The sequence below is a fragment of the Flavobacterium sp. RHBU_3 genome (assembly GCF_046613565.1).
Lineage (GTDB): Bacteria > Bacteroidota > Bacteroidia > Flavobacteriales > Flavobacteriaceae > Flavobacterium.
Window position 1 is genome coordinate 173,015 of record NZ_JBKJHC010000001.1, and the last position, 230,686, is coordinate 403,700.

Annotated in this window: 215 protein-coding genes, 4 tRNA genes and 2 riboswitches (1 of these 221 only partly in view); of the genes, 126 read left to right on the forward strand and 93 right to left on the reverse strand. The window is 42.7% G+C overall.

All coding sequences use genetic code 11. The features are described from left to right. The first annotated feature begins 110 nt into the window (after window positions 1-110). The 4 genes from sufB (at window position 111) to sufD (ending at window position 4,283) form a co-directional block, all read left to right on the forward strand. Window positions 111-1,559, forward strand: a complete 1,449-nt coding sequence (gene sufB, locus ACLI1A_RS00795) for a Fe-S cluster assembly protein SufB (RefSeq protein ID WP_411405072.1) — start codon at window positions 111-113, stop codon at window positions 1,557-1,559. 147 nt (window positions 1,560-1,706) lie between these two features. Next, window positions 1,707-2,453, forward strand: coding sequence for a Fe-S cluster assembly ATPase SufC (gene sufC / locus ACLI1A_RS00800; RefSeq protein WP_411405074.1), 747 nt, complete (start codon window positions 1,707-1,709; stop codon window positions 2,451-2,453). A 52-nt stretch (window positions 2,454-2,505) separates the two neighbouring features. After that, window positions 2,506-2,895, forward strand: a complete 390-nt coding sequence (locus ACLI1A_RS00805) for a four helix bundle protein (RefSeq protein ID WP_411405076.1) — start codon at window positions 2,506-2,508, stop codon at window positions 2,893-2,895. A 71-nt stretch (window positions 2,896-2,966) separates the two neighbouring features. Beyond that, on the forward strand, window positions 2,967-4,283 hold the full coding sequence (gene sufD / locus ACLI1A_RS00810; RefSeq protein ID WP_411405078.1) for a Fe-S cluster assembly protein SufD: 1,317 nt from the start codon (window positions 2,967-2,969) through the stop codon (window positions 4,281-4,283). 422 nt (window positions 4,284-4,705) lie between these two features. Here sufD and ACLI1A_RS00815 read toward each other — a convergent pair whose 3' ends face one another. Together ACLI1A_RS00815 and ACLI1A_RS00820 are read right to left on the reverse strand one after the other, a co-directional pair. Then, window positions 4,706-6,079 carry a sensor histidine kinase gene (locus ACLI1A_RS00815; protein WP_411405080.1) on the reverse strand — a complete coding sequence of 458 codons (1,374 nt, stop codon included), beginning with the start codon at window positions 6,077-6,079 and terminating at the stop codon, window positions 4,706-4,708. 4 nt (window positions 6,080-6,083) lie between these two features. Further along, window positions 6,084-6,758 (reverse strand): response regulator transcription factor, encoded by a 675-nt coding sequence (locus ACLI1A_RS00820; protein WP_411405082.1) that lies wholly within the window; start codon window positions 6,756-6,758, stop codon window positions 6,084-6,086. Window positions 6,759-6,851: 93 nt separating this feature from the next. On the opposite strand from ACLI1A_RS00820, the gene ACLI1A_RS00825 reads away from it, so the two are divergent. After that, window positions 6,852-8,477: a hypothetical protein gene (locus tag ACLI1A_RS00825; protein ID WP_411405084.1), complete on the forward strand. Its 1,626-nt coding sequence runs from the start codon at window positions 6,852-6,854 to the stop codon at window positions 8,475-8,477. Between the two features lie 31 nt (window positions 8,478-8,508). Here ACLI1A_RS00825 and ACLI1A_RS00830 read toward each other — a convergent pair whose 3' ends face one another. The 11 genes from ACLI1A_RS00830 to gpmI all read right to left on the reverse strand — a co-directional run bounded on the left by ACLI1A_RS00830 (window position 8,509) and on the right by gpmI (window position 20,386). Further along, window positions 8,509-9,225 carry a YiiX/YebB-like N1pC/P60 family cysteine hydrolase gene (locus ACLI1A_RS00830; protein ID WP_411405086.1) on the reverse strand — a complete coding sequence of 239 codons (717 nt, stop codon included), beginning with the start codon at window positions 9,223-9,225 and terminating at the stop codon, window positions 8,509-8,511. 16 nt (window positions 9,226-9,241) lie between these two features. Next, complete coding sequence (locus tag ACLI1A_RS00835) at window positions 9,242-9,721, reverse strand: DUF4878 domain-containing protein (protein WP_411405088.1); 480 nt, start codon at window positions 9,719-9,721, stop codon at window positions 9,242-9,244. Window positions 9,722-9,812: 91 nt separating this feature from the next. Then, a complete protein-coding gene (locus ACLI1A_RS00840; RefSeq protein WP_411405090.1) occupies window positions 9,813-10,238 on the reverse strand; it encodes a DUF4878 domain-containing protein in 426 nt (141 codons plus the stop codon). A gap of 129 nt (window positions 10,239-10,367) precedes the next feature. Continuing rightward, window positions 10,368-11,534 carry a formate-dependent phosphoribosylglycinamide formyltransferase gene (purT, locus tag ACLI1A_RS00845; protein WP_411405092.1) on the reverse strand — a complete coding sequence of 389 codons (1,167 nt, stop codon included), beginning with the start codon at window positions 11,532-11,534 and terminating at the stop codon, window positions 10,368-10,370. 197 nt (window positions 11,535-11,731) lie between these two features. Beyond that, window positions 11,732-12,499, reverse strand: a complete 768-nt coding sequence (locus ACLI1A_RS00850) for a class I SAM-dependent methyltransferase (protein WP_411405094.1) — start codon at window positions 12,497-12,499, stop codon at window positions 11,732-11,734. Between the two features lie 56 nt (window positions 12,500-12,555). Continuing rightward, on the reverse strand, window positions 12,556-12,972 hold the full coding sequence (locus ACLI1A_RS00855) for a GxxExxY protein (RefSeq protein WP_411405096.1): 417 nt from the start codon (window positions 12,970-12,972) through the stop codon (window positions 12,556-12,558). A 180-nt stretch (window positions 12,973-13,152) separates the two neighbouring features. Beyond that, complete coding sequence (gene map / locus ACLI1A_RS00860; RefSeq protein ID WP_411405098.1) at window positions 13,153-13,971, reverse strand: type I methionyl aminopeptidase; 819 nt, start codon at window positions 13,969-13,971, stop codon at window positions 13,153-13,155. A gap of 44 nt (window positions 13,972-14,015) precedes the next feature. Beyond that, entirely contained in the window at window positions 14,016-15,416 is a 1,401-nt protein-coding gene (locus ACLI1A_RS00865) for a TolC family protein (protein ID WP_411405100.1), read from the reverse strand. 10 nt (window positions 15,417-15,426) lie between these two features. Continuing rightward, window positions 15,427-16,788: an HlyD family secretion protein gene (locus ACLI1A_RS00870; protein WP_411405102.1), complete on the reverse strand. Its 1,362-nt coding sequence runs from the start codon at window positions 16,786-16,788 to the stop codon at window positions 15,427-15,429. A gap of 4 nt (window positions 16,789-16,792) precedes the next feature. Then, window positions 16,793-18,451, reverse strand: coding sequence for a peptidase domain-containing ABC transporter (locus ACLI1A_RS00875; protein ID WP_411405104.1), 1,659 nt, complete (start codon window positions 18,449-18,451; stop codon window positions 16,793-16,795). 417 nt (window positions 18,452-18,868) lie between these two features. Then, a complete protein-coding gene (gene gpmI / locus ACLI1A_RS00880; RefSeq protein WP_411405106.1) occupies window positions 18,869-20,386 on the reverse strand; it encodes a 2,3-bisphosphoglycerate-independent phosphoglycerate mutase in 1,518 nt (505 codons plus the stop codon). Window positions 20,387-20,704: 318 nt separating this feature from the next. On the opposite strand from gpmI, the gene ACLI1A_RS00885 reads away from it, so the two are divergent. Further along, a complete protein-coding gene (locus tag ACLI1A_RS00885) occupies window positions 20,705-21,394 on the forward strand; it encodes a murein L,D-transpeptidase catalytic domain family protein (RefSeq protein ID WP_411405108.1) in 690 nt (229 codons plus the stop codon). Here ACLI1A_RS00885 and ACLI1A_RS00890 read toward each other — a convergent pair. After that, entirely contained in the window at window positions 21,377-22,972 is a 1,596-nt protein-coding gene (locus tag ACLI1A_RS00890; protein WP_411405110.1) for a L,D-transpeptidase family protein, read from the reverse strand. The two genes, ACLI1A_RS00885 and ACLI1A_RS00890, sit on opposite strands and share 18 nt — an antisense overlap. Before the next feature lie 434 nt (window positions 22,973-23,406). Between ACLI1A_RS00890 and ACLI1A_RS00895 the strand changes: the two genes are divergently transcribed. From ACLI1A_RS00895 to ACLI1A_RS00905, 3 genes are all read left to right on the forward strand, one after another. After that, window positions 23,407-23,482, forward strand: a tRNA-Gly gene (locus ACLI1A_RS00895). 74 nt (window positions 23,483-23,556) lie between these two features. After that, the gene (locus tag ACLI1A_RS00900) at window positions 23,557-23,721 is read left to right on the forward strand and encodes a hypothetical protein (RefSeq protein WP_411405112.1); all 165 of its coding nucleotides are present in this window, start codon (window positions 23,557-23,559) and stop codon (window positions 23,719-23,721) included. 49 nt (window positions 23,722-23,770) lie between these two features. Next, window positions 23,771-24,364, forward strand: coding sequence for a hypothetical protein (locus tag ACLI1A_RS00905; RefSeq protein WP_411405114.1), 594 nt, complete (start codon window positions 23,771-23,773; stop codon window positions 24,362-24,364). On the opposite strand, the gene ACLI1A_RS00910 is transcribed toward ACLI1A_RS00905, so the two are convergent. From ACLI1A_RS00910 to rplU, 4 genes are all read right to left on the reverse strand, one after another. Next, the gene (locus ACLI1A_RS00910; RefSeq protein ID WP_411405116.1) at window positions 24,354-25,316 is read right to left on the reverse strand and encodes a polysaccharide deacetylase family protein; all 963 of its coding nucleotides are present in this window, start codon (window positions 25,314-25,316) and stop codon (window positions 24,354-24,356) included. The two genes, ACLI1A_RS00905 and ACLI1A_RS00910, sit on opposite strands and share 11 nt — an antisense overlap. Window positions 25,317-25,372: 56 nt before the next feature. Continuing rightward, on the reverse strand, window positions 25,373-26,035 hold the full coding sequence (locus ACLI1A_RS00915) for a hypothetical protein (protein WP_411405118.1): 663 nt from the start codon (window positions 26,033-26,035) through the stop codon (window positions 25,373-25,375). A gap of 146 nt (window positions 26,036-26,181) precedes the next feature. After that, the gene (gene rpmA, locus ACLI1A_RS00920) at window positions 26,182-26,442 is read right to left on the reverse strand and encodes a 50S ribosomal protein L27 (RefSeq protein WP_411405120.1); all 261 of its coding nucleotides are present in this window, start codon (window positions 26,440-26,442) and stop codon (window positions 26,182-26,184) included. A 72-nt stretch (window positions 26,443-26,514) separates the two neighbouring features. Beyond that, window positions 26,515-26,826 (reverse strand): 50S ribosomal protein L21, encoded by a 312-nt coding sequence (gene rplU / locus ACLI1A_RS00925; protein ID WP_411405122.1) that lies wholly within the window; start codon window positions 26,824-26,826, stop codon window positions 26,515-26,517. A 199-nt stretch (window positions 26,827-27,025) separates the two neighbouring features. Between rplU and ACLI1A_RS00930 the strand changes: the two genes are divergently transcribed. Next, on the forward strand, window positions 27,026-28,351 hold the full coding sequence (locus ACLI1A_RS00930) for a M16 family metallopeptidase (protein WP_411405124.1): 1,326 nt from the start codon (window positions 27,026-27,028) through the stop codon (window positions 28,349-28,351). Window positions 28,352-28,378: 27 nt separating this feature from the next. Beyond that, window positions 28,379-30,424 carry a M16 family metallopeptidase gene (locus tag ACLI1A_RS00935; RefSeq protein WP_411405126.1) on the forward strand — a complete coding sequence of 682 codons (2,046 nt, stop codon included), beginning with the start codon at window positions 28,379-28,381 and terminating at the stop codon, window positions 30,422-30,424. 74 nt (window positions 30,425-30,498) lie between these two features. On the opposite strand, the gene ACLI1A_RS00940 is transcribed toward ACLI1A_RS00935, so the two are convergent. Continuing rightward, a complete protein-coding gene (locus ACLI1A_RS00940; RefSeq protein ID WP_411405128.1) occupies window positions 30,499-30,885 on the reverse strand; it encodes an SPOR domain-containing protein in 387 nt (128 codons plus the stop codon). A gap of 213 nt (window positions 30,886-31,098) precedes the next feature. Between ACLI1A_RS00940 and ACLI1A_RS00945 the strand changes: the two genes are divergently transcribed. From ACLI1A_RS00945 to queG, 13 genes are all read left to right on the forward strand, one after another. Beyond that, window positions 31,099-32,433 (forward strand): c-type cytochrome, encoded by a 1,335-nt coding sequence (locus ACLI1A_RS00945; RefSeq protein WP_411405130.1) that lies wholly within the window; start codon window positions 31,099-31,101, stop codon window positions 32,431-32,433. A 35-nt stretch (window positions 32,434-32,468) separates the two neighbouring features. Then, window positions 32,469-35,519 carry a TAT-variant-translocated molybdopterin oxidoreductase gene (locus ACLI1A_RS00950; RefSeq protein ID WP_411405132.1) on the forward strand — a complete coding sequence of 1,017 codons (3,051 nt, stop codon included), beginning with the start codon at window positions 32,469-32,471 and terminating at the stop codon, window positions 35,517-35,519. Window positions 35,520-35,560: 41 nt separating this feature from the next. Then, window positions 35,561-36,985, forward strand: a complete 1,425-nt coding sequence (gene nrfD / locus ACLI1A_RS00955; RefSeq protein WP_411405134.1) for an NrfD/PsrC family molybdoenzyme membrane anchor subunit — start codon at window positions 35,561-35,563, stop codon at window positions 36,983-36,985. A gap of 5 nt (window positions 36,986-36,990) precedes the next feature. After that, window positions 36,991-37,515: a DUF3341 domain-containing protein gene (locus tag ACLI1A_RS00960; protein WP_411405136.1), complete on the forward strand. Its 525-nt coding sequence runs from the start codon at window positions 36,991-36,993 to the stop codon at window positions 37,513-37,515. A 10-nt stretch (window positions 37,516-37,525) separates the two neighbouring features. After that, on the forward strand, window positions 37,526-38,065 hold the full coding sequence (locus tag ACLI1A_RS00965; RefSeq protein ID WP_411405138.1) for a c-type cytochrome: 540 nt from the start codon (window positions 37,526-37,528) through the stop codon (window positions 38,063-38,065). A 29-nt stretch (window positions 38,066-38,094) separates the two neighbouring features. Continuing rightward, window positions 38,095-39,603 (forward strand): quinol:cytochrome C oxidoreductase, encoded by a 1,509-nt coding sequence (locus tag ACLI1A_RS00970; protein ID WP_411405140.1) that lies wholly within the window; start codon window positions 38,095-38,097, stop codon window positions 39,601-39,603. 19 nt (window positions 39,604-39,622) lie between these two features. Further along, window positions 39,623-40,822 (forward strand): cytochrome c oxidase subunit II, encoded by a 1,200-nt coding sequence (locus ACLI1A_RS00975; RefSeq protein WP_411405142.1) that lies wholly within the window; start codon window positions 39,623-39,625, stop codon window positions 40,820-40,822. A gap of 39 nt (window positions 40,823-40,861) precedes the next feature. After that, window positions 40,862-42,670 (forward strand): cbb3-type cytochrome c oxidase subunit I, encoded by a 1,809-nt coding sequence (locus ACLI1A_RS00980; protein ID WP_411405144.1) that lies wholly within the window; start codon window positions 40,862-40,864, stop codon window positions 42,668-42,670. Between the two features lie 112 nt (window positions 42,671-42,782). Further along, window positions 42,783-44,192 carry an APC family permease gene (locus ACLI1A_RS00985; RefSeq protein ID WP_411405146.1) on the forward strand — a complete coding sequence of 470 codons (1,410 nt, stop codon included), beginning with the start codon at window positions 42,783-42,785 and terminating at the stop codon, window positions 44,190-44,192. Window positions 44,193-44,250: 58 nt separating this feature from the next. Then, complete coding sequence (locus ACLI1A_RS00990; RefSeq protein WP_411405148.1) at window positions 44,251-44,544, forward strand: GNAT family N-acetyltransferase; 294 nt, start codon at window positions 44,251-44,253, stop codon at window positions 44,542-44,544. Between the two features lie 28 nt (window positions 44,545-44,572). Continuing rightward, window positions 44,573-45,598: a Holliday junction branch migration DNA helicase RuvB gene (gene ruvB / locus ACLI1A_RS00995; RefSeq protein WP_411405150.1), complete on the forward strand. Its 1,026-nt coding sequence runs from the start codon at window positions 44,573-44,575 to the stop codon at window positions 45,596-45,598. Window positions 45,599-45,654: 56 nt separating this feature from the next. Continuing rightward, window positions 45,655-46,011 (forward strand): four helix bundle protein, encoded by a 357-nt coding sequence (locus tag ACLI1A_RS01000; RefSeq protein WP_411405152.1) that lies wholly within the window; start codon window positions 45,655-45,657, stop codon window positions 46,009-46,011. Window positions 46,012-46,045: 34 nt separating this feature from the next. Beyond that, the gene (gene queG, locus ACLI1A_RS01005; protein WP_411405638.1) at window positions 46,046-46,966 is read left to right on the forward strand and encodes a tRNA epoxyqueuosine(34) reductase QueG; all 921 of its coding nucleotides are present in this window, start codon (window positions 46,046-46,048) and stop codon (window positions 46,964-46,966) included. Between the two features lie 11 nt (window positions 46,967-46,977). On the opposite strand, the gene ACLI1A_RS01010 is transcribed toward queG, so the two are convergent. Both ACLI1A_RS01010 and ACLI1A_RS01015 read right to left on the reverse strand, forming a co-directional pair. Continuing rightward, window positions 46,978-47,619 carry a hypothetical protein gene (locus ACLI1A_RS01010; protein ID WP_411405154.1) on the reverse strand — a complete coding sequence of 214 codons (642 nt, stop codon included), beginning with the start codon at window positions 47,617-47,619 and terminating at the stop codon, window positions 46,978-46,980. Then, a complete protein-coding gene (locus ACLI1A_RS01015) occupies window positions 47,619-49,391 on the reverse strand; it encodes a DUF885 domain-containing protein (RefSeq protein WP_411405156.1) in 1,773 nt (590 codons plus the stop codon). The genes ACLI1A_RS01010 and ACLI1A_RS01015 overlap by 1 nt, the downstream gene beginning before the upstream one ends. A 130-nt stretch (window positions 49,392-49,521) precedes the next feature. Between ACLI1A_RS01015 and ACLI1A_RS01020 the strand changes: the two genes are divergently transcribed. The 14 genes from ACLI1A_RS01020 (at window position 49,522) to ACLI1A_RS01085 (ending at window position 66,998) form a co-directional block, all read left to right on the forward strand. After that, a complete protein-coding gene (locus tag ACLI1A_RS01020; protein ID WP_411405158.1) occupies window positions 49,522-51,825 on the forward strand; it encodes an NADP-dependent malic enzyme in 2,304 nt (767 codons plus the stop codon). A 56-nt stretch (window positions 51,826-51,881) separates the two neighbouring features. Then, entirely contained in the window at window positions 51,882-52,463 is a 582-nt protein-coding gene (gene ruvA, locus ACLI1A_RS01025; RefSeq protein ID WP_411405160.1) for a Holliday junction branch migration protein RuvA, read from the forward strand. Window positions 52,464-52,466: 3 nt separating this feature from the next. Continuing rightward, entirely contained in the window at window positions 52,467-59,912 is a 7,446-nt protein-coding gene (sprA, locus tag ACLI1A_RS01030; protein ID WP_411405162.1) for a cell surface protein SprA, read from the forward strand. A gap of 62 nt (window positions 59,913-59,974) precedes the next feature. Further along, a complete protein-coding gene (gene gcvH, locus ACLI1A_RS01035; protein WP_411405164.1) occupies window positions 59,975-60,355 on the forward strand; it encodes a glycine cleavage system protein GcvH in 381 nt (126 codons plus the stop codon). Beyond that, window positions 60,348-60,716, forward strand: coding sequence for a VanZ family protein (locus ACLI1A_RS01040; protein WP_411405166.1), 369 nt, complete (start codon window positions 60,348-60,350; stop codon window positions 60,714-60,716). The genes gcvH and ACLI1A_RS01040 overlap by 8 nt, the downstream gene beginning before the upstream one ends. 48 nt (window positions 60,717-60,764) lie before the next feature. Continuing rightward, entirely contained in the window at window positions 60,765-61,511 is a 747-nt protein-coding gene (deoC, locus tag ACLI1A_RS01045) for a deoxyribose-phosphate aldolase (protein WP_411405168.1), read from the forward strand. Between the two features lie 371 nt (window positions 61,512-61,882). Continuing rightward, the gene (gene cyoE / locus ACLI1A_RS01050; protein WP_411405640.1) at window positions 61,883-62,785 is read left to right on the forward strand and encodes a heme o synthase; all 903 of its coding nucleotides are present in this window, start codon (window positions 61,883-61,885) and stop codon (window positions 62,783-62,785) included. A 4-nt stretch (window positions 62,786-62,789) separates the two neighbouring features. After that, window positions 62,790-63,377 carry a heme-copper oxidase subunit III gene (locus tag ACLI1A_RS01055; protein ID WP_411405170.1) on the forward strand — a complete coding sequence of 196 codons (588 nt, stop codon included), beginning with the start codon at window positions 62,790-62,792 and terminating at the stop codon, window positions 63,375-63,377. A gap of 47 nt (window positions 63,378-63,424) precedes the next feature. Beyond that, a complete protein-coding gene (locus ACLI1A_RS01060; RefSeq protein WP_411405175.1) occupies window positions 63,425-64,414 on the forward strand; it encodes a cytochrome c oxidase subunit 3 in 990 nt (329 codons plus the stop codon). Window positions 64,415-64,436: 22 nt separating this feature from the next. After that, window positions 64,437-64,787 carry a cytochrome C oxidase subunit IV family protein gene (locus ACLI1A_RS01065; protein ID WP_411405177.1) on the forward strand — a complete coding sequence of 117 codons (351 nt, stop codon included), beginning with the start codon at window positions 64,437-64,439 and terminating at the stop codon, window positions 64,785-64,787. Window positions 64,788-64,865: 78 nt separating this feature from the next. Next, window positions 64,866-65,531 carry a hypothetical protein gene (locus ACLI1A_RS01070; protein ID WP_411405179.1) on the forward strand — a complete coding sequence of 222 codons (666 nt, stop codon included), beginning with the start codon at window positions 64,866-64,868 and terminating at the stop codon, window positions 65,529-65,531. Window positions 65,532-65,534: 3 nt separating this feature from the next. Next, window positions 65,535-66,158: an SCO family protein gene (locus ACLI1A_RS01075; RefSeq protein WP_411405181.1), complete on the forward strand. Its 624-nt coding sequence runs from the start codon at window positions 65,535-65,537 to the stop codon at window positions 66,156-66,158. A 10-nt stretch (window positions 66,159-66,168) separates the two neighbouring features. Next, a complete protein-coding gene (locus tag ACLI1A_RS01080; RefSeq protein ID WP_411405183.1) occupies window positions 66,169-66,756 on the forward strand; it encodes a DUF420 domain-containing protein in 588 nt (195 codons plus the stop codon). Further along, window positions 66,756-66,998 carry a hypothetical protein gene (locus tag ACLI1A_RS01085; protein WP_411405185.1) on the forward strand — a complete coding sequence of 81 codons (243 nt, stop codon included), beginning with the start codon at window positions 66,756-66,758 and terminating at the stop codon, window positions 66,996-66,998. Before ACLI1A_RS01080 ends, ACLI1A_RS01085 begins: the two co-directional genes overlap by 1 nt. 86 nt (window positions 66,999-67,084) lie before the next feature. On the opposite strand, the gene ACLI1A_RS01090 is transcribed toward ACLI1A_RS01085, so the two are convergent. Further along, entirely contained in the window at window positions 67,085-68,476 is a 1,392-nt protein-coding gene (locus tag ACLI1A_RS01090) for a DUF4403 family protein (RefSeq protein ID WP_411405187.1), read from the reverse strand. Between the two features lie 123 nt (window positions 68,477-68,599). On the opposite strand from ACLI1A_RS01090, the gene ACLI1A_RS01095 reads away from it, so the two are divergent. From ACLI1A_RS01095 to tsaB, 3 genes are read left to right on the forward strand one after another with little or no spacing between them, the layout of a single operon-like run. Then, on the forward strand, window positions 68,600-70,054 hold the full coding sequence (locus ACLI1A_RS01095; RefSeq protein WP_411405189.1) for a TolC family protein: 1,455 nt from the start codon (window positions 68,600-68,602) through the stop codon (window positions 70,052-70,054). A gap of 2 nt (window positions 70,055-70,056) precedes the next feature. Beyond that, a complete protein-coding gene (locus ACLI1A_RS01100; RefSeq protein ID WP_411405191.1) occupies window positions 70,057-71,358 on the forward strand; it encodes an efflux RND transporter periplasmic adaptor subunit in 1,302 nt (433 codons plus the stop codon). Next, window positions 71,358-72,014, forward strand: coding sequence for a tRNA (adenosine(37)-N6)-threonylcarbamoyltransferase complex dimerization subunit type 1 TsaB (gene tsaB / locus ACLI1A_RS01105; protein WP_411405193.1), 657 nt, complete (start codon window positions 71,358-71,360; stop codon window positions 72,012-72,014). Before ACLI1A_RS01100 ends, tsaB begins: the two co-directional genes overlap by 1 nt. A gap of 1 nt (window position 72,015) precedes the next feature. Here tsaB and ACLI1A_RS01110 read toward each other — a convergent pair whose 3' ends face one another. From ACLI1A_RS01110 to ACLI1A_RS01120, 3 genes are all read right to left on the reverse strand, one after another. Continuing rightward, window positions 72,016-72,696 carry a hypothetical protein gene (locus tag ACLI1A_RS01110; RefSeq protein WP_411405195.1) on the reverse strand — a complete coding sequence of 227 codons (681 nt, stop codon included), beginning with the start codon at window positions 72,694-72,696 and terminating at the stop codon, window positions 72,016-72,018. A 119-nt stretch (window positions 72,697-72,815) separates the two neighbouring features. Continuing rightward, window positions 72,816-73,664 carry a mechanosensitive ion channel family protein gene (locus ACLI1A_RS01115; RefSeq protein ID WP_411405197.1) on the reverse strand — a complete coding sequence of 283 codons (849 nt, stop codon included), beginning with the start codon at window positions 73,662-73,664 and terminating at the stop codon, window positions 72,816-72,818. Further along, entirely contained in the window at window positions 73,665-75,686 is a 2,022-nt protein-coding gene (locus ACLI1A_RS01120) for a thioredoxin domain-containing protein (RefSeq protein ID WP_411405199.1), read from the reverse strand. 162 nt (window positions 75,687-75,848) lie between these two features. On the opposite strand from ACLI1A_RS01120, the gene ACLI1A_RS01125 reads away from it, so the two are divergent. Beyond that, complete coding sequence (locus ACLI1A_RS01125) at window positions 75,849-76,949, forward strand: fatty acid desaturase family protein (RefSeq protein WP_411405201.1); 1,101 nt, start codon at window positions 75,849-75,851, stop codon at window positions 76,947-76,949. Between the two features lie 135 nt (window positions 76,950-77,084). Here ACLI1A_RS01125 and ACLI1A_RS01130 read toward each other — a convergent pair whose 3' ends face one another. The 5 genes from ACLI1A_RS01130 to ACLI1A_RS01150 form a co-directional block, all read right to left on the reverse strand. Further along, entirely contained in the window at window positions 77,085-79,472 is a 2,388-nt protein-coding gene (locus ACLI1A_RS01130) for a DUF5686 family protein (RefSeq protein WP_411405203.1), read from the reverse strand. Window positions 79,473-79,607: 135 nt separating this feature from the next. Then, window positions 79,608-80,036, reverse strand: coding sequence for a CBS domain-containing protein (locus ACLI1A_RS01135; RefSeq protein ID WP_411405205.1), 429 nt, complete (start codon window positions 80,034-80,036; stop codon window positions 79,608-79,610). A gap of 175 nt (window positions 80,037-80,211) precedes the next feature. Further along, entirely contained in the window at window positions 80,212-80,658 is a 447-nt protein-coding gene (locus tag ACLI1A_RS01140) for a KTSC domain-containing protein (RefSeq protein WP_411405207.1), read from the reverse strand. Between the two features lie 167 nt (window positions 80,659-80,825). Then, a tRNA-Phe gene (locus tag ACLI1A_RS01145) sits at window positions 80,826-80,898 on the reverse strand. A 63-nt stretch (window positions 80,899-80,961) separates the two neighbouring features. Further along, window positions 80,962-81,034 (reverse strand) — tRNA-Phe (locus ACLI1A_RS01150). 146 nt (window positions 81,035-81,180) lie between these two features. Here ACLI1A_RS01150 and ACLI1A_RS01155 point away from each other — a divergent pair. The 7 genes from ACLI1A_RS01155 (at window position 81,181) to ACLI1A_RS01185 (ending at window position 88,795) form a co-directional block, all read left to right on the forward strand. Continuing rightward, window positions 81,181-81,912 carry a type III pantothenate kinase gene (locus ACLI1A_RS01155; RefSeq protein WP_411405209.1) on the forward strand — a complete coding sequence of 244 codons (732 nt, stop codon included), beginning with the start codon at window positions 81,181-81,183 and terminating at the stop codon, window positions 81,910-81,912. Then, window positions 81,909-83,204: a hypothetical protein gene (locus tag ACLI1A_RS01160; protein ID WP_411405211.1), complete on the forward strand. Its 1,296-nt coding sequence runs from the start codon at window positions 81,909-81,911 to the stop codon at window positions 83,202-83,204. The genes ACLI1A_RS01155 and ACLI1A_RS01160 overlap by 4 nt, the downstream gene beginning before the upstream one ends. An 18-nt stretch (window positions 83,205-83,222) precedes the next feature. Beyond that, complete coding sequence (locus ACLI1A_RS01165) at window positions 83,223-84,590, forward strand: hypothetical protein (RefSeq protein ID WP_411405213.1); 1,368 nt, start codon at window positions 83,223-83,225, stop codon at window positions 84,588-84,590. Further along, complete coding sequence (lptC, locus tag ACLI1A_RS01170; RefSeq protein ID WP_411405215.1) at window positions 84,590-85,138, forward strand: LPS export ABC transporter periplasmic protein LptC; 549 nt, start codon at window positions 84,590-84,592, stop codon at window positions 85,136-85,138. Before ACLI1A_RS01165 ends, lptC begins: the two co-directional genes overlap by 1 nt. 2 nt (window positions 85,139-85,140) lie before the next feature. Then, window positions 85,141-85,326, forward strand: a complete 186-nt coding sequence (locus tag ACLI1A_RS01175; protein ID WP_411405217.1) for a hypothetical protein — start codon at window positions 85,141-85,143, stop codon at window positions 85,324-85,326. A gap of 5 nt (window positions 85,327-85,331) precedes the next feature. After that, window positions 85,332-86,597: a hemolysin family protein gene (locus ACLI1A_RS01180; RefSeq protein WP_411405219.1), complete on the forward strand. Its 1,266-nt coding sequence runs from the start codon at window positions 85,332-85,334 to the stop codon at window positions 86,595-86,597. Between the two features lie 92 nt (window positions 86,598-86,689). Beyond that, window positions 86,690-88,795, forward strand: coding sequence for a peptidylprolyl isomerase (locus ACLI1A_RS01185; RefSeq protein ID WP_411405221.1), 2,106 nt, complete (start codon window positions 86,690-86,692; stop codon window positions 88,793-88,795). A 356-nt stretch (window positions 88,796-89,151) separates the two neighbouring features. Here ACLI1A_RS01185 and ACLI1A_RS01190 read toward each other — a convergent pair whose 3' ends face one another. Next, complete coding sequence (locus tag ACLI1A_RS01190; RefSeq protein ID WP_411405223.1) at window positions 89,152-90,237, reverse strand: GDSL-type esterase/lipase family protein; 1,086 nt, start codon at window positions 90,235-90,237, stop codon at window positions 89,152-89,154. A 277-nt stretch (window positions 90,238-90,514) separates the two neighbouring features. Here ACLI1A_RS01190 and ACLI1A_RS01195 point away from each other — a divergent pair, with 277 nt between their 5' ends. From ACLI1A_RS01195 to ACLI1A_RS01210, 4 genes are all read left to right on the forward strand, one after another. After that, window positions 90,515-91,798, forward strand: coding sequence for a citrate synthase (locus ACLI1A_RS01195; protein ID WP_411405225.1), 1,284 nt, complete (start codon window positions 90,515-90,517; stop codon window positions 91,796-91,798). 150 nt (window positions 91,799-91,948) lie between these two features. Further along, complete coding sequence (locus ACLI1A_RS01200) at window positions 91,949-92,863, forward strand: dimethylarginine dimethylaminohydrolase family protein (RefSeq protein ID WP_411405227.1); 915 nt, start codon at window positions 91,949-91,951, stop codon at window positions 92,861-92,863. 13 nt (window positions 92,864-92,876) lie between these two features. After that, window positions 92,877-93,812 carry a citrulline utilization hydrolase CtlX gene (ctlX, locus tag ACLI1A_RS01205; protein ID WP_411405229.1) on the forward strand — a complete coding sequence of 312 codons (936 nt, stop codon included), beginning with the start codon at window positions 92,877-92,879 and terminating at the stop codon, window positions 93,810-93,812. A gap of 9 nt (window positions 93,813-93,821) precedes the next feature. After that, window positions 93,822-94,235 carry an RrF2 family transcriptional regulator gene (locus ACLI1A_RS01210; protein ID WP_411405231.1) on the forward strand — a complete coding sequence of 138 codons (414 nt, stop codon included), beginning with the start codon at window positions 93,822-93,824 and terminating at the stop codon, window positions 94,233-94,235. 67 nt (window positions 94,236-94,302) lie between these two features. Here ACLI1A_RS01210 and ACLI1A_RS01215 read toward each other — a convergent pair whose 3' ends face one another. From ACLI1A_RS01215 to ACLI1A_RS01225, 3 genes are all read right to left on the reverse strand, one after another. Next, window positions 94,303-94,938, reverse strand: a complete 636-nt coding sequence (locus ACLI1A_RS01215; protein ID WP_411405233.1) for a MarC family NAAT transporter — start codon at window positions 94,936-94,938, stop codon at window positions 94,303-94,305. 41 nt (window positions 94,939-94,979) lie between these two features. After that, window positions 94,980-95,507 (reverse strand): hypothetical protein, encoded by a 528-nt coding sequence (locus tag ACLI1A_RS01220; protein WP_411405235.1) that lies wholly within the window; start codon window positions 95,505-95,507, stop codon window positions 94,980-94,982. Window positions 95,508-95,599: 92 nt separating this feature from the next. Then, the gene (locus ACLI1A_RS01225) at window positions 95,600-96,613 is read right to left on the reverse strand and encodes a T9SS type A sorting domain-containing protein (RefSeq protein WP_411405237.1); all 1,014 of its coding nucleotides are present in this window, start codon (window positions 96,611-96,613) and stop codon (window positions 95,600-95,602) included. 203 nt (window positions 96,614-96,816) lie between these two features. Between ACLI1A_RS01225 and ACLI1A_RS01230 the strand changes: the two genes are divergently transcribed. Beyond that, a complete protein-coding gene (locus ACLI1A_RS01230; RefSeq protein ID WP_411405239.1) occupies window positions 96,817-97,272 on the forward strand; it encodes a hypothetical protein in 456 nt (151 codons plus the stop codon). On the opposite strand, the gene ACLI1A_RS01235 is transcribed toward ACLI1A_RS01230, so the two are convergent. The 3 genes from ACLI1A_RS01235 to ACLI1A_RS01245 all read right to left on the reverse strand — a co-directional run bounded on the left by ACLI1A_RS01235 (window position 97,269) and on the right by ACLI1A_RS01245 (window position 99,738). Continuing rightward, window positions 97,269-98,030: a phosphatase PAP2 family protein gene (locus ACLI1A_RS01235; RefSeq protein WP_411405241.1), complete on the reverse strand. Its 762-nt coding sequence runs from the start codon at window positions 98,028-98,030 to the stop codon at window positions 97,269-97,271. The genes ACLI1A_RS01230 and ACLI1A_RS01235 overlap by 4 nt on opposite strands. 209 nt (window positions 98,031-98,239) lie before the next feature. Further along, on the reverse strand, window positions 98,240-98,974 hold the full coding sequence (locus ACLI1A_RS01240; protein ID WP_411405243.1) for an intradiol ring-cleavage dioxygenase: 735 nt from the start codon (window positions 98,972-98,974) through the stop codon (window positions 98,240-98,242). A gap of 92 nt (window positions 98,975-99,066) precedes the next feature. After that, complete coding sequence (locus ACLI1A_RS01245; RefSeq protein ID WP_411405245.1) at window positions 99,067-99,738, reverse strand: hypothetical protein; 672 nt, start codon at window positions 99,736-99,738, stop codon at window positions 99,067-99,069. 135 nt (window positions 99,739-99,873) lie between these two features. On the opposite strand from ACLI1A_RS01245, the gene ACLI1A_RS01250 reads away from it, so the two are divergent. The 3 genes from ACLI1A_RS01250 to ACLI1A_RS01260 all read left to right on the forward strand — a co-directional run bounded on the left by ACLI1A_RS01250 (window position 99,874) and on the right by ACLI1A_RS01260 (window position 102,056). Then, window positions 99,874-100,959, forward strand: coding sequence for a carboxypeptidase-like regulatory domain-containing protein (locus ACLI1A_RS01250; protein WP_411405247.1), 1,086 nt, complete (start codon window positions 99,874-99,876; stop codon window positions 100,957-100,959). Between the two features lie 151 nt (window positions 100,960-101,110). Continuing rightward, a complete protein-coding gene (locus ACLI1A_RS01255) occupies window positions 101,111-101,596 on the forward strand; it encodes a hypothetical protein (RefSeq protein ID WP_411405249.1) in 486 nt (161 codons plus the stop codon). 94 nt (window positions 101,597-101,690) lie between these two features. Further along, complete coding sequence (locus ACLI1A_RS01260; RefSeq protein WP_411405251.1) at window positions 101,691-102,056, forward strand: CoA-binding protein; 366 nt, start codon at window positions 101,691-101,693, stop codon at window positions 102,054-102,056. Between the two features lie 162 nt (window positions 102,057-102,218). On the opposite strand, the gene ACLI1A_RS01265 is transcribed toward ACLI1A_RS01260, so the two are convergent. After that, window positions 102,219-103,709: a sodium:solute symporter gene (locus ACLI1A_RS01265; RefSeq protein ID WP_411405253.1), complete on the reverse strand. Its 1,491-nt coding sequence runs from the start codon at window positions 103,707-103,709 to the stop codon at window positions 102,219-102,221. 102 nt (window positions 103,710-103,811) lie between these two features. Here ACLI1A_RS01265 and recR point away from each other — a divergent pair, with 102 nt between their 5' ends. The 31 genes from recR (at window position 103,812) to ACLI1A_RS01420 (ending at window position 138,041) form a co-directional block, all read left to right on the forward strand. Next, window positions 103,812-104,432: a recombination mediator RecR gene (recR, locus tag ACLI1A_RS01270; RefSeq protein WP_411405255.1), complete on the forward strand. Its 621-nt coding sequence runs from the start codon at window positions 103,812-103,814 to the stop codon at window positions 104,430-104,432. Window positions 104,433-104,595: 163 nt separating this feature from the next. Then, the gene (locus ACLI1A_RS01275; protein ID WP_411405257.1) at window positions 104,596-105,591 is read left to right on the forward strand and encodes an SDR family oxidoreductase; all 996 of its coding nucleotides are present in this window, start codon (window positions 104,596-104,598) and stop codon (window positions 105,589-105,591) included. Then, window positions 105,591-106,838: a nucleotide sugar dehydrogenase gene (locus ACLI1A_RS01280; RefSeq protein ID WP_411405259.1), complete on the forward strand. Its 1,248-nt coding sequence runs from the start codon at window positions 105,591-105,593 to the stop codon at window positions 106,836-106,838. The genes ACLI1A_RS01275 and ACLI1A_RS01280 overlap by 1 nt, the downstream gene beginning before the upstream one ends. A gap of 65 nt (window positions 106,839-106,903) precedes the next feature. Further along, window positions 106,904-108,298 (forward strand): UDP-glucose 6-dehydrogenase, encoded by a 1,395-nt coding sequence (locus ACLI1A_RS01285; protein ID WP_411405261.1) that lies wholly within the window; start codon window positions 106,904-106,906, stop codon window positions 108,296-108,298. Between the two features lie 20 nt (window positions 108,299-108,318). Next, complete coding sequence (gene rfbB, locus ACLI1A_RS01290; protein ID WP_411405263.1) at window positions 108,319-109,374, forward strand: dTDP-glucose 4,6-dehydratase; 1,056 nt, start codon at window positions 108,319-108,321, stop codon at window positions 109,372-109,374. Between the two features lie 14 nt (window positions 109,375-109,388). Further along, window positions 109,389-110,255, forward strand: coding sequence for a glucose-1-phosphate thymidylyltransferase RfbA (gene rfbA, locus ACLI1A_RS01295; RefSeq protein WP_411405265.1), 867 nt, complete (start codon window positions 109,389-109,391; stop codon window positions 110,253-110,255). Then, window positions 110,256-110,801: a dTDP-4-dehydrorhamnose 3,5-epimerase gene (gene rfbC, locus ACLI1A_RS01300; RefSeq protein WP_411405267.1), complete on the forward strand. Its 546-nt coding sequence runs from the start codon at window positions 110,256-110,258 to the stop codon at window positions 110,799-110,801. It begins immediately after the preceding gene. A gap of 54 nt (window positions 110,802-110,855) precedes the next feature. Further along, window positions 110,856-111,869, forward strand: coding sequence for an NAD-dependent epimerase/dehydratase family protein (locus ACLI1A_RS01305; protein WP_411405269.1), 1,014 nt, complete (start codon window positions 110,856-110,858; stop codon window positions 111,867-111,869). Between the two features lie 7 nt (window positions 111,870-111,876). Beyond that, the gene (locus ACLI1A_RS01310) at window positions 111,877-112,875 is read left to right on the forward strand and encodes a mannose-1-phosphate guanylyltransferase (RefSeq protein WP_411405271.1); all 999 of its coding nucleotides are present in this window, start codon (window positions 111,877-111,879) and stop codon (window positions 112,873-112,875) included. Between the two features lie 40 nt (window positions 112,876-112,915). Further along, window positions 112,916-114,382 carry a hypothetical protein gene (locus ACLI1A_RS01315; RefSeq protein ID WP_411405273.1) on the forward strand — a complete coding sequence of 489 codons (1,467 nt, stop codon included), beginning with the start codon at window positions 112,916-112,918 and terminating at the stop codon, window positions 114,380-114,382. Window positions 114,383-114,495: 113 nt separating this feature from the next. After that, complete coding sequence (locus ACLI1A_RS01320; protein ID WP_411405275.1) at window positions 114,496-115,701, forward strand: hypothetical protein; 1,206 nt, start codon at window positions 114,496-114,498, stop codon at window positions 115,699-115,701. A 298-nt stretch (window positions 115,702-115,999) separates the two neighbouring features. Next, entirely contained in the window at window positions 116,000-116,950 is a 951-nt protein-coding gene (locus tag ACLI1A_RS01325) for a GDP-L-fucose synthase family protein (protein ID WP_411405277.1), read from the forward strand. Window positions 116,951-116,968: 18 nt separating this feature from the next. Continuing rightward, window positions 116,969-118,042, forward strand: a complete 1,074-nt coding sequence (gene gmd / locus ACLI1A_RS01330; protein ID WP_411405279.1) for a GDP-mannose 4,6-dehydratase — start codon at window positions 116,969-116,971, stop codon at window positions 118,040-118,042. 160 nt (window positions 118,043-118,202) lie between these two features. Further along, the gene (locus tag ACLI1A_RS01335; RefSeq protein WP_411405281.1) at window positions 118,203-119,723 is read left to right on the forward strand and encodes a lipopolysaccharide biosynthesis protein; all 1,521 of its coding nucleotides are present in this window, start codon (window positions 118,203-118,205) and stop codon (window positions 119,721-119,723) included. 183 nt (window positions 119,724-119,906) lie between these two features. Beyond that, on the forward strand, window positions 119,907-121,034 hold the full coding sequence (locus tag ACLI1A_RS01340) for a polysaccharide pyruvyl transferase family protein (RefSeq protein WP_411405283.1): 1,128 nt from the start codon (window positions 119,907-119,909) through the stop codon (window positions 121,032-121,034). Between the two features lie 4 nt (window positions 121,035-121,038). After that, complete coding sequence (locus ACLI1A_RS01345; RefSeq protein ID WP_411405285.1) at window positions 121,039-121,965, forward strand: glycosyltransferase family 2 protein; 927 nt, start codon at window positions 121,039-121,041, stop codon at window positions 121,963-121,965. Next, complete coding sequence (locus tag ACLI1A_RS01350; RefSeq protein WP_411405287.1) at window positions 121,956-122,942, forward strand: glycosyltransferase family 2 protein; 987 nt, start codon at window positions 121,956-121,958, stop codon at window positions 122,940-122,942. The genes ACLI1A_RS01345 and ACLI1A_RS01350 overlap by 10 nt, the downstream gene beginning before the upstream one ends. A gap of 29 nt (window positions 122,943-122,971) precedes the next feature. Then, on the forward strand, window positions 122,972-123,514 hold the full coding sequence (locus ACLI1A_RS01355; RefSeq protein WP_411405289.1) for a serine acetyltransferase: 543 nt from the start codon (window positions 122,972-122,974) through the stop codon (window positions 123,512-123,514). Window positions 123,515-123,577: 63 nt separating this feature from the next. Continuing rightward, on the forward strand, window positions 123,578-124,870 hold the full coding sequence (locus ACLI1A_RS01360; RefSeq protein WP_411405291.1) for an O-antigen polymerase: 1,293 nt from the start codon (window positions 123,578-123,580) through the stop codon (window positions 124,868-124,870). Between the two features lie 73 nt (window positions 124,871-124,943). Beyond that, window positions 124,944-126,023, forward strand: a complete 1,080-nt coding sequence (locus ACLI1A_RS01365; protein ID WP_411405293.1) for a glycosyltransferase family 4 protein — start codon at window positions 124,944-124,946, stop codon at window positions 126,021-126,023. A 4-nt stretch (window positions 126,024-126,027) separates the two neighbouring features. Continuing rightward, a complete protein-coding gene (locus ACLI1A_RS01370; RefSeq protein ID WP_411405295.1) occupies window positions 126,028-126,579 on the forward strand; it encodes a WcaF family extracellular polysaccharide biosynthesis acetyltransferase in 552 nt (183 codons plus the stop codon). Between the two features lie 146 nt (window positions 126,580-126,725). Beyond that, complete coding sequence (locus ACLI1A_RS01375) at window positions 126,726-127,673, forward strand: UDP-glucuronic acid decarboxylase family protein (RefSeq protein ID WP_411405297.1); 948 nt, start codon at window positions 126,726-126,728, stop codon at window positions 127,671-127,673. Window positions 127,674-127,820: 147 nt separating this feature from the next. Further along, window positions 127,821-128,285, forward strand: coding sequence for a VanZ family protein (locus tag ACLI1A_RS01380; protein ID WP_411405298.1), 465 nt, complete (start codon window positions 127,821-127,823; stop codon window positions 128,283-128,285). Further along, on the forward strand, window positions 128,286-129,518 hold the full coding sequence (locus ACLI1A_RS01385) for a WcaI family glycosyltransferase (RefSeq protein ID WP_411405299.1): 1,233 nt from the start codon (window positions 128,286-128,288) through the stop codon (window positions 129,516-129,518). It abuts the gene before it with no gap. A gap of 168 nt (window positions 129,519-129,686) precedes the next feature. Next, window positions 129,687-131,072, forward strand: coding sequence for an undecaprenyl-phosphate glucose phosphotransferase (locus tag ACLI1A_RS01390; protein ID WP_411405301.1), 1,386 nt, complete (start codon window positions 129,687-129,689; stop codon window positions 131,070-131,072). Window positions 131,073-131,096: 24 nt separating this feature from the next. Continuing rightward, on the forward strand, window positions 131,097-131,675 hold the full coding sequence (locus ACLI1A_RS01395) for a sugar transferase (protein WP_411405303.1): 579 nt from the start codon (window positions 131,097-131,099) through the stop codon (window positions 131,673-131,675). A 9-nt stretch (window positions 131,676-131,684) separates the two neighbouring features. Further along, window positions 131,685-132,830: a DegT/DnrJ/EryC1/StrS family aminotransferase gene (locus tag ACLI1A_RS01400; RefSeq protein ID WP_411405305.1), complete on the forward strand. Its 1,146-nt coding sequence runs from the start codon at window positions 131,685-131,687 to the stop codon at window positions 132,828-132,830. 43 nt (window positions 132,831-132,873) lie between these two features. Then, complete coding sequence (gene cmk / locus ACLI1A_RS01405; RefSeq protein WP_411405307.1) at window positions 132,874-133,560, forward strand: (d)CMP kinase; 687 nt, start codon at window positions 132,874-132,876, stop codon at window positions 133,558-133,560. 33 nt (window positions 133,561-133,593) lie between these two features. Further along, window positions 133,594-134,730 (forward strand): polysaccharide biosynthesis protein, encoded by a 1,137-nt coding sequence (locus tag ACLI1A_RS01410; RefSeq protein ID WP_411405309.1) that lies wholly within the window; start codon window positions 133,594-133,596, stop codon window positions 134,728-134,730. 113 nt (window positions 134,731-134,843) lie between these two features. After that, window positions 134,844-135,626, forward strand: a complete 783-nt coding sequence (locus ACLI1A_RS01415; protein WP_411405311.1) for a polysaccharide biosynthesis/export family protein — start codon at window positions 134,844-134,846, stop codon at window positions 135,624-135,626. 3 nt (window positions 135,627-135,629) lie between these two features. Beyond that, entirely contained in the window at window positions 135,630-138,041 is a 2,412-nt protein-coding gene (locus ACLI1A_RS01420) for a GumC family protein (RefSeq protein ID WP_411405313.1), read from the forward strand. A 178-nt stretch (window positions 138,042-138,219) separates the two neighbouring features. Here the strand turns inward: ACLI1A_RS01420 and ACLI1A_RS01425 are convergent, their stop codons facing one another. The 3 genes from ACLI1A_RS01425 to ACLI1A_RS01435 all read right to left on the reverse strand — a co-directional run bounded on the left by ACLI1A_RS01425 (window position 138,220) and on the right by ACLI1A_RS01435 (window position 138,948). Then, window positions 138,220-138,468 carry a GIY-YIG nuclease family protein gene (locus tag ACLI1A_RS01425; RefSeq protein ID WP_411405315.1) on the reverse strand — a complete coding sequence of 83 codons (249 nt, stop codon included), beginning with the start codon at window positions 138,466-138,468 and terminating at the stop codon, window positions 138,220-138,222. A gap of 103 nt (window positions 138,469-138,571) precedes the next feature. Continuing rightward, entirely contained in the window at window positions 138,572-138,820 is a 249-nt protein-coding gene (locus tag ACLI1A_RS01430; RefSeq protein WP_411405317.1) for a GIY-YIG nuclease family protein, read from the reverse strand. A gap of 55 nt (window positions 138,821-138,875) precedes the next feature. Then, window positions 138,876-138,948, reverse strand: a tRNA-Met gene (locus tag ACLI1A_RS01435). 294 nt (window positions 138,949-139,242) lie between these two features. Here ACLI1A_RS01435 and ACLI1A_RS01440 point away from each other — a divergent pair. The 12 genes from ACLI1A_RS01440 (at window position 139,243) to ACLI1A_RS01495 (ending at window position 150,265) form a co-directional block, all read left to right on the forward strand. Next, on the forward strand, window positions 139,243-139,863 hold the full coding sequence (locus tag ACLI1A_RS01440; protein ID WP_411405319.1) for a hypothetical protein: 621 nt from the start codon (window positions 139,243-139,245) through the stop codon (window positions 139,861-139,863). 735 nt (window positions 139,864-140,598) lie between these two features. Next, window positions 140,599-141,276 carry a hypothetical protein gene (locus ACLI1A_RS01445; protein ID WP_411405321.1) on the forward strand — a complete coding sequence of 226 codons (678 nt, stop codon included), beginning with the start codon at window positions 140,599-140,601 and terminating at the stop codon, window positions 141,274-141,276. Window positions 141,277-141,374: 98 nt separating this feature from the next. After that, window positions 141,375-142,127 (forward strand): sensor histidine kinase, encoded by a 753-nt coding sequence (locus ACLI1A_RS01450; protein ID WP_411405323.1) that lies wholly within the window; start codon window positions 141,375-141,377, stop codon window positions 142,125-142,127. Between the two features lie 277 nt (window positions 142,128-142,404). Further along, the gene (locus ACLI1A_RS01455; protein WP_411405325.1) at window positions 142,405-143,082 is read left to right on the forward strand and encodes a response regulator; all 678 of its coding nucleotides are present in this window, start codon (window positions 142,405-142,407) and stop codon (window positions 143,080-143,082) included. Window positions 143,083-143,925: 843 nt separating this feature from the next. Further along, window positions 143,926-144,303 carry a YchJ family protein gene (locus tag ACLI1A_RS01460; protein WP_411405327.1) on the forward strand — a complete coding sequence of 126 codons (378 nt, stop codon included), beginning with the start codon at window positions 143,926-143,928 and terminating at the stop codon, window positions 144,301-144,303. A gap of 95 nt (window positions 144,304-144,398) precedes the next feature. Then, entirely contained in the window at window positions 144,399-145,184 is a 786-nt protein-coding gene (locus ACLI1A_RS01465) for a lycopene cyclase domain-containing protein (protein ID WP_411405329.1), read from the forward strand. Between the two features lie 81 nt (window positions 145,185-145,265). Further along, a complete protein-coding gene (locus tag ACLI1A_RS01470) occupies window positions 145,266-146,066 on the forward strand; it encodes a TIGR00266 family protein (protein WP_411405331.1) in 801 nt (266 codons plus the stop codon). A 335-nt stretch (window positions 146,067-146,401) separates the two neighbouring features. Further along, window positions 146,402-146,494: riboswitch (TPP riboswitch) on the forward strand. A gap of 62 nt (window positions 146,495-146,556) precedes the next feature. Then, the gene (thiM, locus tag ACLI1A_RS01475) at window positions 146,557-147,372 is read left to right on the forward strand and encodes a hydroxyethylthiazole kinase (protein WP_411405333.1); all 816 of its coding nucleotides are present in this window, start codon (window positions 146,557-146,559) and stop codon (window positions 147,370-147,372) included. Continuing rightward, window positions 147,353-147,985: a thiamine phosphate synthase gene (gene thiE / locus ACLI1A_RS01480; protein ID WP_411405642.1), complete on the forward strand. Its 633-nt coding sequence runs from the start codon at window positions 147,353-147,355 to the stop codon at window positions 147,983-147,985. The genes thiM and thiE overlap by 20 nt, the downstream gene beginning before the upstream one ends. Then, entirely contained in the window at window positions 147,978-148,817 is an 840-nt protein-coding gene (gene thiD, locus ACLI1A_RS01485) for a bifunctional hydroxymethylpyrimidine kinase/phosphomethylpyrimidine kinase (protein ID WP_411405335.1), read from the forward strand. Before thiE ends, thiD begins: the two co-directional genes overlap by 8 nt. Continuing rightward, on the forward strand, window positions 148,804-149,451 hold the full coding sequence (gene tenA / locus ACLI1A_RS01490) for a thiaminase II (RefSeq protein WP_411405337.1): 648 nt from the start codon (window positions 148,804-148,806) through the stop codon (window positions 149,449-149,451). Before thiD ends, tenA begins: the two co-directional genes overlap by 14 nt. Window positions 149,452-149,524: 73 nt before the next feature. After that, window positions 149,525-150,265 carry a hypothetical protein gene (locus tag ACLI1A_RS01495; protein WP_411405339.1) on the forward strand — a complete coding sequence of 247 codons (741 nt, stop codon included), beginning with the start codon at window positions 149,525-149,527 and terminating at the stop codon, window positions 150,263-150,265. Between the two features lie 68 nt (window positions 150,266-150,333). On the opposite strand, the gene ACLI1A_RS01500 is transcribed toward ACLI1A_RS01495, so the two are convergent. From ACLI1A_RS01500 to ACLI1A_RS01515, 4 genes are read right to left on the reverse strand one after another with little or no spacing between them, the layout of a single operon-like run. Next, complete coding sequence (locus tag ACLI1A_RS01500) at window positions 150,334-150,798, reverse strand: thioredoxin family protein (protein ID WP_411405341.1); 465 nt, start codon at window positions 150,796-150,798, stop codon at window positions 150,334-150,336. A gap of 45 nt (window positions 150,799-150,843) precedes the next feature. Then, a complete protein-coding gene (locus ACLI1A_RS01505; protein ID WP_411405344.1) occupies window positions 150,844-152,616 on the reverse strand; it encodes a peptide MFS transporter in 1,773 nt (590 codons plus the stop codon). 27 nt (window positions 152,617-152,643) lie between these two features. Then, window positions 152,644-154,194 (reverse strand): peptide MFS transporter, encoded by a 1,551-nt coding sequence (locus ACLI1A_RS01510; RefSeq protein WP_411405346.1) that lies wholly within the window; start codon window positions 154,192-154,194, stop codon window positions 152,644-152,646. Window position 154,195: 1 nt separating this feature from the next. Continuing rightward, window positions 154,196-156,370 (reverse strand): S9 family peptidase, encoded by a 2,175-nt coding sequence (locus ACLI1A_RS01515; protein ID WP_411405348.1) that lies wholly within the window; start codon window positions 156,368-156,370, stop codon window positions 154,196-154,198. A 162-nt stretch (window positions 156,371-156,532) separates the two neighbouring features. On the opposite strand from ACLI1A_RS01515, the gene ACLI1A_RS01520 reads away from it, so the two are divergent. Together ACLI1A_RS01520 and ACLI1A_RS01525 are read left to right on the forward strand one after the other, a co-directional pair. Further along, window positions 156,533-157,885: a hydroxymethylglutaryl-CoA reductase, degradative gene (locus ACLI1A_RS01520; RefSeq protein ID WP_411405350.1), complete on the forward strand. Its 1,353-nt coding sequence runs from the start codon at window positions 156,533-156,535 to the stop codon at window positions 157,883-157,885. Next, window positions 157,863-158,768, forward strand: a complete 906-nt coding sequence (locus tag ACLI1A_RS01525) for a GYDIA family GHMP kinase (protein ID WP_411405352.1) — start codon at window positions 157,863-157,865, stop codon at window positions 158,766-158,768. The genes ACLI1A_RS01520 and ACLI1A_RS01525 overlap by 23 nt, the downstream gene beginning before the upstream one ends. 8 nt (window positions 158,769-158,776) lie before the next feature. On the opposite strand, the gene ACLI1A_RS01530 is transcribed toward ACLI1A_RS01525, so the two are convergent. The 5 genes from ACLI1A_RS01530 to surE all read right to left on the reverse strand — a co-directional run bounded on the left by ACLI1A_RS01530 (window position 158,777) and on the right by surE (window position 164,215). Continuing rightward, on the reverse strand, window positions 158,777-160,798 hold the full coding sequence (locus tag ACLI1A_RS01530) for a ComEC/Rec2 family competence protein (RefSeq protein ID WP_411405354.1): 2,022 nt from the start codon (window positions 160,796-160,798) through the stop codon (window positions 158,777-158,779). Window positions 160,799-160,841: 43 nt separating this feature from the next. After that, entirely contained in the window at window positions 160,842-161,570 is a 729-nt protein-coding gene (locus ACLI1A_RS01535) for a C40 family peptidase (protein ID WP_411405356.1), read from the reverse strand. Window positions 161,571-161,636: 66 nt separating this feature from the next. Beyond that, window positions 161,637-162,758 carry a lipid-A-disaccharide synthase gene (gene lpxB / locus ACLI1A_RS01540; RefSeq protein WP_411405358.1) on the reverse strand — a complete coding sequence of 374 codons (1,122 nt, stop codon included), beginning with the start codon at window positions 162,756-162,758 and terminating at the stop codon, window positions 161,637-161,639. Between the two features lie 80 nt (window positions 162,759-162,838). After that, a complete protein-coding gene (locus ACLI1A_RS01545; protein WP_411405360.1) occupies window positions 162,839-163,291 on the reverse strand; it encodes a lipocalin family protein in 453 nt (150 codons plus the stop codon). Between the two features lie 144 nt (window positions 163,292-163,435). After that, a complete protein-coding gene (gene surE, locus ACLI1A_RS01550) occupies window positions 163,436-164,215 on the reverse strand; it encodes a 5'/3'-nucleotidase SurE (protein WP_411405362.1) in 780 nt (259 codons plus the stop codon). A gap of 138 nt (window positions 164,216-164,353) precedes the next feature. Between surE and ACLI1A_RS01555 the strand changes: the two genes are divergently transcribed. The 3 genes from ACLI1A_RS01555 (at window position 164,354) to ACLI1A_RS01565 (ending at window position 168,827) form a co-directional block, all read left to right on the forward strand. After that, a complete protein-coding gene (locus tag ACLI1A_RS01555) occupies window positions 164,354-166,585 on the forward strand; it encodes a carboxy terminal-processing peptidase (RefSeq protein ID WP_411405364.1) in 2,232 nt (743 codons plus the stop codon). Between the two features lie 6 nt (window positions 166,586-166,591). Beyond that, window positions 166,592-167,701, forward strand: a complete 1,110-nt coding sequence (locus tag ACLI1A_RS01560; RefSeq protein WP_411405366.1) for an ABC transporter permease — start codon at window positions 166,592-166,594, stop codon at window positions 167,699-167,701. A gap of 424 nt (window positions 167,702-168,125) precedes the next feature. Continuing rightward, window positions 168,126-168,827 (forward strand): hypothetical protein, encoded by a 702-nt coding sequence (locus tag ACLI1A_RS01565; RefSeq protein WP_411405368.1) that lies wholly within the window; start codon window positions 168,126-168,128, stop codon window positions 168,825-168,827. Between the two features lie 59 nt (window positions 168,828-168,886). Here the strand turns inward: ACLI1A_RS01565 and rodA are convergent, their stop codons facing one another. From rodA to purH, 6 genes are all read right to left on the reverse strand, one after another. Then, window positions 168,887-170,143, reverse strand: a complete 1,257-nt coding sequence (gene rodA / locus ACLI1A_RS01570) for a rod shape-determining protein RodA (RefSeq protein WP_411405370.1) — start codon at window positions 170,141-170,143, stop codon at window positions 168,887-168,889. Between the two features lie 16 nt (window positions 170,144-170,159). Beyond that, window positions 170,160-172,025, reverse strand: coding sequence for a penicillin-binding protein 2 (gene mrdA / locus ACLI1A_RS01575; protein ID WP_411405372.1), 1,866 nt, complete (start codon window positions 172,023-172,025; stop codon window positions 170,160-170,162). Then, window positions 172,022-172,531, reverse strand: coding sequence for a rod shape-determining protein MreD (locus ACLI1A_RS01580; protein ID WP_411405374.1), 510 nt, complete (start codon window positions 172,529-172,531; stop codon window positions 172,022-172,024). Before ACLI1A_RS01580 ends, mrdA begins: the two co-directional genes overlap by 4 nt. Next, complete coding sequence (gene mreC / locus ACLI1A_RS01585) at window positions 172,531-173,367, reverse strand: rod shape-determining protein MreC (protein WP_411405376.1); 837 nt, start codon at window positions 173,365-173,367, stop codon at window positions 172,531-172,533. The genes ACLI1A_RS01580 and mreC overlap by 1 nt, the downstream gene beginning before the upstream one ends. 10 nt (window positions 173,368-173,377) lie before the next feature. Further along, window positions 173,378-174,406 carry a rod shape-determining protein gene (locus ACLI1A_RS01590; RefSeq protein WP_411405378.1) on the reverse strand — a complete coding sequence of 343 codons (1,029 nt, stop codon included), beginning with the start codon at window positions 174,404-174,406 and terminating at the stop codon, window positions 173,378-173,380. A 61-nt stretch (window positions 174,407-174,467) separates the two neighbouring features. Beyond that, window positions 174,468-175,994 carry a bifunctional phosphoribosylaminoimidazolecarboxamide formyltransferase/IMP cyclohydrolase gene (purH, locus tag ACLI1A_RS01595; RefSeq protein WP_411405380.1) on the reverse strand — a complete coding sequence of 509 codons (1,527 nt, stop codon included), beginning with the start codon at window positions 175,992-175,994 and terminating at the stop codon, window positions 174,468-174,470. A 307-nt stretch (window positions 175,995-176,301) separates the two neighbouring features. Between purH and ACLI1A_RS01600 the strand changes: the two genes are divergently transcribed. Then, window positions 176,302-177,549, forward strand: a complete 1,248-nt coding sequence (locus ACLI1A_RS01600) for an ABC transporter permease (protein ID WP_411405382.1) — start codon at window positions 176,302-176,304, stop codon at window positions 177,547-177,549. Between the two features lie 208 nt (window positions 177,550-177,757). Here ACLI1A_RS01600 and accD read toward each other — a convergent pair whose 3' ends face one another. The 3 genes from accD to ACLI1A_RS01615 all read right to left on the reverse strand — a co-directional run bounded on the left by accD (window position 177,758) and on the right by ACLI1A_RS01615 (window position 182,382). Continuing rightward, the gene (gene accD, locus ACLI1A_RS01605; protein ID WP_411405384.1) at window positions 177,758-178,612 is read right to left on the reverse strand and encodes an acetyl-CoA carboxylase, carboxyltransferase subunit beta; all 855 of its coding nucleotides are present in this window, start codon (window positions 178,610-178,612) and stop codon (window positions 177,758-177,760) included. A 93-nt stretch (window positions 178,613-178,705) separates the two neighbouring features. Next, complete coding sequence (gene fbaA / locus ACLI1A_RS01610; RefSeq protein WP_411405386.1) at window positions 178,706-179,773, reverse strand: class II fructose-bisphosphate aldolase; 1,068 nt, start codon at window positions 179,771-179,773, stop codon at window positions 178,706-178,708. Window positions 179,774-179,823: 50 nt separating this feature from the next. Next, complete coding sequence (locus ACLI1A_RS01615; RefSeq protein WP_411405388.1) at window positions 179,824-182,382, reverse strand: POTRA domain-containing protein; 2,559 nt, start codon at window positions 182,380-182,382, stop codon at window positions 179,824-179,826. 39 nt (window positions 182,383-182,421) lie between these two features. Here ACLI1A_RS01615 and ACLI1A_RS01620 point away from each other — a divergent pair, with 39 nt between their 5' ends. Further along, window positions 182,422-183,147: a TrmH family RNA methyltransferase gene (locus tag ACLI1A_RS01620; RefSeq protein WP_411405390.1), complete on the forward strand. Its 726-nt coding sequence runs from the start codon at window positions 182,422-182,424 to the stop codon at window positions 183,145-183,147. Window positions 183,148-183,369: 222 nt separating this feature from the next. Here the strand turns inward: ACLI1A_RS01620 and ACLI1A_RS01625 are convergent, their stop codons facing one another. The 16 genes from ACLI1A_RS01625 to ACLI1A_RS01700 form a co-directional block, all read right to left on the reverse strand. After that, a complete protein-coding gene (locus tag ACLI1A_RS01625) occupies window positions 183,370-184,086 on the reverse strand; it encodes a porin family protein (protein ID WP_411405392.1) in 717 nt (238 codons plus the stop codon). A 1-nt stretch (window position 184,087) separates the two neighbouring features. Next, window positions 184,088-184,819: a bifunctional demethylmenaquinone methyltransferase/2-methoxy-6-polyprenyl-1,4-benzoquinol methylase UbiE gene (ubiE, locus tag ACLI1A_RS01630; RefSeq protein WP_411405394.1), complete on the reverse strand. Its 732-nt coding sequence runs from the start codon at window positions 184,817-184,819 to the stop codon at window positions 184,088-184,090. A gap of 38 nt (window positions 184,820-184,857) precedes the next feature. Next, window positions 184,858-185,424, reverse strand: coding sequence for a hypothetical protein (locus ACLI1A_RS01635; RefSeq protein ID WP_411405396.1), 567 nt, complete (start codon window positions 185,422-185,424; stop codon window positions 184,858-184,860). A gap of 28 nt (window positions 185,425-185,452) precedes the next feature. Next, window positions 185,453-185,818, reverse strand: coding sequence for a hypothetical protein (locus ACLI1A_RS01640; protein WP_411405398.1), 366 nt, complete (start codon window positions 185,816-185,818; stop codon window positions 185,453-185,455). Window positions 185,819-185,903: 85 nt separating this feature from the next. After that, window positions 185,904-186,545 carry a hypothetical protein gene (locus ACLI1A_RS01645; protein WP_411405400.1) on the reverse strand — a complete coding sequence of 214 codons (642 nt, stop codon included), beginning with the start codon at window positions 186,543-186,545 and terminating at the stop codon, window positions 185,904-185,906. Window positions 186,546-186,556: 11 nt separating this feature from the next. After that, a complete protein-coding gene (locus ACLI1A_RS01650) occupies window positions 186,557-187,120 on the reverse strand; it encodes a hypothetical protein (RefSeq protein ID WP_411405402.1) in 564 nt (187 codons plus the stop codon). A 79-nt stretch (window positions 187,121-187,199) separates the two neighbouring features. Beyond that, window positions 187,200-187,658 (reverse strand): DUF3368 domain-containing protein, encoded by a 459-nt coding sequence (locus ACLI1A_RS01655; RefSeq protein ID WP_411405404.1) that lies wholly within the window; start codon window positions 187,656-187,658, stop codon window positions 187,200-187,202. Further along, entirely contained in the window at window positions 187,651-187,878 is a 228-nt protein-coding gene (locus ACLI1A_RS01660; RefSeq protein ID WP_411405406.1) for a UPF0175 family protein, read from the reverse strand. The genes ACLI1A_RS01655 and ACLI1A_RS01660 overlap by 8 nt, the downstream gene beginning before the upstream one ends. Window positions 187,879-187,900: 22 nt before the next feature. Further along, a complete protein-coding gene (locus ACLI1A_RS01665) occupies window positions 187,901-188,386 on the reverse strand; it encodes a dihydrofolate reductase (protein ID WP_411405408.1) in 486 nt (161 codons plus the stop codon). A 3-nt stretch (window positions 188,387-188,389) separates the two neighbouring features. Next, window positions 188,390-188,734 carry a 2TM domain-containing protein gene (locus tag ACLI1A_RS01670; protein WP_411405410.1) on the reverse strand — a complete coding sequence of 115 codons (345 nt, stop codon included), beginning with the start codon at window positions 188,732-188,734 and terminating at the stop codon, window positions 188,390-188,392. Window positions 188,735-188,807: 73 nt separating this feature from the next. Beyond that, complete coding sequence (locus ACLI1A_RS01675; RefSeq protein WP_411405412.1) at window positions 188,808-189,632, reverse strand: thymidylate synthase; 825 nt, start codon at window positions 189,630-189,632, stop codon at window positions 188,808-188,810. A gap of 222 nt (window positions 189,633-189,854) precedes the next feature. Continuing rightward, window positions 189,855-190,472 carry a bifunctional nuclease domain-containing protein gene (locus ACLI1A_RS01680; protein ID WP_411405414.1) on the reverse strand — a complete coding sequence of 206 codons (618 nt, stop codon included), beginning with the start codon at window positions 190,470-190,472 and terminating at the stop codon, window positions 189,855-189,857. Window positions 190,473-190,565: 93 nt separating this feature from the next. Further along, window positions 190,566-191,534, reverse strand: a complete 969-nt coding sequence (locus tag ACLI1A_RS01685; protein ID WP_411405416.1) for an electron transfer flavoprotein subunit alpha/FixB family protein — start codon at window positions 191,532-191,534, stop codon at window positions 190,566-190,568. A 113-nt stretch (window positions 191,535-191,647) separates the two neighbouring features. After that, a complete protein-coding gene (locus ACLI1A_RS01690) occupies window positions 191,648-192,394 on the reverse strand; it encodes an electron transfer flavoprotein subunit beta/FixA family protein (protein ID WP_411405418.1) in 747 nt (248 codons plus the stop codon). Between the two features lie 279 nt (window positions 192,395-192,673). Further along, window positions 192,674-193,096 (reverse strand): hypothetical protein, encoded by a 423-nt coding sequence (locus ACLI1A_RS01695; protein ID WP_411405420.1) that lies wholly within the window; start codon window positions 193,094-193,096, stop codon window positions 192,674-192,676. Between the two features lie 57 nt (window positions 193,097-193,153). After that, complete coding sequence (locus ACLI1A_RS01700; protein WP_411405422.1) at window positions 193,154-193,813, reverse strand: GLPGLI family protein; 660 nt, start codon at window positions 193,811-193,813, stop codon at window positions 193,154-193,156. A 167-nt stretch (window positions 193,814-193,980) separates the two neighbouring features. On the opposite strand from ACLI1A_RS01700, the gene ACLI1A_RS01705 reads away from it, so the two are divergent. The 5 genes from ACLI1A_RS01705 to ACLI1A_RS01725 all read left to right on the forward strand — a co-directional run bounded on the left by ACLI1A_RS01705 (window position 193,981) and on the right by ACLI1A_RS01725 (window position 199,473). Beyond that, window positions 193,981-194,958 (forward strand): pyruvate dehydrogenase complex E1 component subunit beta, encoded by a 978-nt coding sequence (locus ACLI1A_RS01705; RefSeq protein WP_411405424.1) that lies wholly within the window; start codon window positions 193,981-193,983, stop codon window positions 194,956-194,958. Window positions 194,959-195,116: 158 nt separating this feature from the next. After that, window positions 195,117-197,612, forward strand: a complete 2,496-nt coding sequence (locus ACLI1A_RS01710) for a DUF5686 family protein (RefSeq protein WP_411405426.1) — start codon at window positions 195,117-195,119, stop codon at window positions 197,610-197,612. 60 nt (window positions 197,613-197,672) lie between these two features. Further along, on the forward strand, window positions 197,673-198,137 hold the full coding sequence (locus tag ACLI1A_RS01715) for a hypothetical protein (protein ID WP_411405428.1): 465 nt from the start codon (window positions 197,673-197,675) through the stop codon (window positions 198,135-198,137). Window positions 198,138-198,218: 81 nt separating this feature from the next. Then, window positions 198,219-198,764: a hypothetical protein gene (locus ACLI1A_RS01720; protein ID WP_411405430.1), complete on the forward strand. Its 546-nt coding sequence runs from the start codon at window positions 198,219-198,221 to the stop codon at window positions 198,762-198,764. A 187-nt stretch (window positions 198,765-198,951) separates the two neighbouring features. Then, the gene (locus ACLI1A_RS01725; protein WP_411405432.1) at window positions 198,952-199,473 is read left to right on the forward strand and encodes an inorganic diphosphatase; all 522 of its coding nucleotides are present in this window, start codon (window positions 198,952-198,954) and stop codon (window positions 199,471-199,473) included. A gap of 87 nt (window positions 199,474-199,560) precedes the next feature. Here the strand turns inward: ACLI1A_RS01725 and ACLI1A_RS01730 are convergent, their stop codons facing one another. The 7 genes from ACLI1A_RS01730 to ACLI1A_RS01760 are packed head-to-tail and all read right to left on the reverse strand — an operon-like array spanning window position 199,561 to window position 204,958. Beyond that, on the reverse strand, window positions 199,561-200,175 hold the full coding sequence (locus tag ACLI1A_RS01730) for a deoxynucleoside kinase (RefSeq protein WP_411405434.1): 615 nt from the start codon (window positions 200,173-200,175) through the stop codon (window positions 199,561-199,563). Next, window positions 200,176-200,976, reverse strand: coding sequence for a hypothetical protein (locus tag ACLI1A_RS01735; RefSeq protein ID WP_411405436.1), 801 nt, complete (start codon window positions 200,974-200,976; stop codon window positions 200,176-200,178). Between the two features lie 34 nt (window positions 200,977-201,010). Further along, window positions 201,011-201,739 carry a LytR/AlgR family response regulator transcription factor gene (locus ACLI1A_RS01740; protein WP_411405438.1) on the reverse strand — a complete coding sequence of 243 codons (729 nt, stop codon included), beginning with the start codon at window positions 201,737-201,739 and terminating at the stop codon, window positions 201,011-201,013. Continuing rightward, complete coding sequence (locus tag ACLI1A_RS01745; RefSeq protein ID WP_411405440.1) at window positions 201,739-202,806, reverse strand: sensor histidine kinase; 1,068 nt, start codon at window positions 202,804-202,806, stop codon at window positions 201,739-201,741. The genes ACLI1A_RS01740 and ACLI1A_RS01745 overlap by 1 nt, the downstream gene beginning before the upstream one ends. Continuing rightward, window positions 202,800-203,102: a DUF4907 domain-containing protein gene (locus tag ACLI1A_RS01750; RefSeq protein ID WP_411405442.1), complete on the reverse strand. Its 303-nt coding sequence runs from the start codon at window positions 203,100-203,102 to the stop codon at window positions 202,800-202,802. The genes ACLI1A_RS01745 and ACLI1A_RS01750 overlap by 7 nt, the downstream gene beginning before the upstream one ends. Before the next feature lie 10 nt (window positions 203,103-203,112). Then, window positions 203,113-204,099 carry a Kelch repeat-containing protein gene (locus ACLI1A_RS01755; protein ID WP_411405444.1) on the reverse strand — a complete coding sequence of 329 codons (987 nt, stop codon included), beginning with the start codon at window positions 204,097-204,099 and terminating at the stop codon, window positions 203,113-203,115. A 7-nt stretch (window positions 204,100-204,106) separates the two neighbouring features. Continuing rightward, complete coding sequence (locus ACLI1A_RS01760; protein ID WP_411405446.1) at window positions 204,107-204,958, reverse strand: DUF6268 family outer membrane beta-barrel protein; 852 nt, start codon at window positions 204,956-204,958, stop codon at window positions 204,107-204,109. Window positions 204,959-205,190: 232 nt separating this feature from the next. On the opposite strand from ACLI1A_RS01760, the gene ACLI1A_RS01765 reads away from it, so the two are divergent. The 6 genes from ACLI1A_RS01765 (at window position 205,191) to ACLI1A_RS01790 (ending at window position 212,879) form a co-directional block, all read left to right on the forward strand. Next, window positions 205,191-206,519: a DUF4270 family protein gene (locus ACLI1A_RS01765; protein ID WP_411405448.1), complete on the forward strand. Its 1,329-nt coding sequence runs from the start codon at window positions 205,191-205,193 to the stop codon at window positions 206,517-206,519. Next, on the forward strand, window positions 206,509-207,744 hold the full coding sequence (locus ACLI1A_RS01770) for a hypothetical protein (RefSeq protein ID WP_411405450.1): 1,236 nt from the start codon (window positions 206,509-206,511) through the stop codon (window positions 207,742-207,744). The genes ACLI1A_RS01765 and ACLI1A_RS01770 overlap by 11 nt, the downstream gene beginning before the upstream one ends. A gap of 146 nt (window positions 207,745-207,890) precedes the next feature. Further along, window positions 207,891-208,769, forward strand: coding sequence for a GLPGLI family protein (locus ACLI1A_RS01775; protein ID WP_411405452.1), 879 nt, complete (start codon window positions 207,891-207,893; stop codon window positions 208,767-208,769). 43 nt (window positions 208,770-208,812) lie between these two features. Further along, window positions 208,813-211,566 (forward strand): carboxypeptidase regulatory-like domain-containing protein, encoded by a 2,754-nt coding sequence (locus tag ACLI1A_RS01780; RefSeq protein ID WP_411405454.1) that lies wholly within the window; start codon window positions 208,813-208,815, stop codon window positions 211,564-211,566. A gap of 278 nt (window positions 211,567-211,844) precedes the next feature. Further along, complete coding sequence (gene gldA, locus ACLI1A_RS01785; protein WP_411405456.1) at window positions 211,845-212,750, forward strand: gliding motility-associated ABC transporter ATP-binding subunit GldA; 906 nt, start codon at window positions 211,845-211,847, stop codon at window positions 212,748-212,750. A gap of 3 nt (window positions 212,751-212,753) precedes the next feature. After that, the gene (locus ACLI1A_RS01790; RefSeq protein WP_411405458.1) at window positions 212,754-212,879 is read left to right on the forward strand and encodes a hypothetical protein; all 126 of its coding nucleotides are present in this window, start codon (window positions 212,754-212,756) and stop codon (window positions 212,877-212,879) included. 39 nt (window positions 212,880-212,918) lie between these two features. Here ACLI1A_RS01790 and ACLI1A_RS01795 read toward each other — a convergent pair whose 3' ends face one another. The 3 genes from ACLI1A_RS01795 to ACLI1A_RS01805 form a co-directional block, all read right to left on the reverse strand. Beyond that, entirely contained in the window at window positions 212,919-213,671 is a 753-nt protein-coding gene (locus ACLI1A_RS01795; protein WP_411405460.1) for a GIN domain-containing protein, read from the reverse strand. Between the two features lie 23 nt (window positions 213,672-213,694). Beyond that, a complete protein-coding gene (locus ACLI1A_RS01800) occupies window positions 213,695-214,795 on the reverse strand; it encodes an acyloxyacyl hydrolase (RefSeq protein WP_411405462.1) in 1,101 nt (366 codons plus the stop codon). An 80-nt stretch (window positions 214,796-214,875) separates the two neighbouring features. Then, complete coding sequence (locus tag ACLI1A_RS01805; protein WP_411405464.1) at window positions 214,876-215,727, reverse strand: TlpA family protein disulfide reductase; 852 nt, start codon at window positions 215,725-215,727, stop codon at window positions 214,876-214,878. Between the two features lie 164 nt (window positions 215,728-215,891). On the opposite strand from ACLI1A_RS01805, the gene ACLI1A_RS01810 reads away from it, so the two are divergent. Then, window positions 215,892-217,001, forward strand: coding sequence for an NAD(P)-dependent alcohol dehydrogenase (locus ACLI1A_RS01810; protein ID WP_411405466.1), 1,110 nt, complete (start codon window positions 215,892-215,894; stop codon window positions 216,999-217,001). A 73-nt stretch (window positions 217,002-217,074) separates the two neighbouring features. Here the strand turns inward: ACLI1A_RS01810 and metF are convergent, their stop codons facing one another. The 4 genes from metF to ACLI1A_RS01830 all read right to left on the reverse strand — a co-directional run bounded on the left by metF (window position 217,075) and on the right by ACLI1A_RS01830 (window position 222,197). Beyond that, on the reverse strand, window positions 217,075-218,031 hold the full coding sequence (gene metF / locus ACLI1A_RS01815) for a methylenetetrahydrofolate reductase [NAD(P)H] (RefSeq protein WP_411405468.1): 957 nt from the start codon (window positions 218,029-218,031) through the stop codon (window positions 217,075-217,077). Between the two features lie 81 nt (window positions 218,032-218,112). Beyond that, the gene (gene metH, locus ACLI1A_RS01820; RefSeq protein ID WP_411405470.1) at window positions 218,113-220,812 is read right to left on the reverse strand and encodes a methionine synthase; all 2,700 of its coding nucleotides are present in this window, start codon (window positions 220,810-220,812) and stop codon (window positions 218,113-218,115) included. After that, window positions 220,809-221,168: a four helix bundle protein gene (locus ACLI1A_RS01825; protein ID WP_411405472.1), complete on the reverse strand. Its 360-nt coding sequence runs from the start codon at window positions 221,166-221,168 to the stop codon at window positions 220,809-220,811. The genes metH and ACLI1A_RS01825 overlap by 4 nt, the downstream gene beginning before the upstream one ends. Before the next feature lie 27 nt (window positions 221,169-221,195). Next, complete coding sequence (locus tag ACLI1A_RS01830; protein WP_411405474.1) at window positions 221,196-222,197, reverse strand: homocysteine S-methyltransferase family protein; 1,002 nt, start codon at window positions 222,195-222,197, stop codon at window positions 221,196-221,198. 99 nt (window positions 222,198-222,296) lie between these two features. Next, window positions 222,297-222,402: riboswitch (SAM riboswitch) on the reverse strand. A gap of 120 nt (window positions 222,403-222,522) precedes the next feature. Here ACLI1A_RS01830 and ACLI1A_RS01835 point away from each other — a divergent pair. Beyond that, window positions 222,523-223,056, forward strand: coding sequence for a hypothetical protein (locus ACLI1A_RS01835; RefSeq protein WP_411405476.1), 534 nt, complete (start codon window positions 222,523-222,525; stop codon window positions 223,054-223,056). Window positions 223,057-223,066: 10 nt separating this feature from the next. Here the strand turns inward: ACLI1A_RS01835 and ACLI1A_RS01840 are convergent, their stop codons facing one another. From ACLI1A_RS01840 to ACLI1A_RS01855, 4 genes are all read right to left on the reverse strand, one after another. Next, window positions 223,067-223,618: a DinB family protein gene (locus ACLI1A_RS01840; protein WP_411405478.1), complete on the reverse strand. Its 552-nt coding sequence runs from the start codon at window positions 223,616-223,618 to the stop codon at window positions 223,067-223,069. 41 nt (window positions 223,619-223,659) lie between these two features. Beyond that, window positions 223,660-224,184, reverse strand: coding sequence for a Crp/Fnr family transcriptional regulator (locus tag ACLI1A_RS01845; protein WP_411405480.1), 525 nt, complete (start codon window positions 224,182-224,184; stop codon window positions 223,660-223,662). Between the two features lie 51 nt (window positions 224,185-224,235). Beyond that, the gene (locus tag ACLI1A_RS01850) at window positions 224,236-224,760 is read right to left on the reverse strand and encodes a hypothetical protein (protein WP_411405482.1); all 525 of its coding nucleotides are present in this window, start codon (window positions 224,758-224,760) and stop codon (window positions 224,236-224,238) included. Window positions 224,761-225,197: 437 nt separating this feature from the next. Further along, window positions 225,198-225,632 (reverse strand): OsmC family protein, encoded by a 435-nt coding sequence (locus tag ACLI1A_RS01855; protein ID WP_411405484.1) that lies wholly within the window; start codon window positions 225,630-225,632, stop codon window positions 225,198-225,200. A 1,065-nt stretch (window positions 225,633-226,697) separates the two neighbouring features. On the opposite strand from ACLI1A_RS01855, the gene metK reads away from it, so the two are divergent. From metK to ACLI1A_RS01885, 6 genes are all read left to right on the forward strand, one after another. After that, on the forward strand, window positions 226,698-227,948 hold the full coding sequence (gene metK, locus ACLI1A_RS01860; protein WP_411405486.1) for a methionine adenosyltransferase: 1,251 nt from the start codon (window positions 226,698-226,700) through the stop codon (window positions 227,946-227,948). Window positions 227,949-228,085: 137 nt separating this feature from the next. After that, window positions 228,086-228,445 carry an S-adenosylmethionine decarboxylase family protein gene (locus ACLI1A_RS01865; protein WP_411405488.1) on the forward strand — a complete coding sequence of 120 codons (360 nt, stop codon included), beginning with the start codon at window positions 228,086-228,088 and terminating at the stop codon, window positions 228,443-228,445. Window positions 228,446-228,448: 3 nt separating this feature from the next. Then, complete coding sequence (locus ACLI1A_RS01870) at window positions 228,449-229,681, forward strand: DUF4178 domain-containing protein (protein WP_411405490.1); 1,233 nt, start codon at window positions 228,449-228,451, stop codon at window positions 229,679-229,681. 3 nt (window positions 229,682-229,684) lie between these two features. After that, window positions 229,685-229,885 (forward strand): hypothetical protein, encoded by a 201-nt coding sequence (locus tag ACLI1A_RS01875; protein ID WP_411405492.1) that lies wholly within the window; start codon window positions 229,685-229,687, stop codon window positions 229,883-229,885. 20 nt (window positions 229,886-229,905) lie between these two features. Further along, the gene (locus tag ACLI1A_RS01880) at window positions 229,906-230,127 is read left to right on the forward strand and encodes a DUF350 domain-containing protein (protein WP_411405494.1); all 222 of its coding nucleotides are present in this window, start codon (window positions 229,906-229,908) and stop codon (window positions 230,125-230,127) included. Beyond that, a protein-coding gene (locus ACLI1A_RS01885; protein ID WP_411405496.1) for a polyamine aminopropyltransferase crosses the window boundary here: on the forward strand, window positions 230,120-230,686 show its 5' end (the start). 954 nt of this gene lie beyond the right edge of the window; the window shows 567 of its 1,521 coding nt (coding positions 1-567); it begins with the start codon at window positions 230,120-230,122; the stop codon falls past the right edge of the window. The genes ACLI1A_RS01880 and ACLI1A_RS01885 overlap by 8 nt, the downstream gene beginning before the upstream one ends.

A 230,686-nucleotide genomic window follows, 5' to 3' on the forward strand; every position in this document is an offset into this window, starting at 1 on the left:
TTGCCTGTGCCCTGAATATTTACAGGAGATTCATAGATTATATTACATGGTTTTTTTGGGTCTGAGTAAGTAACTTGGAACCTGAAACTTTAAACCTGAAACAAAAAAACATGAGTAAGTACACCGAAGAAGAATTAAAAATCGAACTCGAGAACAAAGAATACGAGTACGGTTTTTATACCGATATAGAAAGCGAAACCTTCCCTAACGGGCTTAACGAGGATATTATCCGCGCGCTTTCGGCTAAAAAAGAAGAGCCGCAGTGGATGACCGAGTGGCGCCTGGAGGCGTTTCGTGCATGGGAACAAATGATAGAACCGGAGTGGGCAAACGTGCGCTACGAAAAGCCTGATTTCCAGGCTATATCATACTATTCTGCACCGCTTAAAAAAGCCAAGTACGAAAGCCTTGACGAAGTAGATCCAGAGCTTCTTGAAACATTTAAGAAACTGGGTATCTCTATAGACGAGCAGAAAAAGCTTGCCGGCGTGGCGGTAGATATTGTAATGGACTCGGTATCGGTAGCCACTACATTTAAAAAGACACTGGCTGAAAAAGGCATTATTTTCTGCTCTATCAGCGAGGCAATAAAAGAACACCCTGAACTGGTTAAAAAATACATCGGCTCGGTAGTGCCGCAGAAGGATAACTTCTATGCAGCGCTAAACTCGGCTGTATTTTCAGATGGTTCATTCTGTTATATTCCTAAGGGCGTGCGCTGTCCTATGGAACTTAGTACGTATTTCCGTATTAACCAGGCAGGTACAGGCCAGTTTGAGCGTACGCTTGTAGTAGCCGACGAAGGCAGCTATGTAAGTTACCTTGAAGGCTGTACCGCACCAAGCCGCGACGAAAACCAGCTGCACGCTGCCGTAGTAGAGCTTATAGCCCTGGACAATGCCGAAATAAAATACAGCACCGTACAAAACTGGTTCCCTGGTAACAAGGACGGTAAAGGTGGTGTATTTAACTTTGTAACTAAGCGCGGTCTGTGCGAAACCAACGCAAAAATCAGTTGGACCCAGGTGGAAACCGGATCGGCAGTTACCTGGAAATACCCAAGCTGTGTACTTAAAGGGGATAACTCGGTAGGTGAGTTTTACTCTATTGCGGTGACTAATAACTTCCAGCAGGCGGACACAGGTACCAAGATGATTCACCTTGGTAAAAACACCAAGAGTACTATTATCTCTAAAGGTATCTCTGCCGGTAAGTCGCAAAACAGCTACCGTGGTCTTGTACAGATAGGAAGCCGTGCCGAAAACGCGCGTAACTTCTCTCAGTGTGATTCGCTTCTTATGGGCAACAACTGTGGTGCACACACGTTCCCGTACATTGAGTCGAAAAACACCACCGCTAAGATAGAGCACGAAGCTACGACCAGTAAAATTGGTGAAGACCAGGTGTTTTACTGCAACCAGCGCGGTATCCCTACAGAAAAGGCGATTGCCCTTATTGTAAACGGCTTTAGTAAAGACGTACTGAACAAGCTGCCAATGGAGTTTGCTGTAGAAGCGCAGAAGCTTTTAGAGATAAGCCTTGAGGGAAGTGTGGGGTAAATAATTTGTTTCAGGTTTCAGGTTTCAAGTTATTTGAAAGTTGGCCCTGGCATCGTTTCGATTTAAAAATAGTAATTAAATATAATTGGGTGGATGTTAAAGGTGCGAGTAAGTAACCTGAAACCTGAAACCTGAAACTTTAAAGCAATGCTAAGTATAAAAAACCTGCACGCGAAGGTAGAAGACAAAGACATATTAAAAGGTATTAACCTTGAGGTTAAGGCCGGTGAGGTACATGCTATTATGGGGCCAAACGGTTCTGGTAAAAGTACGCTTTCATCGGTTATTGCCGGTAATGAAAACTATGAGGTAACCGACGGTGAAATCATCCTTGAAGGTGAAGACATAGGCGAACTAGCCCCTGAGGAGCGTGCACACAAAGGTGTGTTCCTTTCGTTTCAGTATCCTGTAGAGATACCGGGCGTATCGGTAACTAACTTTATGAAAACCGCCATAAACGAAACCCGTAAGGCTAACGGCCAGGATGAAATGCCTGCAAACGAAATGCTGAAGCTTATCCGCGAGAAAAGCGAACTGCTGGAAATAGACCGCAAGTTCCTTTCGCGCTCGCTAAACGAAGGTTTTTCGGGTGGTGAAAAGAAGCGTAACGAAATCTTCCAGATGGCTATGCTTGAACCAAAAGTTGCTATCCTTGACGAAACCGACTCAGGTCTTGACATCGATGCGCTTCGTATTGTGGCAAACGGTGTAAACAAACTGCGCAGCAAAGACAACGCGGTTATTGTTATTACCCACTATCAGCGTCTTCTCGATTATATTGTACCTGATTACGTACACGTACTGTACAAAGGTAAAATTGTAAAATCAGGCGGTAAAGAACTTGCCCTGGAGCTTGAAGAAAAAGGCTACGACTGGATTAAAGCGGAGAATTAATTTAGTTTAAGGTTTCAAGTTTCATGTTGTTTTTAAAGTTCATTACGTAAATATGGCTACAATACAACGCTTTGAAGATTTAGAAATATGGAAAGAAGCACGCAGGCTTGCGGCTGAGATTCATACCATAAGTATTGAAACCCCATTAAATAGTGATTTCGGACTAAAAAGCCAGATTAAACGTGCCTCAGGTTCGGTAATGGATAATATTGCCGAAGGATTTGAAAGAGACGGTAACCTTGAGTTCTGGCAATTTCTTTCCATAGCAAAAGGTTCGGCAGGAGAAACCCGATCTCAGTTATACAGGCTGATGGATTGCGGATATATTTCTACCGAAAAATTTGAAGTCCTGAAAGGCGACTATGAAAAATTAAGCGGTAAGATTAATAATTTTATCGTTTACCTAAATAAGAAAGATTACAAGGGTAATAAATTTCAGTAATGACTGATGTGGTTTAAGGAGGTTCGAGTAAGCAACCTGAAACTTTAAACCTGAAACCTGAAACTATAAAGATGGATCTTAAAGAAAAACTATTATCGTCTTTTATGGCGTTTGAGGAACGTGTAGATGTAACCCACAGCCTGCACGACATCCGTACCGAAGCCATTAAGAATTTTGAGGCTAAGGGCTTCCCCACAAAAAAAGAGGAGGCGTGGAAATATACATCGCTAAACGCGGTGCTTAAGCACGATTTTACCGTGTTCCCTAAGAGCGAAGCAGCTCTTAACTATGCCGACGTAAAAAAATACTTCCTGCACCAGATAGATACCTACAAACTGGTGTTTATAGATGGCGCTTTCAGTTCGTTCCTAAGCAGCACTACCCACGATGGGATAGATGTATGCCTTATGAGCAGCGCGCTGACCAAGCCAAAGTACAAGGAGGTTATAGATACCTATTTTAATAAAATAGCCAGTAAAGACGAAACGCTTACATCGCTAAACACGGCGTTTGCCAGCGAAGGCGCTTTCATCAACATACCAAAAGGCAAAGTGGCCGATAAGCCTATCGAAATCATGTACCTGAGCACCGGCAGCGAAGCCGCACTTATGGTACAGCCGCGTAACCTGGTTATTGTAGGCGAAAACGCACAGGTGCAAATCATAGAGCGCCACCAGAGCCTTAACGGCAATCCGGTGCTTACAAACAGTGTTACCGAAATCTTTGCCCAGGAGTATGCTAATGTAGATTACTACAAGATTCAGAATGATGAGCAATCGGCAAACCTGGTAGACAATACCTACATAGCCCAAAAACGCAACAGCAACGCTTCTGTGCATACTTTTTCGTTTGGCGGCAATATTACCCGTAACAACCTGAATTTTTATCACCAGGGCGAGCGTATAGAGAGCACGCTTAAAGGTATTACCATTATAGGCGACAAACAGCACGTAGACCACTACACACTGGTACACCACGCTGAGCCAAACTGCGAAAGCCACCAAAACTACAAAGGTATCTTTGACGGTAACGCTACAGGTGTATTTAACGGTAAGATATACGTGGAGCGCGAGGCCCAAAAGACTGATGCATTCCAGCAGAATAACAACATACTGATTAGTGAAAAGGCTACCATAAATGCCAAGCCTCAGCTTGAAATTTTTGCCGATGACGTTAAATGTTCGCACGGTTGTACCATAGGCCAGCTGGATGACGACGCGTTATTCTACCTGCGCAGCCGTGGTATTCCGGTTAAAGAAGCTAAGGCATTGCTTATGTACGCGTTTAGCAACGAAGCCATAGACAGCATCCGCATACCGGAACTTAAACAGCGCATCACCAAACTCATTGCTACCAAACTGGGTGTAAGCATGGGATTTGATCTATAAGAATTTATCCGTTTTAAATAGTTAAAGACTGCCTCTCGGGGCAGTTTTTTTTGTTTTTATTGAGCCGCGAATTACACGAATGGTACAAATTCTCTAATAGGAATTGTAATGTGAAATCAATTAGTGAAAATTCGTGGCTAAACAAAAAAATCCCGCCGAAGCGGGATTCACCAAAAAAAACATAATAACCGGAACCCTCATATATAAATAGAGAGAGTACCTGCCGGTACTATTTCATTTGAGTTGTTAATCGCCCGGAATTAGGGTTATCGTTGCAGAACAATATATTTACCTACAGTAATTGTCCTGATGTGTTGAAACAGAGATGACACGACTCTGATACAAAAGAACCGTGTAGGAATTAGAAACAATTTAAAACGGGGTTAAAAGTGTATTAGAAATTACGTTAGAATTTCTAATGCTTAGTGTTTTTGCCTGCTGAATAATATGCTCACCTCAGTGCCTTTTCCGGGTTCGCTTTGCACCTTCATGTCGCCGTTGTGCATTTTTATAATGCGCATGGCCATAGGCAGGCCTAATCCATAGCCTGTATATTTAGAAGCTTCCTTGCCCCTGAAAAAGGGTTCGTACAGGTGTGGCAGGTCTTCGGCAGGAATACCGATACCTATATCGCTCACGTTTATTTTAATTCCCTTTTCATCTGCCGAGAGGGTTACAAATACGTTGTGGTTATCGCTATATTTTATACCGTTTATAATAATGTTACCCAATGCCAGTTCCAGCAACGGGCGGTTGCAGGACAGGGTGAGTTGCGATTCGTCTTCGGGCATGCCGTCCATGCGCAGGGTTACCCGGTTACCCGGATGGGTTTTATCCAGCCCGCTCATTACCTCCATAAGCAGTTCGTCCATACGTACGGTTTCCATAACCTGCTTGTTGCCGTCGTAGCCCGTTTGGGTCAGTTTCAGCATACTCTCCGTAAGGTTGCCCAGCCTTGATGCCTGCTTGTGTATGTTTTGCAGGACTTCCTCATATTCGGCGGTGTCACGTTCCTTCAATAGGGCAATTTCACTTTCGGCAATTATGGTGGCTATAGGCGTTTTCAGCTCATGCGATGCATTGTTTATAAAATTCCCCTGCAACTCAAAACTCGTTTGCAGGCGGTTTAGCATACTGTTAAACGTTTGGGTCAGGTCGTATATGGCATCGTTTTCATCGGCATCGGGCATGGGCAGGCGGCTGTGCAGGTTGCTGGCGCTTATGCGTTTTACTTCCTTGGTAATGGTTGCAACCGGATTGATAACACGGCGCGCTAAAAACCGCCCAAACAGGTACGCCAGCAGCATAAAGCCTATTCCGCCAAACAGCAGTATGCGCGTTACATACACGGTGGTACGTGTGCCCCTTATGTCGCGGGCGCCTACAATAACCATGTATTTTATACCCCTTTCGTCAAAAATCTGGGCATAATGGTAGTAGCCCTGGTACTGGGTATAGCTGCTGCCGTTTTTCATTACCTCGTCATAAAATTCATGGGGCAGGTGCAGGGCAGTATTATAGTCAAACGAACTGGGGCCGTTTATTTTTAGTACATAATCGCTTTCTTCTATCAGTTCCTCAAGGCCGTTTTTTTTCAGGTTACGGTAGTACTCCGCTTTTTTTGGGTCGTGCTGGTAGTGAATGGAAGATACAATTTTGGCACGGTCTACCAGTCGTTGTACAAAGTAGTACTCATTGTTAAACCTAAACAGGAAAAACACCATAACACACAGCAATAGTGTACTAATGCCACTAAGGGCAATGTAAGTAAGGGTGATTTTCTTTTTAATTTCCATGTGGTTATGTCTTCAGTACGTAGCCCAGGCCTTTTATGGTATGTATCAGTTTCAGGTCGAAGGGCTTGTCTATTTTATTGCGCAGGTAATTTATGTACACATCTACCACATTGGTATTCATGTCAAAATTAATGTTCCACACATTGTCCAGTATTTTTTCACGACTCAATATTGTTCCCTGGTTTTTGGCAAGGTAATTCAGCAGGCGGAACTCCTTTGCGGTAAGGTTTATGGGTTGCCCGTCGCGTTGCACTGATTTGGTACGGCGGTCTATTTCCAAGTCGGCTATTATAATGCGTTCGGCAGGTTTAGGTTCCTGCGATGCACGGCGTGCCAAGGCGTTAATGCGCGCTTCAAGCTCGGTAAACTTAAAAGGCTTTGCCATATAATCATCCGCCCCCGAATTTAGCCCCATAACTATGTTGTCGCTGCTGTTTAGCGCAGTAAGCATCAGTATGGGTACGTTATTGCCTTCAGCCCGCAGGCGTCGGCAAATTTCTATACCGTTAATGTCGGGCAGCATCACATCCAGCACCACTACATCATAGGTATTGGTTTTAAGCATTTGCAGTGCCGTAGCCCCATCCAGGGCGGCGCTTACATCGTGGTTGCTTTCCGATAGCCCTTTGCGTACTACCGACAGCAGTTGGGGTTCGTCTTCTACTAACAGGATTTTCATACCGGGCAAAATACCGAATTATTTTATTAATTGCCTTTAAAAGGTCGTAACATTTTTAAAAATGGCACTACTAATATAGCAAAACACCTAAACATGAAAAAATCAGCCATTATTATTGTGCTCCTGTTAGCATTCTTTTTTATATATCTGGGCATGCCGGTAATAAGCTTCGGCTTCCTGAAGCTGCCGTTCTTTATCCTGGTGCTGTTACTGGTATTGCTGGTAACTACATCGGGTGCTGAAACCTCGGGCAAAAAAGTAACCGTAAAACCGTCTAAAATAATGCGCCCGCTGCTGTTTACTATGGCGGGGGTGTTTGCCTATATACTTATCTCTGCATTAATCAGTGCGCCCATGTTTCGTAGTGGCGACTACCGTGCGCTTATTGGCACCATAAAAAACGGTACCGATATGCACCACCACATTACTCCGCTGGATATAGATAATGTGCGTGTGGTAGACCAGGATCTTGCCTACCTGCTGGGCGAAAAAATACTGGGCAGCGAACCTGCACTGGGTAGCAAGGCTACGTTGGGCACCTTTAGCATACAAAAGGTAAACGGCCAGTTGTACTGGGTTGCTCCGCTGTTGCACTCGGGATTTTTTAAGTGGGCCAATAACCGCGAGGGAACCCCGGGTTATGTGATGGTTTCGGCGACCAATGAGCGCGACGTGAAGCTGGTAGAGAAAGTGAACGGTAAAGGCATCAACATAAAATACCAGCCAGGATCGTTCTTTTTTGAAGACCTGGAACGTTACCTGTATTTTCATGGCTATGCTACTACAGGCCTTGCCGATTATACCTTTGAGGTGGATGACGAGGGCAACCCGTTTTGGGTAGTGACCAAGTTTAAAAAACAGGTGGGCGTATCGGGTGACGATGCCATTGGAATAGTAGTGGTAGATGCCACAACCGGTAAAATCACTGAGCACCCTGTAAACGATATCCCGGCATGGGTAGACCGTGTGCAGCCACAAGAGTTTGTAGAAGAGCAGCTGAACGACTGGGGCGAATACGTGCGTGGCTACTGGAACTTTAGCGGCGAAGGTAAGCTGCAGATTACCGAAGACATGACGCTCGTATACGGCGAAAATAACAAATCGTACTGGTATACCGGGCTTAGCTCAGTGGGTAAGGAAGAGTCTGCTGTGGGCTTTGTACTGGTAGATACTAAAACCAAAGAAGCTACGTACTATAACCAAAGCGGTGCTACCGAATATGCGGCGCAACAATCAGCTGAAGGTAAGGTGCAGGAAAAGGGGTACAGGGCTTCTATGCCGGTGCCGTATAACATAAACAATATTCCTACGTATGTAATGACGCTTAAAGACGATGGCGGCCTTGTAAAAATGTATGCTATGGTTTCTATAGCCGACTATACCATAGTGGGTGTGGGTAATACCATGCAGGAAACCCTTATGGCATATAAAAACGTATACAATATGGCCGATAACCGTATTAATCCCGCTCAGGCTACCCCTAAGGAAGCGGTAAAATCAGTGGTGGAGCGTATACACAGTGATATAAAAAATGGTAACAGTTTTTATTACTTTACCCTTCCGGGTGATAAGCGCATCTTTATCGGCTCATCTCAAATATCAAACGAGCTGCCGGTAACCCAGGCGGGCGACAGCATCAGCATATCATTTGACAACGATTCTGAAAAAGTGATTAACGTTTCGGCGTTCCGAAACCTTTCATTGCAGGCAAAGAAATAAGAGAAAAACAAATACAATTATAGCAGCGCTGCTACTGTACATTTTGTGTGTGCAGGGCAGCGTTCTTTTTTTCGTATTGATTAATGATGATGTCAAAGTACTGGATGTTGTACATGGGCATCATGGTATAGAAGAATTTTTCGCGGGCTTCATGGCCTTGCGGCAGTTGCACGTGGTGCAGGTCTTTTTCAAGTATTTTCCAGATGAGTTCGGTGCAAAACAGCTCGTGGTCGTCGTCTATTGTGCCTTTGTGATCAAAGGGAATACCTTTAGCAAGGTAGGCATCGGCAAGGAGGCCTATTTTGCAGCCCAGTGCAGTATCACAATTTTTAGTACGGGTAATGATGATTTTATCGGGAGCCGAATATTTCAGGAAGGTATCCAGCGGCTGCATTTGCACCCCGTCTATTTCCGATACATCAGACGATAACGAGTGGATAACCTGCCAGTGGTTGTTTCGCTTTACCAGTATGCCGGCATGGGTAACGTCTATGGGGCCTGTATTAAGGTCGGACGCTACATAGTCGCTAAAAAATCCGAAACCACGCCTTAGTATAAAATCGCCTTCCTGTAGCTTTTGCATATCGGCAGCGGTAAGCCGGGTGGCATTGCGGTAATGCTGTACGGCATGCACTTCAGACAGGTGATCGGCATAAAAAAAGCCCCGGTAAAGGGCTACTAATAATAAAATAACCACTGCCGTAAGCATGAATGTTTTTTTCAGGCGGGCAGTGGTTTTTATTTTCATGGTGTAATCTTACAGATTATTCTGCCGGTGCAGCTACAGTGTCAGCAGGTACAGCAGTAGTGTCAGCCGCAGCAGGAGCCGCAGGAGCGCCGGCACCCGGAGCACCTTCTTTGTTCTTGTCTTCTTTATTGATGGTTACTTTCCAGTCATCGCCTACTTTTTTAAGTGAAAGCGTCTTTTCGTCTGTACCCTCAGCATCTTTACCGCTAAGTTTATACTTTACAGTAGCAATAGAGTCTTTAACTTCAGAAGAAACAATTTCTACTTTAATGTCTTTCTTTTTAGCTTCTTCTTTTTTCTCAGGTGTCATCATGCCACCTACCATGCCTAACATTTGGCCGGTTTGCTCGTCAGCATATTTCTTAGCTTCTTCAAATTCGCCTTTGTTTGTTGCTTCAATGAATTTTTTAGCTACAGCTTCAGGTCCGTTTTCGTTACCACATGAAACCAAAAGTCCAAGTGATAAAAATGCAAATACTGCAATAATTTTTTTCATACTAATCGTGGTTGTTAAATTTTTGTAAAGATAAATTTTTGATTTCACAAAACAACCCTTTAAAACAATATTTTCTGTATCAGCGGTGTCCTTACCCTTTGCCCATATGTTTGGGAGGTTTGGCCATAGGTGCTTGAGTAGCTCCGTTGCTTTCCTTGCCGCCGGTTACCTTCCAGGTATCACCCTTTTTTATAAGTTTTATGGTTTTTATGCCATTGTCCTTGTCGTTAATTTTCAAGTCTACTTTTACGGTGGCTATGCTGTCTTTTACTTCAGATGAAAGCACGGTAACATCTACTTCCTGTGCCGAAAGTTCTTTCTTTTTCAGTTCGGGGATAAACTGGTCTATCATGCCCAGCATTTTTGATGTAGGTTCATCGGCATACTGCTGTGCCTCGTTGTATTCTCCTTTATTTGTAGCCTCTACAAACTCTTCAGCTACATCCTCAGGGCCATCGGCACACGAAACCAGCAACAACATTAAAGCACATGCGGGGATACAGTTTGAAATTTTCATTAAATGGAGTTGATTTAGGTTTTACAAAATTAACGGATTCTATTTATTAAAATTGTTAAGGTTGTAAAATATATTATAGCAAAAATCCCGCATTTACGCGGGATTTCGTTATATTATTATGCATGCCTCCTATGCTTCGGTAACACTAACCAGTGCGGCGGCAGCTTTAGCTTTCTCTACAATTTCGGTTACCGGGGTTTGTAGTGAGTCGCTTACCAGTGCTACGCCCATACGACGGTATGGCCTTGTGGTAGGCTTGCCAAACAGCCTGAAATCGGTTTTTGGCAATGCTGCTATTTTTTCCACACCTGTAAATACCGGCGTTCCCGTACCCGACGCAAGGATAACTGCGCTGGCTCCGGCTTTTTCAAGTGTTATTTCGGCTATAGGAAGACTAAGTATGGCGCGTAGGTGCAGTTCAAACTCGCTAAAGTTTTGCGTACCGGCAAGGGTTACCATGCCTGTGTCGTGTGGCCTTGGCGAAAGCTCGCTAAAGTACACGCCTTCATCTGCCAGGAAAAACTCTACCCCAAAGATACCTGCGCCGCCAAGGGCTTCAGTAACCTTACGGGCCATATCCTGGGCTTCGGCTATGTCTTTATCGCTTACGTGTGCAGGCTGCCAGCTTTCCTGGTAGTCGCCGCGTTCCTGCCTGTGGCCTATAGGCGCACAGAATAGGGTAGGGCCCATATTTTGTGTAACGGTAAGCAGGGTAATTTCGCTGTTGAAGTTTACAAACGCTTCAACAATAACCTCTACCACATCGCCACGGCTGCCTTCTACTGCATATTTCCATGCTTTTTCTATATCGGTTGCTGTTTTTATGGTGCTTTGCCCTTTGCCACTGCTGGACATTAGCGGTTTTACAACACACGGCATACCCACGGCTTCTACTGCTTTTTGCAGTTCTTCAGCCGATGTGGCATAACGGTAATTAGCGGTGCGCAGGCCCAGGTCTTTAGCAGCAAGGTCGCGTATGGCCTTACGGTTCATGGTAAAGTTAGCCGCCTTGGCACTCGGCACTACGGTAATGCCCTGTTTTTCGTAATCGTAAAAACGCTCAGTGCGTATGGCTTCAATTTCAGGGACTATAAAATCAGGTTGGTGCTTGGCTACAATGGCATCCAGTGCAGTACCGTCCAGCATGTTTATTACCTCAAATCCGTGGGCTACCTGCATGGCAGGAGCGTTTTCGTAACTGTCTACGGCTATAACGGTTTGGCCAAGGCGCTGTGCGGCAATTACAAATTCTTTACCCAGCTCACCCGAACCTAATAATAGTATCTTTTTTTGCATATAGAAGCCCCCTAACCCCCAATGGGGGGAACTGCCGGAGGTGAGCAGTGTTATGTTGTTTATTGTATAATGCAAAGGTAAATAAATTAGGCAAAATGGATGTGCCTTGTTTTGGTGTCCGCTCCTTTAAGGGTAGGCATGAAAAAATCCCGCCATTGACGGGATTCACTATCTAAATTTTTGGTTTCTTATCAGAATCAATCTTTAAAACACACCGGAATGATTTCACCCTTAGCCAGGCAGTAGCGCTCTACATCCTGAGGGTTCAGTGTTTTGGTGTAGTCTGCTTCTTCCACACGGAAACCAATGCTGCGCAGCTTATTAAAATAATCGCGGCCGTATACCCTTACGTGATCATATTGCCCGAAGATGCGCGCGCGCTCCTTAGGGTCGGTAATGCTGTCGTCTTCAAACGTGGTTTCGCGGCTCAGGTCCTGAGGAATTTGCAGTATGGCCATGCCACCCGGTTTCAGTACGCGGTACAGCTCCTGCATCGCTTTGGTGTCATCGGGTATGTGCTCCAGTACGTGGTTGCACAGTATAATGTCGTACTCGTTGTCTTTAAACGGCAGGTTACAAATATCGGCCTTTACATCTGCAAGGGGAGAGTAGAGGTCGGTAGTAGTGTAATCCAGGTTTTTCATACCACGAAAAAGCTTATAAAAAGCCTGTTCCGGCGCAAAGTGCAATACCTTGTGCGGCGCCGTAAAAAAGTCGGTTTCGTTTTTCAGGTACAGCCAAAGCAGCCTGTGGCGCTCCAGCGACAGTGTGCTTGGCGATAGTACATTGTTTCGCTGATGCCCGTACCCGTAAGGTAAAAAGCTGCGGAAACTACGCCCGTCTATAGGGTCATTGTATGTGCTGCCTTTAAGGCTTAATGCCAATACCGGACGTGCTACATAGCTTAAGCGTATAAGCAGAGGGCGCGGTATGGTGTTTAGTATGAGTTTAAATATCTTTTTCATTTGTTTGTACAGTAACACAGAGATGCACAGAGTGAGCTCAGAGATACACAGAGTTTTTAAAAATATAGATTACCATCCTGCGGATGGGAGTTCTCTGAAGGGTGGTGGATGATACGCTTAATACCGTTCTTTAATATCTTAGTGTGAAAATTTATTAATAGTCCTAATGGGTAATTACCCAGTTTAAGATAAGTTAATAGTTGGGCCTGATGTATATCAGTAAGTTCTTCAACAGATTTTAATTCAACTACTACTTTTCCTTCAACTAACAAATCTAGTCGATAACCCTGATTTAGTACAATTCCTTTGTAATTTACAGGTAGTAACTTTTCTTTTTCGACTTTTAAATTCAGGAGAGACAGTTCGTAAGCAAGGCAATCCCGGTATGCAGATTCTAAAAGTCCCGGTCCGAGATTACGATGGACTTCAATGGCAGCACCGATTATTTTATGTGTCAATTGATTTATTTCCATTATGTTTTCTCAATTTTCTATGACCGCCTGCTTAGAAAGCAGGTGCCCTATCGGCACATTTCGTATAGCTCTGTTATCTTTAACCGAAGGTTAACTCAGAAAATCTTTGCGTATCTCTGAGCTCACTCTGTGCATCTCTGTGTTACTTTTGAAGTCTAAAAGATGGTCTTAAATATTTGATTACACCGTCAGCGGCACTTTCCTGAATTCCTCTTCCTCGTTACTCTCAATACCCAGTGCCTTGTATATGTATTTAAAGGTGCTCAACAGTTCAGGCTTACCGTCTACAAGAGCCACATCGTGTTCAAAGTGGGCGCTTGGCTTACCGTCGCGGGTTACAATCGTCCAGCCGTCTTTAAGGTATTTAATGTTTTTGGTACCCATGTTAATCATAGGCTCTATAGCTACAACCATACCTTCTACAAACAGCTTACCGCGTCCGCGTTTACCATAGTTAGGCATGTTAGGTTCTTCGTGCATTTTTTTACCAAGGCCGTGGCCTACCAGTTCGCGTACCACGCCGTAGCCCTGGGCTTCGGTGAATTTTTGTATGGCGTTACCTACGTCTTCCACGCGGTTGCCTATTTTAAATTCGCGTATGCCTACATAAAGGCTCTCTTTGGTAATATCAAGGAGTTTTTTAGTGTCGGGGTTTATTTCGCCTACTTCAAAAGTATAGGCATGGTCGCCGTAATAACCGTTCATAAACGTACCACAGTCTACCGATACTATATCGCCTTCTTCAATAGGGCGGTTAGTAGGCAGGCCGTGTACCACCTGGTCGTTTACGCTGGTTAGCAGTGTGCTTGGGCAGCCATAAAGGCCTTTAAATCCGGGTAGTGCGCCATTGTCGCGTATGTATTCTTCGGCTATGGCATCCAGTTGCAGGGTAGTAACGCCGGGCTTTATTTCTGTAGCCAGCATACCCAGTGTTTTACTTACCAGCAGCGCGCTTTCGCGCATTATCTCTATTTCCTCGCGGGTTTTAGGTATAATCATGTTTCGTATAAATCAGGCTGCAAAAGTAACTAATTTCTACTACTTTAATCAGGATTAGCCAGGATTTTAAACAAGTCGGCCTTGCTGAAGAAATAACGGTTTTCCAGCGCAATCTGTTGCAGGCGTGCGCTTATAAGGTTGTTTTCGCGCGTGTTTATCAGGAAAAATGAGCTTTCGCCAAATGAAAACAAACGTTCTTCCGATTTCAGCATGGTGCTGTAGTCGTTTACCAGCCCGCTTATTACCTCGCGCTGTTCGGCTATGGCGGTAATCTCAGCCTGTTGCGAATCGATTTTGTTTTTCAGTTGCAGGCGTTCCTGGTGCAGTTGCAGCGATGCATCCTGTATTTTAATTTTAGCAAGCTTCAGCGCACCACGCTCCTTACGCAGAAGGATAGGGAAACTAAAGTTTACCGCAAGCTTATAGTCCTCAAAACGGAACTGGTCTACATACGACGGTTCCGAAATATAATGGTAACCCACATTCAGTTTGGGTAACAGCATATTCGCTTTTAGCTTACGCTCCACATCCAGCATCGAAATTTTAGTTTCCATAGCCTGTATCTTCGGGTGGTTTGCCAAAATGCTGTCTGTTTGTGTAAAGGCAGTCGCATTAAGCGACTCGTCTATGGTACCTGTAAGGTTGTCCTGGGGTACCAGGGTTTCCGATATCTCTACCGGCACATCCTCAATCCACAGATAGTTAGAAAGTTCCAGGCGTGCCTTGGTCAGTTTCAGTTTGGCATCCACCAGGCTCAGGCGGCGGCTTTTTATGGTAATGCCCGATTCCACGCTGTCTATCGCAGGCTTATCTCCCTGTTCTATCAGTTTCAGGATGCCTTTATAACGGGTTTGCGAATACTCAAGATAATCGGCATACATTTTTGCTTCTTTATAGGCTTTCAGCCAGTTGAAGTACGCCGCCGAAGCATCGTATAGTACCGCAACCGCCTGTAGCTTCCTTTCGGCTACGCTAAGGCGCTGCTGCAATTTAGCCGAACGCACATCTGCCATACGCTGGTTAATAAATAGTCCCTGCCCGATAGGCACAGTAATACCCAACGAGGTTAGCCCTGCGTTTGGCAACGTATTCTGAGGGTTGAGGTATACACCCTCACTGTTATCAAACGCAGCTTTTATTTCAATGCCGTACCAGGTAGGTATTTTAAAGCTGCTGCTCAGCAGGGAGTAGTATTCATAATCCTTAAAGCGCTTAGTGTCGTAGTCTACCTCAATCTTTGGGTCGAAGCCCCCACGTGCCTGTAGCAGTGCTGCCTGTGCCTTGCTCAGCTCCAGGTTGGCACGCTTCAGCACCGGGTGGTATTTTTTTACATACCCCAGGTACTCGTCAAAAGTAAGGATGTCTTTATCCAACTTCTGTGCGTGCGCCACAATGCCAAACAGCAGCAGTGCCAAAAGGGTAGTTATATTCTTTAATTTTTGCATACGTTGTTGCTTACTTTTTATCTTTTGCTTTATCCTTTGCGGCTGAAGCATCTTTTGGTAAATAATAATTCGGCGGGAAACCATTCAGGGTTCGCCATATTTCGTACCATACCGGTACCGTATTTAGCAGGGCTACGGTTTGTGCGCCTGCGCCTATGCTTAGTTCCTTAGGCCACGGGTGTTCGTCTTTATCGGGTGCTACCAGTATGCGGTATTTGCCATTAGGGCTAATAAAGTTTTCTATAGCCACCACGCGTCCGCCAAAGGTACCGTAGCTAATACCCGGCCATCCGCTGAATACTATGGTAGGCCATCCGTCAAACCATACCCTGATTTTTTCGCCGCGGTGTATAAGCGGCAAGTCTACCGGGTCTACGTAGGTTTCTACAGCAATTTCATAGCCCGCAGGCATAATGCTTACTATAGAGGTGCCTTCTTTAATGGTTTCGCCAAGGCCCGCCTGTATGGCTTTGTTTACATAGCCGCTTTGCGGGGCTTTTATGTAGTAAAGCCCATTTCTTATGCTGTAGTTAACGTACTGGTTTTGCAGCTTGTTTACCTGTGCTTCGGTGTCGTACTGGCTGCTAAGAGCGGTGTACTTGTCGCTGTTTGCCTTAGATATTTTTTCGGCATACTCAGCAGAAAGCCTGTTTATTTCTACCCGTGCGTTTATGTAGTCGTTCTTTGCGCTAAGCAATTTGTTTTCCTGCGTAATGATCTTTGCTTCCGATTCCTGTAGCTTCAGGCGTTTTTCTTCTACATCGGTAAGCGGTTTCAGGCCTTCCTTATTCAGGTTTACGGCACGGTTAAACTGTGTTTGCGCAATGCGAAGCTGGGTACGCACGGCCTCAAGGTCCATACTGTCGCTTTTTACTTTAAGCAACGATTGCTTTAGTTTGTTTTCGGCCTGTTCGCGCTTTAGCTTCTGTTCTTTTTGCAGTGAGCCTATCTGGGTTTCCAGAGCCTCTACCTTACCACCGTACGATTCCAGTGCCATGCGTTTGGCATTTACCTGGTCGCCGGTGTTTTGTACCAGGTTAGGGTCCAGGTAATCTTCTTTAATCTCCGATATGAAAAGTATGGTGTCTCCCTTATTTACAAAGTCGCCCTCCTTTACGTACCATTTTTCTATACGGCCGCCTATAACGCTGTGTATGGTTTGCGGACGCTGGTCGGGTTTCAGGGTGGTAACGTTACCGCCGCCTTTAATGTTCTGCGTCCATGGCAGGAATACAATTACCACCAGCATGATGCAAAAGGCGATGATTATCCTTTTTAGTGTTTTATAGTGTGGCCTGTTGTTCAGCTCGTTTACGGTTTTAAAACGTGAGCCGTCAAACGGAATAGCGTTTTTTTCTGTTATGTTCAGCATGCCCTTATAGTTTTATATCGTTTACAATAGCTCCTTTTTCCATTTCAATAAGCCTGTCGCAGCGTTGCTTCCAGTAATCGTTTACAGACGAAACTATTACAGTCCAGTCGTGTGAAGGGTCAAATAAAAAGTCAATTATCTCATGTGCGCTCTGGCTGTCCATACTTTCGGTAGGGTCTTCCAGGAACAGTATTTTCGGTTTGCCGGCTATGGCGCGTGCCAGCATTATTTTGCGGCATACCGATGCGGTTAGCTGCCTGCCGTCGGGGTGTATTGCGGTATCAAGGCCTTTTGGTAAATCCTTTATAAAGCGTGTAAGCCCCATTTTTTCTACGGCCCATTTTATATCGGTATCGGTAATGGTAGGGTCGTTAAACTTCAGGTTTTCCAGTAATGTTCCGTGAAACGGCGTTTCGCCCTGAAGCACTATGCCGGTGAGCGAACGGTACTGGTCAGTGTCTATTTTATTATAGTTGCTGTTGTTTACATGGAAAATACCCGATGTAGGGTGCATGTACCCGCTAAGGATGCGCAGCAGTGTGGTTTTACCCGAACCGTTACGGCCACTTACAAATACCTTTTCGCGAGGGGTGATTTTTACGCTCACTTTTTTCAGAGCGTCTTTTTCGCCGTCAGGGTAGCGGAAGGTAACTTCATCGGTATCCAGTGTCAGTCCGTGCGTACTGTCTATAGGTTGCGAAGTTGTAGGCTGGTCTACCTCAAGGTCGCTTACCTGGCCTATTTTTTCTACAGCCGTAAGTACATCATACAATGTTTCCAGGCCGGTTATGGTTTTTTCTATCGAATTCAATACCAGTAGTATGATGATTTCGGCAGCCACAAACTGACCGATATTCATCTGTTGGCTCAGCACCAGGAAACCGCCGACAGACAACAATCCGGCAGTAATAAGCACCTTAAATACAATAAGCTGGGTAAATTGCCTTTTTATCACACCAAAGTGTTTTTCCCTGAAGCCTACGTAGTCGCCTACCAGGTGGTCGTTTTTGTCAAGGGCGTAGTCCATACCGTCCTTGCGCTTAAAGCTGTTGCGGTTACGGGCTATTTCCTGAAGCCAGTACGCCTGCTTGTACTTGTATTTAGACTCCTTCATGCTGGTATCTACACCTTCGTCATACGAAAAACGCAGTATGGCGTAAAGCAACCCAAGCAATAGTATGCCAAAGATGATGAACACTGTGTGGTATAATGACAGGAGTATGATACCCAGTATGATTTGAAGCAATGCTGTTGAGAAATCCAGCAGCAGTTTTGATGTTCCTTTTTGTATGGTGAGGGTGTCAAAAAAGCGGTTTGCCAGTTCCGGCGCGTAGTGGTTGTGCATACCTTTAAAGCTAATCTTCGGCATACGGTAGGCAAACTCAAACGACGAGCGCACGAATATTTTTTGTTGCAGGTTCTCAGTAATGCGCAGCTGCATAAGCGATAGTATGCCTACAAATGCCACGCCTACCGTAACCAGTACCACCAGCACTATCCACGATACGCTTACCTGCCCGCCTTGTATAAAATTAATAATGGCCTGTATGCCCAGTGGCAGCGACAGGCTTATAAGCCCCGCAAAAGCTGCGTAGAAGATGATTTGGTATACATCTTTCTTGTCCAGTTTCAGCAGGTTGTAGTATCTTTTTAATGGGGTCATATCCTTTGTCTAAATATATTATTGGTTAACATTAGGTACGTTTGCATTGCCTTATGAACTACCCGGAAATTTTTCCGGAAAATGCATCAGTCATGATGATTATCATGTTTTGCGGCGTACACCTTATTTAATTTTGCATAGATAAACAAAGATTATTCCACGAGGGCTGTTTCAAAATTAGAATACCATTAGAATTGCATTAGAATTTATTTAGATTTATAGTTGTAGTTGTGTAAACCCGCAGGTATTGGGTGAATCCTGCGGGTTTTCCTTTTTTTAAGCTCCACCCAAACCCTCACCAAAAGGGAGGGAGCAGCTTCACTCATAAATATTTATGCCATAAAAAAACCGCCACACATTCGTGCAGCGGCTGTATTTTGGCTCAGCGGCTAAGAAACTCAGCAGCTCAGTGGCTTTTTAAACAAGTGCATGCCTTGTCATGGCAGCAGGTTGCTCTATGCCCATCAGCTTAAGGATGGTAGGAGCTATATCGCCCAGCACACCGTCGTGTACTTCTTTAATATCATTATCTACCACAATAAACGGAACCGGGTTAGTGGTGTGCGCCGTGTTAGGGCTACCGTCTGGGTTTATCATGGTTTCGCAGTTACCGTGGTCGGCTATTACAAGGGTAGTGTAGCCGTTAGCCAGGGCGGCCTCAATAACGCCTTTGGCACATTCGTCTACAGCCTCACAAGCTTTAACCGCAGCTTCAAATACGCCTGTGTGGCCCACCATGTCGCCATTGGCAAAGTTAAGGCATACAAAATCCACCTCACCTTTTTGCAGTTCAGGAACCAGCGCATCCTTAAGTTCGTAAGCGCTCATTTCCGGCTGAAGGTCGTACGTGGCTACCTTTGGCGAATTGCGCAGTATGCGGCTTTCGCCTTCAAAAGGTTCCTCGCGGCCTCCTGAGAAGAAGAAGGTAACGTGCGGGTATTTTTCAGTTTCGGCTATACGAATCTGTTTTTTACCGGCCTTGCTTACCACTTCGCCCAGCGTTTCGGTAAGGTTGTCCTTGTCGTATATAACGTTTATGCCCTTAAAGTTGTCGTCGTAGTTTGTCATGGTAACAAAGTACAGCGGCAGTTTGTGCATGTTTTGTTCGTGAATGTCAAACTGGCTCAGTGCCTCGGTAAGTTGGCGGCCCCTGTCTGTACGGAAGTTGAAGAAAATAACCACATCATCCGGTGCTATGGTAGCCAGTGGTGTTTGTCCGTCTTCGGTCATTACTATTGGCATAATGAACTCATCGGTTACACCCTCGGCATAACTTTTCTTAATGCTTTCTACTGCGTTAGTGCTTGGTATGCCCACGCCGTTTACCAGTAGGTCATATGCAAGTTTTACGCGTTCCCAACGCTTGTCGCGGTCCATAGCGTAGTAACGGCCTACAAGGCTTGCCAGTTTGGCAGGAGTGTCTTTAATATAGTCTTCAAGATCGGCAATAAAGGCAGCGCCCGATTTTGGGTCTACATCGCGGCCGTCTGTAAAGGCGTGTATAAATACGTTGTCTACGCCGTTGTCTTTAGCGGCATCAACAAGTCCTTTTATATGGTTTATGTGCGAGTGCACGCCACCGTCTGATACAAGGCCCAGCAGGTGTACCTTTTTGTTTTTTTCTTTGGCGTAAGCAAAAGCATCGGCAAGTGCGGGCTCTTTAGCTATACTTTTATCTTCTACGGCAAGGTTTATCCTTACAAGATCCTGGTACACAATGCGTCCTGCACCCAGGTTCATGTGTCCTACCTCGCTGTTACCCATTTGTCCTTCGGGTAAGCCTACGTTTAGGCCATCGGTACGAAGGGTGGCATGAGGGTATTTTTGTGGTAAACTGGTTATAAACGGAATATTAGCATTGTCCGGTGCCGATACCTTAGGATCTGGCGATAATCCCCAGCCGTCAAGTATCATTAAGATAACTTTTTTATTCATCTTCAGTTAATTATGTGTCTATAGGAATGTTGTGCATTATATGCACAAATAATGCGCGTTAAAGTTACTGTTTTTAAACCAAAATCTGTTTACCTAAGATTAAACTTTAATACTTGTCATAAAAAAATGTTAACCCATTAACAATAAATGGCATTGTACTTGCGTTAGGATTATCCAATGAAGAAGGAAGGGCACAGGATACGAATCCCTGCCAAATGGAAATGTTAAATTATTGATTTTAACATCGTTGTGTTTGGATATTAAATTATTCTTAACGTATTTAGCGGCGAGGTTAAATAAAATGAGAGGAGAGTTCTAATGGTTTACAATTTTTTTACGTCTGTACTGTTTTTATTCAGTTCTTTTAACGGCCCTGCGCCAAAAACAGAAACACCCGTTGCCGAAACGGTAACCCATCTTACTGAAACAGAATTGTTGTATAACTCAATCAACGCACATTCTGAATCAATGCCCGCCTTTGACTGCTTCCAGAAAGCAATAGAAGGATATAATTTGCTAAAAGAAGAAGGCAAGATTAAAAAAGACCTGCTTACGGTTATCGATTTTACTCAATCATCAAACACAAAAAGGCTTTGGATTATAGATATGGACACCCGCACGGTGCTGTACAATAGTCTTGTGGCGCATGGGCGCAACAGCGGAGACGAATTTGCCAGCACATTTAGCAATGCGGACAGTTCATACAAAAGCAGCCTTGGTTTTTATCTTACCGGCGAAATTTACAGTGGTAAGCACGGACAATCATTAAAACTTGACGGCCTGGAAAACGGCCTTAACAGCAATGCCCGTGGCAGGGGAGTGGTAATGCATGCTGCCGACTATGTGAGCGATGCTTTTATAAGGGCACACCACAGACTGGGCCGCAGCCAGGGATGCCCTGCAATACCTGAAGAAATTACTGCACAGGTGATAAACCTGATTAAAGGCAAATCGTGCCTGTTTATTTATCACCCAAGCTACGATAAAGTATCAAAGATCTTGTCTTAGTTTTTTATATAGCGTTTTATCGAGGCTGTAAATATCATCACGAAACTGCAGCCCATCCTTATCCATCCATGCTGTCCAGTATAACTGGTGTACCTGGATGGATTTTTTTATGTACACATTTTTGGTTTCGCCTTCGGTGGTAACCTGGTCTATTTCACTCCGTGTCCATTTTTTGTTTTGGTTGCCCAGTACATATTCTGCCAGTTTTAGCGGGTCTTCCACGCGCACGCAACCGCTGCTTAGGGCGCGGTAATGGTAGGCAAAAAGGTCGCGGTGATTGGTGTCGTGCAGGTACACGCTGTACTTGCTGTTAAAGTTAAACTTAACCAATCCCAGTGAGTTGTTATAGCCCGGCGCCTGCACGTAACGGTAGTTGTTGTATTTTGCTGGATTCCAGTCTTCAGCAGAAATTACATTGGTATCCTTGTAAATGGTCATGTTGTGGCTGGCAAAGTAATCCCTGTTTTTTGTGGCGGCAGGGGTAAGGTCTTCCTTAATAATGGTAGGAGGTACTGTCCAGGTTGGGTTTAGCACCACGGCATTTATAGCCGATTGCAGTACCGGGGTGGCGCGTTCGGGTTTCCCTACTACTACATTATAGGTTTGTACGGTGTCTTTGCCGTTTTCTACCACCGCCATTTTATAATCGGGGATGTTTATAAGCAATGCCTTGTTTCCAAAATCATACGCATACCACCTCCAGCGTTCCAGGTTGGCTATTACCTGCTCGCGGCGTTTGTCACGGCTTATATTTAGGGCTGTGGCGGTGCGCTGGTTTACCGTTCCGGTAATAGATAGCCCGTGCCTTCTCTGAAAACGCCTTACGGCTTTGGCTGTAGCCTTGTCATAGGTATTGGTAATACTGTCTGTTTTAAGGTCGCCCCAGTATTGCAGGCGTTGTTTTATAATGCACACCGTTGCCGATGAATCTTTCTTTTTTATGGTGGCTGTCCATGCTATTTTGGGCAGGTCTTTGTCGCTGGGTAGTTCGTTAAGGTTGGCCAGGCTGCTGCGCAGGCTTTGGTATATGGCGTGGCGCGGACGGCAGCGGTTTATGGCGTCGTTAATATTGTGGTTTTCCAGTGCTTCGGTAAGGAGTTTTACAGCATCAAAAGGCTTATCGGGCAACGACCAGTTGGCATACACATCGGCAGGGCGCAGTTTGCCTTTAAAAAGGTGGGTAGATGCTTTTATAAACGCTTCGGTAAGCATTATGTCATAACGCCTGGCTTCGTCTTCTGTTATCGACTGTAGTTTTTCAAAATCTTTCAGGTAGCCCAGGTTGTAGTCATTAGGGGTTAGCCCATCTGCTTCCAGGTTGGCTATTTCGTTTTGCAGGGCAATACGGTTCTTGGCATCCGTCCATACGGTAGTATTATTGTGTAGGGTATAAAACGACTGTACTTCCTCGGCTGATGCTTTCAAAGTGCTCTCGGCCAAAGGCAGTGCGGTGTTTTTAAGATAAGCGGTGTTTTCGGGTTTGTCCTGGGGCAGCATATCTGTCCTTCCCATGTTGTGGCAGGATGTAATAGTAGCAAACAGCAACAGTATTCCTGCTATATAGGCAGAATTCTTCATAGTTCACAATGATTGGTTATACATTGAAATACTATGGCATTACCGCTGGGCCCGGTTGGTGGTACAGAGTGCTCCGCGAGCAGGCTTATCGTTTGGCCGGGTTTCCGTGGCACGGCCACATAAATTTCTTAATAAAGATAAGAAAACCGAATTGTAAACTATTAAAAATCAGTGTTTATTTTTTGTTATATTCTTAAATAAGTAGGTCGGTTTTGAGCATCTCGTAATTCGGTGATGCAAAAGGCCTGTGTTTACTGGTAAAGCACGCCGGTGTGGGAGATGATTTTCCTTTCAGATAATTTATTTTGCGGTGGTATATTGGTTAACAGTTTAGAAATAAATTGGTTAAAATAAGATGTGATTTATTTCTGTAATTTTTTTGCAAAAACACTTGCACGGGCTCGAAAATATTGCATATATTTGCACTCACAAAAGCGGAAGTAGCTCAGTTGGTAGAGCTCCAGCCTTCCAAGCTGGTTGTCGCGAGTTCGAGCCTCGTCTTCCGCTCCACGCAAAGCCTGATACAAATAGTGTCAGGCTTTTTTATTTTTACTACCTTAGGGGTTGTCTATAAACCATCAATTATGAAATCAAACGACTTTGTGTTTATTATTGTCCTGGTAGGGGTGTGCCTGTTAGCGGGCTGGATAGCTAATCTTGTTTTTAACCTGATGATTTACCTGCCGGCTGTTATTTGTGCAGTTCTCGGGTATTTTGTGGGGTATTACCGCGGAACCAGGAAAAAATAACCGAACTTCCTTATATTTGGTTCAAACAGAATCAATGTCAATTATTACAATGAAAAAACTTTTGCTTATTGCGCTGGCTGCGGCAGCGACGTCTTGTGCGCTGGGGCCGCGAATTGTGTATGGTGCAAACCGTAACCTGACTTTTGATACCCGTGAAGAAGTGGCGACGTTTTATGAAAAGAAAAACGACCTGAACCCTGATGATCTTTACTTTTTTGAGAGTACGAACGATTACTTAACCGTACTTTCTGATACGGTGCGTATGGCAACACCTCCATATTACGGCATTGCATTGGGTAACGATAAAATGGTAGATGAGGGTAGAGATACCTCTACGAGCTGTATCGGGGTTTCGGCGGTGTATATGGCCGCGTATGACCCAAAGGCTGCTACGGTGGCAAATCCTTTTAAGGGTAAAGTACTGCGCAATATAAAAGGAGAGCAGCTGGTGTTTTCTGAGGCGGAGCCTACCGTGGTACTCACCGGGCATTCTAACTTTGGGAGGATGCTAAAAAGCGATATGAAATATTATAAAGAAACCGCTGCGGCTGCCGGAAAAACGTTTCGTTATGTAGTGGTGTCTCTCGATGTACCACGTTCGGATTACCCGAAACAAAAGCAGGGTAAGTGGTCTATTCCTTAAACTCGTCTTCTACGGTTTCGCGTAAATCATATAAAAGCCATTGGTTCGCCATGGCTTTTTCTTTTTCGGTATGCAGCAGGGTTATAAAATCCTTTACGCCTACGGGTTCATTTCCGTTTCCGTGAATGAGTACTATGGTTCCGTTTGTTGCCTGTTGCCCTTTTGCCAGCCATGCATCGCTGCCTATGGGTATTAGTCCGAAATCTGTAACCGTGGTTACGGCTTTGTTATCAGATACCAGTCCCGGAAACCTAAAGAATACAGATGGTGTAAGTCCGTGCTGCAACAGGGCGATTTCTATGCCCAGTATTTCAAAGCTGATGTCTGTGCCGGGTTTCAGGATAAAGTTTTCGGTAAGTGGAGCCTTTGGGTCGTAATGGTGGTTATAGGTGTGGTTAATCCAGGTAATTTTTATTTTGCCCTGTTTTTCCAAATCCTTCAGCCAAAGGATGTCGTCGGTGTGGGTAAGCATAAAACGCCCGGTTATAGAGAGCGCTATGGGTACAGGTTGTAATGTTTTGCTAAACTCTTCTATGAGTGTGGTGAAAATTACCCTATCCAGCTTTTTGTGCGACGGGCACAGGTCTATGGTGAGGGTAATGCCGTGCTCTTTAGGGTAACCGTGTATAAGCCCGGCATCCTGTAGGGAAAACGACTGGTTTTCGGCTGTGGCCAGTGCTTTTGTATAAGGTGTGTCTATAAACTGCGCTTTTAGTTGCGTAAGCGGGGTAGGGGTGATTTTAATCTCTTTTGCCGAAATTATACCGGTGTTTAGGGTTTTCAGGTCGGTATAGAGGAAGCTGGGGGTGTTGTTGTATGTAAAGCTGCGGGTGATAATTACAGTTTCTCCTTTATAAATACCACTGCCAAAAAACGTTTTGTAGTTGCTTACCGTGTTTTGGGCAAGAGCTAAAAACGGAAATAGTAATAATAGTATGCGAAGCGCTTTCATGACTCCTGTGTTTGCGTTACTAAAATTAGCAAAAACAAACTTAGGGGTGGCTTAAATTAATACTCTTGTGTAAGGGTTTTTATTTCGCAGAGTAAACCGGTGTAATAATCCGGATTTGGTGCTAATGTAGTTTTGTTTTGTATGGTTATGTTTTGTAAATCTCCCTGATAGTGTAGCTGTTTTTCGGAGTGATAGCCCATAAGAATGTAGAAGTTGCACTCGGCGCAGGGTAAATCGGAGACGCGTTTTAGTATTATAAAGAGTCTGTTAGTGGTTAGTTGTAGTGTGCTTAGGTCTACTGTTGCTGATGGCTCCGACTTTCTGCCGGCGGGTAATTTTACAAGTAGGGGTGTGTTGTTTATTGCTTTTCCTATTTTGTTGTCTGTAACTTCATGCAGGGTAACTTCATAAGTGGTGCTTTCTACTTTTGAGGTTGGTAGCATGCCTGTTTTGGTTGTCATGCTCATCCACATAAAGTGTAGTGTTATGTTTTGTAGTGTGCCATAAGGTAGTCCTTCTATAAGATATGCCTGTTGTAGCGCTGTCTTAAAAAAACCGTTTCCGGTTTCTTGCTTTCCCTTTCCTTGTTTTACGGTAACAACCTTGGGCTTTTTGTTGCTGATTTTTACTTCCTGTAAAGAGATGGTGTCTTTAAAGTTTTCCTGGCTGTGTAGTTTTATTGATGATATTGTAAAAAGGAATAAAAATAAGTAACGCATGGTTTGTGTTGGTTTTACGGTTGTAATAACGTGTTGGTGTTAGAGTTATTGTTTGTAAAACGGGTGAAATAAAAAAAGCGATAAGAAATTCTTATCGCCTTTTTTATATAGGGGTTGCATTTAACCAATGCAACTACATGTAAGTCTTAAGCTTCAAATGGAACTATCGATACATAAGATTTGTTGTCTTTCTTCTTTTGGAATTTAACAACACCGTCCACTTTCGCGTGTAGCGTGTGGTCTTTGCCCATGTATACGTTTTCACCAGGGTTGTGCTTAGAACCTCTCTGCCTGATAATGATATTACCGGCAATGGCAGCCTGACCGCCAAAAATCTTAACGCCTAGACGTTTCGATTCTGATTCCCTACCGTTCTTAGAACTACCGACACCTTTCTTGTGAGCCATGATGTTTTGGGTTTAAAATTGTTAGTAATTAATCCTGCGCTTTCAGCAGTGTTTGTTTTTAAAAATTTAAGATTACTTAACGATAGCAGTGATTTCTATCTGAGTAAGAGACTGGCGGTGACCATTCTTTACTTTGTAACCTTTCCTTCTTTTCTTTTTGAAAACAATAACTTTGTCTCCTTTAACGTGCTGAAGCACTTTGGCTTCTACTGAAGCACCTTCTATAGCCGGGGCGCCGATGGTAACGTTTGTGCCGTCTGAAAGAAGAAGAACTTTTGCGAATTTAACCGCGTCGCCTTCGTTGCCTTCAAGACGGTGTACGAACACCTTCTGGTCTTTGCTAACTTTAAATTGCTGCCCTGCTATCTCTACGATTGCGTACATAACAATATGGTTTAAATAATAATTTTCAAGGGTGCAAATATACAACTTATTATTTATCAGTCAACCACAGGCTGAAAAAAATACGGTTTTATCGTAAATCTTCTGTTGCTTAACGTAAAAGGATAAAAAAATTTAGTTTTCTGTAACATTTTGCCGAACTTGCATACCTATAAACCTGAATTAATAATCAACGTTTTTTATGAAAAAATCCGTAATGGCTTTAGGTTCGCTTTTGTTGCTTGGCGCTTCTGCTTATGCACAGAAAGTGGAGTTTGAAGAGTATAACCTGGACAACGGGCTGCACGTAATACTGCAGCAAGACAAGAGTGCGCCGGTGGTGGTTACTTCGGTAATGTACCACGTGGGTGCTAAAGACGAGAACCCGGAAAGGACCGGTTTTGCCCACTTTTTTGAGCACCTTCTTTTTGAAGGAACTGAAAACATTAAAAGGGGGGAGTGGTTTAAGATTGTAACTGCTAATGGCGGTAACAACAATGCTAACACTACCGAAGACCGTACTTATTACTACGAAGTGTTCCCTTCAAACAATACCGAGCTTGGCCTTTGGATGGAATCTGAGCGTATGTGGCACCCGGTAATCAACCAGATTGGTGTTGATACACAAAACGAGGTGGTAAAAGAAGAAAAACGCCTTCGTTATGACAACAGCCCTTACGGACAACTTATTCCGCAGGTAAAAAAGAACCTGTTTAAAGTACATCCGTACCGCTGGACAACCATCGGTTCTATGGAGCACCTTGATGCTGCAAAGCTGAGCGAGTTCCAGGATTTCTTTAAAAAATTCTACATCCCGAACAATGCGGTGCTTGTAGTGGCCGGTGACTTTGATAAAGCACAGGTAAAAGAGTGGATAAACAAATATTTTGCCCACATACCTAAGGGTACTCCTATTAGTCGTACAAAAGCACAGGAGGCTCCTATCACTGAAACCATCAATGCTACATTTGAAGACCCGAACATTCAGTTGCCAATGGTTGTGGCTGCATACCGTACCCCGGATATGACAACCCGCGAAGCCCGTGCACTGGATATGCTTAGCTCTGTACTTAGCGGTGGTAAAAGTTCTAGGATGTACAAGAAGATTGTAGACCAGGATAAAAAAGCCCTGCAGGTAGCTGCGTTTAACTACAGCCAGGAAGACTACGGTTCATACATTATATATGGTATACCTCAGGCGCCACACACCAGCGAAGAAATTATTGCTGATGTAGATGCTGAGATAAAAAGGGTGCAAACCGAGCTTATTTCTGAAAAAGAATACCAAAAACTTCAGAATGAGTTTGATAACCAGTATGTAAACAGCAATACAAGTGCTGAAGGTGTGGCCAGCAACCTTGCTACATTCTACCTGCTGTACGGTGATGCTAACCTTATTAATACTGAGATAGAAATCTACCGCAAAATTACACGTGAGGAAATAAGGGAAGTGGCTAAGAAATACCTTAACCCTAACCAGCGCCTTATCCTTAACTATGTTCCTGCTAAAGATAAAGCACAAAACTAAGCATACCTATATTATATATAAGACATCATGAAAAAAGTTATATACCTGTTAGCCGGACTTGTTTTTTCGGTTTCGGCGCTTCAGGCACAACAGGTGCCTATGCCTAAAGCAGGCCCGACTCCTACGGTAAACGTAGGTCAGCCCCAAACATTTACCCTAAAGAACGGACTTAAGGTGCTTGTTGTGGAAAACCACAAGCTACCAAGGGTTTCTTACTCACTTACTATAGACAACGCTCCTTATGCCGAAGGTGCTAAGAAAGGTGTTAGCGATATGCTAAGTGCTGTAATAGGTGAGGGTACAAAAACTATAAGCAAAGACAAGTTTAACGAAGAAATTGACTACCTGGGTGCAAACATCAACTTCTGGGCAAGCGGTGCTTCTGCAAGCGGTCTTTCTAAATACAACGACCGTATCCTGGAACTTATGGCAGACGGTGCGCTAAACCCACTGTTTACTCAGGAAGAATTTGATAAGCAAAGGACTAAAGCCATTGAAGGTCTTAAGAGTGAAGAGAAAAACGTTAAGGCGGTTGCCGGCCGTGTGCAGGGTGCGCTTATTTACGGTATATCGCATCCAAGCGGAGAGTATGTTACAGAGGCTTCTCTTAACAGTGTTACTCTTGAAGATGTAAAAGAAAACTACGCTACTTACTTTGTGCCGGGTAATGCTTACCTTGTAGTAGTAGGTGATGTGAAGTTTAAAAACGTGAAAAAACAGGTTACTAAACTGTTTGGTTCATGGGTGGGCGATAAAGCTCCGAGCGTAAGCTACAGCGACCCTACTGATGTGCAGTTTACACAGGTTAACTTTGTAGATATGCCAAATGCAGTACAGAGCGAAATTGCTGTGGCAAATGTTACTAATCTTAAAATGACCGATAAGGAGTATTTTGCAACACTACTTGCTAACCAAATCCTTGGTGGCGGTGGCGAAGGCAGGTTGTTCCTTAACCTTCGTGAGGCTCACGGCTGGACGTATGGTGCTTACTCATCTGTAAGTGGTAACAAATATGTAGGTAACTTTGATGCTTCTACTTCTGTGCGTAACGTTGTTACAGATAGTTCTGTTGTAGAGCTTATGAACGAGATTAAGAAAATAAGGACTGATCTTGTTACTCCTGAAGAACTTTCTGTAGCTAAGGCAAAATACATAGGCAGCTTTGTAATGCAGGTTGAAAAACCGGGTACTGTAGCACGCTATGCGCTACTTACACAAACACAAGGTCTTCCTGAAGATTTCTACAAAAACTACATTAAGAACATAGAGGCTGTTACTGCTGAGGATATCCGTGCTGCTGCCCAGAAGTATTTCTCTGCAGACAGGGCTCGTATTATCATTGTAGGTAAAGCTGCTGATGTGCTTCCGGGTCTTGAAAAACGCGGTATTCCTATCCAGTACTTTGATAAGTGGGGTAAAAAGGCAGAAAAGCCGGTGCTTAGCAAGCCTATTCCTGCCGGTGTAACTGCTAAAACTGTACTTGATGGTTACATTAAGGCTGTAGGTGGCGAAAAGGCTCTTAAGGCTGTTAAAACGCTTTCTACTAAAGCTACTGCTTCTGTGCAGGGTACTGCCCTTGAGCTTACTACTAAAGTAAGTGCAGACCATAAGCAGTTTGTAGAAATGAAAGTTATGGGCATGAGCATGATGAAGCAGGTAGTAAACGACAAGTCGGGCTATATGTCTCAGCAAGGCCAGAAAATGGATATAACAGGAGATGAGCTAAAAGACATGCAGGCAAGTGCTGTGCCGTTTGAAGAGCTTGGGTTCCTTACTAATAAAGATGTGAAGCTTACCTCTATAGAGCAGGTAAACGGTGCCGATGCTTACGTTGTTAAGAAAGGCGAAACCAGCTATCTTTATGATGTAAAAACAGGTTATAAAGTAGCAGAGATCCATGTAGAAGGCGAAGGTGCTGAGAAAAGGACTCAAACTACGTATTACTCTGATTACAAAGACGTAAAAGGAATTAAGGTTCCGTTTAAAGTGCTTATGAACGTTGGTTTTGATCTTGACCTTACTGTGGGTGAAGTTAAAATAAACGAAGGTGTTACACCGGCTGATTTCCAGTAATTCATTTCGCTTATATACAGTAAAAGGCTGCCTGCGGGCAGCCTTTTCTTTTATCTGTTAAGCCGAAAAAAAGATTATTTATTAGGCTTTATTATTAGTGCGGTAGGGTACTTTTTACGAAAGTCGACAAGGCTTTTTTCGGCTTCAATTTTAGATTTGTAGCTTCCTACCCATACTTTGTAGTTAGGGCTTTCAAACACTATAGTGCCGTCTGTGGTTTTAAATTCGCGTTTAAAATCCTGTAGTGCTTTGCGGGCTTTATCGCTTGTTCCGTAAAAAATCTGGATCTTGTAACGGTCATTAACCGTTATTGAAGCATTGATTTTGCGTTTTTCGTTCAGTAATTCCTCAAAGCGGCTATCCTGTTGTACCGATACGCTATTTTGTGCATTAGCTTTTGTGCTGAAGAATCCTGATAAAATCAGCGCGGAAAAAACATATTTATATGTTAAAAATCTCATAATGAACTATCTTTATGGCAAATGTACAATTATTATTTCTAAAGGGTTTCTTAAAGGTTATTTAGAATAATTATAAATTGCCCAATAACCTTTGTTTAGGGTTTGAGAATATGACATAAGTCGTATTTTTGTGGGAGTTTTTGAAAAAAGTATAGTTTATAGCAATTATACATTGTAAAAATCGTACCAAACTTGTCGATAATCATTACTAATATGAAAAAAGTGGGTAACCATTCTCCGATTTCAAGAATTTTAATGTTCTTCCTGGCGTTCTCGCTAACTTTTTCTCTTTCTACATTTGCCCAAGATGCGGCTGCGGCTCCTGCTGCTGCCCCGGCTGAAGCTGCTGCGGCTCCTGCTGCCGGCGCCGGTGATCCTGCAAAAGGTAAAGAGTTGTTCAACGCGAATTGTGCCGCCTGTCATAAACTTGACGCTGCCTCTACAGGTCCTGCCTTAAGGGGTGTTGCTGATAAGCACGATAGGGCGTGGATCTATAAATGGGTTCACAACAGTAGCGATCTAATCAAATCAGGTGATGCTGAGGCGGTTAAGCTTTTTGCTGACAATGATAAGAAAGTGATGACTGCTTTCCCGCAACTTAGCGAGGCAGACATTGATAACATAATGGCGTTTACGTCGCAGCCAAAAGAAGAAGTTGCTGTTCCAGCGGGTGCTGCTGCTGCTCAAGGTGGTGGTGCTGAAGGTGGTGCTTCTCAGGTGGTTATCCTGGGTGCGCTTATCCTTGTGCTTGCGGTGCTTATCATCATGCTTTTGCTGGTAAACAAGACGCTTAAGAAAGTGGCTGCTGCTAACGGTATTGCTGTAGAAAAAGAGGCTTCGGTATCTGTATGGCAGGCTTACGTTAAAAATCAGTTCCTTGTATTGGTTACTGTAATCCTTCTTATTCTTTCTTCGTCTTACTTCCTTTATGGATGGTTAATGCAGGTGGGTGTAGATCAGGGTTACCAGCCGGTACAGCCTATCCACTTCTCTCATAAAATACACGCCGGTGATAACGGTATCGACTGTAAGTACTGTCACTCTTCTGCAAGGGTAAGTAAAACTTCGGGTATACCATCACTTAACGTGTGTATGAACTGTCACAAAAACATTTCTGAATTCGCAGGCGATAAAGATTCTATCTACGATCGTTCTAAAGAATTCTATACTGCTGAAATTCAAAAGATATACGATGCTGTAGGTTGGGATAAATCTGCTCAGAAATACACAGGTAAACAAAAGCCGGTGAAATGGGTAAGGATACATAACCTTCCAGACTTTGTGTACTTCAACCACTCTCAGCACGTTTCTGTTGCTGGTGTTGAGTGTCAGAAGTGTCACGGACCGGTTGAAACATTTGAAGTGATGAAACAGCATGCTCCGCTAACCATGGGTTGGTGTGTTAACTGCCACCGCGAAACAGAGGTTAAGGTAGAAGGCAATGAGTACTATGAAAAAATCCACGATGAACTTGCTAAGAAATACGGCGTTCAGAAGCTTACTGCTGCCAATATGGGTGGTACTGAGTGTGGTAAATGTCACTATTAATCAATTTTACTAAGAAGCAAATATCTATATACAACATGGCATCAAACAAAAAATACTGGCAAAGTGTTGAGGAGCTGAAAGAAGGCTCTATTGTTGAGGCGCTAAGAAACAACGAGTTTGTTGAAGAAATTCCTACGGATGAGTTTCTTGGCGACAAGGAGACTTTGTCAAATTCATCTACAAGCCGTCGTGACTTTTTGAAATATGTGGGCTTTACAACTGCAGCTGCTACGCTTGCAGCGTGTGAAGGTCCGGTTGTTAAATCAATCCCTTACGTAGTGCAACCAGAGGAAATCATTCCTGGTGTTGCAGATTACTATGCTACTACTATAGCTGACGGTTTTGATTTTGCTAACGTACTTATTAAAACCCGCGAAGGTCGTCCTATCGGTGTGGTAAAAAATACACTTGCAGGTTCTAAGATAGGTCCTAATGCAAGGGTTTATGCTTCGGTACTTTCTCTATACGACAGCCTTAGGCTTAAGCAGCCGCAAATAGCGGGCAAACCTGCTTCGTGGGCTGAAGTAGATACTAAAGTTAAAGCTGCTCTTTCTGCTGCAGCTGCAAACGGAGGTAAAGTTGTAGTGCTTAGTGGTACTACAGCAAGTCCGTCTACAGATAAAATAGTTGCTGAATTTGGTGCTAAATATGCCGGATTTAAGCATGTTATATATGATGCTGTTTCTTCGTCTGAAGCACTTGATGCTTACCAGGCGGTGTACGGCCAAAGGGCTCTTGCTGAATACGATCTTGCTAAGGCAGACGTAATTGTATCAGTAGGTGCTGATTTCCTAGGCGACTGGCAAGGTGGTGGATACGAATCGGGTTATACAACTAACCGTATCCCTAAAAACGGTAAAATGTCTAAGCACATTCAGTTTGAGTCTAACATGACACTTACTGGTGCTAATGCAGATAAGCGTGTTGCTATCTCAGTAACACAACAAAAATATGCTCTTGTAGCGCTTTACAATGCTATAGTAGGTGGTAGTGCATCTGCTGCGCTTGATAAAGCTGCTGCTGCCGAAGTGGCTAAAGCTGCACAACAGCTTAAGGCTGCCGGTGCAAAAGGTGTGGTGCTTACCGGCCTTGACGATGTTAATGCTCAGCTTCTTGTAATAGCTATTAACAATGCACTTCAGTCAGCTGCGTTTAACCCTGCTGCGCCACGTTACATCCGTAAAGGTGATGCTAAAGCGGTAGCGCAACTGGTAAGCGATCTTAAAGCCGGTGCTGTAGATGTGCTTATCATGAACAATGTAAACCCTGTGTATTCACTACCAAACGGTGCTGATTTTGCAGAGGGTCTTAAAAAGACAAAACTTTCTGTTTCTTTCACGCTTAGGGAAGATGAAACCGCTGAAGTAACTTCGGTTGCTGCTCCGGCACCTCACTACCTTGAGTCTTGGGGAGACGTAGAAATATCTAAAGGCAGCTATGCTATTACTCAGCCTACAATCCGTCCGCTGTTTAATACGCGCCAGTTCCAGGATGCGCTTCTTGCCTGGAGTGGTAACCCTGCTTCTTACTACGATTATATAAAAACTGTTGCTCCTGCTTACGGTGCCGGTAAAACCTGGAACCAACTGGTTCATGACGGTGTTGCCGAAACTCCGGTTGTGGGTACGGTTGCTGCAGGTGCTGCTAACTTTGCAGGTGCTGCAAGCACGCTTGCTGCTGCTAAACCGGCGGGTGCTTTTGAACTTGTGCTTTATACCAAAACCGGTATGGGTGACGGCCAAATGGCAAACAACCCTTGGCTGCAAGAATTCCCGGATCCTATCTCTAGGGCATCATGGGATAACTATGTAACCGTTTCTAAAGCGGATGCTGCTAAACTTGAACTTGAAAACTGGAACGTAGCTAACGGTGGCCTTAACGGTAGTGTGGCTACTCTTACAGTTGCAGGTAAGAAAATAGAGGTTCCGGTACTTATACAGCCGGGCCAGGCAAACGGTACTTTGGGTCTTGCTCTTGGTTACGGCCGCAAAGCAGGTCTTAAAGAGGAGATGGCTGTTGGTGTTAATGCTTATGCAGTATACAATAACCTAAACTCTCTGCAAGGTGCTGAGCTTGCTAAATCAGAAGGTGAGCATGAGTTTGCCTGCGTACAGCTTCAGCGTACGCTAATGGGTAGGGGAGATATCGTTAAAGAAACTACTCTTGCTGACTTTAATGTTAAAGATGCTGCTGAGTGGAATGAAATGCCACAGGTGTCTTATGACCATAAAGAGGTTCCTGCTGCTTCAATAGACCTTTGGGAGTCGTTTGACAGGACTACAGGCCACCACTTTAACCTTTCAATAGATCTTAACGCGTGTACAGGTTGTGGCGCTTGTGTTATAGCTTGTCATGCTGAAAATAACGTGCCTGTAGTAGGTAAGTCTGAAATAAGGAGAAGCCGCGATATGCACTGGTTGCGTATAGACAGGTACTACTCATCTGAGGCTACTTTTGCAGGTGATGTTGAGAAGAAAGAGGCTGCTCACGGCCTAATGAACTCAATAGATACATTTAACGCTATGGAAGATCCGTCTGAGAACCCTCAGGTAGTATTCCAGCCGGTAATGTGTCAGCACTGTAACCACGCTCCATGTGAGACTGTATGTCCGGTAGCTGCTACTTCACACGGTCGCCAGGGCCAAAACCATATGGCTTACAACCGTTGTGTGGGTACTCGTTACTGTGCTAACAACTGTCCTTACAAAGTGCGTCGTTTCAACTGGTTCCTGTATAACAAGAACACAGATTTCGACTATCATATGAATGATGACCTTGGCCGTATGGTACTTAACCCGGATGTTAACGTACGTAGCCGTGGTGTAATGGAAAAATGTTCAATGTGTATGCAGATGACACAGGCTACTATACTTAAGGCTAAACGTGAAGGAAGGCCGGTAAACACGAATGAGTTCCAAACGGCTTGTTCTGAGGCTTGTGGTAGCGGTGCTATGGTATTTGGCGATGTTAACAACGCTGAAGACGATATCGTAAGGCTTAAAGAAAGCGACAGGGCTTACCACCTTCTTGGCCACATCGGTACACAGCCAAATGTGTTCTATCATGTTAAGGTAAGGAACACATAGTAGTTTAAAAGTATATTAATAGAAACAAACATAAAAATATTATGTCGTCTCATTACGAAGCACCCATTAGAAAACCCTTAATTATAGGTGACAAAAATTATCACGATGTAACTGTGGACGTTGCTAAGCCGGTAGAGGGCAGGGCAAATAAGCAATGGTGGATCGTTTTCTCGATCTCTCTTGCGGCCTTCCTTTGGGGTGTAGCGTGTGTTGCTTATACGGTAGGTACCGGTATTGGTACATGGGGATCAAATAAAACAGTAGGCTGGGCATGGGATATTACCAACTTTGTATGGTGGGTAGGTATCGGTCACGCCGGAACGCTTATCTCGGCGGTACTTCTTTTGTTCCGCCAAAAGTGGAGGATGGCCATCAACAGGTCGGCCGAAGCGATGACAATCTTCTCGGTAGTACAGGCAGCTATGTTCCCTGTATTCCACATGGGTCGTCCTTGGCTTGCTTATTTTGTAATGCCTATACCAAACCAGTTTGGTTCGCTTTGGGTTAACTTTAACTCACCACTCCTTTGGGACGTGTTTGCGATTTCAACCTATCTTTCTGTATCGCTTGTTTTCTGGTGGACAGGCCTTCTGCCTGACTTCGCAATGCTTCGCGACAGGGCTATTACACCATTCACAAAAAGAGTTTATTCAATACTAAGCTTCGGATGGAGCGGACGTGCTAAAGACTGGCAGCGTTTTGAAGAGGTTTCTCTTGTACTTGCAGGTTTGGCTACGCCACTGGTACTTTCGGTACACACCATTGTATCGTTTGACTTTGCTACCTCGGTTATCCCGGGCTGGCACACTACCATCCTTCCTCCGTACTTCGTAGCGGGTGCTATCTTCTCAGGATTTGCAATGGTAAACACACTTCTTATCATCATGAGGAAAGTGTCTAACCTGGAAGCTTATATTACTATACAACACATAGAGCTAATGAACATTATTGTAATGATTACAGGTTCTATTGTAGGTTGTGCTTATATTACTGAGCTTTTCATTGCCTGGTATTCGGGTGTAGAATATGAACAATATGCATTCCTTAACAGGGCTACGGGTCCTTACTGGTGGTCATATTGGTTAATGATGACTTGTAACGTAATTTCTCCGCAGGTAATGTGGGTTAAAAAAATCCGTACAAGTATCTTCGCTTCGTTTGTTATCTCTATCATAGTAAACATAGGTATGTGGTTTGAGCGTTTCGTAATCATCGTTACATCACTTCACAGGGATTACCTTCCATCTTCATGGACTATGTTTAGCCCTACATTTGTAGACGCTGGTTTCTATATAGGTACTATCGGTTTCTTCTTTGTACTATTCCTTCTTTATTCTAGGAGCTTCCCTGTAATTGCACAGGCAGAGGTTAAGTCTATCATGAAGACTTCAAGCGAAAAATACAAGAAACTACACGCAGAACACGCACACGACGATCATTCACATTCAGAACATAATCATCACTAAGAATCATGAGCAATAAAGTATTACACGTATTGTACAATGACGATGATATCCTAATGGACGCGGTAAAGAAAACCCGCGCTGCTCATCATCACATTGAAGAAGTATTTACGCCATTCCCGGTGCACGGACTAGATAAAGCACTTGGTCTTGCCCCTACGAGGTTAGCTATATGCGCATTCTTATATGGTTTAGTGGGATTATCTGTAGCTACATCTATGATGTACTATATTATGATTGTAGACTGGCCTCAGGATATTGGTGGTAAACCAAGTTTTACATATTACCAAAACATGCCTGCATTTGTGCCGGTAATGTTTGAGATGACTGTATTCTTTGCGGCTCACTTAATGGTAATCACTTTTTACATGAGGAGTAAACTATGGCCTTTTAAAGAGGCTGAAAACCCTGATGTACGTACTACAGACGACCATTTCCTTATGGAAGTGCCGGTTCACGGTGATGAGGCTGCGTTAGTATCTTTCTTTGAAGGCACAGGCGCTGTTGAAATTAAAGTAATTGATAAGCACTAAGAAAAGAAGTATGAAAGCATTATATAAAATAGCATTTGTGGTTTCTGCCTCTGCAGCGCTTACCTCATGCTTTAATAAAAACGAGCCTAACTACCAGTATATGCCAAATATGTACGAGTCTGTAGGTTATGAAACGTATTCAGAGTCTAAAGCTTTTAATAACGGTAAAGAAGGTCAGCTTCCTGCCACAGGTTCTATACCAAGGGGTTTCACTCCGTATGAGTTGCCTAATACCGAAGAAGGTTACAACGCATCTAAGGCAAATGTTTCGCCTATAGCTGCTGCTGACTATGATGAGGATAAAGCAAAAGAGCTGTTTACTGTTTACTGTGCTATATGCCACGGTGATAAAGGAGACGGTAAAGGGAACCTTGCAAAAAGGGAAAAGTTTTCGGGTGTGCCTAACTACAAAGACAGGGAGATTACCGAAGGAAGCGTTTTCCACGTAGAAACATACGGACGTAACATGATGGGTAGCCATGCTAACCAGCTTAACACTAAAGAGCGTTGGTTAGTGGCACGTTATGTTATGAAACTTAAGAGTGAATAATAATTTGTAGAACACTGAAAGCATAAAATATGTACACATTTTCTAGTAAATTAAAAACGTTGGCCTTTGTACTGATGGTGTTAGGCGCCCTTGGTATAGGTTACAGTTTTTTTACTGCACCAAAATCAGTAGAGGAGGTTGAGAAGATCATCGCTGCTGAGCATGCTCACGGTGGCCATGAGGCTGAGCATCATGAAGAGGCTGCTGCTGCACCTGCACACCATGAGGAAGCTGCTACGGCTGTTGCCGAAGTTGCTCATGATACTGCTGTTGCCGAGCACGATTCTGTAGCTACTGATACTGCTGTTGCTGTTGCTGCTCCTGCTGAGCATGAAACTGCTGAGGCGGCTCCTGCGCACGAAGCTCATGAAGCTCATGCCGAGGTAGCACATGAAGGCCACGAAGGTCATGCAGACGCACATGCTGAACACAAAGAGCACGTTGAGCACGTTTTCCACCAACTTCAAAATAAGCCTTGGGCTGCAGTATACATTGGTCTGCTGTTCTTCCTGCTTATTTCTGTAGGTGTACTTGCTTTCTACGCAATACAAAATGCCGCACAGGCCGGTTGGTCGCCTGTACTGTTCAGGGTGATGGAAGGTATTACTTCTTACCTTATCCCTGGTGCTGTTATTCTTGTTTTATTCCTTGCCCTTGGCGTATTTGGTTACCACAAGTTATTCATCTGGATGGATGAAACTGTTGTAGCTCACGACCACATTATGCAAGGTAAAGCAGGCTACCTTAACGGTCCTTTCTTCCTTATAAGGGCTGTTGTATTCCTTGGTGGCTGGATTATCTACCGTCAGTACTCTCGCAAGCAGTCTCTTGCCCAGGATGAAGCTACTGATAACATCCCTTACAAAAAATCATTTAAAGCTGCTGCAGCGTTCCTTGCATTCTTTATAGTAACAGAGTCTATCTCTTCATGGGACTGGATTATGTCTGTAGACCCACACTGGTACAGCACACTATTTGGCTGGTATGTGTTTGCAAGTTTCTTTGTAAGCGGTATTACTACTATTGCACTTATTACTCTTTACCTTAAATCTAAAGGTTACCTGGAGTATGTAAATACAAGCCACATCCATGACCTTGCTAAATTTATGTTCGGTATCAGCGTATTCTGGACATACCTTTGGTTCTCTCAGTTCATGCTAATGTGGTATGCTGATATACCGGAAGAGGTTGTGTACTTTAAAATGAGGATTGATAACTATACACTACCGTTCTTTGGTATGCTGGTTATGAACTTCATCTTCCCGGTACTTATCCTTGTTAATACCGACTTTAAACGTCTTTCTTGGATCATCGTTATGGCTGGTATTGTTATCCTGTGCGGTCACTATATTGACTTCTTCAACATGATTATGCCTGCTACAGTAGGAGATCAGTGGTTCATTGGTGCCGGTGAGGTAGGTTCTGTATTGTTCTTCCTTGGATTATTTATCCTTGTAGTATTTACAGCCCTTACTAAAGTTCCGTTACTTGCTAAGCGTAACCCGCTTATTGAAGAAAGTAAGCATTTCCATTATTAATATTTAAAGAAATAAACAGATGACAAGTTTATTGATTCTAATTGTAGTAGTTTTATTGGGTGTTGCTATCTGGCAACTGACCAAGATATTCCATCTTACTCAGGTGGGTGCAGGCAGGCCTGAAGAGGATTCTGTTGTAGCTACCGACACAGATAACAAAATACACGGTTACCTGATGTTTGCGTTTGTTGGGTTTATCTATCTGTTTACTATTTTCTCTATGTGGAAATGGGGTCATGTGGTGCTGGGTACTCCGGCGTCTGTACACGGGCCGCAATATGACAATCTGATGAACATCTCTATGGTGCTTATCTTTGTTGTACAAATCATTACACAGTTCCTGCTTCACTACTTTGCCTTTAAATATAAAGGTAAACAAGGGCAGGTTGCCCTATACTTCTCAGACAGCAACAAGCTTGAGGCTATCTGGACATTTATTCCGGTAGTAGTACTTGCAGGTCTTATCCTTTACGGACTATATGCGTGGACTAACATCATGTTTATTGACGAAGAGGCTAAAGAAGATGCTATATATGTAGAAGTTTATGCAAAACAGTTTAACTGGGAAGTGCGTTATGCCGGTAAAGACGGTAAGCTTGGAAAAGCTAACGTAAGGTATATAGCCGGTGTAAACAGTATGGGTGTAGACATGAGCGATGCTAATGCTCAGGACGATATACAGGCAAGTGAGCTTCACCTTCCAAAAGGTAAGCAAATCATCTTCAAGTTCCGTTCTCAGGATGTACTTCACTCTGCTTATATGCCTCACTTCAGGGCTCAGATGAACGTTGTGCCTGGTATGGTTACCCAGTTTGGTTTTGTACCTACTATTACTACCGAAGAAATGCGTCAGGATCCACTGATCATGAAAAAAGTAGACCATATTAACGAGATACGCACTAAGAAGAGCCAGGAGCTTGCCGCTGAAGGCAAACCTGCACTGGAGCCTTATGCTTTTGATTACCTGTTACTTTGTAATAAAATCTGTGGTGCTTCACACTTTAACATGCAAATGAAAATTGTTGTTGAGGATGAAGCTGACTTTAACAAATGGCTAAGCGAAAAAGAAACGATAGGCCAGGCTGTTAAAAAAGAAAAAGAAGGTGCTGCCGCTCCTGCCGCTACTGAAGTTGCAGCTGCCCCTGCTGATTCTGCTATAGTAAAAACAGACAGCGCAGCCACTAAAGCTGATACTGCTAAAGTAGCCCACGGTAAATAATTATTAATTTTGTTTCAAAACATATCAAAATAAAGAAATATGTCAGCAGCAGGACACGAGATTCACGCTCATGATGAGCACGGACACGATCACGGTCATCACCACAAAGAAACCTTCATTACGAAGTACATCTTCAGTCTTGACCACAAGATGATCGCTAAACAATACCTTATTACAGGTGTGTTTATGGGTATCATCGGTATCATTATGTCCCTACTATTCCGTATGCAAATAGCATGGCCTGAAGAATCTTTCACTGTATTTAAAGTTCTTCTTGGAGATAAATTTGCTCCAAATGGCGTAATGCGAAACGATATTTACCTTGCATTGGTTACCATTCACGGTACCATCATGGTATTCTTTGTACTAACTGCCGGTCTAAGCGGTACTTTTAGTAACCTTCTTATTCCGTTGCAAATTGGTGCACGCGATATGGCGTCTGGATTTATGAACATGGTTTCTTACTGGTTGTTCTTCCTTTCTGCTGTTATCATGGTTATTTCACTTTTTGTAGAATCAGGACCAGCATCGGCCGGTTGGACAATCTATCCACCGCTATCTGCCCTTCCTCAGGCTATCCCTGGTTCGGGTATGGGTATGACGCTTTGGCTTGTATCTATGGCTATCTTCATCGCTTCATCGCTTATGGGATCGCTAAACTACGTGGTAACCGTTATCAACCTAAGAACAAAAGGTATGTCTATGACAAGGCTTCCACTTACTGTATGGGCCCTTTTCATTACTGCTGTAATTGGTATCGTATCATTCCCTGTACTTCTTTCTGCAGCACTACTGCTTATATTTGACAGGAGCTTCGGTACTTCATTCTACCTTTCTGATATTTACATTGCTGGTGATGTACTACACTACCAGGGTGGTTCTCCGGTACTGTTTGAGCACCTTTTCTGGTTCCTTGGTCACCCGGAAGTTTACATCGTAATCCTTCCTGCAATGGGTCTTGTATCTGAAATTATGACATCAAATGCCCGTAAGCCTATCTTCGGTTACCGTGCAATGATCATCTCAATACTTGCTATTGCATTCCTTTCAACTATCGTTTGGGGTCACCACATGTTCGTATCAGGTATGAATCCGTTCCTTGGTTCGGTGTTTACTTTTACAACACTTCTTATTGCTATACCTTCAGCGGTTAAGGCGTTTAACTGGATTACCACTCTTTGGAAAGGTAACCTGCAAATGAACCCTGCAATGCTGTTCTCTATAGGTTTCGTATCTACATTCATCACAGGTGGTCTTACAGGTATCATCCTTGGTGACAGTACGCTAGACATCAACGTTCACGATACTTACTTTGTGGTAGCTCACTTCCACCTTGTAATGGGTATCTCTGCGCTGTATGGTATGTTTGCCGGTATTTACCACTGGTATCCAAAACTATTCGGACGCATGATGAACAAAACTCTTGGTTACATCCACTTCTGGGTAACTGCCGTGTGTGCTTACGGTGTGTTCTTCCCAATGCACTTTATAGGTATGGCAGGTCTTCCTCGTCGTTACTACACTAACTCTGCATTCCCTCTGTTTGATGACCTTGCTGATATCAACGTTATCATTACAATGTTTGCTCTTATCGGTGCTGCATTCCAGTTGGCGTTCCTTTGGAACTTCTTCTACAGCATCTTCAAAGGTAAACGTGCTACACAAAACCCTTGGAAAGCTAACACACTTGAGTGGACTACTCCGGTTGAGCACATCCATGGTAACTGGCCTGGTGAAATACCTGAGGTATACCGTTGGCCTTATGACTACAGCAAGCCTGGTCATGACGAAGATTACGTTCCTCAAACCGTGCCAATGAAGCCGGGCGAAGAGCAACTTCACCACTAAGATTTTAAACAGTTTTAGAATATAAGCGTAAAGGCTCCCACTTGTGGGAGCCTTTACTTTTTTGTTTAAGTTTCAATGAAAATACTATCTTTAGAACTTTAACCAAACTCTTATGCAGGAAGAAGACAAAAACCTTAAACGCGAACTCGGCCTACTCGATGGTACCATGCTTGTAGTGGGCTCCATGATAGGTTCGGGTATATTTATTGTAAGTGCCGGTATGGTACAAAACGTGGGTAGTGCCGGTTGGCTTATCCTTATTTGGCTACTATCGGGGCTTATGACCATGATTGCGGCGGTAAGCTACGGCGAGCTGAGTGCTATGTTTCCTAAAGCCGGCGGGCAGTACGTGTACCTAAAGGAGGCCTACAATAAGCTCATAGCTTTTTTGTACGGTTGGAGTTTTTTTGCTGTAATACAAACGGGTACTATTGCGGCAGTAGGGGTGGCGTTTGGTAAATTTACCGCTTACCTCGTTCCTGAGCTTGGCGACCAGAACATCCTTTACGAGGCGGGTACCTTTAAGCTGAATGCCGCCCAGCTGGTGTCTATAGTTACCATAGTAATCCTTACGTTTATAAACAGTCGCGGCGTAAAAAGCGGTAAGTACATACAAACCGTTTTCACCATTGTAAAAATAGCTTCGCTATTGGGCTTGGTGGTTTTCGGTTTTATCCTTGCTGCCAAGGCGGATATATGGAATGCTAACTGGGCCGATGCCTGGAGCGCTAAGTCATTTAATAAAGATTCAGGGCAATGGATGAACATCGGCGGAACCGTGCTGCTTTCAGCCATAGCGGCGAGTATGGTAGGTTCACTTTTTAGCAGTGATGCCTGGAATGGTGTTACCTTTATTTCTGGGGAGATTAAAAACCCGCAGCGTAATGTGGGACTTAGTTTGTTCTTCGGTACGCTTATCGTTACGGTGATTTACATCTTGGCAAACATCATGTACATTTCGGTAATGCCCATGCAAAACATTGCCTTCGCGCCGTCTGAACGTGTTTCTGTAGAAGCTTCGCAGTTCATTTTTGGTACAAACGGTAGCTATATTATTGCAGTAATGATTATGATTTCCACCTTTGGTTGTAATAACGGACTTATACTTGCGGGTGCAAGGGTGTATTACACCATGGCAAACGATGGCCTGTTCTTTAAAAAAGCAGCTACGCTAAACAAGGCAAGTGTGCCCGGTTGGGGGCTGTGGCTGCAATGCATATGGGCATCGGCACTGTGCCTTACCGGTAAGTACGGCGACCTGCTCGACTATGTAATGATCATTGTAGTGATTTTCTATATCCTTACCATCTACGGTATTTTTATACTGCGTAAGAAAATGCCAAATGCCGAACGTCCGTACAAAGCATTCGGGTATCCGGTGCTGCCAATTATTTATTTTGCCCTGGCTGCGTTTTTCTGTATTGCACTGCTTATAGACAAACCCGAAACCTGCGGTTGGGGTGTAGCCATTATGCTTGCAGGTGTGCCGGTGTATTATCTTACCCAAAGGAAAAATGCTTAACGTTGTATTGGCTTTTTAATTGATTGATATTTCAGAACTTTGTACAAAGCCACAGATTATGATACTGTCCGACTTTAGAAAAAATGATGCCGAATGCCAGTTTGAGCTGGACGCAGACGGTCAGGTTGCCTTGCTTGAATTTCACATCAAGGAAGACAAACTGTACCTTACCCATACCGAAGTGCCTACTGCATTGCGCGGTCAGGGTGTGGCTGCCGAGCTGGTAAAACAGGTGCTGGGCTACGCGCGTGCCAACGGCCTTTTTGTGGTGCCGCTGTGCGGGTACGTAGCGTATTACATAAACAACCACCCCGAGTGGTACGATGTTCTTTCGGAAGGTTACCAAATGTAGCTAACGCTATTTGCGTTATATTTGCCTTATGAACGCGAATCTCGATCCTACCAATAAGAATTTTAATGCCGAGGAACTCGACCTGGAGAAAAAACTGCGCCCGTTATCGTTTGACGATTTCACGGGACAGGAGCAGGTGCTCGAAAACCTGAAAGTGTTTGTAGAGGCCGCTAACCTCCGTGGGGAAGCACTGGACCATACACTGTTTCACGGGCCTCCGGGGCTTGGTAAAACTACCCTTGCAAACATCCTTGCCAGTGAGCTGGGTGTGGGCATTAAAATTACTTCGGGGCCGGTGCTCGACAAACCCGGAGACCTTGCCGGTTTGCTAACCAACCTGGACGAGCGCGACATACTTTTCATTGACGAAATTCACCGCCTTAGCCCCATAGTGGAAGAATACCTGTATTCTGCTATGGAGGATTTCAAGATAGACATTATGATAGAGAGTGGGCCAAATGCCCGTTCGGTACAGATAGGGCTTAGTCCGTTTACGCTGGTTGGTGCTACCACGCGTTCGGGTTTGCTTACAGCGCCTATGCGTGCGCGTTTTGGTATACAAAGCCGCTTGCAATACTATACCACCGAACTCCTTACAACGATTGTAGAGCGTAGTTCGGCCATCCTTAAAATGCCCATTACTATGGAAGCCGCTATAGAAATAGCAGGCCGTAGCCGTGGTACGCCGCGTATTGCCAATGCGCTACTACGTCGTGTGCGTGATTTCGCCCAGATAAAGGGTAACGGTCGTATTGATATAGAAATAGCCCGTTATGCCCTGCGCGCACTTAATGTAGATGCGCACGGCCTGGACGAAATGGATAATAAAATCCTTACTACCATCATCGATAAGTTTAAAGGCGGGCCGGTTGGACTTTCAACATTGGCTACCGCCGTATCTGAAAATGGCGAAACCATAGAAGAAGTGTACGAACCGTTCCTTATACAGGAAGGTTTTATAATACGAACTCCGAGGGGTAGAGAGGTTACCGAGAAGGCGTATAAACACCTGAATAGGGTTAAGCCCGGGTTACAGGGAGGACTTTTTGATTAAGGATTTAAGATTTATGACTTAAGATTTAAGATTGAACTTCGATTACGTTTATAGTTATGACTACAGATGAGCTTAAATTCCGTTCAAAACGGTTTTCTTTAATGATAATTGATTTGATAGAAAAGTTGCCAAATACAATCGCTTGTAGAGCCGTTGCAAATCAAATTGTACGAAGTGGCACATCAGTTGGAGCTAATTATCGGGCGGCCTGCAGAGCAAGAAGCGACAGGGAGTTTATTGCTAAACTTACCATAGTTGCGGAAGAGGCGGATGAAACGTTGTTTTGGCTTGAAATAGTCATGGATAAACAATGGCTAAATAAGGCTGAAGTGGAACCAATTTGGATTGAAGGGAATGAATTGACGGCAATATTTGTAAGTTCATTAAAAACTATTAAAGCCAGAAACAGTTAGAGGATGAGTGTAGTTTAATCTTAAATCTTAAGTCATAAATCTTAAATCAAAACATACCCAATTCATTAGAGAGGAGGCAAAGCGCCTCGGCTTTATGTCGTGTGGTATATCTCGTGCAGGTTTTTTGGAAGAAGAAGCCCCTCGTCTGGAAAAATGGCTCAACGAAAACCGCCATGGCCAGATGCAGTATATGGAAAACCACTTTGATAAGCGGCTCGACCCAACGCTGCTTGTGGATGGTGCTAAAAGTGTGATTTCCCTGTTGCTGAATTACTACCCTGACGAAAAGCAGATTGCTGATACGTATAAGATTTCCAAATACGCTTACGGTCAGGATTATCATTCAGTTATAAAAGAAAAGCTGAAAGAACTATTACAATCCATTAACGATAACATAGGCGAAGTAGGGGGTAGGGCATTTGTAGACAGTGCCCCGGTGCTGGACAAGGCATGGGCAGCCAAAAGCGGCCTGGGGTGGATAGGCAAAAACAGCAACCTGCTGAGCAAGAAAACGGGTTCGTTTTTCTTCATTGCCGAACTGATTGTAGACATAGAGTTGGAATACGACCATGCCACAACCGATCATTGCGGCTCCTGTACCGCTTGTCTGGATGCCTGCCCTACTGAGGCCATTATAGCGCCTTATGTGGTAGACGGCAGCAAATGCATCAGCTATTTTACCATAGAGCTAAAGGAGAACATTCCGCACGAAATGAAGGGTAGTTTTAACGACTGGGCTTTTGGGTGCGATGTGTGCCAGGACGTATGCCCGTGGAACCGTTTTAGTAAACCACACCGCGAACCCTTATTTAGCCCGCATCCTGATTTACTGACCCTGACCAAAAAAGACTGGGAGGAAATCACCGAAGATACGTTTAGGAAAGTATTTAAAAACTCGGCGGTTAAGCGTACCAAGTATTCCGGCCTTATGCGGAATATCGAGTTTTTGAAATAGATTTTATGGAGTCAAATTCGAAATTCCTCAAGATACGAGTTGTTTTTATTTTGCAGATACTTCATTTTCTGAGTTATGATTTCCATAAAAGTATGAGGATATTTAGCGTCAAAATCTATCGGGTTCAGGTTTTTTATTGATTCAGTCTTTCGAATAATTTCATACACAGTAATGTGCTTGATATACAGGTTTATAGCTTCCTGGAGTTTATCGTCAATTTCAATTAAGTGAATGTTGTTTTCAATTATCGATAGGATTTCTCTGTGATTTTTTAAGATGTACTCATTTTCAATTAAAGAATTAGATTCAGCAGGTAATTGATTGTTAGTTTTGTATAGCTGGGGCGACAGTTTCCATAATGCATTGTCACGCTGTAGTCTGAAATAAATAGGGTAATAGAAGTTTGATAATTGTTTTTCAATAATTGAAATGTTTTTGTCGCGAGTCGTCTCAGTAATCTTATTTTTTAAGATATTTCTTTGTTTGTCAATTTCTAAAAATTTGTTTAAATAAAATCCAACAATTATTATAAGTACGCCGATTAATCCTTTTTCAATGACTATTTTGATTATTTCATCTGTCATAATCTGTGGTGTGTAAGTTAGTGAAATTCTTGCCGAAACAAAGCCCCACTTTTCAGCGAGGCTCTCCATTACTTTTCACTTTCAATGTATTTATTGACTTTATCTTCCAAAACCTTTAGTGGTAGGCAACCTGCATCCAGCACCTGGTCATGGTACTCCTTAATACTGAATTTTGCGCCAAGCTCTTTTTCTGCCTTGGTACGCAGCTCACGGATTTTAAGTTGGCCTATTTTATACGACAGCGCCTGACCCGGTATGGCCATATAGCGTTCCACTTCGGCTATAATGCTTTCTTCCGGTTCCGCTTCGTTATCCAGTGAGTACTGAATCGCCTGTTCGCGTGTCCAGCCTTTGGTGTGGATACCTGTGTCTACCACCAGGCGAATGGCACGGTGCATTTCTGCGCTCAGCATCCCGAAGTATTGGTAAGGGTCGGTGTACAAGCCAAGTTCTTTACCCAGGGATTCGGTGTACAGTGCCCAACCTTCACCATAGGCGTTAAACCAGATGGTTTTTCTAAACTCCGGCAGATCCTTGTTTTCCTGTTGCAGCGAAATCTGGTAGTGGTGCCCTGGTATGGCTTCGTGCAAAAACAGGTCTTCATCGGCAAAGGTGTTGTACTTCTTCACATCCGGAATAGGAACGTAAAAAATACCCGGACGTGTACCGTCTACACTGCCCTGGTTGTACTCGGCACTGGCACTCGTCTCACGAAACGCTTCGGTACGGCGCACCTCAAACGGCGTTTTTGGTTTTTTGCCAAACAGCTTTTCCAGGTTCGGTTTCATGCGATTATGTATGGCGTTAAAGTTGTCTATCACCTGTTGCGGATTTGTAAACGGCATCAGCTCCTTTTTGTTTCGTACATAGTCGAAGAACGATTTCAGGTCGCCGGTGTAGCCTACTTCGGCTTTCACTTTTTCCATCTCTGCCTTAATGCGCGCCACCTCTTTTAGTCCAAGGTTGTGTATTTCATCGGCGGTCATTTCGGTGGTGGTGTAGTTTTTTATCAGGAAGTTGTAATACTCCTTACCATGCGGAATGGCGCTGATACCACTTTGAGGCAGGCTTGCCTTAAGGTAATCCGTACTGGTATAATTGTAAATATTTTTAAACGCCGGGATGAGTTTATCTTTAAGTATGGCGGTAAATTTAGCGGTAAGGTCTGCTTTATCGGCGGCGCTAAAGTCTTTCGGAAAGTTTTTTACCGGCGTAAAGAACAGGTGCGAAGGCACATCTTCATTTGCCATCTCCTTAAACTGCGGAATCATTTTTTCGGTAAGGGCTTTTGGTAGTACATAACCTTTACTTACACCTTCTTTCATACGGGCTAGGGCAGTAACAAGAAATTCGTTATAGCCCTCAAGGCGTTTCAGCCAGTTGTTGTAGTCGGATACGGTTTTAAAAGGTTGTGCGCCACTGCCCGAAGCCATTTGCCCCATAGCCAGATGCATGCCGCTAAATTGGTTAAAAGGCAATAATTCCTCATGAAACTGCAGTCGGTCCAGTTCGTTGTTGCACGTCCATAACAAAATCTCTTTACTCAGGCGATCGTTTTCGCTAAGGTCATCGTCGTTAAACTTGGTTAGTGCCTCTTTGTATTTGGTAAAGAAATCCTTAACCTGGGTATGAAATTCATCGGTAAGCGTATTCGGGAACAAATCGTTATAACGGGCATCGCCTGCCTGAGTAGCTTCCAGGGGGTACAGCTTCAGGCGCTGCTGGTAGTAGCCATCCAGCACGGTGGCAAGCTCCTTGTTTGGTGTGGTTACGGCTTCTTTTTTTTGGCACGACTGCATCATGCCTGCGGCAATAAGCAGTATAGTGGTTATTTTTTTCATAGTTGAATAAAATGATTTTCTGTACTAAGGTACGTTTTTTTAATTTTAGCTTTGGCTAAAAGAATATCGTTAAATATTTCGCAGTTTGCGCTATAGGTTTACCTTTGTAAATTCCAAATTCCGAAAAAGAATGAATCAGTACAGTAAACGCAGGGAGGCTTTGCTTTATCATGCCAAGCCCCAACCAGGTAAAATACAGATTGTACCAACCAAACCATACGCAACCCAACGCGACCTTTCTCTTGCTTATTCTCCGGGTGTTGCCGAGCCCTGCCTTGAAATTGCTAAAGACATAAATAATGTATATAAATATACCGCTAAGGGTAACCTTGTAGCGGTAATATCTAATGGTACTGCCGTACTGGGGTTGGGCGATATAGGTCCTGAAGCCAGTAAACCCGTAATGGAAGGTAAAGGCCTGCTGTTTAAGATTTTTGCAGATATTGATGTGTTTGATATTGAAGTGGATGCAAAAGACATAGACAAGTTTGTAGAAACCGTAAAAAACATAGCACCTACCTTTGGTGGTATTAACCTTGAAGATATTAAGGCGCCGGAGTCGTTTGAAATAGAACGCCGCCTGGTGGAAGAACTTAATATCCCGGTAATGCACGACGACCAGCATGGTACAGCCATTATATCATCGGCGGCGCTGATTAATGCTGCCGAGCTTGCCGGTAAAAACATAGGCGATATAAAAATCGTGGTGTCGGGTGCCGGTTCTGCGGCACTTGCGTGTGCTAACCTGTATTTGCTGCTGGGTGTAAAGGCAGAGAACATAACCATGTTTGATGTAAACGGTATGCTGGTACAAAGCCGTACCGACCTACTGCCAATACAAATGAAGTATGCGCAGCCGGGCGAACAAAAAACACTTGCCGAAGCAGTAGTAGGAGCCGATATGTTCCTGGGGCTGTCTGTGGGTAAAGTGCTTTCGCCGGAAATGCTGCTTACCATGGCTAAAGACCCTATTGTTTTTGCGATGGCTAACCCAACACCGGAAATTGATTACGACCTGGCAATAAGCACTCGCGAAGACGTGATTATGGCTACCGGACGTAGCGACAATCCTAACCAGGTGAATAACGTACTGGGCTTTCCGTACATTTTCCGTGGGGCGCTTGATGTGAGGGCTACCAAGATTAACGAAGAAATGAAGATGGCTGCCGTTGTAGCCCTTGCCGAACTGGCTAAGGCTCCGGTGCCGGAACAGGTAAATATAGCGTATGGTGAAACCAAGCTGATATTTGGCCGTGATTATATCATTCCAAAACCGTTTGATCCAAGGCTTATTGCCGTGGTGCCTCCGGCTGTAGCCAAAGCAGCTATGGACAGCGGTGTGGCACTTAAACCAATAGAAAACTGGGATAAATACACAGACGAACTATTAGAACGCCTGGGTAACGATAATAAAATGGCAAGGTTACTTATTAACCGTGCCAAAAGCGCGCCTAAGCGCATAGTATTTGCTGAAGCAGACCAGCTTGATGTGCTTAAGGCAGCCCAAATTGTAAAAGAGGAGGGTATAGGTGAGCCAATACTTTTGGGTAACCGTGAAACCATTCAGGAGCTTAAGGAAGAAATAGGCTTTGATTTTGAATGTAAGATTGTAGATCCAAGGGCTGAATCTACTGCGCATGAACCAAGCTACCGCAAGTATGCGCAGGCATTTTGGGAAACCCGTCGCCGTAGGGGTATAAGTGAGCTCGATGCTACAAAAATGATGACCCAGAGAAACTATTATGCTGCCATGATGGTACGCCAGGGCGATGCCGATGCTATGATAACCGGTTACAGCCGTAACTATCCGGCATCAGTAAAACCGGTGCTGCAGGTAATAGACAGGGCGCCGGGCATTAGCCGTATAGCTACTACTAACCTTATGCTTACCAAGCGCGGCCCTATGTTCCTTTCGGATACGGCCATAAACCCGGATCCAACTGCCGAAGACCTGGCTAAAATTGCGTTGCTTACTGCAAGCACTGCCCGTCTTTTTGGTATAGAGCCGGTTATTGCCATGGTTTCTTATTCTAACTTTGGTTCGTCTCAGGAGCCGGGATCGGTAAAAGTACGCGAGGCGGTTGCCTATTTGCATAAAAACCACCCAGACCTTATTGTAGACGGTGAGGTTCAGGCCGACTTTGCGCTGAACCAGCAAATGCACCAGGATAAGTTTCCGTTCTCTAAACTTGCAGGCCGTAAGGTAAACGTGCTGATATTCCCTAACCTGGAGTCGGCTAACATTACCTACAAGCTGCTTAAAGAACTGGATGAAGTAATATCTATAGGTCCTATAATGATGGGTATGGATAAGCCGGTGCACATAGTGCAGTTTGGCGCCAGCGTAAACGAAATGGTAAATATGGCAGCCGTAGCTGTTGTAGATGCACAGGAAAAAGAGAAACGCACCAAGAAAATTAGCAGTGCTAACTAAGTGTGTGCAGGTTAAATAAATTTCATATTTTTGGGCAAGCAAGGTAATTAACAACTATGATAGCACATCTTGAAGGAAGATTGGTAGAAAAAACACCTACCGATGTGGTTATTGACTGCCACGGTGTAGGCTACCTGGTGCATATTTCACTACATACTTTTTCGCTGATTCCCGAGTCGGAAAATATAAGATTATATACTTATTTACAGATAAAAGAAGATGCCCATACGCTTTTTGGCTTTGCCGAAAAAGCAGAACGGGAACTGTTTAAGTTGCTTATATCGGTTTCAGGCGTTGGGGCAGGTACTGCACGTACCATGCTTTCGTCGTTAGAGCCCAGGCAGCTAATAGGCCATATAGGTACAGGTAATGTGGGGGCTATACAGTCTATAAAAGGAATTGGTGCCAAAACGGCACAGCGTATAATACTAGACCTGAAGGATAAAGTGTTAAAACTGTACGATCTGGAAGAAGTTTCTGCTCCGGGCTACAATACAAACCGGGATGAGGCGTTATCAGCCTTGGAGGTTTTAGGCTTTAATAAAAAGCTTGCCGAAAAAGCTGTGGAAAAAGTGTTAAAAGAAACACCTGCTGCAAGTGTAGAAACGATTATCAAACAAGCATTAAAAAATTTATAGTCCTTGAAAACAGACTACCCGAAAGACTTATACAAACAATTGCGTTATGCCTTTTTTGTACTGTTCCTGTTAGTAGGGGGTGCAGTGCAGGCGCAGGTTGTGGTACCCGAGGAGGAAGAGAATGAAGCCGCCCAGGATACCATAAAAGGTTATAATGCCGGTAAAGTGGAGCTAAAAAATCCGTCGAGCATCAGTGAGGCGTACACCTATGATGCCCTTACCGACAGGTATATCCTTAATACCTCTTTTGCGGGTTTTAATATTACCTATCCGTTAATGCTTACCCGGGAACAGTATGAAGAACTGGTGCTTAGGGAGTCTATGCGTGAGTACTACCAGCAGAAAAGCAAGGCGTTAGACGATAAATCTACCGATCAGCAAAAGAAAGACCTTTTGCCGCGTTATTATGTTAAGTCGGGACTGTTTGAAAGTATATTCGGTGGTAATACCATAGATGTAAAACCACAGGGTTATGTAGAAATAGACCTTGGAGGGCGTTATACCAAGCAAGATAACCCTGCACTTTCGCCAAGGAACAGGCGTAGTTTTACCTTTGATTTTGACCAGCGTATCAGCATGAGCCTTCAGGGTAAGGTGGGTACCAGGCTGAATGTAATGGCTAACTATGATACACAGAGTACCTTTGCGTTCCAAAACATGATTAAGCTGGATTATACACCTACTGAAGATGATATAATCCGTAAGATAGAAGTGGGTAACATTAGTTTCCCGCTATCCAATTCATTGATAAGAGGCGCGCAGAGCCTTTTTGGTGTTAAAACCCAGTTGCAGTTTGGTAAAACTACCATTACGGGTATTTACTCCGAACAAAAATCACAGTCTAAAACCGTTACAGCGCAAGGAGGAAGCACCGTACAGGACTTCTCCATTTTTGCATTGGAATACGACCAAAACAAACACTTTTTCCTTTCGCAACTATTCCGTAACCGATACGACCAATGGATAAAAGACTATCCGCTGGTGGGTACCCAGGTAAAAATTACGCGTATTGAAGTTTGGGTAACAAACAAGCAAAATCGTATAAACACCACTGAGAACAATACCCGAAATGTTTTGGCACTACAAGACTTAGGTGAATGGAGGCTTACCAAACAAAGCCCTACTACGGGTGTGCCAAACGGAGCTGATATTACAACCCAGGCGGTAGGTTTTGTACGAAATGGTGAACCGGCAGGTTTCTTTAATTCATCGTATTTTTACAGTAGTGACGCAGACGATGTTATTTTAACTTCAAGGCCGTATCCTGATAACAGTGCAAACAAACTTGACCCTGAAAAGATAGGGACCGCCGAAGGTTGGCTTGATTCTTCCATGAGGCAGATTGTTACCACATCGCCATCAGGCTTTACAGGAGGGCTTGCTGGGCAGGCAAGTGAAGGTCGTGATTACGTGAAACTTGAAAATGCACGTAAACTTACCAGCAGCGAATATACGCTTAACGAAAAGTTGGGTTACATATCGTTAAACACCGCGCTTAATAACGACGAGGTGCTTGCGGTAGCTTACCAGTATACCGTGGGTGATAAAGTGTTTCAGGTGGGTGAATTTGGTACAGATGGTGTAGATGCTACCAGTACTACAACCGATAGCAGTACCGGTACTACCACATCGGTAAGTACTAACAGCCTTATCCTTAAAATGCTTAAGAGCAGCCTTATTAATGTAAGTGAGCCTGCATGGGACCTGATGATGAAAAACATCTACCAGCTTCCTAACGCATACCAGCTAAGCAGTGAAGACTTTATACTGAACATACTTTATACCGACCCTTCGCCGCTAAACTATATTACACCAGCAGGTGAATCTCTTCCTTCGGGGGTGGCAGATACCCCACTGCTAAATGTGTTTAATATGGACAGGCTTACCCCGGCAGGTGACCCGCAGGATGGGGGCGACGGTTTCTTCGACTTTCAGCAGGGGTATACCATAGATGCCACAAACGGGCGGGTAATATTTACATCGGCTGAGCCTTTTGGTGAATACCTGTATGATAAGCTGGGCACTGCAAACAACAGCCTTGGGCAGTACAACGTAGAATCGTCTTATAGCCCTAACCAGGCTAAGTATGTATACCGTAAGCTGTACCAAAGTACCCAGGCAGAGGCTTCGCAACAGAGTAGCAAGAACAAGTTCCAGCTGAAAGGTCGCTTTAAGAGTTCGGGTAGTTCTGGGGAAATTTCTTTGGGTGCGTTTAACGTGCCACAGGGTTCGGTTACCGTTACAGCCGGTGGGCGTACGCTGGTAGAAGGTATAGACTATACCGTAAACTACCAGGCAGGTACTGTGCAGCTGCTTGATGCGTCATTACAAAACTCAAATACTCCGGTGCAGGTAAGCCTGGAGAACAATAATACATTTGGCCAGCAAACACGCCGTTACTTTGGGGTGAATGTGGAGCATAAATTTTCAGACAAATTCCTTTTGGGGGCTACCTACCTGCGTATGTCCGAAAGGCCATATACCAGTAAATCTAACTACGGGCAGGAATCGGTAAACAACACCATATTTGGATTTAACGGTAACTACAGTACAGAGGTGCCATTCTTTACACGTTTGGTAAACAAGCTGCCGTTTGTAGATACCGATGTGCCTTCTAACTTCTCTTTCAGGGGAGAATGGGCGTACCTGAAACCCGATGCAAGTAAAGCAGACCAGATGAACGGTGAGCCTACCTCATACGTAGAGGACTTTGAAGGTTCGTCTACCACTGTAGATATGCGCAGTGCTTCGGGCTGGTCTCTTGCCAGTGTGCCTCATGGTTTTGGTGGCGAACTTACCCCTGGTACACTTAATTCCGGCTTTAAGCGCGGTAAGTTGGCGTGGTACAGTATAGACCCTATATTCTATGCCTCGGCTTCAAGGCCTGATGGTATTAATGCAGGTTCGGTTTCAAGTAACAAAACCCGTCGTATTTATTATAGTGAGCTTTATCCTGATACCGATGTGGTGCCGGGCCAAACCAATGTGGTTACCACGCTGGACCTTTCTTACTTTCCGCAGGAAAGGGGACCATACAACTTTAGCCCCGATGCAGATGGCAACGGTATGTTTACCGAAAGTCGTGCTACCGAAAACTGGGCGGGTATTATGCGTTCGCTTACCTCTACCAACTTTGAGCAGACTAACGTAGAATATATACAATTCTGGATGCTGGACCCGTATATAGGTAATACCGGCGATGCTGCTGATGCAGACAACGTGGGTACCCTGGAAATTCACCTGGGCGAAATATCTGAAGATATACTTAGCGATAACTATAAGCAGTACGAAAACGGCCTTCCGGGTACCAGTACTACTACGCTGGTGTACACCTCGGTGTGGGGAGAAGTGCCGGCATCGCAGTCGCTTATCTATGCGTTTGATACCGATACCAGTAACCGTACACTTCAGGACGTGGGTCTTGACGGACTTAATGACAATGAGGAAGCTACCAAATTTCCGGATTTTGCCGGATTTGCCGACCCGGCTGCCGATAACTACCAGTACTACCTTAGTGTAAGCGGTGGTATTATAGACCGCTATAAAAACTATAACGGCCTTGAGGGTAACTCGCCGGTAGACGTAAGTAATACGAGTCGTGGTTCTACGACCTACCCTGATACAGAAGACATCAATAAGGACAATACCATGAACACTATTGATGCCTACTATAAATATGAAATACCTGTGGGGCCAAATGCCATACCGGGTGTGGGCTATGTGGTAGATGCACGCTATAATGCCAGCCAGGCTATGGAGCAGGGTACTACACCACGCCGCTGGCTGCTTTATAAAATTCCGGTAAAGAACATGACCGATAGCGTAAATTCGCTAAACAGCCTTCGTTCTATCCGATTTATGAGGATGGCGGTATCGGGCTTCAGGCGCGATATTACCCTTCGTTTTGCCGCGCTCGATCTTGTAAGGAGCGACTGGAGGCGTTATGAAGACCCGCTGGATACTGATACTGATAACGCTGTAGACGACGATACATGGCATACAGGTTTTGATGTGGTATCGTTAAACATACAGGAGAATGCTAACCGTAGCCCTATTAACTACGTGTCGCCTCCGGGTATTGCCAGGGAGCAGCTTTACAGTAATAATGCTGTAATAAACCAGAATGAGCAGGCGCTCTCGCTCCGGGTGTATGCCACTAACGGCGGAACCGATGTTAACTCCGGACTTGAGCCGGGTGATGCACGGGCGGTGTATAAAAACGTAAACGTAGACATGCGCCAGTACAAAAAGGTGCGAATGTTTCTGCATGCCGAGGCGCTGCCAAATGCTGCCGGTAACGGCCCTGAAACAAATGGGCTGCAGGACGACCAGCTTGCCGCAATATTGCGTTTTGGTACCGACTTTACCGATAACTTCTACCAGGTAGAAAAACCGCTTAAGGTTACGGCATACGGCTCTAACTCTAACCTTGATGCCGAAGATGTTTGGCTTGAGGATAACGAAATAATGGTAACACTTGCGGCACTGACCAAGCTGAAGCTTATGGCGCTGCAGGGTTCTATAACGGTAAGCTCAGACGGTATTTACCGTGCTGCGGCTATCGACCTTGATTCTAACCTTGCCGAAGGCATGATACTGGGTATTAAGGGTAATCCTAACTTTGGTTATGTGCGTACCCTTATGCTGGGCTTACGAAACAACGTGCTGAATCTTGAAGCTGTGCCAACTCCTGCTCCGGCGGTAAGGGGTGAGGTGTGGTTTAACGAACTTCGCCTAAGTGATATGGACAACAGTGGCGGATGGGCTGCCGTGGGTAGTATGGATACAAACTTTGCCGATATTGCTACGGTTTCTGCTGCGGGTAACATAAGTACTATAGGTTTTGGTACTGTAGAGCAGGGCCCTACCGAGCGTAGCCTGGAGGAAACCAAGCAGTATACTGTAGTTACTAACGTTAACGTGGGTAAAATGCTTCCTAAAAAGTGGTACCTGAACCTGCCGTTTAACTACAGTGTGGGCGAAACTACCATTACACCTAAGTACGACCAATACTACCAGGATATTACCATAGACCAGGCACTAAGTGTAGCTACCAGCCAGGCAGAAGAAGATGCGATACTAAACCGCAACGTTGACTACACAAAAAATAAAAGCATCAACTTTATAGGGGTGAAAAAAGAGCGTGCACCAGAGCAAAAGCCGCACGTATACGATCCTGAAAACATTACCGTGTCGTACTCGTACAACCAGAGTAACCACCACGATTACCAGATAGAAGACAGGTTGGATCAGCAGATTAGGGCTACGGCCGATTATAACTTTGCGTTCCAGAGCAAGCCGGTAGAGCCGCTGAAGAATAATGCCTTTATGAAAAAGAGCCAGTATTGGAAACTGCTGAGCGACTTTAACTTTAATTACCTGCCTACAAACATTTCGTTTAGTACAAACATTATTAGGCAGTACAATATGCAGAAGTACCGTAATGTAGATGTAGAAGGTATAGCCATAAGCCCGCTGTACCGCCGTAACTACTTCTTTAACTACCAGTACGGGTTTAACTATAATATTACCAAGTCTATTAAGTTTAACTACCAGGTGGCTACCAGCAATATAGTGCGTAACTATCTTGATGAGGCAGGTAATGCAGTAGATAGCTACAATGTGTTTGATGGTTTTTGGGATACCGGTACCGCAAATACGCACGTACAAAACTTTGTATTAAACTACGACCTGCCGCTAAACAAGCTGCCTTTCTTAAGTTTTGTAAAATCTACTTACAGCTACAATGCTACCTATAACTGGACACGTAGTACCGATGCACTTAGGTATGTTACCGATGAGAATGGTGATGAATGGGATTTAGGTAATACCATACAAAACAACAATTCGCATAAGCTGAATACTACATTCAGTATGGATATGTTCTACAAATACCTGGGTGTGGGCGCTAAGAAAAAGGCTCCTGCAAAAATGGCTCCGCCTAAAGCCGCACCGAAACCGGGTGAAAAAATTGCCGCGGCGCCTAAAGTGCAACAAGATGGCAATGTGTTTGTAGACGGGCTTATAGGGTTAGCTACTATGGTAAAAACCGTGCAGGCTAACTATACCGAAACTAACGGTACTGTGCTGCCGGGTTACCTGCCGTCTATAGGTTTCCTGGGTACTACTAAGCCTACAATCGGGTTTATACTGGGTAGCCAGGATTCTGATGTGCGCTATGAAGCGGCCAAGTTAGGCTATCTTACAAGCTACCCTGAGTATAACCAAAGTTATTCGCAGGTAAATACTAAGGATTTAAACCTTACGGCTAACGTGGTGCCGTTCCCTGATTTTACCATAGACCTTACTGCTGCGCGTACCACGTCAAGGACTTATTCAGAACAGTACGATGGTTATCAGGAAGCTACCATAAGCAACACCGGCGAAATAATACCGGGGTATTCCAGGTATGAAGGGCTGTCGCCAAATGTTTACGGTAACTTCCAGATAAATACCATACTTATCAAAACGGCCTTTAGCCGCAGCGATGAAAACGGCAGTGAAGCCTTTGACCAGTTTAGGGAAAACAGGCTTACTATAGCTAACAGGCTTGCCGAGCAGTACTATGGCACTACCACCATACCGCGTTATGGCGATGGTAACCCTACAACGCCTACCGGTGATTTTGCCGATGCTAACGTGGGTTATCCTGTGGGGTATGGTAAAAACAACCAGGCGGTGCTTATTCCGGCATTCATAGCAGCGTACCAAGGCAAAGATGCCGGTAAGTCTGATACCGGATTGTTCCGAGATATTCCACTGCCTGCCTGGGTAGTTAAGTATACCGGCCTTATGCGCTATAAGTACTTTAAAGAACGATTTAAACGTTTCTCTATACAGCATGGTTACAGGGCGTCGTATAACATTAACTCGTATCGTACTAATTACGATTACAGTGATACCGCAAACGGGCAGGATAATAACGGCGTGGGTAACTTCTATAACAAGTATGTAATAAGTAACATCAACCTTACAGAACAGTTTAACCCGCTGATTCGTTTTGATGTGGAGATGAAGAGCTCGCTTAAGATAGTTGCGGAAATGAAAAAAGACCGTACACTGAACATGAGTTTTGATAACAACCTACTTACCGAGGTTCAGGGGCATGATTATACCTTTGGGTTGGGTTACCGCATAAAGGATGTTATTATTACCTCTAAGCTGGCTAATAACCCTACAAATACCATTAAGAGCGATCTTAACCTGAAAGCAGACTTAACCCTGCGCAACAGTGTTACCATAATACGCTACCTGGATTATGACAACAACCAGCTGGGCGGCGGACAGAATACCTGGAACCTGAAACTGACGGCCGACTATGCATTCAGTAAGGCGCTTACCGCTATTTTCTATTACGACCATTCGTTCAGTAAGGCGGTAATTTCTACCTCGTATCCGGTAACTACCATACGTACAGGCTTTACGCTTAGGTATACTTTTGGTAATTAATTTGAAAAAAACATTTTTGAAGTTTGTGCATAAAACATACATTTGCTTAAAAAATAAACAACATGAACATTCCTGCTGAATTAAAGTATACCAAAGACCACGAGTGGGTTAAAATAGATGGCGATACAGCCACTGTAGGTATTACTGATTTTGCCCAGAAAGAACTGGGAGATATAGTGTATGTAGAAGTAGATACACTGGATCAAACTCTTGATAAAGATGAAGTTTTCGGAACTGTAGAGGCCGTTAAAACCGTATCTGACCTGTTTTTGCCGCTTTCTGGCGAAATCGTAGAGTTTAACAGCGAGCTTGATACAAACCCTGAGTTGGTTAACTCTGATGCGTACGGAGCCGGCTGGATGGTAAAAGTTAAAATTTCTGACCTGTCTGAAGTAGAATCACTACTGGATAGCGAACAATATAAGCAGTTAATAGGTGCGTAAAGTATACTTTTGGGCAGCGGTAATATGGACATCCGTTATTACGGTAGCTTGCCTTATAAGTATGCGTAATTTTGATAAGGTAGATTTAAACGAAGGTGCAGATAAGTATGTGCATGCTATCTTTTATTTCCTGCTTACATTTTTATGGTACCAGTATGCCCGCAGAAAGTTTACTATAAGCGGTGTGGGGCTTAGGTTAAGGGTTTTTTTATGTACCTTCCTTTTCGGGTTGTGCATTGAGATGGCTCAAAGCCTTTTTACCAATGACCGCAGTGCCGACTGGCACGATGTTATAGCAAACAGTAGCGGCGCATTAATCTCGATACTGTATTTTTGGCTGGTAGAAAAGCTGAAAAAGTAATATATTTAATCCCGGCAATAGTGTCGGGATTTTTTTTGGACTATAGTTATGGAAGATATCAGGCAATACTTAGATTCTACTTATCTTAAAACGGCACCGCAGGCGGGTCTTACCGAAGATGAAAACCGTAATGTGGTGCGCGCTGTGGTTAATGAGGCTATACAAGAAGGTTTTAAGCTTGTAATGGTACGCCCCGATATGGTAGCTATGGCATGTAGTATGATTACCGAAGCCGGATCTGCGGTAGAAGTGGGTACGGTGATTGATTTCCCTAATGGCGATGGCGGTCTCGAAGTCAAGCTTGCCGAAGCGCGACGTGCCATTCAGGACGGGGCAGACGATCTCGACTTTGTAATAGACTATAAAGCATTTATAGCCGGAGAAAAAGAAAGGGTGGAGGCAGAGGTGATGCAGTGTACCAGCCTGGCACTGGCTCATGGGCGCGTAGCAAAATGGATTATAGAAATAGCAGCGCTAACCCCAGAGCAGATTAAGGCTGTTTGCAGCCTTATAAAAAGCGTGGTGATGACTTTTGCCGATGTGGAAGACTACAGGAGTATTTTTATAAAATCATCTACCGGGTTTTATGTAACCGAAGGTGGACTGCCAAACGGCGCTACCCCCGAAGGTATAAAACTAATGCTGGAATGTGCAGCGCCACTACCTGTAAAAGCAGCGGGAGGGGTGCGCAATTATAAAGAAGCGGCAGATATGATAAAGCTTGGGGTAAAGCGTATAGGTACATCGTCGGCTAAGGCTATAGTAGATGGCTTTACCGCCGAGCCGGGCTATTAAAATCGAAAAACCTTCTCCTTTGGGGGAGAAGGCTCTCTTTCATAGCAATTAGCGATAGTTTTTACTTTTTCATAGCAATAGAAAAGTTGGTTTTATCGACTTGTTCTGTTAGTAAGATGCAGCAAAAGGCGAAAGGTTGCGCCGTTGATGGAATTTTTTTTAAATTTTTTCTCAGCCTGTTTTTCTTCCGTCAATAAATGTTTTTTATTGTTTGCGTCATCTTAAAATATTTTCTTTAGCATTAAGAGGATTTACTTATCTATAACTCTTAAAAATTGCTTTTTTGGTATGTTTTTCATGCGGAGTTAGTATTTAATAAATCTTTTTTTGGGTTATCTTTGCGCGAGTTTTATAAAAGCATGAAAATTACTTTGAACGCATCAGATAACGAGGTTTCCATAAAATCAGTACTAACAGATTTTAAAGCGCTTACAAAATCAGGCCTTGCACTAAGTGTGGTGTTTTCATCGCTGGCGGGCTACCTGCTTGGCTTTTCAGACGAGCATCCTTTTTCCTGGACGGTTTTAATTCTTTTAGCTATAGGTGGTTACTGTATGGTAGGTGCCTCAAACGTGTTTAATCAAATCATAGAAAAAGATCTTGATGCCTTAATGGACCGTACCAAAAACCGCCCCATACCTTCGGGCAGGATTTCGGTAAGGCAGGCGTTTGTTTTTGGCTGTGTGCTTACTGTGGCGGGTATTGCCATACTGTACAACATCAACCCGAAAACGGCCATGTTTGGTGCTATAAGCATCTTTTTATACACCAGTGTTTATACTCCGCTAAAAACAGTTACGCCACTGGCGGTTTTTGTGGGTGCTTTTCCTGGTGCCATACCGTATATGTTGGGCTGGGTGGCTGCAACAAATAATTTTGGCATAGAAGCCGGAATGTTGTTTATGGTGCAGTTTTTCTGGCAGTTTCCACACTTCTGGGCTATTGGCTGGTTCTTGTTTGAGGATTATAAAAAAGGTGGTTTCTTTATGCTGCCTACGGGTAAGCAGGACAAGAAAACCGCACTACAAATTATGCTGTATACCATTTGGCTTATCGTGGCATCGTTATTTCCTGCCACAGGATTAGCGGGTGAGCTAAAGCTGAGCCTTGTATCGGCGGTGCTGGTGCTGGGTATAGGCTTGTGGATGCTGGTGTTTGCAGTAAAGCTTTATAATAAAATGGATGCCGCATCGGCGCGAAAGCTTATGCTTGTAAGCGTTTCTTATATTTCGCTGCTGCAGGTTATATATATAATAGATAAATTTATCCGATAGTTTTATGGAAAAAGTAGTAATGACAGTACAGGAGCATGCCGAGCGTAACGCCAGGTCTAAGAAAATGCTGCTGTGGTTTGCTATGATTAGTATGTTTATGACGTTTGCCGGCCTTACCAGTGCCTACGTGGTTAGCTCATCGCGCCCGGACTGGGTTAAGGATTTTGCGCTGCCGTCGGCTTTTACTATAAGTACGCTTGTAATTGTTATAAGCAGTATCACCTTCCACTTTGCAATAACGGCAATAAAAAAAGGTAACCACAGTGCGGCTTCAGGGCTTATTTTGGGTACGCTTGGTTTGGGTATTGCGTTTGTGGTATTGCAGTTTGTGGGCTTTGGCCAGGTTATCCAGGCGGGCTATTATTTTACGGGTCCAGAGAGTAATATTACTACTACATTCCTGTATATTGTAACCATTGTACACCTTGCACACCTTATTGCGGGGCTTATAGTGCTTTTGGTGGTAATTTATAATCATTTTAAACAAAAATACACCCCATCTCAAACCCTTGGAATAGAGTTAGGTGCGCTTTTTTGGCATTTTCTCGGGTTTTTATGGGTTTATTTGTTCTTATTTTTCTATTTCTATTAAAATAAAAAAATGTAAATTTGAAAACTTTTTTAACCTAATAACGTTTTATGGCAGCGACAGTTACTTCTACAGCCACTACAGGCAAAACATGGGACGGCGGAAACGAGCCTATGGGAGCAAGTTATGGTAAGATGATGATGTGGTTCTTCATCGTATCAGATGCTCTTACATTCTCAGGTTTCCTTGCCGCTTACGGTTTCTCAAGGTTTAAATTCATTGGCACATGGCCTATAGCCGACGAGGTGTTTACCCACTTCCCGTTTATGCACGGTGTTGATGCACCTATGTACTATGTGGCGTTAATGACTTTTATACTTATTTTCTCGTCTGTAACAATGGTGTTGGCGGTAGATGCCGGCCACCAGCTTAAAAAGACAAAAGTTGCTATATACATGCTGCTTACCATTATTGGTGGTTTTATCTTCCTTGGCTCTCAGGCCTGGGAGTGGAAAAACTTCATTAAAGGTGAGTTTGGTGCTGTAGAAAGCAAAGGTGGTTCAGTACTTCAATTCGTTAAAAAAGGCGAAGGTGATAAGTACGAGCGTGTAGCACTTGCTGATTTTGCTGCGCACCTACCTACCGAAAGGCAGGAAAAAGTAAAAAGTAAAGGTATCTGGTTTGAAAAAGGTGAGTCGCTTCCTTCATACACTGTAGAAGAAGTAGCTGAAGGTCTTAAAGCCCACCCTGAAGTATTAATCAGGACTGAAGATATTACTGAGAAGAAAACAAAAACAGTACTTACAAGGGAAGAATCTCTTGCTAAGATAGCAGACTTTAACCTTGTTGTAGAAGGTGCAAACCTTAAGCACAACGAATACGGCCACAAGCTGTTTGCTGATTTCTTCTTCTTTATTACAGGTTTCCACGGTTTCCACGTGTTCTCTGGTGTAATGATTAACATCCTTATATTCTTTAACGTACTTCTTGGTACTTATGAGAAAAGGAAGAGCTACGAAATGGTTGAAAAAGTGGGTCTTTACTGGCACTTTGTAGACCTTGTATGGGTATTTGTATTCACATTCTTCTACCTTGTTTAATCTTAAAGAAAATATATAGATCATGGCACACGCACACGAATCTAACACAAAAAGGATATGGACTGTTTTCGGGATCCTGTCTGTAATAACAATAGTTGAGGTAATCTTCGGTATTAAAAAGCCGGAAGCACTATTCCTTAACAGCCTGTTTGGTCTTAACCTGTTAAACTGGTTATTCATTATCCTTACAGTAGTAAAAGCATACTACATCATGTGGGCTTTCATGCACCTTGAAGGTGAGAAATCAAGCTTCAGGTGGTCTATAGTTGCTCCACTTGTGTTTCTTATAATCTACTTGGTATTCATCTTACTTGTAGAAGGTAATTATATATTTGAAGTGTTCCACAATTCACAATATAAGTGGATATTCTAAGAGAACATTAATTCATAAAAAAGGCGGTTATATCAACCGCCTTTTTTAATTTTGCACCATAGTTTCATAAACCGTATCATGAATCGTAAATTAGTGTTGTTTGGTCTTCTTATACTGCCGTTGTTGCTGTATGTATACTTTTCTATGGTTAAGCACAATTCTCTCTTCTTACCCGTTATTACAAAAAACATAAACGAACTTCCTGAGGGCAAGACCCTTGATGGCAAGCCTGTGCAGCTTACCGGAAAAATTTCGGTGGTTGGTTTTTTAGGTAACGACATCAACAAGCGCAAAGAGGCTATCTTTAACCTGAACCAAAAGATAAACAGCAAATACAAAGGTTTTACCGATTTCCAGATGGTAATGCTTGTGCCCGATGGCGACCAGCAGGCGGTAGCCGCGTTACAGGAAAGCCTGAGGCGTATGGGCGATATTAGCGACTGGAGGTTTTTGTTTGCCAAGCCCGAAGATATCAAGAAGTTTTACACCAGCTTTAAAGTGGCCGAACCGCTTGATGCCAATGCCGGTAACGACTATGTATTTATAGTAGATAAAGAGCGTGGCCTGCGTGGGCGCCAGGGTAAGGACAAGAAGGGTAAAACAGAATACAAAGACGGTTATAACACATTTATTGTGTCTGATTTGCACAATGAAATGACCGACGACGTAAAGATAATACTGCGCGAATACCGCCTGGAGCTAAAAAGGCACAACGGGCCGCAACGTACCAAAAGGGAAATATAAGTTATGAAAAACAAATCGTATATAGGCATTTCGTTTATAGTGCTCATTTTTGGGATATGGGCAGTGCCGAAAATTGTAGACCGTTTTAAGAAATCAGACCTGGTAGAAATAGGCCCGGTGCCGTCTTTTGAGTTAACGGACCAGGATGATAAAAAGATATCAGACAGCGATTATAAAGGGAAGGTGTACGTGGTAGAGTTCTTTTTTAGTACCTGTCCTACCATTTGCCCGAAAATGAACCAGAACATGCTGAAAATTCAGGATGCTTTTTACGGCAGGCCTGATTTTGGCATAGCATCTATAACCATAAACCCGGAGTACGATACACCTAAAGTGCTTAAAGACCATGCAAAGCAGCTTGGTGTAAAACACTACAACTGGCATATGCTTACCGGCGAGCGTGATTATATTTTTAACCTTGCCAAGGAGTTTAAGTTGTATGCGGGTACTAACCCAAATGTGCCGGGTGGTTTTGAGCATTCGGGTATGTTTGCGCTTGTAGATAAAGATGGTAACATACGCTGCCGCAAAGACCAATTTGGTAACCCGATTATGTATTACGACGGGCTGGAGCAAAGCGGTGTAGATGCTATTAAAGAAGATATTAAAAAGCTTTTAGAAGAATAATAACCTTACCATGGAACAATCACTTCAAACCGAAAAACAATACAATAAATGGATTATAGCAGTGTCTATAATTATACCGGTGGCTGTAGCGGCACTGTTTGGTATTAACCTGCCAAAAATGGGCTACGATGTAAAGCCGCTAAACTTTTTGCCGCCTATATATGCTGCCGTAAACGGACTTACAGCTATAGTGCTTGTAGTGGCGGTACAGGCTGTAAAAAAAGGCAACCGTACCCTGCACGAAAGGCTGGTTAAGGTAGCTATAGGGCTTTCGCTTAGTTTCCTGGTTATGTATGTGGCCTACCACATGACGAGCATTACCGCCATATACGGCGATCTTGATTTTGACGGCCTGTTAAGCGACCAGGAGAAGGCCACGGCCGGAGCCCTGCGTTATGTGTACTACTTTGTGCTGTTTACCCACATTCCGCTGTCTGTGGTAATTATTCCTTTTGTGTTGTACACTTTTGTAAGGGGTATATCGGGTAGTTATGAGCGCCACAAAAAACTGGCTCGTATTACGTATCCTATGTGGCTTTATGTAGCTGTAACAGGTGTTATAGTATACCTTATGATTTCTCCATATTACCATAACTAATGCAAAGAAAATATATACAATGGCTGTTGCCGGTAGTGCTGTTTGCGGTAAACCTGCCTGTGCATGCCCAGTGTGCCATGTGCCGTGCCGCTCTGGAAAGCAACGACCAGGGTGTGCAGCCCGAAGCCGTAAACGACGGCATAGTGTACCTTATGGCTTTTCCGTACCTGCTGGTAGGTATAGTGGGCTTTATAGTATACCGCATGCGGCAGAAGTCGATAGCAAAAAAAGAAGCGCAGTAAATTTTTACTGCGCTTTTTTTATACGTTTTTGGAACTCTAAAACTTCAATAATCTAAAAGTTCCAACAATCTAAGAATCTAAAAGAACTATTTCAGTCCGTCTACCTTAAGGTTGATTTTTCCGGTAGCTTTTATAAATGCTATCATGGCATTGCTGGTAAGCTCTACTTTATCAAAATCAAATCCGTCTAAGGCACCGTTTACAAATACACCCGGCATAGGTGAGTAGTTGTTTAGGTACGGAGCCATGGCTTTTTTACCGTCTTCAAGGTTTTCTTTAACCGAGTAGCGACAGTTTTCCTGTATCTTTTTCAGGATGATGCCACCGGCCATCCAGTTTGCAGTACGCATAAGGGCACTTTTGGTGTCCAGTACATAATCCATCTGGTCAAAGTAAATTTCTTTGGTTACGGCGTTGTAGTTTGGTATACCGGTAAGGTAAATGGTGCCGTTAAGGCTGCCTGTCATGTCCAGCGCCACAATAAGCTTGTTGTCTTTTGCCCATAGGTCAACTTTTTGTACGGTAACTTTACGCTTACCATCGCCAAACTCCTGTCCCTGGAAGTTTTTAGTAATCATCTTAGAGGCGTTCTCATAAGTAGATACAGCGGCAACCGTAGCCGTAACTTTTTCAGGCATGGTTTTTACAGCCAGTAGCTGCACCTGGTCTTTCTTAAACGTGTTTTTCGGCTGTTGACCCACGGTAGTTTCCATGGTACACTTAAGGCCCATGTTCATGGTTATCTGTTTTTTTGCCAAAACAGCATCGGTAGCATACAGCTCGGTAGGTGTAAGGCGGAACCATGTTTGGTACTGCTCGCTGGTAAGTATTGGCTTAGCCATAGCCTCCATGGCATCAAGTACCTGTGGTTTAAAGTCGATGGCCTCGCTCAGGGCTTTGTCCAGCTCGTCTTCTATGCGGCTTTTAAACAGTTTTATAGCCGGGTTTATCAGGTAGGTAACCGGCATTTTTTTTCCGGCTACGGTTATAGAAGGACTTTCTATCCATTCCAGCTCTACAATAGCAGTTTTTGTTTTCAGCTTCCAGTTGGTAAGTTTTACATCGCTGCTAAAGGTGATTTTTGCATTAAGGTCAAACTCGCGCGTATCGTACATTTCCACACCCATAACGGTAGAACCGTAGCGTACCTTTCCGTTTACCTTAATAGGTACTATGCTTTCCAGCTTTCCGTTTTTTTCGGTAAATTTAATAGGGGCGGTTTTGGTTACTTTCAGTGCTACATCGTCGGCTTTCATGTCGTTGTCTTCATACACTACGCCGGCAAAAAACTTGTTGGTTTGGTTTTCAATATCCGCTACGGTAACGCTTACCGGCAGGCTGATGAATGATGTGGTTTGTTTGTATACCACGTCTGTGGTATTGCCCGGTTCGGGTTTCAGGGCGGCAATTTTCTTTGCAGTGCCGCATCCTGTAAGTAAAACAGCAGAAGCAGCAACGCTTACTAATAAGGTTTTCATGTGTTTAAGTAGAAATTTGGCGCAAATGTAGGATTTAATTTGTAACAAAAAATACAGTTGTGAGTCATATATGCAAACAGATTGTCCTTATTCAGGATATTTAATAATTTTGTTTCTCCAATTATGAAAAACAAAAAGCACAGGCTCATTTTATTAGGAGTTTCCTTTTTTTCGATTGCCGGCTTTGCCCAGCAAAAAAAATGGAGCTTACAGGAGTGCGTAGATTATGCACTAAAGAACAACATATCCATAAAGCTAAGCGAACTGGATGTGCAAACGGCTGCTGTGGCTAAAAGCGATGCCAAGATGGCGTTTTTACCTACGGCTAACCTGCAGGGTTCGCATTCGTGGAACATTGGTCTTAACCAGAACATAACAACAGGTTTGCTGGAAAACCAAACGGTGCAGTTTACTTCTATAGGAGGTACGGTGGGTGTAAATATTTACAACGGCTTGCAAAGCCAAAACCGTTTTACCCGTGCCAGGCTTGCAGCGGTAGCATCGCAGTACCAGCTTACAAAAATGCAGGAAGATGTGGGGCTGAATGTGGCCAATGCTTACCTGCAGATACTGTTTAATAAAGAAAACCTGAAAGTGCAGCAGCAACAGCTGGACTACGATTCTAAGCAAATGAACAGGGTGCAGCAGCTGGTAGATGCCGGGTCTGTACCTCAGGGCGACCTGCTGGATGTAAAGGCTACCGTGGCTACTGATACGCAGAATAAAATTGCTGCCGAAAATGCACTGCTGCTAAGTAAACTGAGTCTTGCCCAGTTGATGCAGCTGGAAAACTTCCTGGAGTTTGATACGGAAGACCGTGATTATCCTACGGATGAAACCGGTGTAATGCTGCGCCAGGCTGCCGAGATTTATAAGAAGGCAAAGGAAACCCGCACCGAGATTAAAATAGCCCAGCAAAATTTGGCTGTAGCCGAAAAAGATGTTACTATAGCGCGTGGTGCGTACCAGCCTACACTACAGGGTTTTTATAGTTTTACTACCCGTGCTGCCTATGCCGACAGGGTTACGGGCTACCAGTTAGATACTAACAACCCTAACAGCATTATAGGTTATGTAGACGGTACTAACCAAAACGTACTTTCGCCAAACTACGTTCCGGTACTGGGCAAGCATGCTCCCATCTGGGACCAGTTCGACCAGAATAAAGGTCATTCGTTCGGGGTGCAACTAAGCATACCGGTGTTTAACGGTTTTTCTACACGAAACAATGTAGAGCGTGCCAAGATAACGCTGGAGCGTACCCGCATAACCCTGCAACAGCAGGAACTTACACTGGAGCAAAATGTGTACAAAGCCTATACCGACGCCCAGGGTGCCCTAAACGCTTATGAAGCTGCCAAAACTACGCTTGCCGCCCGCGAGCAGGCCAAAGAATATGCCCGCCAGCGCTATGAGGTGGGGCTTATTAATATATTTGACTATAACCAGGCACAAACGCTTTTTGTAAATGCACAAAGCGAGGTGCTGCGTACTAAATACGATTTTATTTTTAAGGTTAAGATACTTGAGTTTTATTTTGGTATTCCTATTTCTCCTTCAATCATTCAAAAAAACTAATCATGTCTAAGAAAACTATTTTTATACTTTTAGGAACGGTAATCGTTGTTGTTGTAGCACTTGTACTGCTTAAAAAATCAGGTTCTATAGGCGGCGGTGATGAGGGCAAAGAGGTAGAAACCGCCCAGGTAAAAACCATAACACTAACCGAAACGGTTTCGGCTACCGGAAAAATACAGCCCGAAGTGGAAGTAAAAATATCATCTGAAGTATCGGGTGAAATTATAGAGCTTCCTATTAAAGAAGGCCAGGCCATTAAAAAAGGCGACCTGCTGGTGCGCATAAACCCAGACCTGTATGAATCGGGACTAAGCCGTACCAATGCTGCCATGTCTACTGCCAGGGCAGGGCTAAACCAGGCCGAAGCCCAGCTGAAAGAAGCCAAGGCAAACTATGACCGAAACAAAACCCTGTTTGATAAAGGGGTTATCTCTAAATCAGAGTGGGATAAAATAGTATCTGCTTATGAGGTGGCACAGGCCAGCAAGCAGTCGGCGTTCTTCCAGGTACAAAGTGCCGGTGCCAGTGTTACTGAGGCAAAGGACAACCTGAACCGTACCACCATATACTCTCCGGTAGACGGTACCATATCAAAGCTTGATACCGAACTGGGCGAACGAGTAGTGGGTACGCAGCAAATGACCGGTACCGAGATACTTCGTGTGGCTAACCTTAACAACATGGAGGTAGAGGTAGAGGTAAATGAAAATGATATTGTAAAAGTACAGGTGGGTAATGAAGCCGAAGTGGAGGTGGATGCTTACCTGAAAAGGAAGTTTAAAGGTGTTGTTACCAGTATTTCAAACTCGTCTGCAACTACTACCGCCGACCAGGTGACAAACTTTAAGGTAAAGGTGCGCCTTCTTAAGGAATCATACGAGGATATGCTGCAGGGGAAGCCGTCTAATTTTTCTCCTTTCCGTCCGGGCATGACCGCTACTGTAGATATTATTACACAGAGGAAGGCAAATGTGCTTTCTGTGCCAATTAGCTCGGTTGTTGTAAAAACGGATACAACATCGGGTGCTAAGCACGATATTGTAAAAGAGCTTGAAGACAAGGAGAAGGAAAAAGAAACCGGTAAGGCAGAACAGCGTTTTGAGTGCGTGTTTGTAAGCAATGGTGGTAAGGCTGTGCTTAGGCCAATAAAAACCGGTATACAGGACGATACTAATATAGAGGTGCTTTCGGGGCTTAAACCCGGCGATGTGGTTATTACAGGGCCGTACAACACGGTGTCTAAAGACCTGAACCCCGGCGACAAGATAAAGACTGCCACGAAAGATAACGAAGCGAAAAAATAATGATACGTATACTTAATATAGAAACTGCAACCAAAAACTGCTCGGTATCGCTAGCGGTAGATGGTGAGGTAAAGGTGCTGAAGGAATATGCAGGTGAGGGCTATGCCCATGCCGAGAAGCTACATGTTTTTATAGAGGAAGCCCTGCGCGAAGCGGGACTGGTGTATGCCGATATTACAGCTGTGGCCGTAAGTATGGGGCCGGGCTCTTATACGGGGCTGCGCATAGGGGTTTCGGCGGCTAAGGGGCTGTGCTACGCCCTGGGCATACCGCTTATAGCTATTGATACTTTAGAGCTGCTTGCCCGACGTATTGCTGTAACCGATGGAGTTGTTGTTCCGCTTATCGATGCGCGCCGTATGGAGGCGTATACGGCTGTTTTTACGCCCGGTTTTGAAAAGATACGCGAAATACAAGCTGAGATAATTACGCCTGAATCTTTTTCGGAATATGAAAAAGTACATATTTTAGGTGATGGCGCTGCAAAATGCGTAGGCGTGCTACCGGAGGATAAAATTGTTTTCCATAAAGATGAAGTATATCCGTCAGCGGCACAAATGGGTGCTTTGTCGTATGCCAAATACAAAATAAGCGACACCGTAGATGTCGCTTATTTTGAGCCTTTTTACCTGAAAGACTTTATTGCAGGTAAATAAATTATATTATTGAAGCAGTATATTCGGCCAGTTTAGCAAGGTCTTCACCTTTTTCCAGGTCTATTTTATTCTGCTTTATAAAGTTTAGTATTTCTTCGCTTTTGCCAGGTACCAGTTTAGAGAAGCTTTTTTTGCTTGAAAAATACTGTGCAGGAGCATCGCCTATCTGTACATAAAACTCGTCGCTGTCCTTTTTATAAGTAGCAGGTTTTTCGCTTCCGTAACCGTTATCAGGCTTAGAAGCTGCCTGTAGGTATATGTGTTCCCTTTTGTAAATTTTTACTTTGGCGTTGTTGCCTAAAAGCTGCATGTATCCTGAGTTTTCAGCTTTGTCCTTAACAAAGTTTATCAGTACATACTGTTCGCCTGTAGCAAAAGTAATAACGGTGCCCGGTTGTTTCGGTAATGATTTTACCGTTTGTTCCTGCGGGTAGCTTATCTCAAAATAATCAGAGTATGCATTGTAGCGCAGCATTTGGTTGCTGTTACTGCTTTCGCCTATTTTGGCAGGTAAAAAAGCTTCATTAATGTACATAGAACCCTGTACATTAGCGTTTGATTTACTGCCGGGCATCATAATCTGCCCACCGTTTCCGGTAATTGGTGTCTGGTTAATTTGAGCGTTAGCGCTAAGTGCAGTGCCAAGTAGGGCAGCAGCTAACAGGTAATTTAAATTTTTCATTTTTAATGGTGATAATATAATAGCAAATAGTTTTTATGCGGCGAAAGTAAGCTTTTAACCTTAAGATTTAAAACAAATTAACAAAAATAGTGCCGTTATAAAACGTTGCTTAAATATTTTTATTGTGGGTTATCCGGTTTATTTTCAGGATATTTTAAGTTTAGTTCCTGGTGCGGCGGAAATTCGGCTCCGGTTTGTTTCAGTGCCGGTTTTATATTCTCATAAAAATCAGATACAGTGCTGCTAAACTGTTCCCTTTTTGTCCAGAAATACACTGCAAGTGTTACTCCGCTATCGGTAAGGGCTTTTACTTCAATAGCCGGTGCCGGTTTTGCAAGTACCCTCTGGTCTGATTTTATAACCGAGAATATAGTGTCTTTTACTTTTTTTAGGTCGCTGCTGTACCCCATATTCAGTGCTATTTCTGCGCGGCGCTGTGGCTCCTGCGAAAAGTTTTTAATGGTGTTGTTGCTCAGCGTACCGTTTGGCAGGTATACCACCTGGTTGTTTGGGGTGGTAAGGCGGGTACTGAATATTTGTATGCTGCTTACCGTGCCTGCCTGTCCCTGGGCTTCTATATAATCACCTACCCGAAATGGTTTAAACAATATAATAAGTAATCCTCCTGCAAAGTTAGACAGAGAGCCTTGTAACGATAAACCTATGGCTACGGCACCGGCACCTATAATGGCTGCAAACGATGTGGTACCTATGCCCAGCTGGTCTATAATGCTTACAAAAAGTAATATGCGAAGCCCCCAGCTGCTTACGTCCAGCACAAATTTTAATAGGGTAGGGTCGTGATCCGGGCGTGCGGTAATGATTCGGGTTATAAAATTCCGGATGAATTTTATGGCAATTAGCCCCAGGATGAGCATGCCTATTGCCATGAAAATATTTGGTATGTAGCCTACTACTTTATCACCCAGTAGTTCTACATAGTGGTCTATTTTTTCCTTTTCAAACATTTATATATGTGTTAAACTATTGATTACTTCATTTAAATTTTCCTGCGGCAGGTGGCACGCCTTGTTTTGGCAAACATAAAACAGTTGACGGTTATTGTCAAAACGGTTTTTAAGAAAAGGTATGGCCGAATCTTTTGTTGTGCCTGCTACCAGTACATGCGGCAGGTAGGTAGCATTTATTGTTGTTATAGCTTCGGTAGCATTAGTGCCACACACGGCAAGCTCGCGGTTATCGGCAGATAAATCGAGCCAAAGGTTTAGCCAGTTGCTAAAAGCCGACGGGTAGTCCATAGACGGGATAATGTTGTACAGCATTTGCAGCGCTACCTTTTCATAATGAGGGTTGTCAAACAGCAGGCTCAGCTTGTACAGCACATTTGCCATAACCGAGTTTGATGCCGGTATTACGTTGTCTTCGGTTTCATAATGGGGTGCTACCAGTTCAGAGTTGTTTCGTTCGGTAAACAGGAACGATTGTTTCTTCTCGTCGTAGAAATGTTCCAGTGTATAGTCTGCCAGTTGTTTGGCGTGGTACAGCCATTGCTCATCCAGCGTGCATTGGTACAGGCTTATAAAAGCATCGGCGGTATGGGCATAGTCTTCCAGGAAACCCTTAATGCGCGATACGCCGTTTTTGTGCGTGCGCCACAGATAGCCTGCCTCATACCACAGCTTGTTTACAATAAACTGTGCATTTTTCAGGGCTGCTTCCAGGTAATGGTTTTCGGTAGTGGCTTTGTAGGCATCGGCATAGCCTTTTAGCATCAGGGCGTTCCATGAGGTAAGTATCTTGTCGTCCAGCCCCGGTTTGTGGCGTTTTTCGCGTTCGGTATACAGCAGTTGTTCCCAGTTTTTTTTCTTTACCAAAAGTGCTTCCGGGCTTATGCCAAAAGCTTCTGCGAGTGTGTCAATCGATTCGGTTTGTATAAGCACAAACTGCCCGTTTTCCCAAAACCCGAATTCATTTACGCTGAACACTTTTTCAAACAAAGGGAAATCATCACCCAGCAGGGTTTTAAGGTCTTCTTTTTCCCAGGTGTAAAAAGCACCTTCTTCCTTGTGGCCGGTAAGGGTAAGGCTATCGGCATCCCACGCGCTGTAAAAAGCGCCTTCGGCGGTGGTGAGTTCGGTGCTTATGTAAAAGTGCGTTTTTTCTATTACTTCTTTGTACAACGGATTTTTGGTGCGCTTGTAAGCTTCGGCATACAGGCTCATAAGCTGGCCGTTGTCGTAAAGCATTTTTTCGAAATGTGGCACGTGCCAGTGCATGTCTACCGAATAGCGTGAAAACCCTCCGCCCACGGTGTCAAACAATCCGCCCCATGCCATACGGGTAAGGGTAAGGTCGGTAAAGTCCAGCAGTTCCTGCGTTTTGGTCTGGTAGCCGTAGCGTTGTAAAAACAGGTAGTTATTCGGCATCATAAACTTGGGCGCACGGGCATACCCGCCAAAATCCCAGTCGAAACTTCGGCTCCATTTTTCAATTAGCGGTTTTATATTACCCGGGTTTTGTGAAGTGTTGTCTTCATTAGGTGGCAGTATCGACATCTGATTGATGCCCTCAAGCAGTTTTGCCGCATAGTCTTCCATTTTGTCGCGGCCTTCGGTAAACAGTTCCTGCAGCTGATCCAGCGCTTCCATCCATTGCTGTTTCCTAAAGTAGGTGCCGCCCCATACCGGCCTTCCATCTGGCAGCAGTACCACGTTCATGGGCCAACCACCCTGACCGGTCATCAGTTGCACCGCTTTCATGTAAGTGGCATCTACATCGGGGCGTTCTTCCCGGTCTACTTTTATCGAAATAAAGTGAGCATTCATCAGCTCGGCTACCTCATTGTCTTCAAAGCTTTCGTGCTCCATAACATGGCACCAGTGGCACGCCGAATAACCCACGCTTAGTACAATAAGGCGGTCTTCCTTTTTGGCTTTTGCCAAAACTTCGGGTTTCCAGGCTTTCCAGTGTATGGGGTTGTTTGCGTGTTGTAAAAGGTAGGGGCTGGTTTCGTTTTGGAGCTCGTTCATGTGCAGGTTTAAAAAAATAAAAGTACTAAATAAGCCCATGTGCTTCAAGGCAAAATTTTGTTAAAATCTATTAAATAAATTCGTGTTAAAACTATTGTAAAGCGTCTCGCTGTCAGGCTTTTTTGTTTAATTTTGATAGCAAATCATCAACAAACACATCACATGGAAAAATTAAAAAGGCCCACCTACGTGAAGCCGGCTGCTGACGATTTTTTCAAAAAACTGCACCGCGAAGTAGAAGAAACCGTACTAAACGACGACCGGCTACGAAAAAAAAACGTGATAAAATCTTTAGGACTGTTAGCTGCGTATTTTACTTTTTACATCTGCATCCTGTTCTTTGGAAACAATACACAGTTGCTTTACCTGTTTTATATTTTATGCGGCTTTAGCATGATTGTATTATTTATCAATGCTTTTCATGATGCCGTGCACGGTGCTGTGTTTAAAAGCCCGAAAGCAAACGATCGCTTTACCTGGGTATTAGAAGTTTTTGGCAGTAACCGCTGGCTTTGGATAACACGCCATATACGCCTGCACCACCCGTACCCGAATATACCGGACTGGGATGTGGATATAAAGCAAAGCGATATAGTACGTATTTTTCCGAACAGCCCGCTGCTGGATTTTCATAAGTACCAGCATATTTACATGTGGTTTTTGTATCCGCTGTACAGCCTTAACTGGATTTTTATACGCGACTTTAAAGATTTCTTTGGCACAAAGGATAACTACATAAAGCGTATAGTACAAATACCACGGGTGGAATACTACAGGCTGTTTGCTACCAAAATAGCTAATGTGCTGTATATGCTTATACTGCCTATTATGTTGCTAAACCAGCCCTGGTACGTGGTACTGGGCGCGTGGTTTACCATGCACATTTGTGGAAGCATGCTGGGGGTTATAGCGCTGATAAGTACCCACGTAGATGAGGAGGCGTATTTCCCTACAGCACCCGAAGATGGTAAAATGGAAACCACCTGGGCGGTGCACCAAATGCTGGTAACCAAAGATTTTAGTACCGATAGCCCGCTGGCCAATTTCCTGTACGGAGGGTTTACCCATCATGTGGCGCACCATTTGTTTCCGGGGGTGGGGCATACGTATTACCCGTACATAACGCCCATTATTAAAAAGTATGCCGCCGAAAACGACATACCCTATACTTCATATCCGTTTCATGAGGCGGTGCGGTCTCATTTTAACCTACTTAAAAACAGTGGTGTAAAGCAGAGTATAATGAGCATGGGGGAAATATAGTTTCCTCTTCCATTTCGAGCGCAGCACAGTTGAGAAATCTCTAAAGTTGAGAAATCTCTAAAAAAGTAATTTGAGATTTAATTTCGTTTAACCTTCGGTGTCTCAGCTCCGCCCGAAATGGAGAAAAGCAAGCTATTATTTAATGGTGAAATTAATGGTAGCCTTAAACACAAGGTTGTCGTTAGCGTTGTCATACGCATATGCGCCATAGCGGTAAAAAACTCCTGCGCCTATGCCCAGGTAACCTATGTTCATGTAGTTTAGCTTTACTATATTATCTGCCTGAAGGCCGGTTTCGCTAAACAGTTTGTTCTTTACTTTAAAGCTTACATAGCTGTGTGCGCCGGGGTTTTGCAAATCGCCTATGCTGAAGTTGTTGTGCAGGCTTATCCACGGCTGAAAGCTACCGGCCTTAAACAACAGCCCTCCAAAATTGTGCGATGTAAACAGGTTTACATACCTGTTGCTTAAAAACTCATATGGTTCCATAGTCTGGAAATGGTTTTTTACCACAATCTGTATTTTTTTGTCGTACCCACCCTCGCCGGTAAACACAAGTCCGTAGGGTAGTGGGCGGTCGGCATAACCTGCTTCCAGGCGGTAGCTGGTTTGCCCCAGGTTTTTTGTAAAATACGACTGTTCTGCCACGGCTTCAATTTTGTTGTAATTAAAGTTACCGCCCAGTACGTCTTCAAAGCCGTGTGCGTATGAAAGGCTCAGTACCGGGTATTGGGTAGGGGTGACCACATTTTGGTTAAACGAATTGATTATTTTTTCGCCGTAGGCAAAACGCAGGTTTACGGCTGCCTCGGTATTCGTGTACGATGTGTATTGCCTGCCGTCGGTATCGGTAAAAAGATAATCATACATAGGTGTGGTGTATGAGTGTGTAAAACCCGCATTCCACTTGATGTAGCGGTAAATGCGCGACCCGATTAAAAAGCGCTCTTCGCGCACGCGGTCCATCAGGTAACCCATGTACGACCTTAGTGTAAGGCGCGTGGGCTGCGCAAAGCCGTAGTTGTAGTTACCAGCTTCTGTAAGGTTGTCCTGGTAGCGCCCGCTTATGGTAAACTCATGTCTTTTATCTAATGTATAAATGGCTTCGCCGCCGTATTTCCAGTTGCCGTCTTTACTGCCGTAGCCAACGAACCCGCCCAACGACAGTTTAGAAAACAGCTTTTCGTTAGTGTATAAGCCTGCGCCAAAACGGAATCCTTCGTAGCGGTTGTACACCAGTGTTTTGCCAAGGTCGAGGTCAAACTTACCTATGGGGATACGGTTGCGGCCTAATTTTTCGAGGGTAGTAAGGTATTTGTCAAAGTTGTATTCATTACCCAGGCTGTCCAGTACGGTATAGGTGCTTTTTTCGGCGGTATTCAGTGCTTCGCGGCGCTGCCCCTGCCAAAACAGGCTGTCTTTCTTGGCGGCATTTTCATCAATCCATACCGACTCCAGGCTGAATTCCTTTTTGCGCAGCGGTGGGTTTATTACCACATGGTCTATGTAGCCACGCCCCTCGGCTACCATGCCTGTTTTTGGGTTGGGGTAGTCGTTAAGTATAAGGGCATAGTTTAGCTGCTCCGGAAACCAGTAGCCGTCTATGTTGGTGTACTGCTGTTGTATGCGAAGGTCTATCTTTCCTTTTTCAAATGGCGTGGCTGTTACCTGCTGCACAGCATATTTGTTAGTGTTTATGTACAGCAGCCCGGTAAGCGACTCAAATTTTTTGTGCTGGCGTGGCTTGTACGAAATCACATACACCGTGTCCTTGCCCTGAAACAAGGTGTCCTGTAGTGTAAAACGGTATTTGCTGATGCTGCCCTTGCTTATAGGGTTGAGGTAATTAACGTTAAGAAACTTTATGTTGTCCTTATAGAATGAAAACGGCTGCAAATCGGTAGCAGTGGCTGCAAACGATGGGTTTTTAAACCCGGAAACCTTAGTGGCTATAATTTTTTCTTCGGTTCGGTTTGGTTTCAGGTACTTGCGTTCCGTAACCGATTCCATCATAAAAAAATGCCCTCCTTTAAGAAACTGCTTTATCTTGATGCTGTCTGCGGCATTACTGTTTTTAAAATCGTACGCCACTTTATTGTACGAATTGCAGGTGTAGGCAGTAAGGTTGTCGGGGTCGTTCAGGTCTTTATTGGCTATAACCTTTCGCATAATGCGCTCTGCCGGATTGTCGCCGGGGGTTATTACCAACTCCTGTAACTGGTTTTGGGCAAACCGCAACGAGAAGCTCAGGCTGTTGTGGTTAGCATTGGTTACGGTTACAGTTTCAGAACTGTAGCCTACATAGCTGCAGGTAGCAGTAGTAAGACTTTCGTTTGCGCTAAAGCTGAATTTTCCGTCGATATCGGCTATAACCGAAAGCGTGTTTTTATTGTTGAATACAATACTGGCAAAAGCAAGGGGCTGTTTGGTTTCTTTGTCGGTTATAATTCCTTTTACAGTAGTTTGTGCTGTGGCAGCCATGCACATTAGCAGGGCCCAACATAAGTAAAGTGTTTGTTTCATTGGTTTGGGTAATGTCCACTGTAAAAATGCGAAAAAAAAGTAATTATTGCAGTTGGCACAAAAAAAAACTTCCCCGCCTTAGTAAGTGCGGGGAAGTAAGTAGTGCGTATTTAAATTGTTGTTTGCTGTGCGGTATTAATAATATTGCAGCAGCAGGTAGTTAATCAGGTCAGTAGTAGTTACTATGCCCACCAGTTCGCCTGCTTCGGTAACCGGTAGCGCATGAAAACTTTCGCGTGCCAAAATTTCTGCTACTTCGCGTATTGATGTGCTTACGTCTACTGTCATAGGGGTTTTTGTCATTACCTGCGGTATGGTAAACATATTGTATACTACTGCTTCTACAACATCGTTGTCATTATCGTCAGTGGCAACATCGGCAAAGCTGATGCGCAGTAAATCGGTAAGGCTTAGCATGCCTATTATTTTTTTTCCGTCTACAACCGGAATGTGGCGTATGTTGTGTTTTTTAAATAAACGTTCGGCTTCGTCAAGGGTGTCTTTTATGTTTAGTACCACCGGCTTAGAAGTCATTATTTGCATTACGGATACTCTTTGTTTCATAACTGATTGTTTTAATTTTATAGTGTAAAGGTCAGGTGCTTATAGCTGTAAAATCATGACAAAAAGCATTTTTGGATATTTTTTTTCTCCGTATATTAAGGTGAAAATAAGGTAGTGCCATAAAAGCACAACGCCCGCTGTAAGGCGGGCGTTGTGCTTTTATATAAGTGTTTATCTATAGTTCAGATACAATTTTGCTGGCGCTGCGGTATAAAAAAGTACCGTGTATGTTGCGTCGGGCAAAACGCGCCGGAGAGTCGGCATTGATCATTTTAATGTACGTAGCCTTAGGTACACCGAAATACTCATAGCTGGCACCATCGGCAAAGTTGATGTACAGCACGCTGTTGTCGTAGTAAAACTCGTGTATGGCCTGGGTAGTGGTTGTGGCTATATACTCGGCTTTAGTTTTTTCAAGCGTTTCCGGGGCTATACTTACTAAAAAGTGGTACGCTTCTATTATAGCAGTACTCCTTTCTTCGGCAGCCAGCCTTTCGGCATCATCGGCTATGGTATCCGGATGATGGTCTTTCATGCTGTTGCGGTAAATAGTCTTTAGCTCCTTTAAGGTCGCTGTCTTTGTAACGTCGAGCAATTTACGGTACTCAACAATCTTTTTCATGTTCATAATGCTGTGCTTTTTATACGGGGTACTTTAAAACGGCTGCAAAGGTAGTGGTAATTGTTTAAAAATAAAGAGGTTTTGTTTAAACTTAAAATCTGATTTGCAGGTTGTATAACCAGTAAGTAATAAAAAAGCCTTTTACATTGTGTAAAAGGCTTTTTAAGTGGTACCTCCAGGAATCGAACCAGGGACACATGGATTTTCAGTCCATTGCTCTACCAACTGAGCTAAGGTACCTTATAAGGTAATATTTCGAAATGTCTAAAATAAAAACCCCTGAGTGCTCAGGGGCTCTTTAAGTGGTACCTCCAGGAATCGAACCAGGGACACATGGATTTTCAGTCCATTGCTCTACCAACTGAGCTAAGGTACCAGTCTTATTTGCCTGCAAATTCACAGTTTTGCTTAAAGCATATAGCGAACTTGATTGCGGGTGCAAATATATACCCATTTTTAGATTATGCAAAGCAAAAAATAAAAAAAATCAATTGTTATCTTTGCTGTGTCAAAAAAATAAGGATGCTTTTAGCAGTAGATATAGGAAATACAAAAATTAAAGCCGCTGTTTTTGAGGAAACTGCACTGCTGGTGCGCTTCTCGTTTAGCCCGGATGAGGCTGCCGAAAAACTTGAAGAAATTTTTTACAGCTACCCTTCGGTAAGCCATTCGGTGCTTAGTGTGGTAGGGAAAGAGCAGCACAGCCTGTTATCTGTGCTTAAAGAACGCACTGTGGTAACCGAGATAAACCGCGATATAGCTTTTCCGTTTACTAATAAGTATGCCACGCCGCATACCCTGGGCATAGACCGCATGGTGCTGGCGGCAGGGGCGGTGCTGCAACACCCGGGGCACAACCTGCTGGTTATAGATGCCGGAACCTGTATAACCTACGACTTTATTACGGCAGCCGGAGAATACCTGGGCGGGGCTATTTCGCCGGGATTACAATTAAGATATAATGCCATGCACACTTTTACGGCAAAACTTCCGTTGTTATATCCGGAAATGCCCGAAAGCTATGTGGGAGATAGTACCAATGCCAGCCTGCACGCCGGTGCGGTATACGGCCTGCTGTTTGAAATTGATGGGTTTATAGGTGCTTATAAAGAGCAATATCAGCAGCTTACTGTAATATTAACGGGTGGCGATGCCGATTTTTTGGCTAAGAGATTAAAAAGCACCATATTTGCCAATTCAAATTTCCTTTTGGAAAGCCTGAACAAATTATACATATACAAAAACCACAAATGATAAAAAAACTTGTAGCCGGACTTTGCCTTTTATGCGCTACTGCAGCGTTTTCGCAGGAAAATAATGCTTCGCCGTACTCTTTTTATGGTATAGGTGATACAAAATTTAAAAGCACGGCCGAAAATAAAAGCATGGGCGGTATAGGTAGTATTAGTGACAGTATTCACATAAACCTGCAAAACCCGGCCAGCTATTCGCAACTTAAGTTTACTACATTTACCGTTGCGGCTTCGCAGGCGCACACAAAACTAACCACAGATACTGAGAGCGGAAAGGCAAGCCGTACTTCGCTTGATTATATAGCCTTAGCATTCCCGTTTAAAAAAGTAGGTATTGCGTTTGGGCTTATGCCGTATACATCTGTGGGCTACCGTATACAAAACACACAGGTAGATTCGGCCACCGGGCTTACCTTCCAGAAAAAGTATGATGGCAGCGGCGGGCTTAACCGTACTTTTGCGGGCTTTTCATATAAAATAACAGATAAACTATCATTAGGTGCCGAGTTTAATTACTACTTTGGTAACATACAAACGCAGTCTATTGTAGATATTGTAGATGTAGACCCTACAGATGATGCAGACCCCGACGGGCTGCAATACCGTAATAAGGAAAGCAACAGCACAGATTACAATGCTGTGGCTGTAAACTTTGGTGCTTACTACCAGACGCTTATCAATAAAAAATATACCTGGACTGCCAGCGCTACCTTTACCCCTGAAGCCAAGCTGAAAGGGCAAACAAACCGCACTATTGCTATAATACCGGGCGGTAGCTCGGGTAGTGAAACGCCTATAGATAGTGAAACTGAGGTAGTAAACGATAATGGTAACCGTATGCCTATGAAGATAGCCGGAGGAACCGGTTTTGGTATAACGCGTAAGTGGTTTGCCGGGCTTGAGTACACATATACCGGTAATAATGTGTTGGCTAACCGCTATGACGGTATTACAAATGCGTCGTTTGAGGCGGGACATCGTTTTGCTTTAGGAGGGTATTATATTCCTAAGTTTTATTCGTTTACCAGCTACCTGAGCAGGATTACGTACCGTGCCGGCCTTCGATATGAAAAAACAGGTTTGGTGGTTAACGATCAAAGCATAAACGACTATGCTCTTACCTTTGGTGTAGGATTACCGGTAGGAGGTATAGGGGGCAGTAATATAAATATAGGTACAGAAATAGGTAAGAGGGGTACTAAAAACGCCGGTCTTATTCAGGAAAACTATTTTAATGTGTACATTAGCCTTTCGCTAAACGACCGCTGGTTTGTGAAGCGTAGGTTTGAATAAAAAATAAAATTTGCGGCTATGAAAATATACGGTAAGGCATTTCTGGTTTCGGCATTGTTTGCAGTAGGTGCGGCTAATGCCCAGGCAACTAAGTGCGAGCCTGCTTATAAGTTGTTTAAAGAAACTATTTTTAAGGGAGATCTTAAACAGGCGTCTTTGCAGTTAGAAGACCTTAAAAAGGAATGTGCTGCCTATAATGAAGGCGTGTATACCTATGGCGACAGGGTAATGCAATACCAGATAGAAGTAGCCCGTACGCCCGAAGACCGCAAAAAAGCAAACGAGGCGCTGCTTGATTTTTATGCTGCCCAGCAAAAGAATTTTCCGGCGGGTGATGCCAAAGTGCGAAAAGCAGTGCTGCTTAATGATGCTGGTAGCGCTACAGCCGAAGAGCTTTATAAAATGCTTGATGAGGTGTTTACCACACACCCTGAATCGTTTACGGATTACCGTGCCTTTGAGTTGTACTTTAAGTACGTTCAGTTTAGGTATGATGAAAAGAAAGATTCATTTGATGTTTTCCTGAAAAAATACGGCGAAATTTCGGCCCGCATTAGTGCCGTGCACGACGATATAGCCCAAAAAAGGCAGGCTATACAAGCCAAGCAGGCAAATGAAGAAGAGCTTACCGTAGATGAGAAAATATTTATTGCCGATACTAAAATAAGCGAAAGCGCTCTGGATGCGGTTTCTGACAATATAGCAAAACAAGGGGCTGCGCTTTTTAGCTGTGAAAAGCTTGAAGCATACTACACTCCGCAATACGAGAGTAATAAAGAAGTAGCCTCATGGCTACAGGGTATGGCTACTACGCTAAAAGCCTGTAAGTGCTATAAGAGTGTATTGTTGCTTAATGCATCGGTTACCCTGCACAGGCTGCACCCTACTTACCAGTCTGCTTACGACCTGGCGTATTTAATGCAAAAAAGGGGCGACTCTAAGCAGGCGCTGGTATATTATATAGAGGCAGCAGACAAGCAGCCTAACGCTATTAAAAAAGCCGATTTGTACATGACGGTTGCCGGATTGTACCGTAATATGGATAAAGCCAAAGCCAAAGAATATGCGCTTAAGGCTGCCGAGACAAACGCAAAAACAGGAAAACCATACTTGTTTATTGCCGAAATGTATACTACAGTAACCGCAAAAGACTGTGACCTGACCGATTTTGATCGTAAGGCGCTGGTTTGGCCTGCGCTGGATATGCTTAAAAAAGCTGAAGCTGCCGAGCCTAAGTTTAAAGAAACTGTAGCTACGCTACAGCAGGAATACAGTAAAAACATCCCTACAAAGAAAGAGGCTAAGGCCGTTAAAAAATCTAAGGGCGATGTAATAACTTACGGCTGCTGGATAAACGAAAGTGTAACCCTGCCTAAACTTAAGTAATGCGAAAAATAGGCGTAATACTTTTTTTGTGTACTGCATTGTTGCCGTTACTGCTGTCTTGCGAAAGTAATTTCAGGGATGTGCAGCGTATTAACAGCGTGGGATTTAATCCGGTAGGAGAGTCGGAAAATATTGATTTGAAATATACTGATTCAGGTAAAGTGAAATCAATACTGGTAAGTCCGCTAATGCGTGATTATACTAACCTGGAATTTGGTTTTAACGAATTCCCGAAAGGGGTACACCTTACGCTTTTTGATACCCAGGGCAAAAAAACATTTGTAGACGGTGATTATGCCATAGTGTATGAAGATACCGATGTGATAGATCTTCAGGGGCATGTGCGCATTTATACCGAAGATGGTAAAGAACTTACAACAGAGCAGCTGTACTATGACCAGAAGAATGAGTGGTTTTACACCGAAAAATTCTTTAAATTTACCGATGTAAACGGTAGTTTCCTGCAAGGTCCGGGTATAGATTTTAGTCGCGATTTTAAAGTGATGAACACCCAGCGCAGCCAGGGTTCTATAAATGAAGTGAAATAAAAATGGCATATTTTAAATACATACCTTACGTATTTTTGCTTATTGCGGTAATGTTTGTTATAGACGGCATTATGCGTTATAACGAAGGAGGCGATGGCCTTCCTCAATTGTTGCTTGCGGGTGCAGGTGTGGCTTTTTTCTTTATCAGGAGAAAGTCGTACAGTAGGTATAATAACTCCGGTAAGTAAATTGTATGGAGGCGTTAATCATCATAGGGTGCCTCTTACTTTCAGCCTTCTTTTCCGGTATGGAAACGGCTTATGTTTCTGCTAATAAAGTATATCTTAGTGTAGAAAGCCGCCAGTCTTCGGTGCTTTCGCGCGTGTTAACCCGGTTAACAGAAAATCCCATCCAGTTTATTACAGCCATGCTTGTGGGTAACAGCATAGCGCTTGTGGTGTACGGTTACCATGCAGGGCAGGTGCTTATGCGGTTGTTCCAGCCGTGGCTTACCGGTATGGGTGTTTTTTGGCAAACCATAATCTTTGTTGCCATAGCTGCGGTAATAATATTGTTTACCGCTGATTTTCTTCCTAAAGTTTTCTTTCAGGTGTACGCTAACCGGCTTATAAAAGTACTGGCATTTCCGGCCTATGCTTTTTATATGCTGTTTTATGGTGTTACCCGTTTACTTATCCCCGTAACCGATTTTATACTGGTGCGCCTCATGGGCTCTCGGGGCGATATGCATAAAGCTTATTTTACAAAAGGGGAGCTGGGGGCTTACCTGCATCAACAGCTAACGGCTACTGAGCAACAGGAGGAAGTAGACAGCGAAATAGAGATTTTTAAAAATGCGCTCGAATTCACCTCGCGCCGTGCGCAGGATATTATGACACCGCGTGCTGCCATAGCCGGGGTAGAGCTGCGCAGTAGCGTAGAGGGGCTCAGGCAATTGTTTATAGATACGGGCTACAGTAAAATAGTAGTGTACGGTACTACTGTAGATAATGTTTTGGGTTACGTGCATTCGTTTGCGTTGTTTAAGCGCCCGGCTACCGTGGCCGAAGTTATGGTGCCTATAGTGCGCACTAACGGAGCTATTTATATTAAAGACCTCATAAATATACTTACCCGCAGGCGCAGGAGTATGGCAGTAGTGCTGGACGAGTACGGTAAAACGCTGGGTATAGTAACCGTGGAAGATGTTGTGGAAGAATTGTTTGGTGAAATAGAAGACGAACACGATATGGATGAGCCTGTTATAAAACAGGAGCTTTCTGCTGGTGTGTGGGTTTTTTCGGCAAGGGTAGAGGTGTCAGAGCTGAACAGTGAGTTTGGTTTAGGGCTACCGGCCGGCGAATCGTATAATTCTTTAGGGGGATTGCTGGTGTATTTTGCAGGTAAAATTCCGCTAAAAGGAGAGGCCGTGCGGGCTGCGGGCTACGTGTTTACGGTGGCTGAGGCTTCGGGCGAAAAAGTGGAATTGATAGAGGTTAAAAGGCAGGAGATAAAATAAAAAATAAAACCCTCAAAAAAATAGCCCACTATTTTTATTATTAAACAGATAATTGTATTTTCGCCCACTGAATTAAAAAATATATTTATAAAATGGCGGTTTTATCTAAAATCAGAGAGCGTTCTATACTACTGATCGGTATTATCGGGTTCTGCCTCCTTGCATTTGTTATTGGCGATGTTGTTAAAAGCGGCAACTTCAGCGGTGGTAAATATGTAGGAAGTGTAAACGGTACAGATATACCTTATCTTGAGTTTAATAAAAAAGTTGCAAATATGCAGCAGCGCCAGCCGGGTGCTACGTATGGCCAAACTGCCAACTACATCTGGAACCTGGAGGTAAATAAAGTGCTTTTTGCAGATCTTTGCGAAAAAGCGGGTATCCGTGTAGGTAAAGACCACGTACTTGGTGTTTATGCTCAAAGCGTAGGTAACGATCCTAGGTTTTTGAATGCTGCCGGTAAATTTGATAAAGCCAAATTTAATGAATTCCTTGTAGGTTTAAAAACATCTAACCCTACACAGTATCAGATGATAGAGAGCGAAAGGCCGGAGATAGAGTCTTCTGCTAAAACGCAACTTTATGTTACTGCGCTTAAGGCTGGTTTCTTTACTACAAACTTAGAAGCTAAGCAAAAATATGCTCAGGAAAGCGATAAAGCTAACTTTGACTACGTATACGTTCCTTACAGCACTGTAAACGATGAAGACCCTAAAGTAAAAGTTACTGACCAGGAGCTTATAGATTACATGAAAAAGAACGAAAAGAAATATAAGGCTGAGGCTTCTCGCGACCTTGAGGTTGTTTTCGTTGAAAACAAACCATCGGCAGCAGACGAAGCTGAGGTGAAAAAAACTATTGAAGGTTACCTTCAGCCACAGGTAAAACTTGTAGGTGGTACTACAGATACTATTCCGAGTTTTGCTACTATGCCTGCAAGCGAAGTTGAGGAGTTTGTTAACCTTAACTCAGAAATGAAATACGATACTACGTATTATACAAAAGCACAGCTTCCGGTAGAATTTGCACAGCAAATTTTGGCTCTTGCTCCTGGTCAGGTATTCGGTCCGTACAACAACAACGGTATGTATACTATTACAAGGATGATGGGTAAAAAACCGGGTGCCAGTACTAAAGTGGCTCACGTACTTGTAGCATACAAAGGTGCTATGAGGGCTACTGTAACAAGGACTGAAGAAGAGGCTAAGAAAATTGCCGAAGGTTACCTTGCTCAGGTTAATGCTAACCCAGATGCTATCAATCTGCTTGCAAGGGCTAATTCTGATGACCCGGGTGCAGTACAAAACGGTGGTGTGTATGATGTGACTCCAGAAGGTGGCTGGGCAAAAGAATTTAAAGATTTTGCAGTTGCAAGCCCTAAAGGTAAAACAGGTATCGTTAAAACTGATTTCGGTTTCCACGTAATGAGGATTCTTGATAAAGAAGATGGTGTACGTGTGGCCAGCATTGCTCAGAAAATACTTCCAAGCGAGGCTACTATCGATGCTAACTTCCAGAAAGCTTCTAAACTTGAAATGGAAGCAAGGGATTCTAAAAAGCCACTTAAAGATCTTGCTAAAGCTGCAGGTCTTACAGTAATGCCTGCTAACCATATTGCTGCTACAGACGAAAACATTCCGGGTGTAGGTGCAGAGCGCGAAGTAGTGCGTTGGGCATACAGCGATGATACAAAAATAGGCGACGTTAAGAAATTTGATACTTCTAAAGGAAGTGTTGTAGTGTCGCTAAAAGCTATAAACGAAAAAGGAGTGCTGCCGCTTGAAGAAGCTAAAACCAGCGTACTGCCTATCGTTCGTAACGAGAAAAAAGCAAAAATAATCAGGGAGAAAATGAAAGGCGCTACTCTTGAGGCTGTTGCTCAAAGTGCAGGTGCTTCTGTGGCTTCTGCTACAGGTGTTACTCTTGCCAGCCCTATGATTATGGGTGTAGGTCCTGAGATAAAAGTTGTTGGTAAGGCGTTTGGTCTTGCTGCCGGAAAAACTTCTGCGCTTATCGATGGCCAAAGCGGTGTGTTTATCATCCGTACTAAGAATATTGAAAAAGCTCCTGCGCTTCCGAGCGATGCTGCTATAGTAAACAGGCTTAACAGCCAGGGTCGTGGCGGTCTTGACGGAAGGTTTGCTCAGGCGCTTAAAGACAAAGCTAAAATTGAAGACGACAGGGCTAAATTCTATTAATAGATTTTCCTTTTAAGTATATTAACAGTCCCGCCTATGGCGGGACTGTTTTTTTATACCCCTTTGTGTTTGTTGGGGAATTTCATGAACGCTCTTAACGGGAACGGGATGCTGAGTTTTGTAAAGTTTAAAACTTATGCGTGTACATAAAAAGGTCTTCTTGCGGGGTGCTAAAGCGGTTGCAAAGTGGTTTTTCACCACACGATAGTATAGGGGTAGAGTGGTTACACAGTGTATACGCTTTGTAGCTGCTTTGTATGCGCTTTGTAAGCACTTTGTATACTCTTTGTAGATGCAAGTGTATACAAAAAAACGGCTGCCCTGAGGCAGCCGTTTTTTTGTGAGTGGTTATGGATTTAATTCAGTAATTTTTTAAGGAACGGAGTTAACTGTTCTGCCATAATTTTGTCATCTTCAATTTGCGGGTGATAACCGCAACCGTGTGGGGTAACATCGCCAAAGGTAAATATCAAAACTGGTTTGTGGGTGGTTTGTTTGTTTAGCTCGTCTTTTATCCTGTTCAGGCATTTAATAAAAGTTGCTGCTTTAGGGCCGTTTACCATGGGGCTGTTTAGCAGTACTACCTGGGTTTGCGGGTTGTGTGCGTACAGGTTGTTTACAAAGGCTATGTAGTTTGCTACGTACTTTTCTTCGTTAAAAGGAAGTCGTGCTTTTTTGCCGTCGCCGTCACTAAAATCATTAGTTCCCAGGGCTATGCAGGTAACTTGCGGCATAAAGCTGTAGTCGTATTTTTTAGATGCATCTTTATTCAGGTAGAGGTTGTCGTATACATCGGGCATTATGGCTTCGTCTTTATGCTCGTCGTTCCAGTTGCGGTACATGCCTATACCCGATACAGAGCTCAACAGGAAATCAGCTCCCAGTGCACGTGCGGTAATAGGAGCGTATGAATAGTAAGCGTTGTGCTGGTCGTACCATTCGCCGGTGCCGCAAGGTATTTCCTCGTTGTCATTGCCCATACCGCAGGTAATAGAGTCGCCTATAAATTCTATTTTCTTTTTAGGCTTCATTACCGGGGCCGATATATCGCCATCTACTCCTGTAAACAATATGTTGCCTACGGTGGCTTCTGTGGCTTTATAAACAGTAACCGTGTGGGCTTTTCCTCCGGCCGGAGCCATAACAAACAGTTTGCTGCCTGCTGCCGTTACTTTATTGCGGCTGTAATACTGTCCGTCTACCTCTATAACTACATAATTATGGTGGCTGTAGGTGTCGGTAGAGCGTACATTAACAGTGCATTGATTGCCTTTTAAACCAAAAGTTATAGACGATGCTGCGCCAATCAGGGTAATAGAATTGTCCGCATGGGTTTCGGTGCGCCCTTTTGTTACATAAGGGTTTTTACCCCCCGTAGCCAGCGCTGTGGCAGAAAATAGTAAAGCTGTAAAAAAGCAGGTTATTTTTTGTGAGATATACATATTTTAAATTGTTTTATTGAGGATGCAAAGTATATAATAAAAACGTTATAGTTGTGTAGTATACTGTCAAAATGTTTGCCATTTTTATACCGGTTAGTGCATGATGGTTTTAATGCAACTTTGTGTTTAATTGCACAAAATCAGCGCGAAGGCTAACCTATAAAGTTAGGTATTTATTTAGCGATTATAATAGATGTTTTTCTTTATAAATAAAGAGTTATTTCATAAATTCGCAGGAATATAATTTTTCAACCTATATACAAACTAAAATACTGTCATGTCAAATACTGCAATATTAGAGATTGATGGCAAAAAGTATGAGTTTCCGGTTATCGTGGGAACTGAAAACGAAGTAGCCATTGATATTGATAAACTGCGTGGTGCCACCGGAGCCATTACCCTAGACCCCGGATTTAAAAACTCTGGTTCATGTAAAAGTGCCATCACTTTCCTTGATGGCGAACAGGGTATACTGCGCTACAGGGGCTATGCTATAGAGGAGCTTGCCGAAAAGTCTAATTTCCTTGAGGTTTCTTACCTTCTTATTTTTGGTGAACTGCCTACAGCAGCGCAGCTGGAGAAATTTGAGAATGACATCCGTAAACATACCCTGGTAAACGAGGAAATGAAAAACATCATTGATGGTTTTCCTAAAAATGCCCACCCTATGGGTATCCTTGCTTCACTTACCAGCGCGCTTACAGCGTTTAACCCTCAGGGTGTAGATGTAAGCGACGAAAAACAACTGTACGACGCTGTATGTAAGGCAATGGGTAAATTCCTTGTTATTGCTACCTGGACGTTCAGGAAAAACATGGGTTACCCGCTTAACTACTACGACAACACTAAAGGGTATGTAGAAAACTTTATGAGGCTGATGTTCGAAATTCCTACAGGCCCGTATGTTGCTAACCCGGTTATCGTAGAAGCACTTGATAAGCTTTTCATTCTGCATGCAGACCACGAACAAAACTGTTCTACATCTACAGTAAGAATCGTAGGTTCATCTCACGCAGGTTTATTCGCATCTATATCTGCAGGTGTATCTGCACTATGGGGGCCACTGCATGGTGGTGCTAACCAGGCGGTACTTGAAATGCTTGAAGAAATTCAAAAGAACGGTGGCGATGCCGAGAAATATATTGCTAAGGCAAAAGATAAGGACGATCCGTTCCGTCTTATGGGCTTTGGTCACCGCGTGTACAAGAACTTCGACCCAAGGGCGAAAATCATTAAAAAAGCGGCAGACAGCGTGCTTAACGAACTGGGTGTAGATGATCCTATCCTTTCTATAGCTAAGAAGCTTGAAGAGGCTGCACTACAGGATGAGTACTTTAAGGCACGTAACCTGTACCCTAACGTAGACTTCTACTCAGGTATTATCTACAGGGCTATGGGTATCCCTACAGAAATGTTTACGGTGCTGTTTGCTATAGGCCGTCTTCCGGGCTGGATAGCACAATGGAAAGAGATGCGCCTTAATAAAGAGCCTATAGGCCGTCCGCGCCAGGTATATGTGGGCAGCGCTCTTAGGTCGTTTGTAGAAGAAGATAAACGATAGTTTTTAATAATAGTTAAGTTAAGGTACGGCTCCGTTATTGCGGAGCCGTATTTTTTTTGCTTTTAATGGATATTTTTTAAATTTTCATCATTTTGCAAACAAAAACGCAACATATCGGGGCATTTTTTATATTTGCGTAAAATATCAGCCATGCTACACATAAATGTAAATAACGAAACATCCCGATTACAGTCTGTTATACTCGGCACCGCCATAAGCAACGGGCCGGCACCCAAAGAGCATGAAGCTTACGACCCTAAATCATTAGAACACGTAAAGGCAGGTACCTATCCGGTAGAGAAAGATATGGTAGCCGAAATGGATGCGCTTGAAGCCGTATTTTTAAAATACGGTGTTACCGTGTACCGCCCCCAGCTTATAGAAAACTATAACCAGATTTTCAGCCGCGATATTGGTTTTGTTATTGGCGATACTTTTATCTGGGCCAATATACTGCCCGACCGCGAACGTGAGCAGGCAGCTATAGATTATATTGTAGAGCAAATAAATCCCGCTAAAGTAGTGAAGGCTCCGGAAGAGGTGCATATAGAAGGTGGCGATGTTATCCTTTGGGACAACCACATTTTTATAGGTACTTACAAAGGCAGCGACTATAAAGACTACATAACGGCACGTACTAATATGCAGGGCGTTGATTTTATAAAGCAATTGTTCCCTGATAAGATTGTAAAGGAATTTGACCTGGTTAAATCGCGTATAGAAGCCCGTGATAATGCCCTGCACCTGGATTGCTGTTTTCAGCCGGTAGGTAAAGGCAAGGGAGTTATATACAAGAGCGGTTTCCGCGAAGAATCGGATTACCTGTACCTGGTGGAGCTTTTCGGTAAAGAAAACCTGTTTCATATCGATAGGGACGAAATGTACCACATGACTTCTAATTTCTTTTCTATAGATACTAATGTGGTGGTTATAGAAAAAGGTTTTACAAGGCTAAAGCAATGGCTGCTGGACAATGATTTTATAGTGGAGGAAGTGCCTTATGCCGAAATTGCCAAACAGGAAGGTTTACTACGATGCAGTACTTTGCCATTGGCGCGCGATTAATTATCTTTGAAACATGAAACAGATCACCGATACTATACTGATGATACGCCCGGTGGCGTTCCGTATGAATGAACAAACAGCCGTAAATAACTATTACCAGAAAGTAGTAGATAAGTTGCTTCCGGCTACGGTTAATGCCAAAGCACAGCAGGAGTTTGACGCTTTTGCCGATAAGCTGCGTGCCATAGGCGTTAATGTAATTGTTGTAAACGATACTGTAACGCCAGATACACCCGATTCGGTTTTCCCGAACAACTGGGTGTCGTTTCATGAAAACGGCGATGTAGCGTTATACCCTATGTTTGCCGAAAACCGCCGTGGCGAGCGCCGCGAGGACATACTGGACCTGCTGGAAGAACACGGTTTTGTTATAGACAATATTATGGACTATACCAGTGCCGAGGAAGATGGTTTCTTCCTGGAAGGTACGGGTAGTATAGTGCTGGACAGGGTGAACCGTAAGGCATATTGTGCCCTTTCGCCGCGTGCCGATGAAGAACTGTTTATAGAATTCTGCGAAGATTTTGAATACAGCCCGGTTATATTTGAAGCGTATCAAACCGTAGAGGGCGAGCGTAAGCACATATACCACACTAATGTAATGATGTGTGTGGGTACTACATTTGCCGTGATTTGCGCCGATTGTATAGACGATAAAAAGGAACGCAAAGCCGTACTGGCCAGCCTGCGCGAAGATGGTAAAGAACTGGTATTGCTTACCGAAAAACAACTGAACCATTTTGCCGGAAACATGCTGCAGGTGCAGGGCGAAGAAAAAAGTTACCTGGTAATGAGCGAAGCCGCACGTAGCGTACTTACCGACAGCCAGGTACAAATACTGGAAAAACATACCGAAATACTTGCGGTAAACCTTGATACCATTGAAGCCTGTGGCGGCGGTAGCGCACGTTGTATGATGGCTGAAGTGTTTTTACTTAAAAAAGTGTAAATTAGCAGTATGCTCAGTAAAAAAACCAAATACGGACTTAAAGCCCTAATTTTTATAGCAAGGCAGGATCCTTCTGTGCCGGTGCTTATTGCCGATATTTCGGAGAAGGAGCAAATACCCAAAAAGTTTCTTGAAGCCATATTGCTCGACCTGAAAAAATTTGGCATACTGGGTTCTAAAAAAGGAAAAGGCGGTGGCTACTACCTTATGAAAGACCCTAAAACGGTAAGCGCAGCTACGCTAATCCGCGTGCTGGATGGCCCTATAGCCATGCTGCCGTGTGTAAGCCTTAACTTTTATGAGCGCTGCGACGACTGCCCCGATGAGGATGTGTGTTCGCTTAACCACTTTATGATAGAGGTAAGGGACAACACCCTGCAACTATTACAGGAAAAAACATTGTACGATCTTACAGTGATGTAAGCCCGATACTATATAAAAAAGGAAATGCCCGCATGTAGCGGGCATTTCCTTTTTATAGTAAAACACTTTATTTCCCGAAGTGTAATCCCTGTATGATGTTTGATATGGAGCTGATGATGTATTGCACACCAATGGCAATGGTAACAAACCCCATAATACGCGATATGGCCACAATACCCGATGCTCCCAGTGCCTGCGATACCTTATGCGCACCACGCATTACCAAAAAGATGACAAAGGCTATACCTGCCATAGCAGCTACGGCTATTATTTGTTGCTCTATGTCTTTATAGTCCTGGTGCATGGCTATAAGCAGCGATATGCTGCCCGGGCCTGCCAGCATGGGTATGGCCAGTGGGGTAAGGGCTATGTCGTTTCGTTTCTGGGCATCGGCTTCTATTTCTTTGTGTACACCGCGCCCTTTGCTAAAGCGACGGTTTAGTAACGAGAAGCCCGAGTTTACAATAATAAAGCCACCGGCTATACGCAGTGCATCGATACTTATGCCGAAGAATGACAGTACATATTGCCCGGCAAAAAACGATACCAGGAGGATGATAAATACATTAATTGCCGTCCAGAACGAAATGCGCTGACGTTCTTTAACCGTGTCGTCCTGGGTAAGGCCCACAAAAATAGGTACGGCTCCCAGCGGGTTTATTACTGAAAATATAGCGGCAAAAATGTAAATAAATAGCTCCATATAGTGGTTTTATAGTTGCAAAGGTAAAACTTTGGTGGTTATTACAGTTTTTCTAAATTATTAATTGTCCCTTCCTCGTAGTAGCAAATGCTTAGCTGTGGCTGTATGGGGAACATTATGGTTTCATATCCTGATTTGTCTTCGGTGGCTAACGATACAAGGTAACAGTCGTTTACCATGCCCAGGTAGGTAAACAGCGGTGAGTAAAACGTAATGCCTACTTTGTGCCGGGTAATGTCGTTAATATCCGTGTTTACTATATCAAAACGGTAGCCTGTAAACGGCAAAAAGGTGGTGCCCAGCACATCGCTTACGCGGTAAAAGTTGCCTTTAAGCTGCTGCACATAGCTGGCCGCAGCAATGCCGGTAAGGTAGTGTAGCTTTTCTGCATTAGGGTTTACAGAGAGCAGTTCCCTAAAGGTTGCCTTTGGGTTGGCCTTGTCGTTATACAGTTGTTGCTGCATAAGGTACTCCCGGTGGGTGTCTTCAAAAATATAGCGGTCCCATGGCTGGGTAGCCGAATTGTCTATAACCGTGCGGTATGCAAGTTTTATTTTAGGATAGGGCATAACATCGTCTTTTCTAAAACAGAAGAGGAGGGTCTGCACTCCCTCCTCTTCCAAATATACAAATAACCAACAATAAAAACCACCGTTTTTATTTATCTTACAATCATTTTCCTGCTTTCTTCAAACGTTCCTTCGGCGTTGCTTACCACAGCTTTGTATATATAACTGCCACTGCTCAGGCTGCCACGGTTTAGTGTAACCGTGTTTTCGCCTGCGGCAAGGTTGCCGTTATAAGCAGTTAATACTTTGCGTCCGGTAAGGTCGTATACCGTTATGTTTACCGCGCTGTCCATTTGTAGGTTTAGCGGTATGGTGGTAACGTCTGTAAAAGGGTTAGGGTAATTTTGTTTTATGCCATATTGTGTTTTAGTAATATCATCAAGGCCTGCTGTAGGGCCGTTTACATAAATAGTGTGTTCCAGTACATAGCCTTCGGTAAGGCTGCCGGTTACGGTGGCCAGCTCCAGTCCGGCTGAGTCATCGCTAAACACGTTATCGCTTGCGTTGTACGTATAGCCGTTAAGGGCTTTGGTATACCCGTATTCGGTGGCAGAGTTTACTATGGCTACTGCGCTGTCAGTGCCTTCAGGAAACGCGATTTGCGTAATTAGCAACGAGGTTCCTGCCGAGTTGTACACGTGTACGTGTATGTGAGTGGCACGGCTGGTATACCATCCCGGGAAAATAGAGGTGTAGCTTACAAGCCCGCTCGAATCGGTGGTTTGCCTGCCCCTAAGAAAGTGTACGGTAGTATAGTTTACCTGCTGCATAGAGGTGCCGCCGTACTCACTGTAATAACCGTCTTTGTCGCAGTGCCAAATGTCTACTATGGCTCCTTCTAAGGCGCCGCAGTTAGCATTTTTGTTTTTGATGTTAATGTTAATGGTAAATGCCACACCCGTACGGTCGTCTGTAATATCAGTACGTACCAGGCTCGACGGCGTAATGGTAGGGAAGGGGCCTGCTGTTTCGCTGGGCGATACCGTACAGGTTGTGAGGGCTTCCGCTTCATTGTTGCCGCCTTCTGCGGCCCTGAGTATGGAGGGCGCCGCTACAGCCATGCCTAAAAAGCCAAGGCTGTTCTTTAAAAAGTCTTTTCGTTTCATATGCTAGGTATTATTGCTGAGTACAAATTTACTTGAAGTTACGAAAATTTAACTTTTTTGAGGAGTATCCTGATATTGTTGCGGTGAATGTTAAGTTTTGTTTTGTTTATCCTGATTTTTGTGTTAAAATAAGTTGTGTTTTATTTGAAATAATCTGTTTGATTATCCCGTTATATTTGCCATAACAATTAGCCGATTATTTTATGAAGAAATTTTTTACCCTTGCTGTTGCCGCCGTTTTATTAACTGCCTGTGGCGGAACCATAAACGGTACCCGTTATGATTTTAAGGATAACCGCTGGACAGCAACCGAAGTAGTACATTTTGACGTAGCATCTCCGGGTGCCCTGAAACCTGCTACGTTATCTTTAACCTACTCGCATGTGCACGACCCTCAGTTTACCGATATTCCATTACAGGTAGATATTACAGCACCCGATGGCACAAAGGAAACCATTCCTGTAGTACTGCACCTTAAAGATGCCGCAGGGCAAAGCCTTTCGGACTGTGCGGGCGATGTATGTGATTTTAATGCCGTGATTAAGAAAATAGAATCGCCACAACAGGGTGAATACAAAATAGACATAAGAAACAAATTCTCTGCGCCCTACCTGCCTAATACCCTGGCTGTGGGTATAAATTTCAGTAACCTGAATTAAAACCGTATTGCCGCAGCCATACCCATTTGGCGGCCGTCATAGTAAGGCATTACCATTCCGGTGGCTTTGCCTGTTTCGCCGCCAAAAATGTGTTTTTTAATGGTAGGGAACAGCCAGTAAGCGGCTTTGGTACTTAGTATGCCTATACCTGCCCCGGCAGCCACATCGGTAAGCCAGTGGCGGTTGTTGTACATACGAAAGGCTCCTGTACCCGTAGCTACCACGTAGCCCGTTATGCCATACCATATATTTTTGTCTTTGTATTCCTGCCAAAGGAACTCAGCGCCGGCAAATGCTGTAGCGGTATGCCCGGACGGAAAGGAATTGTCTGAACTTCCATCGGGTCTTCTTACATGTATGGTATGTTTCAGCGTAGTTACAGTTGTAGCCATGATAATGTATGATGTAGCCATGATTATGGTACGGTCGCCCAGGTTGTGTTTTCCCTCTATACCTGCTGCATTAAGTGCATACACAGATAGCATGGGGGCATATTGGCTAAAATCGTCAATGGTTATTTTTTCATCAATATGTTCTTTAACCTCCTCACGTATCCCTTTGTTATAGTCTATAATCTGGTCCGACCCAATACCGATAATACCATAGCCTATAAGCACACCCGGTATTATTAACTGTTTGTAGCCAAACTGGTATTTAGAAGTGTCGGGGTTGCTTACCGTATCTTTAACAGTTTGGGTTTGCTGCGCACACATTAAAAATGGCAGGAAAAAAAGTGCGGGGATAATCTTTTTCAACATAGTTAAAAGTAGGTTTGTTGTTAATTGCTACATAAAGATAACGCAGAAATTATTCTATGCGGTCTTAATTTCTGCTTAATACAATTCCATTCTGTTGAATAACATTTTTTATTCGACGAAACGTAATAAAAAAACCTGCCCATCCGGGAGACTGATCCGGACGGGCAGGTAAAATGACTAACCAACCAATTATTTATCAAAAAAGACAATTAACTCTGTGCATAAATGGTATGTGTAAGCTCAAAACCGGCGCTTACACTACCCGATACAGTAGCTATTTCGCTACCTGTAGTATCATCACTAAAAATATTATCATTAGCGTTATAGGTATAACCGGTCATACCCTTTGTGTATCCGTAGGTGGTAGCGGCGTTTACTTGGGCTACCGCGCTGTTACTGCCTTCGGGGAAGGCTATTTGTGTAATCAGCAGCGAATTTCCTGCCGAATTGTATATATGTACGTGTATGTGTGTGGCCCTGCCCGAATACCACCCGGGGAATATGGAGGTAAAGGCTACCTGCCCATTACTGTCAGTGGTTTGCCTGCCGCGCAGAAAGTGCACGCTGGTATAATCGGTGCTTTGCATATTGGTGCCGCCATACTCGCTGTAGTTGCCATCCTTGTCGCAGTGCCATATATCTACTATGGCGTTTTGCAGCACACTACAATCGTTGCTTACATCTTTTACGGTAATGGTTATGCCCAGTGCTACCCCGGTCCGGTCTGACGTAATATCGGTGCGCACCAGTGTCGATGGGCTTTTGGTAGGGAAAGGCCCCGCCGTTTCGGTAGGCGATACCGTACAACTGGTGTCGCTGCTGCTGTCTGTACCCGATGTAGCGGTTAACGTATCGTCATCGCTACTGCATGCGTTCAGGGTTTTTAGCCCTGCAAAGGCCAGCCCCGCTAACCCCATTGTCTTAAAAAATTGCTTCCGTTCCATGTGCTTACTTCATTTTTATATAAGACTAACGGCAAGGCTAAAACCGATATTGGCGCACAGCGGTAAACAGCTGCATTGTGGGGGTAAACCGTTTATAGTGGAACCTCAAACAGTAAAATAACCGCGTTTTGAGATAAGGCTTCCATGTCGGCTTCTGTGGTTTCCCATAGTGCCAGGGCATCACGCTCTTCCAGTAGCCTGCCCGATACTTCAAATGCCCCCGAAATAACAAATACCAGTATGCCGTTACCTTCTTTAGGGTGGTATACTGCTTCGCTGCGTCCGTCAAATATTCCCATTTTTGCTTTCACCGCTCCGGGCAATGAAAAAGGGTTTAGGCTGTTGCGCTCCTCCAGGTTAATAGAAATCGTAGAAGCCTCGGTGCCGCAGGGTTCTTTAAATACTATAAAAAGGAAGTTGATAAGTTCTGTTTCATAAGGGTTTTTCAGGGTAATGCCACCATCCAGGGGTAACCATACGGCTTCGTTTGGTTCGGCGTAGCGGGTTTCACCTTCGTATACAAACTCTAATGTGCCTACCAGCGGAACCAGTAACAGGCATTTTTGTTTTGCCGAACGGGTTAACTGCTGCTGTGGCCCCAGTGTTTCGTCGTTTAGTATTTCCAGTGGGCCAAAGGGCTTACGGTAAGGGTCTGAGTACGATTCAAAATTTAAGGTAGCATACCACCTGTGGGTACTGTCTTCATACAGTCCACGTTGTTGTGCTTTATATATTTGGGCTGGAGTCTGGTGTATCATAGTCATGATTATTAATGCTGCAAAAGTAAGCGTGCACTGTAGGCAATATTATAAATTATCGGTTAACACCGTGCCAAATGCGATAAAAGGTTTTGAAATACCGGATGTAATACAGTAATTTTAGTAAAAATTTTTGAAAACATGAGGAAGCTACTGCTTTTGCTGCTCTTGTTGTGTGGTACGCTGCACAGCCAGGTTGTTGTAGCCGGTTATGTGTATGACGAAACCGAGAACAAACCGCTGGAAGGCGCTTATGTATATATAGACGGTACTACCTTTTCGGCGAGTACTAACGATAAGGGGTTTTTCAGGCTGGTGCTGCGCGAAAAATATAACGCACCGCTTATTATCAGTTTTGTGGGTTTTGAAACCCTGCGCATAGAAGATCCTTACCAGTACGAGGGCAAACCCTTTAAGGCCATGCTTAGGGAAGATGTAACCATGCTGGATGAGGTGGTAATAGATACCAAGCCCCCTTTTACCCGTAAGCAAATGCTGGCGGTATTCCGTAAGGAATTTTTAGGGCGCAGCAGGGCAGGGACGTCCTGTACTATAGAAAACGAAGACGATGTGTACCTGTACTACGACCAGGGAACAAACTCGTTAAGGGCGCGGGCATCTAAACCGCTGCGTATAAAAAACAGGCGGCTGGAATACAATGTAATGTTTGAGCTAAAGGCTTTTGAGGTGAGCTATAATTACCTGAGCCTGGACGATACCCATATGACGCGCAGCTTTTATGCAGGTACTTCGGCGTTTAATGATGTGTCTAAAAAAGGTTCGGCCGATAAAAAACGCAAGGCCGCCTATGTGGGGTCGGCTACGCACCTTATGCGTACTTTTCTTAACGACGACTGGAAAGAACAGAAGTTTACCTTGTATCTGGACAAAGTGCCTACCGACCCGCACGAGTGTTTTATTTATGCCGATTCGTCGGGGTACAGAAAGGTAACCCTGAACAAGCAGTTCCTGGATGATACTAATCCTGTTAAGGTAACCGGACTACAGCGCAAAGGCAGGCCGGTAGCCAACTACTCTAAGCGCGATTTTATCATACTGCGTGATATGGATACGCGTACACAAACCACGCTCAACTTTTACAGGGATACATTTTATATTGATAAAAACGGACTGTTTTGGCCGGTAGATGCCTTTTTGTCTCAGGGTTATATGGGTAGCCAGAAGGCGGGCGACCTGCTTCCGGCCGACTATGAGTATACGCCGTGATGAAGGGCTATTAAGAATGCAATAACTGATACCAACCAATTAAAATAACGATATGAGGGCTTTCTTTTTTTTGTTGTTTATATGTTTTTCGGTGTATTCCCAGGAGAACAGGGGAAATTTGTTACTTTTTAAGATTGAGGTAAAAAGAGACTTGAAGATTGAAAAAATAAAAACTTACTATTTAGCTCTTGAATTAAACGAAGATAAAAGCCGTATAAAATTTTTACAAACTAAACGAGTTGCTTTCGATGGTTTTAATGATCAGAATATTATTTCATGTTTGCAAAAGGATTCTATTGAATTAGCTTCTTATCGAACTGACACTACATTTAATCATGATGTAATTGGTACAAATAATACAGAGTTGATAAATAGCAATGTGCAAATGACTCATTTGGCTATGTTAAAGATTAATTCATCTTTTTTTAGTAACCAGAAAATTAAAATTTCATACACGCTTATTAGGGCGCACTATTGTAAAGGTGTTATTGCTGACAGAGATTTGGAAATAATAGGAGGGAGGCCTGAGGTAATATTAATTATTGATGAGTTATCTATTGATAATAATTACAGGGTTTTGCCCTCTGATGAGTTGGAAATTCTTAAAGCGATTGATTTTAATACTTTTATGTTCTAATAAGAACAAGGGGTTTCAATAATCACGTTAATGCCGTTTTAAAATTGCAGTTGCTATTTGGGTGTTTTCGTAACTTTACCCTAAACAAAATGCTATGGATACTAAGAAAACACTGGTTATAGGTGCAAGCACCAATCCCGAACGCTATTCGTACAAAGCCATAAAAATGCTGGAACGCTTTGGGCATCCGGTAGTGGCGGTAGGCAACCGCGAGGGAGAACTCGACGGTATTAAAATAGAAAAAGGCGCTGCACCCTTTGACGGGGTAGATACCGTAACCCTGTACCTGAACCCTGCAAACCAAAAACCGTATTATGATTACATCATTGGCCTAAAGCCAAACAGGGTAATCTTTAATCCCGGTACAGAAAATATGGAGCTGATACAGCTACTGAAAGAAAACAATATAGAGTCCGAAATTGCCTGTACGCTGGTACTGCTTAGTACACACCAGTTTTAGGTTCTTCCATGTGCTTCGCCAGTTCGGGCTTGGCCCTCGAGCCGACCGGAGCAAAGCGCAGCGGAGACATCCCAAAGGAATTATAGGGTTTATCCTCTTTCCATGAAAACAGGACAACTCTTAATACTTAATACTTAATACTTAATACTTAATACTTAATACTTAATACTTCACACGCTTACTAATACACAATAGTAACACAAACGTAATCGCTGCATTTACTACTATCAGTTCGTTATCAAAAACATAACTACCAAAGAATGTAGCCGAATTAAGGCTAAGGTACAGCGTAATTAGTGGTGATGCTATACATACCAGCGGTACCAGTTTGTCTTTTACGGTGAGTTTTTTCATAAACAACCCAAAGCTGTACAACCCTAAAAGCGGCCCGTAGGTGTATGACGCGATTTTAAAAATCATACTCACTACCGATGCGTCGTTAATGGCATTGAACACCACAATAACCAAAAACATAAGCAATGAAAATGATATGTGCACAAAGTGGCGTGTGCGTTCGTTGTGAGTGTTTGCGGCGTTTTCGGGTTTATCCATGTTCAGGAAATCTACACAAAATGAGGTAGTAAGTGCCGTAAGTGCCGAATCGGTCGTGGCAAAGGTAGCCGCCGTAAGCCCCAGCAGGAAAACCACACCCGGTATTAAGGTAAGGTGGTGAAAGGCTATTTCGGGGAACAACAAATCCGTACGCGATTTACCGTCTACCATAGGTACCGCTATACCGTTTTGGCTGGCATAAATATACAGCAATGCACCCACGCCCAAAAAGAACAGGTTTATAACCACAAAAGTCCCTGTAAAGGTGAACATGTTCTTTTGTGCTTCGCCTATGTTTTTGCAGCTCAGGTTTTTTTGCATCAGGTCCTGATCGAGCCCCACCATGGCTATGGTAACAAACATACCACCTACAACCTGTTTTACAAAATGGAAACGGCTGCCTATAAAGTCTTCAAAGAAAAATATTTTAGAATAGTTACTCTGCTTTACGGTTTCAAATGCCTGCGGCAGGCTCAGGTTCAGGCTGTCGCAAATAAAGTATATGGTAAAGAATACCGATGATACCAGGAAAAATGTCTGTAGTGAGTCGGTAATGATAATCGTTTTAAGTCCGCCCTTATACGTGTAGGCAAATATCAGCAGCAGCGATATCAGCACCGTTACCCAAAACGGTACACCAAACGCATCAAACACATAGCGCTGCAATACTATAACCACAAGGTACAAACGGAAAGCCGAACCTATAGTACGGCTGATAAGGAATATCATGGCCGATGTTTTGTAGCTGTATGTGCCCAGCCTGCCTTCTATATAGCCGTATATGGAAGTAAGGTTCAGCCTGTAGTATAAGGGAAGCAATACCTTGGCAATAATAATAAAACCCAGTGCATTACCCAGTATAAACTGAAAGTATTTAAACTGTTCGCCGCTTGGCGCCCCCACCTCGCCGGGAACCGATATAAACGTAACGCCCGACAGCGCCGTGCCTATCATCCCGAAGGCTACCAGGTACCACTTACTGTTTTTATTGGCCTTAAAAAAAGTATCGTTACTACTGTCGTTACGGCTTACAATGCGCGAAATAAGAATCAGTACACCGAAGTAAACAATGATGATAGAAAGTATGGTTATAGGGCTCATGCGTTATCGTTTGTATCGCAAAGCAACTAAAAATTTTTTGAAATCCGGTAGGGTAGTACCGAAATAGCAGGTGCGGTTTAAATTTTATATCTTTGTGAGGTTATGGAGATGTCGTCTAAATTACTTGAAAATGCCGTAGCTGAAATTTCCCAGCTGCCCGGTATAGGCAAACGCACCGCACTGAGGCTGGTGCTGCACCTGCTGCGTCAGCCAGCAGAGCAAACACAGTTGCTTAGTGATGCCCTGCTGAAAATGAGGAACGATATACTGCATTGTAAAAGCTGTCATAACATAAGCGATACCGAGGTGTGCACCATATGTGCCAATCCGCTGCGCGATGCTTCACTGATATGTGTGGTAGAAGACATTCGAGATGTAATGGCCATAGAAAACACCGGCCTCTTTAAGGGGATTTACCATGTTTTGGGAGGTAAAATTTCGCCCATAGACGGTATTGGCCCCAGCCAGCTGAACATAGCTACCCTGGTAGAAAAGGTGCGCAATGGCGGTGTAGCCGAACTCATCTTTGCGCTGAGCAGTACCATGGAGGGCGATACCACTAACTTTTATATTTACCGTCAGGTAAAAGATACGGGAGTGGCTACTTCGGCAATAGCGAGGGGTATTGCGGTGGGCGATGAGCTGGAGTTTGCCGATGAGGTAACCCTGGGGCGCAGTATAGTGCACCGTGTACCGTTTGAAAATTCGCTTAAAAGTACGTAGTACTGGCTTTAAGATTTACAGGTTGTTGCAGAATGCAATAATAGTTACTGTTTTGTGTTATAACCTGCGAAGCCAAACTATAAGCATAAATAACATTTTGTTAAATTTTTACTGTTTATATTTGCAACCGAGAGCTTAAAAACCGGTTTCGATATTAAATTTTATGGAAAACTCCGAAATAAAAGTACTGATTACCGGTGGGGCGGGCTTTATAGGTTCTGCCTTGTGTGATTATTTCATTTCAAAGAAATATTCGGTTACCTGCCTGGATAACCTGGCTACAGGCCATAAGAAGAACATTGCCCACCTTTTAGACAATCCGCTGTTTACCTTTATTGAAGGAGATATAAGGAATATAGAAGACTGCCGCACAGCAGTAGCGGGCGCCCAGTATGTGCTGCACCAGGCGGCATTAGGCTCGGTGCCGCGTTCTGTGGCCGACCCCATAACCAGTAACGATGTAAACGTGGGCGGTTTCCTGAATATGCTTGTGGCAAGCCGCGATGCCGGGGTGAAGCGCTTTGTGTATGCAGCCAGTTCTTCTACGTATGGCGACAGTAAAAACCTGCCTAAGGTAGAAGATGTTATAGGTAAGCCACTATCGCCTTACGCGGTTACCAAGTACGTAAACGAATTGTATGCCGATGTTTTTGGTAAAGTATACGGGCTGGAAACCATAGGGCTGCGCTACTTTAATGTTTTTGGGCGCAGGCAGGACCCTAACGGGGCCTATGCAGCGGTGATACCTAAGTTTGTGTCGATGTTTATGCAGCACCAAAGCCCGGTAATAAACGGCACAGGCGATTACTCAAGAGATTTTACGTATATAGATAATGTGGTGCAGGCTAATGATAAAGCATTGTTTGCTACGCACCCCCAAGCGGTAAATACCGTGTATAATGTGGCTTATGGCGAGCGTACTACGCTAAACCAGCTTGTAGAAGGACTTAAGAAATATCTTTCGGCCTTTGATGCTGCCATAGCAAATGTTGAGGTAATTTACGGGCCTGAACGTGCAGGCGACATACCACACTCACTGGCAAGTATAGATAAGGCCAAAGAATTACTGGGGTACAACCCTCAGTTTTCTATGGACGAAGGTTTACAGCAGGCAGTGGGCTGGTATTGGGAAAATTTAAAACCGGTTTCTATTAAATAATGAAAATAGCAGTTATAGGCTTAGGGTACGTGGGGCTGCCACTGGCGGTGCTTATGGCAAAACAATACCCGGTGGCCGGATTTGATATAAAACAAGACAGGGTTGCCCAGCTTAAGGCAGGCGATGATATTACCCTTGAGGTAGAGTCGGCGGTACTTAAGGAGGTTCTTAAGGGAAGTTTTCCTGAGGAGGAAGGGCTTTTTATAACGTCTGACCTTGACGGAATAAGAGATTGTAATTTCTACATTGTTACGGTACCTACACCGGTAGATAAAAACAACAGGCCCGATCTTACGGCGCTGTACAAAGCCAGTGAAACGGTGGGTAAGGTGCTTAAGAAAGGTGATATTGTAGTATATGAATCTACCGTATATCCGGGTGTTACCGAAGAAGAATGTGTACCGGTACTGGAACGCGTAAGCGGTCTTACCTTTAATAAGGACTTTTTTGCAGGCTATTCGCCGGAGCGTATTAACCCCGGAGATAAGCTGCATACGGTAGAAAAAATTATAAAGGTTACTTCGGGTTCTACGCCCGCTGCTGCCGATAAAATAGATGCGGTATACGGTTCGGTAATTACTGCCGGCACGCACAAAGCACCAAGCATCAAGGTGGCCGAGGCTGCTAAGGTTATTGAAAATTCGCAACGCGATATTAACATAGCCTTTGTTAACGAGCTTTCTAAGATATTTAACCTGCTGCACATAGATACCTATGATGTGCTGGAGGCTGCCGGTACAAAATGGAATTTCCTTCCGTTTAAACCGGGGCTTGTAGGCGGGCACTGTATAGGAGTAGACCCATACTACCTGGCACAAAAGGCGCAGGAAGCAGGCTACCACCCCGAAATAATACTGGCAGGCCGCAGGCTAAACGACAGTATGGGAGAGTACGTGGCATCGCAACTGATTAAGAAAATGATAAAAGGAGGTGTTGTGGTAAACGGCGCCAGCATACTTGTTTTGGGTATTACCTTTAAGGAGAACTGCCCCGATGTGCGCAATACCAAGATTGTTGATGTAATAGGTGCGCTGAAAGATTACGGAGTGTCTATAACATTATACGACCCGTGGGCCGACCCTGCTGAGGTAATGCATGAGTACGGACTGGTAAGCCATACCGAGCTGCCGCAAGGTAAATACGATGCTGTTTTTGCCGGAGTGGCGCATAAAGAGTTTAAAACACTAAAGCTTGCAGATGTTTGTAACGAAGTGAGTGTGGTGTACGACTTCAAAAAAATATTTTAAAAATTTCACGATAATTAAAATAGTCTTAATTTCGTGGGCTATAGTAGTAAAAAGATCATTTTATAATGAGCAAAATAAAAAACATTTGCTGTATCGGAGCTGGTTATGTAGGTGGCCCTACAATGGCAGTGATAGCAGCAAAATGTCCGGATATAAAAGTTACGATCGTAGATCTTAATGCCGCCAGGATAGCTGCCTGGAATGATGAAAACCTAGATAATTTGCCGGTTTATGAGCCGGGCTTAGATAAAATTGTAGCCCAGGCGCGTGGCCGTAACCTGTTTTTTAGCACTGAAGTAGAAAAGGCTATAGACGAGGCCGAAATGATATTTATTTCGGTTAATACCCCTACAAAAACCTATGGTGTTGGTAAGGGTATGGCGGCCGACCTGAAGTATATAGAACTTTGCGCAAGGCAGATAGCCTCTGTAGCAAAAACCGATAAAATAGTTGTAGAAAAATCTACGCTTCCGGTGCGTACTGCCGAAGCTATTCGCAGTATACTGGATAATACCGGAAACGGGGTAAAGTTCCAGATACTTTCTAACCCCGAGTTTCTTGCCGAAGGTACAGCGGTAGAAGATTTGCTAAACCCGGACAGGGTGCTTATAGGTGGCGAAACTACCGAAGGCGGCGAAAAAGCCATGCAGGCACTTGTAGAAGTGTATGCTAACTGGATTCCTGCCGAAAGGATACTTACCACTAATGTGTGGTCGTCTGAGCTTTCTAAGCTTACGGCAAATGCATTTTTGGCACAAAGGGTATCTTCTATAAATGCCATGTCTGAGCTTTGTGAGAAAACAGGAGCCGACGTAAACGAAGTGGCTAAGGCTATAGGTATGGACAGCCGTATAGGGCCTAAATTCCTTAAGGCATCTGTAGGGTTTGGTGGATCATGTTTCCAGAAAGACATCCTGAACCTGGTATATATAGCAAAAAGCTACGGGCTTAATGAAGTGGCCGATTACTGGGAACAGGTAATTATAATGAACGACCACCAGAAAAGGCGTTTTGCTGCCAATATTGTAAAAACACTTTACAATACCGTATCGGGCAAAAAGATAGCATTCCTGGGCTGGGCGTTTAAAAAAGATACAAACGATACCCGCGAATCTGCTGCGATTTATGTAGCCGATGACTTGCTAAACGAGCAGGCCAATGTAGCGGTGTACGACCCTAAGGTAGAGGCTGGCCATATGTATGCCGACCTGGACTACCTGGAAACCCGCAGTGCAGCAGAAAATGCCAAAGGGCTTACCGTGTTTAACGATCCTTATGAGGCGCTGCAAGGTGCACATGCTATTGCGGTACTAACAGAGTGGGATGAGTTTAAAGGATACGACTGGCAGCGCATTTATGATAATATGAACAAACCTGCTTTTGTATTTGACGGGCGTAACCTGCTGGACGCTGATAAGCTTAGGGAGATAGGTTTCTTTTTTAATGCTATTGGTAAATAGTTTATATAATTAAAGAGTTGATGAAGAAGATAGTAATTACCGGAGGTGCCGGTTTTATAGGGTCGCATGTAGTAAGGAGGTTTGTAAACAACTATCCTGATTACGATATTTATAACCTTGATGCACTTACCTACGCCGGTAATCTTGAAAATATAAAGGATATAGAAGATAAGCCAAACTACAAGTTTATTAAGGCAGATATTACCGATGCCGCTGCTATATCGGCTCTTTTTAAAGAGCATGCTTTTGATGGCGTTATCCACCTTGCTGCCGAGTCGCATGTAGACAGGTCTATTACAGATCCGCTTGCTTTTGTGCGTACTAATGTAGAAGGTACGCTAAACCTGCTTAATGCGTTTAAAGAACTTTGGGCAGGCAACTTTAACGGTAAAAGGTTTTACCACGTAAGTACTGATGAGGTGTATGGTACACTGGGTGCCGAAGGCCTTTTTACAGAGGAAACCCCTTATGCGCCTAATTCGCCGTATTCTGCCAGCAAAGCCGCGTCAGATCATTTTGTGCGTGCCTATGGCGAAACCTACGGATTGCCATACGTGCTTACAAACTGTAGTAACAACTACGGGCCAAACCATTTTCCTGAAAAACTGATACCGTTATTCATTAATAATATTATCAATAATAAGAGCCTTCCGGTGTATGGTGATGGTAATTATACCCGCGACTGGCTTTTTGTTATAGACCATGCTGTTGCTATAGATAAGGTTTTTCATGAAGGTAAAAACCACCAAACGTATAACATTGGCGGGTTTAACGAGTGGAAAAACATAGACCTTGTAAGATTGCTTTGCAAGGTTATGGATGCTAAACTGGGTAGGGCAGAAGGTGAAAGCGAGAAGCTTATCACTTATGTAAAAGACCGTCCCGGGCACGACCTGAGGTATGCTATAGATGCCTCAAAAATTAACAAGGAATTAAACTGGGAGCCTTCGGTTACTTTTGAAGAAGGTCTTAATTTTACAGTCGATTGGTTCCTGAATAACCAGGAGTGGCTAAAAAATGTTACTTCCGGAGCGTACATGAAGTATTACGATAATCAATATACAAACCGGGTATAACCCGTATATAGCCTATGAAAGGTATTATTTTAGCCGGAGGATCGGGTACCAGGCTGCATCCGCTTACACTGGCGGTAAGCAAGCAGCTTATGCCGGTATACGACAAGCCCATGATTTATTATCCGCTGTCTACACTAATGATGGCCGGTATACGTGATATACTTATTATATCTACCCCAAAAGATTTGCCTTTATTCAGGGATTTGCTGGGCGATGGTAATAAGTATGGCTGTACGTTTCAGTATGCCGTGCAGGACCAGCCAAACGGACTTGCCGAGGCTTTTATAATAGGCGAAGAATTTATAGGTACAGATAAAGTAGCCCTTATACTGGGTGATAATATTTTTTACGGTGCCGGGCTGGGCAAGCTGCTGCAAAGCAACATAGACCCCGATGGTGGTATTATATATGCCTACCACGTGCACGACCCTGAACGCTATGGTGTTGTAGAGTTTGATGCCGATGGCAAAGCACTTTCTATAGAGGAAAAACCGCTTCAGCCCAAGTCGCACTATGCCGTGCCGGGTATTTATTTTTATGACAATGATGTGGTGCGTATAGCCAAGAGCATAGAGCCAAGCCCAAGGGGTGAACTGGAAATTACTGACGTAAATAAATATTATCTTGCTAATAATAAACTAAAAGTTAGTATCTTGGACCGCGGTACAGCATGGCTAGATACCGGAACATTTCAGTCGTTAATGCAGGCTTCTCAATTTGTTGAGGTAATTGAAGAACGCCAGGGCCTTAAAATAGGAGCTATAGAGGGAGTGGCTTATGAAATGGGATATATAACCGAACAACAGTTTAGAGATCTTTGTGCACCGCTGCTAAAAAGCGGATACGGCAAAAAGCTTCTTTCTTTGATTGATACCAAATAAATGAATATAGTTCTTACCGAAATTGAAGGTTGCTTTATCCTTGAGCCACGTGTGTTTAACGATGGCAGGGGGTATTTTTACGAAAGTTATAATAAAAATACGTTTAAGGCAGTAACCGGCCTTGATGTAAATTTTGTTCAGGATAACCAGTCGTTCTCGTCAAAAGGGGTGCTTCGTGGCCTTCATTACCAGATAGGTGATGCTGCACAGGCAAAACTGGTGCGTGTAGTGCAGGGCGCTGTGATTGATGTGGCTGTAGACCTGCGCAGAGGATCGGCTACATTTGGTAAACACGTTGCTGTAGAGCTTAGTGCAGATAATAAAAGGCAGCTTTTTGTGCCGCGTGGTTTTGCCCACGGCTTTGTAGTACTTAGTGATGAAGCTGAGTTTGCGTATAAATGCGATAACTTTTATTCTAAAGAACACGAAAGGGGCGTTATATATAACGATGCCCAACTGAATATAGACTGGAAATTTGCTGGGGCAGATTTACTGGTTTCAGAAAAAGATGCTATTCTGCCGGCTCTTGCCGATGCGGAATACTAAAACGACACACACAATTACGGCGCACTTATAATAGCTGTAACAGTAAGATATTTTATGCTAAAAGTATTAGTAACCGGGGCTGCCGGTTTTATAGGGTTTCATCTTGCAGAAAAGCTTTTGGCTAAAGGACATACCGTTGTAGGTATAGACAGCATTAACGATTATTATGATACATCGCTAAAATACGCACGTCTTAACCAAAGTGGTATTGCTGCCGAAAATGCGGGGTGGAATACCGAAATTAAAAGTACGGTTCACCCGGATTATTCTTTTTTCAGGATAAAACTGGAAGACAAAGACGCATTATTTTCTTTGTGTGATACACATAAATTTGATATTATTGTAAACCTTGCGGCTCAGGCGGGTGTGCGCTATTCGTTAGAGAATCCGCATGCGTATGCAGAGGCTAATGTAATAGGTTTTTTAAATATATTAGAGGCTGCACGCCACTTTTCTGTAAGGAAAGTAGTATATGCCAGCTCATCTAGCGTATATGGTGCCGGTGGTGTAATGCCGTTTTCGGTAAACCAAAGTGTAGATAAACCGGTGTCGTTGTATGCTGCTACTAAAAAGAGTAATGAGCTTATGGCGTATACCTACAGCCATCTTTTTGGTATAAAAATGATAGGCTTAAGGTTTTTTACGGTGTATGGGCCATGGGGAAGGCCAGATATGGCCATGTTCCTTTTTACAGATGCTATACTTAAGGGTAAGCCTATTAAGGTATTTAATAACGGTAACCTTTCCAGGGATTTTACATATGTAGATGATATTGTAGGAGGGGTAATATCGGCCATAGAAACCGAAAAACCCGAACTGCCGCTGTATGAAGTGTACAATATAGGAAACAGTAAGCCGGTACAGTTAGAAAGGTTTATAGATACCATAGAAAAATATGCCGGTAAAAAGGCAATAAAGGAATATATGCCAATGCAGCCGGGAGATATGGAAGCTACCTGGGCCGATGTGGAGGATTTTAAGCAGAACTATAATTACAACCCGGCGACAGACCTTGAACAAGGCGTTGCAAAATATGTGGAGTGGTTTCAGTCGTACTATAAAATATAAATAGCTAATGAGTAAAATTACACATGTTATCCTTACCGGTGGTGTAGGGAGCCGTTTATGGCCTTTATCAAGGAAAAGCAGGCCAAAGCAATACCTGGCAATTTTTGGCGGTAAATCGCTTTTTGAAATGACTGCTGAAAGGAATAATGCTTTTGCAAACAACCTTATAGTAGTGGGTAGTATAGATAACTGCCATCTTTCTAAAGAAATACTTACGTCTTGTAATACAGAATATCTGGATGTGGTGGAAGCGGTGCCAAGGAATACAGCTGCAGCCATAGCATTTGCGGCATTTGCATCTCAGCCCGATGATATTCTTATAGTAACCCCTTCAGATCATATTATTGAAGGCGCAGAGGCGTATAAACAAGCTATTGATGAAGCTGTAGAAAAAGCAGCTAACGGATATATTGTAACTTTCGGTGTACATCCTACAAAGCCTGAAACCGGTTATGGTTACATAGAACACAAAGGTGACGAGGTGCTTTCGTTTCGCGAAAAGCCAAACCAAGTTACTGCCCAGGAGTTTATAGACAGGGGTAATTTCCTTTGGAACAGTGGTATGTTCTGTTTTAAAGCATCGGTACTGCTTGATGAGTTAAAAACATACCAGCCTGAAGTGTACGAAAAATCACTTGCGGCATGGAATGCATCGCCGGACGGTAAGCTTGATGAAGAGCTTTCGCTGCAAATACCATCAATCAGTATAGACTATGCCGTAATGGAGCGTAGTAAAAAGATAAGGGTTGTTCCGGCTATGTTTAAGTGGTCTGACCTTGGTTCTTTTGATTCGGTGTACGATTACCTGAAAAAAATGGGCCATAGTGTAGATGAAAACGGTAACATGGTTATAGGTACAGATAATTATACGGCATTCCTAGGGCTTGAGAATACTATTTTTGTACACACACCTACGGCAAACCTTATACTGCACAAAGAACACTCTCAGGAGGTTAAAAATATATACAGCCAGCTGGAAAAATACAAGTCTAAGCTGATTGATTAAGAGTTAGGTTTTACTATTGTAATATTAACAATAACGATGCTTGGGCTGGCTTAAGACAAAAAGAGAATATGTAAACTCTGTAAAATGGGGCGCTTATGGTATAGGCGTAAGTTTTTTTAAGCAGGTATGCCTCTTGCCGGCGTTTCTTCATGCGGTAGGGTATAACCAGTACTCGTTTTGGCTTGTTTTGTTCTCTATATCCTCTCTAATTGCCAGTGTGTCGTTAGGGCACTATCATTTTGTAGCAAATTATTTTAATTTGGTCTATAAGAAAGGGGCTGATCCTGAAGGGGTTTTGAAACCCGTTGTAGCTTCAAATTTTATATATGCTATACTTCAGGTTTTGGGGGTTATTTTTGTTTGTTTACCTGGTGTTTTGTCTATGTTTTCTGGTTTTTCAGAAAGTTATATAGCTGATTTTCAAGGTGAATTTTGTTTTATTTTTCTGTTTGTTTCGCGCGTGTTGTTTTTTTATGCAACACTATTTTTAGGAAGGTTGCTAGAGCCCTTTGGTTATGTTAGGGAGACAATGAAAATTCAAACTGTAGGAGATCTTTTTGATGTGCTTATTACGTTGTTAGTAGTGTTGATAACAGGAAGCCTTTTGTATGCTTGTTTTGCAGTTGCGCTTACAAGCGCGTTGTTTTTTTTAGTAGTAAGTGCACATGTAAAAAAGCGCTTGGGTTTCAGTCTCCGGTTACATTTTTCTAAATTCGGTGAAGGGATAGCTTTTATAAAGGAGTCTTTTTTGCTAAATGCCAGTTTTTTTGTAGAGAAAGCTTACGAACAGGGTGTTAACTTAATAGTGGTTTTGTTTTTTTCGGCACAATGCCTGCCAATTTTTGCTACAACACGGGTAATATCAAATGTGTTTTACCGGTTTTCGCTGATTTCAATTTTGCCATTATTTCCTGAAATACAAAAGTATTATGTGTTAGGGAATTACAAGTATACAGCAAGGGTAATGCAAAAGTTTTGGGTGTATTCATCATTTGCTATAATTTTGGTAATAGTTTTGGTTTTTAAACTGTTGCCATATATTTATGAGCTTTGGACCAAAGGTGAAATTAAATTTAATTTAGGACTGATAACTTCGTTATTTATTGGTGTTTTGTTTCAAAACTTTGCTACGATTATATATGAGTTCTTTAAAAAAGTGAATCTTTCCTGGCAAATGTTATTGCTTAATGTAATACGCGTTGCAGTAATATGTTTGGGGATGTTTTTGTTTGGTCGAATAAACTATATACCGGGTCTGGGTATCGCTTTTTTATCTGCCGAACTTTTATGCTGTTTTACCGGTTTTGCATTTTTGCAAAACATTTTTGGAGAACAACTTAAAAAAAGACAAATAGTATACTATTTGTTTCCGGTATTGTTTTTTTCGTGTACCTTAGGGATGTACATGATTTTCGAAAATTACTTGCTGGTTTGCGCCGGTGGTTTAGTTTCGCTGGGGGTTATATATAAACTGCAGAGAATGTTTTCTGTACAAAAAGACGGATAACTATGGTGTTGTTTGCGTGTTTTTTATGGTTGTTACTAGTGTATGCTGATTCTTATTTTTATGCTGTAGACAGGAATGTTTTTTCTCCGCTGCGGTTTATTACGCTTAGGTTTATGCTTCAGCATCTCCCTTTTATATTGTTTTGTGCGTTTTTTCCGCATGATTTTATGCCCCGAATTTTATCGGTATGTAATGTAACATTAGAGGAAGCATTTGTAAAATATACATTGATACAAACTATAGCTTATTATAGCTTATTAGGTGGGTTTTCTATAATAAGAGGTTCAAATAAGACTGAGGTCATAAAAAGAAAATATGCTTTAAATGTAAAAGTATTGTTGTATTTGTCTATTCTTTTTTATGCCGTAGGCTTGGGTGCTTATTTTGTTTTTTTAAGTCGTATAGGAGGGTTGCAATATCTTTTAAACCATATTTCAGAGAAGGTTATGTTGCAACGGGGACAGTATGTGCTGGGGTTGCTTAATTTGTTTTATATAGTACCGCTTATGCTTATGCTTAGGTTGTCGTACACAAAATATGTTGGCGATAAGATTTTTTTAGTATTATCTATTATTACTTATTTATTTATCGCAAATTCGTTGGGGGCAAGGGAACCTACAATTGTTTTTGTAGCATTGCTTATCATAGGGTATAATTATATTTTTAAGCCTATCGTGTTAAGTAAAAAAACGTTCCTGAGAGTAGCGGCACTAGTTCCTTTTTTTATTGCCTACATGATGGTAGTGCCTTTTCTAAGGCATGATTTTAAAGATGACTTTGCAACAGAATTATCTTTGCATAAAATGGTAAAGAGGTATGTTTATCAGACTTCTTATGTTTATATAGATGTTTTTTGCTGTAATTATTTTAATAAAGACAGAAAATGGGGAATGGATGGGTATTTTGCGCCGATAGTTGCTATAAACGCAAAGGGTGATAAAAAGGATTTGCCTGAGGTAGATCAAGGAGTATATTTTAAGTCTATAGTTGCGGATAAGAAGTATTATAAGCCTCCTTTGCCTCGAGGTAAGTTGTCTGTTTCTTCTTGGCCAACAGAGAATTTTGGATTTGCGTATGCCAATTTTTTATTGCCGGGTATAGTGTTTTTCTATTTTTTGCAAGGAATAATCATTGGCCTTGTTTATAAATGGCGGAATATGTTTCATAAAAATGTTGTGTTGATTGTGCTTTATGTTTACGTTTTATTGTATTTTAATTTCAGCAGTCTTCGGATAGCATTTTTTGTAAAGACGTTACCATTACTATTTTTATGTATGCTTGTTTATAATAAATTTGTGCTGTTGGAAACAAAAAAATAATGCTGTATTATGAGGCAAAGTTTTTTTTGGTCTCTTAATCATTAATTCCGCTGAAAAATTTTAACAATAGTGTTAATTGAAGATTTTTTGAATCTATAAATAATTAGTGTAAAGATTGTTGAAATTTAAAGAATTTATAATGTTGTATCAGTTTAACGCGGTTATTGTAAAATAATTTAACTATTTGAGTTAAAAAAACAATTAGTGTTTAAAGAGAATGTAAAAAAGTTTTACATTTGTTTTTTTTAACATTTTGTTTTTTGGCTTTAGCCTTTAAAACTAAAATATCTAATTAATAATGCAGAAAGATTTAAAGATATATATAGCCGGACATCGCGGTATGGTGGGTAGTGCTATTTGGAGAATATTAGAGTCTAAGGGGTATACAAACCTTTTAGGGTCTACAAGCGCTGAACTTGATTTAAGAGAGCAGGAGGCGGTTCGTAAGTTTATTGCCGAACATAAACCTGATGTGATTATTGATGCAGCAGCACGTGTAGGAGGTATACTTGCTAATAACGATTATCCGTACCAGTTTATTATGGAAAATATGCTGATACAGAATAATCTTATTGATGCAGCGCTAAAGAATAATGTGGAAAAGTTTATTTTTCTGGGTAGTTCATGCATCTATCCTAAATTTGCACCACAACCACTAAAAGAAGAACACTTACTTACTGATTCGTTAGAGCCAACTAATGAGTGGTATGCCATAGCTAAAATTACCGGTGTAAAAGCCTGTCAGGCCATACGCAAACAGTTTGGTAAGGATTATGTAAGCCTTATGCCTACAAATCTTTATGGTACACACGATAATTTTGATCTTAATACATCGCATGTATTGCCGGCTATGCTCAGGAAATTCCATGAAGCTAAGCTTAACGGCAATACCCCTGTAACCCTTTGGGGTAGCGGTACACCTATGCGTGAGTTTTTGTTTGTAGATGATATGGCCGAAGGGGTAATATTTGCACTGGAAAACACACTGCCTGATTATTTATACAATGTAGGTACAGGTGAAGATCTTACTATTAAGGAGCTTGCCGAAACCATACAAAAAATAGTAGGCCATAGCGGTGAGATTATATGGGACAGTACAAAACCAGATGGTACTCCGCGTAAGCTTATGGATGTTTCTAAAATGCACGATTTGGGCTGGAAACACAAAGTTAACCTTGAAGAAGGCATACAAAAAACCTACGACTGGTTTTTAGAGAATATAAAAGATATAAAAAAAGTAACTATATAAAACGAACAATCAATACGTATGAAGACTGCATTAATTACAGGCGTTACAGGCCAGGACGGATCTTATTTAGCTGAACTTTTACTTGAAAAAGGATACATGGTGCACGGTATTAAAAGGAGGGCTTCTTCTTTTAACACTCAGCGTATTGATCATTTGTATCAAGATCAGCACGAAAGTAATGTGAACTTTAAACTTCACTACGGAGATCTTACAGATTCTACTAACATTATTCGTATTATACAGGAAGTACAGCCTGATGAGATATACAACCTTGGTGCTATGAGCCACGTAAAGGTGTCGTTTGATTCACCTGAGTATGTAGCTAACGTAGACGGTATAGGTACATTAAGGATACTTGAGGCTGTTCGTATACTTGGTCTTGAAAAGAAAACAAGGATTTACCAGGCTTCTACATCAGAGCTTTATGGTGGTCTTGAAGAAAATAAAAACGAAAAAGGTTTCTATGACGAAAACTCTCCGTTTTACCCACGCTCGCCTTACGGTGTAGCAAAAATTTACGGTTTCTGGATTACTAAAAACTACCGTGAGGCATACAATATGTACGCTTGTAACGGAGTACTATTTAACCACGAATCGCCACGCAGGGGTGAAACTTTTGTAACCCGTAAAATTACTATGGCTACCGCTGCTATAGCAAAAGGAAAACAAGAGTGCCTGTACCTGGGTAACCTTAATGCACTACGCGACTGGGGCCATGCTAAAGATTATGTAGAGGCTATGTGGCGTATACTACAGCAAGATGTTGCCGAAGATTATGTAATTGCTACAGGTGTTACTACATCAGTACGTGATTTCGTTCGTCTTGCATTTGCCGAAGTAGGTGTAGAACTTGCCTTTGAAGGTGCAGAAGAAAGCGAAACTGCAAAAGTGGTAAAATGTAACAATCCTGAATACCAACTTGAAATAGGTAAAGTTGTTGTGCGTGTAGACCCACAATACTACCGCCCTACAGAGGTAGACCTACTAATAGGCGACCCTACAAAATCTAAAACAAAACTTGGATGGGTTCCTCAATATGACCTTGCCGGTCTTGTTAAGGAGATGGTAGCTGGTGATTTAACTTTGGTTTAATATAAGTTATGATATGAAAATTGTCCTTTACCGCTGTTTAGGCTGGTTTTATACATGCTGATGTGGCTGTAAAGGGTAATTTCTCTTTTTTTTAAGCATGGTAATTGCCATGTTACCTATTGTTCTTGTTTAAGTAATTTCAATATTAATAATCTTTAAATTGTCAAATAATAAAACTATAGCAAAGAATACCTTTTTTTTGTACATAAGGATGTTTCTTACAATGGGGGTTCAGCTGTATACCTCTCGTGTTGTGCTGAATGCTCTTGGAGCAGAAGACTTTGGTATATATAGCGTAGTTGGAGGTATAGTAGTAATGTTCAGCTTTTTTAATGCAGCAATGTCTACGGCTACACAACGATTTTTGGCTATAGATATTGGTAAAGGCGATACAGAACAACTTTCCAGGACATTTAATGCTACAATGATAATCCACTTTGGTATTGCCCTGGCAATACTGGTTTTAAGTGAAACCGTGGGTTTGTGGTTTCTTAATACACAGCTGAATTTTAGCGAAACAAGGTCTACGGCAGTTTTCTGGGTATACCAGTTTTCGGTGCTTACATTTCTTATAAGTGTTTTGCAGGTGCCTTACAATGCACTGATTATATCCCGCGAGCAGATGAACGTCTACGCTTTGTTAAGCATTGTAGAGGTTGTTTTAAAAATGGGTATTGTTGTGCTGCTTTTAGTATTAAATACCGATAAGCTTATACTGTATGCAGGCCTTGTGTTATTGGTTACAGTATTAATTGCCATCAGTTACCGGGTGTATTGCAGCAGGAATTTCGCTGAAAGTAAGTTTAAATGGTATTACGAAAAGGAATATTTTGGTACGCTGCTTTCTTATTCCGGATGGAGTCTTTTCGGAAATTTGGCTGCAGTAGCACGTGGGCAGGGTATTAATATCTTACTTAATATCTTTTTTGGTACCCTTCTTAATGCTGCTTATGGGGTAATGCTCCAGGTGCAGACTGCGGTAAACACATTTGTATTGAATTTCCAGATGGCAATAAACCCGCAGATATTTAAAAGTTTTGCGGAAGGTAATACGTCAAAAATGCATATGCTGATGACCCAGGGAGCAAAGTTTTCGTACTTCCTGATTTTTATTCTGGCAAGCCCTATAATGCTGAACCTGGATTTTATCCTGGCATTATGGCTAAAAGAACCGCCCGAATATACCAGCCTGTTTATAAATTTATGCCTTGTTTTCCTTATGATTGAAACGGTGTCTGGCCCGCTGATTATCGGTGTGCAGGCAACAGGGAAAATAAAATGGTACCAAATTATCCTGGGAACTTTCATCTTTTTAAACTTCCCGATTACCTATGTTACCTATAAGTATTACCCTCAACCGGAGCTGTTCCTTTATATAAGCATTATCATAAGTACAATCTCTTTGATCTTCAGGGTTTTTTACCTGCAAATGCTTGTTTCTTTCAGTGTAAAGGATTTTTTTAGAAGGGTAATTTTACCAATATTGATAGTTACAATCATATCAGGTTTTTTAACATATTTTTTAAATTATAAAATTGATAATTTTATTTCGTTCTGTATTAAGTCATTGATTATTAGTGTTGTTAATCTTTTGGTTATTTGGCTTTTTGGAATATTTAAAGATGAGAAAGTCAGGATTTTAAGCTTTTTGTCTAATAAATTTAAAAAGCGCATACATTAACATTTTGGTATGTGTTTTTTGATATTATTGTGAATAAATGACTAATATGCTAGTGTGATGGAATTAATAGGTTAAATTATGAGTTTAATGTAAATTAAGTTTTAAAATTGATAAATAAGATTTTTAAGATAAGATAATTGCCACATCTTTTTTAATATTCTATATAAAAACAAATTTTAACAAATGAATTACTATAAAAATGTTTATGTTAAGGGTTATGCACAACTTAACCTTGGTGATGATTTATTTTTGGATATTCTTTTTAAACGATATCCTGATGTCTTATTTTATATAGAGTGTGCTGATCATGTTTATGAAAAATTTTTAAGCAAATACCCTAATGTTAAATGTATTTTAAATGATAATTTTTTTTATAGCAGAGTTTTAAATTCTTTTAAAAGAAGGTTTCTTCCGGCTTTATGGAATAAGAATAAAGAGTATCATTTTAGAAAGGTTTTAGATAATGTAGATTCAGTAATTGTTATTGGTGGTTCTATGTATATGCAGCATAGTTTAGATCTTGAAAAAGATTATGATATCAGTTTTTATCGGTTTAGAAATACTTTTTTTTCAGATAAGCCAATTTTTTTCTTAGGGGGGAATTTCGGGCCTTTTTTAACAAATGATTATGTTGAGGCGTATTCTGAAATTTTTAAGAATGCTAAGGATGTGTGTTTTCGCGATGAATATTCGTATAATATTTTTAAAGATGTTAATAATAGAGTTAGATTTAATCCAGATATAGTTTTTAGCTATCAGATAAATGTTCAGGAAAATTTAGAGCCTGAATCAGTCGGTTTCTCAATAGTTTCACCAACTAAGAGTAAGAGTAACATAGATATAGAGGCTTACATACAAAAGTATGCTGATATTGTTCAAGTCTTTGTAGATAAAAATTACATTGTAAAGTTGTTTTCTTTTTGTAAAGATGAAGGTGATGAGGAAATAATTGAAAAAATTTCAAGTAAAATAATAATTAACGATAAATTTCATAAGATTTTTTATGATGGTGACATTCCAGAATTTTTACGTGAATTTGCTTCTGTAGATACAGTTTTTTGTGGTAGATTTCATTCCCTCATTTTAGCAATGTTATTTAACCAGAAAATTGTTCCTGTATCCTACAGTAATAAGATGAAGAATATTTTAAAAGATTTATCTTATAGTGAATTGGTTTTAGATATGGAAGGGCTCATTTCTTTGAGTGTAAATGGAGTTGCTGAAATATCTAGTCGTAACTATGATATCACTAAAGCAAAAGATAACGCTGTTCGCCATTTTGAAAAGTTAGATGATTATTTAATACGTTAATAATATGCTTTCGTTAATTATTCCTGCTTATAAGGTAGAAAAGTACCTGCATGTTTGCCTGGACAGGATACTCGCGCAGTCGTTTTCCGATTATGAAATATTGTTGGTTAATGATGGCAGTCCCGATAACAGTGGGCAAATATGTGATGAGTATGCCGCAAGGGATTCGCGGGTAAAAGTTTTTCATAAAGAAAACGGTGGCGTTAGCTCGGCCCGGAATCTTGCCTTGGAGCATGTAAGCGGGGAGTGGATATTTTTTATCGACTCTGACGACTGGATTGAGAATGGTTGTCTGGAGCAGTTACAGGGATATTTAAATGATTCATCATTAGACCTTGTACAGTTCAATACTTCTCGTACCGATTTAAATTATAATATAAAAACGGCTTATTTTCCGTCGTTAGAAGCATATAGTACTGCAAACTATTTTCAGCCGGCCTTATGGAATTATTTTTTCAGGGCGTCTGTTATAAAAGACAATGGCCTCAGGTTTTCCAAGGAGCTTAAGTATGCTGAGGATTTTGAGTTTGTATTAAAATATTTTGCCCATGTAAGGGCGGTACAAACCACAGACCTTTTAGTCTATAACTATGTGCCTGCCGACGATTCTGCCATGAACCGTATTCCGGTACAGCTTTTTACACAGAATAATTTTTCGGCTGTAAACGGAGTTATAGATTATGTTGCTGCAAAAGATGTTTATAAAGGTTTTTATGTACACAACCTGTATGTGTTTTTAAAATATATACTTCGCACCATGCCGAAGTTTAAAATTAATAAAGAAGAGTTTCGCGAGGCAAAAAGCAGGTATAAAGGTACTTTTAAAAAACTCGTAACTTTCGATAGCCGTTTTAATAAGTTTTTGCTTTTAAAAGCAGCTGATATTTCATTGTCTAATACCTTAACTTTAATTAAACTTATATGGCGTTAGTAAGTATTATTGTGCCGGTATATAATGTAGAGGAATACGTTGAAAAATGTATACAATCGGTTATTGGGCAAACATTTGCCGATATAGAAATTATTCTTGTTAATGACGGTTCGTTAGACGGTTCAGGAAAGATTTGCGACGAATATGCAAAAAAAGACACTCGTGTAGTTTGTATTCATAAACCGAACGGGGGGCTTTCAGATGCCAGGAATGTAGGTTTAAGCCATGCAACTGCTCCTTATGTTTCTTTTGTAGATTCTGATGACTGGATAGAGCCTGATTTTATAGAATGCCTGTATAACGGCTGTGTAAATAATGATGTAATGATTTCATGCTGCGGGCGTTTTTATGCTTACCCGGATTATGCATTTACAAAATATACTTTAAAAGATACGGTAAAATATACACCGCACGAAGCTATTAAACACATGCTAAAAGGCGATGTTATAGACGTAGCCTGTTGGGATAAGATGTTTGTAAAATCGTTATTTGATAATTACAAGTTCCCAAAAGATGAAATCCACGAAGATATGGCCATTATGTTTGATATTTTCCTGGAGACAAACGGCTGTGTGCATGTTGCGAAACCATTGTACCATTACAGGCAAAGGGCACTGAGTATTACCAAGCAGAAGTTCTCAGATAAAAGCCTTGTGATTATAAAGAATATTAACCATGTGCGTAACCTGCTGAAGGATAAGCCGGGGTTAAGTTCTGCCGGAGATGCGTTTTATTACAGGATGCTGAAAAATCTTTGTACCGTTTTTTATAATGCAAAAGGGCAGAATGATTATAAGGAAGAATTTAATTCTGTAAAAAAGGAACTTAGAAACAGTATATTTAAGATATTTGCCAATGGCGATTTACTGCTTACAGATAAGCTTTCGGCCTTAATGGTAGTTTCTCCGTTTTATGTAGGGGTAAAAAAGGTATTTACCGCCGTTACCCATAAAGCAAGCAGTAAAAAGGCTAACTGATCTTAATCAATTAACAGTACAGGCAAGCGATGACATTTAAGGAATATATACAGAAGGACAGGGAAAAATACGAGTTTTTGCATTCGCGGAAACAGAGGCTCATGAAAATGATTTTCAGGGAACACGAATATGTAATCTGGAAATTTGTAGTTTTATTGAGAAAAGAAGAGTTTTATTTCAATAAAGGGAATATGCTTTTAAGCGGTTATTACCGTAGGAGGAAAAATATCCTGGGAGAGCGTTTAGGGTTTACAATACCTAAAAACGTTTTTGCCGAAGGTTTACTGGTATGGCATTATGGTAATATTGTAATAAATGCTATGGCACGCGTAGGCAAGAACTGTATTTTGCACGGAAATAACTGTATAGGGAATAACGGTAAAGGTGATAACAACAATAATCCGGTAATAGGCGACAACGTAGACATAGGCGTGGGTGCAGTAGTTATCGGAGATGTATATATAGCAGATAATGTTATAATAGCTGCAGGTGCTGTTGTAAATAAAAGTGTTAACGAGCCTAATGTTGTTGTTGCGGGTATTCCGGCAAAAATCATAAAACGTTTATCTTAACTCATTCAGAGAAAAGTAATGGAGGTGTTTCTATTTATATTATTGGCGGTTTTCTTTAACATCATGGGCTATAAGTATATGGTGAATACCGATGTAAATGTGTATTTAGTGTTTACTGTTTATGAATTAATATGTCTTTATTTTATATTATATTACTGGAAAAGAGATATAAAAAAGAATTTTATTTATTTCTATTTTTTTTTGCAATGGTTTATATACAATGGATTTGGTCTTGTACGTATTTCTTATCTGGAGACCTTTCGTTCAGAAGAAATCTATTTAAGCTATATGGCAATCATTGGAGCAACATTTTTGTTTTTTATAGGTATTCGATTCTCTAATTTTGTTAAGGTTTCTAGATTTGAATTTTTGGAAAGGCAAAGTATTAGCAAATCCGTTTACTACACCATTGCAGGTATTTATGCCTTGTATAATTTATATGTCTTTAGTTTGTCGGGGGGGTTTATAAACTATCTTTTTTCAGATTATCAGGATAAAGCCCCTGAAGGAATGAAAACTACAGTTTTTATACTTTCTGGTATATTTGGTTATTTTAAATACTTAAATATTACATATTTTTTTGAACGTGATAAAAATTCACCTCCAAAAATAGTTGTTTACGGGTTTTTTTTGTTTACATTGGTAAATGTGTTTTCTTCAGGAGCCTCTTTAGGGGTTCTTAGTATCTTATTGGTTATTTATCTTTATAAATATTGTCTTACGAATCAGGATAAAATACAACAGATAGCGAATTTAAAGAAATACCTGTATTTAATTCTTGGAGGAGGTGTTTTACTTGGACTTCTTATACGATTTAATAGGACAGATCTTTCATCTTTTTCTTTTGCTGTACTTGATAATGCTCAAGAAGAGGTGCTTGCTTCACCGACCTTTGATAGTGCGGGTAACTTTATAATGGTTTGTAATAGGTTAGAGCCTTTATACGAACCAAACCAAGTAATATATCCTTTTGTGAATTTCTTACCTAGGGTATTGTTTCCTTGGAAACCCATGGAGCTAGGTCGTATCATATCCTATCAGTTTTACGGTTTTCTTGATGATGAGATTGGAGGATTTGCACCTACACCTATGGGAGAATTTTATTATGATTTTGGTGTACCAGGTATTGTTTTAGGGGTAATTGGTATGGGTTTCGTGTTGGGTATTGTTCAAAAAAAGCTGAATGCTACAAAAGATAATAAATGGAAGTGGATGTTTTTAGTAACTCTGCTGTCTCTTTTAGGAACTATTCCTGCTTGGTATACCGGATTTGGTGTAAGGGTAGTTTATTTACTACTATTTATTGTAATTATAGGGGTAATAAATAAAGTTTATAAGTTTTTAAAAATAGCGTAGTAGAGGTATTATGCCTAACACCGGTTTAGGCTGTATCAATAATGGCATTTAAACAGATACAAATTAATATACAATGGGTAAAGTACTTTTTGTTGCTCAGTTTCCTCCTCCTATACACGGACTGTCTAAGGCAGTGGAAACCTTGTATGTTTCCCCGCTTAATAAGAAATTCTCTTTTAGCGCGATAAACATTACAAACAACAAACTCTTTTTTTCAAACCTGCTGAAATTATTGTTTTCAGGTAGTGATTTGTATTATTTTACCATTTCCCAGACTAAAGGCGGAAACCTTCGCGACTTAATTTTCTTTGCCATCCTCAGGCTTAAAAGAGGTAAGACCCTGATACACCTGCATGGGGGGTATTATCGTACATTGATAGAAAATGACTGTGGCAATTTTCAGCGCAAGCTGAATTACAAGGCAATGAAAAAAATTAGCGGTGCTATAATATTAGGAAAATCCCTGGAGTATATTTTTGATGGGCTGGTAACACCTGACAAGGTTTTTGAAGTACCAAACTGTGTAGATGACCAGTACCTTATACCACAGGGTAAATTTAATGATAAGTTACAGGCAATAAAAGCGGGTGACAAGATTAAGGTTTTGTATCTGAGTAATTTTATTGAGACCAAAGGATACAAAGAGGTGCTGTACCTTGCCAAAATGGCTAAAGAAGCCGCGGCAGGATTCGAGTTTCACTTTGCCGGGAAGTTTTTTGAAAGTAAGGATGAAGAGTTTTTTACATCGTATGTAAAAGAGCATAACCTTCATGGCTATGTACATTACCATGGAATAGTAAGTGGACAGGCAAAAACCGACTTGCTCGAAAGCTGCCACGCTTTTACGTTGCTTACGCGCTATCCTAACGAGGGGCAGCCTATTTCCATACTGGAAGCCATGGGTAACGGTATGGCGGTAATTACTACTAATCATGCCGGTATACCCGATATTGTACAAAACGGTACTAACGGGCTAGTAGTGGATAAAAATGCGATAGATATTAATGTACTCTATAAGTATATAACCGAAATAGACGGTAACAGAGATACGTTGGTTAAAATCCTTGAAAACAATTACAGCAGCGTACTTAGTAATTATACTGAAAAGCAATACATAGGCAATATGGAAGCCATATTTGCCAAACTTAGTTAATACCATGAAAAAAGTAGCATTAGATAAATTTAAAGGAGACGAATTTGATAAAGGGGCAGGCTTTATAAAGCAGATGCTGTGGTACTTTGTTAATGCATTCTTGGTGCGGGCTTCATGGAATCCTTTTATTGGGATAAAAATAGTTCTGCTGAGGCTTTTTGGTGCCAAAATAGGTAAGGGGCTCGTTATAAAAAATAACGTAGTGGTAAAATTTCCTTGGAAACTGGAAGTGGGCGACCATTGCTGGATTGGTGAAAATGTATGGATAGATAATCTGGACAGGGTAAAGATAGGTAATAGCGTGTGTATATCACAGGGGGCTATGCTGCTTACCGGTAACCATGACTATACATTGTATGATATGCCATATCGTAATGCCCCTATAGTGCTTGAGGATGGTGTGTGGATAGGTGCCCAAACTGTGGTGTGCCCGGGTGTAAGTGCTTATGAAAATGCTATATTGGCTGTAGGCTCGGTTGCTACAAAAAACCTGGAGGCAAACAGCATTTACCAGGGTAATCCGGCTGTGAAGGTACGCCAAAGAGTTGTTAAATAATATCGGGTAAAATAAACAGATATTATTTGCCTTGCTTTATGATGTGTTGGTTTTGATTAAAGCAGAATAATTTGTTTTTTTACCAATAAAAGAAGTTGTAGTACATAATAATGTAAAGGCTTCTTAATTATTGAATTATAAAAAAAATGAAGAAAAAAATTTTAGTTACCGGTGGTGCAGGCTTTATAGGGTCACATCTATGTACACGCCTGCTTAATGAAGGAAACGAGGTTATATGCCTAGATAATTATTTTACAGGTAATAAAAAGAATATAGTAGGACTTATAGATAATCCGTACTTTGAGTTGGTTAGGCATGATGTTATAGAACCCTTTTACGCAGAAGTAGACCAAATTTATAACCTTGCATGTCCGGCAAGCCCGGTACATTATCAGTACAATCCCATAAAAACGATTAAAACATCTGTAATGGGAGCCATAAACATGCTGGGACTGGCAAAAAGGGTAAAGGCTACAATACTACAGGCTAGTACCAGTGAGGTATATGGAGATCCTGTAGAGCATCCGCAGCGCGAATCCTACTGGGGTAATGTAAATCCTATTGGGCTTCGTTCGTGCTACGATGAGGGTAAAAGATGTGCAGAAACCTTGTTTATGGATTATCATCACCAAAATAAGGTAGATGTAAAAATTATAAGGATATTTAATACCTATGGCCCCAACATGAATCCGGATGACGGACGTGTGGTTTCAAATTTTATAGTACAGGCCCTAAGGGGAGAAGATATAACAATATTTGGAGACGGAATGCAAACCCGTTCATTTCAGTATGTAGACGATCTTGTAGAGGGGATGGTGCGCCTGATGAATAGTGAAAAAGGTTTTACAGGGCCGGTAAATGTGGGTAACCCAAATGAATTTACAATGCTGGAGCTGGCTCAGAATATAATAGAGCTTACCGGGTCTTCATCTAAGCTTACTTTTAAAACATTGCCGCAAGACGATCCTAAACAAAGGCAGCCCGATATATCACTTGCAAAAGAGAAGCTTGGGTGGCAGCCAAATATTCAGCTAAGGGAAGGTTTGGCTAAAACAATACAATATTTTGAAGAAGCGCTTAAGAATAACAATTAAGTGATTACAAGGAGGGATTAGTATAAGACCGAACGGTAAATAACCAGTGCATCTCTGATTACTTATTCTTCAGTGTTACTGTGATGATTAGGAAAGGCAATATGGGGGTGGAAGATAAATCATGGGGAGCTTTTTTTCTGAAACAATATGAAAAAAGGGATTTATATAAAGGCTTTGGTGTTTAGTGGAGTGGCTTATGCCTATTTTATTGCTATAATCTATCTTACCATAATTTCCGCTAATAGGTATGATGGTACGGGAGATGGGCATGATGCCGGGCATGTAAATATGGTGCTGTTTTCTGCTAAAAGATATTATTTAGATAATTTTTTCGAGCTTGCTCCTGGCCAGATCATGTTTATCAGCAAGGAAATAATTGGCAATTTGCTTTTGTTTTTCCCTTTTGCGTTGTGTTTGTACGTTGCTTCAGGCCGTAAATTTTCTAAGAAAAAGGAAATGCTTATACTGACGGCTGTGGTTTTTTGTATAGAAAGCATACAGTATATTTTTAGTATAGGGGTTTTTGATATAGACGATTTTGTTTTAAATACACTGGGAGGATTAGTAGGTGTTTACATATTTGAGACCCTTTATAAAAAAAAGATTTTATAGATGAGAATTCTTATTTTTGGTATCAATTACAGCCCTGAGCTTACCGGTATAGGGAAATATACCGGCGAAATGGGTAGCTGGCTGGCAAAACAAGGGCATGATGTGCATGTTGTTACCGCTATGCCATACTATCCTGAATGGGAAGTACACGCAAGCCATAAGGGCAAAATGTGGTTTACAGAAGATATAGACGGGGCCAAAGTGCACCGTGTGCCGCTGTATGTGCCAAAAGAGGTAAGTTCGGCTAAAAGGATTATTCACGAGTTTTCTTTTGTTATGGGGGTTTTGCCATACTGGTTTAAATTCCTTTTCTCTAAAAAGTTCGACGTTATATTTTGTGCAGCACCACCTTTTCACTTAGGTATGCTGCCGGTTATGCTTTCTAAGCTAAAAGGTACACCTATGGTTAGCCACGTGCAAGACCTACAGGTAGATGCCGCAAAAGAACTGGGTATGATAAAGAATAAAACCTTCCTGAACATTATGTTTGGTATGGAGCGTTTTATCCTTAAAAATAGCACAAAAGTATCTACCATAAGCCTGGGGATGGAACAAAAAATTGCTGCCAAAGGAATACCTGCACACCAGCAAATAATGTTTCCTAACTGGGTAGACGAAAGTGCTATAAAACCATTGCCAAAAGAACAATCGCTGCGTGCAGAGTTTGGTATTGGTATGGATGATAAGGTAGTGCTTTATAGTGGTAACCTTGGCGAGAAGCAGGGCTTAGAAAGTATTATAGAAGCCGCTAAGCTATACAAGCACCGCACTGATGTGTACTTTATAATCGTAGGTTCGGGTGGGGCTAAAGAAAAACTACAGCAAATGGCTGCTGAAGCCCAATTAAGCAACGTGCAGTTTTACCCATTGCAGCCTTATGAAAAGCTTTCGGCGTTGCTGGCTACTGCCGATGTACATTTGGTACTACAAAAAAAATCGGCTGCAGACCTGGTTATGCCTAGCAAGCTTACAGGTATCCTTTCGGCCGGAGGCTGTTCTATAGTTACGGCTGAGCCGGGTACTTCACTTTACACAGTTATGCATCAGTACAACATGGGACTGCTTTGTGAGCCTGAAGACAACATTGCGCTGTCTGAAACCATAGGTAAGGCAATCAATTCAGATCTTACCGAATACCGTGTAAATGCGCGTAAGTATGCTGAAGAATTTTTAAGTAAAGAGAACATTTTGAAGAAGTTTGAGCTTGATCTTGAAGCAATGAGCAAGAGATAAAGTTGTAAATTTAATCATAATAAAACCTGTTATATTTAACAGAAAATTCTAACCTTTGTAAAAGTATTAGACAAATTTTCATAACTCAATGAAAAACACAAGTATGTTTATGGTATTGTGTGTTATCATTTACCGTTAAGAAGTTTATATAATCAACCCGACGCTAAAATGAAACAGTACCTCAATAAAATTTCGCTGGTCAGGCTTATTGCAGACCTATCTGTTGTAGCATTTACCTTTATACTTAGCATGTACGTTGTGCAGCCACAAGAGTTTTCCCTACATCTCAGGGCAAAGTTTTTCCTGCTGATGATTATGCTTTTTGTATGGTTTTTTAGTGGTAATTCTAATAACCTTTTTCATGATCATCGTGTAAAACCGGGATTCTCGTTAGAAATTTATAAAACCTTTAAAGGGGTTGTTATACTGGGGCTTACTATTATTGTAGTTTCGTATTTTTCTCATGCCTTTTTACCTACAAGCTTTGTGTTTGTATACACAGGTATGCTTATGGTGTGCTTTGCCACCGAAAAATACGTTATAAACCGTTTTGTGCTTTTCTTAAGAAAGCAAGGCTACAACCTTAGGCATGTAATAATATTAGGGCAGGGTAGTTCGGCAAGCCAGTTTAAGGAGCTTGTTACTAATAACCCACACCTTGGATATGATATTGTAGGTTATTTTGATGATATTCATTCAGATGAGGATCTGGGGCGCTATCTTGGTAATAAAAATGATATTGCTACTTTTCTTGATAATAATCAGGTAAATGAGGTTATTATTGCAACTCCCGGAATTACAATAGAAGAAATTGAAGAAATAACCAGTGTGGTAGATAAGGCAGGTATCCGTATCAGGATAATACCTGATTTCCACTTCCAGTTCTATAACAGGTACGAGTTTAAACAGTTTGGTAACATACCTACTGTTTCATTGCGCAAAGAGCCGCTTGAGGAAACCCATAACAAGTTTATTAAGCGTACTTTCGATATTTTCTTTAGCCTGTGTGTGCTTGTTTTTGTGTGCAGCTGGTTGTTCCTTATCCTGGCTATAATTATAAAAGCCGGCTCTAAAGGCCCGGTACTGTTTAAGCAAAAAAGGCTGGGCAGGGACCGTAAGGAGTTTTGGTGCCTTAAGTTCAGGAGTATGTATGTAAATAAGGAGTCAGACAACAAAATGGCAACCAAAGGCGATTCGCGTATAACACCTATAGGACGTATACTGCGTAAAACCAGCCTTGATGAGTTTCCTCAGTTCTGGAACGTACTTATGGGTCATATGTCTATAGTAGGGCCACGCCCACACATGACCATTCAAAATGCACAATACCAGGAAGTGATAAACAACTACCTGGTGCGCCAGCTTATTAAGCCGGGCATTACCGGGTGGGCGCAGGTAAATGGTTACCGCGGCGAAATAGAAAACGACCTGGATATAAAAAACAGGGTTTCTTATGATATATGGTATCTGGAAAACTGGAGTTTTTTCCTGGATATTAAAATAATTTACCTTACCGTTTGGAATATATTTAAAGGAGAAGAAAAGGCTTATTAAAGCCTTTTTTTATAAAGTGTGCCTATGGTAAAAAGAGTATTTGATATTGTCCTTGCAGCTGCGGGGCTAATGCTGTGCAGTGGTATCATAGTGCTTTTTTTCATCCTTATTACTTCGATTACCGGCGAAAATGGTATATTTATACAAATGCGTGTAGGAAGGTACGGAAAGCTTTTTAGGATATACAAGCTTCGGTCGATGAAAGACACGCAAAATGGTAAAGAAGTTACCACTGTAGGCAAGTTTATGCGCAGATATAAGATTGATGAACTGCCACAACTGTACAATATACTAATAGGCGATATGAGCTTTGTGGGGCCGCGCCCCGATTTACCCGGTTATTATGATAAATTACAGGGCGATGACCGTGAGTTACTACTCCTACGCCCGGGACTTACGGGTCCTGCCAGTATAAAATATGCTAATGAGGAGGCAATTTTGGCTGTAGCCGAAAATCCTCAGTACCTTAATGATTATGTAATATTTCCTGATAAGGTACGTATAAACCGTAACTATCAGAAACATCAAAGCCTTTGGCTGGATGTTAAACTTATAGTGTATACTGTTTTGGGTAAAATGCCCGGAGAAGAATACCTGCAATAACCCTATTATATGCCGGCACAGGATAAAAAGATTTGGCTTTCTCCTCCGCACATGGGCGGCGAAGAGCTGTATTTTATACAACAGGCATTTCAGGAAAACTGGATAGCCCCCCTGGGGCCAAACGTATCGGGATTTGAGCAGGATATAGAACAATATTTAGGCGAAGACAAATACGTGGCGGCCTTATCATCGGGTACAGCAGCTATGCACTTAGCCTTAGTGTTGCTGGGAATTGGTGTGGGAGATGAAGTGCTGTGCCAGAGCCTTACGTTTGCAGCATCAGTAAACCCCGTACTGTATGTAGGAGCCACCCCGGTATTTATAGATAGCGAACCTAATAGCGGCAATATGTGTCCGCATTTGCTTGAAGAAGCCATAGAGCACAGGCTAAAGCATGGCAAAAAGCCTAAGGCAATCATTGCTGTTCATTTATACGGCATGCCTTATATGCATGACGAAATTAATGCGGTAGCCGAAAAGTATGAAATTCCTGTAATAGAGGATAGTGCCGAAGCCCTTGGCAGTAGCTACAAAGGCCAGCCCTGCGGTACGCTGGGTAATATGTCTGTCCTGTCTTTTAACGGCAATAAAATAATTACCACTTCGGGTGGTGGGGCGCTGGTAACACGCACTAGAGCCTTAAAAGATAAGTCGGTTTTTTTAGCCACACAGGCTAAAGATGAAGCGCCTCATTATGAGCACAGTACCCTGGGGTACAATTACAGGATGAGTAATGTTTGTGCCGGTATAGGCCGCGGGCAAATGAAGGTGCTTGCTGATAGGGTTTTAGTAAAGCGTGAAATATTTGATAAGTACGCTCTTTTTTTTGAAACAATAGCAGGTGTTTCGCCTTTTAAGACTTACGACGCTACGGCATACAGTAATCACTGGCTTAGCGTGATTCTTATAAATGAAGAAGAAACAGCAGGAAAAACGCCTGCCATGCTCATGAAGGCTTTTGATGAAGTAAATATAGAAAGCCGTCCGTTATGGAAACCCATGCATTTGCAGCCGTTGTATAAAGATTGTCTTTATTTTGGTTTAGGCGTAAGCGACAGGCTTTTTAAAACGGGACTTTGCCTGCCGTCTGGAACAGGTATGGTAGAGGAAGATTACAACCGTATTTTTGGGGTGCTTACAAGTTTTTTTAAATAGTTTACGTAGTTTTGTTAAAATACAATAATCGACATTTATTATTTTGGACAGGAAAATAACCATAGCTATAGACGGTTTTTCATCGACCGGTAAAAGTACCATTGCAAAACAGTTAGCTAAAAAGCTAAACTATGTATATGTAGATACCGGTGCCATGTACCGTGCTGTGACCTTGTGTGCTATACAGCAAGGATATATATCGCCAACTCATTTTGATGAAGCGGGACTTATAAGCCACTTGCCCAATGTAACCCTTAAGTTTGTTTACAATACAGAGATAGCACATAGCGAAGTTTATCTTAATGGGGTAAATGTGGAGGGTGAAATACGTTCTATGGAGGTGTCTAACCTGGTGAGTAAAGTGGCGGCACTACCTCAGGTGCGCGAAAAGCTTGTAGAACAACAGCGTTCTATGGGGCTGGAAAAAGGTATTGTAATGGACGGACGCGATATAGGTACTGTGGTTTTTCCGGATGCAGAATTAAAGCTTTTTATGAATGCCGGTGCGGCTGCAAGAGCCGAACGCCGTACTGCCGAGCTTATAGAGCAGGGTAGGGAGGTAACCTATGAAGAAGTACTACAGAATATAGAGGAGCGCGATTACCAGGACACACACCGTAAAGACAGTCCGCTACAAAAGGCAGTAGATGCTATAGAGGTAGATAATACAACACTTACGCTTGAAGAGCTTTTTGATAAAATAATGGCTCTGGTAAATAGTGTAAAATAAAAAATGCCTGTTTAAAGTTTCCCCAAGAAAGATATGAGGCACAAAGATTACCAGCTTGAAGAATTGTTAGAGCGTAAGCCCATTGTGCTTGATAAAACCTCTATATTTTCTCAGTTAAGCCGTAAAACAATACTTATTACCGGTGCTGCGGGTTCTATAGGCAGCGAGATAGCCCGGCAGGTTATTAATTTTAGTCCGCAGGCTATTATACTTGCAGATCAGGCAGAGACGCCGTTGTATCTTCTTATGCTGGAACTTCAGGCGCTGGCACCTCAGGCGGTTTTTTATCCTGAACTGGTTAGTGTTACAGATACTATAGCCATGGAAGGACTGTTTGTAAAGTATGCGCCCGACGTGGTTTATCATGCTGCGGCTTATAAGCATGTACAGATGATGGAGGAAGCCCCCAGGCAGGCAGTGTTAGTAAATATTATAGGCACACAGATAGTAGCCGAGCTTTCAGCCCGTTATGGCGTGGGTACATTTGTAATGATAAGTACAGATAAGGCTGTAAATCCGGCTAATGTTATGGGAGCCAGTAAGCTTATAGCCGAAAAATATGTTACTGCGCTTCATGCTAAATTACAACAGCAGCCCGAACCCGCAGAGATAAAATACATTATTACCCGTTTTGGTAACGTATTAGGCAGTAACGGTTCTGTGGTGCCGGTTATTAAAAAACAGATAGAAGACGGAGGACCGGTTACGGTAACCCACCCCGATATAACCCGTTTTTTTATGACGGTAAAAGAGGCTTGCCTTTTAGTGCTGGAAGCCGGTGCTATGGGTAAGGGAGGAGAGATTTACGTTTTTGATATGGGTAAGCAGGTAAAGATAACAGATCTTGTCATAAAGATGATACAAATGGCAGGCCTGCGACATGAAGAAGATATACAAATACGCTATGTAGGTTTGCGTCCCGGTGAGAAATTGTATGAAGAACTTATTTCTGATAATAGCCGGGTATTGCCTACGCATAACAAAAATATAATGATAAGTTCTGATACTGCCATGGATATAAATGTGCTTATGGGCAACTTAGAAAAGCTAAAAGAATTATGTGTTTTTAATGATAACTTTAAGATAGTGAGTAAGATGAAACAGATAGTTCCGGAGTTTGTAAGTGTAAATTCGGTATACGAAAGCCTGGATGATACAGATGTTACATAAGCTTTATTTTTTTAGGAGGGATAATCCCAAATTAGATATAAAAAATTATATTTGCCCATAAGAGTTGGCTGAAAATAACGAACCATAAAAAAAATAACCTAATCATAAAAAACATGGTAAAAAAACTGGGCTTACTGGTGTTGACTGCTGTTTTGCTTACATCATGTGTTTCAACTAAGAGAATTCATTATTTTCGGGGTCTGAACAAGGAAGATGGCTCTCAGGTTGGTAACGCTAATTTTGAGACTAAGATTAAACCAGATGATAATTTGTTAATTATTGTCTCTGCTTCAGATCCGGCAGCTGCCGAGCCTTTTAATCTTCCCCTTGCAGCAATTATGAATTCTGCTTCTGCATCTATGGATATTGCTAATGTTCAGGATAAATTCCAGACATACCTTGTCAATCGTAATGGAGAAATAGACTTTCCGGTGCTGGGTAAGCTAAAGCTGGGTGGGCTTACAAAAGATGAAGCACTTACAAAACTAAATACAGAGCTAACCAAATATATCAGCAAACCCATTGTTAACATGCGTATACTTAACTACAAGGTTTCCGTTTTGGGAGAAGTTGTAAGGCCGGGCGCGTTTAATATTTCAAGTGAGAGGATAAGCCTTCCCGAAGCATTAGCTATGGCTGGTGATCTTACTATTTATGGAGACAGGAAAGAGATATTGTTAATCAGGGATGTGAGCGGAGAAAAGGTTCATTATACCATTGATCTTACAAGTGCTGATTTAATCAATTCACCTTGTTTTTATCTGCAACAAAACGATATGCTTTATATTAAGCCAAATAAAGTTAGGGTAAACTCTGCAGGTGTAGGTCCTAATACCACGGTGATTATTTCTTCTATATCGTTATTACTAACCACTATAGCTCTACTAACCCGATAAATTATGCAGGATAATCCGATGATTTTAAATGAAGAGAATACCTCTTCAGATTTACGCGAAACTTTTGGTTTATACTTTTACTACTGGAGGTGGTTTATTTTGTCTGTGCTAGTTTGCATAGTGGGTGCATTTCTGTATTTGCGCTATTCTACCCCTATGTACAGTGTTTCTTCAACCATACTTATTAAAGACGATAAAAAAGGTAGTATATCTTCGGAATTATCTGCATTTAATGATTTAGGGTTGTTAGGCCAGGTAAAAAGTAACCTTGATAACGAAGTAGAAATATTAAAAGCGCGTACGCTTGCTTATAAAACGGTAGACAGCCTTGATTTTAACGTAAGCTACCTTATGCCCGGTAAAGTAAGGACTGTTGATGTTTATAAAGCTTCTCCGGTTAAGGTTAACTTCCTAAAAAGGATTGAGAAGTTTAACGACAGGGATACCATGTTTTCTGTTAAACTTGTTTCGCCGGATAAATTTGAATTGTTAGACGCTGAAGAGCATAAGATGGGGGTTTACAGGTTTGGTGAAAAAATCAAAGGTAAACTTGCTGATATGGTATTTACTTCAAATTTTGATTTGATACCTTACGAGAAGAAAATGGTTGTGGTTATCCGTGTGGCAAACATGAATAACGTGGCGTCTTCGTACAGAAATATGCTTAATGTGGAGCCGGTAAACCAAAAAGCCAGTAGTGTACTTAAGCTTTCGCTGGTTACCCCGGTAAAGGAAAAAGGCGTTGACTACATTAATATGCTTGTAGAAAAGTATAACCAGGACGCTATAGATGATAAAAACATAGTTGCATCCAATACTGAAAAGTTTATCAACCAGAGGCTTGATTCTATCAATTATGAGCTGAAGGATGTAGAAACCGGCGTAGAGCGTTTTAAAAAGAATAATAACCTTACGGATATTGTTTCAGATACGCAGCTGTTTCTTACTTCGGCAAGTACTTATGGAGCTAATGTTGTTGATGTACAGGCACGTATGCGTGTGGTAAATATCATGATTAATAATATTAAGCAGAATTATGAAGATGTTTCTGAAGTGATTCCGGTTAATATTATCCCTGAGAGTGATGCTACAGTACTTATACAGGAGTATAATAATATGGTGCTGCGCAGGAGGAAAATGCTTGATACTGAATCAGCAACTGATGCTAACCCAGCTGTGAAATCAATTGAGAGTCAAATCTTGGCATTAAAGGGTACGGTGCTTGAAAGTCTTGATAATCTTAAATCTGCACTTATGGCAAGGCAGAAAGAAATAGGGGCAAAAGAACAATTGTTTCAGGGTAAAATAGGCGAGTTGCCAAGGCAGGAAAGGGAATTCAGGGAGATAGACCGCCAGCAGAAGGTAAAAGAACAGCTTTATCTGTACCTGCTACAGAAAAGAGAAGAAAATGCGATTACGCTTGCTGTTACTGCGCCAAACTGTAAAGTTATAGATGCCGCATTTGCAAATCCGCAGCCGATTTCTCCTAACCGTAAGCTGATTTATCTTTTATCTATAGTTTTGGGTATTGTTATACCGTTCTCAATTATATATCTGTTAAAGCTGCTTGATACAAAAGTGAACAGGAGTTCGGATATTCAAAAGCTTAAACTTCCTTATCTGGGAGATATACCTAAATCGGAGTTTAATAAAGATCTTGTTAGCCAGCACAGTAGGTCCAGTACCGCAGAGTCACTGCGAATTGTAAGAACTAACCTTGAGTTCATCCTGGCAGATAAGATAGAAGAGGACAAGGCTAAACTTATTTTTGTTACGTCTACTATACCAAAAGAAGGTAAGACATTTATATCGGTTAACCTTGCGGCTACGCTGGCCTTAACAGGCAGGAAAGTATTGCTTTTGGCTATGGATATCAGGAATCCTAAACTTGACGAGTATATCAATGTGCCAAGTAAAGGTCTTACTAATTACCTTTCAGCAAAGGATGCCGATATTAAAGACTTTATAATACAGCAGGAAGGTTTTGATCAGTTCTTTATACTTCCTCCGGGTATCATCCCTCCAAACCCTGCAGAGCTTCTTATGAGTAAAAAGGTGGAGGAGATGTTTGATATGCTGAGAGATGAGTACGAATATATTATTGTTGATACGGCTCCTGTGAGTCTTGTTACAGATACTCAGATACTTGCTAAGCATGCCGATTGTTTTGTGTACGTGGTTAGGGCTAATTATCTTGATAAAAGGCTTCTTGCTGTACCGCAAACCTTGTATACAGAGAAGAAACTGCCTAATATGGCGGTACTTCTTAATGATACCGGTAGTAAAGCGGGATATGGCTATGGTTATGGCTACGGTTATGGCTACGGTTATGGCTATGGTTACGGTTACGGTTACGGTTATGGTCCTGAAGTTACTAAGCCGAAAACCTGGAAAGATAAACTTTTTGGTAAATAATACCCGTTTATATAAAAGAACAAAGGCAGCCTCATGGCTGCCTTTGTTCTTTTATATGCCTTTTTACAATATATTAAATGCCTTTAACTTTAGTGTATAAAAAAAGCCGTTCGTTAGAACGGCTTACTTTGTAGCGGGAACAGGACTCGAACCTGTGTCCGCCGCGGCGGATATGAGCTTACTTTGGTAATAGCGTTTTTATAAAGTCCCTGCCTGCTCCGGTTTTTAAGTATTTCTCGCGTGCCATTGCGCTTTTTTTATCCGGATAGAATTCAATATGTATAACTTTCCAGGGACGGTATTTAATGGTATAGCCTTTAGTTGAGAGTTGGTTGTGTGATTTGAATCTTGAAATTAGGTCCGAGGTATACCCCACGTAGGTTTTGCTGTATTTTTCGGAGTACAAAATATAAACCACAAAATCCATAAAAGTAATTTTATATACAAAAAAAACCACCAGTTGTACTGATGGGTTTGTGTTAGTAGCGGGAACAGGACTCGAACCTGTGTCCGCCGCGGCGGATATGAGCTTACTTTGGTAATAGCGTTTTTATATAGTCCCTGCCTGCTCCGGTTTTTAAGTATTTCTCGCGTGCCATTGCGCTTTTTTTATCCGGATAGAATTCAATATGTATAACTTTCCAGGGGCGGTATTTAATGGTATAGCCTTTAGTTGAGAGTTGGTTGTGTGATTTGAATCTTGAAATTAGGTCCGAGGTATACCCCACGTAGGTTTTGCAGTGTTTTTCGGAGTACAAAATATAAACCACAAAATCCATAAAAGTAGTTTTATATGCAAAAAACCCACCAGTTGTACTGATGGGTTTGTGTTAGTAGCGGGAACAGGACTCGAACCTGTGACCTTCGGGTTATGAGCCCGACGAGCTGCCTACTGCTCTATCCCGCGTTGTTTCGAGTGCAAATATACAACCATATTTTAATAAAACAAGCACTTTTTTGAAATGTTTCTAAAAAAGTGCAGTATTGCCACTGTGTATTTGTGTAGTGTGTATGTAGGTGGCTAAAATATAGTTGTTTATAGCTTGGTAGTGGTGCAAAAAAAAATATTACCAAATTGTGTTTTTAAATATTATAAAAATAATAAGTGTGCATTTTTGATGGGTGAATTGTTTTAAGGTTTTAAAATATCCGTTAACTTTACAAGTGTTAGAAGTTTCTTAAACCAAAATCATAACCAATTATGGAACAAAATGTTGGAGCTCCGGTAGTGTTTACTACTGAAATGATTAAAGATGCCATGAATCTGTGGCGCGATAAGATTGTAAATGATATAGACTATGTAGTAGGCCTTTTTGAAAACAAAGCGGCTTTTTACTACACAAAACAAACCGTAGCCGATTCGGTAGAGGTGCATATGTACCCGGGTATATACGACAGGGAATTGTATTTCTTTGTTATTCCTGATAAATATGACAACTCTGCTTATAGTGCAGATTTTAACCGATACACACAGCCTTGTAAGGTTAATTTGGTATTGGGTGGTAATGAAATTAGTAGTTTAGTAGCCATGCAGCGTATGAATGCCTGGAAAAACAATTACAGGACATGGCTGCCACAACAGTCGCTTACTACCGATGGCGTTTTCCAGGTGTTTGCCGTAGACCAGATAGACTTTGCCGAAGGCAGCAATAAAGTGAACATGGCCCTGAATGCCACACTGGGTAATACTACAGGCTTTTTGGCAGATTTAATTACTTATGATACTGCACAAGCTACCAAGGTGTATGAGGATTTCACTAAAGCCATACCTCCTATGCCTGCATCGGCTTTAATAACAAATTTTTATTTATTGACACTGTAGTTTGATGAGTTTGGGTTCTTTAGTAAGTTTTTTGTCTGATTGTGGGACTGGATATTTAATTTTAAGTCTTATTATTTCCGCTTTTCTCTTTAAGAGTTTAGATGGGTTAAGGAGGTTTATTGTGTATTATCTTGGTTTGATGACGTTTACAGAGCTCGTCTCAAGCTTTATAGGTGCAACTTTTGGTTTTAATCACATTGTATTGCCATTATACTGTATTGCTGAATTGTTTTTTTTTATCTTCTTATTTAAAATATATCTGTTTAAAAAAAAGCATTCTTTTACAATGATATTAGGAGGTGTGGGACTTATATACATTGCATTTGAATTTTTTTACAATTTTATCTACCACCAGGTTTCACCGCAGGAATACCAGCCGTATGCCAAGGTGGTAGATAATTTTGTAATTATTGTTTTTTCACTTACGTATCTGTTGGAGAAAATGACAACCTATAATGAATCACGTTGGGAAAATTTTTCTTTAAACATGGTTTTTCTAATCAGTTTTTCACTTAGTACCATCTTTTTTCTTCCTTTCAACTTTATGGTGAATGAAACAACCGGGCTTAAATTTTATTTTTGGATTTTTAATGTTTTTCTTGTCTATACATTTTATACCTATTTGATTATTGACATTATTATGAATGCCCGTAAAAATGGGAGTTTGAAAAAGCAGGTATGAGCAGAGGAGGGTTTTGTTGCTGTTCTTATAAGAACAGATGATATATAAAAGAAATGAAGATTATTGATGTTGCTACAATACTGGTTAATGTTTACCGCTATGGGCTTTTGGCTGCTGTAGCAGTATTGTTATTATTTTTCAGGCGGCTTGATCGTTACCACAAATCGCTTCTGGTATACCTTATGCTCATGCTGGCTATGGAGTATTCCATCAGTATTTTGGGCAAAATGTTTGGTAATAACCACATGGCCTTGCCCGTGTTTGCCCTCATAGAGTTGTGCTTCTTCGCATATTTTTACCGTACGTTTTACCTGTTTGGTAAATTCAGGCGCATTTTCCTGCCGCCTTTTGTGGCTGCTGCGCTGCTTATTATCATAGAGTTTATTTACTACTTTACCCTGCATAAGGCTAATCCGCACGTGTACCAGCCTTACAGTAAGGTAGCCGAAGACCTGGTAGTGCTGGGTATGGCCTTTGTAGTGCTAAACGATGCCATGTCGGGCAAAGGTGCAGCTACCACCCACAACGGTTTTTGGTTTAATCTGGTGGTTATAATGTACTTTACCTTTAATACGGTTTTTTTCCTGCCGTTTAATTTTATGGTAAATGCACCTACCGATGTTAAGTTCGCCTTCTGGATGACGCATACACTTTCCATCGTGGGCTTCTACGGGTTTTTATCTTCACGCATACTGCGGTATGCAATGGGGCATGTTCGCGTAAATAGTTAAGATTTGACTAATACTCCCATCTTCCCCGCTACGGTTGGGGTTTAAAAATTTAATTCCCTATTTTTGTGTGAAGTTTCTTTTTAAGCAAAAACGGTCGGATGGAAAAATGGCAGGATCCTAAGGTAATCGCGCTTTGGATAGCAATAGTAATGGTGCTTGTGTTTACTATTATTCTTTTTGTAGTAAAAATAATGCACACAGGCTATAAGAAGATGACCGAGGCAAACCTGCGCCAGGCACGCCTGGAAATAGACCACCAAAAGAAGCTGCTGGAAACCGGCCTCCTTGCACAGGAAAAAGAACGAAACCGTATAGCCACTGATTTGCACGACGGACTTATAGGCAAGCTCAGCGTAATACGGATGAAAGCCCAACTGGCCAAAACTCCTGAAGAAATAGAACTGATGCTGGGCGATAGCATAGCCGAAGCCCGCCGCATATCGCACGACCTGATGCCGCCACTTATAGAATTCTCCTCGGTGGCAGAACTGCTGGAAGGGCTGCTGGAACCCTGGAGGCAAAAACTGCATATCGATTTTATTGCCGATGTGCGTACCCCGGCAGAAGTTTCGCCACAGGCCAAAATACAAATCATACGTATAGTACAGGAACTTATAACCAATACCGTAAAGCACGCCGGTGCCGCTAAGGTAACGGTAGTATACAGGCATACCGGGCGCAGTATGGCGCTGCTGGTGGGCGACAACGGTAAAGGATTTGATGTATCGTTGCTAAAGAACGGACTCGGCCTTGGCAGCCTTGAAATGCGTGCCCAATACCTGGGTGGGCATTGCCGTATAAAATCAGCACCCGGTAAAGGTACCCGCGCCATACTACTGGCAAAAGCGTAACAAATGTGAGCCCGTGGTTAATAATTTTAAGGGGTGTATTTTTAGTTTTTTAACGTTTTAAGAAGGTTAAAAAAGTTTTTTTAGACCTTAGTTCTTAAAAAAATCTTAAAATATCAAAATCGCCAATTTCTTCTAAAGGTTTATAAATGTGGGGTTTTACTGCAATCAAAAAGGTAAAATTGGTGACATTTAAGAAAAAATGCACCTCTAGGCTACTTTCCTCCTTTGAAGCTATTGTTGGTATTGTTAACTTTGTTACTATACCATCATAACCACCATGGAAAAAATACCTGTAGCAATTACTGACGACGACGCGCTTATTGTAAGCCTTTTGGCCAATTACCTTGATGCCTGCCCCGATGTGGAAGTACTGTTTACAGCTACCAGCGGAAAAGAGCTTATAGATACACTGCAAAGTGTGGAAGTATTACCAAAAATAGTATTACTGGACCTGCGTATGGATGGTATGGACGGCATAGCCGTAACCGAATACCTTAAGGCACAATACCCTTCTATAAGGGCAGTAATAGTATCATCGCACTACCAGAAAGGGTTTACCGGGTTTTTACTGAAAACCGGGGCTGCTGCCTTTTTGCCAAAGGGTGTTTCGCCTGCCGAGCTGCTCGATGTTATTCGTACAGTAAGCCGCCAGGGATATTATTTTAAAGACGAACAGCTGGAGGCGCTGCGCGGACAAATATCGGGTAAGGCGCCACGCCCTGCGCTGCAGCAGGAAGAACTGCTGTCTGAACGCGAAACGGAAGTACTGCGTCTTATATGCATGCAAAAAACCGCTAAGGAAATAGGCGATGAGCTGTACATAACCCAGCGTACCGCCGAAGGGCATAAAAACAACCTGTTTGCAAAAACGGGGGCTAAGAACATAGCCGGACTGGTTATCTATGCCATACAAAACCAAGTTATAAGTGTAGAAGAACTACCCATGATAAGGTAGTGACTAAAATAACTTTATTTTCTTCCATTTCGACCGGAGCGCAGCGGAGTGGAGAAATCTCATTTTAAACATGTTTATGTAGAGATTTAACTTCGTTGAACCTTCGGTGTCTCGGCTTCACTGCATTTCGCTCGAAATGGAACAAGACAGTATAAATCCTCTTTTTATAGCTAATTCCTCACGGGTAATTTTACCCTTTTTTAAAAATCAGGTAATTCCTACCGTAGTAGTAGGGTGAGTTTCGCGCATCTTTGTGCCGGGATATAACAATAAGTGTAGGGCTTTGAACAGCAAAGCTTTTACCCGGTTTTAGTTTTTAATGGAGTTAAAAATAAACGGTAGTTCTGTTTATCCTCAAAGCCGGTACGGATGTAGAATTCGGGATTTTCCGCCCAATAAAAATTTCGATAAATTTTTGCCCCTATTCTCACAGGTCGAATCCTGCCGGCTTTAAGTTGCATCCAACATGGTAATTCATATATTTTGTAAAATCAGGCGGGCGTATGGTAGCGCCCGTCTCCCCCTCCTTTAAAAAGGCCTTTAGCAGAAAACATAGTTAATGTATTTTTTTTGAGTGCCGCCTTTCTCTTTCCTCTGCTCCGTGGTTTGGCTACTGTCATTGCCGGGCAGGGGAGGATATGGGCTAAAAAAGAAACCCCCCGCAGGACGCGAGGGTAAAATCTTTTTTACTTTTTCTTTTTCATTCCGGCGTGGCCGTTACTTTTTCTTCGTAGATTGATTTTGATGACTGAACTCAATACAATAGACGTTATCTTATATTTTTTGTTACAGTTGCGTTCACTTTTTTTTAGTTAAAAAGTACATTTGCCTAAAATACTTAGTATGGATAATAATTGTCCCTGCAGCTCGGGTAAAAGTTTTTCACAATGCTGCGAAAAATATGTCTCGGGAAACGCAACACCCGAAACCCCTGAAGCGCTTATGCGATCTCGGTATACTGCCTATACGCTACACGATGCCGATTATATTTATAACACTACTGCACCCGCAGAGCGCCGCCATCATAACAAAAAAGACATTCTTGCCTGGGCTAAAAGTTGCCACTGGGTAAAGCTTGAGGTATTGTATTCACAAGGTGCCATTGTAGAGTTTAAGGCATATTACCTGGATAGTGCATTGCGTCCGCAGGTACACCATGAACGCTCGGAATTTCAGAACATTTCCGGTGTCTGGTATTACAAAAATGGCATGTATCCGTAAGGATTGATTTTTTAGTTTGTTGTTTTTTAGGTATCGTTCTGTTTTGTTCTTACAAAAAAGTGTTAAATTTGGTTTTTCAACGAAAACCATATAGTATGCCGCCAATAGTTCACAGTTTTTCGCTTTCGGGCGTATTCCTTAACATCAGCATTAATGACAGGTTTGTGTTTTTCGGAATCGCAGTTGCTTTAATCATCCCGTGGCTGTGGGCTTTTGTAAACAGGCCGCAATTGCGCAAAAAGATGATTCGTGCCGGGCTGTTTGGCGGGCTCATGGCACCACCGGCAGAGTATTGGTATTTTTCAGATTACTGGCGTCCGCCGGGGCTGTTTGGTTACAAGATAGTTTTTATAGAAGATTTCCTGTTTGGTTTTGCGGTTACAGGCCTTTCGGCAATTGTGTATGAGGTGTTGTTTAATGCACAATACGAAAAAACCGCCAGGAATTACAAGAAGCTGTTTTTAGGGATGTTCGCGTTCGGTATAGGGCTTATGATGCTTTTTAATACCGTGCTGGGCTTCAATTCCATGATTACAAGCTGTATTTGCTTTGTTTTCTTCACAGTGTTTGTGCTGGTACTGCGTCCTGATTTGCTTATGCAGTCGGTACTATCGGCGTTTTTAATGCTCATCGTTATACTTATTGTTTACGTTCCCCTTTTCGATATTTTTAATACCACCTATTGGCAAAAATACTGGCTGTTATATGGTACCAATCCATGGGGCATCATCCTTTTTGGGAATATACCGCTTACCGAGCTGATGTGGTATTTCTTTTGGGGTGGTTTTGCCGGTATAGCACACCCGTTTGCTTCGGGCAGGGTGCGGGTTAAAAATGCGGATGCTAATACTGCCATGCCGTTACCTACCGAAGCGTTGTAAAAAATAATGGCGGCGGGCTGTAACTTTTTTTTGGTATTTGAGTCTAATTATTCAAATCATTAAAATCAAAAAACAACAGAAATGACCGCACACGAAATAGATTACCAGATTTTTGGCGAAGAAATGCAATATGTAGAAATAGAGCTCGACCCTCAGGAAGCCGTAGTAGCCGAAGCAGGAAGCTTTATGATGATGGACAGCGGCATACAGATGCAAACCATTTTTGGTGATGGTACTAACCAGGACTCAGGTTTTATGGGCAAGCTGTTTAGTGCAGGTAAGCGCCTGCTTACAGGCGAAAGCCTTTTCATGACGGTGTTCCTTAACCAGTGGCACGGTAAGCGTAAAGTAAGCTTTGCATCGCCGTATCCGGGTAAAATAGTACCTATAGACCTAACGCAGTTTGGCGGTAAATTCATTTGCCAGAAAGACGCGTTTTTATGTGCTGCCAAAGGTGTTTCGGTAGGTATAGAGTTTTCACGCAAATTAGGCCGGGGCCTGTTTGGTGGCGAGGGCTTTATTATGCAAAAACTGGAAGGCGACGGACTGGCGTTTGTACACGCAGGTGGTACACTGGCACGCAAGGAGCTTGCAGCGGGCGAAGTGCTTAAGGTCGATACCGGTTGTATCGTGGGCTTTTCGCCGTCGGTGCACTATGATATAGAATTTATAGGAGGTATAAAAAATACCCTTTTTGGTGGCGAAGGCTTGTTCTATGCCACACTGCAAGGTCCGGGTGTTGTGTACATACAATCGCTTCCGTTTAGCCGTTTGGCAGGAAGGATTTATGCAGCAGCTCCGCAGGGAGGCGGGCAACAAAGAGGTGAAGGCAGTATACTGGGTGGCCTGGGCAATTTGCTCGATGGCGACAACAGTTTTTAATAATAGTTTTAGTTTCCTGATTTTTTTCCAAAAGGGCTTCGGCCCTTTTTTTTATTGCCAAACTTTATGAACGGATTTTTATAGTTTCCTGTAAATTTATCTAACCACATAGGTGCATAGATTTCTCTATTTATATAAAAGGCAGGATAGGGAATAAATTCCCCACATAGCTATGTGAAGCGTAGCTTCTGCTATGTCATACTTCTTTTTCTTAACTGTTTTAGTGACTAGGTATCTATCTAGTTTGCTCTTTTATGATTTTGATGGTTACCTTACGGCTACAGCAACTTTTAAACCTGAAACTTTAAACCTGAAACAAATAATGCCTATCTTCGTTTCGGCTTTAGGGGTATTCTGAAAAGAATTGAGAGAGTCCCTTTGAACCTGACACGGCTTATACCGTCGTAGGGAAAAGCGTAGCACTTACTACATTCTGTCTTCTGTATCAGGAGGCTCTATAGCCATATTTTAACGATAAAAACCATAAAATATGAAAGAGTCTCTTTGGGAATCCATCCTTTCTGTAAAACAAAATGCACCCTTAGTACATAACATTACCAATTATGTGGTAATGAACAATACCGCAAATGCCCTGCTTGCCGCCGGAGCATCGCCCATTATGGCACATGCCCACCCCGAAGTGGAAGATATGGTAGCACTGTGCGGTGCTACGGTAATAAACATAGGCACCCTTAGCGAATACTGGGTAGAAAGCATGCTGAAGGCTGCTGCAAAGGCTCATGATTTAGGCAAACCCTGGGTGCTCGATCCGGTGGGGGCAGGGGCTACTGCCTACCGCGATGCAACTGTAGCCGAGCTGCTGGAGTATAATCCAACGGTTATTCGTGGTAATGCTTCCGAGATTATGGCTTTGGCAAAAGCATCTCAAACCAAAACCAAAGGCGTAGACAGCACTCATCAAAGTACCGAAGCAGTACAGGCAGCACTATGGCTGAGCCAAACGTTTGGGGCGGTAGTGTGTATTTCGGGGGCTGTAGATATAGTGGTTTCGGGTGATGAGAAGGTTTTCCTTAAAAACGGCCATGAACTGATGACAAAAGTTACCGGACTGGGCTGTAGTGCCACCGCCCTGATAGGGGCTTTTGTAGCAAATGATGCTGCAAATCCGGTGCAGGCTACGGCAGCTGCAATGGCACTGCTAAGTGTGGCAGGCGAACTCGCTGAGAAACAATCGGCTGGGCCGGGCAGTTTACAAGTAAACCTGTTAGATAAACTACACAATATTACCGAAGCCGAGTTTTTAGAAATTGTTAGTGTTGAGCACAGTGCATCCGTTTCCGTTTAAGCTGTACCTGGTAATAAGCGAGGAAGCCTGTGCGGGGCGCAGCCTGCTTTGGGTAGCCGAACAGGCTGTGCGGGGTGGGGTAGATGTGGTGCAGCTTCGCGAAAAGCATAAAACCACTGCCGCGTTCACCGAAACAGCACGGCAACTTAAAGCACTGCTTGATACCTACAACGTACCGCTTATCATAAACGATAAAATTAAAGTTGCAATGGCTGTAAATGCTGCCGGGCTGCATGTGGGTAACAACGACCTTCCGCCCAAAGAAGTAAAGCGGTTGTGGCCTGAGTGCCAACATTTGGGTTGGTCGGTAGAGTATTTAGAGCAGTTGGACAGCGAACAAATGCAGTATGTAAACCATCTTGGCGTAAGCCCGGTTTTTAATACGGTCACCAAAACCGATACCGTTACCGAATGGGGTCTTTCCGGTATTGAAAAAATCCGCAGCCTTACGGATGTACCCCTTGTGGCTATTGGCAATATGAATGCCGCTAATGCCCGTGCGGTAATAAAAGCCGGAGCCGATTGTATTGCGGTGGTATCGGCTATTTGTGCGGCGGCTGACCCAAAGCTTGCAGCAATGGAAATCTTGAAACAAATTGAAAACCATGATTGAAAGAAAATATAAATATCCCGTGGTGCTTACCATAGCCGGATCTGATTCAGGGGGTGGGGCAGGCATCCAGGCCGACCTCAAGACCTTTTCGGCACTGGGCTGTTTTGGCACCAGTGTTATTACGGCGCTTACGGCACAAAATACTTTGGGGGTAACGGGCATACACAGTGTGCCGCCTGATTTTGTAAAAGCGCAAATGGAGGCAGTACTTACCGATATTCGCCCGGATGCCATAAAGATAGGCATGGTGCATACACCGGCATTGGTAGAAGCCATAGCCAACACGCTGGCCGATTATCCGGAAATACCGGTAGTGTTCGATCCGGTAATGATAGCTTCCTCAGGGCACAGGCTTATTGAGGAAGAAACCGTATCAGCCCTGGTAGAAAAGCTGTTCCCTATAGCTACGCTCATTACACCAAACCTTGACGAAGCTGCGCTGCTTGCCGGCATGCCCATAGCATCAGTAAACGAAATGCACACCGCAGGAGATAAAATAATGGAACTGGGATGCAAGGCTCTATTACTAAAAGGAGGGCACCTCACCACTGCGCACCTGACTTCGTTGCTATATGAGGCAGATAAAGCGCCTATAGCTTTTACTTCCGAAAAAATAGACACCCAAAACATGCATGGTTCGGGCTGTACGCTCAGTAGTGCTATTGCTGCTTTTTTGGCACGAGGCTATGCACTGCCTCAGGCGGTAGGGCAGGCGCAGGACTACGTACATAATGCCATAGTAGCCGGAGCCGATGTGCTTACCGGAACGGGGCATGGGCCGCTGAACCATTTTTTTAACCCTGAAAAACTCATAAAAAATGAAATGGAGTGAAACCGCGTGGCAGGCTGCACTGCCCGTATACCATAAAATAACCGCAATGCCATTTATTACCGAACTGGCTGCGGGCACCCTTGATGTAGAAAAATTTAAGTACTACCTGCAACAGGATGCGCACTACCTGGAGCATTTTGCCAAAGCGCTTGCCGTAACCGGAGCAAAGCTTATAGATGTTGATGCCATGCTACAGTACATCCGTTTTGCGGAAGGAGCTGTGGTGGTGGAGCGCGCCCTGCACGATTCGTATTTTAAGGAATTTGGGGTAGTGGGGCGTGTGCCGGTTTCACCTGCGTGCCATCATTATATCAGTTACCTGCAAAGCGTGGCCTATGGTGCCGATGCCTGTGTGGGGTTGGCTGCGGTGTTGCCCTGCTTCTGGATTTACAAGGCAGTGGGAGATTATATTGTGAGTACTGCCAAGACAGAAAACAATCCGTATAAAACCTGGATAGCTACGTATGCGGGTGAGGATTTCGGGTTGTTAGTAGAAAAAGCCATAATGCTGACCGATATAGCGGCCTCTCAGGCTACGCCGATACAGCGCGAACAGATGACCGAAGCCTTTGTATATGCCAGCCGTTTAGAGTATATGTTTTGGGATAGTGCCTATAGGCTTGAGGTGTGGTAATTCTTAATTTCTGTTTAGGGCTTGGCATAGCTTATTTCGGTTTTGTATATTTGGGCAAAACAAATTAAAAACTATGAAGAAACTAATAGCAATACTCTTTTTAGCATTGCCGTTTTTTGCAAATGCCCAAACCCAGGATGAAAAAACAGCCGCAGCGGTTAACAACCTTTTGTATGTTATGGATGTGCCGGTGTGTAAATCAGATACTACCATTGTAGCCGACGAAAAGGCTAAGTTTAAATACAACTCGGGGTGTGGCGACCACCTGTTCTGGAAGGTAATAAACGATTACCGCCTTAAGGCCGTGCCGTACCTGCTGGCTGCCATAGACAATACCGAGGCTACCCAGGCAAAACTACCCGATGGTAAAGGCCATTACCTTATGGGCGATGTAGCTCTTATGGCGCTTAGGGAAACAATACACGATATGCCGGTAGAAGAACTTGCAGGCAAGAAAGTATCTGATTATTCAGACAGCTGGAAGTTTTATACCAAAGAGCTTAAGGATATTAAAAAGCGCAAAGCGCTTAAGGAAGCCCTTACCAAATGGTATGATGAACATAAAAACAACCTTATATTTGAAAAGAGTGATGTTTTTGGAAACTGTACCTGTGCCGGTAAGCACCCTGTGGGCGGTTTTTACAGGATAAAGAAAGAAGGTGAAGTAGAAGAGGCTCCTAAAAAAGCCGAGCGTAAAACACCTATAAAAGCAGGGACAACTCAAAAAGAAAAGGATGCTCCTGCAATACCAGTAAAAGAAAACGCTATACCTGCGGCAGTTCCGCAAGGCCAGCAACTTAAAAAAACGGAATAGCAGAATAATAAAGTCATAAAAAAAGCTCCTAAAAAGGAGCTTTTTTTATGCGTATGTGTAAGGGAGTATTAACTCTTCCTGATGATCTTGTTTGCGCCATCAAGCCAAACTGTAGGCCCACCGGCAACATAACCGGTTTCGCCCAAGGCTTCAAAGCTTATTTTGCCTTCAGCAGTCTTTGTAGCATTTGCAAACCACACTTTAGGAAACCCGGTTACGTGGAAGAACTGCTGTAACTGCTGGTTCTGGGTTTTAAGGGCATCGCTTTGTGGTGTACGGCGAGGAAAATCAAGCTCTAGAAGGATTACGTTGTCTTTTGCCCATTTGGCAAACTCAGGCGTTTTTAGCACTTCTTTTTGCAGTTTCATGCACCATCCGCACCAGTCGCTTCCTGTAAAGAACAGCAGCAGGGGCTTTTTGGTTTTTTCTGAAAGCGCTGTAGCCTTAGCCACATCGGTATGCCACTCCAGTTCCTGCGCTTGTGCTGTAAGCGAAGCCAGGGCTATAAAAAGGATAAATACTACTTTCTTCATATATTTTATGTTTAATGGGACAAGACCAAAAATGGTGCCGAAATTTTAGTGTACACCATGCATTAATTTCTTGAGCAGCGGTGTAAGCGCCATAATTATAAGACCTAATACAACCGGAATTATTGTAAATATAAGGAAGAAAGTTGTCATTGAATACTGAGATGTAATTTCATCTATCATTCCTCCCATAGTACCTGCTATCTTATTTCCAATAGCAATAGCCAGATACCATATACCGAACATGATGGCTATCATCCTGCCGGGAACTAATTTACTAACATAAGAAAGGCCTACCGGTGAAATGCACAGTTCTCCCATTGTGTGGAAAAAATACGCAAGGACAAGCCACACCATACTTACAGCAGCCGTTTTTGCCCCAGGTTCTATATCGCTTGAACCATAAGCAAGTACAGCAAAGCCAATACCTAGTAAAATCATACCAAAGCCATTTTTAAAAGTAGCAAATGGATTGTATTTACTTTCCCAAACTTTAGAAACCAATGGCGCAAAAGTAATGATGAACAAAGAGTTTAATACACCAAACCATGTAGCCGGAACTTCAGATTTTTCCTGATAGTATTGCTCTTTAAGCATGTAAATAACGATTACCCAAATAATCACAAAACTTAATGAAAGTATGACATTACCTAATGCAAATCTTTTAAATGTTTGCATGAATAATTTTGAAAGTACGTAGGTAATAAGTCCAAGTGGTATTATTGTAATAAGCGTATTTACAATATTGAATATTATTTTAGAATTTCCTTCAAGTACACGAGCAGTATAATCACTTGCAAATATAGTCATAGACCCTCCGGCTTGTTCAAATGAGGCCCAGAAGAACATGGTTATGACAGCAAGAATGATGATAGCAATCATCCTGTCTCTAAGAACCGCAGTATATTGTGATATCCTTTTTACAAGAACAACCAAGAAAAGACCAAGAGCTAAAATTATAGCAAAATTAGGTCCGCTAAGTTTTCCTACAGTAAATGGAAAAGCATTGTATTTTCCTCCAGATATTGCAACTAATGGGTCGTTAATAATCCAAGTAAGTCCGATTATAGATGTAATAGCAATTAATACAAGATCAAACTTAGAAAATGGATTTCTTTGAGCTACAGCAGGATCTTCATCTGTATCAACGGTGTCAACAACTGGTTTTAGGCCTATTTCACCAAAAATATTTTGGGTAAAATAAAACTGAAGCATACCGAAGAACATAAAGATACCGGCTAGTCCGAAACCATAACTCCAGCCCCATTCAGGGCTTTCTCCAATGTATCCACATAGTAACATTCCAAGGAAAGCACCAGCATTAACTCCCATATAGAATATGGTATATGCACCGTCTTTTTTCTCCGGATGTTTTTTGTACATATGGGCTACAATTGATGTCATATTTGGCTTAAAGAAACCGTTACCGATAACAAGAAGTACCAGTCCTAAGTACATAAAAAAGTGGTCAACCTCTATAGCCATACTTAAGTGACCTAAAGTCATAAGTACAGCTCCCACAACTACAGCCCAGCGGTAGCCTATAATCCTGTCGGCTATGTAGCCACCTAAGATAGGGGTAAGATATGCAAGGGCAGTATAAGACCCGTAAATAGCCAGAGCATGCTCTCGTGGCCATCCCCATCCGGGATTATCCCCAAAAATTGAAGCTGTAAGGAAAAGTACTAACAGAGCACGCATACCGTAATATGAAAAACGTTCCCACATTTCGGTAAAAAACAGGACAAATAGCCCTGCAGGGTGCCCCATTACAGAGTCTTTAAAAAAGTCGTTTTGTGTTGTTGTCGTTGTTGATGACATATATAGTTATTAGTTGTTTTTACAAAATTATTTAATGCCGTGCATGTGTTTTTTCAGTAGCGGCGAAAGCAGTAGCAATATTACACCTGCTATAAGGCCTGTAATAAACAGGAAGCCAAACAAGTCAGAGTATGCTGCAAGTGCACCTGCTGTATCGGTTACCTGGCCACCCTCGGTGTCTACACTTGCTATGTTAGCAAGTACTGAAGCAATAAACTCCGAACTGGCAGTGGCAAGGAACCAAACCCCCATCATAAAGCCCACAATTTTTGGTACAGATAATTTGGTTACAGCAGACAACCCTACAGGTGAAAGCGACAATTCGCCAAAGGTATGCAGCAGGTATGCGGCAATAAGCCAGAAGGGTGCAACTTTGCCAAAACTGTCGGCACTTTTTATACCCAGTACCAGCGCCCCGAAGCCTAAACCGGCAAACACAATACCCAAACCAAACTTTACAGCTGTGTTAGGCTCAAGCCTTACTTTAGAAAGCTTTATCCACATCCAGGCAAAGATTGGGGCAAATATAATTATAAACAAAGCATTAAGCGAAAGAAACTGCGATGCCTTTATTTCCCCGAATTGTGTATTGCGGTCTACAATCCTGTCGGCAAACAGGTTCATTGATGTATATGCCTGCTCAAACAGCGCCCAGAATACTACCGTAAATACGATTAATACAAGCAGCACCAGCATTTGTCCTCTTTCTTGTGGTGTACATTCTTTTATGATAAAGTAAAGTATGTAAGCTACAACTGCAAGCGAAACTATGGTAAGGATACTGCCTACTACGGCATGGTTTTGTACCAGCTGCCAGCATACAAATACTCCGGCAATAGAAAGTATGTAAATAAGCCATTCTTTGTTAATGCCTACCGGTGATTTCTCTTTAAGCAATGCAGGGTTCTTTGGTTCGGCTTTGCCTAAAAGGTGTTTTTGACCCAATATAAAAGAAACCAGCCCTAAAAGCATACCTATACCCGCAGCCCCAAATCCGTAGCTCCAGCCATAGGTTTCGCCAAGCCAGCCGCAAAGCAGGGTGGCAATAAATGAACCCAAGTTAATACCCATGTAAAATATAGTAAAACCGGCATCGCGGCGCGAGTCTTCCTTTTCATACAGCTGGCCCACTATGGTAGAAATGTTCGGTTTCAGGAACCCAACCCCCATGATTATAAAGCCCATTGATAAATAGAAGGCCTGTATGGCAGTTTCATCCCGTACAATGTTTCCCGCGGCATCATTATAAGCATGGAATCCTTCATAAGCCATGCCCAGGTGTCCAAGCACCAGCATAATGGCTCCAAATATTACGGCTTTCCTGAAACCAAGGTACCTGTCGGCAAGTACACCGCCCAAAATAGGCAGGGCATATACCAGCGCGGCATAATTACCCACTATGTGGTTACCATCGTTGTCTGAAAAGAAATGATACTTAGTAAGGTAAAATATAAGGAGGGCCTTCATGCCGTAAAAGCTGAAACGCTCCCACATTTCTGTAAAAAATAATATGTATAAGCCTACCGGGTGGCCTAAAAATTCTTTGCCCTTAGTAGGTGTTACTGATATTTCTGCCATATTATAGGTTCTCTTTAATAAAGTTGGTCATTTTTGTATACAGTTGCAGCCTGGTTTTACCACCGTAAATACCGTGGTTTTTGTCAGGGTAAATGGCCCAGTCAAACTGCTTGTTGGCTTGTACCAGTGCCTCTATCATCAGCATGGTGTTTTGCACGTGTACGTTGTCATCGGCACTGCCGTGTATCAGCAGGTATTTGCCTTTAAGGTTCTTGGCAAAGTTTATAGGCGAGTTCATGTCGTACCCACCAGCGTTTTCCTGTGGGGTTTGCATATAACGCTCGGTGTAAATGCTGTCGTAAAAACGCCAGTTGGTTACCGGAGCCACAGCAATAGCCATACTAAACACATCGGCACCTTTAAGGATACAGTTACTGCTCATAAAACCACCAAAACTCCAGCCCCATATACCTATACGGGCAGGGTCTACGTAAGCGTATTTGCCTATAACCTTAGCGGCGTCTATCTGGTCTTCCACTTCATATTTGCCCAGTTCTTTGTAGGTTACTTTCTTAAAGTCGGCACCTTTAAAGCCGGTACCACGACCGTCTACACAGGCCACAATGTAACCTTGCTGCGCCAGCATATAATACCAGTAATCGTTAGTGGTGTTCCACTGGTTAGCCACCTGCTGGCTGCCCGGGCCACTGTACTGGTACATAAGTACGGGGTATTTCTTTTTAGGGTCGAAATCTGCCGGTTTAATGAACCATGCGTTTAGGTTGTGCCCTTTTTCGGTAGTAATGGTTGTAAATTCTTTTGCCGGGAGGTTATATTTGGCAAGCTTGTCTTTAAGGGCGTTGTTGTTTACAATTTCCTTAACCTGCTTACCGTCTTTGCTGCCATTAAGGGTATAAGTGGTAGGTTGTGCAGCGCTTGAATAGGTATTTATGAAATACGTATAATCAGGGCTAAAAGTAGCATCGTTAGTACCGGTTTGGGCAGTAAGCCTTACCTTGTTTTTGCCGTTAGTGCCTATGCGGTATACATCGCGGTTGATGCTGCCGTTTTCAGTAGACTGGAAGAAAACCGATTTGGTTTTCTTGTCGTAACCGTAATAAGCAGTTACTTCCCATTTGCCTTTAGTAATCTGGTTAACCAGCTTGCCTGCCTTGTTGTACAGGTAAATGTGGTTAAAGCCGTCTTTTTCACTCGTCCAGATGAAGCTGTTATCATCCAGGAACGTAAGGTTGTCAGTAATGTCTACATACGCCTTGTCGGTTTCGTTTAATACCACCTTTGCAGTGCCGTTGTTGGCATCCACAAAAATAAGATCAAGGTTGTTCTGGTGGCGGTTAATAACCTGTACGCTCAGCGTTTGGGCGTCATTGGTCCACTTTATGCGTGGTATGTAAAAGTCTGAGTAATTACCCAGTTTAATTTCTTTGTCGGTATTGGTCTTAACATCATAAATATGCAGCGAAACCAGGCTGTTCTTCTCACCCGCCTTAGGGTACTTAAAGGTATTCGGCTGCGGATACAGGCTGCCTTCATATACTTCCATGGTAAACTCAGGCACTTCGGTTTCATCAAAACGGATGTAAGCTATTTTGTCGCCGGTGGCATTCCACTCGTATGCCCTCACAAAAGAAAATTCTTCCTCGTATACCCAGTCGCACACACCGTTTATAATGGCGTTCTTTTTGCCATCCTTGGTTACTGGCCTTACTATACCTTCGGCAAGGTCGTTAACATAAATGTTGTTGTCGTATACGTAGGCTACTTTTTTACCGTCGGGAGAAAAAGTAGGCTCCTGAACTTTGTTATCGGTTAAAGGCGTAAGCTTCTTGGTAGCGGTGTCGAAAACAAAGAAATCAGCCGTAAACGAATGCCTGAAAATAGGATTGCTGTTAGTGGCTATCAGTATTTTTTTCTCATCCTTGCTAAAGGTGTAGCTGTCTATTCCCTGCTTTAACTCACTAAAGTTTTTAGACTCAATCAGCGTGCCCACTTTGTTCAGCGTAGCAAAATCGTACAGGTCTATGGCGGCGGTACCGGCATTCCAGTTAGCATTTAGCACTGTGTACTGATTGGTGTTTTTCATGGCACTGAGTTCGTCCATGCCTTTGGCGCGGAACGCACCTCCCCATATTTCTTCAAGGGTTATTTTTTGCTGCGCCAGTGCAGGCAGTGCAGCCAGTAAAAAGAATAAAATTGACTTTTTGGCGTATTTCATTTCGCGTATGATAAAAAAACCTCCAATTTTAGTAAAATTTTATGACTTTAGGGGTCTTTTTTTTGTTAAATGAAATTACAGTTGTCCTAACATTGCATTTTTGTTTAAAAACCTGAGCCAATGCCCTATCTTTGTGCCACAATTTAACAAGAGTAACCAAAGATGAGTAAGGCAATTAGCGGTTTTAGCAAACTGGCGAAAGAGCAAAAAATAGAATGGCTGGCAAACTCCTATTTCCAAAACCCGGAGGAAGCCACAGCATTGCTGAAACAATACTGGAATGAAAATACCGACCTGCAAAAACTGCACGACGAGTTCATAGAAAATACGGTTACTAATTTTTACCTGCCACTGGGCATTGCGCCAAGTTTTACCATAAACGGTAAAGACTATACCATACCCATGGCTATAGAGGAAAGCTCGGTAGTGGCAGCCGCCAGTAAAGCCGCCAAGTTTTGGGCCGGCCGAGGTGGTTTTAAGGCTACTGTGCTTAATACCGAGAAAATAGGGCAGGTACACTTTAAATACGAAGGCGACACACAAAAACTTACTGCATTTTTTGAAAGTATAAAGCCCAAGTTTTTTTCCGATACCGAAGATATTACCAAAAACATGCAGAAACGCGGTGGCGGTATCCTTGATATAGAGCTGCGCGATAAAACGGCCCTGATTGAAGGCTACTACCAGCTGCACGCTACCTTTGAAACGGTAGACAGCATGGGTGCCAACTTTATCAACTCGTGCTTGGAACAATTTAGCAAAACACTAAGGCAGGAGGCGCTTACCTACGAACCGTTTACCGAAGCCGAAAAGCACATACAGGTTATTATGAGCATACTGAGCAATTACGTGCCGAACTGTGTGGTACGTGCCGAGGTAAGTTGCCCAATAGAAGATCTTAACGAAGACAAAAACATTAAGCCGGAAGAATTTGCCCAAAAATTTGTAACGGCAATAAACATAGCTGAGGTGGAGCCTTTTAGGGCGGTAACCCATAACAAAGGCATTATGAACGGTATTGATGCCGTTATAGTAGCCACCGGTAACGATTTCCGCGCTGTGGAAGCAGGAGTACACGCCTATGCCGCCAAAGATGGTCAATACACCAGCCTGAGCCACGCTAAGGTAGAGAACGGTATTTTCACCTTCTGGCTCGATGTGCCACTGGCGCTGGGTACCGTGGGCGGACTTACCACGCTGCACCCATTAGTGAAATTCTGCCTGGAAATGCTGGGCAACCCATCGGCACAGGAACTGATGCAGATTGTTGCCGTGGCAGGATTGGCACAGAACTTTGGTGCGGTGCGTTCGCTTACCACTACCGGTATACAACAGGGACACATGAAAATGCACCTGATGAACATCCTGAACCAGCTGGGTGCTAACGACCACGAAAAGAAAGCTACTGTAAAGCATTTTGAAAAAAATACGGTATCACATTCGGCAGTAGCGGAATACCTTGAAGAATTACGTAAAACCGATCCTAGCAAAATTGAAGAAGACTTTATACGCTAACGGTAAGCTGTTTATAATGGGCGAATATACCGTGCTCGACGGCTCGGATGCATTTGCCCTGCCCACACGTTTCGGGCAGTCGCTTGAAGTAGAAAGCAACAGTACAAACAGCATCAGCTGGAAAAGCTACGATGCCGACGGTTCATTGTGGCTGGAAGTGTCTATTGCACTCGAAGATGTTTTTGCGAATACAACAAATCATGGCAACAAAGAAGCAGAAATGCTTATAAAAGTGCTGCGTATAGCCCATGCCGCAAATCCCGAAGTTCTTGTTTCAGGATTTGATGTAGTTACAAAACTGACGTTTCCACGCAATTGGGGGTTGGGCACTTCGTCTACGCTTATAAGCCTTGTGGCCGACTGGTTTGGCATTAACCCTTATAAACTTTTGGCACAAACTTTTGGTGGCAGCGGCTACGATATTGCCTGCGCACAGCAACAGGAACCGCTTATCTATAACATGAACGGGGGAGAGCCTACCGTGCGTACTATAAGCTTTAATCCTGATTTTTCCGATAAGCTGTACTTTGTGTACCTGAACCAAAAGCAAAACAGCCGTGAGGCAATTGCGGCCTACCGCGAAAAGGAGTTTGACAAGCAGGCATTGGTTGCACAGATAAACAAACTGATTGAGGAGGTAAGCACGGCTACCGATTTAAGCTCGTTTTCATCGGCGCTGGAAAAGCAGGAAGCCTTACTGGGTGGTGTACTGGGTATTGCCCCGGTGCAGGAGCGCCTGTTTCCTGACTTTAACGGGGTGGTAAAAAGCCTGGGGGCCTGGGGTGGCGATTTTGTTTTGGCTACAGCTGAAGAAGATCCTACCGCATATTTTACCGCAAAAGGTTTTACCACAATAGTACCTTATAAAGAAATGGTGTTTTAACAGCCTTCTTATTTTAAAATATACGATCCCTTTTCGGCTGTGGCATGGAAAGGGATTTTTCTTTTGTGGCAGGTAGCAGCCCAACGGTTTACATACGTTTTGTAATTGGTGGCATCAGCTATTACGGCCTTTGGTTGCATTTGGTTTAGTACGCGGTCTAAATTCACCCGTGGCGATTGTGTAATAATAAGCACGTCGGGTTTCATTAGGCTGTCGTACACACCGGTGCTGTCCATCACAAAAATCTTCTTGCCGTTGAAATATACGTAGTTGCCAATTGGTTTCAGCGATGTTTCGGGGTTGAAATTTCCTTTGGCATACGCCAAAACATTGCGATTTTGTAATGCAAGGCTATCAGTACTGACTATGCTGAGGTGGTCGCCGTTTTTATGTACAATGATGCTGTGGTCGTAGTTGTGCAATACTAACAGTTCGTTTGTGTTACGCATATTGTAAACAGTACCCATGTATGCCAATTGTAACACTAAGATGCTTACCAGGGCTGCTACTATTCGGGTGTAACTTTTCTGTTGCAGGCTAAGTGCAATGGTAATAATCACGCCATACAGGCAAATGCACAATGTCAGGGTAAAGGGTATGTTTTTTATTACAAAAACATCGAGTGAGGCCACCCATGCGGTAAAGTAGTTCATGATGTAAATAGCCCATTCCAGCAGTTTGCCTACCCATAATGCGAGTGCGGGGAAAACAAAATTCAGCGCAAGCGTAATTAACCCGAGGATGAGCACCAAATTGCTCAACGGTATTACTACGATGTTGGCTAATAAAAACAACAATGGCAACTGCCCGAAATAATACAGGCTGATGGGCAGTACGGCTATCTGCGCGGTGAGCGATACCATTACCAGGTCGCGCGTCATGTTTACAACACGGTATTTGCTTTTCAGTTTGCCTTTGTATAGGGGCTGAAACCATACAATACCCTGCACCGCAAGGTAACTCAGCTGGAAACCGGCATCAAACAAAAAGCTTGGTTTTGCAATGAGTAGTACCAGTGCCGATACCGCGAGTGAATTGTAAATGCTTACCCTTCGTGCCATAGCTTGCCCTGCCATAAGGAAGCTGAACATTACTACCGAACGTACTACCGAAGCCGACAATCCTGTAATAAATCCGAACAGCCACATAAGGGTGAGTATAGCAATGAAGTGGCCTGTGTTGCCCAGTTTCGGGATGCGTTTCAGGGGAGCCAGCAGCCAGTTCAGTATGGCAAACAGGAGCGTGAAGTGGAGTCCTGATATGGCTAGTATGTGTATTACCCCGGCATTGATATAGTTGTCGTTGGTTTCTTTGTCCATATCCTGCCGCTGCCCGAACAACAGTGCATTGATGAGGTTTTGTACCGTGGCGGGGTAGTGGTGTATGGAAAAGCTTGTGGTGAGCCTGTCGCGCAGTTGTTGTATGCTGTAGTTAAAACCTGTTTCGGTTCCGGTAATGATGTAGTTGTCCTTCAGTTTTACCTGGTGGAAAACATTCTGCTTTGCCATGTACTTTGCGTAATCAAACTGGTACGGGTTCATGGCGGGGAGTATGGGCTTTAGTTCGCTGTTAATAAACAGTACATCGCCGGTATGCAGATGGGTGTTCAGGCTGTCTTTCGGTAACGAGATGAGTAGAGTGCCGCTGGCGGGTTGCTGGTCTATTGCGGCAACTGAAAAGAGGTATTTCTCGTTGTAATCGTTCGGTTTTAACCGTTCGGTAATTACACCGCGTACGGTAGGAGTGTCGTTTTTAAGGAAACGGCTGTAATGGTCCGGATTATTTGGGGTGTAGCTGAGCCATTGTGCCAGTAGTCCTATGCTGAAAGCCAGCAGCAGGCTGCTTGTTTCAAAATACGGTTTCGGGATGAGCTGTTTTTGTGAATAAAAATAAGCCGCTGAGGTGGCTGCCAGTGTGCAAACAAATATACTGACGATAATATGCAACGGCCATAAACAGGCAAAACCGGTAAAAATACCGGCTGCTATGCTTAGTGTGATTATAATAACGGGGTACTTCAATACCTTCATAAGATATTGAGCGGGGGTTGGTTAGTATATGGTTTTTGGTGTATTAATCTTCAATTACCCTGTTAGCCTGCACAAACGTGCGGATGTAGTAGTTGTCGTTCATAGACGATATGGCTACACCGTGGCTTAGGGTGGCATGTATAAACTTTACTTCGCCCTCTGCGGTAACCTCGGTTACAAGGCCCACGTGGTTGATGCTGTTTTTGTAAGGGCTGTTGTCAAAGAAAAGCAGGTCGCCTATACGTACTTCCTTCAGGTCTACTCTGTGGCCTGCATCGGCAGCCATAGAAGCTGAGCTGCGGGGAAGCGTCCAGTCAAACATTTTGAAAGTGGCAAACACCATACCCGAGCAGTCCATGCCTGCAGTAGTAGTGCCTCCGCCCCTGTAAGGCACGCCTTCAAAAAGCAGGGCGTTGTTTACTATCTGGCGGGCAAAATAATTTTCGTAAGGAATTGCGCTAAAGTCTTCGGCTGCTTCTTCTACTACGGCTACGGTTTTCTTCTTTTTCTTTTTAGGAACGTCCGATTTTGTAGCGGCAGGTTTTGCTTTTTCTGTAGCAGGAGCCGGTTTGTCGTTATAGGCTACCACATCGTTTTCAAGGAAAACAGCTTTGTTAGTGGTGGCAACTTTAGCAGTAGTTGGTTCAGAGTCATGCCCCAGGTTTACACTCTGCAGATTTCTGGCCGGTGCCGAGGTACCGCCTTGAGCTGCTGCGCTTACAGTAATTAATAATAGTAGTAAGGTAAGTGATAGTGACTGGATATACTTCAAAACTTTTTGTTTTATCAAATTCGACTCTGTTTTTTACAAATATAACGGGTTAGGTTTAAAAAATATTTATTTGCCGGTGTTAAAGTTTTTAACAATAAGGTTTGCGGTGTTTGCACTCGCGCCGTCGCCTCCCAGCTTTTCTTCCAGTATATCGTACTTTTTCAGCAGGTTAGCTCTGTATTCGGGTGTTAATAACTTTGTTAATTCTTTCTTAATCGCGGCAGTGTTAAAGTCATTCTGAATCAGTTCTTTAACAACTTCCTCATCCATAATAAGGTTTACCAGCGATATGTATTTAAGCGTAATGATGCGTTTTGCTATTTGGTAGCTTATCCAGTTTCCTTTGTAGCATACCACTTCGGGTACCTTAAATAATGCGGTTTCCAGTGTAGCGGTGCCCGATGTTACCAGTGCAGCATGTGCTATGCTGAGCAGGTCGTAGGTGCGGTTGCTTATAAAGTGTACGCTGTCTTTGGTAAGAAACTGTTCATAAAAGCTGTATTCCTGCGAGGGCGCGCCGGCAATTACAAACTGGTAATCGGGGAAATCATTTACTACAGAGAGCATGCCGCCCAGCATTTTAGAGATTTCCTGTTTACGGCTGCCCGGCAGCAATGCTATTACCGGCCTGTTGTCCAGGTTAAATTCTTTACGGAAAGCCGTTTCATCTACCGGCTTGCGGTTGTGTATGGCGTCAATGAGCGGGTGGCCTACAAAGTTGACTTTAAAGTTGTGCTTCTTTTCGTAAAAATCCTTTTCAAACGGCAGTATGATGTACATGTGGTCTACATCACGCTTTATGGCCTTGATGCGGTTTTCCTTCCATGCCCATATTTGTGGCGAAATGTAGTAATGCGTGGGTATGCCCAGTTGTTTTGCCCATTGTGCAATACGCATGTTAAAACCCGGATAGTCAATAAAAATTATCGCATCGGGTTTAAAAGCCAGTATGTCTTCCTTGCAGAATTTTATGTTGTTCAGTATGGTCTTCAGGTTGGCTACTACCTCGGCAAAACCCATAAACGCCAGGTCGCGGTAGTGTTTTACAAGTGTACCGCCTACGGCCTGCATAAGGTCGCCGCCCCAAAAGCGTATGTCTGCCTGCGGGTCGGCCTTGTACAATTCCTTCATCAGGTTAGATGCATGCAGGTCGCCACTGGCTTCACCGGCTATTATGTAGTATTTCATAAAAGAAGGTTTACAATGGCAAAGATAGCTTATTTATAAAAGCCGCGAAATGAAAGGAGGTATGGGTTGCTAAATTGCCGCTATTCCTGCTTTTTATAGATGAATATTGCGGTAACAGCACCCAATGAGGTGTATCCGTAGGGAGTGATTTGTATGCTTATGGTCTGATCGCTCGGGTTTATTTTGTAAACGCTTGTCTCGTCAGGAAAAACTAAAGTAAGGTTGTTTCCTTTTTTTGTCCAAGTGCCTTCAAAGTCTACTTCGGAGCAATTGATGGTAGAAACAAGTTTTTGTCTGTGGAATAGTACGGTCCCGTCTTCAGAGAAGGTTAAAGTGTTGTCTGCTCCGCAACCGTAGTATTCTTGTAGTAGGTTAGATGATTCAACACCATCATTATTAAGATCGTAACGGGTTAGCCCATAAAGTGATTTTAGTGTCCATACACCTTCAATTTCAACTGAAGACACACTTTCTTCTTTACTACACGAAACAAATAGAGCTGCCAGGATTGTGGCAAGTATGAGTTTTTTCATAATGTTGGTTGGGTTTTTTGCAAAAGTAGAAGAAATTTATTACGAAGCAAGTATCGCTAAAGGTTTGTTTCCCCTTTTTTGCATTTTGTTTTGCGTTTTGGTGTGGGAGAAAAAAAGCCCTGCCAGGTGGGCAGGGCTGTATTGTTACTCGTTCATGTCCCAGCTGTTCAGGGTTTGTATGGCGTGGTATGCAGTAAGGTCAAACTGTACCGGTACTACCGAAACATAGCCTTGGCCCAGCGCCCATTCGTCGGTGTCTTCGCCTTTATCTTCGTTAATAAATTTTCCGGTAAGCCAGTAATATTCCTTGCCCATTGGGTTGGTGCGCTTGTCAAATTTCTCTTCCCAGTACGCCTTTGCCTGGCGGCACACTTTAATCCCTTTAATGTCTTTTTCGGGTAGTTTGGGGAAATTCACGTTCAGTATTACACCCTCGGGCAGGCCATTTTGCAGTACCTGTTGTGCTATTTTTTTTATAAAGGGCTTGGTAGGTTCAAAATCGGCATTCCAGTTATAATCCAACAGAGAAAAACCTATGGCAGGTATGCCTTCTATACCGGCTTCAACTGCAGCGCTTAGCGTACCGCTGTAAATCACGTTTATAGACGAGTTGCTGCCGTGGTTTATGCCGCTTACGCACAGGTCGGGTTTGCGGTGCAGTATTTCGTTTACGGCAAATTTTACACAGTCTACCGGGGTGCCGCTACAGCTGTATTCCTGCTCCACTTCTGGGTCTATGTCTATTTTATTTATGTGCAGGGTGTTGTTTATGGTTATGGCGTGCCCGGTGGCGCTTTGCGGGCTGTCCGGGGCTACAACTACCACATCGCCCAGCTCTTTCATTACGCTTATAAGGGCGCGTATACCGGGTGCTGTAACGCCGTCGTCATTGGTTACAAGTATCAAAGGTTTTTTGTGGCTCATAGTGCAAATGAAAAATAAGAATTGTACTTTTACGTTTTGCTAAAATACATATTTTTTTACCGCAGGCCGGTAGTTGAAGACGGTTTACGGATTTTGGCACAGTTTTTAATGTGTTACAATTACGAAGAAAGATTTAAAATGAACGCCCTTTTAAAGTTTATGAAAAGAAATTATAAGGTTATAGCGATTGTTGTGCTGTTAGCCGGCGCGCTGTTTGGGTTTACTATGTTGCCCTCAAAAGACGGGAACGACCCAGAGAAAGACAAGCTGCTTATAGAGCTGCTTACGTATGTAATAGAAAAAGGACATTATAGCCCTGTAGCCATAGATGACAACTTTAGCAAAGGCGTATACAAGGATTACCTGGAAAACCTGGATCCTTCTAAAAGGTTCTTTACACAGGCCGATATAAACGAGTTTGCCAATTATGAAACGCAGCTTGATGACCAGATTAAAAACCGCGACATCAGCTTTTTTACACTTACTTACAGCCGTTTTCAGCAGCGTGTAAAAGAAGCCGAAGGTTTCTATAAAGATATACTGGCTAAGCCTTTTGACTTTAAAGCTGAGGAAGCTTTTAATACCGATTACGAAAAAATGCCTTATCCTAAGGATGATGCCGACCTGCGTGAGCGCTGGAGGAAACAGCTGAAGCTTTCGGTGCTTTCTACAGTAACCGATAAGGAAAAAATACAAAATGCACCGGCTGATGATAAGTCTGCAACAGGTGCAACTGTTGCTCCGGAAGTGGATAAAACCAAAGCCGACGGTACCAAAAAATCATTTGCAGAGCTTGAAAAAGAAGCCCGCGAAAGCACCCTTAAGTCACTAGACGATTACTTTGATTTTGTAGGCGACCTGAAACGTGATGAGTGGTTTAGCGTATATCTTAATGCTATAGCTGAGCGTTTTGACCCGCATACGTTCTACTTTGCGCCGGATGATAAGGAGAAGTTTGATACCAGCATGCGCGGTTCGCTTGAGGGAATTGGTGCAAGGCTGCAAAAGAAAGGCGACTATGTAGAGATTTCTGAACTTATACCGGGCGGTCCTGCCTGGAGGGGTAAAGACCTGGAGCAAGGCGACCTGATTGTGAAAGTAGCCCAGGGCAAAGACGAGGCAGTAGACATTAGTGGTATGAGGCTGGATGATGTGGTGAAAAAAATCAAGGGGCCAAAAGGAACCGAAGTACGCCTTACCGTGAAGAAAGTAGACGGTACCATGAAGGTAATTCCTATAGTGCGTGAGGTTGTAGAAATTGAGGAAACCTACGCAAAATCGAGCATTGTAAACAAGAACGGCAAAACCTACGGGGTTATTTACCTGCCGAAATTCTATATCGACTTTGAAAATAAAGACAACCGCGATGCCGCTAAAGACGTGGCTATTGAGGTAGACAGGCTTAAAGCGCAGGGTGTAGACGGTATTATTATGGACCTTCGCGATAACGGCGGTGGTTCCCTTAAAACTGTGGTAGACATTGCAGGCCTGTTCATAGAAAAAGGCCCTGTGGTACAGGTACGCAGCCGTGCCGAAAGCGGTAACAGCGGCAGTACCGAAACCCTTAGCGACAGCGACCCTAAAGTACATTATGACGGCCCGCTTGTAGTGCTTATAAATAACTTCTCGGCTTCGGCTTCAGAGATATTTGCTGCGGCAATACAAGATTATAAGCGTGGTATTATTATGGGTAGCAAGCAGAGCTATGGTAAAGGTACCGTGCAGAACATCATAGACCTGAACCGTTTTGTGCGTGGCAGCAGTTTTGGCGACCTTGGTGCGCTAAAAACCACTACACAGAAGTTTTACCGTATAAACGGTGGTAGTACACAACGCGAAGGTGTGAAGAGCGATATTGTAATGCCTGATAAATACAGCTACATAGAAATAGGCGAGCGCGACAGCGAAACTGCACTGCCTTGGGATAAAATAGCCCCGTCTGACTATAAGCCGTTTAAAAACGACTTCAGTAAGGTGGTAGCGGCAAGTAGAAAACGTATAGCAGAAAGCCCTGAGTTTAAGCTTATGGATGAGAATGCTAAATACCTTAGCGAGCGTAAAGACGATAACGAGTACAGCCTGAACATTGATAAGTTTAAAGCGGATGCCGATCGTATAGAGGCTGCTGCCAAGAAATTTAAGGCGCTGAACAGTTATGACAACAAGCTGGCGTTTGAAGCGCTTCCGGCAGAAAAAGAGCAGTTTAAGAAAGATCCTGCGCTTGCCGAGAAAAAACAGGACTGGTACAAAAGCCTTGGAAAAGATGCCTATATAAATGAGGCAATAAACGTGCTGGACGACATGCAGGGTAAAACTGCAAAGTCTACCACGGCGGTTAATAAAAATGTAGGTAAGATAAAAACACGATAAGCGTACATGGATAAAACCGGTAAATCGCTTACGGGCTTGGCGCTCCAAAGGTTCAGGAAAAACCTTTGGGGCGTTTTAAGTTTTGTATTTATAGCGCTGTTAGTGCTGGTGGCGGTATTTGCATACCCGCTGGCCCCCGAACAATCTGAAAATGCTAACTGGGGCGACCTGGCCATACACAGCAAGCCGCCCGGCTTTGAGGTAACCATGCTGCATTTCCCTGCTGCTGAAAGTACGCAGGGCGGGTTCTCTAAATTCTTTTTTGGGGAAAAGGAACCACAGCCTAAAGTCCCAATCCTGGATTATAAAATAAAAGGCGACAGCCTTAGCTATACCGAGTATAACAACGATGCATCGTTGGCGCTGTACAAGTCCGTACCGCTTTCGCAGTTTGGTCAAGGCATAACCAAAGCTTCTTTTGAAAAGCAATTCATTTCAAAGCAAAAATTTGTGCTGGGTACCGACAGCCAGGGTCGCGACCTGCTGAGCCGCCTTATCATTGGCAGCCGTGTGTCTATAGCCATTGGTTTTGTGGCGGTGTTTATATCGCTTATCGTAGGGATATTTTTTGGGGCTATAGCGGGCTTTTACGGCGGCAAGGTCGATGCCTTTGTAATGTGGTTGGTAAACATCATCTGGAGCATCCCTACGCTACTGCTGGTTATTGCCATAACGCTGGCGTTGGGCAAAGGCTTTTGGCAGGTATTCGTAGCGGTGGGCCTCACCATGTGGGTAGAGGTGGCCCGTGTGGTACGCGGACAGGTAATGAGCATAAAGCAGATGCAGTACGTTACCGCAGCACGTGCCTTAGGGTATAGCAATGCACGTATCATATTCCACCATATATTGCCAAACAGTATGGCGCCGGTTATTGTTATTTCGGCGGCCAACTTCGCTTCAGCCATATTGGTAGAAAGCGGCCTGAGCTTCCTTGGGCTTGGTGCACAGCCTCCCGTACCCAGTTGGGGTGGTATGATAAAAGACCACTATAATTACATTATACTGGGTAAACCCTGGCTGGCTATGGCACCGGGTATTGCCATGCTTTTACTGGTACTTGCATTTATGATGGCAGGTAATGCCCTAAGGGACGCACTGGATGTAAAGGCGGAGTAATCATAAAGAAACCAACCATATCATGAACAAATTTTTACTACAGGTTTTGTTTTTTGCTTTCCTCTTAAATACTGCTTTTGGGCAGGATAATGGAATCCACCAAGATAAAAATTCAAAATGGAGCGACCTTCGATTTAATGGCCCTGTAAAATCTTCACGCTGTATATCGGTGGCTTTTAATGGTCGTTTAAAGGAAGACCCTACTCTTTTGAGTCTAGGTAGCGATATAAGATCTTCATTACGGAATGTTGAATTTAATAGCGCTGGTCTTTTATTAAGAGGCCGACCTTTTGCATGGCGTAATTTAGATTCCCCGACAGACAACAATATCTGGGAGCAGGAGTATCAATATAATAAGTCTGATATCGCAAAAAAAATAACTATTAAGCCTATTATAAAGCATTCCTATCCTGTATGTGATTATATGTTACTGTTTTGGATTGACAAAAGTAGACCTTCTAAGTCACCAGGAGAAGACGACGAAATTGATTATAGTCATTATAGTTACAGGCATGAAGGTACCAAGGTAAGAAAGGCAATAGCATATTTTGTATGGAATGATTCCGTCAATGTTGAAAAGGCTGAAAATATACAAAATGAGATAACCTTCAACTATGATAAACTGGGCCGTGTTATCAGGCAGGATATAACAGTAGGTAAGGCGGGAGAGGATATGCCATTAACAATTTTTGGTACTCAAACCGGTTATTGTGAAGATACGCATATAGATTATGCATACGATACCAAAAACAGGATAACCAAAATTGTCCTGATGAGCTGCGAAAAGGTAGTTTTTGAAGAACGTTATTTTTATGCAACAGATAAGGACTATGTTGCTTCTGTTTTTACATTTTCACCTGGGTTTAACTCTAAGTTTAAGAGCACCTGGACAACCTACTATAACGAGCATGGAGATATTACTTCTTGTTTTTTATCTACATCGCCGGAAGACCCGCATAAGGTACCGCCGCTTGGCATAACTGGTTACGGATTTACCCACCGCTATTATGATTATGAGTACGACAGCTATGGCAACTGGATTAAATGCCGCTTTTTCCTGGAAGGTACCCATGAAGGTGAGCCCTCTGCTATTGTAGAGAGGAAGATAGAATATTATAAAGAATAGCCTTTAGAAAGATAACTTACTAATAAACAAATCCACGGATTTACGCATCCACTAAAAACCTACCATTCATTCACCTGGTTGGCGTCCATTTTAATAAAAATGAACAACAGCAGGGTAAATGCCCATAAGCTCGAACCACCGTAACTAAAGAACGGCAGTGGCACACCCACCGTAGGGAATAGCCGTATAAGCATGGTAATGTTTACAAAAAAGTGCATAAAGAGTATCGATGCCACACAGTAACCATAAGTACGGCTCATTTTGCTTTTCTGCCGTTCGGCGCGGTACATTATGCGCAGCAACAGGCATACAAACAGGAATATTACCGTAACCGAACCTGCAAATCCCCATTCTTCGCCTACAGTGGTAAAAATATAGTCGGTGTGCTGTTCGGGTACAAAGCCGCCTTTGGTTTGCGTACCCTCCAGGTAGCCTTTTCCGGTCCACCCACCCGAACCAATGGCTATCTGCGCCTGGTTAAGGTTGTAGCCCTCTTTTTGCATGTTTACATCCTTGCCAAAAAGCACATTGATACGGTCTTTCTGGTGCGGTTCCAGTACGTTTTCAAACACATAATCGACCGAAAACACATAGGCCGAAATTCCTACAAGGATAACAGCGTACAGCACCGGGTTGCGGTGTGCGCGGCGCGTCATGAAATAGGCTGCAAGCAGTATTACAAGGCTAATGGCTATCAGGGCCACAGGCTTAATTAATAGTGCCAATATAAACAAAGCTATGGCGCCACCGCCTAAAGCCAGGTATGCACCCGGCAGGCCTTCTCTGTACAACGCCAGCGTAAGCGAAAAGAAGATAAGTGCACTACCGGCATCGGGTTGCAGCATTATTAGTGCCACCGGCAGGCAGATGATACCAAAAGCAACGGCCTGGTGGTTGAAGTTTTTCAGGTTTATCTGTACGTCGCTAAGGTATTTAGAGAGCACTAACGCCGTGGCAATCTTCACGAACTCCGACGGCTGCATACTGAAACCTCCAAACTGGTACCAGTTGGTTTGCCCCTTAATGGTTTTACCAAACGGGAAAAGCCCTAAGAGCAGCAGCAAACCAAAACCGTAGAAAACAAAGGCATACTTATCGTATATCTTGGCGTCTATGGTAAGGATAACAATAATAAGCGGTATGCTGGTAACAATGAATAATATTTGCTTACCGGATACCTGCCCCAAATCAAACAACGAAGCTTCGTTATCCGGGAGTGATGCAGAGTAAATGGTAGTAAGTCCCATTATAACCAGTGTGGCATATAAGAGGACCATTATCCAGTCGATACTATTTGTTACCTTTTGATTTTTCATGTATCGTTATTGCGGGTTAGCGTCCCTGGTTGATAAGGAACGGCTGTCCGCTGATTACTTTTGCGTATTCGTCTTTAAGGCCGTTTGTCATTATCCATTCCTCACGGGCTTTTTGTGTTGTGGCTTCGCCTTTAAGGTATTTTTCTATCATAAGGCTGGCAATAGGGCCTGCCCAGCGGGCACCCCAGTAACCGTTTTCTACAAAAACCGCCAGTGCAATTTTAGGATTTTCGCGTGGGGCAAACGCCACAAATATAGAGTGGTCTGTAAGCTGGGTGCGCACACCGTTTATCTTGGTAAAGTTTTCGGCAGTACCGGTTTTACCACATATTTCTATGCCCTCTACACGAAGGCGGCTTGCAGTACCATAATTATACACGTCAAACAATCCCTGTATTACCGGAGGGAAGTATTGCTTGTCTATCGTAGTTTGATGCTTTTCCTTGAACTTAGGGTCTATTCCTCCGCCTTGTATTTTTTTAATTACGTGAGGAGTGTAGTAGTAGCCCTGGTTGGCTACTGTAGCCATCATGTTTGCCAATTGTATCGGGGTCATTTTTACCTCACCCTGTCCTATCGAGTTTGATATAATGGTTGTGCTCCTCCAGCCTCCGTTAGGGTAGTAGTGCTTGTATAATTTAGAATCGGGTACAAGGCCTTTTTTGCCGGGAGGTAAATCATAACCAAGGAAACCGCCAAGCCCAAAGCTCCTTAAGTGGCTTGCCCAGGCGTCTACACCATATTGCGGCTTAGTATACTTGTCTATAATAAGGCGGTAGGTACTGCCAAAATAGGTGTTGCACGAGTTGTAAATACCATTATTTAGCTGGTGTGGACCAAAACCGTGGCACCTCATAAATGCGCCACGCCCGTAGCTAAAGCCGTGGTGGCACATAAAGGTGGTGTTTTCGTCTATTACCTCTTCTTGCAGGCCGATAAGCCCGGTAAGAATTTTAAACGGTGATCCCGGAGGATATTCTGCCAGCAGGCCGCGGTCAAATAGCGGTATACCCAGTGTGTCCTTTTCCAGCATCTGGTAGTTTTTAGACCTTTCGCGCCCTACCAGTAACGACGGATCGTAGCTTGGCGCAGTAACCAAGGCAAGTATTTCGCCTGTTTTAGGCTCCAGGGCTACAATACCACCACGCTTTTCAAACATCAGCTTTTCACCGTATTCCTGTAGTTCACTGTCTATGGTAAGGGTTATATCGCGCCCCGGTTGTGCCAGCGTATCGTATTTTCCTTCCTTAAACGAACCTATTTCACGGTTAAAACGGTCTTTCTGTATGTATTTTACACCCTTTTGGCCGCGCAGTACTTCTTCATATACCTGCTCTACTCCCTGCTTGCCTATAAGGTCGCCACTTTTGTAGTACGGGTCTTTTTTAATAATGGCATCATTCACCTGGCCTATGTATCCGAAGATGTTGGCTGCAACGTGAATCTGATAATCACGTAGTGAACGTTTTACAATATCAAAGCCTTTAAAGCGGCGTATTTTTTCCTGGAAGGCTGCAAACTCTTTTTTGTTTAACGACGGCAGGAAAACCGACGGGAGCCTTGGGCTGTATACGCGTGCTTTTTTCAGGCGTTCGTTAAAGTATATAGTATCTACCTTTAGCAGTTCGCAAAGTGCCAGGGTGTCTATGTCCTTCATTTCCGAAGGGGTAACCATAATGTCGTAAGCAGGCTGGTTAGCCACTATTAGCTTGCCGTTACGGTCGTAGATATAACCGCGTTCGGGGTATTCGTATTTTATTTTAATGGCGTTGTTATCGCTCTTTTTAATGTAAGAGTCGTCCATTATCTGCAAGTAGAAAAGCCTCGCTATAATAACGAGGGTAGCCACTATAACCAGGATAGGAAGTAAGATCTTTCTCATTGTTGTTTGCCCGGCTTAATCAGGTAAATGATGATGATACTAATAACTAACGTAAAAATACTGGTGCACAATGTGCGGATAAGCACATCTAATATCAGGCTGAAACGGAACAGCTCCAGCATGAAAAGTACAAAGTGGTGCGTAACCACTGATAACAGTATAAAGGTAAAACGTTCCGGCGAAAGGCGGTCGTTTATTTTTATCGTTTGATACTCGTAACTTACACCAAATGAAAACCTGAGGAAAGTGGGCCTAATGTAGGCAAGTATTACGCAGGCAGTGGTATGTGCGCCACCGCCGTCTGAAAACTGGTCCTGAAGCAAACCTAATAAAAAGGCTGAAAGAAGTAATGCGTACTTGTTGCCGTTTACCGGAAACAACACAATAAACAGTATGTACGGAAACGGGTTTAGGAAACCAAAAAGATCCAGCCGGTTACACACCACCACCTGTAAGGCCAGCAGCGCTATAAAGCGAGCAATATTTATAAGTAGGGTAGTGCTCATTAGTGTTGTTCTTCGGGCTTAGTTTCTTCTTCCAGTTTTATTATTTCCTCTTTATGTTTGTTCTCTATAACGTATATGTAGCCCAGGCTCGTCATGTCGTTAAAGAGCTTCACATCCAGCGTAAAGTTTCGGGTGGTTTTATCGCGGTACACTTTTTCTATAACACCTATAGGTATATTCTCGGGGAATATAGTGGTTTCATTACCGGTTACTATGGTATCGCCTTTTGCAAAGGTAGAAATACGCGGCACGTCTATAAGCTGGGCGTAGCCGGTGTTTAAGCCGTTCCAGGTAAGTGTGCCAAAGTGGCCGTTCTTCTTTATCTTGGCATTTTGCTTGTATCCGCGGTTTAGTACACTGATAACAGTAGAGTAGTGAGCCGATGTTTTTTCTACGATACCTATAACCCCAAGGCTGCTTACCACACCCATTTCCTCACGGATTCCGTCGTCGTATCCGGCATTGATGGTAAAGTAGTTTTCCTTGCTGCTATAAGAGTTTTTAATAACCTTAGCCTCGTACACCTTGTAGTTACCCGGTACATTTTCGGGTAGCGTTTTTGGTGGCTTGTTCAGCGTATCCTGTGTGTTAAACAATAACCTTTTCAGGTTAGCATTTTCCTGCGAAAGCTTATCGTTTTCACTCCTGAGGGCAAAATAGGTTTCCACCTCGTTAATCTTTTCATATACATAACCGGTTACCGCGTTTGCACTGGTTACAGAGAGGCTGCGGTGGTAAGAGTGGCTTTGTATGGTAAAGGTTAACGATATGCCCAAAAGCAGCAAAAACAGTAAGTTAATACTGTTTTTTAATAAAAAGTTTATTATTTGCTGCATTTGCTAAATCTTATTTAATAAGGATGCTCCTGTATTTTGGTATATTTTTTAGTGCCATTCCGGTGCCGCGTACTACAGCCCTTAGCGGGTCTTCTGCTATGTACACCGGCAGGTCGGTTTTTTGCGAAATCCTTTTGTCAAGGCCTCTTAGCATACTACCACCGCCGGCCAGGTAAATACCTGTGTTGTAAATATCGGCAGCAAGTTCTGGTGGCGTTTGGCTCAGGGTTTCCATAACCGCGTCTTCTATACGCTGTATTGATTTGTCCAGCGCCTTGGCTATTTCGCGGTACGATACCTCTACCTGTTTCGGTTTACCCGTTAGCAGGTCTCGGCCCTGTACGCTCATATCTTCCGGCGGACTGTCCAGGTCTTCTATGGCAGCACCTATGGTAATCTTAATTTTTTCGGCAGTACTTTCACCTACAAAAAGGTTGTGCTGGGTACGCATGTAGTACACAATATCGTTTGTAAATACGTCTCCCGCAATCTTAACCGATTTATCGCACACAATACCCCCAAGGGCTATTACGGCAATCTCAGTAGTACCACCACCTATATCCACAATCATGTTACCTTTTGGCTGCATAATATCGATGCCGATACCAATAGCGGCTGCCATAGGCTCATGGATAAGGTATACTTCCTTACCGTTTACACGTTCTGCTGATTCTTTTACCGCACGCATTTCCACCTCAGTAATACCGCTTGGTATACATATAACAAGGCGAAGCGCAGGGGTAAACAGCTTCTTTTTAAGTGCAGGTATGCTTTTAATAAACATACTCATCATCTTTTCAGAAGCGTCGAAGTCGGCAATAACCCCATCCTTAAGCGGACGTATGGTTTTTATGTTCTCATGGGTTTTTCCCTGCATCATGTTCGCCTCCTTGCCTACGGCTATAATTTTGCCGGAAACACGGTCGCGAGCCACTATACTCGGGCTGTCTACCACAACTTTATCGTTATGTATGATGAGGGTATTTGCGGTTCCAAGGTCTATCGCAATGTCCTCGGTCATGAAATCAAAAAATCCCATACAGTCAGTTATTCAGGGTTTAGGAAATATGTGTTTATTGTAACTTACAAAAGTAATAAAATTAATGTTTGAAATGACGCACGCCTGTAAATACCATGCTAACGCTGTTTTCATTACAATAGTTAATGCTTAGTTCGTCTTTTATAGAGCCGCCCGGTTGTATTACGGCAGTAATGCCTGCTTCTTTTGCCAGTTCCACACAATCAGGGAACGGGAAGAAAGCATCGCTGGCCATAACGGCACCGTTTAGGCTAAAGCCAAACGAATGTGCTTTTTCTACAGCTTGTTTCAGGGCGTCTACACGGCTTGTTTGTCCGGTTCCGCTGGCTATAAGCTGTCCGTCTTTTGCAAAAACTATAGTGTTTGATTTTGTATGCTTACAAATTTTTGAAGCAAACAGCAGGTCTTCGATTTCCTGCGTAGTAGGTGATGTTACAGTAACGGTCTTTAACAGCTCTTTATTGTCTGTAATATTATCCTTGTCCTGAACTAAAAGTCCGTTAAGACACGTACGAACCTGTTTTTCAGGTAGGGTAACATCGTTTTGAATTAGTATAATTCTGTTCTTTTTTTCTTGTAGTATGGCTACAGCGTCGTCGTCATACGCCGGAGCAATAACTACTTCGCAGAACAGTTTGTTTATTTCTTCGGCAGCAGCCTTGTCTATTTTAGTGTTGGCTATAAGCACACCACCAAACGCCGATGTAGGGTCGGCAGCCAGGGCAGCCAGGTAAGCGTCCTTAACGGTTTCGCGGGTGGCAAGGCCGCATGCGTTGTTGTGCTTAAGGATGGCAAATGTAGGGTTGTCGTTTTTAAACTCGCCTATAAGGTTTACTGCTGCGTCTACATCAAGCAGGTTGTTGTAAGAAAGCTCCTTACCGTGTAGCTTGGTGAACATTTCATCCAGTCCGCCAAAGAAGTAACCTTTTTGGTGAGGGTTTTCGCCATAGCGAAGTATTTCTCCGCCGGCTACGCTTGCCTTATAGTAGGTTTCGTCTGTGTTAAAGTAGTTAAAAATAGCAGTATCGTAGTTGCTTGATACGTGGAATGCCTTAGTGGCAAATTTCCTGCGCTCCTCCAGGGTAGTGCCGCCGTTGTTAGCAGTATACACATCCAGGAACGACGCATAATCGTCTACTGATGCTATGATAACAGTGTCTTTAAAGTTTTTTGCAGCAGCGCGTATAAGTGATATGCCGCCTATGTCTATTTTTTCAATAATATCAGCCTCCGGTGCACCCGATGCCACAGTTTTTTCAAACGGGTAAAGGTCTACAATAACCAGGTCTATCTGCGGTATGTTGTACTCCTGCATTTGGGCTACATCACTTTCATTGTCCTGGCGGTTAAGTATACCACCAAAAACTTTTGGGTGCAGGGTTTTTACACGTCCGCCCAGTATAGAAGGGTACGATGTAACGTCTTCTACAGCCACTACAGGTATGCCCAGCTCTTTAATAAAAGCTTCGGTGCCACCGGTAGAGTACAGTGTTACGTTGTTCTCGTGCAGCTTCCTTACAATAGGCTCTAAGCCATCTTTGTAAAATACTGAAATCAGGGCAGATGAAATGGTTTTAACAGTGCTCATTTATTGTGTGTTTAGTTGTGTGTTTAACGCGGCGCAAAGGTAATATTTGTACCTGTAACATTCAATACACAAGAACACTTATTTTAGTTAATCCTGAATAAATATTTACTTTTATTTTTTTACCCGTACCCGGCAGCAACATTTAGCGGGCAATTACTGATAAATAACTAATTTTTTGATGTTGTAATTATTAGTGTATTACTGTAACTTTTTGGTGTTTTTGTCAACTAATGAGTGAGGAAGGGTAACCTGTTGTTACCTTTTCAGGAAAAATACTGAATTTTACAGCTATCAATACCGTATTATCATGCTGCTATACCTACGCCTGCTTAAAGAAAGTTTCTTTTTTGCCATGAATTCGCTCAGCAATAACAAGCTGCGCACTTTTTTGTCATTGCTTGGGGTTACCATAGGTATCTTTTCTATCATAGCCGTGCTTGCTGCCGTAGACTCGCTGGACCGAAAAATTAAGGACAGCCTTAGCAGTATTGATAAAAATACCATGTACCTGAAGCGTTTCAGCTTTGCACCTACTGATATTCCGCGCTGGAAAATGGATTATTTTCCGGATGTTACCTATGACGAATACCAGTATCTTAAAGATAATGTAAGCACAGCGCAAACCATGGCGTTCCAAATATTTACCAATAGCGAAACCATCCGTTATGAAGACAACTCGGCTACGGGGGTAAATATAGTGCCGGTATCGTATGAGTTTACAGATATTCAGTCTTTAGAGGTGCTTAAGGGACGTTTTTATAACGAGGCAGAATCTAATTCGGGGACTAATGTGGTGGTGCTGGGCTATGAAACGGCGCAAACGCTTTTTGGGGATACCGATCCGATAGACAAAAAGGTGAAGCTTTATGGTAAGCGCTTTACCGTAATAGGTGTGCTGGATAAAGAAGGTGCCGGCTTAGGCGAAAGTAACGATACGGCTGCGATAATTCCTGTAAATGTGCTGCGCAATATGTATGGCGACCATAATGATTTTATGACACCCATTATCATCATCAAGCCAAAGAAAGGTATTGATGGTGAAGAGTGCAAGGCCGAAGTGGTGCAAAAAATGCGGACCATACGCGGGCTTAAGGCCGGGCAGGATGATAATTTTATGATAGACATCATGTCGGCATTTACAGATATGATAGATAATATGATAGGCATACTTAATATAGCCGGGTGGATTATTGCCGGTTTCTCACTACTGGTGGGTGGTTTTGGTATTGCTAATATTATGTTTGTTTCGGTAAAGGAGCGTACTAACATTATTGGTATTCAAAAATCGCTGGGTGCCAAGAGCCGTTTTATACTGATGCAGTTTTTGTTTGAAGCCATAATCCTGTCGCTGCTGGGGGGTATTGTAGGTATCCTTATGGTATGGGGTATTACCATAGTGCTTACTAAAGTGCTGGAATTTGAGTTTGTGCTTAGTTTCGGGAATATACTGCTGGGTACTTTTCTTTCGGTTGTTATTGGTCTTATATCAGGAATAATACCTGCAATCTCTGCTGCTAGGCTCGATCCTGTAGAGGCTATACGTACGGGAATGTAGGTTAGTTTACAGTTTACAGTTTACAGTCGCAGTTTTCAGTTTGGGCGCGGTATCCTGCAAGGTTTTTGCAACCTTATAGGTTTTATAAATCATATAACAATTGATGATACATTTATATCTGCAAGGTTCTAAAAACCTTGCAGCAACGGCATAAAAAAATCCCTGCTACTATAAAAGTGCAGGGATTTTTTATGCGGTATTGCAAATGTTACCTTACCGGCTGATTCTGAATCAAATCAAGGTACAGGTTTACTTTGTCTTTCAGTTCTTTACGAGGTGTAATAAAATCAAGGAAACCGTGCTCTAAAAGGAATTCCGATGTTTGGAAACCTTCAGGTAGGTCTTTACCTGTAGTGTCTTTTACAACCCTTGGTCCGGCAAAGCCTATCAGTGCGCCCGGCTCTGCAATGTTTACGTCGCCCAGCATGGCGTACGATGCAGTAGTACCACCCGTAGTAGGGTCTGTACTAAGCGATATGTACGGCAAGCCTGCTTCGGCAAGCTGAGCAAGTTTAGCGCTGGTTTTGGCAAGCTGCATTAGTGATGCTGCTGCTTCCATCATACGTGCGCCACCCGATTTAGAAATCATCAGGAACGGTAGCCTGTTTTTAATGGCATAGTCTATGCCACGGGCTATTTTTTCGCCCACTACAGCACCCATAGATCCGCCTATAAAAGCAAAATCCATACAGGCTATAACTATGTCTTTGCCTTTACTTTTACCTACAGCGGTACGTACGGCATCTTTAAGCTTGGTTTTATCCATAGCTTCTTTTAGCCTGTCGCCGTATTTTTTTGTGTCTACAAATTTCAGGCTGTCTTTACTGGTAATGTCTTTATCCAGCTCTGTAAATTCGTTATCGTCAAACAGTATTTCAAAATACTCCTTGCTTCCTATCCTTACATGGTAGCCGTCTTCGGGGCTAACATAAAAATTCCTGGCCAGCTCATCGGCATCTACAATCTTTCCGGTGGGTGATTTGTACCAAAGGCCTTTAGGTACGTCCCTTTTGCTTTCGGTAGGTGTGGTTATCCCTTTTTCCGTTCTTTTAAACCAAGCCATAGTTTTACTATTAAGTGAAAATGGTTGTTGGTTGCTGGTTGCTGGTTGTTGGCAAAAACCAAAAACTAACAACTAACAACCAACAACAGGTAACTAAAGTGTATTTACGTTGTTAAGGTCGGCGAAAGCCTGCTCAAGCCTTGTATTAAAGGTAACTTCACCTTCACGAAGCCACTTACGTGGGTCGTAGTGCTTTTTGTTTGGAGACTCAGGTCCGTCCGGGCTGCCTATCTGTGTTTTAAGGTAGTCTATTTTGCCTACCATATAATCACGGATACCTTCGGTAAAGGCAAACTGAAGGTCTGTATCAATGTTCATTTTTATTACACCGTAAGAAATAGCTTCCCTGATTTCTTCAAGAGATGAACCAGAACCACCGTGGAATACAAAGTCTACCGGGTTTGGCTCAGTACCAAATTTCTCCTGTACGTAAGTTTGAGAATCACGAAGGATGGTAGGTGTAAGTTTTACGTTACCCGGCTTGTATACACCGTGTACGTTACCAAAAGCAGCAGCTACAGTAAACTTAGGCGAAATTTTGCTAAGCTCTTCGTATACGTGGCTTACTTCTTCCGGCTGGGTGTAAAGTTTAGAAGTATCTACGTGGCTGTTGTCCACACCGTCTTCTTCACCACCTGTAATACCAAGCTCTATTTCAAGGGTCATGCCCATTTTTGCCATCCTTTCAAGGTACTTGGCAGAAATTTCGATGTTTTCTTCAAGAGGCTCCTCACTTAGGTCAAGCATGTGCGAGCTGAAAAGTGGTTTTCCTGTTTCAGCAAAGTGTTTTTCGCTGGCATCAAGAAGGCCGTCTACCCATGGTAGTAGGTTTTTGGCGCAGTGGTCTGTATGAAGGATTACGGTAGCACCATAAGCCTCAGCTAGTGTATGTACGTGTTTGGCACCTGCTATAGCTCCAAGGATAGAAGCCTGCTGGTCGTTATTGCTTAGGCCTTTACCTGCATTAAATGCAGCACCGCCGTTAGAGAACTGAATGATTACAGGGGCCTTTAGTTTGGCAGCTGTTTCTAGTACACCGTTTATAGTGTCAGAACCTGTTACGTTTACTGCCGGTAGGGCAAAGCCTTTTTCTTTGGCCAGTTTAAAGATCTCCTGAACCTGGTCTCCGGTAGCAACACCGGGCTTAATGTTGTGAGCCATCAGTTATTGGGTTTTTAAAATTTATTTTGACAAAAATAGCACTTTTCACATTAGAACGGATAATTAATACCAACATTTAAAACCGACTTGCTGAAATTATATCCTTTAAACCAGCGTGTGCCCTCCAGTCTGCCCGGATCGTAGGTTTTAAACCCGAGGTCAAAGCGCAGTACAAAAAAGTTAAAATCATACCGGAAACCGGTTCCGGTACCAAAGGCAAGGTCGCGCAGCGATTTTATGCCGTTAAAGGTGTACTGAGGGTCGGTCTCGGCATCAAATATGTTCCAAATGTTCCCTACGTCGCCAAATACAGCTCCGTACAGCTGCCCGAAAATATTGTAACGCAGCTCGGTGCTAAACGCCATTTTCATGTTGGCTTCGTTAAAGTCGTTTTTACTGCCGCTGCTGCCCGGCCCCAGGCCGTAGCTTTGCCATGCACGGTTGTCGTTACTACCACCGGCAAAATAACTTCGGGTAAACGGTATAGAGTTAGAGTTGCCGTAAGGTACTGCCAACCCAAAAAAGGCGCGCATGGCCAGTACCCGTTTGTGGCTAAGGTCCCAGTGCTTTATATAATCCAGCTCACCTTTTATGTATTGTGAGTACTGCACATCAAAAATAGTACGCGAACCCTCTGCTACACCCTTGTTTTCGGTCATTGTAGGGCTTAAAAGGTTTAGTAAACCACCGGCGCTTTCCAGCTTGCCTTTAATAATAAAAAAGTCGTTGTCGGTAAGGTTCTCCTGAGTGTTTTTTGTGTAAGTAAAATTACTGCTCCATATCAGGTTGTTTTCGGTAAGCCTGCCGCGGCGCTCTTCCAGGCGTTCTATTTCATCTACATCACTCTGGCTCATACTTACTCCGGTTGTACCATCCTGCACGTCGTTTATAAACTGGTTTATACCGCCCTCGTCTATAGTAAGGTTGTGGTCTTCGTTAAAGTACGAATCAGACAGGCCGGGGTAGGAGTTGGCTATGTCGTTAATACGGTTGTATGATGACTGGTATACATTAAAGTAATTGTCTGCGTTTACGTTTCTTACGTATTGCAGGTTCAGTAAGTCCAGCTTGGCGGTATGGTTTCGCTTAGGTGTCCAGTTGTAGCTTAAAATACCGCTAAGGTTTTCCTTGTCAAGCCCTATGTTTTTTTGCCTGCCCACACCTACGCTTAACAGGGTGCTGGGTATCATTTCCTTTAAAATTACTTTGTTGGTATTTAGTGGGAACCATACGCGCGGAATGGTCAGCTTGGCATCAGCACCATATTCCAGGATGTTAAAGAATGCGCGATCTTTTATAGCCATATCGCGCGATGAACCCATGTTACCCCGTGCGCTGATGTTCAGGGTTTCGGCACCACGGAAAATATTCCGTATGGTAACCCCCATACTTCCTTGTATACCAAAATCCTGGATGTTACTATGGTTAAAGTCGGCCGCCATATTAAAGCGGAAATTGTCTTTAGGGTTTAGCTTAATAGTAGCTATGAGCGATTCTCCGGTTACATCCGAAGGGTCTTCTATGTATTCTATACCCGGAAACGAGAAAATACTTAGTCTACTTAGGTATCTTGATGTATAGCTTCGGCGAAATGCCGAATAGGTGCTGCCCGGAGTTATAAAAATAGGGTCAGTAAGGGCGCGGGGTTTGTAGCGCAGCCTCCCGTTAGTGTATATGGTAAAGCCGTTATAGTTAGTGGTGTCTATGGCAGCCTCGGGTTCATACGGGTTGTTTACGTATATTTTTACCTTGCTTATTTTGTATATTTTAAAAGGGCGTGTGTAGGTAGAGTCGCCCTGGCGTACCTGTTCGTTGTCTATAATTACATCAACATTGGCCTTATGCCCGGTATTCAGTGTATCTACTACATATCGAATGTAGTTTTGCTCAAACTTCCAGGCGCCATTGTTTTTGTAGTAATTGGTTATACGTTCGCGTTCGGCTGTAAAGTCGGACTCCCTGTAGCGTTTACCTTTTTTAAGGGATGTTTCTTTTAATGATTTTTGGTACAAAGTATCCAGTGCCGGGGTAGCTATGTATGCGGCTATGGTATCTACTATATACGGTTTTCCGGTATCTACGGTGTAGTTTACTATGGCGCGGTTTGTAGAAACAGTGTCTATGGTGTAGTTTACTTTAGCACGGAAATACCCCTGCTTGTAGTAATAGGCATACAGTCTGTTTCGTGATTTTTTTACGTAGTTTTTGTCTATCAGTACTGGTGGTTCGCCTGTTTTTTTTAGGAAACTGCTTATACCCGATACCCCAAACGATTTACCCAGGCGGTTTACCTGCTTTTCGCTCAGCAGGCTGGTAAGAAACCTGTGCGTGCCCGGCTTGCGGTCCAGCCACGCGTGGTAAGACGAGTCGGCATTCGGGTTGGCCAGGTTATACATGTTCAGTCTCAGGTGGTAGCCCAGCAGGTTGCTGTTCTCTTGCTGGTACAGCTGCGCCAGGTGTTCCTCGTCGTTTTTCTTTTCTCCGTTTACGGTAATATTGTTTTCATCAAGCAGGTGTTTTCCCTGCGGAACCCTCTTGGTAAGGTCGCACGAAACAACAATCGCTGCCAGTAATGTAAATAGTGTTATTTTTGTCGCTATATTTCTCAAAACGGTACTGCCGAAACTAAAATCAAAAATACATTTTTTATGCTTAGCAAAAGCCAAATAAAGTTAATAACGGGTTTACATCAAAAAAAATACCGAAAAGAGCATAAATTGTTTTTTGCCGAAGGCATAAAGGTAGTGCAGGAACTGCTTAATTCGGGCTTCACGTTACATCATTTATATACCGAACCGGGTTATTTTAATAACATTCCCCATGCAAAATACACCGAGGTTACCGAAGCCGAGCTTAAAAAAGTTAGTGCGCTTACCACCGTGCAACATTGCCTTGCGCTTTTTGAGATACCGGAAGAGCCTATTGCTGCTGCTACAGGACTGATTGTGGCGCTTGATGATGTGCGCGATCCGGGCAACCTGGGGACCATAATCCGTCTGTGCGACTGGTTTGGCATAGAAACCCTTGTGTGTTCTGAGCAATGTGTAGACGTGTACAACCCTAAGGTGGTGCAGGCCACTATGGGTAGTATCTCGCGCGTTAATGTAGTGTATACTGATTTGGTAAAATATCTTGCCGATACTGCATTGCCGGTTTTCGGTACGTTTATGGACGGCGATACTATTTACAAGGAGACATTGCCTGCAGAGGGTGTTATTGTTTTGGGTAACGAAGCCAATGGTATTTCGGAAGCTGTAGAAAAACTTTGTACCCGACGCATAGCCATACCGCGTTTTGGTAACTTACAGCAAACTGAAAGCCTTAATGTAGCTACTGCTGCTGCTATTATACTAAGCGAATTCCGTAGGGGATAATTAGAAAATTTCTTCTTTTTCTTTGCTGTCGTGTATACGTAAGTCACTTTCTAGGCTTGTTTAGCTTTCCGAAGGAAAGCCTCTGTGCCTTTGTTGCAGGTAATTAATGTGATTTGTGACTTTTGTGAAAAACTTTGTGAACCTTGTGGTAAAAAATGTCGCAAAGACGCTAAGCCGCCAAGATGTATCTATCTCATATTTTCCTTTGACAGGGGAGGGCTTTTAGTGGAATGTAAAGTTTACAAACACACCACGGGTTTTCATGCTTGCTACGTTTCCGGTATACGGACTGTTAGGGTCGTTGTCGCGGATAAGCTCATCATCAAAACTAAATACCCCACGTATAGAAGGCGAAAACTTAAAGTATTCAAAGTAAATATCGATACCGGCGCCTACCTCCCAGTTGTTGGTCCAGGTTTTCATCCTGAAGTTGGCCCCCGTCATGTTATCGTCTTTTGCTTTTTCGTGCGCGTCAAAGTTTAGCGTACGCGAAACGCCAGCTAATAAATAGGGCTTAATGTTTCCGGTACGTTTAGACGAAAACTTCAGCAACAACGGAAAGTGTATGTACGTACTTTTTACTTCACGCAGTTTATCCCATTCTTCTACAAGAGTAGGGTCGGTAAAGCGTAGGTTGCGTTGGGTATAGGCAAGTCCGGGTTCAAACCTCAGGTCCAGGTATTCAAAAATACGCAGGTTGCCCACCAGCCCCACATTAAAGCCTGTGGTGCTTACCACTTCTATATCAGTAGCAGGTGGTGTTTTGTAGTCTATTTTAAAGTCGTAGCTGTTAAAACCAAGGTAATAACCCCAGTGTACACGCTGCTTGTCAAAGTTTTCCAGGTTAATAATAGGATCCCTGCCAAAGATGCGGGTGCCCAGCTGTGCATGGGCAAATAAGCCTGCAAAAAGCAGTATGTAGACTAAAAATTTCTTCATTTTATTGTTTTGAAGCCGTATAAATGGTAGCCACGCCCATGGTTTGTGGCATGTGCTTCACCTCTATAAACCCAATTTTGCGCAAAATATTGTTTAGCTGTTCGCCAAAAGGAAATACCGAAGCCGATTCGCCCAGGTAAGAGTATGCGCTTCCTTCTTTGCTAAACAGCCTGCCTATAAGCGGCAGCAATACTTTTGTGTGGAATTTATATCCCTGTTTAAACGGAAATTTGGTTGGTACCGATGTTTCCAGTATTACAAATATACCTCCCGGTTTTAAAACACGCAATATTTCGGCAAGGCCTTTTTCCAGTGTTTCAAAATTACGGATGCCAAAGGCTACGGTTATGGCATCAAAAGTCCCATCCGGGAAAGGCAGGTTTTCGCTGTCGCCATATCGTAGTGTTATGCGGTCGCTAAGGCCTTTTTCGGCTACTTTCTTGCGGCCTACTTCCATCATGCCTTCGCTTATATCGGCGCCTATAATTTTAGGGGCTTTTGTTTCGGCCATTAGTATTGCAAGGTCGCCCGTGCCGGTAGCTATGTCCAGTATGGTTTGCGGGTTTTTATCGGAAACCAGTTTCAGGACTTTTTTGCGCCACTGAATGTCTATCCCAAACGATATTACACGGTTTAGCCCGTCGTAATTACCGCTTATGTTGTCAAACATTTGTGCTACCTGCTCTTTTTTTCCTAATTCGGAATCTTTATATGGGGTTACTTGCTGAGCCATTTTATGAAATTTCGACCGCAAAGATACGGCAAGTTTTTTTAATACGATTCTGTAAATTCAGCCCTTACTCTATAATCATGATGATTCAGGTAGTGGTGTTTGTGTTTTTCAATGTACTCATCCGGAAAGTATAAAAATACGCTCACAGAATATTCCCATGTAAGAATCAGGCCGTCATGTGGGATATACAGAACCTGTACCAACGCTTTTATGAAGTCTTCTTTTTCTGTGTCAATTATTGTATCTGTAAAAGATGGATTGTGAAAGAAAAAATCTATAAAAAGTTCTAAATTCTTTATAGCGCCCAGTTCAAATTTTGTTGCTGTTTTTTGTGTGTCCGAAAAATATTGTTTTATAAACGCACAGAAAATTAAGGAGAGCTCGCGAAATATACGTGTTTCACTTGACGCGTCAATTGGGTTGAATTGATATAATATTACCAGTAAGTCAATGTTTTCTAATAGCTGTTTATTACTGTAATTCTGATTTAGTCGCCCTAAGATATCTTCTATTAAGGTAATGGTATCTCCTTGTAAAAAGCTTTTACAGGAATAAAGGTTGCAGTTTGCTTTGAATTCAAGAAGTAAATTGTCCAAGTTTTTCATGTGCCGTCTATAAAATAAGGATTAGAGTTTAATCATCATCAATCACAGGCTCTATATACTCCATAACAAACACCTGGTAGTGAAAATGCGACTCAAGCGGGCGGGCATGGTTGCCCTGTTTAAGCAACAGCAGCAGTTTGTTCTTAAATTCCTCCGAGTTTTGGTTGCCTTCATCCGTGTCGGCCCCAACCGATGCATAGCTGATAAACCTGTCCGGGTGGTTCAGTTTTTCGTGCATTTCGCTGCTAAGTACAAACCCTCCTTCGTACATAAGTACAATATCGTTAGTAGTGGTGTGTTGTGCAGCGGTAAAAAAAGCATCGGGTACATAGCCGTTGTGGGCTTTTAGTTCTTTGTCTCCGGGTATGCGAAACAAGGCTTTATAATGTGGCATTTTTCCTAAAAATTTCTGTACAGCAATTTAGCGATTATGCACAGAGCAGGAAAGCGTTTTTTATTGAAAATGCTTATAGTGGTATTTAGCTGACCCATTTGTTTAAGATAGTTGTCAGGGTCCAGGTGTTATTTTCTTTTCGAAAAACATAATAGCCGCCATGGGCGCAAAGCATTCCGCAACTATAAGAATATCTCAATACAACTGTTTGTTTATCTTTCGAGAACAAAGGCATTGAAAGGGAGCAAAAAGAGCCAAATTGCTTCCTGATATTATGCCAATAGTCTTTGTTTCCTTCATTGATATCGCAAGTTTCTGGGATGATTATGTTTTTGTCTGTCTTTAGTTTTAGTTTATTTATTTTAAACTGGGTGCTGTATAACGATTGTTTGTAAATGTATTCACGGTCTTCTGCTGTAAACACTTTCGCAGTGCGCAGTATATAGTTGGCTTCGGCTTTATCTATAAATATAAATATATGATTTTGTCCTATTATGGTATTGCACAACCTAAGGTTTAAAGTGTCTGTAGTAATTGCAGCATTCAGGAAGTCGTAAATAGTGTTGTCATCTACAAGCTGCTTTGCGCTATGATGTATTCCTCCGGTAACTATTGGTTGTCCTTCTTTTGGTGGGGGAGGCGTTGTAGTGAAAACACTAACTGTTTCTGTGTTTTCACAGGAATATAATGAAGTAAGTGAGATTAATAGTATTATAAAATGTTTCATGGTTACTGCTTTTATAATATTACATTTGGATAATCCTGAACAACAATTTTAAAATTAGGGGCTTCGGGTTTGTAGCCCACTCTGGTTTTTAGATAATTTATATCAATTATACTGTCAATTCTCTTTTTTGTAGCTATTGTGTCAATGTTTTTGTTTTGTTGTTTAATGTGAGCTAAGTAATTCTTTTTGTAATAAGGTAAGTAAGTCTCGTATTCAGGAAAATACCTGTAGCTTATATAAATGCAGGCTTCCTTGTTTTCATTTACTACAAAATCAGCGGTGTTATCAATGGTTTTTTCCAGGTTGTGTATTCTGATAGTATGCTTACCCTCGTAAAGATTAATGGACTGATCTTTTATTTCTGAAATTTTACTAAAGCTGCAAATGGTTTTCCCATCAATTACAACTACTAAAGATGTGAGTGGATTTAAGGGGCCAACGATGGAATTCCGGAAAAAAAGGTGTGCATTTTTTATTTCAGGTCTTGGTTGGGTAATTATTAAATACCCTGAAATAGCTAAACTCAATACCGCTATGGTGGCAAGGATAGCAAGGTTTAAGCTTTTTCTTTTCATAGTGTAAAACGGTTGGCTACACCAAGATAACGAAAAAACGGGTTGGTTAAGTGTGTAGCAGTGTAGAAGGCTTTCTTAATCAAATTTCACCGGCTTCTTTTAGTGCTAATTGCTCTAACTCATTGGAAAGTCTGAAATCGGTTGTTTTAATATCGTTTAATATTGGTTTGATTGTAGTGATAATCCCCACTTTCTTGCATTTTACAATTATGCCTATTGTGCCTGTGATTTTCAGGTTCAGCTGGGTAGCTATTTTACGAGCTTTGTAATCGTCAAGTATAAGTGTGCTTTCGGGCACTTGTAGTGCTAATGCTATGGCACTAGATTCGCCTTTGTCTATTTGTAACTCCAGTATTTGCTGACGGAGTTTATCAGTTACTTCTTCTATATTAATCCATTCAGGAAGCGGCTCGCCAAATTCACCTGCGATTTCAGGTGTTGTTGTTATTTCGCCGTAAAGTTTATGAAGTAGATTGAGTTGGTTTATCTTAGAGAGTATGATAAGGCAACTCGTGTCAGAGATAATGGTTTTAAGCATTAGCTATGTCACTTGATAAATCCGTTGCAGGAGCATTGAATATGGAAACATTATATTTTCCAAGTAGCTCGGCAAAAGCGCGTTTAGTAAGCCCTGCAAGTTGCGCAGCTTGTCCTAATGAAAGCTTGCCCTGCTCATACATTTTTGATGCAGCAGATATAATAAACTCGTTGTTGTCTATATCTAGATTGTCGGGTATGTTGAGCGTCAGCGTTTTCATAGAATCAAATATACAAATAATTTTACTTCCTCACCCACGTTTCAAATACAAACTCCAGCTTGTGCTTTTCGTCTATGTCATGGAAAACGCTTTCCGTAAGCGTCCATTCGTTTTTGTCAATTTCCGGGAAAAAAGCATCGGCTTCCACCTCTGTGCGCACACGGGTAAGCTCTATTTTGTGGGCTTTGCTAATGCTTTGGTTGTAAATTTCGCCACCGCCTATTACAAATACCTCTTCATCCTTAGGGCAGGCAGCAAGGGCTTCATCCAGGCTGTGTACAATAATGCAACCTTCATACGTATAATCGGGCTGACGGGTAATAGCCACATTGGTGCGGTTTGGCAGCGGGCCGTTCATGCTTTCCAGGGTTTTGCGCCCCATAATAATATGGTGGCCTGTGGTAAGTTTTTTAAAACGCTTAAAATCATCGGGCAGGTGCCATATCATACGGTTGTCTTTGCCCAGGGCATTATTTTCGGCAGCGGCTGCTATAAGGGTAATCGTCATAATTTACTGTGGGGTAGAAGATGGGTTTTCTTTGTCCAGCTTTTTTTGAAGTTCTTCTATGCGTCTTTCCTGGCGGGCTACCAGTTTTTCTATCTGCTCGCGCTCCCAGGTTTTGTTTATAAACGTTTCGGTAACAAATATTTTTATAAAGTGCAGTATAAATACAAATGCCCAGGCGGTAATGCCCCATAGGTACCAGTCATATTCTGGGTATACTTCCAGCCAGCGGTTTATAATGTATAAAAATATACTGCCCACAAAGAAAAATACAAAATGCAGGTATACCCATTTTTTCTGTTTTACGCGTTTGCGGGCATATTCGTATAATTCGTGCGGTGTGTTTTCCATTTTCTCAAAATCTTCGACTAAAGATAAGGAAAATACTAAATATAGATGTTATAAAAATTGTAAAGCCCTTGCATTACACCGCTACAACCCCCTTAATGTGCGGGTGCGGGTCGTAACCGGTAAGGGTAAAGTCTTCAAACGTAAAATCAAAGATGTTTTTCACCTCAGGGTTCAGTACCATTTTAGGTAACGGACGCGGTTCGCGGGTAAGCTGTAGTTCCAGCTGTTCTATATGGTTGTTGTATATGTGCGCATCGCCAAAGGTATGTACAAAATCACCTGCCTCCAGGCCGCATACCTGTGCTATCATCATGGTAAGCAAGGCATACGAAGCAATATTAAACGGTACCCCAAGGAAAATGTCGGCGCTCCTTTGGTACAGTTGGCAACTCAGTTTACCGTCGGCAACATAAAACTGGAAGAACGCATGGCATGGAGGCAACGCCACTTTACCATTGGCAACATTCTCCCCAAACGATTTTCCGCCCTCAGGTAGTACGCGTGGGTTCCAGGCGGTAACCAGCATGCGGCGGCTGTTCGGGTTGTTTTTCAGGGTGTCTATCAGTTCGGTAATCTGGTCAATGTCCTGTCCGTCCCAGTTGCGCCATTGCGCACCGTATACGGGGCCCAGGTTGCCATCTTCATCGGCCCATTCGTCCCAAATGCGTACCCCGTTTTCATTAAGGTAATTAATGTTGGTGTCGCCTTTAAGGAACCAAAGCAGTTCGTGTATAATAGACTTTAGGTGCAGCTTCTTGGTAGTTACAAGCGGAAAGCCTTCGCTAAGGTCAAAACGCATCTGGTAGCCAAAAACGCTGATGGTTCCGGTTCCGGTACGGTCGCCTTTTTGGTTTCCATTCTCCATTACATGCTTCACAAGGTCTAAGTACTGCTTCATTTTTCAGGTTAATTTGTGTATTCGTGTATTCGTTAATTCGGGTCTTTAAAAATTTCAAATTACCGTTACAAAGTAATAAAATTATGCGCAACCAAAAATAGTAGTGCAAATAGTTTTATGCGCCAAGTTATCCACATAAAAAAACAGCCCGAAAGCTGTTTATGTATTATAGGGTATGAGTGAAGCTCAATTGATACATTGCTACATTTTCAAATTAAAGGATTAACTTTCCCTTTTTGATATTTCGTCACGAATCTTAGCAGCTTTCTCATAGTCTTCATTTTGCACTGCGCTATCCAGTTGCTCGTACAATTCCTGAACGGTATATTGGCTAAGGCCTTCGGTAGGGGCAGGGTTTTCTGCCTCACCAAAAGTTTCGGGTGTAGAAAGCACATCGTCGTGGGCTTCTTCACCTTGCTCCGGATTTATTTTAAGGTAAATACCGGCTTTGTCCAGTATGTTCTTGTATGTAAATATAGGTGCTGCAAAACGTAGTGCCAGGGCTATGGCATCGCTGGTGCGGGCATCGATAATCTCCTCTATGCCATCGCGTTCGCATATAATGCTGCTAAAGAATACGCCGTCTACCAGTTTATGGATAATCACCTGTTTTACAACAATATCAAAGCGGTCGGCGAAGTTTTTAAACAGGTCGTGGGTTAGCGGCCTCGGAGGTTTTATTTCTTTTTCAAGGGCAATAGCAATCGACTGGGCCTCAAAGGCGCCAATAACAATAGGCAGTTTGCGTTCACCATCTACTTCATTTAATATCAGGGCGTAAGCGCCATTTTGGGTTTGGCTGTACGAAATACCCTTAATAGTCAGTTTTACTAAGCTCATCTTGGTTTTTTAAACAAAAAAATAGGCTATCGGGCAAAGATAAAAACTATCCTGTACCTGATAGCCCATTTAGGGGCACAAGTTAAAATAAAATTATGAGTTTTGTGCCTTGAACGCTTTTATTTTTTCTGTAAGCTTAGGTACTACATCAAAGGCATCGCCTACCACTCCGTAGTCGGCAACCTTAAAGAACGGAGCCTCAGGGTCTGTGTTTATAACCACTTTTACCTTACTGCTGTTTATACCGGCTATGTGCTGTATAGCACCCGAAATACCTACTGCTATATATAGGTTACTGGCTACCGGCTTACCGGTTTGGCCCACGTGCTCGCTATGAGGCCTCCACCCCAGGTCGCTTACCGGCTTAGAACACGCTGTAGCGGCACCCAGTGCAGCGGCAAGGTCTTCTATAATACCCCAGTTTTCAGGGCCTTTTAGTCCGCGGCCACCCGATACTACAATCTCGGCATCGGCTATGGTTACTTTTCCGCTTACTTTTTCAGATGATTCTACTTTTACGGTAAAGTCGCCATCGTTTAATGATGGTTCAAAGCCTTCTTCTGTTAATGAAGCCCCCGACTCAATTAAACCGAATGAGTTTTTGGCTACAGCCAAAACTTTTACATCAGTGCTAATTTCGGTAATGTTAAATGCCTTGTTAGAGAAAGCATTCCTTTTTACCTGGAATGGCGACAGGCTTACCGGAAGCGCTACCACGTTGCTGGCAAAACCGGCCTCAAGGCCTACAGCTACAAGTGGCGCCACGTAAAGGCTGTCAGTATTACTTGAGAAAAGCACAATTTTTGCGCTCTCTTTTTGTGCAGCCTGTTTTACTACATCGGCATACGCTTTTGCGTTAAATGCTTTCAGTTTGTCGCTGGTTACTTTCAGTACTTTATCTACACCGTATTTGGCAAGATCCTGACTGTCGTTTGCGTTAATAGTAACTGCGGTAACGGTTGTTCCGGTTTCACCGGCTATTTTTTTAGCGTAAGAAGCAAGCTCAAACGCGGTCTTTTTAAATTTTCCTTCGGCCGATTCGGCATATATAAGTATTGACATCTTTCTTTATTGTTAATTTGTTTATTTGAGGATTCGTTTATTTGTATTGCTGTGGGTTTGTTTTGGGTTTTTTACCAGATTGACAAATCCACGAATTAACAAATCCACTTAAATTAAATTACCTTAGCTTCAGTATGCAGTAGGTTCACCAGTTCGTCAAGGTTGTCCGGGCTTATCAGTTTCACGGCCGATTTAGGTGCGGGTTTTTCAAATTTAACCGCTTTGGTTTTAGCGTCGGCGCCTACCGGTTCCAGTATGGTAAGGGCTTTTGTACGGGCTGCCATAATACCGCGCATGTTTGGTATTTTTAAGTCTTTTTCCTCTACAAGGCCTTTTTGTCCTGCTATTACAAGCGGAAGTTTAGCGCTCAGGGTTTCTTTACCGCCGTCTATTTCGCGTACTGCTTTTACATCCGTTCCGGTAACGTCAAGGTTAATACATCCGTTTACAAAATCATAACCTAATAGTCCTGCAAGCATACCCGGTACCATACCGCCGTTGTAGTCAAGAGATTCTTTTCCTGCAATTACAAGATCGTAACCGCCATTCTTTACCACTTCAGCAAGTTGTTTTGCTACAAAGAAACCATCGGTAGGGGCAGCGTTTACACGTATAGCCTCGTCGGCACCTATAGCCAGGGCTTTGCGCAGTGTAGCTTCGGCATCAGTGCCGCCTACGTTTACTACGGTAACATTGGCTCCGGCCTGTTCTTTAAACCATATAGCGCGGGTAAGGCCAAACTCGTCGTTAGGGTTAATTACAAACTGAACGCCGTTAGTGTCGAACTCGCTGTCGCCGTTTGTAAAATTAATCTTTGCAGTAGTATCAGGCACGTGGCTGATGCAAACTAATATTTTCATTATGTATAGGAATTATAACGTTTGAAATTTTTTCGCTAAGACGAAGTTAGTAAAATAATCTGAATAAAAAACTATGCATGCATATTAAATGTGGATTTTTTAAAATTTATTTAAAATAATGGTAATGATGTAATTTTGTGTGGTTAATTTTGGGTTTTGTATGCGTACTTTTTAATGTTTTTGGAGTTTTGATAAAAAATGACCGATGCTGTAAAAAATATGAAGCTGCCTACAGTTGTATTGCGGCAGCTTCAAGGGTTTTAATATGGAAGGTAACTGTTATTCAGTGTCTGTGTCGGCAAAATATACCGTATCGGTATATGAAGTGCCATCGGTAGATTGTTTTATAGAAACCGTGTGGGCGGTAAGGTCGCTTACCTTAAACCACACCGACGATACTACCTGCCCGGTACCCGAAAGATTGTTTAGTTTTATAATGCCAGCATCTTCGTCTTGCCAGGTCCATTCGCCGTCTCCGGTAATCTCGTAGCCAAACATGTTTATCTTTTGGTGGTAGTCGCCGTTTTCGTCAAAATAAATGTCGGCTACATAATTATTCGTGTCGTACCACCATTTGTTGTACAGCAGGCTGGTGTTGCTGTTGTTTACTGGGCTGTCGTCGTCGCTGCTACAGCCGGTTAATGAAAGAGTGCTGGCAATAAACAGTACTGCCATTACACGAAGGTGTGTCAGGGTTTTCATGGTGTTAATAATTAGTGGTTAAAAATATGGTTGTTGTCGCCTTTATGTCGCCTGTATTTAAAACTGTTTTGTGGTGGTTTGTGCTACAGGTTCGGCTATTTCTGTAGATGTTTCCATTACGGCAATATTGCTGGCTTCAATTTCGTATAAATCATCCAGGCTCGCTTTTAGTATTAGTCCCGGTAGTCCCGAAAAACGTGCCGGGCCGTCATTTGCCTTAAGGTCTTTGGCAAACCAGGCAGTTACGGTATGCCCGCTCAGTGTACCGGTAGCCTTAATGCATTTATATCCTGCTATGGTAGCTTTTTCTTTGGTGATTTTCCAGTTGTAGTTTATTAGTTCTCCTACGTGGCTTTCCAGTTTATCGTTTACAATCCACTCTATGCGATAGAGGTTTTTTTCGGCATCCTTAAAATGTATTTCTGTAGTAGGGGCTACTACCGTGTATTTTTTGGCAGGATCGCTTGATTTGCTAAAACCTCCATCATCTGTCATTGTGGTTAACGATTTACCGCTGCTGTAAATGTACTTGTAAATTGTAGGGGGCTGTGTTGATTTGTCTTTGTACGAATCCTTTTCATCCATTTCTCCTGTAAAAACAGCATCTACCTGGTTTTTCAGGTGTGTAGTAGTGTAAGTAGCTGTAATAGTTTGTGCACGTAACTGCGCAGGGAGTACCGCTGCAAAAAGCAGGGCGGCAATAAAAAGTCTTTTCATTGTTTTGTGGTTTGTGTAAATAACTGGTTTGTTGTAACAACGTAAAGTTATGGAAATAATTGTCGTGAAGCGCAATATTTGATACATATTGCTACATAAAAATAGTTCAAAATAATTTTTAATGTTTATTTTTGCGACACATTTTTAACCACGCGAAAATTTTTCACATGAGAACAATACAATTCAGGGAGGCAATTGCTGAAGCGATGAGCGAAGAAATGCGCCGCGACGAAGCTATTTACTTAATGGGTGAGGAAGTTGCCGAATACAACGGTGCTTACAAGGCTTCTAAAGGTATGCTTGACGAGTTTGGCCCTAAGAGGGTTATAGATACACCGATTGCTGAGCTTGGTTTTGCCGGTATAGCAGTAGGTAGTGCTATGAACGGTAACAGGCCTATCGTAGAATTCATGACCTTCAACTTTGCCCTTGTAGGTATTGACCAGATAATAAACAACGCTGCAAAAATACGCCAAATGAGCGCAGGCCAGTTTAACTGTCCTATCGTGTTCCGTGGGCCTACAGCTTCTGCCGGCCAGCTTGCTGCTACACACAGCCAGGCTTTTGAAAACTGGTATGCTAACACTCCGGGTCTTAAAGTAGTAGTTCCTTCAAACGTATACGACGCAAAAGGTCTTCTTAAATCAGCCATCCGCGATAACGACCCTGTAATATTTATGGAGTCTGAGCAAATGTATGGCGATAAAGGTGAGGTGCCTGAAGGAGAGTACACTATTCCACTGGGTGTAGCCGATATTAAGCGCGAAGGTACAGATGTTACTGTAGTGTCTTTCGGTAAAATCATCAAAGAAGCTTACATTGCTGCCGAAGAGCTTGCTAAAGAAGGCATCAGCATAGAAATCATCGACCTGCGTACCATTCGTCCTATGGATCATGAAACTATCCTTACTTCGGTTAAGAAAACAAACAGGCTTGTTATCCTTGAAGAAGCTTGGCCATTTGGTTCAATATCTTCAGAGATCACTTATATTGTTCAGGAGCGTGCATTTGATTACCTTGATGCACCTATACAACGTATTACTACTGCCGATACTCCTGCACCATACTCTCCGGTACTGCTTAAAGAATGGTTACCTAATGCAGGCGACCTTGTAAAAGCGGTTAAGAAAGTTATGTATAAATAGTTAGGTAGGTGATTTGTTAATCTGTTGATTTGATCGTTTGAAAAAGTACAAGGATGCAGTGCTATTTTCAGATTTTAAAATCAAATAATTTTCAAATTATTACGCTATATTTGAAACCTCATCATAATAAATGATGAGGTTTTTTGTTTTATCCCTGTATGAGAAGAAAATTACTGTTTGCCTTAATGGCTTTTGTAGCGTTTATAGGAGCTGCAATGGCCCAAACCAAGGTGGGGGGAGTAGTGTATGACAATGCCAATCAACCATTGCCATACGTGAATGTGTACTTTAAAGGCAGTAGCGAGGGTGTTATTACAGACGAAGATGGTAAGTTTTATATGGAGTCTGCTAATAACTATACTGAGCTGCTGGTGTCGTTTGTGGGTTTTGCACCAAAAGAGATAAAGATAACCACCCCGGTAAGCCTTAACTTTAAAATAGTGCTTTCTGAAGCTACTGAGCTGAAGGAAGTAAAACTATATGCCGGTAAAATGCCTAAAAAAGGGAATCCTGCCATAGACATATTGCGAAAAATATGGGAACGCCGCCGCAAAAACGGCTTGCACATGTTTAAGCAATACGAGTACGATAAGTATGAAAAGGTAGAATTCGACCTTAATAACATAGACAGCGCCATGACCCACAACAAAATGTTTAAGGGTATGGAGTTTATCTTTGAGCATGTAGATACCAGTAATATTACCGGTAAAAGCTACCTGCCCATATTTATAAACGAGGCACTGAGCAAGGTGTACGGCGATAACAGAAGGAGCCGTAAAAAGGAAATTACCACGGCAAACCGTAATTCGGGGTTTAGCGGTAACCAGCAAATCACAGCTTTTATTAAAGACCTGTATGCCGAGTACGATATTTACAACAACTACCTTAAGTTTTTTGATAAAGACTTTGTAAGTCCGCTTTCGCGTACGGGTATCAATGTGTATAACTACGTACTTGCCGATACCGCTGTAATAGATAATAAATACTGCTACAACATTGTGTTTTATCCGCGCCGTAAGGGCGAGCTTACCTTTAAAGGAAACTTTTGGGTAAACGATACCACTTTTGCCATTAAAAAAATAGCCATGAGTGCCAGTAAGGGGGCAAACATTAACTGGGTAAAGGATATTTATATAGAGCAGGAATTTGAGGTGTTAAACGATTCGGTATTCCTGCTTACACGAGACCACATGATGAGTGATTTTTCGTTTAAGAAAAAAGACGAATCAAAAGGGGTGTACGGCAAGCGTACCACACTGTTTAGAAATCACGTTTTTGACCAGGAAAAACCAGCCGAATTTTATACCAAGGAAGTAAACGAATACGACGAGAGTATTCATACTAAAGACGACGCGTTTTGGGACGAAAACCGTTTTGAAACGCTGAACAAGGACGAAAAAGGCGTATACAAAATGCTTGATACCCTTAAAAATGTGCCTAAGTTTAAACGTATGTATACCCTGGTAGCCACGCTGGGTAGCGGTTATTACCAAATGGGGCATTTTGATTACGGCCCGCTTTTCTCCAGTTTCGGGTTTAACGATGTGGAAGGATGGCGTATACGTTCGGGTGGGCGCACCTATTTTGGGCAAAACGACCCATGGCGTATAGAGGGCTATGGAGCTTATGGGTTTAAGGATAACCAGTTTAAATACGGTATTAGCGGCAAGTGGATGGTAGATAAGCGAAACCGCATTATACTACAGGCCGGTACCCGCCGCGATATAGAGCAGATAGGGGTGAGCCTTACGGCAACAAACGACGTGCTGGGGCGTAGCTTTGCATCGTCTTCGCTGTTCTCCAGCGGTAGCAATAACAAGCTTACATCAGTACACTTTACTACGTTTAGCGCGGAGATAGAGCCCTGGAAAAACCTGGTGTTTAAGGGCAGTATAAACCATCGTACGCTTAAGAGCGCCGATCCGCAACTGTTTAGCCTGGATTATTGGGTAGACCCTAACGACCACTCAAAAGGTACAAACGGATTTGTAGACCAGTATGAATACGGTGTGCTTGTAGATTATACCCCACGCCGCCGTACTATAGGTTACGGTGTAGAGCGCAGCGATGTAGATTATAACTATGCCCGCCTATACCTTAATTACAGTCAGGGATTAAACGGTTTAACCGATGACGATTTCGGGTACCGTAAGTTACAGTTTTACTACAGGCAACCTATACTGGTAGGAGGCTTTGGTAGGTTGTCTACTACCTTTGAAACCGGAAAAATATTTGGCGCTGTACCGCTTGGGCTTATGGGTGTAATACCGGGTAACCAAAGCTGGTTTAGCATAGAAAACACCTACAACCTGCTTAATTACTATGATTTTGTGGCAGACGAATATGTGTCACTGCACCTGGAGCATAATTTTAACGGCCGCCTGTTTAGCCGCATTCCGGGGGTGCGCGATCTTAACCTGCGCGAAATTGTGGGTATAAAAGGTGTGTATGGTTCGGTAAGCCAGCAAAATATAGCACTAAACGCCAGTAATGAGGTGTACCGCTCTCCCGAAGATGTTTACTGGGAATACCATGCCGGTATAGGAAACATTTTTAAAGTATTCCGTATAGACTTTGCCTGGAGGGGTAGTTATCTGTCTATGCCCGATGCTAATAAATTTGCCATTAAAGGATCGTTCGGGTTTTATTTTTAATCGTGTTTATTTTCCACAAAAAATCGTATTTTCGTAGAAAGCCATACAATCCACCCCTTTATGAAAAAGTTGCTGTTTTTGTTTACTGCAATATTTATGTTTGTTTCCTGTAAAAAGGAGGCAGAACAACAGGTTTTGTATCCTACTATGAAAGTGGCGGTAAAAGAAAAAGGCGAATTTAAAGTATTAAACGATTCTTTACTGAGGCAAGAGTGGGAAAAGGAGCTTGTAAATGTGCAAGGCAAAATTCAGGGATTTGAAGTAGAACAACTAACCGTTAAAGATACTGATGCTGTTGCTACCGTAATCACAGCTTACTGTAAAGACGGTAAAACCACTGTGGGTGCCCTGCTCAAAGAAAGAGATGGTTATTACTACTTTAATCTTAATGAAGCTATGGTTGTATGTACCGGATGCATAGAAGGGTGTAAGCCTCAGGCTGTTAGTGTAGGCAGACAATTTAAGCTTGTGTGCAGTACTTGTAATGATTGTGTAAAAACAGAATTCTCACCTAATATTCCTTAACAAAATAATTAACATTTCATTAGCCTCTTTCTGTGTGTTAATGTTTTACATTCGTAGACGCAATCCACTAAAAAGTCAAAAATGAAAAAAAACCTACTAACAACAGCATTCGTTCTGTTGCTTGTAGCCTTTGTAGGCTCATGCAGTTCAGACGAAACATTAGTGCAAGACACTTCTAATGATTCAAGCCTTACCGCCCGCGGAAGTTTTTGGGGTGGCAAGCTGGCCAATGTTAATTCAGATGGTACTACCACCTTTACCGTAGACCCAAGCAGTATAAAGGCAGACCTTGAAGAATTAATGGCAAGCAACAACCAGGCTACTACACTGCAAACAGTGTTTATTACCAAGAAAGTTAATGTAAACGATTCTAATGATTTTACTTATGCGCTTATAGGCAGCGATAACGTGGGGACCAGTATAGGTGTAATGCTTTCTGAATCTGGCGGAGGCCTGTACTTTCAGGGTAGTGACGGCCTTGGTTTTCAGGGTAGTTTAAGCGGTACTACTTGCAGGGGCTGTTCTTTTGGCTGCTTCCTGGAATATGTAATGATACAGGGGAAAAAAGCATTTTACTGTAATTCTGCCGGCTGCGGCGAGTTTTGTGAAAAAAAATATACAGAGTAATACATACTGAATTATAAAGCTGAGGAGGCTCCCGAAAGGGAGCTTTTTTATTTGCTGTTTACCAATGGCTTGTATGCAAGTTTGCGAATTGTAAATTTGGCTGTTTTGTTCCGATTTTTTTAGTGAATGAAGTTTGTTAGTATTTTTTTTATAGTAATTTTGCCGCCGTAACGCAAAACAAATTACAATGTCAGCAACAAAAACATTTGATGTACTTATAGAGATACCAAGGGGTAGCAGGAACAAATACGAATATGATTTTGATACAAAAAGAATCCGTTTTGACAGGATGCTTTATTCTTCAATGATGTACCCTGCTGATTATGGATTTATCCCTGAAACTCTTGCACTTGACGGCGACCCGCTAGACGTGCTTGTGTGGTTTACTGAGCCTTCTTTCCCGGGCTGTGTGGTAGAGGTAAAACCTATAGGTGTTTTCTACATGGCTGACGATAAAGGCGACGACGAAAAAATCATCTGTGTACCGGTATCAGACCCTATTGCTTGTAAAATGAACGACCTTAGCGACCTGAACGTGCACTTTACTAAAGAGGTAGAGCACTTCTTCCAGGTATATAAAGATCTTGAAAACAAAAAAGTAGAAGTACGTGGCTGGGGCGACCTTGCTGCTGCAGAAAAACTTATAGCTGAGTGCACCGAGCGTTTCAACAATCTTGAAAACAAACCGGAAGGCCTTTTCAGCATATAATATAATTTAGGCTCATCCCTAAAAGCAAAAAGCAACGCCATTGGCGTTGCTTTTTTTATACTGTAAACCGAAAACTGCGACTGCAACCTAAAAAAGCCCGTGCAGTTCGGCGTTAATGCGGTTTATTACATTACCCAGATCTTCGGGGTTGCTTACAAAATCTATATTGTCTACATCTATAATAAGCAGTTTGCCCTTGTCGTAGCCCTGTATCCAGGCTTCGTAGCGCTCGTTAAGGCGGCTAAGGTATTCTATGCTTATAGAGTTCTCATAATCGCGGCCACGCTTGTGTATTTGCTTTACCAGGTTTGGTATACTGCTGCGCAGGTATATAAGCAGGTCTGGTGCGCCTACAAAACCTTCCATAAGTTCGAAAAGCGATTTGTAGTTGCCAAAGTCCCTATTGCTCATAAGGCCCATGGCATGCAGGTTAGGAGCAAAAATGTGTGAGTCTTCGTATATGGTACGGTCCTGTATTATCTTTTTGCCGCTTTCGCGAAACTGCAATATCTGGCTAAAGCGCGAGTTAAGGAAATAAATCTGTAGGTTAAACGACCAGCGTTCCATCTGGTGGTAAAAGTCATCAAGATAAGGGTTGTCTACTACATCTTCATAATGGGGTTCCCATTTAAAATGTTTTGCCAAAAGGCCTGTAAGAGTTGTTTTTCCGGCACCTATGTTGCCCGCTACCGCTATATGCATCTATTCCTGGGGTAAACTTATTTTATACTGTACAATTTCGTTGTCGGTAAAAATACTTAAAATTCCGTCTTTAAAATAAAAAGCGCCAAAGGTTTTTTCAACTATTGATACCGGTTTATTCTCTGATTTCTGTACATTGTACTGAATCAAAGCATTGGCTGTAGCCAGTAATAAAACATTAGGAGCTATCATTTGGGCACTGTTAAACTGGGGTATGCTGCCCAGTTGTTTTACATTGCCAAAAAGGTTTAAGGAAAACAACAGTCCTTTGTTGTCTATCCAATAAAAATAATTGTAATCACTTTGATACCACAGTACCCCGTCATTAAATGGTGGCGTAATGGTGCGGAATGTATTTTTCTTAAGATCGAAAAGGCCGGTTTGCTGCGTACTTACATCGTATACCCAAAGTCGGTTTTGCGATGCCAGCCCTACGGCTTCGGCAATAATAGGATTAGGCAATTCATTAAAGTTAATAACCGCTGTTTCGTTCAGCTGGCTGTCCAGCAGTACTACCGTATTAAACTTTTTATAGAAGAGTACCACCTGTAAGGGGTTTTGCAGGTCGGCAAAGGTAATATCGCCCAGTGCTACATTACGGTACTTTAGTGTACGGCCGTCTTTTGTTTTCCTAAATTCATTTTCGGCTGTTACATACTGCCACCCAAAGGCATCAGTTCCCACAAAACGTTCGAGGGTGGCCTTAGGAGTGCCCATAATGCGTACCGGAAGCAGGGCTTCCTGGGCAGTGGTTATAGTGCCGCAAAGCAACAGCAGTAAAAGCGTCAACAGTTTTTTCATCTGCAAAAAAGCGTTTGCGGTAAAAGTAGTAAAACTACAGTTTCAACCGGTCGAAAAACGGCTTTTTGTACGATTCGCTTATGGGTATGCGCATGTTGTTTATTAGTATCCTGTTTCGCTGCACAGAATCTACATAGGTAAGGTTTACCACATAAGAATTGTGCACGCGTATAAACAGTTTTTCCGGTAGCTTTTCTATTAGTGTCTTAAAGTTAGAAAGGGTGAGTATGTACTTACCGGTACTAAGGTTTATCTTAAGGTAATCTTTTAAACCTTCTATATAAGTAATTTCGGAGATGAACAGTTTTACGCTGCCGTACTCGGCCTTTACAAAAACAAAGTTGTCCTCGGCAGCGGCAGGTGCGCTTATGGCAGGCATGGCGGGGAGTATAGGTGTAGCCGGCTCTTCTTTAACCGTGTTTAGTTTATTAAACGCTTTTAAGAACCGTTTGTAAGATATGGGTTTTACCAGATAGTCTATCGCTTCCAGTTCAAAACCGTCTACGGCATACTGTGGGTAAGCAGTGGTAAAAATAACCATGGGCTTATACGCCAGGGTGTCTATAAACTCCAGCCCCGACAGTTGAGGCATTTGTATATCCAGGAATACCAGATCTACATTATTTTTATGGATAAAGCCCAGTGCTTCCACAGGGCTTGTAAAGGTTTTTAGTACGCATATCTCGGGCAGGGTATTACAATAATTTTGTATTACCTCTATGGCCAGTGGTTCGTCATCTATAATAACGGTTTTTATCTCCATTAAATTTTCAGTGACAGGTCTACATAAAATTTATTGTCTTCTATATATTTATTAAGCTTATAACTGTCCGGGAAGTACAGTTCTATACGCTTCAGGGTGTTTTCTATGCCCAGCCCCGGCGTGGCGTCTTTAAATGCCTGGCGGTTAATATCGTTAACGACCAACATTTGTATTTCATTGTGGGTAATGGTAAATTTTATACTGATGTCGCAACCGTGCGATGTGTTAACACCGTGCTTAAATGCGTTTTCTATAAAGCAGATAAACAATAGCGGAGGTACACTTATACCGTGCGGGTTACCATTTACCTCATAGTTTACAATATTGTTTGGGGTAAGGCGTAGCTTTTGCAGCTCTATATAGCTTTCTATGTACGAAAGCTCATCAGTAAGGCGCACCTTTTCCTTATCGGTTTCATACAACATGTAGCGCATCAGGTCGGCCAGGTTAAGTACCGCCTGTGGCGTACTGTCCGATTTTTTTATGGAAAGCGAATAAATTGTATTCAGCGAATTAAAAAAGAAATGCGGATTTAGCTGTGCCTTCAGGAAGTTAAGTTCCGATGTTTTTTGCTCCGTTTCGGCTTCCTTTTGTTTTTTGTAGCTTACGTTCCATTCTTCATATACTTTTAGCACAGAGCTCATAAGTATATGCAGCGTAAACATAACAATATTCGGGAAAAAATGGAAACGCGGCTTCATGGGCGGTTCGTTGCCAAAATTAGGGGCAGGCCCCCGGCGCAGCCTCATTACAGCATCTTTAAGGTGATAAGGAGAAGGCCCTTCATAAGCAGAGAAGATATAAGAAAACAATGCTATAACCGCTACCATGGCCAGTACATAAAGCAGCCCGCGATTTTTTAGAAGCAGCTCAGGTACCAGTACCAGGTAGTTAATGTAAAAGATAGCAACACAAAACAGCATCTTTACAAAAAAGGACACCGGCAACATTTCGTGCCATTTTATAAAATCTGCTACAGGAAAAAAAAGTAATAACAGCCATAGCAGTATATGCACGGCATACAGGCGCAGTTTTCCGGGTAGGCTGTTAAAGGCTTTTTTTAGCATTTTGTTTTTATCTTAAGTTGCTTCAGTTCTTCGGGAGTAATATAAGGTGCCTTTCGCTGCTTAATTTTCTCCATTACTTTATCACATACTTTTGCGGCATCTATGCTGTCGCAAAAAGGATGATTGCCGCTTACAGCCGGTATTACACTTTGCTTTATAAGCAGCTTGCCATTTGCTTTAATGGTATAGCCAAAGCCATTGCCTGCAGGGTATACATTTCCCTGCAGGTTTGGCTTAGCACCTGGGCTGCAGCTAAACAATAAAGCTGCCGCAGCAATAAAGCATATGAAATACAATTTAAAAGCTTTAGTCATCAAGGTCTTTTGCATCAAAAGGCTTAAACTCCCACATATCGTCATAGTAGCTGTTACCATATTTGCCCAGCGCTACAAAAGCCTGCGTGCCATTGTATATAGCTATGGCATCCTGGCGAGAGGCACCTTCAAACTGTGTTTTTTGTTTCCACAGGTCAGTACTTGGGTCATATTCCCATGTAGACGTTTTGTCGCCTCCGCATACATAACCATAGCTGCCCATGGCAAATGCGGTAGCATTAGTACGCGAAATAGCGTAGCTGTCTTTGTAGTCCAGGTCGCGCAGGCGTGTCCAGCTTTCGCTTCCGGTATCAAATACCCAGAAATCCTTCTGGTTAATATCGTTGCTCGATCCAAGGCCAAGATACACCTGGGTACCTATAGTAAAGGTAGATCCGTTATGCCTTTTGTTTCCGCCAAAACCGTACAGTTCTGTCCAGCTGTCTGCAACCGGGTCGTATTTAAAGAAGTCTTTTTTGTCTCCTGTAGTGTCGTAGCCTGTGCCTACATAGCCATTACTGGTGCTGCTAAATCCTATAGCGCCCCTGCGTGCCGTACCCGGATATTCGCTTATTGCGGTCCAGCTGCCGGCAGCAGTATCATACTTATAAAAATCTTTAAGGTAGTTAATCCCGTCATAGCCGGTACCTACATAACCGTTAGCTCCTATAGCAAATGATGTAGCCGAACTACGCGCTGCTCCCGGAAAATCAGCCAGCTGTTCCCAGTAGCCGCCGCTTATGTTATAACGCCAAAAATCGTTTAGGTAATCATCGCCGTCATAACCTGTACCGGCATAGCCGTAATTGTCAATGGTAAATACAAAAGCGCTGCTGCGTGGAGCACCGTCAAATACGGTACTGGTTACCCAGTTACCCAGAGTGGTGTCGTCATCGCTTCCACAGCTTGTAACCAGGCTGCCTGCAAGTGCCAGGCCAAGTATAACACAGGTGGTTCCTTTCCTGAAAAGTTTTTTCATAGTGTGATTATAATTTTAAATTGTATTTAAACCCGGCCGAAAGGTATATGTTTTCCTTAAAGCCGAGATCGTGCTCTGTGTTTGCGTAGGGTATGTACAGCTTGTTGTACAGGCTGTAGCCGCCGCGTACGGTAGCTTCCCATTCTTTACCCGATGCAAAGCTGTATTCCAGCCCTGCGTTTATGCTTATCATTTCTATAGCCTGTGCGCGGGTGTTGTTATCTATATACACCGGTTCGCTGCCTGTAATGCGGCTGTAAAACCCACCCGATGATACTATGGCTTTCAGGCTGTGTACATCATTAAACTTATAGTTTACCCATGTGGCAGGTATACCCAGGTTAAAGTACACTTTGTTGGCCAGCTTGCCGGCATAGTTTATTACCGGCATAAAACGGTATTTGCCAAAATAGCCCTTGTATCCCGCGCCGAAGGTAAGTGTGGTTTCACTATTATTGCCCGGTTTATAGGTAAAGCCCGCAAAAAAGTCGGGGTACAGGTCTTTAATACCCACATCCTTCATGTTAGAAACCAGTTGAGGGGTAAACTCACCTGTAACTTTCCATGTTTCAGATAAGGGGTGGCTGTACGTAATACCCGCCTGTATAGCGGTTATGTTTTTTACGCCGTCGGTAGTTATATCTTCGTTACTGCCGTAGTCTATGCCATAGGCAGAAATGCCCGCTATAAGCCCAAGATTTCCTTTTTTATACTGGTAGTCTGCCTTGTGCTTAGAAAGCGATGAGGCATTTTTATTATACACAGAACTGTAATTATAACTGAGCGTACTGCCGGTTTCCTGAGCCTGGGCAGTAGCCAGGCAGGTAATACATATCAGTACAGCTAAAAACTTAAACATGCTTGTAAGGGTTTAAGGGCAAACGTATGGGTTAATGCACTATGGCATAGCATTAAATATATAGACAGGATGTTTTAACAGACGAATACCTCTTTTTTATCGATAAAATAGCAATAGGGCAAAACGTAGTCAAAATCGGGGTATTGGTAGCCAAAATAGGCGGTATTATATATATGTTTTTTATAGGGGTGCCACTGCCGTTACATTTGGCGGCAATACTTAATAATGAACCATGCAAAGCATACCCCGCTTTTTAATTATCTTCGGCCTGCTGTGCCTGCTGCCGTTTATATCGTGTACACACGATGGGCTTTATGATGCCCTGGGTACATCGGGCGATTTTACCCAAAGTAATATTAAGGTAATACAAATAGATACCTTTTCGGTAAAGATGTCTACCTTTAAGTACGACAGTATAGCAAGCAGCACCGACAGCCGCCTGCTGGTAGGCCGCTATAACGACCCTTATTTTGGTACCGTAAAATCTACCGGATATATAAATTTTATTCCGAGCCAATATTATATAGACAGCGATGCGGTATTTGACAGCATAGTGCTTAACCTGCAGTATGACGGGTTTTATTATAACGATACCCTGGCTACTAAAACCATAAACATACACCAGCTTACTAAAACGCTGCGCTATAAAAGCACTGATAATGGTTTTTACAACACTTCTTCTATAGCAGCGTCTGATGAGGTTTTGGGTACTAAAACCTTTATTCCGTATATCAGTAAAGATTCGGTTACGGTAAGGCTAAACGATAGCTTTGGCCAAAACCTGTTTAATAAAATACAGCACGACGACATAAACGATGCCGATGAGCTTAACGATTATTTTAAGGGGCTTCAAATTGCTCCGGGCGATACCGAGGATGCTTCGCTTATAGGATTTAATGTAAGCAAATGCTACCTGAGGTTCTACTACTCATTTGATGAAGATGGTACTGATGATGAAAGTGAGTATTATGATTTTGTGTACTACAATACTACCACACCAAAATTCTTTAACCATATAGAAAGCGATCGGGCGGGTACTATGCTTTCTGCCCTTGGCGGTACCGAAGACGAGTTGCCGTCGTCTACTACAAACAACCTTACGTTTGTACAATCCGGTACGGGGATAACCACTAAGGTTATGTTCCCGTCGTTAAAGAATATCTACACGGTTAATGATGATAATGGTGAAGTGTATAAGGCCAATTTGAAAATTAAGCTCAATAAGGCTTATTACGATAAAAAACGCTATGTGTCCGATTCGGTCTACGTGTACATTGTAGACCAGAACAACGATATAGTATCTCAGCTCACAGACGATGCCGGAAATTCGGCTGTGGCCTATATAGATAAAACCGATATAGAAAATAATGAAGTGTACCTTGTGGCGCCGGTAACCACGTTTATAAAGCGTTCGTTGCTCTACAGCCAATACCTTAAATACGGGCTTGTGTTTTTCCCTAAAGGATATACATCCCGCGCCGAACGTATGGTGCTAAACGGTGAAAACAACAGTAATTACAAATCGCGTTTACAATTAACTTACACTATTTATGACGAATAAAACAGCATGGGCATGCCTGCTGCTTACCATAAGCCTGCCGGTTTTGGCACAAACAAATAACCAAACGAGTTCGCCATATTCATTATTTGGCGTAGGGCGTTTTAATGAAACAAACAGTGGTGTTACAAATGCATTAGGAAAAAGCGGTATGGCCCTTTCGGGCGAAAATGCCATAAACAACCTTAACCCTGCTGCCTTTGCCGATATTTCTAAGAACTCATTCCTGTTTGATATTGGTATGAAAGGGGACCAAACGGAGCATGTTACCAGCGACGACACCGGAAAAAACACGACAACTAACTTCTCCGGAATCAGTTTTGCTACTCCGGTTACCTCTAAGTCGGCTATTGGGGTGTCATTATCTCCGTATTCCGATGTGGGGTATACTTTAAGAGGTATAACCACTACCATAGAAGGGTCGCAGGATAGTTACACCTCGTTCATTACCGGTTCGGGAGGGTTAAATAATGCTGCAGTTAACTATGGTTATCGCTTAACCCCAAAGCTTAATGTGGGGGTGGTAGGTAGTTATTACTTTGGTAAAATTACCGAAACAGAGCAAATAGCCATTGGTACAGACTACTTAGGTGTAGCATCTACAAGCCATTATTCGGGTTTCCGTTTCGGATCGGGTGTCCAGTATAAAGTTAACGATAAGCTTACGCTTGCAGCAGTGGTAACCCTGCCTACCTACCTTAAGGGTACAAAAGACCGTACGGTGTCTAAAACGGTAGATGGTGTAGACAGTGCAGAACAGCAGGAAAGCTCAAAAATATCGGGCTTTAAGGTGCCGCTTGAAGCCGGTGCCGGAATAAAGTACAGTTATAAAAGCTTTACACTGAATGCCGATTATAAGCATACCTTTTGGAACGCTACCGATATGCAGGATAACATAGGCCAGTTTGTAGACACAAACTTTTTTGGAGCCGGGCTTATGTATGCTTCGGTTAAGGTAAGGCCATCTTATTTTGAAAGGTTCCAGTACCGCCTGGGTGTTAATATGGATAACGGCTACCTGCAGGTAGACGGTAACCGTGTACAAAACATGGCGGTAACCAGTGGTGTGGGTGTTCCGTTGGGCGGACGCAGGTCGTTCCTTAATATATCATACAGTTATGGGCAGCGAGGCATCGTTTCGTCTCGTTTGGTACAGGAAAACTACCATGCTTTTACGGTAAATATAAGCCTGGAAGATATTTGGTTCCTGAAGCGTAGGTACGAGTAAATAAAGGCGATTTTTTCGCAGTCGAATTTGCCCCGTTCACCTACTTTGCCCGCCTGTAAAGTGGAATTTTGGATACTTTTGAAAAAAATATTACTAAATTGTGTAACAAAATACCGGTTTGGCAATCTAACTGCAAAAACAACCTTATGAGAAAAATAAGCGCCTTTATTATAAGCCTTTTTGCCATGGCGGCATCAGCCCAGGATTTTCAGGGTGTGGCTACTTACGAGTCTAAAACTGCAACTCCTGATTTACCAAAAGGAGACAGGAACCTTACTCCCGAAATGGAGAAACAAATAAAAGAGCGTATGAAAAAAGCGCTCGAAAAAACCTTCATACTTACCTTTAACCGTACCGAAAGTACCTACCTGGAAGAAGAAAAGCTAGACGCTCCCGGCGATAACGGCGGTATGCGCATGATGGCTGCTTTTATGGGCGGTGGCGGTAAGCACTATAAGAACATTAAGGAAAAACGCTTTGCCATGGAAAAAGAGGTAATGGGCAAAGAGTTTCTTATAGATGATACACTGCCAAAAATAAAATGGACACTGGAGGCTGAAACCAGGAAAATAGGCGACTATACCTGCTATAAAGCTACTGCTATGGTACCTACAGATAAGTCGGATTTCCGTAACATGCGCCCTAAAAAGGAAGAAGCGAAGAAAACCGATGGCACCGAGACGGCTAAAACCGAGACCAAGACCACTAACTTTATGGACAACATGGAAATGCCGAAAGAAGTGGCTATTGTGGCATGGTACACCCCCGATATTCCTGTAAGCACAGGCCCATCTAACTACTGGGGGCTGCCGGGGCTTATACTGGAAGTAAGCGACGGAAAAACTACTATACTATGCAGTAAAGTGGTACTAAACCCTAAAGAAAAAGCGGTTATAAAGAAGCCTACTACAGGCAGCAAGGTTACACAGGCTCAATACGAAGAAATGGTAACCAAAAAGATGGAAGAAATGCGCCAGATGGGCGGCCCTGGTGGCCCGGGCGGCGGCAGGCCTCCTCGTATGTAATTGCTTTAAAAACACCTTATTACTTCTTTACAACCACTATCGCATGAAGAATTTTTTCTTTGGGCTGGTACTCCTATTGTGTGCAGCCGCCCATTCGCAAACCATAAAATTTGAAGGAACCATAAAGGATTCCACGGGTACCGCGCTGGAAATGGCAAACATTATGGCGGTAAACAAGGCTACAAATGCCATGGACTCATACGCCATTACCGACGAAAAAGGACGCTATGTGCTAAACCTGAAACCCAATACCACCTACGGTATTAAAGCCAGCTTTATAGGCTATGATACCTTTGAACAAACCATAACTACCGAAAACGCTAATGTGGTAAAAAACATTACACTTACCGCAGGTGTACAGCTTAAGGAACTGGAAATTGTACACGAAATGCCGGTTTCGGTAAAGGGAGATACGCTGGTGTACAACTCTGATTCGTTTACAAACGGTACCGAGCGCAAGCTGGAAGATGTACTGAAAAAACTACCCGGAGTAGAGGTAGACAGCGACGGTAACGTAAAAGTGGAAGGCAAAACCGTTACCAAGCTGATGGTAGAAGGCAAAGACTTTTTTGACGGTGATACAAAGCTGGGCGTAAAAAACATTCCGGCTGATGCGCTTGATAAAGTAGAAGTACTGCGAAACTACAATGAAGTAGGGCAGATGAAAGGCCTTGTGAACAATGAGGAGAATGTGGCCATGAACATTAAGCTGAAAGAAGGTAAAAAGAACTTTTGGTTTGGAGATCTCACCGCCGGTGGGGGCGAAGGTAATGGCGGGCGTTATATACTTAACCCGAAACTGTTTTACTACAGCCCGCTGTACAGCGTAAACCTTATAGGCAACTTTAATAACACAGGCGAACTTCCGCTAACCATGCAGGACTACTTTAAGATGACCGGTGGTTTTCGTAACTTCATGAAAAAGGGTGGTACTAATTTTAACGTTAGTACTAACAACCTGGGTATATCATTACTGCGCAATAACAGGGCCAAGAATATAGAAACCAAGTTTGGTGCGGCTAACTTTAGCTTTAATCCTTCAAAGGCCTGGAGCCTTAGTGGTTTTGCCATAATCAATTCGGGGAGGAACGAACTGGAAACCCAAACCCGCAATACCATCCTTGATCCGGTAACACTGGAAACCCAAACCGTACAGGATACTAAGGAACATACCCTGCAACGCAGCGATTTCAGTATGGTAAAGCTGAGCTCGAGCTACAAGCCAAGCACACGCTTCCAGTTTGATTATGATGGTTTCTTTAAAATATCAAAACAGGGCGAAGATACCCAGCTGATGAGTACGGTAAGTCCGCAAACCGATCAAAGCCAGGATATCGCTACGGCCAAGAACCAAACGCCGTTTTCCATAAACCAAAACCTGAACCTGTACTACACAGCAGACGATAAAAACGTGTTCTCTTTTGAAGGGCAGCACCTGTACCAGGAAGAAGATCCGTTTTACAGGGCGGTGCTGGAATACAATCCGTTTCCGGGCAGCAGCACAGGCGACCAGTCGCTTAACCTGAACCTGGCCGATGCTACGCTGTACAACCTGAACCAAAGGCAGCTTGTAATAACCAATAAAACCGATGCTAAGGCCGACTGGTATTACCTGCTTACGCCAAAGGCAAACATAAACCTTACATTAGGCGACACCTATTCGTACCAGCAGTTTAACAGTAACCTGTTCCAGATACTGGATTCGGGCGATATGGATAACCTGGACGACAACAGCAAGAACAATGTACGTTACAGCTTTAATGATGTGTTCTTGGGGCTGCACTATAAGTTTATAGCCGGTAAATTTACCTTTAACCCGGGCTTCTCGGTGCATAGCTTTACCATGAACAACGATCAGCTGGGTACATCAGTAGGCAATAATTTCTACAGGGTACTACCCGATGTATACGCGCTGTACCAAATAAAAAAATCAGAGCGCCTGTTGTATACTTATACCGTAACCAATGAGTTTAGCGATATTTCTAAGTATGCACGTGGCCTGGTACTTAACAATTACAGTTCGCTTTTCCGTGGTAACCGTAACCTGGAAAGTGCTACGTATCAAACACACAACCTTAACTATTTCAGGTACGTGATGTTCAACTTTACACAGATTTTTGCCAACCTAAGCTACAGCAAAAGAGCTAACGACGTAAAAACCCTTGCAGCCTACAGCGGTATTAACCAGGTGAGCACCGTAGAGAACTCTAACTTTGCCGACGAAATAGTAAACGGTATGGCGGGTTACAACCGCACATTTGAGCGTTTCTATAAAGCATCGGTAAGCGCAAACCTTAGCTGGAACCGCTATAACAACTTTAGGGCAGACAGCTCTGTAGAAGATGAGGTAACCATGAGTAATGCACTGCGCCAGGTAACGGAACAGTTTACACAAAGCTACACCGCCAGCCTGGGAACCATATTTAAGGAATGGCCAAACCTGGAGCTGGGATACTCTATGAACATAAACAGCTACACAGGAAACAAAACGTATACACACAGCCCATATGCGCGCATGGATTACCTATTGTTTAATAACATAACCATTACAGCAGATTATACGTATAACCATTACTACAACAACACACGTACCAGCGATAACGAGTACGATTTCCTGAATGCAAGTGTAATGTACCTTACCAAAAACAAGGTGTGGGAATTTAAGGTAAGCGGTACAAACCTGCTGAATACTACTTCGCTAAACGACGATAGCTTTAACCAGTTTAGTACCCGTATTTCCAGGTACACGGTACAGCCACGCTACCTGATGTTTACAGTTAAATACAATATTATGTAGTATTTGCAAGACAAACTTTACAGGATATAACCCCGCAGGGGTGGCATGTTTATAGAAATTGTATATGCAAGAGTAAACAGAGTTCCGGAGGAACGGCATATTTTACGATTATATGCCGTTCCTCCGGAACTCATGTGTATGGACGGAATCATTTTCTATAAACATGCCGCTCCTCCGGAGCTAAAACGGCTTCGTTTTCCCGATGCTGTGGTTTGATTAAATATTTTTTACGATTTTAAGCAGTTACTTAGTATTTTTGTGCAAAACATTCGGTTATTATGTCTATTGAGGTAAAAGGGATAACAAAAAGTTACGGCGAGCAGAAGGCGCTCGATGCTGTTTCGTTTTCGGTAAATAAAGGTGAGATTGTGGGTTTCCTGGGGCCAAACGGTGCGGGTAAAAGTACCCTGATGAAAATACTTACCACCTACCTTGCTGCCGATAGCGGCGAGGCCAGCGTAAACGGAAGCGATGTGGCTGCCCAGCAAAAGGCGGTGCAAAAATCGGTAGGTTACCTGCCCGAGCACAACCCGCTGTATCTGGACCTGTACGTGCGTGAATACCTTGCCTTTAATGCCGATGTATACCACGTAAACAAAAGCCGCATAGAGGAAGTAATTCAGCTTACCGGCCTTACCCCGGAAGCACATAAAAAAATTGGTGCACTCAGTAAAGGGTACCGCCAGCGTGTAGGCCTTGCCTGCGCACTGCTGCACGACCCTGAGGTGCTTATTTTAGACGAGCCTACAACAGGGCTCGACCCGAACCAGCTTGTGGAGATACGCGACCTTATTAAGAATATTGGCAAAGACAAAACCGTATTCCTGAGTACACACATTATGCAGGAGGTAGAGGCCATATGCGACCGCGTAATCATTATTAACCATGGCAAGATTGTAACCGATAAGAAACTGAAGAACCTGGTTAAGGAAACCAGCGTAGAGCAGGTAATAGAAGTAGAGTTTGATACTGCTGTAGACGCCGCCCTGCTGGAAGCCCTGCCGAATATTGCCAAAGTGAAAAACACTAAAGGTAACCTGTGGGAGCTTACATTTAATGCTGATGCCGATATGCGTCCTGTGGTGTTTGACTTTGCACACGACAACAAACTGAAAACACTACAGCTTAACCTGAAGAACAAGAACCTGGAAAGCGTGTTTAGGGAAATGACCAAAAAGAAATAACCCATGTGCGGCGTACCGTTGCCCTGGTGGGTTGAAGAAATAGAAAAAGACAAGGATAAAGGCGAAAGCCCCGAAATTTCCGTTCCTGAAAAAGGGGAGGACAGTAGAGACGCATTGCATGCGTCTTAAATTTAATGACATATTGATGGAGACACATGCAATGCGTCTCTACTCATAAACAATTTTCCCTGTATACTTCCTATCAACCTCCACTATGGGCGGGTGGTTGAGCAATACCAAATTCCCGGTGGAATAAAGCGTGCCGGTAACCTGCTGGCTGGCCTGTACCATAATATCGTTGCTGCTGCGGTGAAACACCTTTACGTTTGTAGCATCGAGCCCCGTACCGTCAAAACGGGCATCACCCGAATAGAAGTTAACGCTGAGGTTTTCTACGTTTCCGGTTATAAAACAATCAAGGTTCTGGTTGTCTTCAATAGTCAGGTTATTACAGTCTACTTCCAGGCTTACTAAAGCCGAAGCCGTTTCGTTAAAAATACCCGACTGTATAGAAAGATCCGGAAAGTGCAGCGTACCTGCCGATCGCACTGTAAACTGCGTAGCGGTATATATCTGGCTGAGGTTTGGTGTAGTAACGGTTATGGTAGTGCTGTTGTACTTACGTACCCAGTTACAGTTGTTAGCATTAGTAAGGTATAGTTTTCTGTCAATTACTTCGGCGGTTATGTATTCTTTCAGGTTGGCCCCGGTTTGCACGCTTACGCTTTGTGTATCGCCTTCGGCAATAACCAGTTCTATCCCCGGAGATACATTAATACTGCTAAATTCCGGCACTGCAAGGGTATAGCTCACCGTATCGCCCATGCTCCTGAAACACTCCTGCGCATTATCGCTGTTGCACGACAGGAATAGCCCCGCTGCAAAAATTACCAGTAAAATGCGCAATGCGTAATTCATCATTTATAATTTAAAATTCAAAATAATTACAAGCGGTACCCCACACTAAACTCCATCACCTCTGCCTTGGCGCCGTGTGTTTTCAGGCCAATGCCACCAAAAATGCTTTTGCAGAAATAGTATTTCGCGCTTAGGCGCTGGTACATGCTGCCCGTGCTTTTATACGGTTCGTATACATAATAGCCCACCTGCCCTTCAAGCGATATACGGTTGATGTACAATTCGTACCCACCAAATAGCCCCACTTTGTGGTAGTCGGTATTTGGGTCGGTAGGCGTTTCAGGGTAGGCAGCCGACATATAGTGGATGTATTCCTTCAAATATTTCGGGATGAAAAACTCCGCCCCCAGCTGGAAACCGCTTTTCCGGCTGATACGCTTGTCGGCATACGCGCTAAAGGCATAGTAAGGATATTGCTTGCTGCCTATGACATCACTTTGGTTAAGCCCGCCACGGAACACAAAGTTGAAATGCACCGGCTGTTTGTAGTTGATAATGGTATCGTATACCATTGTCCTACGCACATTCGCGTCCTGTTTGTCAAAGGTATAGTTGAGCCCCACATTTACTGCCAAAGTATTGGTGCTGGTGTTGGGCGATTTCATACTGGCATTGCTGTGGTGTATAAATATGAGCCCCGCCTGTAGCCCGATGTTTTGTACAATATCCTCTTTTTTGTAGTTCAGCATAAAGTAGGTAGACGGCATCAGGTGGGCACCGTACGCATAATTGCGGTAATTGGTTTCCTTATCGTAAGGATTAGTATTATAAGCCGCACCCTGCCCAATGCGGAACATAAGGTTACGGTTAAAAAAGTAAAAGCTGTAGTGCCCGTACAGGCCATACATTTCGCCCAGCGCCTCATTCTTCATATCCTGATAGTGGAACGATACGCCAACGTCAGGGAAGTTATAAGCCGATTCCCATTCGTGGTTGCCGAATGTTTTTTTATTCAGGCTGATGACCATGCCCTCGGGGTGGGCGGTAATAAGGTGCTGTATGCTTTTTCGGTGCGGGATTATGTTGCCGTAAAAATAATTCGCGTCCACGCTGTAGCCACCTTCAGGTTGTTCCTGGGCAGCCATAAGGCACGAAAAAAACAGCAAAAACAAATGTATCCGCCTCATTTCATTGGTTAATGCGCCAAATATAGCAGAAATGATTTTCTGCCTGCTTAAGTTGCGGTAAATATTTGCTTAAATCAGGGCTAATCCTGTTTTTCTATGGGACCGGCGGTGATTGTTTTCTTTTTACCGGAGGTTAGCTTCTTCAGTAGTTTACGTATGTCTTTCGGTTTTTCTTTCATGCCCATAAACTCACCTGTATACACTATTTTGCCTTTTTTGTCAATGACCAGTGTTGTAGGGTAAAACATGATTCCAAATTTATCGCAAAGCTCTTTACTGTCGGCTACAATGGTATAGTCGTATTTTACGTTTTTTAGTAATTTTTCTACCTTTTCTTTTTCGCTAAACGTAATGCCAAAATAAGCTACTTCATCAGTGCCAAATTCCTCCCGTATTTTGTTCAGTTCCGGCATTTCCTTTATGCAGGGCGCGCAGGTGGTAAACCAAAAATCGAGAATAATTACCTTGCCTCGAAGGCTTTCGGTAGTGTATTGGTTGCCTTGTATATCGGTCATTACAAAATCATTCACAGAAGAATGCCTTAGTTTTTTCCGGTTCTTGTCATCCTCTTTAAAGTAGTTGTTCCAATACTTGTTATCTGCTTTTACCTCCTCATCCGTGCGTTTGTGCAGTATTTCATAAAAATCGTTGCTTATGGTATCGCGGAACGATTTTATGGTGTAATAAGATGCATCCTTACTTTTCGCCTTAAAAATAGAATCGGCATAGGGGCGCGTGTACGGTGTGCCGTCGTCTTTAAGGCGTATTATAGCATAAAAAATACTGTCGCGCTTGTTTTCAGGAAAGTTGTTAAGGTACTCTGTAAACTCGTGCTTTTTTTCTTTTCTGGCCGATGCCGGTAAAAAAGAAAAATTTTGCGCAAAAAGGGCAGTACTGCTAAACAATAACAGTAATAGGGATAATCTCTTCATGGTGTAATAATTGGTTTGTGTAATTTACAAAACAAAAAATAATAAGGTTTATTGTGTTCTTTTTAAGTTATTCTTAACGTGGTTTATGTTCATAGCTTCTGTTTTAAGTATTAAATTTGTGTAGGGCAAGCAACTTTTATTACATTAATTAAAACTTCAAATGAATGAAAATTCAAGCCGCACTTCTTAATGACTACGGAAAACCATTTGACTTAGAAACCGTAGAACTCGATACTACCCTTAAAAATACCGAGGTATTAGTAAAAATAAAAGCCACCGGGCTTTGCCACACCGACCTTACCGTTCGCGATAAGCAATCACCTTTTAGTGTACCTGCCATACTGGGCCACGAAGGCGCCGGTATTGTTGAAAAAGTAGGGGCAAACGTTACAAAAGTAAAACCCGGAGACCACGTGGTTTTGGCACCTGCCAGCTGTGGTAAATGCAACTCATGTAAGTCGGGGCATCCGTCGTATTGCGAAAAATTCTTCCCGCTAAATTTTGGTAATGGCCACAGGGAAGACGGTAGTTGCCCATACCACAATCATGAAGGTAAAGGTGTTGCCGGATTTTTCTTTGGGCAGTCGTCATTTGCTACCTATTCTCTTGCCGAAGAAAATAACGTGGTTAAAGTTCCTACCGATATTCCTATTGAAATGCTTGGCCCATTGGGTTGTGGTATTCAAACCGGTGCCGGTACCGTACTGAATGTTATTAAACCCGATGCCGGGCAAAGTATTGTAATAAGCGGGGTAGGGCCTGTAGGGCTATCAGGTATTATGGCTGCCAAAGCAAGGGGCTGTACTACCATTATAGCGGTAGACGTACACGAAAACAGGCTACAACTTGCCAAAGAACTGGGCGCAACACACACTATTAACAGCCTTAACGAATCGGTTACCGAGGCCATTACTACCAGGATTCATCCGGGTGGGGTACACTATGCACTCGATACTACCGGGCGCAATAATGTAATCAGTGATTTGGTGGCATCACTAAACTTTACCGGAAAAGCTGTGCTTGTAGGGGTATCGCCTACAGCTAACCTTGAAATTCCGAACAGCGCATTTACCATGGGGCGCTCGGTGCAGTTTGCCGTGGAGGGAGACAGCATCCCCGATATTCTTATTCCGCAGCTTATAAGTCTTTACAAAGCCGGAATGTTTCCGTTTGATAAGCTGATTAAATTCTATGATCTTAAAGATATTAATAAGGCGGTTGAAGATTCTGAAAAAGGTATTACCCTTAAGGCTATCCTGAAAATGCCCGAATAAAGTACTTTGTTGCTATAAAAAATGCGCCCCGTAAGTTTTGCTTACGGGGCGTATATTTTTATATAAATGTGATTTAAAAAATCTCCTTAGCTATCGCTTTAATGTTCTCGGCCTTGCCCATGCTGTAGTAGTGCAGTACCGGTATGCCGGCTTTAACCAGCTCTTTACTTTGGGCAATACACCACTCTATACCCACCTGTTTTACCGCCGCGTTATCTTTGGCCTTAACCACTTCCATAATTAGGTCGTCAGGAAGGTCTACGTTAAAGCGGTGGGGTATCATGTTCAGGTGCTTTTTAGTAGCAATAGGCTTCAGTCCCGGAATAATAGGCACGGTAATACCCTCCTTGCGGCATTTGTCTACAAACTCAAAAAACTTCTGGTTATCAAAAAACAGCTGTGTTACTATGTATTGGGCGCCGTTTTTTATTTTCTGTTTCAGAAAATGAATGTCGCTATCCAGGCTTGGTGCTTCCATGTGTTTTTCAGGATAACCTGCTACACCAATGCAGAAATTAGTAGATGCCGAGTTTTGCAACTCATCATCCAGGTAAATACCGTTGTTCAGGTTTACAATTTGCGTCACCAGTTCCGATGCATAGGCATGTCCGTCTTTTTCCGGGCGGAAATAAATCTCGTTTTTCACGGCGTCGCCACGTAGTGCCACTACGTTTTGTATGCCCAGGAAGTCAAGGTCTATAAGGAAGTTTTCGGTATCCTCCTTAGAAAAACCACCACACAGTATGTGCGGAATGGCATCTACCTGGTACTTATTTTGTATAGCCGAACAAATACCTACCGTACCGGGACGTTTCTTCACTACACGGCGCTCCAGCAGGCCACTTGGGAGTTCTTTATAGTCGTATTCTTCCCTGTGGTACGTAACGTCTATAAACGGCGGTTTAAACTCCATAAGCGGGTCTATACCATCAAAAATAGATTGTATGTTTTGCCCCTTAAGCGGCGGCAGTATCTCAAATGAAAACAGGGTTTTGCCCTGCGCGTTTTCTATATGTTCGGTTACTTTCATTTTTTTGTTGTTAGTTTTTGGTTACTGGTTGTTAGTTTTTAGATTGCTGATTGCCAACAACCAATAACTAACAACCAACAACTAATCTGCTATATTAGGATTCAGCCATTTGTTGGCTACATCTATACTTACGTTTCTTCGTTTTGCGTAGTCCTCTACCTGATCGGCTTTTATCTTTCCAAGCCCAAAGTACTTACTCTGCGGATTTGCAAAATAATACCCCGATACCGATGCCGCCGGCCACATGGCAAGGCTTTCGGTAAGTTTCACACCAATCTGCTTCTCTACATCCAGCACTTCCCAAATAGTATTTTTTTCCAAATGGTCCGGGCAGGCAGGGTAGCCCGGTGCCGGACGTATCCCTTCATACTGTTCCTTAATCAGGTCGGTGTTACTAAGGTGCTCGTCTGCGGCATAACCCCAAAGTTCTTTACGCACTTTTTCGTGCAGGTATTCGGCAAAGGCTTCCGCAAATCTATCGCCCAGTGCCTTAGCCATAATGGAATTATAATCATCATGTACCTGCTCAAATTCGGCCGCTTTTTCATCTACACCAAAACCGGTGGTAACACAAAATGCACCCATGTAATCCTGCTTGCCGCTTTCTACGGGAGCCACAAAATCTGCTAATGCAATGTTTGGCGCGCCTTTGGTTTTTTGCGATTGTTGCCTTAAACTTAAAAAAGTAACCAATGGCTCACCGGATTCATCAGAAAGGGCAATATCATCATCATTAACGGTATTCGCCGGGAATATCCCGAAGATGCCTTTGGCTTCAAACCAGTTTTCATCTACTATTTGCGTTAGCATTTTCTGGGCATCGTCAAAAAGTGATTGCGCCTGTTCGCCTACCACATTATCCGTTAGTATAGCCGGGTACTTGCCGTGCAAATCCCACGTCTGGAAAAACGGCGTCCAGTCGATATACGGAACCAATTCCTCTAACTTCGGGTATATGGTTTGTACGCCCAGCTGTTTCGGAACATAAGGTGTATAAGCATCCCAGTCTATTTTAAACTTGTTTTTACGGGCATCAGCTATACTAAGGAAATCCTTTTCACGACTACGGTTTAGGTAGCCCTCACGTAGTTTGTCGTATTCCTGGCGGATGTCTTTAGCGTAATCTATCTTATTCGCGTTAAGCAGGTTGCCTGCCACGGTTACGGCACGGCTGGCATCGTTAACGTGTATCACCGTTTCGCTGTATTCCGGGGCGATTTTTACCGCAGTATGTGCGCGGCTGGTCGTGGCGCCGCCTATCATTATTGGTATGGTAATGTTAAGGCGTTCAAGCTCTTTGGCAAGGTATACCATTTCGTCAAGCGACGGGGTGATAAGCCCACTCAGGCCGATGATGTCTACCTGTTCCTTAACAGCGGTTTCTATGATTTTTTCGGGCGGAACCATTACGCCCAAATCGATGATTTCAAAATTGTTACAGGCCAGTACTACGCTTACAATGTTTTTGCCAATGTCGTGCACATCGCCTTTTACAGTAGCCATAAGTACTTTACCGGCACTCGAAGACTTGCCGTCTTTTTCAGCCTCGATAAATGGTAATAAATATGCCACTGCTTTTTTCATTACACGAGCCGACTTTACTACCTGTGGCAGGAACATCTTACCCGAACCAAACAGGTCGCCCACCACATTCATACCCGCCATAAGGTTAATTTCAATAACCTCAATAGGTCGGGTGGCTGCAAGGCGAGCTTCTTCCACATCGGTTTCTATAAACTCATCAAGTCCTTTTACCAGTGCATGGGTTAGGCGTTCCTGTACCGGAAGGCTACGCCATTCCTGTGCCTGTTTTTCGGTAACTTTTACGTCGCCTTTTATATTTTCGGCAAAAGCCAAAAGACGCTCGGTAGCATCATCCCGGCGGTCCAGGAGTACGTCCTCTACGTGTTCCAGCAAGTCTTTATTTATGTCGTCGTATACCTCAATCATCTCAGGGTTTACAATACCCATATCCATACCGTGCTGTATGGCGTGGTACAAAAATGCCGAGTGCATGGCCTCGCGCACCTTGTCGTTACCACGGAAGGAGAACGACACGTTACTCACCCCGCCGCTTACGTGGGCGTAAGGGAGGTTGGTGCGTATCCATTTGGCAGCCATGAAGAAGTCAATCGCGTTGCGGCGATGTTCTTCCATACCGGTGGCTACCGGGAAAATATTCGGGTCGAAAATAATGTCTTCCGGAGGGAAGCCTACTTTTTCAACCAATATATCGTAACTGCGTTTACATATTTCTATACGGCGCTCGTAGGTATCGGCTTGGCCTACCTCGTCAAACGCCATGATGATGGCTGCTGCACCGTAGCGTTTTATTTTTTTGGCGTGGTCTATAAACAGTTCCTCGCCTTCTTTAAGGCTTATTGAGTTTACCACACTTTTACCCTGAGCCACTTTTAGTCCCGCTTCAATGATTTCCCATTTAGAGCTGTCTATCATTAAAGGCACGCGGGCAATATCAGGTTCAGATGCTATTAGGTTCAGGAATTTGGTCATCGCATACACACCATCCAGCATTCCCTCGTCCATATTCACGTCGATAATCTGCGCGCCGCCTTCAACCTGCGCACGAGCAATATCGAGTGCTTCCTCGTATTTTTCTTCTTTGATTAAACGCAGGAACTTGCGCGAACCGGTTACGTTAGTACGTTCGCCCACGTTTATAAAGTTACTTTGTGGGGTCACTATAAGTGGTTCTAAACCGGACAAGCGTAAATAACGGTTGTTGGTTGTTGGTTGTTGGTTATTGGTAACTTCACTCATGCCTGCATCTTCTTGTAATAATTAATAAAACCGTTTAAAAGCCTTTTGCATGATTGAATTAATCCAACAAGCTCTTCAAATTCTTTTTCATTTAAATATTTTTGGTCTAAAGCCAAATAACATTGTGTTTCAAGTTCAAATAAAGATCCTCTGGCAATATGGAGGAAATGTATTGTTTCTTTGGTGGTTTGCCTGCCACATCCTTCAGCTATATTTGAAGGCACCGATACGGCACACCTCCTCATTTGGTTTGTTAGTCCGTATATTTCTTCCTTCGGAAATTGTTTTGTTATTGTGTAAAGGACATTGGTCAATTTTCTTGCTTCAACCCAAACATCTAAGTTAGTATATACCATATAAGTTCTCGTTCTGTCCAACAACTATCAACCAACAACCAACAACCTTCTAGGCTCATATTCAGCAGCAACATCTGCTATCAATTTTATGTGTTCGGGAGTCGTCCCACAACAACCGCCAATTATATTAATCAGGTTGTCATCAAGGTATTCCCTAATGAGTGCCTGCATTTCTTCGGGTGTTTGGTCGTACTGGCCAAAGGCGTTTGGTAATCCTGCATTTGGGTGTGCCGAAACACTAAATTGCGTGTTGTGCGCCAACCTGCGCAGGTAGGGTTTTAGCTGGTCTGCGCCCAGGGCACAGTTAAAGCCTACGCTTAATAACGGTATATGCGAAATGGAAATCAGGAAAGCCTCTACCGTTTGCCCGCTTAGCGTACGCCCACTGGCATCGGTAATTGTACCGCTCACCATAATAGGAATATCGAGGTTACGTTCGTCCTTCACTTCCTCTATGGCAAAAAGCGCTGCCTTGGCGTTTAGTGTATCGAATATGGTTTCTACCAATAGAATGTCAGAACCACCATCAATCAGTGCATTAACCTGCTCTTTATAAGCAATACGAAGGTCGTCGAAGGTTACGGCGCGGTAGCCTGGGTCGTTCACATCGGGGCTCATGCTGGCGGTACGGTTAGTAGGGCCTATAGAGCCCGCTACAAAGCGAGGTTTGTCGGGGTTGGCAGCGGTAAATTCGTCAGCTACTTCCCTCGCTAGGCGCGCCGACTCATAGTTTAGCTCGTACACAAGGTCTTCCATGTGGTAATCGGCCATGCCTATGGTAGTGCCACTAAAGGTATTGGTTTCCACAATATCGGCTCCGGCAGCAAAGTACTGGCGGTGCACATCTTTAATGGCTTCGGGTTGGGTAAGGCTCAGCAGGTCGTTATTGCCCTTAAGCGGGTGCGGAAAATCCTTAAAGCGTTCGCCGCGAAAGTCTTCTTCGGTAAAATTATGGCGCTGCAGCATGGTTCCCATGGCTCCATCAAGTATCAAAATGCGTTTAGCAAGCGCGTTGTGTATCGGTAACATTAGTTTCAGGTTTAAAGTTTCAAGTTGCTCAAAGCACTTAAAATTTGTTTCTAAAATTATGTCATCAGGTGGGGTAGAAGGGAGGAAGAAATTCCGTTTCTGTTATCTATCCGCGTTTTACTTGGTAGAATGTAGCACCTTCTTTACAGGGAAAGGGTTGCTAAGGCTTCGCAGGGTCTAATCCCTCCACCTTTCGTGATAACATGTTGCAATTGTGTTAAAGAACACTGCAAAAGTAATATATAGATTTGTAGAAAGCAAATAATTGTTATGGGACTAATTAGGAGGTGATTTTTATTAAATTTACGATTCAAACCACAACCATATGAAACTATTATATTCCTTTCTGATTTTATTCATTATTGCATTTAATGTAAACGCACAGGAACCAAAAAAAACGCAAGCAACGGTTTTAATAGATAAATTAAGTTGGGAATCCCTGCCCATAACCTGTAACTATGCTTTAGTACTTAAGGAAACAGATTCTGTTTCAAATGAGTTGGTCAAATTGGGAAAGCCAGTAGCAGCAGAATTGCTTACGGCAATTAAAAGCCCTGAAAAATCCGCAGCAATCCATGTTATACTTACTCGTATTTATGAACCGAAAAAAGGAGGCTTAGGTACAGTTTATATTTATAAGTGTAAAGAACCTGTAGGTTGGCATTATGTGTATAATGGATTAACCTGGCAATGGCTTACTGAAGGTGGTGATTCAATATCGCAACCTGAAATTGATAAGATATATCAATATTGGTACAATAAAATAATCCTTCATAAAAAAGGACATCTTGATAAATATGAAGTGATTTTTGAAAGATTAAGGGCAGAAGATGAAGTGCAATATCCTTGTGAAAAGTAAAAAACCAACCCTAAGCTGCTTTTGCTCCTGCAAGTGCCTGTTCGGCCTGTTGCAGGTGCCTGATGTTATGATTGATGATGAACCGGAAAACATCGCCCAGCTTTAACTGTATAAGGCTGGAAATGGATGTTTTTATTTTTACCCTGTTAAGGCTTACTTTTTGTGCCAGCTCCATAAGGCGGATAAGCTCCTGCTGTTGCAGTATAAACCGCTCTATAACTGCTGTGTCAAGGTTAGTGCTTATGGGGTTTTTATCTTTAAACGTCTTCATTTTTTTCAGCTTTCCCTTTGGCAGCATGCTTTTGGCAAAGTAATCGCCTAGCAGCCCGGGTTTAAATACCGGTTCGGTTTGCTGCGCAGCTTTTTTTATCCTCTTGTCAATTTCCGGTAGGTAAAAATCACCGTACAGGTTCAGGTGTTCCAGGCATTCTAATGCGTTCCACGCGCCGGGTGCCGGTCTTTGGACAAGTGTGTTGAGGTCTGCTGTTTGGAATGCCTGCGCAGTTAGTATAGCCTTTTTTGTTTGGGCTATAAGTTCTTTAAGTAATAGTGCTGATTGCATAGTGCTATTATTTTACAGGGCAAATGTCGGTAAGCCGGTTGTTATTTTCCTTGATTGAAATCAACACTTTTCAGTCGCGATAGGGTTTCGGGGGTCATACGCAGGTAGCTGGCTATATAGCGGTGCGGTATCTCCTGGAATAACTGCGGGCTGCGCCCCATTACCCTGCGGTAACGCTCTAGTGGCGATGTTGTAAGGATGTCTACCTCGCGCTCCATTTGCTGTACAACCAGGTTTTCCAGTACGCTTATCCACCAGTTACGGTTAGCATCTTGTTGCAGGAAGTTGTCCATTTGTGCTTTGGTAACAACTTTTACAACGGTTTTTTTTATGGCCTGTATGTAAAATGCCGATGGTTTCCCTGTTAAAAACGAGTCAAGCGACACCACAAGGTTGTTTTTGTACCCAAAACGGATGATTTGTTCTTCACCCTCATCCAGTACAAAAACCTTTATACTGCCGCTTTCTATATAGTATACATTGGTGTCAATGCTGCCGCCTTCCTTTAAATAACCATTGCGGTTAAGGGTAATGGTGGTTTCGGCAAGGGCAATGATTTCGTTCATATTGGTTGTAAGTTGTAAACCAAATGTACAAAATCGGCATAAAAAAGCAGCCTATGCGGCTGCTTCCTTTGTTTTTCCGGCTACTTGCAGTACGGCATCATACAGCGCATTGCCTGCGGCAGTGGCATCGCCGGGTACCGATGGTATAAAACGGTAGCCCAGCCCGCGGGTTTCGGTAAGGAACTTAATGCCCTTTTCGAAATTCTCAGGCAGGTACTGCACCGTTTCGTTAATCGATACAATGCTGAAGCCCGTGCGTACCAGCGTAGGGTACTCGGCAGGCAGGTCGGCACTTGGCGTGGCATCTACAAAAATTACGTTATGCAGGTCGTGCTCCAGTACATACTCTACCACATCGTCTATCTTAAACGGAATGGCAAAACGTATAAAGTTGGCTTCCCATGCATAGCCGTCGGCGTCTTTCTCAAAAAAGGCCACACTGCTGTTAGTAATCACCGGAAAACGGATGTCGGGCGCGGGTGTGGTAATATCCTCGCGTCCGTTTAGTACTTTATTGATGAGGGCGCTTCCGGCGTTTCCGATACCGAAGAGCAATATGTTTATTGTATTTGGCATAATATATTGTGTATTTTTTCTTTCCGAAGGAAAGTCTTTGTGTTCTTTAATAAGTATTTTGGGTAATCATCATTGCTTTGTGAACCCTGTGAAAAGCCTTAGTGCTCCTTGTGGTAAAATCCCTCGCAAAGGCGCTAAGCCGCAAAGACGAGTGTTTAAGCTGTGAAAAAGAGAGAAACTGCCTTTGGTGCCGACCCAAAGGCAGGTCTCAAACAAACAAACAAAAAACAACTTAAAACAAACTTATGAGTCTTAATCCTGCAAGGTTTCTAAGGCCTTGTAGGTTTTATTTTTTACAACTTCGGTTTTCTTCCATTCCGAGTGTAGCGCAGCGTAGTCGAGGAATCTCTAATCTCAATCATTTTCTTCTCTTTTGAGATGTCTCCGCTCCACTGCGTTCCGGTCGACATGGAAGAAGAACCGCAGTTTATATATCGTTAATTCACCGCTGTGTATTCCTTAAACAGGTTAAGGCTTACGGGGGTATTGCTTACCAGGGTATCATAAACCGGGCTGCGGAACTGTACTTCGTCCATCCACTGTTGCAGGGTGGCCAGGGGTGCCGCAGCCGCCGGCCTAAGGGTTATCTCTATTTTGTCGAAGCCTGGGCGCTCTGAGGGCAAGGCGCTCATGCTGCCTGTAATCTCTACCTGTAACGACTTTAGTACTATACCCAGTTCCTTAGCTACTGCCTGGCCCAGTGCATTGATGCAGCCTGCAAAGCCCGCCAGTATATATTCATACGGGTTTGGGGTTTGCTGTACATACTGCGTAGCACTTTGGCTTATACGCAGGTCGGTATTAGATGTTTTTACTACAAACTGGCTGTTTTGGCCGGTGTAGCCCAGTACGTTTACAGATTGAGTTTTCATAAGGCGTGTATTTAAAAATGGATAACCGGATTTACTGTTAAAAACAAAAGGCTCTTTCGGAAATATGTTACCAAAAGAGCCTTTGCACCTGAATTATAAACTAAGTTTATACCGACGGCCAATCTGGTAACTGCATATATTTCGCCTGCATCTGCCACGATGGGGAACAAATGAGCTGCATGCAATTAATATGTTTGACTGTGGTGTTCATATCTCTTTTATAAATTATATCTTATTTATTCTTAACAAAAAAGCCCCTGTATTTATTGTACAGGGGCTTTGTATTATTTATGGTTATAAAACTTAAACCGTATACAAAAAGCCCCCGGCTGCGGATTGTTTCCACATCGCCTGAACCGAAATATTGCAAATGGTGTGTTTCATAAACTTTTTTACCTCTGTGATTTTTATATTGTCAAATATCTAAACTATTTTTTGATTTACAAAATTATTTTTCAAACTTTAACATTTTTGTTTTAATTTAGTTTGTGTTAAGTTATTTTTGTTGAAAACAAATTAATATCCCCTGTAGGCCTCCCCTTAGTAGCTAAGGGGAGCAGGGTAGTTTAATTTGAGTTAGTTAAATTTTTACTATTGCTGCTATTACGGCAACAAAAAAGCCTTCCGGTTGCGGAAGGCTTTGTGTATATTTAAATGACGAACTTTAAAATTATACAATAGTGCTTTCCGCGGAACCGTTCCACATCATAATACAGCAGCTATAGGACATTGTAAATTTCATCTTCTTTTTTCGTTTTCTTGTAAGGCAAACTTCGGGACTATTTTTTAATCTGCAAAGCTAAATTTCAAAATTTAACATTTATAAGGTTCATTACAAGTGTTTTAAATACTATAGTATTTAAGTAGAGTAATAAAAATTTTCGTAACTAAAAATTAACCTTATGTTTTTTTTATTCGTTTAACCTTTATACCTTTGCAGCCGAATAATTCAGAGGAAAGATTTGTACTGATTGCAACCTCACAAAAAAATGCTAAAGCAGGACATAACTCCTTCCTTTAGCCGTTGCAGGCAGCATACCTTTCCCTCAAATTGTAGACGATACTATGGCATATTTATTTACGTCAGAGTCAGTGAGCGAAGGGCATCCTGACAAAGTAGCTGACCAGATTTCGGACGCACTGATTGATAACTTTTTAGCTTTTGACCCGGAATCTAAAGTAGCCTGCGAAACGCTTGTAACTACCGGTCAGGTTATCCTGGCAGGTGAGGTAAAAAGCAAAACCTACCTTGACGTGCAGCAGATAGCACGCGATGTAATCAAGAAAATTGGCTATACAAAAAGCGAATATATGTTTGAGGCTAACTCGTGTGGGGTGCTTAGTGCCATACATGAACAAAGCCAGGATATTAACCAGGGCGTAGACCGTGCTACTAAAGAGGAGCAGGGTGCAGGCGACCAGGGTATGATGTTTGGCTATGCTACAAACGAAACCGAAGACTATATGCCACTGGCACTAAACCTGAGCCACAAGCTACTACAGGAACTGGCTGCCCTTAGGCGCGAAAACGACCAGATTACGTACCTGCGTCCTGATGCTAAGAGTCAGGTAACGCTGGAGTATGATGATAACAATAAACCGGTGCGCATAGATGCTATTGTAGTGTCTACGCAGCACGATGATTTTGCCGACGAGCCTACAATGCTTGCCAAAATCAAGGAGGATATCCTAAACATCCTTATTCCAAGGATTATAGAGAAAAACCCTCAGTACGCTTACTTGTTTAATGATGCTATTACCTACCATATAAACCCTACGGGTAAGTTTGTAATTGGTGGCCCTCACGGCGATACAGGTCTTACAGGCCGTAAGATTATTGTAGATACCTACGGTGGTAAAGGTGCCCACGGTGGAGGTGCATTTAGCGGTAAAGACCCAAGCAAGGTAGACCGTAGTGCTGCTTATGCTACCCGCCATATAGCTAAAAACCTTGTGGCTGCCGGTGTAGCCAGCGAAATACTGGTGCAGGTTTCTTACGCTATTGGTGTGGCTAAGCCTACAAATATTTATGTAAATACTTATGGTACATCAAACGTAAGCCTTACTGATGGCGAAATTGCCAAAAAAGTAGAAGCTATTTTTGATATGCGCCCTTATTTTATAGAACAACGCCTTAAGCTGCGTAACCCTATTTACAGCGAAACTGCTGCTTACGGACACATGGGCCGCAAGCCAGAGGTGGTTACTAAAACCTTTACAGCACCGGGAGGTGAAGCCAAAACGGTAGAAGTAGAACTGTTTACATGGGAAAAGCTTGACCACGTAGAGAAAGTTAAAGAGGCCTTTGCGCTTTAATTTGAATATTTATCTTAGTTTATATAGACAGCTCCGTGAAAACGGGGCTGTTTTGGTTTTATGCGGTGAATATTTTTACAGTTCCATTGTTATTTTGCCGATAAAAAATATCTTTGAAAAAAATCCGCTAACCAATAATGCAACATCAATACTCGGCGGGCCTGCACAAGCTGCTAACCCTAAAAACCGATACTACCGATAAGCTTACCGACCCTGAAGGCTTCAGGATGCTTACCCAAACCATACTGCGCACCTACGGGCTTGTGGAAGTAGGCTATTCATGCCATGTGTTCGATAACGGGAGTTTTACAGCAGCAGTATGCCTTATGGAGTCGCACATCTGCATACATACCTGGCCCGAATTTAGCCAGCTAACGCTTGATGTGTACCTGTGTAATTATATGGCCGATAACAGCGATAAGGTGCGTACTGTTGCTAAAACATATACCGATTACTTTGGCGGGGTTATTATTAACGATACCGAAATACACCGCTAAGCCATGGAAGTTACCTGTATAAAATGTAAGCATATAACAACTTTACCGCTGGAAATTACGCTGGTAGATTTTGCATGCCCTAACTGTAGTACACACAGTTCGTATAAAAAGAACCCTAACGGTGAAATCATAAAGCATTTTGATTATGGTTACGATAGGAAGATTGGCCTTAATGTAGGGCAATCGGGAGAGCTTTATGGAGTGCAGTATACCGTAACAGGCATGCTTATAAAACGTGTAGCGGGTACTTACTACTGGAAGGAATTTATCCTTGACGGGGCAAATGGTGAAAGGGCTTTTTTAAGTGAGAGTAACGGTCACTGGATTTTTCTGCAAGAAGAACAAACGGAGTATGATGTTTCGGATTTACCGGAGAAAGTAGATTACCAGGGCAGCATCTTTAAGCTGTATGGAAATGAAAAAACCACTTTGGCTTATGCCGAAGGCGTTTTTGATTATGCCCTGCCCCGCAATTACCAAACCATGACGGAGTATATAAACCCTCCGTATATCCTTTCTTTTGAGCGCGATGAAGAGGGGCAAACCCTTTTTGTAGGCAAACACATTCCGTGGCGTACGGTAGAGAAGGCTTTTAAAATAAGCTGGATGCCCGACAGGGGTGGAGTAGGTGTGGTACAGCCCGGCATGGTAAACTTTATAAACACGGTGCTTATTTTTGCCATAACGGCTTTGCTGCTCATCTTCAGCCATATTTTTATTTATAGAGATAAGGTGCAGGAGAGCCTGCTCATAGACAGGTTGCCTTTTAGCACATACGGACAAAAACCGTATGTAAGCCAATCTTTTGAAGTAACCGAGGCAGCCAGTACCTTGCTGATTGAGCTTAATGCCGATGTAAACAACAGTTGGGCTTACGTAGATGTGGGTCTTGTAAATGAGACTACAGGTGCAGAGGAATATGCAGGTAAAGACATAGAATATTACCACGGTTATGAAGGTGGCGAAAACTGGAGCGAAGGCGATAGTAATGCCGAAATGAATCTGTGTGGCGTGGCTCCGGGTCGCTACCACCTGGTGCTTACGCCGCAAAAAGATAGTAGTGATTTGATAACTACTGTAGTAAATATAAGTGTAACACGTAACCCGCCCAGCAAGAGAAATGTAATAATCCCTATACTGTTTATGGCATTGGCAGCTTTTGGTATTTATAAATGGGCTGGTTACCACGAACGCAAGCGCTGGGAAGACAGCGATTATTCACCCTTTGATGAATAGAATATGGAAATAAAGAACTCGGGCTTTTTTAAGGCCAATATCATAGTGTTGTCCGTTGCCGTGCTGGTATACGCGTACTATTTGTTCACGGCCTTTAGTGGTGGGCGCATTTGCGATTGCGAAACTACCGAAAAATACGCAGGGCAAACCACACGCGGCTCTTATGTGCGTACCGGTGGGGTGCATGGCTTTTATCATAAATAATCAACTATAACAATATTATCATGGAATTAGTAGAATCATTTGGCAGGGGTATCATTGCTTCTGTAATATTTTCTGTTTTAGGGATCGTTATCCTTTTCATTGCATATTTCATCATTGAAAAGCTTACACCCGAAAATACCTGGAAAGAAATTTCTAAGAATAACAATGTGGCACTTGCTATAGTATTTGCATCATTTATCATAGGCATATCCATCATTATCAGCGGAGCCATTCATGGGTAAAAAGTTTTTTAGTTTTGAAATCCTGCTGCTCCTTGCCGTATTTACCATAGCTACGTGCGGCCTGGTATACGAGCTTGTGGCCGGTACCCTGGCCAGTTACCTGCTGGGCGACTCGGTAAAGCAGTTTTCATTCATCATTGGGGTATACCTGTTTTCTATGGGTATAGGCTCGTATTTTTCTAAATTTATAAAGCGTAACCTGCTCAATACCTTTGTAGAAATAGAGTTACTGGTAGGGCTTATTGGCGGACTGAGTTCGGCGCTGCTTTTTGTGTTGTTTGAGAGTGTGGATTATTTTCAGTTCGTGTTATACCTGCTGGTATTTACCACAGGCTGCCTTGTAGGTCTGGAAATTCCACTGCTTATGAACATCCTTAAAGACCGTGTACGCTTCCGCGATCTGGTATCAAACGTTTTTACATTTGATTATATCGGGGCGCTGCTGGCATCCATATTATTTCCATTGGTTTTGGTACCGCAGTTGGGTATCATCCGCACTTCGCTGTTCTTTGGGTTAATCAATATTAGTATTGCCCTGGTGCTGTGTTTTGCTTTAAAA

Excerpts from the sequence above, each read along its gene's own strand:
- sufB (WP_411405072.1), top strand. The coding sequence starts at position 111 with ATGAGTAAGTACACCGAAGAAGAATTAAAAATCGAACTCGAGAACAAA.
- sufC (WP_411405074.1), top strand. The coding sequence starts at position 1,707 with ATGCTAAGTATAAAAAACCTGCACGCGAAGGTAGAAGACAAAGACATA.
- ACLI1A_RS00805 (WP_411405076.1), top strand. The coding sequence starts at position 2,506 with ATGGCTACAATACAACGCTTTGAAGATTTAGAAATATGGAAAGAAGCA.
- sufD (WP_411405078.1), top strand. The coding sequence starts at position 2,967 with ATGGATCTTAAAGAAAAACTATTATCGTCTTTTATGGCGTTTGAGGAA.
- ACLI1A_RS00815 (WP_411405080.1), bottom strand. The coding sequence starts at position 6,079 with ATGGAAATTAAAAAGAAAATCACCCTTACTTACATTGCCCTTAGTGGC.
- ACLI1A_RS00820 (WP_411405082.1), bottom strand. The coding sequence starts at position 6,758 with ATGAAAATCCTGTTAGTAGAAGACGAACCCCAACTGCTGTCGGTAGTA.
- ACLI1A_RS00825 (WP_411405084.1), top strand. The coding sequence starts at position 6,852 with ATGAAAAAATCAGCCATTATTATTGTGCTCCTGTTAGCATTCTTTTTT.
- ACLI1A_RS00830 (WP_411405086.1), bottom strand. The coding sequence starts at position 9,225 with ATGAAAATAAAAACCACTGCCCGCCTGAAAAAAACATTCATGCTTACG.
- ACLI1A_RS00835 (WP_411405088.1), bottom strand. The coding sequence starts at position 9,721 with ATGAAAAAAATTATTGCAGTATTTGCATTTTTATCACTTGGACTTTTG.
- ACLI1A_RS00840 (WP_411405090.1), bottom strand. The coding sequence starts at position 10,238 with ATGAAAATTTCAAACTGTATCCCCGCATGTGCTTTAATGTTGTTGCTG.
- purT (WP_411405092.1), bottom strand. The coding sequence starts at position 11,534 with ATGCAAAAAAAGATACTATTATTAGGTTCGGGTGAGCTGGGTAAAGAA.
- ACLI1A_RS00850 (WP_411405094.1), bottom strand. The coding sequence starts at position 12,499 with ATGAAAAAGATATTTAAACTCATACTAAACACCATACCGCGCCCTCTG.
- ACLI1A_RS00855 (WP_411405096.1), bottom strand. The coding sequence starts at position 12,972 with ATGGAAATAAATCAATTGACACATAAAATAATCGGTGCTGCCATTGAA.
- map (WP_411405098.1), bottom strand. The coding sequence starts at position 13,971 with ATGATTATACCTAAAACCCGCGAGGAAATAGAGATAATGCGCGAAAGC.
- ACLI1A_RS00865 (WP_411405100.1), bottom strand. The coding sequence starts at position 15,416 with ATGCAAAAATTAAAGAATATAACTACCCTTTTGGCACTGCTGCTGTTT.
- ACLI1A_RS00870 (WP_411405102.1), bottom strand. The coding sequence starts at position 16,788 with ATGCTGAACATAACAGAAAAAAACGCTATTCCGTTTGACGGCTCACGT.
- ACLI1A_RS00875 (WP_411405104.1), bottom strand. The coding sequence starts at position 18,451 with ATGACCCCATTAAAAAGATACTACAACCTGCTGAAACTGGACAAGAAA.
- gpmI (WP_411405106.1), bottom strand. The coding sequence starts at position 20,386 with ATGAATAAAAAAGTTATCTTAATGATACTTGACGGCTGGGGATTATCG.
- ACLI1A_RS00885 (WP_411405108.1), top strand. The coding sequence starts at position 20,705 with ATGGTTTACAATTTTTTTACGTCTGTACTGTTTTTATTCAGTTCTTTT.
- ACLI1A_RS00890 (WP_411405110.1), bottom strand. The coding sequence starts at position 22,972 with ATGAAGAATTCTGCCTATATAGCAGGAATACTGTTGCTGTTTGCTACT.
- ACLI1A_RS00900 (WP_411405112.1), top strand. The coding sequence starts at position 23,557 with ATGAAATCAAACGACTTTGTGTTTATTATTGTCCTGGTAGGGGTGTGC.
- ACLI1A_RS00905 (WP_411405114.1), top strand. The coding sequence starts at position 23,771 with ATGAAAAAACTTTTGCTTATTGCGCTGGCTGCGGCAGCGACGTCTTGT.
- ACLI1A_RS00910 (WP_411405116.1), bottom strand. The coding sequence starts at position 25,316 with ATGAAAGCGCTTCGCATACTATTATTACTATTTCCGTTTTTAGCTCTT.
- ACLI1A_RS00915 (WP_411405118.1), bottom strand. The coding sequence starts at position 26,035 with ATGCGTTACTTATTTTTATTCCTTTTTACAATATCATCAATAAAACTA.
- rpmA (WP_411405120.1), bottom strand. The coding sequence starts at position 26,442 with ATGGCTCACAAGAAAGGTGTCGGTAGTTCTAAGAACGGTAGGGAATCA.
- rplU (WP_411405122.1), bottom strand. The coding sequence starts at position 26,826 with ATGTACGCAATCGTAGAGATAGCAGGGCAGCAATTTAAAGTTAGCAAA.
- ACLI1A_RS00930 (WP_411405124.1), top strand. The coding sequence starts at position 27,026 with ATGAAAAAATCCGTAATGGCTTTAGGTTCGCTTTTGTTGCTTGGCGCT.
- ACLI1A_RS00935 (WP_411405126.1), top strand. The coding sequence starts at position 28,379 with ATGAAAAAAGTTATATACCTGTTAGCCGGACTTGTTTTTTCGGTTTCG.
- ACLI1A_RS00940 (WP_411405128.1), bottom strand. The coding sequence starts at position 30,885 with ATGAGATTTTTAACATATAAATATGTTTTTTCCGCGCTGATTTTATCA.
- ACLI1A_RS00945 (WP_411405130.1), top strand. The coding sequence starts at position 31,099 with ATGAAAAAAGTGGGTAACCATTCTCCGATTTCAAGAATTTTAATGTTC.
- ACLI1A_RS00950 (WP_411405132.1), top strand. The coding sequence starts at position 32,469 with ATGGCATCAAACAAAAAATACTGGCAAAGTGTTGAGGAGCTGAAAGAA.
- nrfD (WP_411405134.1), top strand. The coding sequence starts at position 35,561 with ATGTCGTCTCATTACGAAGCACCCATTAGAAAACCCTTAATTATAGGT.
- ACLI1A_RS00960 (WP_411405136.1), top strand. The coding sequence starts at position 36,991 with ATGAGCAATAAAGTATTACACGTATTGTACAATGACGATGATATCCTA.
- ACLI1A_RS00965 (WP_411405138.1), top strand. The coding sequence starts at position 37,526 with ATGAAAGCATTATATAAAATAGCATTTGTGGTTTCTGCCTCTGCAGCG.
- ACLI1A_RS00970 (WP_411405140.1), top strand. The coding sequence starts at position 38,095 with ATGTACACATTTTCTAGTAAATTAAAAACGTTGGCCTTTGTACTGATG.
- ACLI1A_RS00975 (WP_411405142.1), top strand. The coding sequence starts at position 39,623 with ATGACAAGTTTATTGATTCTAATTGTAGTAGTTTTATTGGGTGTTGCT.
- ACLI1A_RS00980 (WP_411405144.1), top strand. The coding sequence starts at position 40,862 with ATGTCAGCAGCAGGACACGAGATTCACGCTCATGATGAGCACGGACAC.
- ACLI1A_RS00985 (WP_411405146.1), top strand. The coding sequence starts at position 42,783 with ATGCAGGAAGAAGACAAAAACCTTAAACGCGAACTCGGCCTACTCGAT.
- ACLI1A_RS00990 (WP_411405148.1), top strand. The coding sequence starts at position 44,251 with ATGATACTGTCCGACTTTAGAAAAAATGATGCCGAATGCCAGTTTGAG.
- ruvB (WP_411405150.1), top strand. The coding sequence starts at position 44,573 with ATGAACGCGAATCTCGATCCTACCAATAAGAATTTTAATGCCGAGGAA.
- ACLI1A_RS01000 (WP_411405152.1), top strand. The coding sequence starts at position 45,655 with ATGACTACAGATGAGCTTAAATTCCGTTCAAAACGGTTTTCTTTAATG.
- ACLI1A_RS01010 (WP_411405154.1), bottom strand. The coding sequence starts at position 47,619 with ATGGAGAGCCTCGCTGAAAAGTGGGGCTTTGTTTCGGCAAGAATTTCA.
- ACLI1A_RS01015 (WP_411405156.1), bottom strand. The coding sequence starts at position 49,391 with ATGAAAAAAATAACCACTATACTGCTTATTGCCGCAGGCATGATGCAG.
- ACLI1A_RS01020 (WP_411405158.1), top strand. The coding sequence starts at position 49,522 with ATGAATCAGTACAGTAAACGCAGGGAGGCTTTGCTTTATCATGCCAAG.
- ruvA (WP_411405160.1), top strand. The coding sequence starts at position 51,882 with ATGATAGCACATCTTGAAGGAAGATTGGTAGAAAAAACACCTACCGAT.
- gcvH (WP_411405164.1), top strand. The coding sequence starts at position 59,975 with ATGAACATTCCTGCTGAATTAAAGTATACCAAAGACCACGAGTGGGTT.
- deoC (WP_411405168.1), top strand. The coding sequence starts at position 60,765 with ATGGAAGATATCAGGCAATACTTAGATTCTACTTATCTTAAAACGGCA.
- ACLI1A_RS01055 (WP_411405170.1), top strand. The coding sequence starts at position 62,790 with ATGGAAAAAGTAGTAATGACAGTACAGGAGCATGCCGAGCGTAACGCC.
- ACLI1A_RS01060 (WP_411405175.1), top strand. The coding sequence starts at position 63,425 with ATGGCAGCGACAGTTACTTCTACAGCCACTACAGGCAAAACATGGGAC.
- ACLI1A_RS01065 (WP_411405177.1), top strand. The coding sequence starts at position 64,437 with ATGGCACACGCACACGAATCTAACACAAAAAGGATATGGACTGTTTTC.
- ACLI1A_RS01070 (WP_411405179.1), top strand. The coding sequence starts at position 64,866 with ATGAATCGTAAATTAGTGTTGTTTGGTCTTCTTATACTGCCGTTGTTG.
- ACLI1A_RS01075 (WP_411405181.1), top strand. The coding sequence starts at position 65,535 with ATGAAAAACAAATCGTATATAGGCATTTCGTTTATAGTGCTCATTTTT.
- ACLI1A_RS01080 (WP_411405183.1), top strand. The coding sequence starts at position 66,169 with ATGGAACAATCACTTCAAACCGAAAAACAATACAATAAATGGATTATA.
- ACLI1A_RS01085 (WP_411405185.1), top strand. The coding sequence starts at position 66,756 with ATGCAAAGAAAATATATACAATGGCTGTTGCCGGTAGTGCTGTTTGCG.
- ACLI1A_RS01090 (WP_411405187.1), bottom strand. The coding sequence starts at position 68,476 with ATGAAAACCTTATTAGTAAGCGTTGCTGCTTCTGCTGTTTTACTTACA.
- ACLI1A_RS01095 (WP_411405189.1), top strand. The coding sequence starts at position 68,600 with ATGAAAAACAAAAAGCACAGGCTCATTTTATTAGGAGTTTCCTTTTTT.
- ACLI1A_RS01100 (WP_411405191.1), top strand. The coding sequence starts at position 70,057 with ATGTCTAAGAAAACTATTTTTATACTTTTAGGAACGGTAATCGTTGTT.
- tsaB (WP_411405193.1), top strand. The coding sequence starts at position 71,358 with ATGATACGTATACTTAATATAGAAACTGCAACCAAAAACTGCTCGGTA.
- ACLI1A_RS01110 (WP_411405195.1), bottom strand. The coding sequence starts at position 72,696 with ATGAAAAATTTAAATTACCTGTTAGCTGCTGCCCTACTTGGCACTGCA.
- ACLI1A_RS01115 (WP_411405197.1), bottom strand. The coding sequence starts at position 73,664 with ATGTTTGAAAAGGAAAAAATAGACCACTATGTAGAACTACTGGGTGAT.
- ACLI1A_RS01120 (WP_411405199.1), bottom strand. The coding sequence starts at position 75,686 with ATGAACGAGCTCCAAAACGAAACCAGCCCCTACCTTTTACAACACGCA.
- ACLI1A_RS01125 (WP_411405201.1), top strand. The coding sequence starts at position 75,849 with ATGGAAAAATTAAAAAGGCCCACCTACGTGAAGCCGGCTGCTGACGAT.
- ACLI1A_RS01130 (WP_411405203.1), bottom strand. The coding sequence starts at position 79,472 with ATGAAACAAACACTTTACTTATGTTGGGCCCTGCTAATGTGCATGGCT.
- ACLI1A_RS01135 (WP_411405205.1), bottom strand. The coding sequence starts at position 80,036 with ATGAAACAAAGAGTATCCGTAATGCAAATAATGACTTCTAAGCCGGTG.
- ACLI1A_RS01140 (WP_411405207.1), bottom strand. The coding sequence starts at position 80,658 with ATGAAAAAGATTGTTGAGTACCGTAAATTGCTCGACGTTACAAAGACA.
- ACLI1A_RS01155 (WP_411405209.1), top strand. The coding sequence starts at position 81,181 with ATGCTTTTAGCAGTAGATATAGGAAATACAAAAATTAAAGCCGCTGTT.
- ACLI1A_RS01160 (WP_411405211.1), top strand. The coding sequence starts at position 81,909 with ATGATAAAAAAACTTGTAGCCGGACTTTGCCTTTTATGCGCTACTGCA.
- ACLI1A_RS01165 (WP_411405213.1), top strand. The coding sequence starts at position 83,223 with ATGAAAATATACGGTAAGGCATTTCTGGTTTCGGCATTGTTTGCAGTA.
- lptC (WP_411405215.1), top strand. The coding sequence starts at position 84,590 with ATGCGAAAAATAGGCGTAATACTTTTTTTGTGTACTGCATTGTTGCCG.
- ACLI1A_RS01175 (WP_411405217.1), top strand. The coding sequence starts at position 85,141 with ATGGCATATTTTAAATACATACCTTACGTATTTTTGCTTATTGCGGTA.
- ACLI1A_RS01180 (WP_411405219.1), top strand. The coding sequence starts at position 85,332 with ATGGAGGCGTTAATCATCATAGGGTGCCTCTTACTTTCAGCCTTCTTT.
- ACLI1A_RS01185 (WP_411405221.1), top strand. The coding sequence starts at position 86,690 with ATGGCGGTTTTATCTAAAATCAGAGAGCGTTCTATACTACTGATCGGT.
- ACLI1A_RS01190 (WP_411405223.1), bottom strand. The coding sequence starts at position 90,237 with ATGTATATCTCACAAAAAATAACCTGCTTTTTTACAGCTTTACTATTT.
- ACLI1A_RS01195 (WP_411405225.1), top strand. The coding sequence starts at position 90,515 with ATGTCAAATACTGCAATATTAGAGATTGATGGCAAAAAGTATGAGTTT.
- ACLI1A_RS01200 (WP_411405227.1), top strand. The coding sequence starts at position 91,949 with ATGCTACACATAAATGTAAATAACGAAACATCCCGATTACAGTCTGTT.
- ctlX (WP_411405229.1), top strand. The coding sequence starts at position 92,877 with ATGAAACAGATCACCGATACTATACTGATGATACGCCCGGTGGCGTTC.
- ACLI1A_RS01210 (WP_411405231.1), top strand. The coding sequence starts at position 93,822 with ATGCTCAGTAAAAAAACCAAATACGGACTTAAAGCCCTAATTTTTATA.
- ACLI1A_RS01215 (WP_411405233.1), bottom strand. The coding sequence starts at position 94,938 with ATGGAGCTATTTATTTACATTTTTGCCGCTATATTTTCAGTAATAAAC.
- ACLI1A_RS01220 (WP_411405235.1), bottom strand. The coding sequence starts at position 95,507 with ATGCCCTATCCTAAAATAAAACTTGCATACCGCACGGTTATAGACAAT.
- ACLI1A_RS01225 (WP_411405237.1), bottom strand. The coding sequence starts at position 96,613 with ATGAAACGAAAAGACTTTTTAAAGAACAGCCTTGGCTTTTTAGGCATG.
- ACLI1A_RS01230 (WP_411405239.1), top strand. The coding sequence starts at position 96,817 with ATGAAGAAATTTTTTACCCTTGCTGTTGCCGCCGTTTTATTAACTGCC.
- ACLI1A_RS01235 (WP_411405241.1), bottom strand. The coding sequence starts at position 98,030 with ATGTTGAAAAAGATTATCCCCGCACTTTTTTTCCTGCCATTTTTAATG.
- ACLI1A_RS01240 (WP_411405243.1), bottom strand. The coding sequence starts at position 98,974 with ATGGAACGGAAGCAATTTTTTAAGACAATGGGGTTAGCGGGGCTGGCC.
- ACLI1A_RS01245 (WP_411405245.1), bottom strand. The coding sequence starts at position 99,738 with ATGACTATGATACACCAGACTCCAGCCCAAATATATAAAGCACAACAA.
- ACLI1A_RS01250 (WP_411405247.1), top strand. The coding sequence starts at position 99,874 with ATGAGGAAGCTACTGCTTTTGCTGCTCTTGTTGTGTGGTACGCTGCAC.
- ACLI1A_RS01260 (WP_411405251.1), top strand. The coding sequence starts at position 101,691 with ATGGATACTAAGAAAACACTGGTTATAGGTGCAAGCACCAATCCCGAA.
- ACLI1A_RS01265 (WP_411405253.1), bottom strand. The coding sequence starts at position 103,709 with ATGAGCCCTATAACCATACTTTCTATCATCATTGTTTACTTCGGTGTA.
- recR (WP_411405255.1), top strand. The coding sequence starts at position 103,812 with ATGGAGATGTCGTCTAAATTACTTGAAAATGCCGTAGCTGAAATTTCC.
- ACLI1A_RS01275 (WP_411405257.1), top strand. The coding sequence starts at position 104,596 with ATGGAAAACTCCGAAATAAAAGTACTGATTACCGGTGGGGCGGGCTTT.
- ACLI1A_RS01280 (WP_411405259.1), top strand. The coding sequence starts at position 105,591 with ATGAAAATAGCAGTTATAGGCTTAGGGTACGTGGGGCTGCCACTGGCG.
- ACLI1A_RS01285 (WP_411405261.1), top strand. The coding sequence starts at position 106,904 with ATGAGCAAAATAAAAAACATTTGCTGTATCGGAGCTGGTTATGTAGGT.
- rfbB (WP_411405263.1), top strand. The coding sequence starts at position 108,319 with ATGAAGAAGATAGTAATTACCGGAGGTGCCGGTTTTATAGGGTCGCAT.
- rfbA (WP_411405265.1), top strand. The coding sequence starts at position 109,389 with ATGAAAGGTATTATTTTAGCCGGAGGATCGGGTACCAGGCTGCATCCG.
- rfbC (WP_411405267.1), top strand. The coding sequence starts at position 110,256 with ATGAATATAGTTCTTACCGAAATTGAAGGTTGCTTTATCCTTGAGCCA.
- ACLI1A_RS01305 (WP_411405269.1), top strand. The coding sequence starts at position 110,856 with ATGCTAAAAGTATTAGTAACCGGGGCTGCCGGTTTTATAGGGTTTCAT.
- ACLI1A_RS01310 (WP_411405271.1), top strand. The coding sequence starts at position 111,877 with ATGAGTAAAATTACACATGTTATCCTTACCGGTGGTGTAGGGAGCCGT.
- ACLI1A_RS01320 (WP_411405275.1), top strand. The coding sequence starts at position 114,496 with ATGCTTCAGCATCTCCCTTTTATATTGTTTTGTGCGTTTTTTCCGCAT.
- ACLI1A_RS01325 (WP_411405277.1), top strand. The coding sequence starts at position 116,000 with ATGCAGAAAGATTTAAAGATATATATAGCCGGACATCGCGGTATGGTG.
- gmd (WP_411405279.1), top strand. The coding sequence starts at position 116,969 with ATGAAGACTGCATTAATTACAGGCGTTACAGGCCAGGACGGATCTTAT.
- ACLI1A_RS01340 (WP_411405283.1), top strand. The coding sequence starts at position 119,907 with ATGAATTACTATAAAAATGTTTATGTTAAGGGTTATGCACAACTTAAC.
- ACLI1A_RS01345 (WP_411405285.1), top strand. The coding sequence starts at position 121,039 with ATGCTTTCGTTAATTATTCCTGCTTATAAGGTAGAAAAGTACCTGCAT.
- ACLI1A_RS01350 (WP_411405287.1), top strand. The coding sequence starts at position 121,956 with ATGGCGTTAGTAAGTATTATTGTGCCGGTATATAATGTAGAGGAATAC.
- ACLI1A_RS01355 (WP_411405289.1), top strand. The coding sequence starts at position 122,972 with ATGACATTTAAGGAATATATACAGAAGGACAGGGAAAAATACGAGTTT.
- ACLI1A_RS01360 (WP_411405291.1), top strand. The coding sequence starts at position 123,578 with ATGGGCTATAAGTATATGGTGAATACCGATGTAAATGTGTATTTAGTG.
- ACLI1A_RS01365 (WP_411405293.1), top strand. The coding sequence starts at position 124,944 with ATGGGTAAAGTACTTTTTGTTGCTCAGTTTCCTCCTCCTATACACGGA.
- ACLI1A_RS01370 (WP_411405295.1), top strand. The coding sequence starts at position 126,028 with ATGAAAAAAGTAGCATTAGATAAATTTAAAGGAGACGAATTTGATAAA.
- ACLI1A_RS01375 (WP_411405297.1), top strand. The coding sequence starts at position 126,726 with ATGAAGAAAAAAATTTTAGTTACCGGTGGTGCAGGCTTTATAGGGTCA.
- ACLI1A_RS01380 (WP_411405298.1), top strand. The coding sequence starts at position 127,821 with ATGAAAAAAGGGATTTATATAAAGGCTTTGGTGTTTAGTGGAGTGGCT.
- ACLI1A_RS01385 (WP_411405299.1), top strand. The coding sequence starts at position 128,286 with ATGAGAATTCTTATTTTTGGTATCAATTACAGCCCTGAGCTTACCGGT.
- ACLI1A_RS01390 (WP_411405301.1), top strand. The coding sequence starts at position 129,687 with ATGAAACAGTACCTCAATAAAATTTCGCTGGTCAGGCTTATTGCAGAC.
- ACLI1A_RS01395 (WP_411405303.1), top strand. The coding sequence starts at position 131,097 with ATGGTAAAAAGAGTATTTGATATTGTCCTTGCAGCTGCGGGGCTAATG.
- ACLI1A_RS01400 (WP_411405305.1), top strand. The coding sequence starts at position 131,685 with ATGCCGGCACAGGATAAAAAGATTTGGCTTTCTCCTCCGCACATGGGC.
- ACLI1A_RS01410 (WP_411405309.1), top strand. The coding sequence starts at position 133,594 with ATGAGGCACAAAGATTACCAGCTTGAAGAATTGTTAGAGCGTAAGCCC.
- ACLI1A_RS01415 (WP_411405311.1), top strand. The coding sequence starts at position 134,844 with ATGGTAAAAAAACTGGGCTTACTGGTGTTGACTGCTGTTTTGCTTACA.
- ACLI1A_RS01420 (WP_411405313.1), top strand. The coding sequence starts at position 135,630 with ATGCAGGATAATCCGATGATTTTAAATGAAGAGAATACCTCTTCAGAT.
- ACLI1A_RS01425 (WP_411405315.1), bottom strand. The coding sequence starts at position 138,468 with ATGGATTTTGTGGTTTATATTTTGTACTCCGAAAAATACAGCAAAACC.
- ACLI1A_RS01430 (WP_411405317.1), bottom strand. The coding sequence starts at position 138,820 with ATGGATTTTGTGGTTTATATTTTGTACTCCGAAAAACACTGCAAAACC.
- ACLI1A_RS01440 (WP_411405319.1), top strand. The coding sequence starts at position 139,243 with ATGGAACAAAATGTTGGAGCTCCGGTAGTGTTTACTACTGAAATGATT.
- ACLI1A_RS01445 (WP_411405321.1), top strand. The coding sequence starts at position 140,599 with ATGAAGATTATTGATGTTGCTACAATACTGGTTAATGTTTACCGCTAT.
- ACLI1A_RS01450 (WP_411405323.1), top strand. The coding sequence starts at position 141,375 with ATGGAAAAATGGCAGGATCCTAAGGTAATCGCGCTTTGGATAGCAATA.
- ACLI1A_RS01455 (WP_411405325.1), top strand. The coding sequence starts at position 142,405 with ATGGAAAAAATACCTGTAGCAATTACTGACGACGACGCGCTTATTGTA.
- ACLI1A_RS01460 (WP_411405327.1), top strand. The coding sequence starts at position 143,926 with ATGGATAATAATTGTCCCTGCAGCTCGGGTAAAAGTTTTTCACAATGC.
- ACLI1A_RS01465 (WP_411405329.1), top strand. The coding sequence starts at position 144,399 with ATGCCGCCAATAGTTCACAGTTTTTCGCTTTCGGGCGTATTCCTTAAC.
- ACLI1A_RS01470 (WP_411405331.1), top strand. The coding sequence starts at position 145,266 with ATGACCGCACACGAAATAGATTACCAGATTTTTGGCGAAGAAATGCAA.
- thiM (WP_411405333.1), top strand. The coding sequence starts at position 146,557 with ATGAAAGAGTCTCTTTGGGAATCCATCCTTTCTGTAAAACAAAATGCA.
- thiD (WP_411405335.1), top strand. The coding sequence starts at position 147,978 with ATGATTGAAAGAAAATATAAATATCCCGTGGTGCTTACCATAGCCGGA.
- tenA (WP_411405337.1), top strand. The coding sequence starts at position 148,804 with ATGAAATGGAGTGAAACCGCGTGGCAGGCTGCACTGCCCGTATACCAT.
- ACLI1A_RS01495 (WP_411405339.1), top strand. The coding sequence starts at position 149,525 with ATGAAGAAACTAATAGCAATACTCTTTTTAGCATTGCCGTTTTTTGCA.
- ACLI1A_RS01500 (WP_411405341.1), bottom strand. The coding sequence starts at position 150,798 with ATGAAGAAAGTAGTATTTATCCTTTTTATAGCCCTGGCTTCGCTTACA.
- ACLI1A_RS01505 (WP_411405344.1), bottom strand. The coding sequence starts at position 152,616 with ATGTCATCAACAACGACAACAACACAAAACGACTTTTTTAAAGACTCT.
- ACLI1A_RS01510 (WP_411405346.1), bottom strand. The coding sequence starts at position 154,194 with ATGGCAGAAATATCAGTAACACCTACTAAGGGCAAAGAATTTTTAGGC.
- ACLI1A_RS01515 (WP_411405348.1), bottom strand. The coding sequence starts at position 156,370 with ATGAAATACGCCAAAAAGTCAATTTTATTCTTTTTACTGGCTGCACTG.
- ACLI1A_RS01520 (WP_411405350.1), top strand. The coding sequence starts at position 156,533 with ATGAGTAAGGCAATTAGCGGTTTTAGCAAACTGGCGAAAGAGCAAAAA.
- ACLI1A_RS01530 (WP_411405354.1), bottom strand. The coding sequence starts at position 160,798 with ATGAAGGTATTGAAGTACCCCGTTATTATAATCACACTAAGCATAGCA.
- lpxB (WP_411405358.1), bottom strand. The coding sequence starts at position 162,758 with ATGAAATACTACATAATAGCCGGTGAAGCCAGTGGCGACCTGCATGCA.
- ACLI1A_RS01545 (WP_411405360.1), bottom strand. The coding sequence starts at position 163,291 with ATGAAAAAACTCATACTTGCCACAATCCTGGCAGCTCTATTTGTTTCG.
- surE (WP_411405362.1), bottom strand. The coding sequence starts at position 164,215 with ATGAGCCACAAAAAACCTTTGATACTTGTAACCAATGACGACGGCGTT.
- ACLI1A_RS01555 (WP_411405364.1), top strand. The coding sequence starts at position 164,354 with ATGAACGCCCTTTTAAAGTTTATGAAAAGAAATTATAAGGTTATAGCG.
- ACLI1A_RS01560 (WP_411405366.1), top strand. The coding sequence starts at position 166,592 with ATGGATAAAACCGGTAAATCGCTTACGGGCTTGGCGCTCCAAAGGTTC.
- ACLI1A_RS01565 (WP_411405368.1), top strand. The coding sequence starts at position 168,126 with ATGTTACTGTTTTGGATTGACAAAAGTAGACCTTCTAAGTCACCAGGA.
- rodA (WP_411405370.1), bottom strand. The coding sequence starts at position 170,143 with ATGAAAAATCAAAAGGTAACAAATAGTATCGACTGGATAATGGTCCTC.
- mrdA (WP_411405372.1), bottom strand. The coding sequence starts at position 172,025 with ATGAGAAAGATCTTACTTCCTATCCTGGTTATAGTGGCTACCCTCGTT.
- ACLI1A_RS01580 (WP_411405374.1), bottom strand. The coding sequence starts at position 172,531 with ATGAGCACTACCCTACTTATAAATATTGCTCGCTTTATAGCGCTGCTG.
- mreC (WP_411405376.1), bottom strand. The coding sequence starts at position 173,367 with ATGCAGCAAATAATAAACTTTTTATTAAAAAACAGTATTAACTTACTG.
- ACLI1A_RS01590 (WP_411405378.1), bottom strand. The coding sequence starts at position 174,406 with ATGGGATTTTTTGATTTCATGACCGAGGACATTGCGATAGACCTTGGA.
- purH (WP_411405380.1), bottom strand. The coding sequence starts at position 175,994 with ATGAGCACTGTTAAAACCATTTCATCTGCCCTGATTTCAGTATTTTAC.
- ACLI1A_RS01600 (WP_411405382.1), top strand. The coding sequence starts at position 176,302 with ATGCTGCTATACCTACGCCTGCTTAAAGAAAGTTTCTTTTTTGCCATG.
- accD (WP_411405384.1), bottom strand. The coding sequence starts at position 178,612 with ATGGCTTGGTTTAAAAGAACGGAAAAAGGGATAACCACACCTACCGAA.
- fbaA (WP_411405386.1), bottom strand. The coding sequence starts at position 179,773 with ATGGCTCACAACATTAAGCCCGGTGTTGCTACCGGAGACCAGGTTCAG.
- ACLI1A_RS01620 (WP_411405390.1), top strand. The coding sequence starts at position 182,422 with ATGCTTAGCAAAAGCCAAATAAAGTTAATAACGGGTTTACATCAAAAA.
- ACLI1A_RS01625 (WP_411405392.1), bottom strand. The coding sequence starts at position 184,086 with ATGAAGAAATTTTTAGTCTACATACTGCTTTTTGCAGGCTTATTTGCC.
- ubiE (WP_411405394.1), bottom strand. The coding sequence starts at position 184,819 with ATGGCTCAGCAAGTAACCCCATATAAAGATTCCGAATTAGGAAAAAAA.
- ACLI1A_RS01635 (WP_411405396.1), bottom strand. The coding sequence starts at position 185,424 with ATGAAAAACTTGGACAATTTACTTCTTGAATTCAAAGCAAACTGCAAC.
- ACLI1A_RS01640 (WP_411405398.1), bottom strand. The coding sequence starts at position 185,818 with ATGCCACATTATAAAGCCTTGTTTCGCATACCCGGAGACAAAGAACTA.
- ACLI1A_RS01645 (WP_411405400.1), bottom strand. The coding sequence starts at position 186,545 with ATGAAACATTTTATAATACTATTAATCTCACTTACTTCATTATATTCC.
- ACLI1A_RS01650 (WP_411405402.1), bottom strand. The coding sequence starts at position 187,120 with ATGAAAAGAAAAAGCTTAAACCTTGCTATCCTTGCCACCATAGCGGTA.
- ACLI1A_RS01655 (WP_411405404.1), bottom strand. The coding sequence starts at position 187,658 with ATGCTTAAAACCATTATCTCTGACACGAGTTGCCTTATCATACTCTCT.
- ACLI1A_RS01660 (WP_411405406.1), bottom strand. The coding sequence starts at position 187,878 with ATGAAAACGCTGACGCTCAACATACCCGACAATCTAGATATAGACAAC.
- ACLI1A_RS01665 (WP_411405408.1), bottom strand. The coding sequence starts at position 188,386 with ATGACGATTACCCTTATAGCAGCCGCTGCCGAAAATAATGCCCTGGGC.
- ACLI1A_RS01670 (WP_411405410.1), bottom strand. The coding sequence starts at position 188,734 with ATGGAAAACACACCGCACGAATTATACGAATATGCCCGCAAACGCGTA.
- ACLI1A_RS01675 (WP_411405412.1), bottom strand. The coding sequence starts at position 189,632 with ATGAAGCAGTACTTAGACCTTGTGAAGCATGTAATGGAGAATGGAAAC.
- ACLI1A_RS01680 (WP_411405414.1), bottom strand. The coding sequence starts at position 190,472 with ATGAGCTTAGTAAAACTGACTATTAAGGGTATTTCGTACAGCCAAACC.
- ACLI1A_RS01685 (WP_411405416.1), bottom strand. The coding sequence starts at position 191,534 with ATGTCAATACTTATATATGCCGAATCGGCCGAAGGAAAATTTAAAAAG.
- ACLI1A_RS01690 (WP_411405418.1), bottom strand. The coding sequence starts at position 192,394 with ATGAAAATATTAGTTTGCATCAGCCACGTGCCTGATACTACTGCAAAG.
- ACLI1A_RS01695 (WP_411405420.1), bottom strand. The coding sequence starts at position 193,096 with ATGAAAACCCTGACACACCTTCGTGTAATGGCAGTACTGTTTATTGCC.
- ACLI1A_RS01700 (WP_411405422.1), bottom strand. The coding sequence starts at position 193,813 with ATGAAAAGACTTTTTATTGCCGCCCTGCTTTTTGCAGCGGTACTCCCT.
- ACLI1A_RS01705 (WP_411405424.1), top strand. The coding sequence starts at position 193,981 with ATGAGAACAATACAATTCAGGGAGGCAATTGCTGAAGCGATGAGCGAA.
- ACLI1A_RS01710 (WP_411405426.1), top strand. The coding sequence starts at position 195,117 with ATGAGAAGAAAATTACTGTTTGCCTTAATGGCTTTTGTAGCGTTTATA.
- ACLI1A_RS01715 (WP_411405428.1), top strand. The coding sequence starts at position 197,673 with ATGAAAAAGTTGCTGTTTTTGTTTACTGCAATATTTATGTTTGTTTCC.
- ACLI1A_RS01720 (WP_411405430.1), top strand. The coding sequence starts at position 198,219 with ATGAAAAAAAACCTACTAACAACAGCATTCGTTCTGTTGCTTGTAGCC.
- ACLI1A_RS01725 (WP_411405432.1), top strand. The coding sequence starts at position 198,952 with ATGTCAGCAACAAAAACATTTGATGTACTTATAGAGATACCAAGGGGT.
- ACLI1A_RS01730 (WP_411405434.1), bottom strand. The coding sequence starts at position 200,175 with ATGCATATAGCGGTAGCGGGCAACATAGGTGCCGGAAAAACAACTCTT.
- ACLI1A_RS01735 (WP_411405436.1), bottom strand. The coding sequence starts at position 200,976 with ATGAAAAAACTGTTGACGCTTTTACTGCTGTTGCTTTGCGGCACTATA.
- ACLI1A_RS01740 (WP_411405438.1), bottom strand. The coding sequence starts at position 201,739 with ATGGAGATAAAAACCGTTATTATAGATGACGAACCACTGGCCATAGAG.
- ACLI1A_RS01745 (WP_411405440.1), bottom strand. The coding sequence starts at position 202,806 with ATGCTAAAAAAAGCCTTTAACAGCCTACCCGGAAAACTGCGCCTGTAT.
- ACLI1A_RS01755 (WP_411405444.1), bottom strand. The coding sequence starts at position 204,099 with ATGAAAAAACTTTTCAGGAAAGGAACCACCTGTGTTATACTTGGCCTG.
- ACLI1A_RS01760 (WP_411405446.1), bottom strand. The coding sequence starts at position 204,958 with ATGTTTAAGTTTTTAGCTGTACTGATATGTATTACCTGCCTGGCTACT.
- ACLI1A_RS01765 (WP_411405448.1), top strand. The coding sequence starts at position 205,191 with ATGCAAAGCATACCCCGCTTTTTAATTATCTTCGGCCTGCTGTGCCTG.
- ACLI1A_RS01770 (WP_411405450.1), top strand. The coding sequence starts at position 206,509 with ATGACGAATAAAACAGCATGGGCATGCCTGCTGCTTACCATAAGCCTG.
- ACLI1A_RS01775 (WP_411405452.1), top strand. The coding sequence starts at position 207,891 with ATGAGAAAAATAAGCGCCTTTATTATAAGCCTTTTTGCCATGGCGGCA.
- ACLI1A_RS01780 (WP_411405454.1), top strand. The coding sequence starts at position 208,813 with ATGAAGAATTTTTTCTTTGGGCTGGTACTCCTATTGTGTGCAGCCGCC.
- gldA (WP_411405456.1), top strand. The coding sequence starts at position 211,845 with ATGTCTATTGAGGTAAAAGGGATAACAAAAAGTTACGGCGAGCAGAAG.
- ACLI1A_RS01790 (WP_411405458.1), top strand. The coding sequence starts at position 212,754 with ATGTGCGGCGTACCGTTGCCCTGGTGGGTTGAAGAAATAGAAAAAGAC.
- ACLI1A_RS01795 (WP_411405460.1), bottom strand. The coding sequence starts at position 213,671 with ATGATGAATTACGCATTGCGCATTTTACTGGTAATTTTTGCAGCGGGG.
- ACLI1A_RS01800 (WP_411405462.1), bottom strand. The coding sequence starts at position 214,795 with ATGAGGCGGATACATTTGTTTTTGCTGTTTTTTTCGTGCCTTATGGCT.
- ACLI1A_RS01805 (WP_411405464.1), bottom strand. The coding sequence starts at position 215,727 with ATGAAGAGATTATCCCTATTACTGTTATTGTTTAGCAGTACTGCCCTT.
- ACLI1A_RS01810 (WP_411405466.1), top strand. The coding sequence starts at position 215,892 with ATGAAAATTCAAGCCGCACTTCTTAATGACTACGGAAAACCATTTGAC.
- metF (WP_411405468.1), bottom strand. The coding sequence starts at position 218,031 with ATGAAAGTAACCGAACATATAGAAAACGCGCAGGGCAAAACCCTGTTT.
- metH (WP_411405470.1), bottom strand. The coding sequence starts at position 220,812 with ATGAGTGAAGTTACCAATAACCAACAACCAACAACCAACAACCGTTAT.
- ACLI1A_RS01825 (WP_411405472.1), bottom strand. The coding sequence starts at position 221,168 with ATGGTATATACTAACTTAGATGTTTGGGTTGAAGCAAGAAAATTGACC.
- ACLI1A_RS01830 (WP_411405474.1), bottom strand. The coding sequence starts at position 222,197 with ATGTTACCGATACACAACGCGCTTGCTAAACGCATTTTGATACTTGAT.
- ACLI1A_RS01835 (WP_411405476.1), top strand. The coding sequence starts at position 222,523 with ATGAAACTATTATATTCCTTTCTGATTTTATTCATTATTGCATTTAAT.
- ACLI1A_RS01840 (WP_411405478.1), bottom strand. The coding sequence starts at position 223,618 with ATGCAATCAGCACTATTACTTAAAGAACTTATAGCCCAAACAAAAAAG.
- ACLI1A_RS01845 (WP_411405480.1), bottom strand. The coding sequence starts at position 224,184 with ATGAACGAAATCATTGCCCTTGCCGAAACCACCATTACCCTTAACCGC.
- ACLI1A_RS01850 (WP_411405482.1), bottom strand. The coding sequence starts at position 224,760 with ATGCCAAATACAATAAACATATTGCTCTTCGGTATCGGAAACGCCGGA.
- ACLI1A_RS01855 (WP_411405484.1), bottom strand. The coding sequence starts at position 225,632 with ATGAAAACTCAATCTGTAAACGTACTGGGCTACACCGGCCAAAACAGC.
- metK (WP_411405486.1), top strand. The coding sequence starts at position 226,698 with ATGGCATATTTATTTACGTCAGAGTCAGTGAGCGAAGGGCATCCTGAC.
- ACLI1A_RS01865 (WP_411405488.1), top strand. The coding sequence starts at position 228,086 with ATGCAACATCAATACTCGGCGGGCCTGCACAAGCTGCTAACCCTAAAA.
- ACLI1A_RS01870 (WP_411405490.1), top strand. The coding sequence starts at position 228,449 with ATGGAAGTTACCTGTATAAAATGTAAGCATATAACAACTTTACCGCTG.
- ACLI1A_RS01875 (WP_411405492.1), top strand. The coding sequence starts at position 229,685 with ATGGAAATAAAGAACTCGGGCTTTTTTAAGGCCAATATCATAGTGTTG.
- ACLI1A_RS01880 (WP_411405494.1), top strand. The coding sequence starts at position 229,906 with ATGGAATTAGTAGAATCATTTGGCAGGGGTATCATTGCTTCTGTAATA.